200 protein-coding genes, 2 tRNA genes and 2 pseudogenes (1 of these 204 cut by a window edge) are annotated in these 230,686 nt (G+C 71.8%); 75 read left to right on the top strand and 129 right to left on the bottom strand.

The annotated features are described in order from the left end of the window. Positions 1-76 precede the first annotated feature (76 nt). The 6 genes from B1H29_RS27885 to B1H29_RS27865 all read right to left on the bottom strand — a co-directional run bounded on the left by B1H29_RS27885 (position 77) and on the right by B1H29_RS27865 (position 7,666). A complete protein-coding gene (locus tag B1H29_RS27885; RefSeq protein WP_055416313.1) occupies positions 77-1,093 on the bottom strand; it encodes a 1-aminocyclopropane-1-carboxylate deaminase in 1,017 nt (338 codons plus the stop codon). Positions 1,094-1,116: 23 nt separating this feature from the next. Next, positions 1,117-1,764, bottom strand: coding sequence for a GntR family transcriptional regulator (locus tag B1H29_RS27880; RefSeq protein WP_055416314.1), 648 nt, complete (start codon positions 1,762-1,764; stop codon positions 1,117-1,119). A 207-nt stretch (positions 1,765-1,971) separates the two neighbouring features. Further along, positions 1,972-3,555 (bottom strand): TROVE domain-containing protein, encoded by a 1,584-nt coding sequence (locus B1H29_RS27875; RefSeq protein WP_055416315.1) that lies wholly within the window; start codon positions 3,553-3,555, stop codon positions 1,972-1,974. A gap of 353 nt (positions 3,556-3,908) precedes the next feature. Beyond that, a tRNA-Met gene (locus tag B1H29_RS38240) sits at positions 3,909-4,034 on the bottom strand. Further along, positions 4,027-5,496 carry an alkaline phosphatase PhoX gene (locus tag B1H29_RS27870; RefSeq protein WP_055416316.1) on the bottom strand — a complete coding sequence of 490 codons (1,470 nt, stop codon included), beginning with the start codon at positions 5,494-5,496 and terminating at the stop codon, positions 4,027-4,029. Before B1H29_RS27870 ends, B1H29_RS38240 begins: the two co-directional genes overlap by 8 nt. Positions 5,497-6,238: 742 nt before the next feature. Continuing rightward, the gene (locus B1H29_RS27865) at positions 6,239-7,666 is read right to left on the bottom strand and encodes a hypothetical protein (RefSeq protein ID WP_055416317.1); all 1,428 of its coding nucleotides are present in this window, start codon (positions 7,664-7,666) and stop codon (positions 6,239-6,241) included. A gap of 352 nt (positions 7,667-8,018) precedes the next feature. Here B1H29_RS27865 and B1H29_RS27860 point away from each other — a divergent pair, with 352 nt between their 5' ends. After that, the gene (locus tag B1H29_RS27860; protein WP_055416318.1) at positions 8,019-9,845 is read left to right on the top strand and encodes an endonuclease/exonuclease/phosphatase family protein; all 1,827 of its coding nucleotides are present in this window, start codon (positions 8,019-8,021) and stop codon (positions 9,843-9,845) included. Positions 9,846-9,867: 22 nt separating this feature from the next. On the opposite strand, the gene B1H29_RS27855 is transcribed toward B1H29_RS27860, so the two are convergent. The 3 genes from B1H29_RS27855 to B1H29_RS27845 all read right to left on the bottom strand — a co-directional run bounded on the left by B1H29_RS27855 (position 9,868) and on the right by B1H29_RS27845 (position 11,722). Continuing rightward, complete coding sequence (locus B1H29_RS27855; RefSeq protein WP_055417675.1) at positions 9,868-10,578, bottom strand: antibiotic biosynthesis monooxygenase; 711 nt, start codon at positions 10,576-10,578, stop codon at positions 9,868-9,870. Between the two features lie 197 nt (positions 10,579-10,775). Further along, positions 10,776-11,306, bottom strand: a complete 531-nt coding sequence (locus tag B1H29_RS27850) for a DUF3618 domain-containing protein (RefSeq protein ID WP_055416319.1) — start codon at positions 11,304-11,306, stop codon at positions 10,776-10,778. After that, a complete protein-coding gene (locus tag B1H29_RS27845; protein ID WP_055416320.1) occupies positions 11,303-11,722 on the bottom strand; it encodes a phage holin family protein in 420 nt (139 codons plus the stop codon). The genes B1H29_RS27850 and B1H29_RS27845 overlap by 4 nt, the downstream gene beginning before the upstream one ends. On the opposite strand from B1H29_RS27845, the gene B1H29_RS38880 reads away from it, so the two are divergent. Both B1H29_RS38880 and dapA read left to right on the top strand, forming a co-directional pair. Then, on the top strand, positions 11,709-11,891 hold the full coding sequence (locus tag B1H29_RS38880; RefSeq protein ID WP_055416321.1) for a hypothetical protein: 183 nt from the start codon (positions 11,709-11,711) through the stop codon (positions 11,889-11,891). The genes B1H29_RS27845 and B1H29_RS38880 overlap by 14 nt on opposite strands. 45 nt (positions 11,892-11,936) lie before the next feature. Further along, positions 11,937-12,863 carry a 4-hydroxy-tetrahydrodipicolinate synthase gene (gene dapA, locus B1H29_RS27835; protein ID WP_055416322.1) on the top strand — a complete coding sequence of 309 codons (927 nt, stop codon included), beginning with the start codon at positions 11,937-11,939 and terminating at the stop codon, positions 12,861-12,863. On the opposite strand, the gene B1H29_RS27830 is transcribed toward dapA, so the two are convergent. Beyond that, positions 12,848-13,078: a hypothetical protein gene (locus tag B1H29_RS27830; RefSeq protein WP_055416323.1), complete on the bottom strand. Its 231-nt coding sequence runs from the start codon at positions 13,076-13,078 to the stop codon at positions 12,848-12,850. The two genes, dapA and B1H29_RS27830, sit on opposite strands and share 16 nt — an antisense overlap. A gap of 171 nt (positions 13,079-13,249) precedes the next feature. Between B1H29_RS27830 and B1H29_RS37645 the strand changes: the two genes are divergently transcribed. Next, positions 13,250-13,438: a hypothetical protein gene (locus tag B1H29_RS37645; RefSeq protein WP_055416324.1), complete on the top strand. Its 189-nt coding sequence runs from the start codon at positions 13,250-13,252 to the stop codon at positions 13,436-13,438. A gap of 63 nt (positions 13,439-13,501) precedes the next feature. Here the strand turns inward: B1H29_RS37645 and dapD are convergent, their stop codons facing one another. From dapD to B1H29_RS27775, 11 genes are all read right to left on the bottom strand, one after another. After that, the gene (gene dapD / locus B1H29_RS27825; RefSeq protein ID WP_055416325.1) at positions 13,502-14,503 is read right to left on the bottom strand and encodes a 2,3,4,5-tetrahydropyridine-2,6-dicarboxylate N-succinyltransferase; all 1,002 of its coding nucleotides are present in this window, start codon (positions 14,501-14,503) and stop codon (positions 13,502-13,504) included. A gap of 109 nt (positions 14,504-14,612) precedes the next feature. Continuing rightward, positions 14,613-15,152: a TetR/AcrR family transcriptional regulator gene (locus B1H29_RS27820; RefSeq protein WP_055416326.1), complete on the bottom strand. Its 540-nt coding sequence runs from the start codon at positions 15,150-15,152 to the stop codon at positions 14,613-14,615. Further along, positions 15,152-15,472, bottom strand: coding sequence for a DMT family transporter (locus tag B1H29_RS27815; RefSeq protein ID WP_055416327.1), 321 nt, complete (start codon positions 15,470-15,472; stop codon positions 15,152-15,154). The genes B1H29_RS27820 and B1H29_RS27815 overlap by 1 nt, the downstream gene beginning before the upstream one ends. Before the next feature lie 102 nt (positions 15,473-15,574). Continuing rightward, positions 15,575-15,907, bottom strand: a complete 333-nt coding sequence (locus tag B1H29_RS27810; protein ID WP_055416328.1) for a metal-sulfur cluster assembly factor — start codon at positions 15,905-15,907, stop codon at positions 15,575-15,577. Continuing rightward, positions 15,904-16,374, bottom strand: coding sequence for a Fe-S cluster assembly sulfur transfer protein SufU (sufU, locus tag B1H29_RS27805; RefSeq protein WP_055416329.1), 471 nt, complete (start codon positions 16,372-16,374; stop codon positions 15,904-15,906). The genes B1H29_RS27810 and sufU overlap by 4 nt, the downstream gene beginning before the upstream one ends. Positions 16,375-16,391: 17 nt before the next feature. Next, a complete protein-coding gene (locus tag B1H29_RS27800) occupies positions 16,392-17,648 on the bottom strand; it encodes a cysteine desulfurase (RefSeq protein WP_055416330.1) in 1,257 nt (418 codons plus the stop codon). Further along, positions 17,645-18,409, bottom strand: a complete 765-nt coding sequence (gene sufC / locus B1H29_RS27795) for a Fe-S cluster assembly ATPase SufC (protein ID WP_055416331.1) — start codon at positions 18,407-18,409, stop codon at positions 17,645-17,647. The genes B1H29_RS27800 and sufC overlap by 4 nt, the downstream gene beginning before the upstream one ends. Positions 18,410-18,416: 7 nt before the next feature. Next, positions 18,417-18,734 (bottom strand): non-heme iron oxygenase ferredoxin subunit, encoded by a 318-nt coding sequence (locus tag B1H29_RS27790; protein WP_003976896.1) that lies wholly within the window; start codon positions 18,732-18,734, stop codon positions 18,417-18,419. Next, entirely contained in the window at positions 18,731-19,915 is a 1,185-nt protein-coding gene (gene sufD, locus B1H29_RS27785; RefSeq protein ID WP_055416332.1) for a Fe-S cluster assembly protein SufD, read from the bottom strand. Before sufD ends, B1H29_RS27790 begins: the two co-directional genes overlap by 4 nt. Positions 19,916-19,975: 60 nt before the next feature. After that, positions 19,976-21,397, bottom strand: a complete 1,422-nt coding sequence (sufB, locus tag B1H29_RS27780) for a Fe-S cluster assembly protein SufB (RefSeq protein WP_003976894.1) — start codon at positions 21,395-21,397, stop codon at positions 19,976-19,978. Continuing rightward, positions 21,394-22,152 (bottom strand): helix-turn-helix transcriptional regulator, encoded by a 759-nt coding sequence (locus tag B1H29_RS27775; protein WP_055416333.1) that lies wholly within the window; start codon positions 22,150-22,152, stop codon positions 21,394-21,396. The genes sufB and B1H29_RS27775 overlap by 4 nt, the downstream gene beginning before the upstream one ends. Positions 22,153-22,312: 160 nt before the next feature. Between B1H29_RS27775 and B1H29_RS27770 the strand changes: the two genes are divergently transcribed. The 4 genes from B1H29_RS27770 to B1H29_RS27755 all read left to right on the top strand — a co-directional run bounded on the left by B1H29_RS27770 (position 22,313) and on the right by B1H29_RS27755 (position 26,457). Continuing rightward, positions 22,313-23,101 carry an aminoglycoside N(3)-acetyltransferase gene (locus B1H29_RS27770; RefSeq protein WP_055416334.1) on the top strand — a complete coding sequence of 263 codons (789 nt, stop codon included), beginning with the start codon at positions 22,313-22,315 and terminating at the stop codon, positions 23,099-23,101. Between the two features lie 585 nt (positions 23,102-23,686). Continuing rightward, positions 23,687-24,610 carry an ABC transporter ATP-binding protein gene (locus tag B1H29_RS27765; RefSeq protein WP_079160507.1) on the top strand — a complete coding sequence of 308 codons (924 nt, stop codon included), beginning with the start codon at positions 23,687-23,689 and terminating at the stop codon, positions 24,608-24,610. Beyond that, on the top strand, positions 24,607-25,380 hold the full coding sequence (locus B1H29_RS27760; RefSeq protein WP_055416336.1) for an ABC transporter permease: 774 nt from the start codon (positions 24,607-24,609) through the stop codon (positions 25,378-25,380). The genes B1H29_RS27765 and B1H29_RS27760 overlap by 4 nt, the downstream gene beginning before the upstream one ends. Before the next feature lie 54 nt (positions 25,381-25,434). Continuing rightward, positions 25,435-26,457, top strand: a complete 1,023-nt coding sequence (locus B1H29_RS27755; protein ID WP_055416337.1) for a COX15/CtaA family protein — start codon at positions 25,435-25,437, stop codon at positions 26,455-26,457. A 41-nt stretch (positions 26,458-26,498) separates the two neighbouring features. Here the strand turns inward: B1H29_RS27755 and B1H29_RS27750 are convergent, their stop codons facing one another. The 3 genes from B1H29_RS27750 to B1H29_RS27740 form a co-directional block, all read right to left on the bottom strand. After that, positions 26,499-27,605, bottom strand: coding sequence for an amidohydrolase family protein (locus tag B1H29_RS27750; RefSeq protein ID WP_055416338.1), 1,107 nt, complete (start codon positions 27,603-27,605; stop codon positions 26,499-26,501). A 66-nt stretch (positions 27,606-27,671) separates the two neighbouring features. Further along, complete coding sequence (locus B1H29_RS27745; protein WP_055416339.1) at positions 27,672-28,025, bottom strand: hypothetical protein; 354 nt, start codon at positions 28,023-28,025, stop codon at positions 27,672-27,674. Positions 28,026-28,109: 84 nt separating this feature from the next. After that, positions 28,110-29,096: a heme o synthase gene (locus B1H29_RS27740; RefSeq protein WP_167392620.1), complete on the bottom strand. Its 987-nt coding sequence runs from the start codon at positions 29,094-29,096 to the stop codon at positions 28,110-28,112. 374 nt (positions 29,097-29,470) lie between these two features. Here B1H29_RS27740 and tkt point away from each other — a divergent pair, with 374 nt between their 5' ends. The 5 genes from tkt to pgl are packed head-to-tail and all read left to right on the top strand — an operon-like array spanning position 29,471 to position 36,085. Continuing rightward, complete coding sequence (gene tkt / locus B1H29_RS27730; RefSeq protein WP_055416341.1) at positions 29,471-31,573, top strand: transketolase; 2,103 nt, start codon at positions 29,471-29,473, stop codon at positions 31,571-31,573. 34 nt (positions 31,574-31,607) lie between these two features. Next, positions 31,608-32,726, top strand: a complete 1,119-nt coding sequence (gene tal / locus B1H29_RS27725) for a transaldolase (protein ID WP_055416342.1) — start codon at positions 31,608-31,610, stop codon at positions 32,724-32,726. A gap of 4 nt (positions 32,727-32,730) precedes the next feature. Then, complete coding sequence (gene zwf, locus B1H29_RS27720; RefSeq protein WP_055416343.1) at positions 32,731-34,254, top strand: glucose-6-phosphate dehydrogenase; 1,524 nt, start codon at positions 32,731-32,733, stop codon at positions 34,252-34,254. Then, positions 34,251-35,306 carry a glucose-6-phosphate dehydrogenase assembly protein OpcA gene (gene opcA / locus B1H29_RS27715; protein WP_055416344.1) on the top strand — a complete coding sequence of 352 codons (1,056 nt, stop codon included), beginning with the start codon at positions 34,251-34,253 and terminating at the stop codon, positions 35,304-35,306. The genes zwf and opcA overlap by 4 nt, the downstream gene beginning before the upstream one ends. Beyond that, a complete protein-coding gene (pgl, locus tag B1H29_RS27710) occupies positions 35,303-36,085 on the top strand; it encodes a 6-phosphogluconolactonase (RefSeq protein ID WP_055416345.1) in 783 nt (260 codons plus the stop codon). Before opcA ends, pgl begins: the two co-directional genes overlap by 4 nt. A 150-nt stretch (positions 36,086-36,235) precedes the next feature. Here the strand turns inward: pgl and B1H29_RS27705 are convergent, their stop codons facing one another. The 5 genes from B1H29_RS27705 to B1H29_RS27685 all read right to left on the bottom strand — a co-directional run bounded on the left by B1H29_RS27705 (position 36,236) and on the right by B1H29_RS27685 (position 42,896). After that, positions 36,236-37,075, bottom strand: coding sequence for a carbohydrate ABC transporter permease (locus B1H29_RS27705; protein ID WP_055416346.1), 840 nt, complete (start codon positions 37,073-37,075; stop codon positions 36,236-36,238). A 10-nt stretch (positions 37,076-37,085) separates the two neighbouring features. Continuing rightward, entirely contained in the window at positions 37,086-38,450 is a 1,365-nt protein-coding gene (locus B1H29_RS27700; RefSeq protein ID WP_055416347.1) for a carbohydrate ABC transporter permease, read from the bottom strand. A gap of 6 nt (positions 38,451-38,456) precedes the next feature. Next, positions 38,457-39,785: an ABC transporter substrate-binding protein gene (locus tag B1H29_RS27695; RefSeq protein ID WP_055417676.1), complete on the bottom strand. Its 1,329-nt coding sequence runs from the start codon at positions 39,783-39,785 to the stop codon at positions 38,457-38,459. A gap of 35 nt (positions 39,786-39,820) precedes the next feature. Then, on the bottom strand, positions 39,821-41,443 hold the full coding sequence (locus tag B1H29_RS27690) for a glycoside hydrolase family 13 protein (protein WP_055416348.1): 1,623 nt from the start codon (positions 41,441-41,443) through the stop codon (positions 39,821-39,823). 181 nt (positions 41,444-41,624) lie between these two features. Continuing rightward, positions 41,625-42,896: an ABC transporter substrate-binding protein gene (locus tag B1H29_RS27685; protein ID WP_055416349.1), complete on the bottom strand. Its 1,272-nt coding sequence runs from the start codon at positions 42,894-42,896 to the stop codon at positions 41,625-41,627. A gap of 162 nt (positions 42,897-43,058) precedes the next feature. Here B1H29_RS27685 and B1H29_RS27680 point away from each other — a divergent pair, with 162 nt between their 5' ends. The 3 genes from B1H29_RS27680 to B1H29_RS27670 all read left to right on the top strand — a co-directional run bounded on the left by B1H29_RS27680 (position 43,059) and on the right by B1H29_RS27670 (position 46,910). Next, entirely contained in the window at positions 43,059-43,574 is a 516-nt protein-coding gene (locus B1H29_RS27680; protein ID WP_055416350.1) for a PadR family transcriptional regulator, read from the top strand. Next, the gene (locus B1H29_RS27675; RefSeq protein ID WP_055416351.1) at positions 43,571-44,362 is read left to right on the top strand and encodes an ABC transporter ATP-binding protein; all 792 of its coding nucleotides are present in this window, start codon (positions 43,571-43,573) and stop codon (positions 44,360-44,362) included. Before B1H29_RS27680 ends, B1H29_RS27675 begins: the two co-directional genes overlap by 4 nt. Before the next feature lie 64 nt (positions 44,363-44,426). Next, positions 44,427-46,910 carry an ABC transporter permease gene (locus B1H29_RS27670; RefSeq protein ID WP_055416352.1) on the top strand — a complete coding sequence of 828 codons (2,484 nt, stop codon included), beginning with the start codon at positions 44,427-44,429 and terminating at the stop codon, positions 46,908-46,910. Between the two features lie 33 nt (positions 46,911-46,943). On the opposite strand, the gene pgi is transcribed toward B1H29_RS27670, so the two are convergent. The 11 genes from pgi to uvrC all read right to left on the bottom strand — a co-directional run bounded on the left by pgi (position 46,944) and on the right by uvrC (position 61,368). After that, complete coding sequence (pgi, locus tag B1H29_RS27665; RefSeq protein ID WP_055416353.1) at positions 46,944-48,596, bottom strand: glucose-6-phosphate isomerase; 1,653 nt, start codon at positions 48,594-48,596, stop codon at positions 46,944-46,946. Positions 48,597-48,697: 101 nt separating this feature from the next. Beyond that, on the bottom strand, positions 48,698-49,033 hold the full coding sequence (locus B1H29_RS27660; RefSeq protein ID WP_003976875.1) for an RNA polymerase-binding protein RbpA: 336 nt from the start codon (positions 49,031-49,033) through the stop codon (positions 48,698-48,700). A gap of 200 nt (positions 49,034-49,233) precedes the next feature. Continuing rightward, positions 49,234-49,470, bottom strand: coding sequence for a preprotein translocase subunit SecG (gene secG / locus B1H29_RS27655; RefSeq protein WP_079160504.1), 237 nt, complete (start codon positions 49,468-49,470; stop codon positions 49,234-49,236). 135 nt (positions 49,471-49,605) lie between these two features. After that, on the bottom strand, positions 49,606-50,382 hold the full coding sequence (tpiA, locus tag B1H29_RS27650) for a triose-phosphate isomerase (protein WP_055416355.1): 777 nt from the start codon (positions 50,380-50,382) through the stop codon (positions 49,606-49,608). A 5-nt stretch (positions 50,383-50,387) separates the two neighbouring features. After that, entirely contained in the window at positions 50,388-51,599 is a 1,212-nt protein-coding gene (locus B1H29_RS27645) for a phosphoglycerate kinase (RefSeq protein WP_055416356.1), read from the bottom strand. Between the two features lie 142 nt (positions 51,600-51,741). Then, complete coding sequence (gene gap / locus B1H29_RS27640; protein ID WP_055416357.1) at positions 51,742-52,749, bottom strand: type I glyceraldehyde-3-phosphate dehydrogenase; 1,008 nt, start codon at positions 52,747-52,749, stop codon at positions 51,742-51,744. 227 nt (positions 52,750-52,976) lie between these two features. After that, positions 52,977-55,931, bottom strand: coding sequence for a M14 family metallopeptidase (locus B1H29_RS27635; protein WP_055416358.1), 2,955 nt, complete (start codon positions 55,929-55,931; stop codon positions 52,977-52,979). A gap of 220 nt (positions 55,932-56,151) precedes the next feature. Further along, a complete protein-coding gene (gene whiA / locus B1H29_RS27630; protein ID WP_055416359.1) occupies positions 56,152-57,141 on the bottom strand; it encodes a DNA-binding protein WhiA in 990 nt (329 codons plus the stop codon). Beyond that, positions 57,132-58,223: a gluconeogenesis factor YvcK family protein gene (locus B1H29_RS27625; RefSeq protein ID WP_055416360.1), complete on the bottom strand. Its 1,092-nt coding sequence runs from the start codon at positions 58,221-58,223 to the stop codon at positions 57,132-57,134. The genes whiA and B1H29_RS27625 overlap by 10 nt, the downstream gene beginning before the upstream one ends. After that, positions 58,220-59,236, bottom strand: coding sequence for an RNase adapter RapZ (gene rapZ / locus B1H29_RS27620; protein ID WP_055416361.1), 1,017 nt, complete (start codon positions 59,234-59,236; stop codon positions 58,220-58,222). The genes B1H29_RS27625 and rapZ overlap by 4 nt, the downstream gene beginning before the upstream one ends. Further along, the gene (gene uvrC, locus B1H29_RS27615; protein ID WP_055416362.1) at positions 59,233-61,368 is read right to left on the bottom strand and encodes an excinuclease ABC subunit UvrC; all 2,136 of its coding nucleotides are present in this window, start codon (positions 61,366-61,368) and stop codon (positions 59,233-59,235) included. The genes rapZ and uvrC overlap by 4 nt, the downstream gene beginning before the upstream one ends. A gap of 402 nt (positions 61,369-61,770) precedes the next feature. Between uvrC and B1H29_RS27610 the strand changes: the two genes are divergently transcribed. Further along, the gene (locus B1H29_RS27610; protein WP_055416363.1) at positions 61,771-62,721 is read left to right on the top strand and encodes a hypothetical protein; all 951 of its coding nucleotides are present in this window, start codon (positions 61,771-61,773) and stop codon (positions 62,719-62,721) included. A gap of 329 nt (positions 62,722-63,050) precedes the next feature. Here B1H29_RS27610 and B1H29_RS27605 read toward each other — a convergent pair whose 3' ends face one another. Then, positions 63,051-63,476 carry a Rieske (2Fe-2S) protein gene (locus tag B1H29_RS27605; RefSeq protein WP_055416364.1) on the bottom strand — a complete coding sequence of 142 codons (426 nt, stop codon included), beginning with the start codon at positions 63,474-63,476 and terminating at the stop codon, positions 63,051-63,053. A 228-nt stretch (positions 63,477-63,704) separates the two neighbouring features. Between B1H29_RS27605 and B1H29_RS27600 the strand changes: the two genes are divergently transcribed. Then, positions 63,705-64,847: a LacI family DNA-binding transcriptional regulator gene (locus B1H29_RS27600; RefSeq protein ID WP_079160503.1), complete on the top strand. Its 1,143-nt coding sequence runs from the start codon at positions 63,705-63,707 to the stop codon at positions 64,845-64,847. Further along, the gene (locus B1H29_RS27595) at positions 64,828-65,736 is read left to right on the top strand and encodes a carbohydrate kinase family protein (RefSeq protein WP_055416365.1); all 909 of its coding nucleotides are present in this window, start codon (positions 64,828-64,830) and stop codon (positions 65,734-65,736) included. The genes B1H29_RS27600 and B1H29_RS27595 overlap by 20 nt, the downstream gene beginning before the upstream one ends. Positions 65,737-65,794: 58 nt before the next feature. Here the strand turns inward: B1H29_RS27595 and B1H29_RS27590 are convergent, their stop codons facing one another. Beyond that, positions 65,795-66,658, bottom strand: a complete 864-nt coding sequence (locus tag B1H29_RS27590; RefSeq protein ID WP_055416366.1) for a helix-turn-helix domain-containing protein — start codon at positions 66,656-66,658, stop codon at positions 65,795-65,797. Positions 66,659-66,759: 101 nt separating this feature from the next. On the opposite strand from B1H29_RS27590, the gene B1H29_RS27585 reads away from it, so the two are divergent. Continuing rightward, positions 66,760-67,329 (top strand): YceI family protein, encoded by a 570-nt coding sequence (locus B1H29_RS27585; RefSeq protein WP_055416367.1) that lies wholly within the window; start codon positions 66,760-66,762, stop codon positions 67,327-67,329. Between the two features lie 70 nt (positions 67,330-67,399). On the opposite strand, the gene uvrA is transcribed toward B1H29_RS27585, so the two are convergent. After that, positions 67,400-70,441, bottom strand: a complete 3,042-nt coding sequence (gene uvrA / locus B1H29_RS27580) for an excinuclease ABC subunit UvrA (protein ID WP_055416368.1) — start codon at positions 70,439-70,441, stop codon at positions 67,400-67,402. Positions 70,442-70,664: 223 nt separating this feature from the next. On the opposite strand from uvrA, the gene B1H29_RS27575 reads away from it, so the two are divergent. Together B1H29_RS27575 and B1H29_RS27570 are read left to right on the top strand one after the other, a co-directional pair. Then, complete coding sequence (locus tag B1H29_RS27575) at positions 70,665-71,351, top strand: maleylpyruvate isomerase family mycothiol-dependent enzyme (RefSeq protein ID WP_055416369.1); 687 nt, start codon at positions 70,665-70,667, stop codon at positions 71,349-71,351. Positions 71,352-71,400: 49 nt separating this feature from the next. Continuing rightward, on the top strand, positions 71,401-72,057 hold the full coding sequence (locus B1H29_RS27570) for an MBL fold metallo-hydrolase (RefSeq protein ID WP_055416370.1): 657 nt from the start codon (positions 71,401-71,403) through the stop codon (positions 72,055-72,057). A gap of 79 nt (positions 72,058-72,136) precedes the next feature. Here the strand turns inward: B1H29_RS27570 and aroQ are convergent, their stop codons facing one another. Further along, on the bottom strand, positions 72,137-72,610 hold the full coding sequence (gene aroQ, locus B1H29_RS27565; protein ID WP_055416371.1) for a type II 3-dehydroquinate dehydratase: 474 nt from the start codon (positions 72,608-72,610) through the stop codon (positions 72,137-72,139). 104 nt (positions 72,611-72,714) lie between these two features. Between aroQ and B1H29_RS27560 the strand changes: the two genes are divergently transcribed. After that, positions 72,715-73,761: a S66 family peptidase gene (locus B1H29_RS27560; protein WP_055416372.1), complete on the top strand. Its 1,047-nt coding sequence runs from the start codon at positions 72,715-72,717 to the stop codon at positions 73,759-73,761. 12 nt (positions 73,762-73,773) lie between these two features. Here the strand turns inward: B1H29_RS27560 and B1H29_RS27555 are convergent, their stop codons facing one another. The 6 genes from B1H29_RS27555 to B1H29_RS27530 all read right to left on the bottom strand — a co-directional run bounded on the left by B1H29_RS27555 (position 73,774) and on the right by B1H29_RS27530 (position 82,216). Continuing rightward, complete coding sequence (locus tag B1H29_RS27555) at positions 73,774-74,874, bottom strand: calcium:proton antiporter (protein ID WP_055416373.1); 1,101 nt, start codon at positions 74,872-74,874, stop codon at positions 73,774-73,776. A 162-nt stretch (positions 74,875-75,036) separates the two neighbouring features. Continuing rightward, positions 75,037-76,038, bottom strand: coding sequence for a TerC/Alx family metal homeostasis membrane protein (locus B1H29_RS27550; RefSeq protein ID WP_055416374.1), 1,002 nt, complete (start codon positions 76,036-76,038; stop codon positions 75,037-75,039). Positions 76,039-76,293: 255 nt separating this feature from the next. After that, the gene (locus tag B1H29_RS27545; RefSeq protein WP_055416375.1) at positions 76,294-78,336 is read right to left on the bottom strand and encodes a TerD family protein; all 2,043 of its coding nucleotides are present in this window, start codon (positions 78,334-78,336) and stop codon (positions 76,294-76,296) included. A gap of 96 nt (positions 78,337-78,432) precedes the next feature. Then, positions 78,433-79,011 (bottom strand): TerD family protein, encoded by a 579-nt coding sequence (locus B1H29_RS27540; protein ID WP_055416376.1) that lies wholly within the window; start codon positions 79,009-79,011, stop codon positions 78,433-78,435. Between the two features lie 141 nt (positions 79,012-79,152). Next, positions 79,153-81,297 carry an excinuclease ABC subunit UvrB gene (uvrB, locus tag B1H29_RS27535; RefSeq protein ID WP_055416377.1) on the bottom strand — a complete coding sequence of 715 codons (2,145 nt, stop codon included), beginning with the start codon at positions 81,295-81,297 and terminating at the stop codon, positions 79,153-79,155. Positions 81,298-81,337: 40 nt separating this feature from the next. After that, complete coding sequence (locus B1H29_RS27530; protein ID WP_055417677.1) at positions 81,338-82,216, bottom strand: MHYT domain-containing protein; 879 nt, start codon at positions 82,214-82,216, stop codon at positions 81,338-81,340. 291 nt (positions 82,217-82,507) lie between these two features. Between B1H29_RS27530 and B1H29_RS27525 the strand changes: the two genes are divergently transcribed. Beyond that, positions 82,508-83,401: a glycerophosphodiester phosphodiesterase gene (locus tag B1H29_RS27525; RefSeq protein WP_055416378.1), complete on the top strand. Its 894-nt coding sequence runs from the start codon at positions 82,508-82,510 to the stop codon at positions 83,399-83,401. Between the two features lie 78 nt (positions 83,402-83,479). Next, entirely contained in the window at positions 83,480-84,034 is a 555-nt protein-coding gene (locus B1H29_RS27520; RefSeq protein ID WP_055416379.1) for a methylated-DNA--[protein]-cysteine S-methyltransferase, read from the top strand. 30 nt (positions 84,035-84,064) lie between these two features. Here B1H29_RS27520 and B1H29_RS27515 read toward each other — a convergent pair whose 3' ends face one another. Further along, positions 84,065-84,493 carry a VOC family protein gene (locus B1H29_RS27515; protein WP_055417678.1) on the bottom strand — a complete coding sequence of 143 codons (429 nt, stop codon included), beginning with the start codon at positions 84,491-84,493 and terminating at the stop codon, positions 84,065-84,067. Between the two features lie 120 nt (positions 84,494-84,613). Between B1H29_RS27515 and B1H29_RS27510 the strand changes: the two genes are divergently transcribed. Then, positions 84,614-85,522, top strand: coding sequence for a pseudouridine-5'-phosphate glycosidase (locus B1H29_RS27510; RefSeq protein WP_055416380.1), 909 nt, complete (start codon positions 84,614-84,616; stop codon positions 85,520-85,522). Continuing rightward, positions 85,519-86,436, top strand: a complete 918-nt coding sequence (locus B1H29_RS27505) for a carbohydrate kinase family protein (RefSeq protein WP_079160501.1) — start codon at positions 85,519-85,521, stop codon at positions 86,434-86,436. Before B1H29_RS27510 ends, B1H29_RS27505 begins: the two co-directional genes overlap by 4 nt. Positions 86,437-86,757: 321 nt before the next feature. Here the strand turns inward: B1H29_RS27505 and B1H29_RS27500 are convergent, their stop codons facing one another. After that, positions 86,758-87,552 (bottom strand): methyltransferase domain-containing protein, encoded by a 795-nt coding sequence (locus B1H29_RS27500; RefSeq protein ID WP_055416382.1) that lies wholly within the window; start codon positions 87,550-87,552, stop codon positions 86,758-86,760. A 269-nt stretch (positions 87,553-87,821) separates the two neighbouring features. On the opposite strand from B1H29_RS27500, the gene B1H29_RS27495 reads away from it, so the two are divergent. After that, on the top strand, positions 87,822-88,949 hold the full coding sequence (locus B1H29_RS27495) for a magnesium and cobalt transport protein CorA (protein ID WP_055416383.1): 1,128 nt from the start codon (positions 87,822-87,824) through the stop codon (positions 88,947-88,949). Positions 88,950-89,221: 272 nt separating this feature from the next. Here the strand turns inward: B1H29_RS27495 and B1H29_RS27490 are convergent, their stop codons facing one another. Then, entirely contained in the window at positions 89,222-89,854 is a 633-nt protein-coding gene (locus B1H29_RS27490) for a hypothetical protein (RefSeq protein ID WP_055416384.1), read from the bottom strand. 163 nt (positions 89,855-90,017) lie between these two features. Here B1H29_RS27490 and B1H29_RS27485 point away from each other — a divergent pair, with 163 nt between their 5' ends. Further along, positions 90,018-90,494 (top strand): DUF1772 domain-containing protein, encoded by a 477-nt coding sequence (locus tag B1H29_RS27485; protein ID WP_055416385.1) that lies wholly within the window; start codon positions 90,018-90,020, stop codon positions 90,492-90,494. Positions 90,495-90,638: 144 nt separating this feature from the next. Next, positions 90,639-92,129 carry a glutamate synthase subunit beta gene (locus B1H29_RS27480; protein ID WP_055416386.1) on the top strand — a complete coding sequence of 497 codons (1,491 nt, stop codon included), beginning with the start codon at positions 90,639-90,641 and terminating at the stop codon, positions 92,127-92,129. 217 nt (positions 92,130-92,346) lie between these two features. On the opposite strand, the gene B1H29_RS27475 is transcribed toward B1H29_RS27480, so the two are convergent. Continuing rightward, entirely contained in the window at positions 92,347-92,637 is a 291-nt protein-coding gene (locus tag B1H29_RS27475; protein ID WP_055416387.1) for a DUF397 domain-containing protein, read from the bottom strand. Then, entirely contained in the window at positions 92,638-93,498 is an 861-nt protein-coding gene (locus B1H29_RS27470; RefSeq protein WP_055416388.1) for a helix-turn-helix domain-containing protein, read from the bottom strand. Positions 93,499-93,720: 222 nt separating this feature from the next. On the opposite strand from B1H29_RS27470, the gene B1H29_RS27465 reads away from it, so the two are divergent. After that, positions 93,721-94,362 (top strand): ATP-binding protein, encoded by a 642-nt coding sequence (locus tag B1H29_RS27465; RefSeq protein WP_055416389.1) that lies wholly within the window; start codon positions 93,721-93,723, stop codon positions 94,360-94,362. Next, on the top strand, positions 94,359-94,805 hold the full coding sequence (locus tag B1H29_RS27460; RefSeq protein ID WP_055416390.1) for a hypothetical protein: 447 nt from the start codon (positions 94,359-94,361) through the stop codon (positions 94,803-94,805). The genes B1H29_RS27465 and B1H29_RS27460 overlap by 4 nt, the downstream gene beginning before the upstream one ends. A 320-nt stretch (positions 94,806-95,125) precedes the next feature. On the opposite strand, the gene B1H29_RS27455 is transcribed toward B1H29_RS27460, so the two are convergent. The 5 genes from B1H29_RS27455 to B1H29_RS27435 form a co-directional block, all read right to left on the bottom strand. Next, entirely contained in the window at positions 95,126-95,308 is a 183-nt protein-coding gene (locus B1H29_RS27455; RefSeq protein ID WP_055416391.1) for a hypothetical protein, read from the bottom strand. A gap of 155 nt (positions 95,309-95,463) precedes the next feature. After that, a complete protein-coding gene (locus tag B1H29_RS27450; protein WP_055416392.1) occupies positions 95,464-96,153 on the bottom strand; it encodes a DUF899 domain-containing protein in 690 nt (229 codons plus the stop codon). Positions 96,154-96,298: 145 nt separating this feature from the next. After that, positions 96,299-97,780 carry an amidohydrolase gene (locus B1H29_RS27445; protein WP_409350889.1) on the bottom strand — a complete coding sequence of 494 codons (1,482 nt, stop codon included), beginning with the start codon at positions 97,778-97,780 and terminating at the stop codon, positions 96,299-96,301. Further along, positions 97,780-99,693, bottom strand: coding sequence for an FUSC family protein (locus B1H29_RS27440; protein ID WP_055416393.1), 1,914 nt, complete (start codon positions 99,691-99,693; stop codon positions 97,780-97,782). Before B1H29_RS27440 ends, B1H29_RS27445 begins: the two co-directional genes overlap by 1 nt. Before the next feature lie 308 nt (positions 99,694-100,001). Next, complete coding sequence (locus tag B1H29_RS27435; RefSeq protein ID WP_055416394.1) at positions 100,002-100,790, bottom strand: nucleotidyltransferase domain-containing protein; 789 nt, start codon at positions 100,788-100,790, stop codon at positions 100,002-100,004. A 323-nt stretch (positions 100,791-101,113) separates the two neighbouring features. Here B1H29_RS27435 and B1H29_RS27430 point away from each other — a divergent pair, with 323 nt between their 5' ends. Together B1H29_RS27430 and B1H29_RS27425 are read left to right on the top strand one after the other, a co-directional pair. Then, the gene (locus B1H29_RS27430; protein ID WP_055416395.1) at positions 101,114-101,527 is read left to right on the top strand and encodes a RidA family protein; all 414 of its coding nucleotides are present in this window, start codon (positions 101,114-101,116) and stop codon (positions 101,525-101,527) included. Continuing rightward, positions 101,524-101,990: pseudogene (locus B1H29_RS27425) on the top strand (N-acetyltransferase family protein). Before B1H29_RS27430 ends, B1H29_RS27425 begins: the two are co-directional and overlap by 4 nt. Positions 101,991-102,025: 35 nt before the next feature. On the opposite strand, the gene pip reads toward B1H29_RS27425, so the two are convergent. Both pip and B1H29_RS27415 read right to left on the bottom strand, forming a co-directional pair. Then, positions 102,026-102,991 (bottom strand): prolyl aminopeptidase, encoded by a 966-nt coding sequence (pip, locus tag B1H29_RS27420; RefSeq protein WP_055416396.1) that lies wholly within the window; start codon positions 102,989-102,991, stop codon positions 102,026-102,028. After that, entirely contained in the window at positions 102,936-103,760 is an 825-nt protein-coding gene (locus B1H29_RS27415; protein ID WP_234392939.1) for a uracil-DNA glycosylase, read from the bottom strand. Before B1H29_RS27415 ends, pip begins: the two co-directional genes overlap by 56 nt. A 168-nt stretch (positions 103,761-103,928) precedes the next feature. On the opposite strand from B1H29_RS27415, the gene B1H29_RS27410 reads away from it, so the two are divergent. Then, positions 103,929-104,597 (top strand): RNA-binding S4 domain-containing protein, encoded by a 669-nt coding sequence (locus tag B1H29_RS27410; protein WP_055416397.1) that lies wholly within the window; start codon positions 103,929-103,931, stop codon positions 104,595-104,597. 23 nt (positions 104,598-104,620) lie between these two features. Here B1H29_RS27410 and B1H29_RS27405 read toward each other — a convergent pair whose 3' ends face one another. The 3 genes from B1H29_RS27405 to B1H29_RS27395 form a co-directional block, all read right to left on the bottom strand. After that, complete coding sequence (locus B1H29_RS27405) at positions 104,621-105,124, bottom strand: DoxX family protein (protein WP_055416398.1); 504 nt, start codon at positions 105,122-105,124, stop codon at positions 104,621-104,623. 80 nt (positions 105,125-105,204) lie between these two features. Beyond that, positions 105,205-105,891 (bottom strand): class I SAM-dependent methyltransferase, encoded by a 687-nt coding sequence (locus B1H29_RS27400; protein WP_055416399.1) that lies wholly within the window; start codon positions 105,889-105,891, stop codon positions 105,205-105,207. A gap of 165 nt (positions 105,892-106,056) precedes the next feature. Further along, a complete protein-coding gene (locus tag B1H29_RS27395) occupies positions 106,057-106,989 on the bottom strand; it encodes an acyltransferase domain-containing protein (RefSeq protein WP_234392940.1) in 933 nt (310 codons plus the stop codon). Positions 106,990-107,046: 57 nt separating this feature from the next. On the opposite strand from B1H29_RS27395, the gene B1H29_RS39525 reads away from it, so the two are divergent. Then, positions 107,047-107,304: a DUF6343 family protein gene (locus tag B1H29_RS39525; protein ID WP_055416400.1), complete on the top strand. Its 258-nt coding sequence runs from the start codon at positions 107,047-107,049 to the stop codon at positions 107,302-107,304. A 142-nt stretch (positions 107,305-107,446) separates the two neighbouring features. Here B1H29_RS39525 and B1H29_RS27385 read toward each other — a convergent pair whose 3' ends face one another. From B1H29_RS27385 to rpsA, 4 genes are all read right to left on the bottom strand, one after another. Beyond that, the gene (locus B1H29_RS27385; RefSeq protein WP_055416401.1) at positions 107,447-107,827 is read right to left on the bottom strand and encodes a tetratricopeptide repeat protein; all 381 of its coding nucleotides are present in this window, start codon (positions 107,825-107,827) and stop codon (positions 107,447-107,449) included. Between the two features lie 101 nt (positions 107,828-107,928). Next, on the bottom strand, positions 107,929-108,534 hold the full coding sequence (gene coaE, locus B1H29_RS27380) for a dephospho-CoA kinase (RefSeq protein WP_055416402.1): 606 nt from the start codon (positions 108,532-108,534) through the stop codon (positions 107,929-107,931). Between the two features lie 103 nt (positions 108,535-108,637). After that, entirely contained in the window at positions 108,638-109,576 is a 939-nt protein-coding gene (locus B1H29_RS27375; protein ID WP_055416403.1) for a PAC2 family protein, read from the bottom strand. A gap of 174 nt (positions 109,577-109,750) precedes the next feature. Further along, positions 109,751-111,265, bottom strand: a complete 1,515-nt coding sequence (gene rpsA, locus B1H29_RS27370) for a 30S ribosomal protein S1 (protein WP_055416404.1) — start codon at positions 111,263-111,265, stop codon at positions 109,751-109,753. A 335-nt stretch (positions 111,266-111,600) separates the two neighbouring features. On the opposite strand from rpsA, the gene B1H29_RS27360 reads away from it, so the two are divergent. Continuing rightward, a complete protein-coding gene (locus B1H29_RS27360) occupies positions 111,601-112,461 on the top strand; it encodes a class I SAM-dependent methyltransferase (RefSeq protein ID WP_167392559.1) in 861 nt (286 codons plus the stop codon). 76 nt (positions 112,462-112,537) lie between these two features. After that, entirely contained in the window at positions 112,538-115,525 is a 2,988-nt protein-coding gene (locus tag B1H29_RS27355) for an ATP-dependent RNA helicase (protein ID WP_055416405.1), read from the top strand. 174 nt (positions 115,526-115,699) lie between these two features. Here the strand turns inward: B1H29_RS27355 and B1H29_RS27350 are convergent, their stop codons facing one another. Then, positions 115,700-117,538: a lytic transglycosylase domain-containing protein gene (locus B1H29_RS27350; protein WP_055416406.1), complete on the bottom strand. Its 1,839-nt coding sequence runs from the start codon at positions 117,536-117,538 to the stop codon at positions 115,700-115,702. 253 nt (positions 117,539-117,791) lie between these two features. Between B1H29_RS27350 and B1H29_RS27345 the strand changes: the two genes are divergently transcribed. Together B1H29_RS27345 and B1H29_RS27330 are read left to right on the top strand one after the other, a co-directional pair. Next, on the top strand, positions 117,792-118,643 hold the full coding sequence (locus tag B1H29_RS27345) for a DUF4184 family protein (protein ID WP_055416407.1): 852 nt from the start codon (positions 117,792-117,794) through the stop codon (positions 118,641-118,643). Between the two features lie 988 nt (positions 118,644-119,631). Next, positions 119,632-120,831, top strand: coding sequence for an IS110 family transposase (locus tag B1H29_RS27330; protein ID WP_055416408.1), 1,200 nt, complete (start codon positions 119,632-119,634; stop codon positions 120,829-120,831). A gap of 54 nt (positions 120,832-120,885) precedes the next feature. Here the strand turns inward: B1H29_RS27330 and polA are convergent, their stop codons facing one another. Beyond that, the gene (polA, locus tag B1H29_RS27325) at positions 120,886-123,612 is read right to left on the bottom strand and encodes a DNA polymerase I (RefSeq protein WP_055416410.1); all 2,727 of its coding nucleotides are present in this window, start codon (positions 123,610-123,612) and stop codon (positions 120,886-120,888) included. Between the two features lie 279 nt (positions 123,613-123,891). On the opposite strand from polA, the gene B1H29_RS27320 reads away from it, so the two are divergent. From B1H29_RS27320 to B1H29_RS27280, 9 genes are all read left to right on the top strand, one after another. Further along, complete coding sequence (locus tag B1H29_RS27320) at positions 123,892-126,171, top strand: FdhF/YdeP family oxidoreductase (RefSeq protein ID WP_055416411.1); 2,280 nt, start codon at positions 123,892-123,894, stop codon at positions 126,169-126,171. 79 nt (positions 126,172-126,250) lie between these two features. Next, the gene (locus B1H29_RS27315) at positions 126,251-126,739 is read left to right on the top strand and encodes a PaaI family thioesterase (RefSeq protein ID WP_055416412.1); all 489 of its coding nucleotides are present in this window, start codon (positions 126,251-126,253) and stop codon (positions 126,737-126,739) included. Between the two features lie 391 nt (positions 126,740-127,130). Then, the gene (locus B1H29_RS27310; RefSeq protein ID WP_409350890.1) at positions 127,131-127,514 is read left to right on the top strand and encodes a hypothetical protein; all 384 of its coding nucleotides are present in this window, start codon (positions 127,131-127,133) and stop codon (positions 127,512-127,514) included. Continuing rightward, on the top strand, positions 127,511-128,122 hold the full coding sequence (locus B1H29_RS27305) for a hypothetical protein (protein WP_055416413.1): 612 nt from the start codon (positions 127,511-127,513) through the stop codon (positions 128,120-128,122). The genes B1H29_RS27310 and B1H29_RS27305 overlap by 4 nt, the downstream gene beginning before the upstream one ends. Before the next feature lie 287 nt (positions 128,123-128,409). After that, positions 128,410-129,645, top strand: a complete 1,236-nt coding sequence (locus tag B1H29_RS27300) for a branched-chain amino acid ABC transporter substrate-binding protein (RefSeq protein ID WP_055416414.1) — start codon at positions 128,410-128,412, stop codon at positions 129,643-129,645. 121 nt (positions 129,646-129,766) lie between these two features. Then, complete coding sequence (locus B1H29_RS27295; RefSeq protein ID WP_055416415.1) at positions 129,767-130,699, top strand: branched-chain amino acid ABC transporter permease; 933 nt, start codon at positions 129,767-129,769, stop codon at positions 130,697-130,699. A gap of 5 nt (positions 130,700-130,704) precedes the next feature. Beyond that, positions 130,705-132,528: a branched-chain amino acid ABC transporter permease gene (locus B1H29_RS27290; RefSeq protein ID WP_055416416.1), complete on the top strand. Its 1,824-nt coding sequence runs from the start codon at positions 130,705-130,707 to the stop codon at positions 132,526-132,528. A gap of 5 nt (positions 132,529-132,533) precedes the next feature. After that, a complete protein-coding gene (locus tag B1H29_RS27285; RefSeq protein WP_055416417.1) occupies positions 132,534-133,451 on the top strand; it encodes an ABC transporter ATP-binding protein in 918 nt (305 codons plus the stop codon). After that, positions 133,448-134,164 (top strand): ABC transporter ATP-binding protein, encoded by a 717-nt coding sequence (locus B1H29_RS27280; protein ID WP_055416418.1) that lies wholly within the window; start codon positions 133,448-133,450, stop codon positions 134,162-134,164. Before B1H29_RS27285 ends, B1H29_RS27280 begins: the two co-directional genes overlap by 4 nt. Before the next feature lie 78 nt (positions 134,165-134,242). Here B1H29_RS27280 and B1H29_RS27275 read toward each other — a convergent pair whose 3' ends face one another. Then, positions 134,243-134,899, bottom strand: coding sequence for an ANTAR domain-containing response regulator (locus B1H29_RS27275; protein ID WP_055416419.1), 657 nt, complete (start codon positions 134,897-134,899; stop codon positions 134,243-134,245). A 101-nt stretch (positions 134,900-135,000) separates the two neighbouring features. Between B1H29_RS27275 and B1H29_RS27270 the strand changes: the two genes are divergently transcribed. Then, positions 135,001-135,074 (top strand) — tRNA-Leu (locus tag B1H29_RS27270). Between the two features lie 49 nt (positions 135,075-135,123). Here the strand turns inward: B1H29_RS27270 and pyk are convergent. Then, entirely contained in the window at positions 135,124-136,554 is a 1,431-nt protein-coding gene (gene pyk, locus B1H29_RS27265; RefSeq protein ID WP_055416420.1) for a pyruvate kinase, read from the bottom strand. Positions 136,555-136,767: 213 nt separating this feature from the next. Between pyk and B1H29_RS27260 the strand changes: the two genes are divergently transcribed. Beyond that, a complete protein-coding gene (locus B1H29_RS27260) occupies positions 136,768-138,573 on the top strand; it encodes a bifunctional metallophosphatase/5'-nucleotidase (protein WP_055416421.1) in 1,806 nt (601 codons plus the stop codon). A 24-nt stretch (positions 138,574-138,597) separates the two neighbouring features. Here the strand turns inward: B1H29_RS27260 and B1H29_RS27255 are convergent, their stop codons facing one another. From B1H29_RS27255 to B1H29_RS27240, 4 genes are all read right to left on the bottom strand, one after another. Further along, positions 138,598-140,010 carry a lysine N(6)-hydroxylase/L-ornithine N(5)-oxygenase family protein gene (locus B1H29_RS27255; protein WP_055416422.1) on the bottom strand — a complete coding sequence of 471 codons (1,413 nt, stop codon included), beginning with the start codon at positions 140,008-140,010 and terminating at the stop codon, positions 138,598-138,600. Further along, on the bottom strand, positions 140,007-141,365 hold the full coding sequence (locus tag B1H29_RS27250; protein ID WP_055416423.1) for a pyridoxal phosphate-dependent decarboxylase family protein: 1,359 nt from the start codon (positions 141,363-141,365) through the stop codon (positions 140,007-140,009). The genes B1H29_RS27255 and B1H29_RS27250 overlap by 4 nt, the downstream gene beginning before the upstream one ends. A 196-nt stretch (positions 141,366-141,561) precedes the next feature. After that, entirely contained in the window at positions 141,562-144,060 is a 2,499-nt protein-coding gene (gene pepN / locus B1H29_RS27245) for an aminopeptidase N (RefSeq protein ID WP_055416424.1), read from the bottom strand. Positions 144,061-144,196: 136 nt separating this feature from the next. Then, the gene (locus B1H29_RS27240) at positions 144,197-144,553 is read right to left on the bottom strand and encodes a chorismate mutase (protein WP_055416425.1); all 357 of its coding nucleotides are present in this window, start codon (positions 144,551-144,553) and stop codon (positions 144,197-144,199) included. Positions 144,554-144,775: 222 nt separating this feature from the next. On the opposite strand from B1H29_RS27240, the gene B1H29_RS27235 reads away from it, so the two are divergent. Further along, a complete protein-coding gene (locus tag B1H29_RS27235; protein WP_055416426.1) occupies positions 144,776-145,675 on the top strand; it encodes a hypothetical protein in 900 nt (299 codons plus the stop codon). 60 nt (positions 145,676-145,735) lie between these two features. Beyond that, the gene (locus tag B1H29_RS27230; RefSeq protein ID WP_055416427.1) at positions 145,736-146,374 is read left to right on the top strand and encodes an SIMPL domain-containing protein; all 639 of its coding nucleotides are present in this window, start codon (positions 145,736-145,738) and stop codon (positions 146,372-146,374) included. Positions 146,375-146,381: 7 nt separating this feature from the next. Here B1H29_RS27230 and B1H29_RS27225 read toward each other — a convergent pair whose 3' ends face one another. Then, complete coding sequence (locus B1H29_RS27225; RefSeq protein ID WP_055416428.1) at positions 146,382-147,107, bottom strand: vWA domain-containing protein; 726 nt, start codon at positions 147,105-147,107, stop codon at positions 146,382-146,384. 154 nt (positions 147,108-147,261) lie between these two features. Between B1H29_RS27225 and B1H29_RS27220 the strand changes: the two genes are divergently transcribed. Next, on the top strand, positions 147,262-148,188 hold the full coding sequence (locus tag B1H29_RS27220) for a rhomboid family intramembrane serine protease (RefSeq protein WP_055416429.1): 927 nt from the start codon (positions 147,262-147,264) through the stop codon (positions 148,186-148,188). Then, entirely contained in the window at positions 148,188-149,090 is a 903-nt protein-coding gene (locus tag B1H29_RS27215; protein ID WP_055416430.1) for a chitosanase, read from the top strand. Before B1H29_RS27220 ends, B1H29_RS27215 begins: the two co-directional genes overlap by 1 nt. A 104-nt stretch (positions 149,091-149,194) precedes the next feature. On the opposite strand, the gene B1H29_RS27210 is transcribed toward B1H29_RS27215, so the two are convergent. The 3 genes from B1H29_RS27210 to B1H29_RS27200 all read right to left on the bottom strand — a co-directional run bounded on the left by B1H29_RS27210 (position 149,195) and on the right by B1H29_RS27200 (position 156,373). After that, the gene (locus B1H29_RS27210; RefSeq protein WP_055416431.1) at positions 149,195-150,658 is read right to left on the bottom strand and encodes a glutamate synthase subunit beta; all 1,464 of its coding nucleotides are present in this window, start codon (positions 150,656-150,658) and stop codon (positions 149,195-149,197) included. Beyond that, positions 150,651-155,213: a glutamate synthase large subunit gene (gene gltB / locus B1H29_RS27205; RefSeq protein WP_079160869.1), complete on the bottom strand. Its 4,563-nt coding sequence runs from the start codon at positions 155,211-155,213 to the stop codon at positions 150,651-150,653. Before gltB ends, B1H29_RS27210 begins: the two co-directional genes overlap by 8 nt. 428 nt (positions 155,214-155,641) lie before the next feature. Then, positions 155,642-156,373 (bottom strand): VIT1/CCC1 transporter family protein, encoded by a 732-nt coding sequence (locus B1H29_RS27200; protein ID WP_055416433.1) that lies wholly within the window; start codon positions 156,371-156,373, stop codon positions 155,642-155,644. Positions 156,374-156,664: 291 nt separating this feature from the next. Here B1H29_RS27200 and B1H29_RS40245 point away from each other — a divergent pair. The 6 genes and pseudogenes from B1H29_RS40245 to B1H29_RS27170 form a co-directional block, all read left to right on the top strand. Then, positions 156,665-157,655, top strand: a pseudogene (locus B1H29_RS40245) (ADP-ribosylglycohydrolase family protein); the annotation flags it as partial. Positions 157,656-158,661: 1,006 nt separating this feature from the next. Beyond that, positions 158,662-159,963: an ADP-ribosylglycohydrolase family protein gene (locus B1H29_RS27190; RefSeq protein ID WP_079160494.1), complete on the top strand. Its 1,302-nt coding sequence runs from the start codon at positions 158,662-158,664 to the stop codon at positions 159,961-159,963. Positions 159,964-159,996: 33 nt separating this feature from the next. Then, positions 159,997-161,175, top strand: coding sequence for an ADP-ribosylglycohydrolase family protein (locus tag B1H29_RS27185; RefSeq protein WP_055416434.1), 1,179 nt, complete (start codon positions 159,997-159,999; stop codon positions 161,173-161,175). After that, the gene (locus B1H29_RS27180) at positions 161,163-162,536 is read left to right on the top strand and encodes an ADP-ribosylglycohydrolase family protein (protein WP_055416435.1); all 1,374 of its coding nucleotides are present in this window, start codon (positions 161,163-161,165) and stop codon (positions 162,534-162,536) included. The genes B1H29_RS27185 and B1H29_RS27180 overlap by 13 nt, the downstream gene beginning before the upstream one ends. After that, complete coding sequence (locus tag B1H29_RS27175; protein ID WP_055416436.1) at positions 162,518-163,738, top strand: CaiB/BaiF CoA transferase family protein; 1,221 nt, start codon at positions 162,518-162,520, stop codon at positions 163,736-163,738. Before B1H29_RS27180 ends, B1H29_RS27175 begins: the two co-directional genes overlap by 19 nt. Then, complete coding sequence (locus B1H29_RS27170) at positions 163,735-164,559, top strand: HpcH/HpaI aldolase/citrate lyase family protein (protein WP_055416437.1); 825 nt, start codon at positions 163,735-163,737, stop codon at positions 164,557-164,559. The genes B1H29_RS27175 and B1H29_RS27170 overlap by 4 nt, the downstream gene beginning before the upstream one ends. 60 nt (positions 164,560-164,619) lie before the next feature. Here the strand turns inward: B1H29_RS27170 and lgt are convergent, their stop codons facing one another. The 11 genes from lgt to hisI all read right to left on the bottom strand — a co-directional run bounded on the left by lgt (position 164,620) and on the right by hisI (position 173,720). Next, on the bottom strand, positions 164,620-165,645 hold the full coding sequence (lgt, locus tag B1H29_RS27165; RefSeq protein WP_055416438.1) for a prolipoprotein diacylglyceryl transferase: 1,026 nt from the start codon (positions 165,643-165,645) through the stop codon (positions 164,620-164,622). Positions 165,646-165,774: 129 nt separating this feature from the next. Next, positions 165,775-166,548, bottom strand: coding sequence for a DsbA family protein (locus B1H29_RS27160; protein WP_055416439.1), 774 nt, complete (start codon positions 166,546-166,548; stop codon positions 165,775-165,777). A gap of 86 nt (positions 166,549-166,634) precedes the next feature. Further along, positions 166,635-167,450 carry a tryptophan synthase subunit alpha gene (gene trpA, locus B1H29_RS27155; protein ID WP_055416440.1) on the bottom strand — a complete coding sequence of 272 codons (816 nt, stop codon included), beginning with the start codon at positions 167,448-167,450 and terminating at the stop codon, positions 166,635-166,637. Continuing rightward, positions 167,447-168,730 (bottom strand): tryptophan synthase subunit beta, encoded by a 1,284-nt coding sequence (gene trpB / locus B1H29_RS27150; protein ID WP_055416441.1) that lies wholly within the window; start codon positions 168,728-168,730, stop codon positions 167,447-167,449. Before trpB ends, trpA begins: the two co-directional genes overlap by 4 nt. A gap of 56 nt (positions 168,731-168,786) precedes the next feature. Continuing rightward, positions 168,787-169,011, bottom strand: coding sequence for a tryptophan biosynthesis modulator TrpM (gene trpM / locus B1H29_RS40065; RefSeq protein ID WP_079160492.1), 225 nt, complete (start codon positions 169,009-169,011; stop codon positions 168,787-168,789). A gap of 21 nt (positions 169,012-169,032) precedes the next feature. Then, positions 169,033-169,842 carry an indole-3-glycerol phosphate synthase TrpC gene (trpC, locus tag B1H29_RS27140; RefSeq protein WP_055416442.1) on the bottom strand — a complete coding sequence of 270 codons (810 nt, stop codon included), beginning with the start codon at positions 169,840-169,842 and terminating at the stop codon, positions 169,033-169,035. A 155-nt stretch (positions 169,843-169,997) separates the two neighbouring features. Continuing rightward, positions 169,998-170,456: a DUF2752 domain-containing protein gene (locus B1H29_RS27135; protein ID WP_167392558.1), complete on the bottom strand. Its 459-nt coding sequence runs from the start codon at positions 170,454-170,456 to the stop codon at positions 169,998-170,000. A gap of 111 nt (positions 170,457-170,567) precedes the next feature. Continuing rightward, positions 170,568-170,819 (bottom strand): HGxxPAAW family protein, encoded by a 252-nt coding sequence (locus B1H29_RS27130; RefSeq protein ID WP_055416443.1) that lies wholly within the window; start codon positions 170,817-170,819, stop codon positions 170,568-170,570. 170 nt (positions 170,820-170,989) lie between these two features. Further along, positions 170,990-171,631: a TIGR02234 family membrane protein gene (locus B1H29_RS27125; protein WP_055416444.1), complete on the bottom strand. Its 642-nt coding sequence runs from the start codon at positions 171,629-171,631 to the stop codon at positions 170,990-170,992. Between the two features lie 150 nt (positions 171,632-171,781). Continuing rightward, entirely contained in the window at positions 171,782-173,281 is a 1,500-nt protein-coding gene (locus B1H29_RS27120; RefSeq protein ID WP_055417685.1) for an anthranilate synthase component I, read from the bottom strand. Positions 173,282-173,309: 28 nt separating this feature from the next. Beyond that, the gene (hisI, locus tag B1H29_RS27115) at positions 173,310-173,720 is read right to left on the bottom strand and encodes a phosphoribosyl-AMP cyclohydrolase (protein WP_055416445.1); all 411 of its coding nucleotides are present in this window, start codon (positions 173,718-173,720) and stop codon (positions 173,310-173,312) included. An 81-nt stretch (positions 173,721-173,801) separates the two neighbouring features. Here hisI and B1H29_RS27110 point away from each other — a divergent pair, with 81 nt between their 5' ends. Beyond that, complete coding sequence (locus B1H29_RS27110) at positions 173,802-174,437, top strand: TIGR03085 family metal-binding protein (RefSeq protein ID WP_055416446.1); 636 nt, start codon at positions 173,802-173,804, stop codon at positions 174,435-174,437. A 110-nt stretch (positions 174,438-174,547) separates the two neighbouring features. Here B1H29_RS27110 and B1H29_RS27105 read toward each other — a convergent pair whose 3' ends face one another. The 10 genes from B1H29_RS27105 to hisD all read right to left on the bottom strand — a co-directional run bounded on the left by B1H29_RS27105 (position 174,548) and on the right by hisD (position 182,232). After that, positions 174,548-175,849, bottom strand: a complete 1,302-nt coding sequence (locus B1H29_RS27105) for an MFS transporter (RefSeq protein ID WP_107095213.1) — start codon at positions 175,847-175,849, stop codon at positions 174,548-174,550. Beyond that, positions 175,842-176,429: an ArsR/SmtB family transcription factor gene (locus tag B1H29_RS27100; RefSeq protein ID WP_055416447.1), complete on the bottom strand. Its 588-nt coding sequence runs from the start codon at positions 176,427-176,429 to the stop codon at positions 175,842-175,844. The genes B1H29_RS27105 and B1H29_RS27100 overlap by 8 nt, the downstream gene beginning before the upstream one ends. Positions 176,430-176,503: 74 nt before the next feature. Further along, complete coding sequence (gene hisF, locus B1H29_RS27095; RefSeq protein ID WP_055416448.1) at positions 176,504-177,259, bottom strand: imidazole glycerol phosphate synthase subunit HisF; 756 nt, start codon at positions 177,257-177,259, stop codon at positions 176,504-176,506. Positions 177,260-177,284: 25 nt separating this feature from the next. Further along, positions 177,285-177,680 (bottom strand): RidA family protein, encoded by a 396-nt coding sequence (locus B1H29_RS27090; protein WP_055416449.1) that lies wholly within the window; start codon positions 177,678-177,680, stop codon positions 177,285-177,287. Next, the gene (priA, locus tag B1H29_RS27085; protein ID WP_055416450.1) at positions 177,677-178,402 is read right to left on the bottom strand and encodes a bifunctional 1-(5-phosphoribosyl)-5-((5-phosphoribosylamino)methylideneamino)imidazole-4-carboxamide isomerase/phosphoribosylanthranilate isomerase PriA; all 726 of its coding nucleotides are present in this window, start codon (positions 178,400-178,402) and stop codon (positions 177,677-177,679) included. The genes B1H29_RS27090 and priA overlap by 4 nt, the downstream gene beginning before the upstream one ends. A gap of 2 nt (positions 178,403-178,404) precedes the next feature. Then, positions 178,405-179,043 carry an imidazole glycerol phosphate synthase subunit HisH gene (gene hisH / locus B1H29_RS27080; protein ID WP_409350891.1) on the bottom strand — a complete coding sequence of 213 codons (639 nt, stop codon included), beginning with the start codon at positions 179,041-179,043 and terminating at the stop codon, positions 178,405-178,407. Beyond that, entirely contained in the window at positions 179,040-179,204 is a 165-nt protein-coding gene (locus tag B1H29_RS38655; protein ID WP_055416451.1) for a hypothetical protein, read from the bottom strand. Before B1H29_RS38655 ends, hisH begins: the two co-directional genes overlap by 4 nt. Before the next feature lie 3 nt (positions 179,205-179,207). Further along, complete coding sequence (gene hisB, locus B1H29_RS27075) at positions 179,208-179,801, bottom strand: imidazoleglycerol-phosphate dehydratase HisB (RefSeq protein ID WP_055416452.1); 594 nt, start codon at positions 179,799-179,801, stop codon at positions 179,208-179,210. Beyond that, on the bottom strand, positions 179,798-180,910 hold the full coding sequence (locus tag B1H29_RS27070) for a histidinol-phosphate transaminase (protein WP_055416453.1): 1,113 nt from the start codon (positions 180,908-180,910) through the stop codon (positions 179,798-179,800). Before B1H29_RS27070 ends, hisB begins: the two co-directional genes overlap by 4 nt. Beyond that, entirely contained in the window at positions 180,907-182,232 is a 1,326-nt protein-coding gene (gene hisD / locus B1H29_RS27065) for a histidinol dehydrogenase (RefSeq protein WP_055416454.1), read from the bottom strand. Before hisD ends, B1H29_RS27070 begins: the two co-directional genes overlap by 4 nt. Before the next feature lie 199 nt (positions 182,233-182,431). On the opposite strand from hisD, the gene B1H29_RS27060 reads away from it, so the two are divergent. The 4 genes from B1H29_RS27060 (at position 182,432) to ybaK (ending at position 187,092) form a co-directional block, all read left to right on the top strand. After that, positions 182,432-184,009, top strand: coding sequence for a hypothetical protein (locus B1H29_RS27060; RefSeq protein WP_055416455.1), 1,578 nt, complete (start codon positions 182,432-182,434; stop codon positions 184,007-184,009). A gap of 717 nt (positions 184,010-184,726) precedes the next feature. Continuing rightward, positions 184,727-185,764: a hypothetical protein gene (locus B1H29_RS27055; RefSeq protein WP_324610962.1), complete on the top strand. Its 1,038-nt coding sequence runs from the start codon at positions 184,727-184,729 to the stop codon at positions 185,762-185,764. A gap of 70 nt (positions 185,765-185,834) precedes the next feature. After that, positions 185,835-186,575, top strand: coding sequence for an LON peptidase substrate-binding domain-containing protein (locus B1H29_RS27050; RefSeq protein WP_055416456.1), 741 nt, complete (start codon positions 185,835-185,837; stop codon positions 186,573-186,575). Between the two features lie 13 nt (positions 186,576-186,588). Next, positions 186,589-187,092, top strand: a complete 504-nt coding sequence (gene ybaK, locus B1H29_RS27045; protein ID WP_055416457.1) for a Cys-tRNA(Pro) deacylase — start codon at positions 186,589-186,591, stop codon at positions 187,090-187,092. A 142-nt stretch (positions 187,093-187,234) separates the two neighbouring features. On the opposite strand, the gene B1H29_RS27040 is transcribed toward ybaK, so the two are convergent. From B1H29_RS27040 to B1H29_RS27025, 4 genes are all read right to left on the bottom strand, one after another. Further along, positions 187,235-187,942 carry a hypothetical protein gene (locus tag B1H29_RS27040; protein WP_055416458.1) on the bottom strand — a complete coding sequence of 236 codons (708 nt, stop codon included), beginning with the start codon at positions 187,940-187,942 and terminating at the stop codon, positions 187,235-187,237. A 34-nt stretch (positions 187,943-187,976) separates the two neighbouring features. Then, positions 187,977-188,801 carry an ABC transporter permease gene (locus B1H29_RS27035; RefSeq protein ID WP_055416459.1) on the bottom strand — a complete coding sequence of 275 codons (825 nt, stop codon included), beginning with the start codon at positions 188,799-188,801 and terminating at the stop codon, positions 187,977-187,979. A gap of 110 nt (positions 188,802-188,911) precedes the next feature. Further along, complete coding sequence (locus tag B1H29_RS27030) at positions 188,912-189,886, bottom strand: ABC transporter ATP-binding protein (protein WP_055416460.1); 975 nt, start codon at positions 189,884-189,886, stop codon at positions 188,912-188,914. A 143-nt stretch (positions 189,887-190,029) separates the two neighbouring features. Continuing rightward, on the bottom strand, positions 190,030-191,244 hold the full coding sequence (locus B1H29_RS27025) for an NYN domain-containing protein (RefSeq protein WP_055417689.1): 1,215 nt from the start codon (positions 191,242-191,244) through the stop codon (positions 190,030-190,032). Between the two features lie 237 nt (positions 191,245-191,481). Between B1H29_RS27025 and B1H29_RS27020 the strand changes: the two genes are divergently transcribed. Beyond that, positions 191,482-191,643, top strand: a complete 162-nt coding sequence (locus B1H29_RS27020; protein ID WP_079160490.1) for a hypothetical protein — start codon at positions 191,482-191,484, stop codon at positions 191,641-191,643. A 90-nt stretch (positions 191,644-191,733) separates the two neighbouring features. Here the strand turns inward: B1H29_RS27020 and dnaE are convergent, their stop codons facing one another. Next, positions 191,734-195,273, bottom strand: a complete 3,540-nt coding sequence (dnaE, locus tag B1H29_RS27015) for a DNA polymerase III subunit alpha (protein ID WP_055416461.1) — start codon at positions 195,271-195,273, stop codon at positions 191,734-191,736. Positions 195,274-195,568: 295 nt separating this feature from the next. On the opposite strand from dnaE, the gene B1H29_RS27010 reads away from it, so the two are divergent. From B1H29_RS27010 to B1H29_RS26995, 4 genes are all read left to right on the top strand, one after another. After that, entirely contained in the window at positions 195,569-196,906 is a 1,338-nt protein-coding gene (locus B1H29_RS27010) for a DUF2252 domain-containing protein (RefSeq protein WP_055416462.1), read from the top strand. A 69-nt stretch (positions 196,907-196,975) separates the two neighbouring features. Further along, the gene (locus B1H29_RS27005) at positions 196,976-197,683 is read left to right on the top strand and encodes a hypothetical protein (RefSeq protein WP_055416463.1); all 708 of its coding nucleotides are present in this window, start codon (positions 196,976-196,978) and stop codon (positions 197,681-197,683) included. A 97-nt stretch (positions 197,684-197,780) separates the two neighbouring features. Further along, a complete protein-coding gene (locus tag B1H29_RS27000; protein ID WP_055416464.1) occupies positions 197,781-198,581 on the top strand; it encodes a DsbA family protein in 801 nt (266 codons plus the stop codon). Positions 198,582-198,715: 134 nt separating this feature from the next. After that, entirely contained in the window at positions 198,716-200,401 is a 1,686-nt protein-coding gene (locus B1H29_RS26995; RefSeq protein ID WP_055416465.1) for an alkaline phosphatase D family protein, read from the top strand. Here B1H29_RS26995 and B1H29_RS26990 read toward each other — a convergent pair. Further along, positions 200,386-201,030: a dienelactone hydrolase family protein gene (locus B1H29_RS26990; protein WP_079160489.1), complete on the bottom strand. Its 645-nt coding sequence runs from the start codon at positions 201,028-201,030 to the stop codon at positions 200,386-200,388. The two genes, B1H29_RS26995 and B1H29_RS26990, sit on opposite strands and share 16 nt — an antisense overlap. A gap of 60 nt (positions 201,031-201,090) precedes the next feature. On the opposite strand from B1H29_RS26990, the gene B1H29_RS26985 reads away from it, so the two are divergent. Next, positions 201,091-202,215 carry a mechanosensitive ion channel family protein gene (locus B1H29_RS26985; protein ID WP_055416467.1) on the top strand — a complete coding sequence of 375 codons (1,125 nt, stop codon included), beginning with the start codon at positions 201,091-201,093 and terminating at the stop codon, positions 202,213-202,215. Positions 202,216-202,236: 21 nt separating this feature from the next. Here the strand turns inward: B1H29_RS26985 and B1H29_RS26980 are convergent, their stop codons facing one another. The 5 genes from B1H29_RS26980 to B1H29_RS26960 form a co-directional block, all read right to left on the bottom strand. After that, positions 202,237-203,823, bottom strand: a complete 1,587-nt coding sequence (locus B1H29_RS26980; RefSeq protein ID WP_055416468.1) for a Na+/H+ antiporter — start codon at positions 203,821-203,823, stop codon at positions 202,237-202,239. Positions 203,824-203,913: 90 nt separating this feature from the next. Next, positions 203,914-204,402 carry a GNAT family N-acetyltransferase gene (locus tag B1H29_RS26975; RefSeq protein ID WP_055416469.1) on the bottom strand — a complete coding sequence of 163 codons (489 nt, stop codon included), beginning with the start codon at positions 204,400-204,402 and terminating at the stop codon, positions 203,914-203,916. Then, on the bottom strand, positions 204,399-205,343 hold the full coding sequence (locus B1H29_RS26970) for an RluA family pseudouridine synthase (RefSeq protein ID WP_055416470.1): 945 nt from the start codon (positions 205,341-205,343) through the stop codon (positions 204,399-204,401). The genes B1H29_RS26975 and B1H29_RS26970 overlap by 4 nt, the downstream gene beginning before the upstream one ends. 128 nt (positions 205,344-205,471) lie before the next feature. Next, complete coding sequence (gene lspA / locus B1H29_RS26965; RefSeq protein ID WP_055416471.1) at positions 205,472-206,065, bottom strand: signal peptidase II; 594 nt, start codon at positions 206,063-206,065, stop codon at positions 205,472-205,474. A 90-nt stretch (positions 206,066-206,155) separates the two neighbouring features. Further along, positions 206,156-206,995 (bottom strand): TraR/DksA family transcriptional regulator, encoded by an 840-nt coding sequence (locus tag B1H29_RS26960; protein WP_055416472.1) that lies wholly within the window; start codon positions 206,993-206,995, stop codon positions 206,156-206,158. A gap of 594 nt (positions 206,996-207,589) precedes the next feature. Here B1H29_RS26960 and ileS point away from each other — a divergent pair. Beyond that, complete coding sequence (gene ileS / locus B1H29_RS26950) at positions 207,590-210,745, top strand: isoleucine--tRNA ligase (protein WP_079160488.1); 3,156 nt, start codon at positions 207,590-207,592, stop codon at positions 210,743-210,745. A 273-nt stretch (positions 210,746-211,018) separates the two neighbouring features. On the opposite strand, the gene divIVA is transcribed toward ileS, so the two are convergent. The 16 genes from divIVA to rsmH form a co-directional block, all read right to left on the bottom strand. Then, entirely contained in the window at positions 211,019-212,209 is a 1,191-nt protein-coding gene (gene divIVA, locus B1H29_RS26945; RefSeq protein ID WP_055416474.1) for an apical growth/hyphal branching protein DivIVA, read from the bottom strand. A 55-nt stretch (positions 212,210-212,264) separates the two neighbouring features. Next, positions 212,265-212,549, bottom strand: coding sequence for a YggT family protein (locus B1H29_RS26940; protein ID WP_007448661.1), 285 nt, complete (start codon positions 212,547-212,549; stop codon positions 212,265-212,267). An 81-nt stretch (positions 212,550-212,630) separates the two neighbouring features. Continuing rightward, on the bottom strand, positions 212,631-213,272 hold the full coding sequence (locus B1H29_RS26935; RefSeq protein WP_055416475.1) for a cell division protein SepF: 642 nt from the start codon (positions 213,270-213,272) through the stop codon (positions 212,631-212,633). Positions 213,273-213,401: 129 nt separating this feature from the next. Beyond that, a complete protein-coding gene (locus B1H29_RS26930) occupies positions 213,402-214,121 on the bottom strand; it encodes a YggS family pyridoxal phosphate-dependent enzyme (RefSeq protein WP_055416476.1) in 720 nt (239 codons plus the stop codon). A 6-nt stretch (positions 214,122-214,127) separates the two neighbouring features. Next, a complete protein-coding gene (pgeF, locus tag B1H29_RS26925; RefSeq protein WP_055416477.1) occupies positions 214,128-214,856 on the bottom strand; it encodes a peptidoglycan editing factor PgeF in 729 nt (242 codons plus the stop codon). Continuing rightward, complete coding sequence (gene ftsZ / locus B1H29_RS26920; protein ID WP_055416478.1) at positions 214,853-216,061, bottom strand: cell division protein FtsZ; 1,209 nt, start codon at positions 216,059-216,061, stop codon at positions 214,853-214,855. The genes pgeF and ftsZ overlap by 4 nt, the downstream gene beginning before the upstream one ends. A 287-nt stretch (positions 216,062-216,348) precedes the next feature. Further along, on the bottom strand, positions 216,349-217,143 hold the full coding sequence (gene ftsQ, locus B1H29_RS26910) for a cell division protein FtsQ (RefSeq protein ID WP_055416479.1): 795 nt from the start codon (positions 217,141-217,143) through the stop codon (positions 216,349-216,351). A 25-nt stretch (positions 217,144-217,168) separates the two neighbouring features. Beyond that, positions 217,169-218,263: an undecaprenyldiphospho-muramoylpentapeptide beta-N-acetylglucosaminyltransferase gene (murG, locus tag B1H29_RS26905; protein ID WP_055416480.1), complete on the bottom strand. Its 1,095-nt coding sequence runs from the start codon at positions 218,261-218,263 to the stop codon at positions 217,169-217,171. Positions 218,264-218,269: 6 nt separating this feature from the next. Further along, positions 218,270-219,640, bottom strand: a complete 1,371-nt coding sequence (gene ftsW / locus B1H29_RS26900; RefSeq protein WP_055416481.1) for a putative lipid II flippase FtsW — start codon at positions 219,638-219,640, stop codon at positions 218,270-218,272. 76 nt (positions 219,641-219,716) lie between these two features. Further along, positions 219,717-221,132, bottom strand: a complete 1,416-nt coding sequence (murD, locus tag B1H29_RS26895; RefSeq protein WP_079160867.1) for a UDP-N-acetylmuramoyl-L-alanine--D-glutamate ligase — start codon at positions 221,130-221,132, stop codon at positions 219,717-219,719. A gap of 11 nt (positions 221,133-221,143) precedes the next feature. After that, positions 221,144-222,235, bottom strand: coding sequence for a phospho-N-acetylmuramoyl-pentapeptide-transferase (gene mraY / locus B1H29_RS26890; protein WP_055417690.1), 1,092 nt, complete (start codon positions 222,233-222,235; stop codon positions 221,144-221,146). Further along, a complete protein-coding gene (locus B1H29_RS26885) occupies positions 222,235-223,650 on the bottom strand; it encodes a UDP-N-acetylmuramoyl-tripeptide--D-alanyl-D-alanine ligase (protein WP_055416483.1) in 1,416 nt (471 codons plus the stop codon). Before B1H29_RS26885 ends, mraY begins: the two co-directional genes overlap by 1 nt. A gap of 37 nt (positions 223,651-223,687) precedes the next feature. Beyond that, positions 223,688-225,208 (bottom strand): UDP-N-acetylmuramoyl-L-alanyl-D-glutamate--2,6-diaminopimelate ligase, encoded by a 1,521-nt coding sequence (locus B1H29_RS26880; protein ID WP_055416484.1) that lies wholly within the window; start codon positions 225,206-225,208, stop codon positions 223,688-223,690. Positions 225,209-225,470: 262 nt separating this feature from the next. After that, the gene (locus tag B1H29_RS26875; RefSeq protein ID WP_079160486.1) at positions 225,471-227,438 is read right to left on the bottom strand and encodes a peptidoglycan D,D-transpeptidase FtsI family protein; all 1,968 of its coding nucleotides are present in this window, start codon (positions 227,436-227,438) and stop codon (positions 225,471-225,473) included. Continuing rightward, positions 227,435-227,989 (bottom strand): hypothetical protein, encoded by a 555-nt coding sequence (locus B1H29_RS26870; RefSeq protein ID WP_055416485.1) that lies wholly within the window; start codon positions 227,987-227,989, stop codon positions 227,435-227,437. The genes B1H29_RS26875 and B1H29_RS26870 overlap by 4 nt, the downstream gene beginning before the upstream one ends. Positions 227,990-228,048: 59 nt before the next feature. After that, positions 228,049-229,005: a 16S rRNA (cytosine(1402)-N(4))-methyltransferase RsmH gene (gene rsmH / locus B1H29_RS26865; protein WP_079160484.1), complete on the bottom strand. Its 957-nt coding sequence runs from the start codon at positions 229,003-229,005 to the stop codon at positions 228,049-228,051. A 425-nt stretch (positions 229,006-229,430) separates the two neighbouring features. Between rsmH and B1H29_RS26860 the strand changes: the two genes are divergently transcribed. Both B1H29_RS26860 and B1H29_RS26855 read left to right on the top strand, forming a co-directional pair. Then, positions 229,431-229,979, top strand: a complete 549-nt coding sequence (locus tag B1H29_RS26860; RefSeq protein ID WP_055416487.1) for a beta-class carbonic anhydrase — start codon at positions 229,431-229,433, stop codon at positions 229,977-229,979. Positions 229,980-230,237: 258 nt separating this feature from the next. Then, positions 230,238-230,686 carry the start of an AAA family ATPase gene (locus B1H29_RS26855; protein ID WP_409350892.1) on the top strand. The gene runs 622 nt beyond the window's last position, so only the first 449 of its 1,071 coding nucleotides appear in the window; the start codon lies at positions 230,238-230,240; its stop codon lies off the right edge, out of view.

The following is a 230,686-nucleotide window of genomic DNA, read 5'->3' as shown; positions in this document are numbered from 1 at the left end:
TGTTCGCGCGGTAGGCGGCCGGCGAGGCCGCTCGGTGCGACGCGCGCCGGTCCGCGCCCGGCGGGCCGACGCCGGCTCAGAACAGGGCGCTGTACGCGTTCAGCGCCGGCTGCCCGCCGAGGTGGGCGTAGAGCACGGTGGCGTCGCCGCCGATCTCCGAGCGCGCGACCAGGTCGATCAGCCCCGCCATCGACTTCCCCTCGTAGACCGGGTCGGTGACCATTCCCTCGGTCCGGGCGGCGAGCCGCATCGCGGCGAGCGTGGTGGCGTCGGGGACGCCGTACGTACCCGCGTGGTACCGCTCGTCCAGTTCGACGTCCGCCTCCGTCAGTTCCTGCGTCACGCCGATGAGCTGCCCCGTGCGGTGCGCGATCCGGGCGATCTGCGCCCGGGTGCGGGCGGGCTCCGCGGACGCGTCGACGCCGATCACCCGCCGGGGCCGGCCACCCGCCTCCTCCAGGGCGCGGAAGCCGGCGACCATGCCGGCCTGGGTCGACCCGGTCACCGAGCAGACGACGACGGTGTCGAAGAAGACGCCCAGTTCCCGTTCCTGCTCGGCGACCTCGTGGGCCCAGCCGGCGAAGCCCAGCCCGCCGAGCGGATGGTCGGAGGCGCCCGCCGGAATGGCGTACGGCTTGCCGCCCGCGTCCTCGACCTCCTTGAGCGCCTGCTCCCAGCTCTCCTTGAAGCCGATGCCGAACCCGGCCCGCACCAGCCGCACATCGGCCCCGGCGAGCCGGGAGATCAGGATGTTGCCCACCTTGTCGTACACGGCGTCGGGCCAGTCCACCCAGCTCTCCTGCACGAGCACGCAGCCGAGGCCCGCCCGGGCGGCGACGGCCGCGACCTGGCGGGTGTGGTTGGACTGCACGCCGCCGATCGAGACGAGGGTGTCGCAGCCACGGGCGAGCGCGTCGGCGACGAGGTACTCCAGCTTTCGGGTCTTGTTGCCGCCGTAGGCGATGCCGGAGTTCAGGTCCTCCCGCTTGGCCCAGAGCGAGGCTCCACCGAGGTGCTCGGTGAGGCGTTCCAGCCGGTGCACCGGCGAAGGTCCGAGGAGCAGCGGGTAGCGCTCGTACGAGGAAAGGGACACGGTTCCTCCCGGGTCGGGCCGGATCAGTCGGGGTCGGCGAGCTCTTCGAGGCCCCGCCAGATGTCCGCCGTCACACGGAGCGCCGTCTCCGTGTCACCTGCCGCGCAGGCCGCGATGAGCTGCTCGTGCAGCCCGGCCGAACGACAGGTGCCGCCCTCGCCGAAGCGGCGGCGCTCCAGCCGGCGGATGAGCGGGGTGTAGCGGGCGACGGTGGCGGCGGCGGCCCGGTTGGCGGCGGCGCGGACGAGGACGTGGTGCAGCTCGTCGTCGGCGCGCAGGGCACCGTCGACGTCGCCCGCGTGGACGGCCGCCGCGAACCGTTCGTTGGCCGCGCGCATCGCGTCGAGGTCCGCCTGCCTCAGCCGGGGCACGGCGACCCGCGTGACCAGTTCGTGCACGGCGCCGACGACGGCGGCGGCGTCTCGCACGTCGGCGGCCACGACCGGGGTGACCCGGGTGTAGCTCTGCGGCTTGCTCTCCAGCAGACCCTCGTCCACGAGCCGGGAGAACGCCTCGCGCACCGGGGCCCGGGACAGCCCCAGTCGCTCGGCCAGGTCGGCGTCCCGCACGACGGCGCCTGGTTCGATCTCCCCGGCCACGATGGCGTCCCGGATGGCTTCGTAGGCGCGGTCGCGGAGCAGGGTGCGGGGTACGGGTCGGATGGTCTCCACATTGAAATGTTAGATGTCAGATCCCCGGGGCCACAAGAGTGCGGCCCGCACCTGCGCACAGGTGCGGGCCACGACGGACGGCGGGCCACGACGGACGGCGGGCCGGGCCCGGCGTCCGGGGCCGGGCCCGGTCCGCTCCGGGATCCGAACCCGGTCCAGGTCCGGGTCCGGGTCCGGGTCCGCTCCGGCCCCGGACCGGGTCCGGGCTCAGGCCGCCCAGGGCCAGTCGGCGTCCCGGGCGGCTTCGAGCAGGGGAACCATCCGGAAGGCCGCGTCCGAGAGCCCGCCGAAGGTGTGCCGGTCCGCCTTGCCCGACGGGCCGTGGCCCGCCCGGTACCCGGCCAGGTTCCAGGTGTAGACCGGCACGTGCTCCGGGACCTGCTCGGTCGGGTCGCCGTGCCGGTTGTACGCGTACTGCTCGTCGGTGACGATCAGCACCCGGTCGTGCTTCCTGTAGTGCCGGCGGACCGCGTCGGTCGTGTCGGTGCCGCCCAGGTCGCCGAAGCGCTCCAGGATCTTCAGCACCGACTCGCCCTCGCGGTACTTCACGCGGTTGCTCGACGTACCGAACTCGACGAGGTCCGCGTCGGCCGCCCGCAGCGCGAGCGCCGTGCCGAAGACCGCCGCCGCGTCGGCCCGGCTGAGCTCCGAACGGTCCGACATCCGCGAGTAGAACATCGAGCCCGAGCGGTCCACGAGGACCAGCGTCCGGCCGGGCAGCGCGGGCACGTTGGCCAGCGAGTGGCCGAGCGCCCGCTCCAGCGGGTACGACCAGCGCAGCGACGGCGCGTGCCGGTACGCGGCGAGGTAGCGGAAGGGGAACTGCCGCGAGCGCGCCACCTGGTCCGGGTCGCTGATCCGCGCCGCCACCCGCGCCGCGACCTCGTCGGACACGCCGGCCTCGTCGAAGTTGCGCAGGTTGCGGACGAGCGCCATGGCCCCCATGGACGGGATCACGGCCTCCCAGGCCGCCTTGTCCATCGGCCCCTGGAGCCAGCCGGCCAGCATCTCCCACGTGATGCCCGCCGCCGCGAGCCGCTCGGCACCGTCGGGCGCGGTGACGACCGCCCGCCGCCGGCCGACGGGCAGCGCCATCAGCTCGCGGTGCGCGGTGAGGACGCGGTTCGAGGCGGGCGGCACCGCCGTGTCCGGGTTGTGCCGGCGGTCGAGGGCGTACTGGAACAGCTCGCCCTGCCACGGCTTGTCCGGGTCCGGCGCCGCGTGCACCAGGTTGAGGATGTCGCCGAAGCGGTACCCCTTGGACGCGGTGTCGTACTTCAGCAGCGACTTGCCGTGGTAGAGCCGGCGTACGGCGTCGGCGATCCCCCGCTTGACCGGCTTCGGCACGGCGCGCCCGTACGTCGCGGTCCAGTACGCGAGCAGCTCGCCGGGCTCGTCGGGCCGCTGGAGGACTGAGGCGACGACCTGCCGGTTGGCCGGGCCGTCGGTGGCACCGGCGTCGAGACGGGCCTTGACGTACTCGGCGGCGCCGACGACGGAGGCGGTGCGCAGGTTGCCCTCGCCGCGCAGCCAGCCCAGCAGGCCGGCCGTCCACGACGGGTCGGAGACGGCGAGCTCGCGCACGAGCGCGGCGAACCGGTCGTCGCGGGCCGCGCCGGACTCGTAGAAGGTCTGCTGCGACACGAGGTTGGCGACCGCGAGGAGGAAGAGTTCGGAACGCGGGTCGCGCTCGCGGCCCCGGCCGCCCTCGTAGGTGCGCAGCACGCGGCCCGTCGACGTCACGCGCGAGGTGGGCTGCGCCTTCGCGGCCTTGGTGTTGAATCGCGCCATGGTGAATTCCCCCGAATTCGTTTCGGAGGGAGGCACGGCGGAAGGAGGGTGCCCGAGGTCCGAATCGGCGACGGGAACATCCGGATGCTCTGCCATTGAGCTGCACCGACCCGAAGTCGGTGACGAGGATTCGAACCCCGCAACGTCCGGTCAAGGAAGTATCCGCCGCCTGCGCACCGGGCACCCACCATCTGCCGCGCCTCCCGAGATCAAGACGGCCGCGGCGTCGGATTCGATGACAACGAAGTAGCCGCGGCCCGCGCACCGGGAGGTGCATGAAGTTCTGAGCGTCCAGAGTTCAGGTCGGCGGAACCGACAAGGTGCTCTGCCCCCTGAGCTACACCGGCGTGTTGTGCCGGTGACGGGACTCGAACCCGTGACCGCCCCATTATGAGTGGAAGTAGGTCCTGCCTTCGCACCTGGACGTTCATCACTCTAAAAGGGCGGCCGTCGCTCGGGCGAGCGAATTAATCACCGGCGCTTCTGCCGCTTCCAGGGCCCGGTGATGGCCACCATGATGCCGGGGTCCTGGATATTGGCGTAGAGGGTCTTCCCGTCGGGCGAGAAGGTGACGCCGGCGAACTCGCTGTACTCGGGATCGTCTTCGCTGCCGACGTTCAGGTCGTTGCGGGCGATGGGGTAGGTGCGGCCGCTGTCCGTGGCGCCGAACAGGTGCTGGACGCCGTCGCCGTCCTCGGCGATGACGAGGCCGCCGTACGGCGAGACGGTGATGTTGTCGGGACCGTCGAAGGCGCCGTCCGCCGACGGGTCGGGGTTGACGCCGAGGAGGACTTTGAGCGTGAGGGTGCGGCGCCCCGGGTCGTAGAACCAGACCTGGCCGTCGTGCGGCCGGCCGGGGCTCTCGTCACGGGCGAAGGAGGAGACGATGTACGCGCCGCCGTCGGCCCACCACATGCCCTCCAGCTTGCGGGCGCGGGTGACCTGTCCGTCGGTGAACTGCCTGCGCACGGAGGTGTTCTCCGCGTCGCGGTCGGGGACGTCGACCCAGTCGACGCCGTAGACCGTGCCGGTCCTCGTCGCGCGGGAGAGGTCGTCGACGAACTTGCCGCCGGAGTCGAAGCACTTGAAGGCCTGGAGGACCCCGGCGTCGTCGGCGAGGGTGCGCAGTCGGCCGCGGCCGTGCCGGAAGCCCTCCGGCGGGGCCCAGCGGTAGAAGAGGCCGTTGGGGCCGGAGGCGTCCTCGGTGAGGTAGAGGTGGCCCCGCTTGGGGTCGACGACGACGGCCTCGTGGGCGTAGCGGCCGAGCGCCTTGATCGGCTCGGGGTCGCGGTTGGCGCGCCGGTCCTCGGGGTCGACCTCGAAGACGTAGCCGTGGTCCTTGGTCATCCCCTCCTCGCCGGCCTTGTCCTCGGTCTCCTCGCAGGTCAGCCAGGTGCCCCACGGGGTGCTGCCGCCCGCGCAGTTCTGGGCGGTACCGGCGATGCCGACCCACTCGGCGACGTGGCCGCCGCGGCGGACCTCGACGACCGTGCAGCCGCCGGCCGCGGCCGGGTCGTAGACGAGGCCCTCGGCGAGCGGGACGGGGTGGGCCCAGTCGTCGCGGTGGCCGCCCAGTTCGTGGTTGTTAACCAGGAGGGTGGTGCCGCGCGGGCCGTCGAAGGCCGCGGTGCCGTCGTGGTTGGAGGGGGTGTACTCGCCCGACTCCAGCCTGGTCCGGCCGCAGTAGGTGATGATCTCGTACCGGAAGCCGGCGGGCAGGGCGAGGATGCCGTCCGGGTCGGGGACCAGTGGTCCGTAACCGACCCCACCGTGGTCGTGCCCGCGTCCGCGGCCCCGGTCGTGCTCCTCCCCCGCGCTCTCGGTGTCCGTGGACGCGAGGGCGTTCGGGGCGGTGGCGAGGGCGCCGACGCTGCCCGCCAGCACGACTCCGGCGCCGGTGAGCGCGGATCGGCTGGCGAAGTCCCTGCGGGTGAGCGACATGGAGTCTCCTGTGACGGTGGGCGTGCCGTGGAGGGTGGCGGACCTCTGTCCGGCGCCACGGTTGCGCCCGCGGCTGAACGCCGGTTGAACTGAGCGCGGCGCCTACGGGGCAGCCCGCGCAACCGCGGACGTTCCAGGGTGGGGGCGCGGCGGCACGGAAGGAGGCGGCGGCACCCCGCCGGCGCCGGGCCGCCACCTCCCACACCCGGCACACCGCGACGCCGGTCCGCCCGCCGGTCGCCGGGCCGCTCCTGTCATGCCGGGCCACTCCGATCATGCCTGGCCGCTCCGGATATGCCTGGCCGCTCCGGATATGCCTGGCCGAACTTCCGGCCGCGAGGGCCCACACACGCGCCACCCAGGACCGCTGCACCGGAGGGCCCAGCCGGACGGAAGGACCCGACCCCACCCCGCCCGCGCCGAGCCGCACACCAACCCCTCCAGCCACACCGAGCCGCACACCAACCCCGACGGCCCACACACGCGCCACCGAAGACCGCTGCACCGGAGGGCCCAACCGGACGGAAGGACCCGACCCCACCCCGCCCGCGCCGAGCCGCACACCAACCCCTCCAGCCACACCGAGCCGCACACCAACCCCGACGGCACACACGAGCCACCGAAGACCGCTGCACCGGAGGGCCCAACCGGACGGAAGGGCCCGGCGGCACCCCGCCGGCGCCGGGCCGCGCCACCGCCCGCGTCCGGCGGCGGAGCGCCGTTTCCCCGGCGCCGCCCGCCGTCAGCCGCCTTGCTGCGACCGGGCCTTGAACGCCGCCTTGCGGGCTTCCTTGGCGACCTTCTTGTCGGGATGCAGCCGCCCCATCGCCTCCAGCACGTCCGGCGTGGCCGGATGGGCGACCCGCCACACCGTGTCGAAGAACCCGCTGTGCTGCCGGGCCAGCCCCTCCACCAGGGCACGCAGCTCCTCGGAGTTCCCCTCGGCGGCGAGCTGTGCCGCCACGGTGTCGATGGTCAGCCAGAAGACCATCTCCTGCGGCGGGGCGGGAACGTCCCGGGCGCCGTGCTCGGTCAGCCAGACCCTGGCCAGCCCGCCCAGTTCGGCGTCGTCGAGGACCTCCCGCAGCGCGGGCTCCGCCTCGGCGCCGACCAGGGACAGCGCCTGCTGGCAGCGCAGCCGGCGCAGGGGCGCGCCGGTGTCCGAGCCACGTGCCGCCGCCAGCAGTTCGCGGGCCGCGGTGAGGGGGCTCCGCCCGGCCAGCCACAGCTCGGTCTCCGCGTGGGCCGCGGCCGGCGGGAAGGGCGCCGTGCCGTCGAGCAGCGCGTCGGCGCCCTTGTCGGAGAGGTCGCCGACGGCGGGGGCGTCGAAACCGGCCTCCAGGAGCCGGGCGCGCAGGCCGTACAGGCCGAGCGGGGTGAGCCGCACCATGCCGTAGCGGGCGACGTCGGTCTCGTCGACGGGCGCCGCGGGCTCCTCGTCCGCGTCGGTCATCAGGTCCTCGTCGACCGGCTGGTACTCGACGAGGCCGATGGGTTCGAGCAGCCGGAACTGGTCGTCCAGCCGCATCATCGCGTCGGACACCTGCTCCAGCACGTCGTTGGTGGGCTCGCCCATGTCGCTGGGGACGATCACGGACGCCGCCAGCGCGGGCAGCGGCACCGAGGCGTCGCCGGGGCGGTCCTCGCCGACCGTGAGCAGGTAGAGGTTGCCGAGCACGCCGTCGAGGAACTCCGCCTCGGCCTCCGGGTTCCAGTCGAGGGACGACAGGTCGACCTCGCCGCCCTCGGCCATCGCGTCGACCAGGTCGTCGAGGTCGGGCACGCTCGCGTCGGCGAGCAGCGCCTCCAGGGCGGTGAGCCACAGTCCGAGCACGTCCTGCGGGGATCCACCGGTGAGCAGGGCGAGGTCCCCGCCCGCCGCGACGGTGCCCGCCTCCTCGTCGGTGACCTCGACGAGCCCGGTGTCCACGGCGATCCGCCAAGCCTCGCTCGCGTACGCCGCGGCGTCGTCCCCGCTCAGCCCGAGCTCCTCGGCCGCCGCCGGCAACTGCTCCTCGACGAGTCCGCCCCCGGCGTCGACGCGGGTGTCCGGTCCGGCCCAGCGGGCCAGCCGGGCGGCCCGGGCGAGCACCGGCGCGGACAGCGCGTCGCGGGCCAGTTCCGCTTCGGGACGCAGCCGGGCGGGCGGCAGGGTGGAGCTGTCTGACATCGGCTGTTTCTCCTCGGGCGCCTGGACCGCCGTACGGCCATCCGGACGCCGTACCGCTCAACAGCTCAGCCTAGACGGGTTTCCACCCATGCCGCCCGGTTCATCTCCCCGTCGGGTGGAGTACATGGCCGAAACCTTGACAACTGACGTGGCCAAGCAGGAGATTGACGCGCGTAGAAGGCGGGGGGACAAGTGTTCACTCAGGTCACCTGTGCCCTGTGGCCCCTCGTGTCCCACTCTCATCCCGTAGCGCCGCCCCTCGCTCCGCCTGCCTCACCCTCACCCCCGTCCGCCCCACCGTCGTCCGCCCACCATCGTCCCGGCGCTCTGTCTCGTCCCCGGAGGGATTCCGTTGGCCAGCAAGTCCTCCGCGCGCCTCGCCGCGCTCACCGTCGCCGCAGTCTGCTCGGCGGCGTCCACCGTCGTCCTCACCTCACCCGCGCACGCCGACTCCGTGCGCGTCCACGACATCCAGGGCAGCACCCGGCTGTCGCCGTACGCGGGCAAGCAGGTCACGGACGTGGCCGGAATCGTCACCGGCGTCCGCGGCTACGGCAACTCCAAGGGCTTCTGGATCCAGGACCAGCGGCCGGACGCCGACCCGGCCACCAGCGAGGGCGTCTTCGTCTTCACCGGCTCCGCCCCGAAGGTCGCCGTCGGTGACGCGGTCGAGGTCTCCGGCACGGTCTCGGAGTACGTGCCGGGCGGCACCTCCTCCGGCAACCAGTCGCTGACCGAGATCACCCGCCCGACGGTCACCGTGGTCTCCGGCGGCAACGCGCTCCCGGCCGCCACGACCGTCTCCGCCCGGTCCGTGCCGCGCGCGTACGCCCCCGAGGGCGACGAGGCCGCGAACGGATCGGTCAACGGCCTGCCGCTGCGGCCGGACGAGTACGCCCTGGACTTCTACGAGTCCCTGGAGGGCATGAACGTCCGGGTCTCCGACGCCCGCGTGGTCGGCGCCACCGACCCGTACACCGAGCTGTGGGTCACGGTGAAACCCTGGGAGAACGCCAACCGCCGCGGCGGCACGGTGTACGGCTCCTACGACTCCCAGAACACCGGCCGGCTCCAGATCCAGTCCCTGGGCGAGCCGGCCGACTTCCCCGACGCCAACGTGGGCGACACCCTCGCCGGGACCACCGCGGGCCCGCTGGACTACAGCCAGTACGGCGGCTACACGCTGGTCGCGAGCGAGATCGGCACCCTTCGGAGCGGGGGCCTGGAGCGCGAGTCCACGCGCCCGCAGAGCAACCGCGAGCTGGCGGTGGCGACGTACAACGTCGAGAACCTCGACCCGTCCGACGACACCTTCGCCGCGCACGCCGAAACGATCGTGCACCATCTCAAGGCGCCCGACATCGTGTCCCTTGAGGAGATCCAGGACAACAGCGGCGCCGCGAACGACGGCACGGTGGCCGCCGACGCGACGGTCGGCAAGCTGATCGACGCCATCGTCGCGGCCGGCGGCCCGCGCTACGACTGGCGCGGCGTCGACCCGGCCGACGGCGAGGACGGCGGCCAGCCCGGCGGCAACATCCGCCAGGCGTTCCTGTTCAACCCGGACCGAGTCTCCTTCACCGACCGCGGGGCCGGCGACGCGACCACCGCGACCGGGGTGACGAAGATCCGCGGCAAGGCGGCGCTCACCCACTCCCCCGGCCGCGTCGACCCGGCGAACGCCGCCTGGGAGGACAGCCGCAAGCCACTGGCCGGCGAGTTCGTCTTCCGCGGCCGCACGGTCGTGGTCGTCGCCAACCACTTCAACTCCAAGGGCGGCGACCAGAGCCTGTCCGCCCAGTACCAGCCGCCGTCGCGCGGCTCGGAGACCCAGCGGCACCTCCAGGCGAAGGTCGTGAACACCTTCGTCAAGGACGTCCTCGCCACCCAGAAGAACGCGGACGTCGTCGTCCTCGGCGACATCAACGACTTCGAGTTCTCGCGGACGACCCGCATCCTGGAGGACGACGGCGCGCTGTGGTCGGCGGTCAGGTCGCTGCCGCGCGGCGAGCGTTACTCGTACGTCTACCAGGGCAACAGCCAGGTCCTGGACCAGATCCTGGTCAGCCCGTCGGTCCGGCGCGGCGGGCACCTGTCGTACGACAGCGTGCACGTCAACGCCGAGTTCCACGACCAGATCAGCGACCACGACCCGCAGGTGCTGCGGTTCCGTCCGTAGCCGGACGCCGTTGGGGGCGGGTTCAGCGGGGCACGAGGCCGAGGGCGTGCTCATAACGGCTGACCCCGCCGCCGCTGGTCATACCCGGCCAGTTCTGCACCCGCTCCCACTGCGCCGTCGCCGAGCCGACACCGTCGCCCGGTGCGGCCAGGGCGTCGATGTGGGCCTGGGCGCTCTCCCACTCGGCGTAGTTGAGGACGCGGGTGCCGTCGGTACTGAGGTGGAAGTGGGCGGAGATGCCGCCGGGGTGCGGCTCCGGCTCGCTCTCCAGGGCCTCGAAGACGGCGTCCACCCAGGCGCGCTGCCGCTCGGGGTCGGGCCCCTCGAACTCGACGTCGACGAGCACGATGCACCCCGGGACGGGCGCCGTCCCGTTGTTCGCACGGGTGCTGCTGCGGTAGCGCCGGTACCTGCCGAGCCCCAGCCGTTCGATGCCCGGCACGGCGGTGTCGATCTCGTCGACGCGCTCCTGCCGGCGGGTCTTGGCGAAGGACTCGTACGCCTGCTCGCTCGCCCACTGCGAGTGGTGGAGCAGGGTGCTGCCGTCGTGGCCGGTGTAGACGTGGTAGCCCAGCAGGTCGTCGGCGGGCCAGGGGCGGCGCTCCCAGGTCCGGGCGATCGCGTCCACGGTCTGCCGCTGCCGCTCGGGGGTGCCCACCCGCCAGGTGCTGAAGAAGGGCGCCTGGACGTCGGGGCGGACGAGTTCGGGGTGGGCGTCGGTACGGCGGGTCATGCCGGCCTCCACTGGTCGGTGGTCGTCGGGTGCGGGCGGGGTGCGCTCCGGCCGCACCCCGGTGCACGCACCACCCTCCGGCCTCGACCAAGGTTGAGGTCAAGTGCCGCCCGGTTTCCGCGGCCTCGACCCGCCGGTATCCGTACGGCACGGCGCGACGAGGGGTCCGGATCCGGGCCCCTCGTCGCGTCGCGTGCTCAGCAGGACCCGTGCCCGTGGCGGCGGCGCAGCACACCCGCCGCGACCACCGCGCCCGCCGCAGCCCCGGCGATCAGTACCGCGCGGGGATGCCTGAGTCCGGCCTGGACCGCACCGCGCACCCGTCCCGGCACGTGCCGCTCCGCGGCGTGTCCGGCCCTGCCCGCCTTGTCCTGCGCGGTGTGGCCGGCCCGGCTCGCCTTGTCCTGCACGGCATGTCCGGCCCTGCCCGCCTTGCCCTGCGCGGTGTGGCCGGCCCGGCTCGCCTTGTCCTGCACGGTGTGGCCGGCCTGCGCGGCGGAACTGCGCAGTTGCACGGTCATGGCACCGGCCTTGTCCCTGAGGTCGGCGGCCCGGGCCTTGGCGCGGCCCTTCACGTCCGCCTTCCCGGCCAGCTCCTCCACCGTGTCGCCGAGCTGGCCGCGGGTCTGTTCGATCTGCTGCCGCAGCTCGTCGGGCCCCTTGGCCCCGCCGATCGGCTGCGCGGTGGAGCCGGACCTCGTGCCGTCACCGCTTGTCGCGTCGGTCATCGATGCGCCCTTTCCCTGATCACGTCCACGTCGGTCTTGACGCTGCCGAGGGTCGCCTCGGGTTTCGGCGGCACGGCGCGGCGGAGCTGGGCGCGGCCCATCATGGCCAGTACGCCCGCGATCACGAAGAGCACCGCCGTCACGATGAGCGCCGCGGCCCAGACGGGCAGCGCCAGCGAGAGCGCGGCGGTGGCCGTTCCGGCCAGGGCGAACAGGCCGACGTACGCGATGGCGCCCGCGGCGCCCAGCATCCCGCCGCCACGCCCGGCCCGCTTGCCCTTCTCGGCCAGCTCCATCTTGGCGAGGGCCACTTCCTGGCGCACGAGCCGGGAGAGCTGTTCGGTGGCCTGACCGACCAGTTCGCCCACGGAGTGCTGTTCGTCGTGCACAGGCCTGGTGTGCATGGTCCCGGTCACGGTTCCGCCTCCTCTCGGTTCGGAGCACCCCGGGTACCCCCGGCCGACCGGCACTACCCCTGCCCTCGCCCTCGCCCTCGCCCTCACCCTCGCCCTCACCCTCACCCTCGCCCTCGCCCTCGCCCTCGCCCTCGCCGACAAAGAAGCATCTCTTACAGATATCTCGTAGCGGAATTAAGTGGAGCTACGCCATCGGGCCGCCGACACTACTTCCATGACCACCATCGACGACCGCCCCCGCCCCACGCCCTTCGGCCGTGCCCTGTGCGCCATGATCACGCCCTTCACCGGGACCGGCGCGCTCGATGTCGACGGTGCCCAGCGGCTCGCCGACCGGCTGGTGTCGCGGGGCTGTGACGGCCTGGTGCTGTCCGGCACCACGGGTGAGTCGCCGACCACCACGGACGCCGAGAAGGCGGCGCTGGTCACGGCGGTGCGGGAGGCGGTCGGGGACCGGGTGTCCCTCGTCGCCGGGGTGGGCACGGCCGACACCCGGCACACGGTGGAGCTGGCGCGGGCCGCGGAGAAGGCGGGCGCGGACGGACTGCTCGTGGTCGCGCCGTACTACAGCAGGCCCCCGCAGGACGCCCTGGAGGCGCACTTCCTCGAGGTCGCGGACGCCTGCGGACTGCCGCTCGCCCTCTACGACATCCCTGGCCGCACCGGCACCCGCATCGAGCCCGACACCCTCGTGCGCCTCGCCGGGCACCCGCGGATCGCCGCCGTCAAGGACTGTTCCTACGACCTCCTCGGCACCCAGAAGGTGCTGTCCCGCACGGATCTGGCGTACTACGCGGGCTGCGACGAGCAGGTCCTCGCCCTGTACTCGATCGGCGCGGCGGGGTACGTCAGCACGGTCGCGAACGTGGTGCCGGACCTGTTCCGGGCCGTCCTCGACGCCTTCGACGCGGGCGACACCGGGCGGGCCGCCCTGCTCCAGCGGCGGGCGATCCCGCTCGTCGAGCTGATGATGGCGGCGGGCCTGCCCGGCACGGTCACCACGAAGGCCCTCCTCGGCGCGCTGGACCTGCCCGCGGGACCGGTCCGCGCACCGCTGCGCCCCGCGGACCGCGAGACGACCGACAGGCTGGTGGCGACGTACGAGGAGCTGACCGCCGACGCGGGTCAGCTCCAGGCGTAGCCGTCCCCGAACAGCAGCGTGTGCTCCAGCACGTCCTCCGCCGGGTCGTCGATCTGCCCCACGTTGACGTTGAGGAGGCCGACCCGGGGGCCGTTGTGCGAACCCGACGTGGTCTCGTCCGCGTGCGCGGCACCTGCCGGGACCCAGCACACCAGCACCGCGGCGCCCGCCCCGGCCAGCCAACGCGCCACGGTCCCCACCCGCTCGTTCGTCATATCAGGCCCTCGTTTCGTCTGATCGGCGTGTGATCGGACTCTGCGTCCACCGGTTTCATCCGCCGAGACCACCGGAAGGTCACGCGGAGTCATCCGTACGTGCGGGGGCGCTCGGAGCACGCACCCTCGTTCCGCCAGCGGGACGCGCCCCCTTACGTCTACGGTCACCCGATGAGCAGAAGACGCTATGTGGCCCGGGGCGTGCCGGGCGGCTACCGGATCTGGGACAACCGGGGCCGCCGCTGGTGGGGCGACCTCTACGAGCTGTGCCCCGACGACCTCCTGACCGAGCTGAACGGACCCGCCGACCACACACGCGTCACCGCGCTGCTGAGGCGGTACCGGGCCCTGAAACGCTGAACGCCCTCCCGGCGGGCCCGGCAGGGGCACGCCGGGAGGACGGCTCGGCGACCGGCCGTGGCGTCAGTTGTGGCTGTGCAGGACGTCGTTCAGGCCGCCCCACACCGCGTTGTTCGGGCGGGCCTCGACCGTTCCCGTGACCGAGTTGCGGCGGAAGAGGATGTTGGAGGCGCCGGAGAGCTCCCGGGCCTTGACGATCTGGCCGTCGGGCATCGTCACGCGGGTGCCGGCGGTGACGTAGAGGCCGGCCTCGACCACGCACTCGTCGCCGAGCGCGATGCCCACGCCCGCCTCGGCGCCGACCAGGCAGCGCTCGCCGATGGTGATGCGCACGTTGCCGCCACCGGAGAGGGTGCCCATGGTGGAGGCGCCGCCGCCGATGTCGGAGCCGTCGCCGACGACGACGCCCGCGGAGATGCGTCCCTCGACCATCGAGGTGCCGAGCGTGCCCGCGTTGAAGTTGACGAAGCCCTCGTGCATGACCGTGGTGCCCGCGGAGAGGTGCGCGCCGAGCCGCACGCGGTCGGCGTCGGCGATGCGGACGCCCTTGGGGGCGACGTAGTCCGTCATGCGCGGGAACTTGTCGACCGAGGTCACCTGGAGGTGCAGGCCCTCGGCGCGGGCGTTGAGGCGGACCTTCTCGATGTCGTCGACGGCGACCGGACCCAGCGAGGTCCAGGCGACGTTGGCGAGGTGGGCGAAGATGCCGTCCAGGTTCTGGCCGTGCGGCTCGACCAGGCGGTGGGAGAGCAGGTGCAGGCGCAGGTAGACGTCGTGGGTGTCGACCGGCTTCTCGTCCAGCGAGGCGATGACCGTGCGGACCGCGACCACCTCGACGCCGCGCCGGGCGTCCGGACCGACCGCCGCGGTCGCGCCGCCGCCGAGGAGTTCGGCGGCCTGTTCGGCCGTGAGCCGCTCGGTGCCGGACGGGCCAGGGCCATCGGCAGTCGCGGCGACGAGTTCGGGGGCGGGGAACCAGGTGTCGAGAACGGTGCCGTCGGCGGCGATCGTGGCGAGGCCGGCGGCCACGGCGCCGGTGGTGCGGGGAGCAGTCGTGTCGGTCATGAGGGCAACCTAACCGGCCGTCGCCCGCGGAAGCGAGCCGACCCCGCGGCCGTCTCGCGTGCCGGGCGCTGCGGGCCCGCTCCGGCACCGCCCGCGAGGTTCGCCCCGGTCACCGGCCCAGTACCCGCCCCAGCGCCTCCCTCGCGAACCCCTCGTCGTACGGCACCCCCGTCAGCAGCACCTGGAGGCAGATGCCGTCCAGCAGGGCGACCAGCGCCCGGGCCGTCGCCGGGTCGGTGCGGGACGCGAGGAGGGCCGCGACGTCCTCGGCCCACTCCGCGGCGACCGGGCGCAGGGCGGGGCGGCGCAGGGCGGCCAGGTACAGCTCGTACTCCAGCTCCACGCCGTTGCGGTCGCCGGCCAGCCACTCGCCGAGGACGCGGGCGAGTTCGGCGGGCACGTCGGCGTCGGGGTCGGACAGGGCGGGGTGCGCGGCGACCACCTTCGCGAAGCCCTCGTTGGCCTGGCGCAGGGCGGCGACCAGGAGCTCGTCCAGGGTCGCGAAGTGATACGTCGTCGAGCCGAGGGGCACGTCCGCCTCGGCGGCGACGGTGCGGTGGCTGAGGCCGGCGATGCCCTTGCGCCCGACCACCCGGATCGCCGCGTCGATGATGCGCTGGCGTCGCTCGGGATCGTAGCGCCGGGACATCAGTGCGCGCCGCCCAGGTTCAGGACCACCACGCCGATGATGATCAGTGCGATGCCGGCGGCCTTGGTCACGGTCATCCCCTCACCCATGAACATCACTCCGATCGCGGCGATGGCGGCCGTGCCCACGCCGGCCCAGATGGCGTACGCCGTGCCCACGGCGAGGACCTTCAGGGTCTGGGCGAGCAGCGCGAAGGACAGCACGTACGCGAGTGCCGTCAGCAGTGAGGGCCCCAGCCTGCTGAACCCCTCGCTGTACTTCATGGCGGTGGTGCCGGCGACCTCGGCGGCGATGGCTCCGGCCAGGAGCAGATATCCCATGTGTACTAGCGTACATAACGGCGCCCGGGTGCGGACTCGGAAAACGGAGAACGGCGGCGCCCGATGGGCGTCGCCGTTTCCGTGCAGTGGTGCGGGGTGTGCTCAGACGTTGAACCCGAGCGCGCGCAACTGCTCGCGGCCGTCGTCCGTGATCTTGTCCGGGCCCCACGGCGGCATCCAGACCCAGTTGATGCGCAGCTCGTTGACGATGCCGTCCGTGGCGGACTTGGCCTGGTCCTCGATCACGTCCGTCAGCGGACAGGCCGCCGACGTCAGGGTCATGTCGATGGTCGCGATGTTCGCGTCGTCGATGTGGACGCCGTAGATCAGGCCCAGGTTGACGACGTCGATGCCCAGCTCGGGGTCCACGACGTCCAGCAGCGCCTCGCGGACCTCCTCTTCCGAGGCCGGCTTCATTTCCACGGTCTCGCTCATGCCGTCGTCTCCTTCTCGGCGTCGGCGCCGTCCAGTGCCTGGGCCGTCGCGTCCTTCCAGGCCATCCAGCTCAGCAGGGCGCACTTGACCCGGGCCGGGTACTTCGAGACCCCGGCGAACGCGACCGCGTCCTCCAGGATCTCCTCCATCGCGTCGTCCGGCTCGATCCTGCCCTTGGACTGCATCAGCTCCAGGAAGGTCTCCTGGATCCGCTGCGCCTGGGCGAGGTCCTTGCCGACCAGCAGGTCGTTCAGCACCGAGGCGCTCGCCTGGCTGATCGAGCAGCCCTGGCCCTCGTAACTGACGTCGCTGATCGTCGTGCCGTCGTACTTCACGCGCAGCGTGATCTCGTCGCCGCATGTCGGATTGACGTGGTGCACCTCGGCGTCGCCGTCCCTCAGACCACGCCCGTGCGGGTTCTTGTAGTGGTCCAGGATGACTTCCTGGTACATGGAGTCCAGCTTCATGCTCGTCGCTCGTCCCGTCAGCCGAAGAAGTTCCGTACGTGCTCCAAGCCGTCGACCAGCGCGTCGATCTCGGCCGGCGTGGAGTACAGATAGAACGACGCTCGCGTGGTCGCAGGAATTCCGTAGCGCAGGCAGACGGGGCGGGCGCAGTGGTGGCCGACCCGGACCGCTATGCCCTGCTCGTCGAGGACCTGGCCCACGTCGTGCGGGTGGATGTCGCCGAGCGCGAAGCTGATCGCCGCGCCGCGCTCCTCGGCCGTCGTCGGGCCGATGATGCGCAGGTCGGGCACCTCCAGCAGCCGCTTCACCGCGTACTCGGTGAGCGCGTGCTCGTGGGCCAGGACCTTGTCCATGCCGATCGAGTTGAGGTAGTCGATCGCCGCGCCCAGACCGACCGCCTGCGCGACCGGAGGCGTGCCGGCCTCGAACTTGTGGGGCGCCGGTGCGTAGGTCGAGGAGTGCATCGAGACCGTCTCGATCATCTCGCCGCCGCCGAGGAACGGCGGGAGGTCCTCCAGCAGCTCCTGGCGGCCCCACAGGACGCCGATGCCCGTCGGGCCGCACATCTTGTGGCCGGTGAAGGCCACGAAGTCGGCCTGGAGGGCCTGTACGTCCATCGGCATGTGCGGCGCGGCCTGGGAGGCGTCGATGCAGACGAGCGCACCGACCTCCTGAGCACGGCGCACGATCGCCTCGACCGGGTTGTGGGTGCCCAGGATGTTGGAGACCAGCACGAAGGAGACGATCTTCGTCTTCTCCGTGATGACCTCCTCGATGTTCGAGAGGTCCAGGCGGCCGTCGTCCGTGAGGCCGAACCAGCGGAGCTTCGCACCGGTGCGCTGCGCGAGCAACTGCCACGGCACGATGTTGGAGTGGTGCTCCATCTCCGTGATGACGATCTCGGTGTCGGCGTCCACACGGTAGGGGTCGTCGGCCCAGCCCAGCATGTTCGCGACGAGGTTGAGGGACTCCGAGGCGTTCTTGGTGAAGATCACCTCGTCGCGGGAGGGCGCGTTGATGAACTCCGCGACCTTGTCCCGCGCGCCCTCGTACAGTGCCGTGGCCTCCTCGGCGAGGACGTGCACGCCACGGTGGACGTTGGCGTTGTAGCGCTCGTAGTACTCGCTGAGCGCGTCCAGCACCTGGCGCGGCTTCTGCGAGGTCGCCGCGTTGTCCAGGTAGACGAGCTTCCGGCCGTCGTGGACCTGACGGTCCAGGATGGGGAAGTCCTTGCGGATCGCCTCGGTGTCGAGGAGGCCCGGCAACTGTGTCACTCGGATGCGCCGCCCTTCGTGTATGCCTCGTAGCCCTCGGCCTCCAGCTTGTCGGCCAGCTCGGGGCCGCCCGACTCGGCGATGCGGCCGTTCGCGAAGACGTGGACGTGGTCGGGCTTGATGTAGCGCAGGATGCGCGTGTAGTGGGTGATCAGCAGCGTGCCGACCTGCCCCGACTCGTGGACGCGGTTGACGCCCTCGGAGACGACGCGCAGGGCGTCGACGTCGAGGCCCGAGTCGGTCTCGTCGAGGATCGCGATCTTCGGCTTGAGCAGCTCGAGCTGGAGGATCTCGTGGCGCTTCTTCTCACCGCCGGAGAAGCCCTCGTTGACGTTGCGCTCGGCGAAGGCGGGGTCCATGTTGAGGCGCTCCATGGTCTCCTTGACCTCCTTCACCCAGTGCCGCAGCTTGGGGGCCTCGCCGCGGACGGCGGTGGCGGAGGTGCGCAGGAAGTTGGAGACCGAGACGCCGGGGACCTCGACCGGGTACTGCATCGCCAGGAAGAGGCCGGCGCGGGCGCGCTCGTCGACGGACATCTCCAGGACGTCCTCGCCGTCCAGGGTGACGGTGCCGCCGGTGATCGTGTACTTGGGGTGACCCGCAAGGGAGTAGGCGAGGGTCGACTTGCCGGAGCCGTTGGGGCCCATGATGGCGTGCGTCTCGCCCTGCTTCACGGTGAGATCGACGCCCTTGAGGATCTCCTTCGTGGCGTTGTCGGCCTCGACGGTGACGTGCAGGTCTCGGATTTCAAGCGTTGCCATGGGTGCCTCAGGACTCCTGGGTGAGGGAGACGAGCACGTCGTCCCCTTCGATCTTTACGGGGTATACGGGGACGGGGCGCGTCGCCGGAAGACTGTCGGGCTTGCCGGAACGGAGGTCGAAGCGCGAGCCGTGCAGCCAGCACTCGATGTGGCAGTCGTCGACCTCGCCCTCGGCGAGGGAGACGTTGGCGTGCGAGCAGATGTCGTGGATCGCGAACAGCTCGCCCTCGGTCCGCACGACGGAGATCGGCGTGCCGTCGAGTTCCACCCGCTTCGGGGTGTCCTCCTCCAGCTCGTCCGCTCCACAGACGCGTACGAAGGTCATGCGACCGACGCCTCCAGCTCCTCGTCGATCTTGGCGAGCAGACGCTCCTCGATGTCCGCGACGCCGATCTGCTGGACCAGCTCGGCGAAGAAGCCGCGGACCACCAGGCGGCGGGCGTCGATCTCGGGGATGCCGCGCGCCATCAGGTAGAAGAGCTGCTCGTCGTCGAAGCGGCCGGTGGCGGAGGCGTGACCGGCGCCGACGATCTCACCGGTCTCGATCTCCAGGTTCGGCACGGAGTCGACCCGCGCGCCGTCCGTGAGGACGAGGTTGCGGTTCATCTCGTAGGTGTCGGTGCCCTCGGCCTTGGCCTCGATGAGCACGTCGCCGATCCAGACCGCGTGCGCGTCGTCGCCCTGCAGCGCGCCCTTGTAGACGACGTTGGACTTGCAGTGCGGGACGTTGTGGTCGACCAGGAGGCGGTGCTCCTGGTGCTGGCCCTGGTCGGTGAAGTACAGACCGAACAGCTCGGCCTCGCCGCCGGGTCCGGCGTAGGCGACGCGCGGGTGCAGCCGGACGAGGTCGCCGCCGAAGGTGACCACGAACGACTTGAAGCCGGCGTCCCGGCCGATCAGCGCGTTGTGCTGGCCGACGTGCACCGCCTTGTCGTCCCAGTCCTGGACGGAGACGACGGTCAGCTTGGCGCCGTCGCCCAGGACGTAGTCGACGTTGGCGGCGAGCACCGCGTCACCGGTGTGGTCGATGACGACCACGGCCTCGGCGAAGGCACCCAGCTCGACGACCTGGTGGGCGTAGGCGGTGCCGCCCTCGCCGTGCACGGCGATGCGGATCGGCTCGGTGAGGACCGTCTCCTTGGGGACGGTGATCACACCCGCCTTCTCGAACGCCGAGTAGGCCTGGGCGGCGACCCGGTCCACCGGGGTGCCCGCCCTGCCGATGCGCGCGTCACCGCGGCCGACGGTCTCGACGACGACGCCCTCGGGCGCGTCGATGTCGACCTTCACGCCGTCGCCGGTGGCGACCGCGGTGCCGTCGTGCAGCCCCCGCAGCCGCTCCAGCGGCGTGAACCGCCACTCCTCCTCGCGGCCGTGGGGGACCGGGAAGTCCGCCACGTCGAAGGACGCGGGTGCGCTCATGCGCGTGGCGACGGTCGACTCGGCGGCCACCGCGATCTGGCCCGCGGTGGTGGACCCCACGGGGATGTTCTGAGCCTCAGCCATGGCTGTCGGTCTGCTCTCTTCCTACGTCAGAAATCTGGCGACTGCTTCGGGCGGCGGGTCTTAACCGACCGCGCCTTCCATCTGCAGCTCGATCAGCCGGTTGAGCTCGAGGGCGTACTCCATCGGCAGCTCCTTGGCGATCGGCTCGACGAAGCCGCGCACGATCATCGCCATCGCCTCGAACTCGCTCAGACCGCGGCTCATCAGGTAGAAGAGCTGGTCCTCGGAGACCTTGGAGACGGTCGCCTCGTGGCCCATGGACACGTCGTCCTCTCGGACGTCCACGTACGGGTACGTGTCGGAGCGGGAGATCGTGTCGACGAGCAGCGCGTCGCAGAGCACGTTCGACTTGGAGCCGTGGGCGCCCTCGCCGATCTCGACGAGACCGCGGTAGGACGTACGGCCGCCGCCGCGCGCCACGGACTTCGAGACGATGTTGGAGGAGGTGTTCGGCGCCATGTGGACCATCTTGGAGCCGGCGTCCTGGTGCTGGCCCTCGCCCGCGAAGGCGATGGACAGGGTCTCGCCCTTGGCGTGCTCGCCCATCAGGTAGACGGCCGGGTACTTCATCGTCACCTTGGAGCCGATGTTGCCGTCGATCCACTCCATGGTCGCGCCCTCGTAGGCCACGGCGCGCTTGGTGACCAGGTTGTAGACGTTGTTCGACCAGTTCTGGATGGTCGTGTAGCGGCAGCGGGCGTTCTTCTTGACGATGATCTCGACGACCGCGGAGTGCAGCGAGTCCGACTTGTAGATCGGGGCGGTGCAGCCCTCGACGTAGTGCACGTAGGCGCCCTCGTCGACGATGATCAGGGTCCGCTCGAACTGGCCCATGTTCTCCGTGTTGATACGGAAGTAGGCCTGGAGCGGGATCTCGACGTGCACGCCCTTCGGCACGTAGATGAAGGAGCCGCCGGACCACACCGCGCTGTTCAGCGACGCGAACTTGTTGTCACCGACGGGGATGACGGTCCCGAAGTACTCCTTGAAGAGCTCCGGGTGCTCCTTCAGCGCCGTGTCGGTGTCCAGGAAGATGACGCCCTGCTCCTCCAGGTCCTCACGGATCTGGTGGTAGACGACCTCCGACTCGTACTGGGCCGCGACACCGGCGACGAGGCGCTGCTTCTCCGCCTCGGGGATGCCGAGCTTGTCGTACGTGTTCTTGATGTCCTCGGGCAGGTCCTCCCAGGACTCCGCCTGCTTCTCCGTGGAGCGCACGAAGTACTTGATGTTGTCGAAGTCGATGCCCGACAGGTCCGAGCCCCAGTTCGGCATGGGCTTCTTCTCGAAGAGGCGCAGGCCCTTGAGGCGGAGCTTGGTCATCCACTCCGGCTCGTTCTTCTTCGCGGAGATGTCGCGGACGACGTCCTCGTTGATGCCGCGCTTGGCAGAGGCGCCGGCCGTGTCGGAGTCGGCCCAGCCGTATTCGTACTTGCCCAGGCCCTCGAGCTCAGGGTGAGCAGTCTCCGTGGGGAGAGTCATGCGGGGTTCCTCCCGGCCGTGCTTGCGGATGCGTTAGCGGTGTTCGTGGGCGCCTGCGCCGTGGGCGGCGCGTGCGAAGTCTTCGGAATGAACGTGGTGCAGACCCCGTCGCCGTGCGCGATGGTCGCGAGCCGCTGTACATGCGTACCGAGCAGCTCGGCGAAAAATTCCGTCTCCGCCTCGCACAGTTGCGGAAACTGCTCTGCGACGTGGGCGACCGGGCAGTGGTGCTGGCAGAGCTGCTCGCCCTGCTGGGGGTGGGGTGCGCTCCGCGCGGTAGCAGCGTACCCGTCCGCGCTGAGGGCTTTGGCCAGTGCTTCTGTGCGCTTGTCGGGGGCGGCGGACTCGACCGCCTTGCGGTACGCGCCCGCCTGGGCGGCGATCCGGGCGCGGGCGAAAGCGGCGATCGCCTGCTCCCCGCCCTCCTGCCGGCCGATCCAGCGCAGGGCGTCCGCGGCCAGTTGGTCGTACGACTGGTCGAAGGCGTCCCGGCCGCAGTCGGTGAGCGCGAAGACCTTGGCGGGCCGCCCGCGCGTGCGCGTGCCGTAGACCCGCTGCTCACGGGCTTCGACCACGTCGTCGGCGACCAGCGCGTCGAGGTGGCGCCGGACGGCGGCCTGGGTGAGGCCCAGACGCCCGGCGAGCTCGGCGACGGTCGACGGCCCGTGGTCCAGGATGGAGCGCGCGACACGGTTGCGGGTGGACCGCTCACCGGTCGCGAGTTCCTCCTGCGGAGCCTCGCCAACGTTTTTCACAACGCCATTGTTGCGTAATTCCTCCGGGGCGGGCAAGCCGGGTCCGGATCTTCGCACGGTGCCCTGCGTCACTTAGGTTTACCTAATCTGACCTGCGAAAACGATCTTTGATCGATCAATCCGGTGGCGTCCCGGGCAAGCCTGCGGGACACTCCCCGGCATGCCCACACCGCCTCCCACCGGCCCACTCGTCACCCGCGGGACCATCGCCGCCGGGCTGCGCGAGCTGGGTGTGCGGTCCGACGACACCCTCCTCGTGCACTCCTCCCTCAGCTCCCTCGGCTGGGTCTGCGGAGGCCCCGTCGCGGTCGTCCAGGGGCTGCTCGACGCGCTCGGCCCGGACGGCACCCTGGTGGTCCCCACCCAGACCGGCGACCTCTCCGACCCGGCCCTGTGGCGGAGCCCGCCGGTGCCCGAGGAGTGGTGGGACACCGTCCGCGCCGCGATGCCCGCCTACGACCCGCTGATCACGCCCTCACGCGGGGTCGGGGTGGTCCCCGAGACCGTGCGCACCTGGCCGGGCGCCCTGCGCAGCGCCCACCCGCAGACGTCCTTCGCGGCCCTCGGCGCACGCGCCGCCGAGGTGGTCGCCGGCCACGCGCCCGACTGCCGGCTGGGCGAGCGCAGTCCCCTGGCGGTCCTGGAACGGCTGGCGGCGCGGGTGCTGCTGCTCGGCGCGGGCTTCGAGGCCTGCACGGCCTTCCACCTCGCCGAGTACCGGATCCCGTCCCCGCTGGTGGAGGTGGGCCGTCCGGGTGCGGTGGGCTGGGAGCGGGTGACCGAGGTGTCGATCACCTCGGACCGGTTCGACGAGCTGGGCCAGGACTTCGAACGGGACCGGCCCGTCGTGCGGGGCCGGGTCGGCGCCGCCGTCACGCGGCTGTTCCCGCTGGCGGACGCGGTCGCCTACGCGGAGCGGTGGCTGCCGGTGCACCGGCCCCGCGAGTGACGGTGCGGGTGCCCAGGGTCCCTGAGTAGCGGCGCGAGCGGAGGACCGTGGCCGGGCCGTACGCCGTTCGCGTGACCGGTCCCGTGAACGACCGCGCACGGACCCGCGGGACCCGCACGGCCTCCGCAAAGCACCGCCCGGGTGCCGAACCCGCGCGGGCGGGCCCGGGAGCGCCGTACGCCGTCCCCGTGACCGCCCGCGCGGGGGCGGTCCGGCGGTCCCGCTCGGGCGGTCACCGGCGGGAGCGGTCCCGCGCGCCACACACCCGCGGAAGCGGTCCCGCACGCCACACACCCGCGGAAGCCGTCCCGCACGCCACACACCCGCGGAAGCCGTCCCGCACGCCACACACCCGCGGAAACCGTCCCGCACGCCACACACCCGCGGAAGCCGTCCCGCACGCCACACACCCGCGGAAGCCGTCCCGCACGCCACACACCCGCGGAAGCCGTCCCGCGCGCCGTACGCCGGCCCCGTACGCGACGACCGCCCGCCCCTGCCGTGCGCCCCGTACCGCCACCCCCGCGGAGGAGTTCCCGCACCCCCGCGCCCGGGCCCCGGCCCGCGTACCTAGACTCGTGACCCATGCGAAGCGAGCCCGTGGTCCAGGTCCAGGCCCTGGTGAAGCGGTACGGCACGAAGACCGCGGTGGACGGCCTCGACCTGGCGGCCCGGGCGGGTGTCACCGCCGTGCTCGGCCCCAACGGGGCGGGCAAGACGACCACGGTCGAGACCTGCGAGGGGTACCGCACCCCGGACTCCGGCACGGTGCGCGTGCTGGGCCTCGACCCGGTGGGGCAGGGCTCCGAGCTGCGGACCCGGATCGGCGTGATGCTCCAGTCCGGCGGCGTCTACTCCGGCGCCCGCGCGGACGAGATGCTGCGCCACGTGGCGAGACTGCACGCCCACCCGCTGGACGTCGACGCGCTGATCGAGCGGCTGGGACTCGGTTCGTGCGGCCGGACGACGTACCGCAGGCTCTCCGGCGGCCAGCAGCAGCGCCTCGCCCTCGCGATGGCCGTGGTCGGCCGTCCCGAGCTGGTGTTCCTGGACGAGCCGACCGCCGGCCTGGACCCGCAGGCCCGCCGCGCCACCTGGGACCTGGTCCGGGATCTGCGCACCGACGGCGTGTCCGTCATCCTCACCACCCACCACATGGACGAGGCCGAGCAGCTCGCCGACGACGTCGCCATCATCGACGCCGGACGGGTCATCGCGCAGGGCTCCCCCGAGGAGCTGTGCCGCGGTGGCGCCGAGAACACCCTGCGGTTCTCCGGCCGGCCGGGACTGGACGTCGCCTCCCTGCTCAAGGCGCTGCCCGCGGACTCCGCGGCCGCCGAGCCGACCCCGGGCTCCTACCGCGTCGACGGCAAGGTCGACCCGCAGCTACTCGCGACGGTGACCTCCTGGTGCGCCCAGCACGGCGTGCTGCCGGACCGCATCTCGGTGGAACGGCACACCCTGGAGGACGTTTTTTTGGAGCTGACCGGCAGGGAGCTGCGCTCATGACGACGACCACCGGCACGTACACGCCGAAGCCCGGTGCCGCGCCGCTCGGCCGCATGATCGCGGCCCAGGCGGCGCTGGAGACGAAGATGCTGCTGCGCAACGGCGAGCAGCTCCTGCTGACGGTGATCATCCCGACGCTGCTGCTCGTCCTGTTCAGCACCGTGGACATCATCGACACCGGCGCCGGGGAGGCCGTCGACTTCCTCGCCCCCGGCGTTCTCGCGCTCGCCGTGCTGTCGACGGCGTTCACCGGACAGGCCATCGCCACCGGCTTCGAACGCCGGTACGGGGTGCTGAAGCGGCTGGCCGCCTCGCCGCTGCCGCGCTGGGGACTGATGACCGCCAAGACGGTGTCCGTGCTGGTCACCGAGGTGTTCCAGATCGTCCTGCTGACCGTGATCGCCTTCGCGCTGGGCTGGTCTCCGCACGGCAACCCGTTCGCCGCGCTGCTGCTCCTGGTCCTCGGTACGGCCGCCTTCTCGGGGCTCGGGCTGCTCATGGCGGGCACGTTGAGGGCGGAGGCCACACTCGCCGCCGCCAACCTGGTCTTCCTGCTGCTGCTCGTGGGCGGCGGAGTGATCGTGCCGCTGGACGAGTTCCCGGACGCGGCGCAGAGCGTGCTGGGGCTGCTGCCGGTCTCCGCGCTGTCGGACGGGCTGCGGGACGTGCTCCAGCACGGGGCCGGGATGCCCTGGGGCGAGATGGGGATCCTCGCCGTGTGGGCGGTCGCGGGGCTCGCGGCGGCCGGGAAGTTCTTCCGCTGGGAGTAGCCGCGCGGGCCCGGACCGGACCCTCGTGAAAGCGTGCACAAGCGGGCGCCTACGATGGACGGCGTGCCAAACGTGACCCGTGCCGACGCCGCAGCCGCCGTGCGCAACCCGCTCGCCTTCATCGCCGCGCGCTGGACCCCGGACCCCCGGACGGTTCAGCGGGCGGCCCTCGTCGCGCTCGCCATGTCGGTGGTCATCGTGATCACCGGTGGCGCGGTGCGCCTGACCGGCTCGGGCCTCGGCTGCCCGACCTGGCCCAAGTGCACCGACGACTCGCTGACCACCACCAGCGAGATGGGCTTCCACGGCGTCATCGAGTTCGGCAACCGCTTGCTGACCTACGTGCTGTGCGCCGCGGTCGGCTGGGCGATCATCGCCGCGCGGTCTCAGAAGCCGTACCGGCGCAGCCTGACGCGGCTGGGCTGGGCGCAGTTCTGGATCGTGATGGGCAACGCGATCCTCGGCGGCATCGTGGTCCTCGTCGGCCTCAACCCGTACACCGTCGCGGCGCACTTCCTGCTGTCGACCGCGCTGATCGCGGTCGCGACCGTGATGTGGCAGCGCACCCGGGAGGGCGACACGGCGCCGCGCCCCCTGGTCGGCAGGTCCGTCCAGCAGCTCGTGTGGGTGATGATCGCCGTCTCCGCACTGCTGATCGCGGTGGGCACGGTGGTCACCGGCGCGGGCCCGCACGCGGGCGACTCCAGCGAGGTCGAACGGATGCCGATCGACTGGGAGACGGTGAGCAAGGCGCACGCCGTCCTGGCGTGGGTCGTCGTGACACTGGCCTTCGCCCTGTGGTTCGTACTGAAGGCCGTCGACGCGCCGGGTGGTCCCCTGGCGCGCACCCGCGACCTGTTCCTGGTGCTGCTCGCCCAGGGCGTCATCGGCTACGTCCAGTACTTCACCGACCTCCCCGAGGTCCTGGTCGGGCTGCACATGTTCGGCTCGTGCCTGGTGTGGATCGCGACGCTGAGGGTGTTCCTGGCGCTGCGCGAGCGGCCGGAGGAGACGGCGCCCGCGCTGCCGGCCCAGGAGTACGAGTCCACTGGCGTGGCGACGGCCGGCCCCCGGTAGCTCCGGGCAGGCACCACGGCACCGGGCCCGGCCCGGGTCGCTCAGCGCAGTCCGTAGACCCGCCCCGCGTTCCCCGCCGCGATCATCCCCGCCACCCGCCGCGCGTCCCCCTGGGACCACGCCCCCTCGGCCACCCAGGTGCCCAGCACCCGGCCCAGGGCCTCGCGGAACAGGCGGGCGGCGACCACGTGCAGCTCGGGCAGGCCCTGGGCCCCGCTGGAGAACAGGATCTTGCCGAAGGGGGCCAGCACAAGGATCTCCGCGAGGACCGTCGCGGCCCGGGCGCCGGCTCGCACCAGGGCGGCGCCCGAGTCGGCGTAGACGTGCGGGAAGACGCCGGCGAGGTGGGCGGCGTGGCGGTGGTACGGGTAGCCGTGCAGCAGGACCAGGTCGGTACCCAGCCCGGCGGTGGCCCGCACGAAGTCGGTCAGCAGGACCGGGTCGGTGTGGTCGATGCGCAGGCCCGGCTCGCCGAGCCCCGCGTGCAGTTGGAGCGGCAGCCCCGAGGCGAGGGCGATCCACAGCAGGTGCCGCAGGAGGACCGGGTCGCTCAGCTCGCCCCCGACCTCGCGTCCCGTCAGCCAGCGGGCGGCGGCTCCGCGTACCTCGCCCGGGCCGGGCGGCTCCGGTGCGAGCGCCGAACCGTGCCGTACGCCGGCGACGGAGGTGAAGGCCACGGCGTTCGCGGCGGCGCCGTGTACGGCCTCCGCGAGGTTGGCGAGGAAGGACTCGACGGTGCCGGAGGTGTCGGCGACCTGCTCGGCCAGCAGTTCCAGGCGCACGATCTCGTGGGCGTCGGCGGCCGCGGCGGATGCCATCTCCTCGGGTCCGGTGAGATCGCCGGGCAGCCCGGTGTCGACCAGGTAGGTCGTGATGCCGCTGCCGCGCAGCAGCCGGCGGTCGGACTCGAGGACGCCGAGTTCGCGGCGACGGGCCAGGTAGCGGGCGGGCGGGCAGTGCGGTTCCAGGCCGAGCAGGGGCGGGCACCAGCGGCGTACCGCGAAGCCGGTCTGGGTGTCGAAGAGGGTGGTGCCCGGTGCGGGCGGGCCCTCGGTGCGGACCAACTGGGCCTCGAATGTACCGAGGCCCAGCTCCTTTCTCAGGACGCCGTGGCAGTACTGATCCACCAGGGACGGCGTTTCGATCATCCGGACTCCCCGTGCTGGGACCGTGCGCCTCGCGGCTTCCTACGGTCCTAACGGGTGAACTCCGCCTCAGGTGTTGCTCGGGCCGCCCACCTGGATGCCCGCCATGCGCGACCACTCGTAGGGGCCGGTCTCCACCTTGGCCGCGAACTCGCCGTCGAATTCCTCGTGGACGGTGATCCCGGACCTCTCCACCGCCTGCTGAGCGGTCGCGTAGGAGCGCGCCACCAGGTCGCCCCAGGCGCCGTCCTCGCCCACCAGCACGATCCGGGCGCCGCGCTCGCCGAGGTAGGCCACCTGGGCCTCGGCGCCGCCGTGCGCCTTGGAGAAGGCGTCGATCCGCCCGGTCAGCCGGGTCAGCCGGTACTCGGCCCACCGCTCGGCCCACCCGGCCTTCGTGTCAACCTGCTGCGTGTCTGCCATGACCAGGATGCTACCGACGGGTAGATCAAACGGCGACGGGCGGGGTACGTGGCCTTGACCACCCCCCGCCCGCCCCGGAGGCACTCAGCGCAGGAAGGGATCCACCGCGATCGCCAGGAACAGCACCGACACATAGGTGATCGACCAGTGGAAGAGCCGCATCTCCTTGAGCTTGCCGCCCGTCACCTCGGCCTTGGCGCGGTTCTGCAGCCCGTGCGCCTCCCACAGCCACATGCCGCCGGCCGCCAGGGCGACCGCCGTGTAGAACCAGCCGGTGTAGCCCAGCGGCTGCAGCAGCAGCGACACCACGACCATCACCCAGCTGTAGATGACGATCTGCCGGGCGACGACCTTGTTGGAGGCGATGACCGGGAGCATCGGCACGCCGACGCGCGCGTAGTCCTCCTTGACCTTCATGGACAGCGGCCAGTAGTGCGGCGGCGTCCAGAAGAACATGACGCCGAAGAGGATGACCGGCGCCCAGGACATCGAGTTGGTCACGGCCGACCAGCCGATGAGCACCGGCAGACAGCCGGCGATGCCGCCCCAGACGATGTTCTGCGAGGTGCGGCGCTTGAGGATCATCGTGTAGACGACGACGTAGAAGAGGAGTGCGCCGAGCGAGAGCCAGGCCGACAGCCAGTTGACGGTGAAGCCGAACAGCAGCGTCGAGACGACGGCCAGGGCGATGCCGAAGACGAGGCATTCGGCCGGACTGACCATGCCGGTCACCAGCGGTCGCTGCGAGGTCCGGTCCATCAGCGCGTCGATGTCGCGGTCGATGTACATGTTCAGCGCGTTGGCGCCGCCGGCCGACAGGTAACCGCCGACGCAGGTCAGCAGCACCAGCGTCAGGTCCGGCACACCCTGCTCGGCGAGGAACATCACCGGAACGGTGGTGATCAGCAGAAGCTCGATGATCCGCGGCTTGGTCAGCGCCACGAACGCCTTGACACGGGCCCCGAACGGCCGGTGACTCGGGCTCTGGCTCGTCCCGATATCCCCCATTGCCTTAAGGGCATGGGAGGTACCCCCACCCGCAGGACGGGATTCAACGGCCGTCACGCACACCCCTGACAGAGACATCCCAGCGAGCCCTCCCTGTGAAGTGGCGGTAAAGGCTCGCGCGTACCACGCCACTTTAGACGTTGCCCGTACCTCGGCCTTCGCGGGGGTGGGCTCGTGTTGAAGGGGGTGCTCCGACGTGCGTTCGGGCAGTCGATTGAGCGGTCAGATGAGCGGCTCCGTATTCACTTGCCGAATGCGGTTTCACCCAGTCGGCAGGCGGATCGTGAAGAGTCCCGGCACTCTGGTTTCCAGCGGAAAAACGCACGTACTCACGGGGGTAGGCTCAACAACGGCCGGCCGACTCACGGACGCGCCGGCAGCCGGTGGGCGCCCACGTGCACCGGCATCCGACATGTGGAGAGGAGCCCTGACTCAGGGTGAGCACCAAGCCGACCACCACAGACCTCGAGTGGACCGAACTGGACCAGCGGGCCGTGGACACCGCCCGCGTCCTGGCCGCCGATGCCGTACAGAAGGTTGGCAACGGCCATCCGGGTACGGCGATGAGCCTGGCGCCCGCCGCCTACACCCTCTTCCAGAAGGTGATGCGGCACGACCCCGCCGACGCGGACTGGGTCGGGCGCGACCGCTTCGTGCTGTCCGCCGGCCACTCTTCCCTGACCCTCTACACCCAGCTCTACCTGGCCGGCTTCGGCCTGGAGCTGGCGGACCTGGAGTCCTTCCGGACGTGGGGTTCCAAGACCCCCGGCCACCCGGAGTACGGGCACACCACGGGCGTGGAGACGACGACCGGCCCGCTGGGCCAGGGTGTCGCCAACGCGGTGGGCATGGCGATGGCCGCCCGCTACGAGCGCGGTCTGTTCGACCCCGAGGCCGCCGAGGGCGAGTCCCCGTTCGACCACTTCATCTACTGCATCGCCGGTGACGGCTGCCTCCAGGAGGGCATCTCCGCCGAGGCCTCCTCCCTCGCGGGCCACCAGAAGCTCGGCAACCTGGTCCTGCTGTGGGACGACAACCACATCTCGATCGAGGGCGACACCGAGACCGCCGTCTCCGAGGACACCTGCAAGCGCTACGAGGCGTACGGCTGGCACGTGCAGCGCGTCGCCCCGAAGCCGGACGGCGACCTGGACCCGAACGCGCTCTACGACGCGGTCGAGGCGGCGAAGAAGGTCACCGACCGGCCGTCCTTCATCGCCATGCGCTCCATCATCGCCTGGCCCGCCCCGAACGCCCAGAACACCGAGGCCGCGCACGGCTCGGCCCTCGGCGACGACGAGGTCGCGGCGACCAAGCGGGTCCTGGGCTTCGACCCGGAGAAGACCTTCGAGGTCTCCGACGAGGTCATCGGCCACACCCGCAAGGCGCTGGAGAAGGGCCAGGCGGCCCGCGCCGTGTGGGAGAAGGCCTTCCAGCAGTGGCGGGACAACAACCCGGAGCGCGCCGCCGAGTACGACCGCGTCGCCAGGGGCGAGCTCCCGGTGGGCTGGGAGGAGAAGATCCCGGTCTTCGAGACGGGCAAGGGTGTCGCCACCCGCGCCGCGTCCGGCAAGGTGCTCCAGGCGCTCGGCGCGGTCGTCCCGGAGCTGTGGGGCGGCTCGGCCGACCTGGCCGGCTCGAACAACACGACGATCGACAAGACGTCGTCCTTCCTCCCGGCGGACAACCCGCTGCCCGAGGCGGACCCGTACGGCCGCACGATTCACTTCGGCATCCGCGAGCACGCGATGGCCGCCGAGATGAACGGCATCGCGCTGCACGGCAACACCCGCGTCTACGGCGGAACGTTCCTGGTCTTCTCCGACTACATGCGCAACGCCGTGCGGCTGTCGGCGCTGATGCACCTGCCGGTGACGTACGTGTGGACGCACGACTCCATCGGTCTGGGCGAGGACGGCCCGACCCACCAGCCCGTCGAGCACCTCGCCGCGCTGCGTGCCATCCCGGGTCTGAACGTGGTCCGCCCGGCGGACGCCAACGAGACCGCGATCGCCTGGCGCGAGATCCTGCGGCGCTGGACGAAGGAGTTCGGCAAGGGCCAGCCGCACGGCCTCGCCCTCACCCGCCAGGGCGTGCCGACGTACGAGGCCAACGAGGACGCGGTCAAGGGCGGCTACGTCCTGTTCGAGGCGGAAGGGCCCGAAGGGCAGAGCACCGAGGCCGAGGTCGTCCTCATCGCCACCGGTTCCGAGGTGCACGTCGCCGTTGAGGCACGCGAGCAGCTCCAGGCCGACGGTGTGCCGACCCGAGTGGTGTCCATGCCGTGCGTGGAGTGGTTCGAGCAGCAGGACCAGGGGTACCGGGACAGCGTCCTGCCCCCGTCCGTGAAGGCCCGTGTCGCGGTCGAGGCCGGGATCGGTCTCACCTGGCACAAGTACGTCGGGGACGCCGGCCGCATCGTTTCCCTGGAGCACTTCGGTGCTTCGGCCGACGGCAAGGTGCTCTTCCGCGAGTTCGGCTTCACCGCCGAGAACGTCGCATCCGCCGCGCGGGAATCGATCGCCGCGGCCCAGCGCTGACGCCCGTACACGACACGTAGGAGATGCATTTTCCATGACAGACGCACTCAAGCGCCTCTCCGATGAAGGCGTGGCGATCTGGCTGGACGACCTGTCGCGCAAGCGGATCACGTCCGGCAATCTCGCCGAGCTGATCGACCAGCAGCACGTCGTGGGCGTCACCACCAACCCGTCGATCTTCCAGAAGGCGATCTCCCAGGGCGACGGCTACGACCAGCAGCTCTCCGACCTCGCCTTCCGCAAGGTCACGGTCGAAGAGGCCATCCGCATGATCACCACGGCGGACGTCCGCGACGCCGCCGACATCCTGCGCCCCGTCTTCGACGCCACCGGCGGCAAGGACGGCCGGGTCTCCATCGAGGTCGACCCGCGCCTGGCGCACAACACCAAGGCGACGGTCGCCGAGGCCAAGCAGCTCGCCTGGCTGGTGGACCGGCCCAACACGCTCATCAAGATCCCGGCGACGGAGGCCGGTATCCCGGCGATCGCCGAGACCATCGGCCTGGGCATCAGCGTCAACGTCACGCTGATCTTCTCGCTGGAGCGCTACCGACTGGTCATGGACGCCTTCCTGACCGGCCTGGAGAAGGCCAGGGAGCGCGGTCTGGACCTCTCGCAGATCCACTCCGTGGCGTCCTTCTTCGTGTCCCGCGTGGACACCGAGATCGACAAGCGGATCGACGCGCTCGGCACCGACGAGGCCAAGGCCCTGCGCGGCAAGGCCGCCGTCGCCAACGCCCGCCTCGCCTACCAGGCGTACGAGGAGGTCTTCTCCTCCGACCGCTGGAACGCCCTGGAGAAGGCCGGCGCCAACAAGCAGCGTCCGCTGTGGGCCTCCACCGGTGTGAAGGACAAGGCGTACAGCGACACCATGTACGTCACCGACCTGGTCGCACCCAACACGGTGAACACCATGCCGGAGGCGACGCTGTTCGCCACCGAGGACCACGGCGAGATCACCGGCAACACCGTCGCCGGCACCTACGAGCAGGCCCGCGCCGACCTCGACGCGGTCGAGAAGCTCGGGATCGGCTACGACGAGGTGGTCCGGTTGCTGGAGAAGGAGGGCGTCGACAAGTTCGAGGACTCCTGGACCGACCTGCTGAAGTCGACCGAGGCGGAGCTGAAGCGCCTCGCCCCCTCGGAGGGCTAAGACATTGTCGAGCAGCAATCCGCTGCGTGACCCCGCAGACCGACGGCTCCCGCGTATCGCGGGGCCGTCGGGTCTGGTCATTTTCGGCGTCACCGGCGATCTGTCCCGCAAGAAGCTCATGCCCGCCGTGTACGACCTCGCCAACCGGGGTCTGCTGCCGCCGGGCTTCTCGCTCGTCGGTTTCGCCCGCCGCGACTGGGAGCACGAGGACTTCGCCCAGGTCGTGCACGACGCCGTCAAGGAGCACTCGCGGACGCCGTTTCGCGAGGAGGTCTGGCAGCAGCTCAGCCAGGGCATGCGCTTCGTCCAGGGCACCTTCGACGACGACGAGGCGTTCGAGCGGCTGCGCGGCACCATCGACGAGCTGGACAAGGCGCAGGGCACGGGCGGCAACTTCGCCTTCTACCTGTCGGTGCCGCCCAAGTCCTTCCCCGTGGTCATCCAGCAGCTCAAGAAGCACCGGCTCGCCGACCAGTCGAGCGGCTCCTGGCGCCGCGCGGTGATCGAGAAGCCCTTCGGCCACGACCTGAAGTCGGCCGAGGAGCTCAACGCGATCGTCCACGAGGTATTCGCCCCGGACCAGGTCTTCCGCATCGACCACTACCTGGGCAAGGAGACCGTCCAGAACATCCTGGCGCTCCGTTTCGCCAACACGATGTTCGAGCCGATCTGGAACCGGTCCTACGTGGACCACATCCAGATCACGATGGCCGAGGACATCGGCATCGGCGGCCGGGCCGGCTACTACGACGGCATCGGCGCCGCCCGTGACGTCATCCAGAACCACCTCCTCCAACTGCTCGCGCTGACCGCGATGGAGGAGCCCGCCTCCTTCGACGCGGACGCGCTGGCCGCGGAGAAGACCAAGGTGCTCGGCGCGGTCCGCCTCCCCAAGGACCTGGGCCGGGACACCGTGCACGCCCAGTACACGGCCGGGTGGCAGGGCGGCGCGAAGGCCGTCGGCTACCTCGAAGAGGACGGCATCGACCCGAAGTCGAAGACCGACACCTACGCCGCGATCAAGGTCGGCATCGACAACCGCCGCTGGGCGGGCGTCCCCTTCTACCTGCGCACCGGCAAGCGCCTGGGCCGCCGGGTCACCGAGATCGCGGTCGTCTTCCAGCGCGCCCCGCACTCCCCCTTCGACTCCACGGCCACCGAGGAACTCGGCTCGAACGCGATCGTCGTCCGCGTCCAGCCCGACGAGGGCGTCACCGTCCGCTTCGGCTCCAAGGTGCCGGGCACGTCGATGGAGATCCGGGACGTGTCCATGGACTTCGCGTACGGCGAGTCCTTCACGGAGTCCAGCCCGGAGGCGTACGAGCGCCTCATCCTGGACGTGCTGCTCGGCGACGCCAACCTCTTCCCGCGCACCGAGGAGGTCGAGCTGTCCTGGAAGATCCTCGACCCGATCGAGCAGTACTGGGACGAGCACGGCACCCCGGCCCAGTACCCGGCCGGCACCTGGGGACCCGTCGAGGCGGACCACATGCTCGAGCGAGACGGACGGAGCTGGCGCCGGCCATGAAGACAGACCTCACGGACACCACGGCCAGCAAGATCAACAAAGCGTTGGTGCTGGGGCGGCGGGCGATTGGCACGCCGGCCATCGGCATGGTGCTCACGCTGGTCATCGTCACCGACGAGGAGAACGCCTACGACGCGCTGAAGGCCGCGAGCGACGCCGCGCACGAGCACCCCTCACGCACGCTCGTCGTCATCAAGCGCGTCTCGCGCTCGCCCCGGGACCGCACGAAGTCCCGGCTGGACGCCGAGGTGCGGCTCGGCGCCGACGCGGGCACCGGCGAGACGATCGTGCTGCGGCTGTACGGCGACGTCGTCGACCACGCGCAGTCGGTGGTCCTGCCGCTGCTGCTGCCGGACGCGCCGGTCGTGGTGTGGTGGCCGGTGAACGCGCCGCTGGACCCGGCCAAGGACCCGCTGGGCGCGCTGGCCCAGCGCCGGGTCACCGACACCTACGCCTGCGAGGAACCGGTACGGGAGCTGGCCGCCCGCGCCGACGCCTACGCCCCCGGCGACACCGACCTGTCCTGGACCCGCATCACGCCCTGGCGTTCGATGCTGGCGGCGGCCCTGGACCAGGTCGACTGCCGGGTGCAGGCGGTCGAGGTGGAGGGCGAGGAGTACAACCCGAGCTGTGAGCTGCTCGCGATGTGGCTCGCGGACCGGCTGGACGTACCGGTGCAGCGCTCGGTGTCGAACGGTCCGGGTCTGACGGCGGTCCGGATGGACACCGACTGCGGCCCGGTCGTGCTGGACCGGGCCGACGGCTCGCTGGCGAACCTGTCCATCCAGGGCCAGCCGTCCCGCGCGGTGGCGCTCAAGCGCCGCGAGACGGCCGAGCTGATCGCGGAGGAACTGCGCCGCCTGGACCCGGACGACACCTATGCCTCGGCGCTGCGGTACGGGGTCAACAGGCTGAACTCGCCGGACACCCCCGGCAAAGGGGACTCCGGCGACGGTGCCGTCGCGGTCGCCGCTCCCGTCGAGACGGCTGCGAAAGCTCCCGCGGAGGACGCGGCGCGGGAGAAGACACCGGTGAAGAAGGCGGCGAAGTGAGCACTCCCCAACTGGTCGTGCACCGCGACAAGGAGCTGATGGCCGAGGCCGCGGCGGCCCGGCTGATCACGAAGATCGTGGACGCGCAGGCCTCCCGGGGCAGCGCTTCCGTGGTCCTCACCGGCGGACGCAACGGCAACGGCCTGCTCGCGGCGCTCGCCGGGTCCCCGGCCCGGGACGCGATCGACTGGGCCCGCCTGGACCTGTGGTGGGGCGACGAGCGCTTCCTGCCGGAGGGCGACCCCGAGCGCAACGTCACCCAGGCCCGCGAGGCGCTGCTCGACTCGGTGCCGCTGGACCCGAAGCGGGTGCACGCGATGCCGGCGTCGGACGGCCCGCACGGCTCGGACGTGGAGGCTGCCGCGGCTGCCTACGCGCAGGAACTGGCCGAGGCGTCGGCCCCCGAGAACCACGCCGCGGTGCCGTCCTTCGACGTGCTGCTGCTGGGCGTCGGCCCGGACACGCACGTGGCCTCGCTCTTCCCGGAGCACCCGGGCGTACGGGAGACGGAGCGTACGGTGATCGGCGTCCACGGCGCCCCCAAGCCGCCGCCCACCCGCGTCTCCCTTACCCTGCCCGCGATCCGCACGGCCCGTGAGGTGTGGCTGCTCGCGGCGGGCGAGGACAAGGCGAACGCGGTCGCGATGGCCCTCTCCGGCACGGGCGAGATCCAGGCCCCGGCGGCGGGCGCGCAGGGCCGGGCCCGGACCCTGTGGCTGCTGGACACGGCGGCGGCGTCGCGATTGCCGAGGTCGCTGTATCCGCCCGCATCGGCATAGTTCCCGCCCGCGTCGGAACAGTCCGGCCCGTCCGGCGTTCGGGGACGAGGCCGGGTCAGGGCCGACGCGGAGGTCCGGGGGCGGCAGCTCCAGGCAACGGGAGCGGGAAGGGGCGGCGAGGGCGAAAACCCTCCCTGCCCCGTCCACCCGTCACTTCACCGACCCCGCCATGACCCCCTGCACGAAGTGCCGCTGGAACGCGAAGAAGACCACCACCGGCACGACGAGCGAGAGGAACGCCCCGGGCGCCAGCACGTCGATGTTGCTGCCGAACTGCCGGATCTGCGACTGGAGCTCCACCGTCAACGGCTGCGACGAACTGTCCGCGAACAGCAGCGCCACCAGCATGTCGTTCCACACCCACAGGAACTGGAAGATGGCGAGGCTGGCGAGGGCCGGCTTCCCCACCGGCAGCACCAGCCGCGTGAAGATCCGCCACTCGTTGCCGCCGTCCATCCGCGCGGCCTCCAGCATCTCCTTGGGCATCTCGGCGAAGTAGTTCCGCAGCAGGAACACCGCGAACGGCAGTCCGTACGCCACGTGGAAGAGCACCACACCGGGGATGGTCCCGAACAGTCCGAGCTGCCCGAAGAGCTTCGCGACCGGCAGCAGCCCGATCTGCACGGGCACCACCAGCAGCGCCACGACCAGCAGGAAGACCGCCTCGCGCCCCGGGAAGTCCAGCCACGCGAAGGCGTATCCGGCCAGCGCCCCGACGACCACGACGAGCACGGTCGTCGGCACGGAGATCAGCACCGTGTTCCAGAAGGCCTGGGTGATGCCCGAGTTACCCAGCAGCGCCGAGTAGTTGTCGAGGGAGAGTTGCCCGGGGCTGGCGAGCGCGGTCCACCAGCCGCCCTCGGCCGTGTCCTCGGCGGACCGCAGCGAGGACAGGAACAGCCCGGCCAGCGGTGTCATCCACACCAGGCCGACGAGTACGAGGAAGGCCTGGACGATCCCGTTGCCCAGGTAGCGCCGCACGGCGTTCATCGCTGACTCCTCATCGCTGACTCCTCTTGAAGCGGCGGACGTTGAAGACCATGGCCGGGACGACGAGCAGCAGGAGCAGCACGCCCAGCGCGCTGCCGAGCCCCTGGTTGTTGCCGCCGCCGAACGACACCAGCCACATCTGCGTCGCGAGCACCGTCGCGTCCTCCTGCACGGGCCCGGGCGCGATGATGTAGACGAGGTCGAAGACCTTCATCACGTTGATCACGAGGGTGATGAAGACGACCGTCAGCACGGGAGCCAGCAGCGGCACGGTGATCCGCCGGAAGATCTGCCACTCGTCGGCGCCGTCCATCCGCGCCGCCTCCAGCGCGTCGCGCGGCAGGGAGGACAGGCCGGCGCCGATCAGGACCATCGCGAACCCGGTCCAGATCCACAGGTACGCCCCGATGATCGCGGGGGTGACCAGCGCGGGTCCGAGCCAGGAGACGCCCTCGTAGGGAGGGGCGAAGTTCGAGGCGGGCAGCTCGACGGCGTAGGAGCCCTCGGCCAGTTGCTCGAAGCGGAAGGAGCCGTCGGCCGCGGTGGCCGTGGTGGCGACCGTACGGCCGTCGCGCACGGCCTCGACCGTCATCTCGGGCAGTCCGCTCTCGCGCCGGTCGACCCGGCCCTGCTCCCCTCCCCCGCCGGGCGTGAAGTCCAGGTAGACGACACCGCTCACCTCACCGGCGGCGGCCTGGCGCCCCGCCGCGTCGTACGCGGACTTCGCGCCGGACGGCAGGTCGCCGGGGAGCACCCCGACCAGACCGAGCGCCACCGTGTCGCCCGGGGACACGTTCGTACTCGTCCGGTACGAGCCGTCGTCCCCCTTGGTCAGGCCGCCGCCGAGCCCCTCGCGCGCCCGGGCGGTCGGATAGCTCGACGTGCCGGCGAAGGCGTCGTGCACGCCGGTCACGGCGGCGTTGAGGACGCCCTTGTCCGGGTCGTGGTCGTAGGCGAGCCGGAAGATGATGCCGGCGGCGAGGAAGGACACCGCCATCGGCATGAAGAGGAGCAGCTTGAAGGCGGTGGCCCAGCGCACCTTCTCGACCAGCACGGCGAGGATCAGGCCGAGGCCGGTCAGCAGGGTGGGCGCGATGACGACCCAGATGGCCGTGTTGCGGACGGCCTTGAGGGTGGCCGGGTCGCGGAACATCTCGGTGTAGTTGTCGCCGCCCACGAAGCGGGTCCCCGAGGCGTCGAAGAAGCTGCGCCCGACGGAGAACAGCACGGGGTAGACGACCAGCGCGCCCAGCAGGAGCAGCGCGGGGAGGACGAAGAGCAGGGCGACGGCCGCCCGGCGCCGCCGGGGGCGCCGTACGCGCGCCGGGCCGGGGGCGGTGGGCGGACTCGCCTCTTTCACCAGGGTCGAGGTCATGGCCCGTCAGCCCTTGTAGGCCTTGGCCGCCGCGGCCTCGAGCTCGGCGGCGGTGGCCTTCGGGTCGGAGGGGTCGCGCAGGAAGTCCTGGAGGATCTTCCACTCGCCCGTGCCCTTGGTGCCGCCGAAGGCCGCCGGTGCCTGGTCGGACATGTCGAAGCGGACCGAGTCGCCGGCGTCCACGAGGGACTTGGCGGTGGCCCGGCTGACGTCGTTCCCGTAGGAGGCGAGGTCGAGCTTCCTGTTCGGGGAGAGGAAGCCGCCCGCCTCGGCCCACACGGCCGCGGCCTCCGGCGTCGCGAGGAACTCCAGGAGCGCCATGCCGGCCTTGGAGTTCTTGCCGTCCTCCAGGACGACGGCCGCGTCACCGCCGCTGACCACCGGTGCCTCGCCCCCGTCGACCGCCGGGAACGGGAAGAAGTTCGCGTCCTCGCCGATCTTCTTGCCGAACTGGTCCTTGGCGACCCCGGCGACGAAGTCGCCCTCGTAGACCATGCCGGCCTCGGGCTTCGGGCCGAAGACCTTCTCGACCGAGCCCGGGAAGTCGGTGTTCAGGGCGCCCTTCTGGCCGCCCTCGATGAGCTGCTTGTCCTTGAAGAGCTTGCCGAGGGTGGTGAGCGCCTCGACCACGCTGGCGTCGGTCCACTTCAGTTCGTGGGCGGCCAGGGCGTCGTACTTCTCGGGTCCCGCCTGGGAGAGGTAGACGTTCTCGAACCAGTCGGTCAGCGTCCAGCCGTCCTGCCCGGCGACCGAGAAGGCGGCGAGCCCGGAGTCGGAGACGGTCTGCCCGGCCTTCAGCATCTCGTCGTACGTCTTCGGCGGCTCGACCCCGGCCTGGGCGAGGGCGTCGGGGCTGTACCAGACGGTCGACTTGTGGGCGGCCTTGAAGTAGAGGCCGTAGAGGGTGCCGTCGACGCTGCCGTACGACTTCCAGACGTTCGCGAAGTTGGAGTCCACGGACTTCCGCGCCGTCTTGGACAGCGGCTTCAGCCAGCCCTTGCCGGCGAACTGCTGGAGCACGCCGACCTGCGGGACCATCACGACGTCGGGGGCGTTGCCGCCCTCGATCTTGCTGCCGACGACGGTGGAGACGTTGTCGCCGGTGGAGACGAAGGAGGTCTCGGCGCCGGTCTTCTCGGTGAAGGCGTCCAGCACCTTCTGGAAGTTCTCCTGCTCGGTGCCGGACCAGACGCCGGCCACGGTGACGGACTGCCCGCTGAGCGCCTTGTCACCGCCGCCGGCCGTGACGGGTCCGCCACCGCCGCAGGCGGTCGCGCCGAGGGCGAGTACGAGGGTGGTGCAGCCGGCGAGCAGGGTGGTACGTCGTCGCATCATCATTGATGTCCCTTCGGAGGGTTGGGTCGGGAAGGTCAGAGGTCGGCGATCCACCAGGCGGCGGTGGAGCCGGGCAGGACGCCGGGCGGGCAGGGGCCGCTGGTGAGCAGCGGGGTGCCCGGGGCCGGCGCGGGCGTGGGGGCGGTGCCGAAGTTGACGGCGCAGACCAGGCCGTCGCCGCGGACGAAGGCCAGGACGCCGGGCGGGGTGTCGAGCCAGCGCAGGGTGCCCTCGCCCAACTGGGGCAGTTCGGAGCGGAGTTGCAGACCGTCGCGGTACAGGTGCCAGAAGGACCGGGTGTCGGCGAGGGCGCGGTCGGTGGCGTACTCGGCGAAGTACTCCGGCTGCGGCAGCCAGGGTTTGGCGCTCCCGTCGCCACAGGTGAAGCCGAACGGGGAGGCCTGTCCCGACCAGGGCAGCGGCACCCGGCAGCCGTCGCGGACGCGGTCGCGGCTGCCGGTGCGGTGGAAGATCGGGTCGGTGAGCACGTCGTCGGGCAGGTCGACGACCTCGGGCAGGCCCAGTTCCTCACCCTGGTAGATGTACGCGGCACCCGGCAGCGCCAGCATCAGCAGCGCGGCGGCGCGGGCGCGGGCGGCGCCGAGGCCGCTGCCCTCGGTGGCGGGTTCGCCGTAGCGGGTGACGGTGCGGACCTGGTCGTGGTTGTTGAGGACCCAGGTGACCGTGGAGCCGGTCCCGGCGATGTCCTGCATGGCCTCGGAGATGACCTTGCGGAAGGCGTCGGGGTCCCAGGGCGCGCCGAGCAGGTCGAAGAAGAAGGCCTGGTGGAGTTCGTCGGGGCGGACGTAGCGGGCGTGTTCGCGGGCGCTGGGGACCGAGACCTCGCCGACCAGGAGGCGTTCGCGGCCGTCGCGGGCGGTGTACTCCTCGCAGACCGCGCGCCAGTGCCGCCACACGTCGTGCACCTCGGGCCGGTTCCAGGCGAGCGGGTTGACCGAGTCGCGGGTGCGGGCGTCGGCCTCCGGGTCCGGGGAGTCGGGCAGTTCGGGGTGCTTGTAGAGGCCGGCGGCCACGTCGATGCGGAAGCCGTCGACGCCCCGGTCGAGCCAGAAGCGGAGTATCCGGTCGAACTCGGCGGCGACCTCGGGGGTGCGCCAGTTCCAGTCCGGCTGCTCGGGCGTGAACATGTGCAGGTACCACTGGCCGGGGCGGCCGTCGGCCTCCGTCACCCGGGTCCAGGCCGGTCCACCGAACATGGCGTGCCAGTTGTTGGGCGGCTCGTCGCCGTCCGGTCCGCGGCCGTCGGCGAAGTGGAAGCGGGCACGGGCCGGGCTGCCGGGCGGTGACGCCAGCGCCTCGCGGAACCACGGGTGTTCGCTGGAGCAGTGGTTGGGGACGATGTCCAGCAGGACGCGGACGCCCAGCCGCCGGGCCGCCGCGACCAGCGCGTCGAACTCGTCGAGGTCGCCGAAGAGCGGGTCGACGCCCCGGTAGTCGGCGACGTCGTAGCCGTGGTCGTGCTGCGGCGAGGGGTAGAAGGGGCTCAGCCAGATCCCGTCCACGCCGAGCTTGCGCAGATACGGCAGTCCGGCGCGGACACCGGCGAGATCGCCGACGCCGTCGCCGGTGCTGTCGAGGAAGCTGCGGACGTAGACCTGGTAGATCACCGCGTCACGCCACCAGTGGTGCCTGTTCACCCCGAGGACCTGTCTGTCGAGTGCCGTCGCTGTTGTGCATGCATGTTAGGTAGCGGTGTCGCGAAGGTGTCAACGAACAGAACAGAAGCTACTGAGAGGTTGGGGGTTTATGTACCGACTTTTCCTCGCACCGAGGGGTCAGATGAGATGTCGGCGTTACCTAACACGTAACTAGAAAGGGTCAGTGCTTCGAGATCGCTGCCAGCTCGCGCGCCAGCCGGCGCACCGCCGCCTCGGGCGTCTGCCGCCCGCTCATCGCGTCGTGCACGACCGCCTGCACGGCCAGGCTGACCTGGTCGTAGCGCGGGCTCTTGGGGCGCGGCGCGGCGGTGAGCACGCTCTGGCGCAGGGTCGGCAGGTACGGGAACGCCTCGACGAGCTCGGGATCCTCGTAGAGATCGGCCCGTACGGGCGGCAGCGCGCCGCGGGTGAGGACCTGGCGCTGGACGCGCTCGCCGGTGAGGTACGCGATGAGGCGCGCGGCCGAGTCGGGGTGCCGGGCGTGGGCGGCGACGGCCAGGTTGGAGCCACCGAGGACGCTCGTCCCGGGGCCGTCGGGTCCGGGCAGCGGTACGGCGCCGACCTTCCCGGCGACCTCGGATTCCGGGGCCGAGGCGCCGACGTAGGCGTAGGGCCAGTTGCGCAGGAAGAGCAGGCGGCCGTCCTGGAAGGCCTGCTTGGACTCCTCCTCCTTGTAGGTCAGGGCGTCCTTCGCGATCCAGCCCTCGCGCACCCCGCGCGCCAGGAAGCCGATGCCCTCGCGCGCCGCCGCGGAGTCGACGGTGACGCGTTCGCCCTCGTCGCCGAGGATGCTGCCGCCGGCCGAGTAGACGGCCTCGGCGGCGTTGACGGTGAGGCCCTCGTAGGGCAGGAACTGGCCCGCGTAGCCGTCGAGGCCGTGCTTCGGGGCGATGGTCTCGGCGTACCGCTCCAGTTCGGCCCAGGTGCGCGGCGGCGGGACGCCCTCCGCGGCGAGGACGTCCTTGCGGTAGAGGAGCAGACCGGCGTTGGTGACGTACGGGACGGCGTACAGCCGCCCGTCGTAGGTCGCGGTGCCGACGACCGGCGGCAGGAAGGCGCCGAGCGGGAACCGGTCGCGGGGCAGCGGGCGTATCCATCCCGCCGCGGCGAACTCGGAGGTCCAGTTGACGTCGATGTTCAGGACGTCGAAGCGGTGCCGGTCGCCGTCGCGCAGGTCGGTGGCCATCTGCGCGCGGGTCTCGTCGGCGGAGTCGGGCAGTTCGACGAGGGTGACCCTCTCGTCGGGATGGTCGCGGTTCCAGCCCTCCAGCAGCGGGCCGAGGTAGCCGGTGAGGTCACCGGCGGTGGCCAGGGTGAGCGGCCCCCGCCCGTCCGCGGCGGCCTCGCCCGCGCGGGCGCCGGACGCGGCGTAACCGGTCAGGATCACGACGAGGACGAGGAGGCCCCTACCGGCGGCGTGGATCCACCGCATAGGTTCCTCCCTGTGCGACCTCGTACACCGGCCGGCACGCGCCCGCCCACCGGCACCGGGCTTCCTCGCCCGGGTCAGGGGCCATGTATACCTGTTAGGTATGCGCGATACTAGGGCCTGGAGCACATCCGGGGACTCGAGCAGAAGCGGGAGGACGGCTGAGTGCGCCTGCACCTCCTGGCTCTCCTGGCCCGCGGTCCGGCCCACGGCTACGAGCTGAAGCAGGACCTTGAGCAACTGCTGGGCTCCGCGTACCCTCAGCCGAACGTCGGCCAGATCTACGTCACCCTCGGCCGCCTCGAGAAGACGGGGCTGATCGAGGGCGAGGACATCGAGCAGTCGAGCCGGCCCAACAAGAAGGTCTACCACCTCACCGAAGCCGGGCGCGACGAACTGCGGGCCTGGTACGAGGAGACGGCGGACGAGCCGCGGGTGCGGGACGAGTTCTTCATGAAGCTCGCCCTGGCGCCCCAGACCGGGCTCGCCGACCAGGTCTCCCTCATCAACAGACAGCGGCGGCAGTACCTGAACACCATGCGGCAGCTCTCCAGACTGGCCGCCGCCGAAGACCGCGACAACCGCGTCGCCCACCTCCTCATCGAGGGCGCGATGCTGCACCTGCAGGCCGACCTCGACTGGCTGGAACGGTGTCAGGAAGAGCTGGAGGAACTGGAGTGAGTGCTGGGGTCGGCTCTGCGGTGATCCCCGGGGCGGGCGAGGACCCGGCCCCCGTGCTGCTCGCCGAGGGCCTGGTCAAGACGCACCACGGCGAGGGTGCTCCGGCGCACGCCGTGCGGGGGGTCGACCTGTGCGTGCGGCGGGGCGAGTTCGTGGCGATCACCGGGCCGTCCGGCGCCGGGAAGTCGACGCTGCTGCATCTGCTCGGCGGCCTCCAGCGTCCGGACGCCGGCAGCCTCTGGCTGGACGGCGCCTGCACGGACGCGTACAGCGAGGCGCGCTGGGCGGTCGAGCGCAGGAAGCGCATCGGGATCGTCTTCCAGTTCTTCAACCTGGTCTCCGGACTGTCCGTCGCGGACAACGTGGAGCTGCCCGCCCTGCTCGCCGGTCTGCCGCCCAAGCGGGCGCGCGCGGAGCGGGAGGAGCTGCTCGCCGAGCTGGGCCTGGCGGGCAAGGAGCGCAGCATGCCCGGTGAGCTGTCCGGCGGCGAGCAGCAGCGGGTGGCGCTCGCCCGGGCCCTGGTCAACCATCCGCCGCTGCTGCTGGCCGACGAACCGGCGGGCAGCCTGGACAGCAAGGGCACCCGCGAGGTCAAGCGGCTGCTGTCCCGCTTCCACCAGCGCGGCCAGACCATCCTGCTGGTCACCCATGACGCACGGCTCGCGAGCGCCGCGGACCGGGTGATCAGCTTCTTCGACGGACGCATAGCCGACGACGCCGAACTGGACACCGGCACGCCACCGCGCCGCCGGTCCGGGGCGTCCGCCGTGCTGGAACTCAAGGACTGACCGCGGTGACCGGCCCGCGGACGTACGACCACCGCGCGCACCGCGCGCCCGGGGACTGAGGCCCGTGCGAGCCACCCTGCGCTGGGCCCACTCGGATCTGCGCACGCACCGGGGCGAAGCGCTGTTCCTCGTCCTCGCCACCGCGGGCGTCGTCGCCTCGCTGCTGCTGGCCACGGCCCTGTTCGGCTACGCGACCAATCCCTGGCAGCGGGTCTTCACGCAGGCCCGCGGTGCCCACGTCTGGCTGCACACCGACACCGCGGCCGACACCGGCAGGCTGGCCGGTCTGGGCGGCGTCCAGTCCGTCGCCGGTCCCTACCCCACCGCCGCCGCCACCGTCACCGTGCGCGGCAGCCGCGCCTCCGTCGAGCTGCGCGGCACCGCCGACGAGCCCGACGTGGGGCGCCCGCTGCTCACCGCCGGACAGTGGCTCGACCCGGCCGATCCCGACGGGGTGGTCCTGGAGAGCCGCCTCGCCCGCGCGCTGCTGGCCCAGCCCGGCGACACCCTCACCCTGCCCGGCACCGAACGGACCCTGACGGTGCTCGGCGTCGCCGACAGCCCCGAACGCCGCTACCGGCCCGGCGAGCAACCGGGCCTCGTCTGGGCGCCGCCGGCCGCCGTGCCCGACCCGGGCGGCCAGGTGATCGGACTGCGGCTGACGGATCCCGGGGACACGGACTACGCCGTGCAGCGCGCGGTGACCGCGCTGGGCGCCGGTGCGATCGGGCAGGTCTCCACCTGGCAGCAGGCCCGGGCGGAGGCGCAGGGCGACAACCGGCTGCTCGGCCAGGTCCTCGGCCTCTTCGGACTGGGCGCGCTGCTCGCCGCCGGGCTCGCGGTGCACGGGGCGATCGGCACCCGGATCCGCGGTCATCTGCGGGACATCTCCGTGCTGAAGGCGATCGGCTTCACCCCCGGCCAGGTCGTCCGGGTCTTCCTGCTCCAGCACCTCGCCTACGCCCTGCTCGGGGCGGTGGCCGCCGCCGCGCTCACCCAGGCCCTCGGCAGCCGCGTCCCCGGGCGGCTCGGGGACGCGGTCGGCGTGTGGCAGGGCCTGCCCGGACACACCGTCGCGCTGTTCGCCGTACCGGCGGGCGCGGTGCTCTTCATCGGCGCCACCACCGGGCTCGCGGCCTGGCGGGCGGGGCGGGTACCGCCGGTTCCGGTGCCGCGTCCGGCAGCGGCGCAGGGCGGTCGGCTGTCCGGTGCGGCACGCAGGGCGCTGGGGCTGCGGGTGCTCCGGGTGCGGGTGCGGGGGCGGGGCGTCCAGGCACCCGCCGGACGGGCGGCCGGCCGGCACGAAGCCGATGAGCCGGGCCCCGGGGAGCGGGACACCGGCCGACGGCCCGCCGGTGCGAGCCCCACCGGCGCACGGCGCCCCGACGTAACCGAGGTCGAGGTGCGTGAGGACGAGGTGCGCGAGGTCGAGGTGCGTGTGCCGCCCGCGCTCGTCCTCGGCTGGCACAAGGCGTTCACGCGCCACCCGCGCTCGCTCGCCACGGTCGCCCGCCTCACGCTGCCGCTGCTGCTGATCGTGGTGGCGATGAGCGCGTGGACCACCATCGACCGCTTCCACAGCCGGCCCGAGCAGATCGGCCTGCCGACCGCCCTCTCCGTCCGCGCCGACGCGGGTCTCGGCGACCGCGGCACCCGCGCCCTGCTGGAACGCGACCCCCAGGTCGCCGCCGCCTACCCGGGCGTCGAGGTGGCCGCCCTGGTACCGGGCCAGACCGCGACCATCGCGCTGCGCGGGCTCGGCACCCGTGCGGATCCCTACCCGTACGCCCTGGCCGAGGGCCGCCGCGCGCACGGACCGGACGAGGCGGTGGCCGGGCAGGGGCTGCTCGACCTGCTTGAGGTGCGGGTCGGCGACTGGGTGCGGATGACCGTCGGCGACCAGCCGCAGATCCTGCACATCGTGGGCCGCAGCATCGAGCCGGAGAACGCCGGCCGGGTCATCTCGACCTCCCTCGACACCCTCAGGGAGAACGACCCCAGTCTGAGCCCGACCCTCTACCAGCTCCGGCTGCACCCCGGCGCCGACCCGGGCCAGGTCGCCGGGCGGCTCGCCGCGGCCGGCGACGGCAGGCTCGACGTGCATACGGTGGCGAACCCCGCCGACGGTCTCTCCCCGCTGCGCGGAGTCGTCCTCGGGCTGATCTCCGTACTCGCGCTGATCGGGCTGATCGAACTGCTCACCGCGATCGGCGGCACCGTCCGCGAGAGCGAGCGGGACCTGCTCGCCCTCAAGGCGATCGGCCTGTCCCCGCGCCAGATCACCGGCATCACCGTCACGGCCACCGCGTGCACCGCCCTGGCGGCCGTGCTCCTCGCCGCCGCCCTCGGGCTGCCGCTCGCGCATTGGCTGATCGACGCCCAGGGCGCCTCCAGCGGCATCGGCGCGGGCATCGCCCAGGCCCCCTCCCCCGGTTTCCTCACCCTCCTGGGCACGACCGCCGTGCTCGGCGCCGCGGCGCTGGCCGCCGTACCGTCGGCACGGGCGGCCCGGCGCCGCCTCGCGGACACCCTGAGCGCGGTGGCCTGACCGGACCGGCCGGGCCACCGCGTCCCGCGCCCCTCACCGCCGGCCGCGCAGCTCCCGGTAGGCGGCGACCAGTGCCTTGGTGGAGGCGTCCAGGCCGGGGACCTCGGCGCCTTCGGTGAGGGCGGGTTCGACGCGCTTGGCGAGCACCTTGCCGAGTTCGACGCCCCACTGGTCGAAGGAGTCGATGTGCCACACCGCGCCCTGGACGAACACCTTGTGCTCGTAGAGGGCGACGAGCTGGCCGAGCACGGACGGGGTCAGCTCGCGGGCGAGGATGGTGGTCGTCGGGTGGTCGCCCTTGAAGGTCTTGTGCGGGACCAGTTCCTCCGGGACGCCCTCGGCGCGCACCTCGTCGGGCGTCTTGCCGAAGGCGAGCGCCTGCGTCTGGGCGAAGAAGTTGGCCATCAGCAGGTCGTGCTGGGCCTTCAGCTCGTCGCTCAGCTCGGCGACCGGCTCGGCGAAGCCGATGAAGTCCGCCGGGATCAGCTTCGTGCCCTGGTGGATGAGCTGGTAGTAGGCGTGCTGCCCGTTGGTGCCGGGCGTGCCCCACACGACCGGCCCGGTCTGCCAGTCCACCTCGCGCCCGTCCCGGTCGACGTACTTGCCGTTGGACTCCATGTCGAGCTGCTGGAGGTACGCGGTGAACTTCGACAGGTAGTGCGAGTACGGCAGTACCGCGTGCGACTGGGCGTCGTGGAAGTTGCCGTACCAGATGCCCAGCAAGCCCATGAGCAGCGGGACGTTGGACTCGGCCGGGGCGGTGCGGAAGTGCTCGTCGACGAGGTGGAAGCCGTCGAGCATCTCGCGGAAGCGGCCGGGGCCGATGGCGATCATCAGGGACAGGCCGATCGCCGAGTCGTACGAGTAGCGACCGCCGACCCAGTCCCAGAACTCGAACATGTTGGCCGTGTCGATGCCGAACTCGGCGACCTTCTCGGCGTTGGTCGACAGGGCGACGAAGTGCTTGGCGACGGCGGCCTCGTCATCCAGCGCCTTCAGCAGCCAGGTCCGGGCGGAGGTGGCGTTGGTGACCGTCTCGATGGTGGTGAAGGTCTTGGAGGCGATGACGAACAGCGTCTCGGCCGGGTCCAGGTCGCGGGTGGCCTCGTGCAGGTCGGCGCCGTCGACGTTGGAGACGAAACGGACCGTCAGCTCGCGGTCGGTGAAGGCGCGCAGCACCTCGTAGGCCATGGCGGGGCCCAGATCGGAGCCGCCGATGCCGACGTTGACGACGTTCCTGATGCGCTTGCCGGTGTGGCCCTTCCACTCCCCGGAGCGGACGCGGTCGGCGAAGCCGGCCATCTTGTCGAGCACCGCGTGCACCTTGGGGACGACGTTCTCGCCGTCGACCTCGATCACCGCGTCCCGCGGGGCGCGCAGCGCGGTGTGCAGCACCGCCCGGTGCTCGGTGGTGTTGATCTTCTCGCCGCGGAACATGGCGTCGCGCAGCCCGAACACGTCGGTGGCGGCGGCCAACTCCCGCAGCAGCCGCAGGGTCTCCTCGGTGACGAGGTGCTTGGAGTAGTCGACGTACAGGTCTCCCACCCGGAGCGTGCAGCCGGTGCCGCGACCCGGGTCGGCGGCGAACAGCTCGCGCAGCCGCACCTCGCCGAGCTCCTCGCGGTGCCCCGCCAGCGCGGTCCATTCGGGCTTCTGGTTGAGCCTGGTACGGCCGTCTGCGTTCATGTCGGACTTCAGCCTTCTTCGTAGGTGTCCCAGCTCTCCCGGCTGTTCCAACCTAATTGATCAGCACTGAAGACGACCGAAGGAGCCTGAAGGAGGCCGGTCTAGATCTCGCCCCGCAGTTTGGCGAGCGCCTCGGCGAGAATCGCCTCGCCGTCCGCGTCGCTGCGCCGCTCGCGCACATAGGCGAGGTGGGTCTTGTACGGCTCGGTGCGCGGCGGGTCCGGCGGATTGTCCCGGTCCTGTCCGGCGGGGAAGCCGCAGCGCGGGCAGTCCCAGGTCTCCGGGACCTGTGCGTCGCTCGCGAAGCTCGGCTGCGTCTCGTGTCCGTTGGAGCACCAGAAGGAGATGCGCAGGCGCGGCGCGGACTCGCCACGCTCGGCCTCGCCCATCGGCCCCGCCCCGACCCGGCTTCCCCGGATCGCGTTGCCACTTGCCACGGTCGTAACTCCCTGCGTGATGGTGCCGCGAAGCGAGTCGGCGTTTCGCTTCGCTGCGAGCGCCTCAGTCTACGTAAGGCCCAACGCGCGTCCAGTGGTTGGAGTTACAAGCCCGAACGCCCAGACGCAAGCCCCATGATAGGCGGCGCCGTCGGGCGCGTACCGAACATGGGGCTTTACGTGTGGAAGTGCGGGGTGTGTCAGTTGTTCGCCTTCATCAGCAGACCGAGCACCATGATGCACGCGAACCACAGCAGACCGACCACCACGGTGATCCGGTCGAGGTTGCGCTCGGCGACCGAGGAGCCGCCGACGGAGGACTGCATGCCGCCACCGAACATGTCGGAGAGGCCGCCGCCCTTCCCCTTGTGCATCAGCACCAGCAGCATCAGCAGCAGGCTGAAGACGATCAGGGCGATCGAGAACCCCAAAACCACGGCTGGACCAACTTCCTCGGATTCGGATGAACGACGGGGGCACGGTGACAGTGGGCCACCATGCCCCCGCAAGGGTACGACGTATCGCCGCTACCGCATACTCACCGGTCGATCTGCCGGACGACCGGCGCCGGCCTACTGGTCGCGGAAGCGGACGATCTTGACGAACTCGTCCGAGTCCAGCGAGGCACCGCCGACCAGCGCGCCGTCGATGTCGGCCTGCGACATGATCTCGGCGACGTTGCCGGACTTGACCGAGCCGCCGTACTGGATGCGGACCTTGTCGGCGAGCTCCTGCGAGTACAGCTCGGCGATCTTGCCGCGGATCGCCGCGCAGACCTCCTGCGCGTCCTCGGCGCCGCAGACCTTGCCGGTGCCGATGGCCCACACGGGCTCGTAGGCGATCACGACGGTCTCGGCCTGCTCGGCCGGGAGGTCCTTCAGGCCGCCCTCGACCTGGGCGAGGGTGTGGGCGACGTGGTTGCCCGCCTCGCGGACGTCCAGCTCCTCGCCGACGCACAGGATCGGGGTCAGGCCGTGCTTGTAGGCGGCCTTGACCTTGGCGTTGACCAGCTCGTCGGTCTCCGCGTGGTACTGCCGGCGCTCGGAGTGGCCGATCGCGACGTAGGTGCAGCGGAGCTTGGCCAGCATCGGGCCGGAGATCTCGCCGGTGTAGGCGCCGCCGTCGTGGGCGGAGACGTCCTGGGAGCCGTACTTGATCTTGAGCTTGTCGTGCTCGACCAGGGTCTGCACCGAGCGCAGGTCGGTGAAGGGGACGAGGACGGCGACCTCGACGGCGTCGTAGTCCTTGTCCGCGAGGGCGAAGGCGAGCTTCTGGACGTGGGCGATGGCCTCGAGGTGGTTGAGGTTCATCTTCCAGTTGCCCGCCATCAGCGGCGTGCGGGTGGTCATTGAGGTCAGTCCTCCAGTGCGGCGAGGCCGGGGAGCGTCTTGCCCTCGAGGTATTCGAGGGAGGCGCCGCCGCCGGTCGAGATGTGGCCGAATGCGTTCTCGTCGAAGCCGAGCGTACGCACGGCCGCGGCGGAGTCGCCGCCGCCGACCACGGTGAAGCCCGGGGCGTCGACGAGGGCCTGGGCGACCGCTTTGGTGCCCTCGGCGTAGTCGGGGTGCTCGAAGACGCCCATGGGCCCGTTCCAGAAGACGGTGGCCGCGTCGGCGAGCTTCGAGGCGTACAGCTTGCGGGTCTCGGGACCGATGTCCAGACCCTCCTGGTCGGCCGGGATGGCGTCCGCGGCGACGGTGGCGGGGTTGGCCGGGGCCTTGGTCTTCAGGTCCGGGAACTCGGTCGCGACCAGGACGTCGACGGGCAGGACCAGCTCGACGCCGCTCTTCTCCGCGCGCTCCATGTACTCCTTGACGACCGGGACCTGGTCCTCCTGGAGGAGCGAGATGCCGACCTCGTGGCCCTGGGCCTTGAGGAAGGTGTACGCCATGCCGCCGCCGATCAGGAGCCGGTCGGCCTTGCCGAGGAGCTGGTCGATGACGGCGAGCTTGTCGGAGACCTTGGCCCCGCCGAGGGCGACGACGTAGGGGCGCTCGACGTCGTCGGTGAGCTTCTTCAGGACGCCGACCTCGGTGGCGATGAGGTAGCCGGCGTAGTGCGGCAGGCGCTTGGGGAGGTCGAAGACCGAGGCGTGCTTGCGATGCACCGCGCCGAAGCCGTCGCCGACGTAGACGTCCGCGAGGCCGGCCAGCTTGTCTGCGAAGGCGGCGCGCTCGGTGTCGTCCTTGCTGGTCTCGCCCGGGTTGAAGCGCAGGTTCTCGATGACCGCCACCCGGCCGTCGGCGAGGCCGTTCACGGCGGCCTCGGCGGCGGTGCCGACCGTGTCCTCGGCGAAGGCGACGTCCGCGCCGAGCAGCTCACCGAGGCGGGCGGCGGCCGGGGCGAGGGAGAAGACCGGGTCCGGGGCGCCCTTGGGGCGGCCCAGGTGCGAGGCGACGATCACGCGCGCGCCCCCGTCGGCCAGGGCCTTGACGGTGGGCACCACGGCGCGGATGCGGCCGTCGTCGGTGATGGTGGTGCCGTCCAGCGGCACGTTCAGGTCGGCGCGGACGAAGACTCGCTTGCCCGCGACGCCTTCGGAGAGCAGTTCGTCGATCGTCTTCATGCAGAGGGCTCCTGGGTTCTCGTGATCGCTCGTGATCCTACGAGGGCCGGTCGCCGCGGACGCGACGCAGGGCTCGGGCAGCGCGACCTTGCGCTGCCCGAGCCCTGCCACCGCATCGCGGTGCCTGCCGGCTCCGAGTCGATCAGAGCTGGTTGCCGACGAAGACCGTGAGGTCGACGAGGCGGTTGGAGTAGCCCCACTCGTTGTCGTACCAGCCGATGACCTTCACGTTCTTGCCGTCCTGGACCATGGTCAGGGACGAGTCGAAGGTGCAGGACGCCGGGGCGTTGACGATGTCCGAGGAGACGATCGCGTCCTCGGTGTACTCGAGGATGCCCTTGAGCTCGCCCTCGGCGGCCTTCTGGAAGGCGGCGTTGACCTCTTCCTTGGTGACCTCGCGGCCGAGCTCCAGGACGAGGTCGGTGACCGAGCCGGTCGGGACCGGGACGCGCATGGCCATGCCGTCCAGCTTGCCCTTGAGCTGCGGCAGGACCAGCGCGGTGGCCTTGGCGGCGCCCGTGGTGGTCGGGATGATGTTCTCCGCGGCGGCACGGGCGCGGCGCAGGTCCTTGTGCGGGAAGTCCAGGATGCGCTGGTCGTTCGTGTACGCGTGCACCGTCGTCATCAGGCCCTTGACGATGCCGAAGTTCTCGTCGAGGACCTTGGCCATCGGCGCCACGCAGTTGGTGGTGCAGGAGGCGTTGGAGATGACGTGGTGGTTCGCCGGGTCGTACTTGTCCTGATTGACGCCCATCACGATGGTGACGTCCTCGTCCTTGGCCGGGGCCGAGATGAGGACCTTCTTCGCGCCGCCCGCGATGTGCTTCTCGGCGTCGGCCTTCTTCGTGAAGATGCCGGTCGACTCGATGACGATGTCGACACCCAGCTCGCCCCACGGGATGTCCGCGGGGTTGCGCTCGGCGAGGACCTTGATGGTCTTGTCGCCGACGGTGATGGTGTCCTCGGTGTGCGAGACCTCCTGCTTGAGGCGGCCGAGGATGGTGTCGTACTTGAGCAGGTGGGCGGTGGTCGCGGTGTCACCCAGGTCGTTGACAGCCACGATCTCGATGTCTGCACCCTGCTCCAGCAGCGCGCGGAAGTAGTTACGACCGATGCGGCCAAAGCCGTTGATGCCTACGCGGATCGTCACGAACCGATCTCCTCGTTGGTACGCCGGCCCGATGTGCCGGCGAGCTGTATTTGGGATGTCCCCGACCACCTCCGACCCTACCTCTCCGGGGCCTCGGGGGTGACATCGAGACGCCCCATACCCGGCAGGGCGGTCCGTACCCGCCAGTAGGGGTACGGACCGCCCTGGGCCACGGGGACCGATCACCCGATATCGCTACACCGTGTCAGTCCCCAGCGACCCGGATCTCACTCATCCAGGGCACGCAGCGCCTGCCGGACCAGGGCCGCCCGGGCGGCCGGCTCGGTGAGGTGCTCGAGGCCGAAGCCCAGCAGGACCGTGTCGTCCGTGGTGACCGCGCCGTACGTCTGGAACAGGGTCCCGGTGCGGGTCCAGTCCTTCAGTACGGCGGGGCTGCCCGCGGGCGGCCCGGCGACCCGCCAGGCACCGAGCGAGGTCTCGAAGCCCTCGGTCGTGGTGGCCGTGCCGCCGACGACGAGCGAGGCCTCGTCGGCGAGGACGCCGCGCCCGCCGCTGCCGGGGTCGGTGACGTAGGCGATCGAGACGTCGACGGACTCGCCCGCGTAGGCGCTCAGGTCGAACTCGACCTGCCGCCAGCCCCCGGAGGAGCCGGTGAGGCTGTTCCACTTCCCGGTCGTGCCGGTGGCGGCGCAGCCGTCGTCGGACAGGGTCAGGTAGTGCTCCAGCCAGGGGTGCTCGCCCATGTAGTACCCGGCCGCGCACTCCGCCGGCACGGCCGCGCCGGTGGCGCCGCCCGCCTCGGGGAGCGTGGTCCAGTCGTCGGCGCCGGTGGTGTGCGCCTCGACCAGGGCGTGGTCGTAGCCGCGCTCGGTGTCCCACAGGAGCCGGGTGCGCAGTGTGGGCCGGTCGGCGGCGCTGACCCCGGTGAGGTCGACGGTGCGGGTGAGCCGCTTGTAGGCGTCGTCGGTGTGGACGGCGGCGGCCATCCACTCGCCCGCGTAGGGCCCGTACGGGTTGACCGTCCCGGCGAACTTCCCGGCACCCTCGCTCGCGAACTGCGGGTAGGTGTCGGCGGGCAACTGGTCCGAGGTCACGCTGTAGGTTCCGGCCGTGTCCAGCGGGTTGCCGGGGGCGTCACCGAGCGCGCCGGCGGTCCCGTCGAGCTTGCCGGAGCCGGTGAACCCGGTGGCCCCGGGGGTCGACGTACGGGTGTAGGCGCCCAGGTAGTACTGGCTGAAGTCGTCGGACAGGGTGCCGCCGCCCAGGTCGACGCTGCCGCCGGCCCGCTCCCCCGCCTCGATCAGCCTGCCGCCCTCGTTGAGGAAGGCACGGAGCTGTAGCTGGGTGGCGTTGCCGGGTACCGCGGCGCCGGTGTAGTGGACGACGGTGTCGAAGTGGTCGAGGACGCCGAGCGCGTCGGGCGCGCCCTGCGCGGCGACGTCCCAGACGGCCGCCCGCTTGCCGTTGGTCTTGAGGGCGTCCACGTAGGTCTGCGCCCGCGTGGCCTTCGCGCCCTCCTCCGCGACGACGAGGACGTCCGCGCGGGGCCGTTCGGCGATCGTGTACGTGAAGTGCTCGCTCTCGGTCCGCTTGCCCTTCTTCGTCTCGCCGGTGAACCAGACCTCGACCCGGTCACCGCGGTCGCCGTCCTTGACCTTGGCGCGGTACTCGTCGAAGTAGAGGTTGTCCTCACCGCCGTACGTCTCACCGCCCCGCCAGGGCCGGAGGGCCATGTCGTGGACGCGTCCGCCGTTGACGCGGTACTTCAGCTCCTTGTCCCGCACCGACTTGCGGACGACGACGGAGACCTCCTGGTCGGCGCCGCGCGAGTAGGAGGTGGTGAACTCGGCCGGGGTGAAGTCGGCGGCCTCCAGGCCGACCGCGGAGGACGGCCGGTCGGGGTGGGCGGCGGTCTCGGCGACGGAGAGGGCGAAGGGGATGTTCTTCGCGAACTCCTCCTGGATCAGCTTCTCGTCGTCGGGGAAGTTGAAGCCCGACCGGCAGTCGCGCGGGTCCCACTCGTCGTCCGGGTCCTGCTCGGAGATGGTCTGGCAGGTCGACATCTCGGGGGTGAACATCGCCATGCCGTTGACGTTGGCCGCGTGGCCGTCCGCCTCGCCGTTGGTGGTGTACAGCTCCGAGGCGACCTGCGGGAGGTAGCCGGGGATCGCGGAGTTGCCGGGGGTGCCGGCGAGCGCCTTGTAGAGGACGTCGTCCGGGGTGTCCGTGGCCACCTGCCAGCCGACCCCGTAGAGGAGGAGCTCGGCGGCGGAGTGGTAGTTGATGCCGTACGTGAAGCCGATCCGCTTCTGGAAGGCGTCCAGGGCCTTGGTCTCGGGCTCGGAGTTCGGGCCGGCGCCGCGGTAGGTCTGGCCGGTGGGGTTGGGGGACGAGCCCTCGTCGTCGTAGCCCCACTTGTAGGCGAAGTTGCGGTTGAGGTCGACGCCGTCGCCGGTGCCGATGGTGCCGTCGCCGTTGACGTCACGCAGGTTCTTGCGCCACAGGCGGTTGTCGGTGCTCTCGAACGTGTAGTCGTAGCCGTCGGGGTTGGCCGACAGGAGGAACCACAGCTCCGTGGAGTCGACCAGCTTCTTGATCCGCCGGTCCTTCTTGTAGTTGTCCAGGTAGTGGTGCATCAGCCGCCGGGTCATCTCGGGGGTGATCCACTCGCGCGCGTGCTGATTGGACATGTAGAGGACGGCGGGTTTGGAGCCGTCCCTCGTCCTGTCCGCGTGTCTGGTGAGCTTGAGCGCGAGGATGTCCTGGCCGTTCACCGTCTTGCCGATGGAGACGACCTTGGTGAGCCGGGGGTGCTCCTGTGCGGTCCGGAGGATCTCCTCCTTGAGCCCTCCGCTGCCGCCGTACGGACGGAAGACGCCCTCGGCGGCGTCCTCGACGCGTTCCTCGGCCCGGGTGGAGAGGGTGTGCTCCTCGAGGTCGACGCCCTGTTTCCCGAGCTTCTCGGCCTGCTGGTCGGTGAGGTAGACCTCGACGGTGGCCGTGCCCTCGTCGGGGACCCGCTCACCGAGTTCGTGGCCGTCCTGGCCGGCGGCCAGCAGCAGGGGTACCTGCTCCTGGGTCACATCGGCACGGAAGACCTTCACCTCGTCGGCGTCCGCGGTCGCGGGGGCCGCGGGTCGTGCCTGGGCGACGGGTGCGAAGCCCGCTCCGCCGATCAGGAGCGCGCCGACGGCGAGGATCGATCTCGCTCTTCGTCTCATGAACCCCCCTAGATGGGGCCTGCCCAACAGGCCTGGGTTCGCCACAGCAGCGAACAGATGCCAGGCTCATGACAGCTCATGATCGAGTCAAGAGTGCGTCAGGACACGCGAAAGCCGGTGCGGGTCACCCGAGCGGGCGCCCGCACCGGCTCCTCGACGGCCCGTGTGCGGTGGGCCGACGCGCGTCCGGTCAGCCGACCGACGAGGTTCGCGCGTCCGGTCAGCCGACGAGGTTGTCGGCGAGCTCCTCGCCGATGTTGGCGTCCGTGCCGGGGATACCGAGGTCCGAGGCCCGCTTGTCGGCCATGGCCAGCAGTCGGCGGATGCGGCCGGCGACGGCGTCCTTGGTCAGCGGCGGGTCCGCGAGGGCGCCCAGCTCCTCCAGGGAGGCCTGCTTGTGCTCCATGCGGAGCCGGCCCGCGGCGGCGAGGTGCTCGGGCACGTCGTCGGCGAGGATCTCCAGGGCGCGCTGGACCCGGGCACCGGCGGCGACGGCCGCGCGGGCCGAGCGGCGCAGGTTGGCGTCGTCGAAGTTGGCGAGGCGGTTGGCGGTGGCGCGGACCTCGCGCCGCAGCCGCCGCTCCTCCCAGGCCAGCACCGCGTCGTGGGCGCCGAGCCGGGTGAGCAGCGCGCCGATCGCGTCGCCGTCACGGACGACGACCCGGTCCACGCCGCGCACCTCGCGGGCCTTGGCGGGGATCGACAGCCGGCGGGCGGCGCCGACCAGGGCGAGCGCGGCCTCGGGGCCCGGGCAGGTCACCTCAAGGGAGGAGGAGCGGCCGGGCTCGGTGAGCGAACCGTGCGCCAGGAAGGCTCCGCGCCAGGCGGCCTCGGCGTCGCAGGTGGCCCCCGAGACCACCTGCGGCGGCAGGCCGCGGATCGGGCGGCCCCGGCCGTCCACCAGGCCGGTCTGACGGGCCAACTGGTCACCGCCCGCGACCACCCGTACGACGTAACGCGAACCGCGGCGCAATCCGCCCGCCGCCATCACGATCAGCTCGGAGCTGTGCCCGAAGATCTCCAGGATGTCCTGCTTGAGCCGCCGGGCCGCCCGCACGGTGTCCAGCTCCGCCTCGATCACAATGCGCCCGCTCACCAGGTGAAGGCCGCCGGCGAACCGCAGAAGGGCGGAGACCTCCGCCTTTCTGCAGCAGGTCCGGGTGACGGGGAGCCGGGAGATCTCATCCTTCACCGCTGCCGTCATCGCCATGGGCCGATCCTTCCATGCATCCGAAAAATACGGTCGTACGCGGCGGCCAGCAGCTCCGGGTCGTGCCTCGGGGTCCCGTCGGTCCGGGCGACCGGAGCCAGTTCGACCGCGGCGCCGAACCGTTTCGCGGCGTCGGCGAGCGAGTCACGGTCGGGCACGGCGGCCTCGTCGGCCAGCACCACGTCCAGGGCGAGTTTAGGGGCGTGTCGTCCCAAAACCTCCAAATGACGCTGCGGGGAGAAGCCCTCGGTTTCTCCGGGTTGCGGGGCGAGGTTCAGGGAAAGCACCCGGCGGGCCTTCGTCTCGACGAGCGCGTCCAGCAGATCGGGCACGAGCAGGTGCGGGATGACCGAGGAGAACCAGGAGCCGGGGCCGAGCACCACCCAGTCCGCGTCCAGGACGGCGTCGACCGCCTCGGGGACGGCGGGCGGGTCGTTCGGCACCAGGTGCACGGACTGCACCTCGCCGGGCGTGAGCGCCACGGTCGCCTGCCCCCGCACGGTGTCCACCTCGTCGGGCCGCTCCGGGTGGTGCCCCTTGACCAGGGCCTGGAGCTCCAGCGGCACGGCGGACATGGGCAGCACCCGCCCGTGCGCGCCGAGCAGCTTGCCGACCAGGTCCAGCGCCTGGACGTGGTCGCCGAGCTGCTCCCACAGGGCGACGATCAGCAGATTGCCGACGGCGTGTTCGTGCAGGTCGCCCTGGGACTGGAAGCGGTGCTGGATGACGCGGGCCCAGGTCTGGCCCCAGTCGTCGTCGCCGCACAGCGCGGCCAGCGCCTTGCGCAGGTCGCCGGGCGGCAGGACGCCCAGCTCGTCGCGCAGGCGCCCGCTGGAGCCGCCGTCGTCGGCCACGGTGACGACGGCGGTGAGGTCGCCGGTGATCCGGCGCAGTGCGGCGAGCGAGGCGGACAGGCCCATGCCGCCGCCGAGGGCGACGACCTTGGGCTGGGCGCCCCGGCGGCGCGGCTTGCCGCCGCGCGCCTGTTCGGGCCGGGCGGCGCGGGCTTCGGCGGGTCTGCCGCCGCGTCCTTCGGGCACCACCCGGCGCAGCCTGCTCAGCCGCGGAGTACGTCCTGTCATTCCCGTCCCATGTCCCGGTGGACGACCACCGTCTCCACGCCCTCGGCGGCGAGCCGGGCGGCGAGCTTCTCCGACATGGCCACGGACCGGTGCTTGCCGCCGGTACAGCCGACGGCGACGGTCACATAGCGCTTGCCCTCCCGACGGTAGCCCGCGGCGATCATCTGGAGCAGCTCGGTGTAGCGGTCGAGGAACTCCTTGGCCCCGGGCTGGTTGAGGACGTACGAGGACACCTCCTCGTTCAGGCCGGTGAACGGGCGCAGCTCCGGGACCCAGTGCGGGTTGGGCAGGAAGCGCATGTCCACGACCAGGTCGGCGTCGACCGGGAGGCCGTACTTGAAGCCGAAGGACATGACGGTGGCCCGCAGCTCGGGCTCCTCCTCGCCGGCGAACTGGGCGTCCATCTTGGCGCGCAGCTCGTGCACGTTGAGGCTGGAGGTGTCGATCACCAGGTCGGCGTCGCCGCGCAGCTCGCGCAGCAGTTCCCGCTCGGCGGCGATGCCGTCGACGATGCGGCCGTCGCCCTGGAGGGGGTGCGGGCGGCGCACCGACTCGAAGCGGCGTACCAGTGCCTCGTCGGAGGACTCCAGGAAGACGATCCGCCGGGTGACCCCGCGGGAGTCGAGGTCCGCGAGGGATTCGCGCAGGTTGTCGAAGAAGCGCCGGCCGCGGACGTCGACGACGACCGCGATCCGTGCCACGTTGCCCTGCGAGCGGGCGCCGAGCTCCACCATGGTGGGGATCAGCGCGGGCGGGAGGTTGTCGACGACGAACCAGCCCAGGTCCTCCAGACACTTGGCCGCCGTCGAGCGGCCGGCCCCGGACATGCCGGAGATGATCACCAGCTCGGGGATGGCCGCCTCGTGCGCCCCGGCTGTTTCCTTGCCCGTACTCACCTGTGCTCCGTCGTCCTGGCGCCGCTCGGAAGCGGCCGTCTGCGGGCCCGCCTCCTCGCCGGTCGCGCCGTGGGCCTGTTCTCGCCCCGCTGTGGTCTGTGTCTCGTGCTCGGTCATCTCTCCTGCCCCCGTCGTTCGTCCGGGGTGCCCGCGGACACGGGCTCCCCCGGGGCATCCGCCGTCGTCTCGGGTACCCCGTCCTCGTCATCCATGATCTCTCCGGTCGCCGTGTTCACGGCGGGCGCGGCCGGGGTGGACCGGGCGAGGGCCACGGCGACGGTCTCCGCCGTCTTGCGGCCTATGCCGGGCACCTCGCGGATCTGGTCGATCGTCGCCGACCTGAGCTTCTTCACCGAACCGAAGTGCTTGATCAACGCCTGCTTGCGGGTCTCCCCGAGGCCCGGTACGTCGTCCAGCGGGCTGGAGCGGAAGCGCTTGGCCCGCTTGGCGCGCTGGTAGGTGATGGCGAAGCGGTGGGCCTCGTCGCGGACCCGCTGCAACAGGTACAGGCCCTCGCTGGTGCGGGGCAGGACGACCGGGTCGTCCTCCCGGGGCAGCCAGACCTCCTCCAGCCGCTTGGCGAGTCCGCAGACGGCGATGTCGTCGATGCCGAGCTCGTCCAGGGCCCGCTGGGCCGCCGCGACCTGCGGCTGCCCGCCGTCGACGACGACGAGTTGGGGCGGGTAGGCGAAGCGCTTGGGGCGGCCGTCGTCGTCCTTCAGCGCCGGTCCGTCGGTGAGCTGCTCGCCACCGTCGGCTGCCGCCCCGTCGCCCCCGTCGGCTGCCGCCCCGTCGGCCCCGTCGCCCCCGTCGGCCCCGTCGACCCCGTCCGCCCACTCTCCGGTCCTCTCCTTCTCGGCGAGATAGCGGCGGAAGCGGCGGGTGATGACCTCGTGCATGGAACGGACGTCGTCCTGTCCGCTGAACCCCTTGATCTGGAACCTGCGGTATTCGCTCTTCCGGGCCAGCCCGTCCTCGAAGACGACCATGGAGGCCACGACATCGTCGCCCTGGAGGTGCGAGATGTCGTAACACTCGATCCGCAGCGGCGCGCTGTCCAGGCCCAGTGCGTCGGCGATCTCCTCCAGCGCGCGTGAGCGCGTCGTCAGGTCGGAGGCACGCTTGGTCTTGTGCAGGACGAGCGCCTGCTGGGCATTGCGCTGGACGGTCTCCATCAGCGCCTTCTTGTCGCCGCGCTGCGGAATGCGCAGCGAGACACCCGAACCGCGGCGCTCCGCCAGCCACTGCTGGACCGGCTCCACCGGGTCGGGCAGGGCGGGGACCAGGACCTCCTTGGGGACGGCATCGCCGGTCTCCTCGCCGTAGAGCTGCTGGAGGGCGTGCTCGACGAGGGCGCCGGTGGTGATCTCCTCCACCTTGTCCGTGACCCAGCCGCGCTGGCCGCGCACGCGTCCGCCGCGCACGTGGAAGATCTGGACGGCCGCCTCCAGCTCGTCCTCGGCGACCGCGATCAGGTCGGCGTCGGTCGCGTCGGCGAGCACGACCGCGCTCTTCTCCATGGCCTTCTTCAGGGCCCCGATGTCGTCGCGCAGGCGCGCGGCCCGCTCGTACTCCATCTCGTCGGCCGCCTCGGCCATCTGCCTCTCCAGGCGGCGCAGGTAGGTCCCCGTGCGGCCGGTCATGAAGTCACAGAACTCGTCGGCCAGGTCCCAGTGGTCGTCCGGGGAGATCCGGCCGACGCAGGGCGCCGAGCACTTGCCGATGTAGCCGAGCAGACAGGGCCGGCCGGTGCGGGCGGCGTTCTTGAAGACGCCGGCCGAGCAGGTGCGCACCGGGAAGACACGCAGCAGCAGATCGACCGTGTCGCGGATCGCCCAGGCGTGTCCGTACGGGCCGAAGTAGCGCACGCCCTTCTTCTTGTGGCCGCGCATCACCTGCACGCGCGGGAACTCCTCGTTCATCGTCACCGCGAGGTAGGGGTAGCTCTTGTCGTCGCGGTACTTCACGTTGAACCGGGGGTCGTACTCCTTGATCCAGGAGTACTCCAACTGCAGCGCCTCGACCTCCGTGGACACCACGGTCCACTCCACGGACGCGGCCGTGGTGACCATGGTGCGAGTGCGGGGGTGCAGGTTCGCCAGGTCCTGGAAGTAGTTCGCCAGGCGCTGGCGCAGGCTCTTCGCCTTTCCGACGTAGATCACCCGGCGGTGCTCGTCACGGAACCTGTACACCCCCGGGGAGTCCGGGATCTCACCCGGCCTGGGGCGGTAGCTGGAGGGGTCGGCCATGACTCACACCCTACTGGCGGGGACCGACACTCCGGCGGGGCTGTGGACGACGGGCCGGGCCCCTGTGGACGACGGGCCGGGGCCGCCGTGGACGACCTGGGACGGGCCGGGAGGGGACGGTCCGGGGCCGGTCGGTCACGCCGGGTGCCCTGGGAACCGTGTGCCGGTGTGTTCTCGGCCAGGAGCGCGTCGCGGTCGGGCGTCAGGTGTTGTCGGGCCGTGGTCAACACGCTTCAATGCGGGGGGACTCGGGGCCCTGAAGCGCGGCGGACGGATGTGCAGATTCTCTGTGTCGCCGTATCTCTGTGCCGCAACGGGGGCGGCGGCCCCGACGGACCCTTTCGAGGGATCCGCGTCGAACGGTCTGACCAGCCGTTGTGGACTTCACAGAAAGGCCCCTGCATGCCGCACGCCACCCAGCACGCGGACGTCGCCACCGCCGAACTCGACTCGGCCCTGCGCGGTGGCCCCTTCCACGTCGCCCTGCGGGCCGCGATCGCCGCTCGCGGACTGCCGCTCCAGCGCGTGCAGCACCATCTGTCGCGCCACGGGGTGCGGGTGGGCGTCACGAGTCTGAGCTACTGGCAGCAGGGCGCACGGCGCCCCCAGCGCCCGGAGTCGCTGCGGGCCGTCCGAGCGCTGGAGGAGATACTGCAACTGCCGGAGGAGTCCCTGATCCGCCTGCTGGCCGAGGCCGACGAGGACACCTCGGCCGAGCGGCCCGCGGGCCGCTCCTACCGCGCCTACGTGGAGGCCTCCGGCGTCCTGGACCGGCTGCTGGCCGAGCTGGACCATCCGTCGTCGGACGGCGGGGTGCACACCCTCGGGCACCACGAGCGGATCCGGATCGGGCCGCGCCGCGAGCTGGCGGGCCGCGAGTCGCAGCACATCGTCCGCGCCCACCGCGACGGCGTCGACCGCTTCGTCGCCGTCCACCACGGCGACCCGGGATGCGCTCCCGCGCGGATGACCGTCCACGCGCTGGAGAACTGCCGTACGGGACGCGTCCGCACCCACCACGACACCGGAGTGCTCGTGATCGAGTTGCTCTTCGACACGCGCCTGCGGGCCGGGGACACCTACCTCTTCCGTTACGGCGTCGAGGACGGCACGGCGGGAGTGTCGCGCGAGTACGTCCGCGGGTTCGGGTCGGCGGGCGGACAGTACGCGCTCCAGGTGCGGTTCGAGGCCGCGGCCCTCCCGGTGCGCTGCCACCGGTTCACGCAGCACTCACCGGCGGCACCACGCGGCGGCCGGCAGGAGCTGGCCCTCAGCGGACGGCACCACTCGGTGCACCTCGTGGAGCCGCGGGTGCGGTCGGGGATGCTGGGGATCGGGTGGGACTGGGAGTGATTCCGGTGGGACTGGTGGTGCCTGGATGCCCTGACGGGGTCGCCGGAGCTCTGCGGGGGCGCCGGGGGCTCCAGGGACTGGGGTCACCGGGTCGCTGGGTGCCGCGGGGCGCCGAGGGATCGCCGGAGGCCGGAAGGGGGACGTGGCGCCGGAAGCGGGGCGCCGGGGCCGCGGTCGGACCGGCGGGGACCTCCGGCAGAGCGCCCCAGGGGGCTGCGGACGCTGGGGCGGGGTCGGGTCGGCCAGGTCGGGTCGGGTCGGGTCGGGTCGGGTCGGGTCGGGAGTGAGTCACCGGGGCCGGGGGCGGACCGCCGGGGGCCGGGTACGGATCAGATGTCGGGGCTCGCGATGATCCGGCCCCGCTTCACCTCGACCGAGAGTTCCATGAGCGGCACGCTTGCCGGGGCGTGCAGCACCTCGCCGGTCCGTGCGTCGAACTCGCTGCCGTGGCAGGGGCAGACCAGTTTCGTCCCCTCCAGCTTGTTGATGGGGCACCGCGCGTGCGTGCATACCGTGCTGAACGCCTTCAGGGAACCGTCCTCGGCCCGGCTGACCACCACGTTCGCGTCCCGGTAGAGCTTGGCCGCGCCCGTGGCCACCTCGCCGTCCGCCCCGAGGTCGACGGGCCCGGTCGGCCTCGCGGGCGCGGCACCGTCCTCGCCCGGTGAGCAGGCGGCCAGACCGAGTCCGGCGACGGGCGTGAGGGCCGCCGAGCGCAAAACGGTACGGCGGCTCGGGGCGGGACGGCCGGGCATGAGGTCTCCACTGGTCAGGGGATGTGCAGGGCGACGATATCCGGCGGTCGTCGCTTCCTTCGAGGGCGGGTCACCCTGACGCCGGGGCTGCCGGGAGCGCGCGTAAACGCTTGCGCAAGCGTTTACGCGCCCGCCCCTGATGGGGTACGGTCCCGGCCAGTACGCGCGGAAGTGGTGCGGAGACCGACGCGCGGCCGTACGCGAAAGGACGAAAGGAGGGGCGGCGGGATGGCGACCATGGCCGATGTCGCACGGAGCGCGGGGGTCTCCGTGGCGACCGTCTCGCACGTGCTCAACGACACCCGCCCGGTACTGCCGCACACCCGCCGGGCGGTGCTGGACGCCGTCGAGGAGCTCGGCTACACCCCGAACACCCTCGCCCGCTCCCTGGTCACCTCCCGCACCCGCTCCATCGGGCTCTCGGTGTCGGCGATCAGCAACCCCTACTTCACGGAGATCCTCCAGGGCGTCGAGGCCGGCGCCCTGGAGCACGGTTACAGCCTGCTCATCGCGGACCCGCACGACGATCCGGCCCATGAGCGCAAGGTCGTCCAGCTCCTGCACGAGCGGCGCGTGGACGGCATGATCGTCGCGCCCTCCGCCGACCCGCGCGACCTCGTCGCCTACCTCGGCCGCCACCGGATGCCGACCGTGTTCCTGGACCGGGTCGTGGACGTGCCGAAGGGCGACGGAGCCCCACGCTTCGACCAGGTGTGCGCCGAGAGCGCCGAGCCGACGACCCGGCTGGTCACCCATCTCGCCGGGCTCGGTCACCGCAGGATCGGCCTGGTCGCGGGCCGGCCGGGGCTCAGCACGACAAGCGAGCGGATCACCGGTTACCGGCACGGCCTCGCCGCCGCCGGGCTGCCGTACGACGAACGGCTCCTGGTCCACGGCGACTCCGAGGCGGCAGGCGGTGAACGGGCCGCGGCGGACCTGCTCTCCCTGGCTGTGCCGCCCACCGCTGTGGTCACCGCCAACAACGCGATGACCATCGGTGCGCTGCGCGCCCTGCGGGACCGCGGCCTGTCCGTGCCCGGTGACCTCGCGCTGTGCTGCTTCGACGACTTCGCGTGGGCGGACCTCTTCACGCCCAGGCTCACCGTCGTCGCACAGCCGAGCAGGGAGCTCGGCGCCCAGGCCGTGCGGCTGCTGCTGGACCGCCTCGCCGCGCCGGACCGCCCCGTGCGGACCGTGCGGCTGCCCTGCACCTTCGTCCACCGCACCTCCTGCGGCTGCCCCGAGCGGTCCGAGCAGCCCCGGCAGTCCGATAAGTCCGAGAAATCCGAGAAGTCCGATCAACCTCAGCAGTCCGAGCGAGCCTCCGAAAGGCTCACGAAAGGAGTCTCCCGTGATCGTCGTCGCCGGTGAGGCACTGATCGACCTGGTACCGCAGGGCACGGGTGCCCTCGCCGCGCTGCGGCCTGCCCTCGGCGGCGGGCCGTACAACACGGCCGTCGCGCTCGGCCGCCTCGGCTCACCCGCCGCCTTCTGCTCCCGGGTGTCGCACGACGCCTTCGGCGAGGCGCTGCTGGACCGGCTGCGCGAGACCGGCGTGGACCTCTCACCGGTGCAGCGCGGGGTCGAGCCGACGACGCTCGCCGTGGCCTCGGTGGGCGCGGACGGTTCGGCCGCGTACTCCTTCTACGTGGACGGGACGGCGGACCGGCTGTTCTCGGTGCCCGCCGCGCTGCCGGCCGGTACCCGGGCGGTCTCTTTCGGGACCTGCTCCCTGGTGCTGGAGCCGGGAGCGAGCGCCTACGAGGAGTTGCTGCGCGAGACGGCCGCGCGGGGCGTGTTCACCGCGCTGGACCCGAACATCCGGGCCGGTCTGATTCCGGACCCGGACGCCTACCGGGCCCGGTTCAAGAGCTGGCTGCCGTCGGTGTCGTTGCTGAAGCTGTCCGCCGAGGACGCCGAGTGGCTGGGCGGCACGCCCCAGGAGTGGCTGGCTGCCGGTCCGGCGGCGGTCGTGGTCACCCGGGGCGGAGCCGGGCTGACGGCGTACACCCGTGGCGGCGGCGAGTACGCGGTGCCGGGCGAGCGGGTCGAGGTGGTGGACACGATCGGCGCGGGCGACACGGTCAACGCGGCGCTGCTGCACGGACTCGCCGTACGCGACGCCCTCGACGACGGGGCCGTGGCCGGTCTGGGGACGGAGGGCTGGGCGGAGCTGCTGGGTTTCGCCGCCCGCGCGGCGGCGGTCACCTGTTCTCGGGCGGGCGCGGAGCCGCCGTACGCCCACGAGGTGGCCGTCTGAGCGCCAACGGCGCCGGTCCGGCACCGGCCCTGGTCTCGGTCTCGGTCTCGGCCGGTCGTCAGCCCGCCGGCCGTACCGCCCGCAGGGCACCGGGTCGGCGGCCGTTGAGGCGGTCCAGGGCCGCGGCCGTGGCGTCGTCCGCGGGCAGGTGTACGACGATGCGCTGGCCCTCCTCGGGAAGCGCGAGCGTCTCGTGCGACAGCCGCAGGGGGCCGGCCTCCGGGTGCTCGACGTGCTGGGTCCCGACACGCCGCGGGGCCGCGCCGAGGTCGGCGAACCGGTCGGCGAAGACCGCCCCGGCCGTCACCGTCAGCTCGTCGGCCAGCTCGGCCACGTACGGGTCCCGCAGTGGGGCCTCGTGCCGGAGCTGGGCGACCAGGTCGTCGGCCACGCGGTCCCAGTCGGGATAGGCGGCGCGGGCCCGCTCGTCGGTGAACAGGTACCGGAGCAGGTTGGGCCGCTCCTCGTCGAGCAGCCCGATCGGGCCGGTCAGCCGAGCGTAGCCGCCGGTGTGGGCGAGGACGTCGCCGATCCAGTTGAGCACCACGGCGGGGGTGGGCTCCAGGCGGTCCAGTACGGCCCGCACGGTGGGGCGCGCGCCGCGACTGAGGGGCGGGGCCGCGGCGCACAGCAGCGGGTCGCCGCCGTCGGCCTCCTTGGTCAGGCGGCGCAGCAGCATCCGGTCCCGCAGCGACAGGTTCAGCGCGTCGGCGAGGGCGCCGAGCACCTGGACGGACGGGTTGCGGTCGCGGCCCTGTTCCAGCCGGGTGAGGTACTCGACGCTGACGCCGGCGAGCGTGGCCAGCTCGGCGCGGCGCAGGCCGGGGGTGCGGCGGCGGGGACCGGCGGGCAGCCCCACCTCGGCGGGGGTGACGGACTCGCGCCAGGTCCGCAGGAAGGTGCCCAACTCGTTGTCGTTCACGTCTGGAACGTACCAATGCGCGCGGGCGAGAGGGTGGCCCTGCGACTACCACGCTCGGGCCGGTCTCCCTGCGGGGGCGCGGTCGCCGCAGGGTTGAGGGCATGACGAATGACATCTCCGGCACCACCGCCACTCCCACCACTCCCCTGCCGATCGCCCCCGGCCGGTGGGCTATGGACCCGTTCCACTCCGCCGTGAACTTCACCGTCCGCCATCTCGGCATCGCCAAGGTGCGGGGGCGCTTCGGCGGCGTGCGGGCCGAACTGTTCGTCGGGGAGCGGGTCGAGGACGTCCGGGTGTCCGCGACGGTCGACCTGGCCTCCATCGACACCGGGAACGCCGACCGGGACGCACACGTACGCGCCTCCGACCTGCTCGACGTGGCGAAGCGGCCGACGATGGCCTACCGCTCGACCCGGGTGTCGGGCGAGGGCGAGGACTGGACCATGGAGGGCGAGTTGACCATCGGCGACGTGACCCGTCCGGTGACGCTCGCTGTGGAGTTCGGCGGGCTGGGATCCATGCCCGGCGGCGACGGCCGGCACGCCGGGTTCGAGGCGACGGGTGAGATCCGGCGCAGCGAGTTCGGCCTGGACTTCGCTCCCGGGCTGCTCGGAGAGGTGGTGAAGATCCAGCTCGACATGCAGTTCGTGGAACCGGCGACTGCCTGAGTCCGTGGGGTGGGCACACGCCGCGCCGGGCGCCACGGGATCGTCCGTGGCGCCCGGCGCGACTGGCGGTTCAGGCCTTGCTCGTCCGCGTGGTCTTCTTCGCGGCGGGCTTGGTCACCTTCGTGGTGGCCTTCTTGGCCGCCTTGGTGGCGGTCTTCTTCGCGGCCGTGCCGGTGACCGCCTTGGTGGCGGTCTTCTTGGCGGTGGCCTTGGCCGCCACCGTCTTCGCCGTCCTGCGCGGGGCCTTCACCGCGACCGCGTCGCTCACCCGGTCGGCGCCGAGGACGTCCTGCAGGAACTTGCCGGTGTGGCTGGTGGGAACGGCCGCGACCTGCTCGGGGGTGCCCTCGGCGACCACCAGGCCACCGCCGGCGCCACCTTCGGGGCCCATGTCGACGACCCAGTCGGCGGTCTTGATCACGTCGAGGTTGTGCTCGATGACGATGACCGTGTTGCCCTTGTCGACCAGGCCGGCCAGGACCGTCAGCAGCTTGCTGATGTCCTCGAAGTGCAGACCGGTGGTCGGCTCGTCCAGGACGTAGACCGTGCGTCCGGTGGAGCGTCGCTGCAGCTCGCTGGCGAGCTTCACGCGCTGGGCCTCACCACCGGACAGGGTGGTCGCGGACTGGCCGAGCCGGACGTAGCCGAGGCCGACGTCCTTCAGCGTCTTCATGTGCCGGGAGATCGCGGGGACCGCCTCGAAGAAGTCGGTCGCCTCCTCGATCGGCATGTTCAGGACGTCGGCGATGGACTTGCCCTTGTAGTGGACCTCCAGGGTCTCCCGGTTGTACCGGGCGCCGTGGCAGACCTCGCACGGGACGTAGACGTCCGGGAGGAAGTTCATCTCGATCTTGATCGTGCCGTCGCCCGAGCAGTTCTCGCAGCGGCCGCCCTTGACGTTGAAGGAGAACCGGCCCGGCAGGTAGCCGCGGACCTTCGCCTCCGTCGTCTCGGCGAACAGCTTGCGGATGTGGTCGAAGACTCCGGTGTACGTCGCCGGGTTCGACCGCGGGGTGCGGCCGATGGGCGACTGGTCGACGTGGACGACCTTGTCGACGAGGTCGTCGCCGTCCACGCGCGTGTGCCGGCCGGGCACGTTCCGGGCGCCGTTCAGCTCGCGCGCCAGGTGCGTGTACAGGATGTCGTTGACCAGGGTCGACTTGCCGGAGCCGGAGACGCCGGTGACCGCCGTGAACACGCCGAGCGGGAAGGACACGTCGATGTCCTGGAGGTTGTTCTCGCGGGCGCCGTGCACGGTGAGCTGACGGGAGGGGTCGCGCGGGCGCCGGATGTCGGGCAGCGGGATGGCTTTCTTGCCGGACAGGTACAGGCCGGTCTGTGACTCGGCGTTGTCGAGCAGCTCCTTGAGGGAGCCGCTGTGCACCACGTTGCCGCCGTGCTCGCCGGCTCCGGGGCCGATGTCGACGATCCAGTCGGCGACCTTGATGGTGTCCTCGTCGTGCTCGACGACGATGAGCGTGTTGCCCATGTCGCGGAGCCGGACCAGGGTCTCGATCAGCCGGTGGTTGTCGCGCTGGTGCAGGCCGATGGACGGCTCGTCGAGGACGTACAGCACGCCGACGAGTCCGGAGCCGATCTGGGTGGCCAGGCGGATGCGCTGCGCCTCGCCGCCGGAGAGGGTGCCGGCCGCGCGGTTCAGCGAGAGGTAGTCCAGGCCGACGTCGACCAGGAACCGCAGCCGCTCGTTGACCTCCTTCAGCACACGCTCGGCGATCTTCTTGTCACGTGCGCTGAGCTTCAGCTCGCCCAGGAAGTCCGCGCAGTCGCTGATGGACATCGCCGAGACCTCGGCGATCGACTTGCCCATGACCGTGACCGCGAGGACGAGCGGCTTCAGCCGGGTGCCCGCACAGGTGGGGCAGGGCACCTCGCGCATGTAGCCCTCGAAGCGCTCGCGGCTGGCGTCGCTCTCGGCCTCGCTGTGCCGGCGCTTGACGAACGGGATCGCGCCCTCGAAGGCCGTGGTGTACCGGCGCTCGCGCCCGTACCGGTTGCGGTAGCGGACCTCGACCTGGGTCTTGTGGCCGTACAGCAGGGCCTTGCGGGCGCGCAGCGGCAGGCCCGCGAAGGGGATGTCCGTCCGGAAGCCCAGAGCGTCCGCGAGGGCACCGATGAGTCGGCCGAAGTAGTCCTTGGTGTGTCCGTGCGACCAGGGGTGGATGGCGCCCTCGTCGAGGGACTTGTCCTCGTCGGGGACGATCAGCTCCGCGTCGACCTCCATGCGCGTGCCGATGCCGGAGCAGTCGGGGCAGGCGCCGAAGGGCGAGTTGAAGGAGAAGGAGCGGGGCTCCAGCTCTTCGAAGGACAGGTCGTCGTACGGGCAGTACAGGTGCTCGGAGTACATGCGCTCGCGCTCGGGGTCGTCCTCGGGGAGGTCGACGAAGTCGAGCACGACCATGCCGCCGGACAGGCCGAGCGCGGTCTCCACGGAGTCGGTGAGGCGCCGCTTGGCGGAGTCCTTGACCGTGAGGCGGTCGACGACCACCTCGATGGTGTGCTTCTCCTGCTTCTTCAGCGTGGGCGGGTTGGAGAGCTGGATGGTCTCGCCGTCCACCCGCGCGCGGGAGTAGCCCTTGGTCTGGAGGTCGGCGAAGAGGTCGACGAACTCGCCCTTGCGCTCGCGCACCAGCGGCGACAGCACCTGGAAGCGGCTGCCCTCCGGCAGCTCCAGGACCTTGTCGACGATGGCCTGCGGCGACTGGCGCGTGATCGGCCGGGCGCACTGGGGACAGTGCGGCTTGCCGATGCGGGCGAAGAGCAGGCGCAGGTAGTCGTAGACCTCGGTGATGGTGCCGACCGTGGAGCGCGGGTTGCGCGAGGTCGACTTCTGGTCGATGGAGACCGCCGGGGAGAGGCCCTCGATGAAGTCGACGTCCGGCTTGTCCATCTGGCCGAGGAACTGCCGGGCGTAGGAGGAGAGCGACTCCACGTAGCGCCGCTGGCCCTCGGCGAAGATGGTGTCGAAGGCCAGGGAGGACTTGCCCGACCCGGACAGGCCCGTGAAGACGATGAGCGAGTCACGAGGCAGGTCGAGCGAGACGTTCTTCAGGTTGTGCTCGCGCGCGCCACGGACGATGAGACGGTCGGCCACGCCGGTCCGCACCTTTCTTGAGAGAAGTGACAGGGGCGAGGCCCCCGTCTTCCTCAGACTAGGGGGAGCCACTGACAACGCCGGTCGGATTCACCGGTTGTCAACAAACCCCGACTCCCCAGCATGCCCGACGCCGCACCCGACCATATAGCACGTGCATTCGATTTGCGGGCACTGTCCACCACCTTCACCCGAAGGTGGTGCTCGGTCTAGGGTCAGCAGCATGATTGATCACGCTCATGACCTGGCGTCTGTACGTGACGCTACCGACCGGCTGCTCACCGGGGTCGGGAAACTGGACAACGCGTCCGTGACGGAGTCGTCACGGCTTCCCGGCTGGACCCGCGGCCACGTCCTCGCCCACCTCGCCCGCAACGCCGACGCCCTCGTGAACGTCCTCGAAGGACGCCCCATGTACGTCTCCGGCGAGGCCCGGGACGCCGACATCGAGCGCGACGCCCCGCGCCCCCTCGACGCCCACCTCGCCGACGTGCGCGAGAGCGCGGCCCGGTTCCAGGACGTCTCCGCCGCGCCCGCGGACTGGTCCCGCACGGTGGAGCTGCGCAACGGGATCACCGACTCCGCCTCCCGGGTGCCGTTCCGGCGCTGGGCCGAGGTGGAGCTGCACCACGTGGACCTGGGCATCGGGTACGAGCTGGAGGATCTTCCGGCGGAGTTCACGGAACGGGAGACCGGGTTCCTGGCCGCCCGGTTCACCGGGCACCCGGACGTGCCGCCCGCCCGGCTCTCGGACGGCACGCGCGCGTGGAGCACGGGCCGGGAGGGGGGCGGCCCCGAGGTGACCGTCACCGGCCCTCCCGCCGACCTGCTCGGCTGGCTCGCCGGGCGCCGTGAGGGATCCGCGCTGTCGGTGCAGGGCGGCCCGCTGCCGTCGCTGCCCCCGCTGTAGCCCGTGGACGACGGTCTTCGGACCGCCGTCCGGCGCTAGGCTGGCGGTCATGACGTACAGCGGAGAGGTGCACGTCGGCGGCCCCGCCGACGTGCACGAGCTCAAGGACCTGATGATCACCAAGGTCGCGGTCGGCCCGATGGACAACAACGCCTATCTGCTGCGCTGCCGGGCCACCGACGAGCAGTTGCTGATCGACGCCGCGAACGAGGCGCACTCACTGCTCGGCACGATCGGTGACGGCGGCATCGCGTCCGTCGTCACCACCCACCGGCACGGCGACCACTGGCAGGCGCTCGCCGACGTCGTCGCGGCCACCGGCGCCCGCACCTACGCGGGCCGGCACGACGCCGAGGGCATCCCCGTGCCGACCGACGTCCCGGTCGACGACGGCGACACGATCCGGGTGGGGCGGGTGGAACTCACCGCGCGCCACGTGGTCGGGCACACGCCGGGCTCCATCGTCCTGGTGTACGACGACCCGCACGGGCACCCCCATGTGTTCACTGGGGACTGTCTCTTCCCGGGCGGTGTGGGCAACACACACAACGACCCGAAGGCGTTCGCGAGCCTGATCCACGATGTCGAGACCAAGGTTTTCGACGTGCTCCCGGACGAGACGTGGGTCTACCCGGGGCACGGCAAGGACACCACGCTCGGCGCGGAACGGCCGCATCTGCCGCAGTGGCGCGCACGCGGCTGGTGACCGCCGCAGGCGCCTCGTCCGACGCGTTCGCGGGCCGCCGGTACTCCGGTTCCCGCCCTCGGCCGGCGGCCCCGGCGGCTCAGGCCTGGGCCCGGCCCGTCCCCGCCAGCGTCGCGATCCGCTCCACGCCGAACGCGTACCCCTGGACACCGCACCCCGCGATCACCCCGTCGGCGCGCTGCGACACGTAGGAGTGGTGCCGGAACGATTCGCGCTGATGGATGTTGGAGATGTGGACCTCCACCACCGGCAGCCCGTCGCAGGTGTTGAGCGCGTCCAGGATCGCGACGGAGGTGTGCGAGTAGGCGGCGGGATTGATCACGATCCCGCAGTGGTGCAGCCGGGCCTCGTGGATCCAGTCGACCAGTTCGCCCTCGTGGTTGGACTGCCGGAAGTCCACCGTGCCGCCGCGTGCCGTGGCCGCCTTCACACACAGTGCCTCGACGTCGGCGAGGGTGTCGGAGCCGTAGATCTCCGGCTGTCGCTGACCCAGCAGGTTCAGGTTGGGGCCGTTGAGGATCATGATCGGGGCGTTGGCCAGGGTGCGGGGCACGGTTCCTCCGGTCCGTTCGGGGTGCGGCAGCCCTTGCGCGACCGCTGCTCGGACCCCGGTTTATCACGGTGCGCCGCCCGTACGGCCGGTCGTACCCTCCGTCCATGACGCCGATCACGTACCCGCCCAAGCCCTCGCCCGGCGACCGTGTCGCAGTGATATCGCCCGCCTCGGGGCTGCCGGGACTCTTCCCGGTGCCCTACGAGTTGGGCCTGAAACGGCTGCGCGAGGAGTACGGGCTGGAGCCGGTCGAGTATCCGGCCACCCGGAAAATGGGCTCGACACCCGCGGAGCGGGCCGCCGACGTCCACGCGGCCTTCGCCGACCCCGGGATCAAGGCCGTGATCGCGTCGATCGGCGGTGACGACCAGATCACCGTGCTGCCACTGCTGGACCGGGAGCTGATCCGGGCCGGCCCGAAGCCGTTCTTCGGCATGAGCGACAACACGAACCTGCTCGCCTACCTGCGCAACACCGGCATCGTCGGCTTCCACGGCGCGAGCGTCATGGTCGAGCTGGGACGTCCCGGCGCCATGCACCCGCAGACCGCCGACTCCCTGCGCGCGGCGCTGTTCACCCCGGGCCCCTACGAGCTGCGGCCCGCCGAGCGCTGGAACGACATCAACCGCGACTGGGCCGACCCCGCGACCTTCGACGAGGAGCCCGCGCTGCGGCCGGGGTCGGGCTGGTCCTGGGTGAACGCCGACCGGGTGACCGAGGGGCGCAGTTGGGGCGGCTGTCTGGAGATCCTCGGCTGGCTGCTGATGGCCGACCGTGAGATCGCACGAGACCCGGCGGAGTACGACGGTGGCGTGCTGCTCCTGGAGACCTCCGAGGAGCTGCCGAGCGCCACAGACGTCTTCCGCACCCTGCGCAACATGGGCGAGCGCGGCCTGCTCCGGCGCTTCTCCGCGCTGCTGATGGCCCGCCCGAAGACGTGGTCCTTCGAGCACCCCGACAATCCCGAGGAGGCCGCCCGGTACGCGGCGGACCAGCGCGAGGCGGTACTGCGGGCGATGCGGGACTATGCCCCCGAGGCCACGATCGTCTTCGACGTGGACTTCGGCCACACCGACCCGCAGGTCGTCATCCCGTACGGGGGCACCGTACGGGTCGACGGGCCGGCCCGTCGCATCACCGTCACGTACTGACGCTCCGTCCGCCTACGGGTTGACGGCGAGCTCCAGATACACCGCGAACAGCACCAGGTGGACGCCTCCCTGCAGGGGTGTGGCGCGCCCCGGCACGACCGTCAGCGAGGCCACCACCACGGTCAGGGCGAGCAGCACCATGTGGGTGGAGCCGAGGCCGAGGACCAGCGGTCCGGAGAGCCATACGGAGGCCAGGGCGACCGCCGGGATGGTCAGGCCGATGCTGGCCATCGCCGAGCCGAGCGCGAGGTTCAGGCTGGTCTGCACGCGGTCGCGGCGCGCGGTGCGCAGGGCGGCGATGGTCTCGGGAAGCAGTACCAGCAGGGCGATGATGACGCCGACGACGGCGTGGGGCAGCCCGGCGGCATCCACTCCGCCCTCGATGGTGGGCGACACCCCCTTGGCCAGGCCGACCACGCCGATCAGGGCCATGGCCAGCAGCCCCAGGCTGGTCAGGGCGGTGCGGGCGGACGGTGCGTGGGCATGGTCCTCGGCTGCGATCACTCCTCCCTGGCGGGTGATCGGCAGGAAGTAGTCGCGGTGCCGCACCGTGAGGGTCGCGATGAACAGGCCGTAGAGGACCAGCGAGGAGAGCGCGGCGAAGGTCAGTTGGACGGTGGAGAACTCCGGTCCGGGAGCGCTGGTGGTGAACGTCGGCAGCACGAGGCTGAGGGTGGCCAGGGTCGCGACCGTCGCGAGGGCCGCGCCGGTGCCCTCCGGATTGAACACCGCGGTGCCGTGCCGCAGGGAGGCGACCAGGAGACTGAGGCCGACCACACCGTTGCACGTGATCATCACGGCCGCGAAGACCGTGTCCCTGGCCAGCGTCGCGCTCTTGTCGCCGCCGTCCGCCATGAGGGTCACGATGAGCGCGACCTCGATGACCGTGACGGCGACGGCGAGAACCAGGGAGCCGAAAGGCTCGCCGACCCGGTGGGCGACCACCTCGGCGTGGTGCACGGCGGCCAGTACGGCCACCGCGAGGACGATCGTCAGCAGCGCGACGACCGCCCCGGGCACCTCGCGCCCCCACGTGAAGGCCAGGAGCACGACCGCGATCACGGGCGTCACGGTCGTCCACTGTGTGACGAGCGTCCTGGGTCGAGTGACCATGCGGAGATCGTCGCAGAGAGAGATGACCCCCGCACTCTCTGTCACACGGACCGGAGGCCGCGTTCACCCCGGCCGTGGCACACGCCGGGAGCGGCGGGCGGCTCTTCGCCGCTCGCCGCTCCCGGTGGTGGTCTCTGACGTCCGACTCGGAGCCGTACGCGGTCAGGCCTCGACGCTGTCCTTCGGAGCGTCGTCGTCCTTGGAGACCGCCGCTTCCGCCTCGGCCTGCTTCTTGGAGGCACGGAGACTGGTGATCGTGGTGACGATCAGGACGCCGCAGATCACACCGAGCGAGACCGGGATGCTGATCTCAGGGACGTGGACACCTGACTCGTGCAGGGCGTGCAGCACCAGCTTGATGCCGATGAAGCCCAGGATGACCGACAGGCCGTAGGAGAGGTGCACCAGCTTCCTCAGCAGACCGCCGAGGAGGAAGTACAACTGCCGCAGACCCATCAGGGCGAACGCGTTGGCCGTGAACACGATGTACGGGTCCTGGGTCAGGCCGAAGATCGCCGGGATGGAGTCGAGCGCGAAGAGCACGTCGGTGGTGCCGATCGCGAGCATCACGACCAGCATCGGGGTCATGACCCGCTTGCCGTTCTCCTCGATCCACAGCTTGGTGCCGTGATAGCGGTCGGCGACGCCGAAGCGGCGCTCGGCCGCCTTGAGCAGCTTGTTCTCCTCGAACTCCTCGTCCTCCTCGTCGGCCCGCGCCTCCTGGATGAGCTTCCAGGCGGTGTAGATGAGGAAGGCCCCGAAGATGTAGAAGACCCAGGAGAAGTTGGCGATGATCGCGGCACCAGCCGCGATGAAGATGGTCCTGAGGACCAGTGCCACGAGGACGCCCACGAGGAGCACTCGCTGCTGGTACTGCGTGGGCACCGCGAACTTCGCCATGATCAGGATGAAGACGAAGAGGTTGTCCACACTCAGGGACTTCTCGGTGATGTAGCCCGCGAAGAACTCACCGGCGGGCTGACCGCCACCGAAGACGAACAGGCCTATTCCGAAGAGGCCCGCGAGGGCGATCCAGACGGCCGTCCAGATCCCGGCTTCCTTGATCGATACGTCGTGCGGCTTGCGGCCGATGAAGAAATCGGCACCGATCAAGGCAGCAAGGCCCACGACGGTCAGGACCCACAGGGTCACAGAAACTTCCACTACTACGCCTCCGGCAGTACGTCACACGGCAGATGTCAGCGTCGTCGCTGCCGGAGGTCTCTTCCACCCGGGTCCGGGACGCGGTGACGCGCTCGGAACCCACGGGCCGACGCCCCGGGATCTGGCCTGATCCGTATTGACGGGTACGCCGCACAGACAGGGAGTACTCCCCTCCGTACGGACGACAGTACCCCATTCCCCAAGGGATGGTAAAGAGATTTGCAAATTAAGCTCAAAAGCACAGCTCGGAGGCGGTCACCGGTCCCATGGACGACGGGCCGCGGCGACCTGGGTGAGCACGTGTTGGAGCACCTGGCTGCCGGGGGGCACGAGCGAGGGCTCGTACGTCCAGGCATGCCCGACCCACGGGTCGGCGAGGTGGTCGTCGGCCACCGGCGTCAGCCGAAGCAGCGCGCGCCACAGGGGGTCGAGCAGCGGCCCGTAACCGGCGGACTCCTCGCGGTCGGCGACCATCATCAGGTGGACGCCCACAGCGGGCCCCTCGTCGGCGAGATAGCGCAGTTGGTTCACCGCCCGGTCATCGAAGCCGTGCGGGAAGTCGTTGACGATCAGGAGCTGCTGGGACGTGTCGAGACCGGGCGGAAGCGCGTCGGGAGCGCCTCCGCGCAGCGCCATCTGCACCAGGTCGACGCGCTGGGTGAGACGGGCCAGCACGTCCGCCGTCCCGGCGGCCCCCAGCGCGGGCGGGGCCGCGAGCACGCCGGTCCGCACCAGTGGTGCCAGTGCCTGCGAGCCTGATCCGGCCGGGTCGATGACGTGCACGGTGAACTCGCCCGCCGGATAGACGGCGAGCAGCCTGGCCGCGTGCGCGACCGCCGCCTCCAGGCCCAGGCGCCGCATCTCGTGGGAGTCGGCGAACGAACCGTCGAGCGAGGCGGAACGCCCGCTGTCGATCCACAGGCCGCGCTCCAGCGGCAGCCGGACCAGCAGGGGGATGCTGACGCGGTCCGCCTCGGGGAGATGGAGATCGCCCAGCCGCAGGGCCATGGGAATCTCCATGGGCACGCGGTAGCCGTGCCAGACGGGGTTGTCCCAGCGCGCGAAGGCCGCCGGCAGGGCGGGTTCGACCACCTCCGCCTCGGCGGCGAGCTGAGCGACGTCCCGGTCCAGGACTTCCCGGGCCTGGGACACGAGCTGGGCGTGCCGGGTGCGCGCCGCCTCCCGGGCGGCCTCTCCCTGACCGCCGATCCGGCTGCGCGGGTCGGACAGGACCTGGTCGAGTTCCTTCTCCATGCGCGAGTCGGCGAAGTCGACGGCGCTGCGGTACGCGGCCGTGGTGCGGGCCAGGTCCTCGAACATGCCCCACACCTGGTTGTAGAGCCGCTCCTCCATGGACCACCCGGTGGCGTCGCCCGCGACGGGCCGCGCGGGCTGCCCGGGTCCGGCCGGGCGCGCGGTCGGTGGAGGCGGAGGCGGAGCCGCGTTCTGCCGACGCGGGTGGCTGTAGTCGATCGGGCCGCCGCCGGTGGGCGCGGACGACTGGCCGGCGCTGGTGGAGTCCCCCGGCCCGGCCGGGCACGGCTGCTGCGTGCCGTGCTGTCCGGGGGCCTCGGGCGGCTGCGGGTCGGACCCGCTCCGGGTGTCGTACGGGGAAGCCGGGGACACGGGGCCGGTACTGCCCTGGGGTGCGGCTGCGCCGTGGTCCGGACCGTGTGCCGGGGTGGCGGCCTGCCGGGGGCGGTTGCCGTCCACCGTCCGGGCCGGGGGCGCCGGTACCGAACGGGCCAGTCCGCCGGCCACCGCCTCCTGGATGTTCTGGGCCAGTTGGTGGGCCTGGGGCAGGTCCTGGTCGGTGAGGAGTTCGGCGATGCCCCCCGCGTAGCCCTGACCGACGGCGCGCACCTTCCAGGCGCCCTGCCGTCGGTAGAGCTCCAGCGCGACGACGGCGGACTCGGCTTCCAGACCGGTGATGGTGTAGCTGGCGACCTCGTCCCCGTCGAGGCCCGTGACGGCGACGAAGGGGGCGGCGACAGCCCCGAAGCGGCCCGGACCCTGCCCGCCGGCGGGCAGGGCGAGCAGCACACTGACGCGGTGCACCGCGTCCGGCACGGCGTCCAGGTCCACCGCGAGACGATGGTCGGCGGCGGCCTGCCGCGATACCTCCAGTCCCGGCAGGGCGGGCGTACCCGGATGGGCCACCCACTCGACGCCGTGGACCTTGCCGTTTTCGTCGCCGAGCGTGGCTCCGGCCACGATCGGTGTGCCGGCCGAGACCCGGATCTCGAGACGGGCCCGGGGAAGCGGGTGGTTCTGTCCCCGCGTCAGCTCGGCCGTCATCGCCTTCCCCCTGTGTCACTCGCCTGTGTCACTCGTGATGTGCCGCGCGGCGCCCGCCCGTCCCGCTCGCGGGACCGGCCGTTTGGTGCCGGCCTGCTACAGGACCGGCAGGATCGCCGGCATCAGGTCCTGGAAGGTGCGGCCGTTGGCCGGGGAACCGATGGCGGTCATCGCCCAGCCCTGGCCCGCACGGTGCACCTTCGCCATGATCTGGGCCGTGTAGGCGCCACCGCCGGCCAGCGTGTAGCGGGCGAGCTCCTGGCCGTTGGTCTCGTCGACCAGGCGGCAGAACGCGTTCTGCACTTCCTGGAAGGTCTGACCCGTGAAGGAGTTGACGGTGAAGACGATCTGGTCGATGTGGACCGGGACGCGCTGCAGGTCGACGAGGATCGCCTCGTCGTCGCCGCCCTGGCCGACACCGCCGACGAGGTTGTCCCCGGTGTGGCGCACCGAGCCGTCGTCGCTCACCAGGTGGCGGAAGAAGACGACGTCGACCGGCTGCTTGTCCGCGAACAGGACGGCGGAGGCGTCCAGGTCGACCTCTCGGGTGCGCGAGCCGAACAGCCCACGCCGGGGGGCCGCCTGCCAGCCGAGACCCATGCGCACCGACGTCAGGCTGCCGCCGTCGTTCTTCTGCAGACTGATGGCCTGACCCTTGGTCATGTTGACGGTCACGCGCTGATCCCCTCTCGAACTGTCCCCTGTTGCCGCGGTCCCCGCGGTTGACCAGAACCCTACGCAGGGACACTGACAGCGCCCTACCCTGGTCCGCACTTTGTGTCGGTCTTGCAACACAGCGCGTGCCCGGGCGGGCCGTCAGGCCAGACCGGCCTCCTTCATCTGACGCAGTTCCTTCTTCATCTCGGAGACCTCGTCGCGCAGCCGGGCCGCGATCTCGAACTGCAGGTCCGCGGCGGCCGCGCGCATCCGGGTGGTGAGGTCCTCGATCTGTTCGGCGAGCTCCGCCGCGGGCCGGTCGGTCGGCACGGTCTCCCTGCCCTTGGCCTTGCCCTTGGCCGTCTTGCCACCGGCCGTCGCCTGGCCGCCGAGGGCGGGCACGGGAGCCTTCGCACCCTTGCCGTCCTTCGACTGGCGGTAGCCCGAGCCGAGCAGTTGCTCGGTGTCGACGTCCTCGCGCGCGATCTGCGCGACGATGTCGTTGATCTTCTTGCGGAGCGGCTGCGGGTCGATGCCGTTCGCCTTGTTGAACGCGACCTGCTTCTCACGGCGGCGGTTGGTCTCGTCGATCGCCTTCTCCATCGCCGGCGTGATCTTGTCGGCGTACATGTGAACCTGGCCGGAGACATTGCGCGCCGCGCGGCCGATGGTCTGGATCAGGGAGGTGCCGGAGCGCAGGAAGCCCTCCTTGTCGGCGTCGAGGATGGCCACCAGGGAGACCTCCGGCAGGTCGAGGCCCTCCCTCAGCAGGTTGATGCCGACCAGGACGTCGTACTCGCCGGCGCGCAGCTCCCGCAGCAGTTCGACGCGGCGCAGCGTGTCGACGTCGCTGTGCAGGTAGCGGACCTGGATGCCGAGTTCCAGAAAGTAGTCGGTGAGATCCTCGGCCATCTTCTTGGTGAGCGTGGTGACCAGCACGCGCTCGTCCTTCTCGGTCCGCTTGCGGATCTCGTGCACCAGGTCGTCGATCTGGCCCTCGGTCGGCTTGACGACGACCTCCGGGTCGACGAGGCCGGTGGGGCGGATGATCTGCTCCACGGCGCCGTCCGAACGGGAGAGCTCGTAGGCGCCCGGGGTCGCCGACAAGTACACGGTCTGCCCGATGCGTCCCTGGAACTCTTCCCACTTCAGCGGACGGTTGTCGAGGGCGGAGGGCAGCCGGAAGCCGTGGTCGACCAGGGTCCGCTTGCGGGAGGCGTCGCCCTCGTACATGGCGCCGATCTGCGGCACGGTGACGTGCGACTCGTCGATGACGAGCAGGAAGTCGTCCGGGAAGTAGTCCAGCAGGGTGTTCGGCGGGGAGCCGGGCAGGCGGCCGTCGAAGTGCATGGAGTAGTTCTCCACGCCGGAGCAGGAGCCGATCTGGCGGAGCATCTCGAGGTCGTACGTCGTGCGCATCCGCAGTCGCTGGGCCTCCAGGAGCTTGCCCTGCTTCTCCAGCTCGGTCAGGCGCTCCGCCAGTTCCTTCTCGATGTCGTTGACCGCCCGCTCCAGGCGCTCGGGGCCCGCGACGTAGTGGGAGGCCGGGAAGACGTAGAGCTGCTGGTCGTCGCTGACGATCTCGCCGGTGACCGGGTGGAGCGTGGACAGGGCCTCGATCTCGTCGCCGAACATCTCGATGCGGACGGCGAGCTCCTCGTAGACCGGGAAGATCTCGATGGTGTCACCGCGTACCCGGAAGGTGCCGCGGGCGAAGGCCATGTCGTTGCGCGTGTACTGGATGTCCACGAAGCGACGCAGCAGCTCGTCCCGGTCGTGCTCCTCGCCCACCCTGAGGGGGACCATGCGGTCCACGTACTCCTGGGGGGTGCCGAGGCCGTAGATGCAGGAGACGGAGGCGACCACGACGACGTCACGGCGGGTGAGGAGCGAGTTGGTGGCGGAGTGGCGCAGGCGCTCCACCTCCTCGTTGATCGAGGAGTCCTTCTCGATGTAGGTGTCCGACTGCGGGACGTAGGCCTCGGGCTGGTAGTAGTCGTAGTACGAGACGAAGTACTCGACGGCGTTGTTCGGCAGCAGTTCGCGGAACTCGTTCGCCAGTTGCGCGGCCAGTGTCTTGTTCGGCGCCATCACGAGGGTGGGGCGCTGGAGCTTCTCGATCATCCACGCGGTGGTGGCGGACTTGCCGGTGCCGGTCGCGCCGAGCAGGACGACGTCCTTCTCGCCTGCTTGGACGCGCCGGGCGAGCTCGGCGATGGCCGCCGGCTGGTCACCGTTCGGCTGGTAGGGGCTGACGACCTCGAAGGGCGCCACCGTGCGTTCGATCTGGGAAACGGGCCGCATGGGTTCCACCGTACGACCCCGCACTGACAACGGGTCCGGATCAGCGGTTCTGCGGGGTTCGGGAGCGCCGGTGCACGAGCGGGCGGCGCGTGTGGTGGGCCGGGTGGTGCGGTGGGCGGCGCACCGTGCGCAGCGCCTGGGAAGGGGCCGGGATCCCCGGCTTCCGCTCGACGGGGAGTTCGGCGGGCCTCCCCATGACCATCATCGGGTCGAACATCACCACGACGCCGGCGAGGAGGAGGAAGGCCAGGGGACCGATCAGCATGGGGGCGAGCAGTTCCGCGGGCGAGCCTCCGGTGGAGGGATCGGCCGTGCCGTGGAGATGGACTTCGAGCGCGGCCATGCCCGTGTAGTGCATGCCCGTGACGGCCAGTCCCATGATCAGGCTGGCGCCCACGCTCCACAGGAAACCCCGGACCTGCCCGGCCGCCCACAGGGCGGCGGTGGCGGCGGCCATGGCTATGACGACGGACACGGCCACGGTGAAGGTGTTGTACGTGAGCTGCCCGTCCAGGCGCATCCCGGCCATACCCAGGTAGTGCATCGACGCGATGCCCAGGCCGGTGATGGTGCCGCCGGTGAACAAGGCGGTCCCCCGGGCGCCCCGGTAGCCGACGATGAAGACCCCGACGCCCACCATGACGATGGCGACGGCCAGGCTGGCGAAGGTCATCAGCCAGTCGTAGCGGATCGGCGTGTGTTCGATCGTGAACCCCATCATGGCGATGAAGTGCATGGTCCAGATGCCGGAGCCGATCGCCGCCGAGCCGAGGGCGAGCCACCCGGGGCGCCAGGACCGGGCGACCCGCATGGATCTGGTGGTGCAGCGCAGACCGAGGGCACCGCCCAGGCAGGCCATGAGGTAGGCCACCAGCGGTGTCACGAGTCCGTAGTTGAATCCGTCGACCGTGCCTTGCATGTGCGGCTGCCCTTCCGCCTTCTTACGCCCGGTCATGTGCCGGCATTTCCCTGATGTGCGCCCCCCTCCCAGAACCGTGCGAACGGTCAGGGTCGACGCAGAGAGTATGACTCCCACCGGAATGGTCGAACGATTCTCCGGCAAAGAATCACGGCCTTGCCCCACTTGTGGGGCCCCGGTGAGCGGAGTTGAGCGACTCTATTCAGCCTGTGGCCATTCCGCACCCCTCTCCCGTTGACTCTCTGATGTCACAGTGGTGCTGTCCGTGATCGCTCGACGTGAGGAGTACGCATGCACGCGCGCGCAGTTGCCGTCACGACCACCGCGCTCCTGGGAGTAGCCCTGCTCACTCCGCTCTCGCACGCCGGGACACCTCTGAGCGGCGACGACGGGCCCTCGGTCGTCGCCCACCGGGGTGCCTCCGGGTATGCGCCGGAGAACACGCTGGCCGCCGTCGACAAGGCGGCCGAGATGGGCATCCGCTGGGTGGAGAACGACGTCCAGCGCACCAGGGACGGCGAGCTCGTCGTCCTCCACGACGACAGTCTGCGGCGCACGACCGACGTGGAGGAGGTCTTCCCCGACCGCTCGCCCTGGAAGGTGAAGGACTTCACCGCGGCGGAGATCGCACGGCTGGACGCGGGGAGCTGGTTCGGGTCCGAGTACGCGGGCGCGCGCGTGCCGACGCTGGAGCAGTACGTGGACCGCGTGGAGCACAACCACCAGAAGCTGCTGCTGGAGCTGAAGAACCCCCAGCTATACCCGGGCATCGAGCAGCAGACCCTCAAGGTTCTCGCCAATGAGGGCTGGCTCGACCGGCGGCACGTGGCCGGCCGACTGGTCGTGCAGAGTTTCAGCGCGGACAGCGTCCGGACCGTTCACGAGCTGAAGCCGGCCGTCAAGACCGGGTTCCTCGGCACACCGCGGGTGTCGGACCTGCCCGAGTACGCGGAGTTCACCGACCAGATCAATCCCTCGTACGGCTCGCTGTCGATGAGTTACGTCTCCTCGGTGCACGCGTTCACGGGGCCGCACGGCAGGCCGATGGAGGTCCTCACCTGGACGGTCGACGACGCGGACACCGCCCGCCGCGTAGCCGGATACGACGTCGACGGCATCATCACCAACAGGCCCGACGTGGTGCGGGACGCCGTCGGCGAGGACGAGGACTCGGCCGGCCGTTGATCCCGTGACGCCCGGGCGGAGGGCGGCCCCGTCCGCCGCTGTCCCGGCGTTGTCAGTGGCCGGCCGTACCGTGGGCGCATGGAAAGCCATGGGCAGTACGAACAGCGGGTCGTATGGACCGTCGTCGACACCGGCATCGGCCCGTTGCTGCTGGCCGCCACCCGCTACGGTCTGGTCAACGTCGTGTTCCACGCCACCGACACCGCGCGCGACCGGGCGCTCGAAAGGCTCGCGGCCCAACTGGGCACGGAGCCCGTCGAGGCGCCCGGCTCTCCGCTGCTGGCCGAGGCGATACGGCAGGTGGAGGCGTACTTCTCGGGTCGGCGCCGTGACTTCGACCTGCCGCTGGACTGGTCCCTGATCTCGGGCTTCAACCGGGAGGTGCTGCGCGAGCTGGCGACAGGCGTCCCCTACGGCTCGGTCGTCGGCTACGGCGACCTCGCCGGCCGGGTCGGCCAGCCGGGCGCCGCCCAGGCGGTGGGCACGGCGATGGGGGCCAATCCGCTGCCGGTCGTCGTGCCGTGCCACCGGGTCGTCGAGAGGGACGGCGGCATCGGCGGGTTCGGGGGCGGCGTGGACACCAAGCGGCAGTTGCTCGCTCTGGAGGGCGTGCTGCCCGAGCCGCTGTTCTGAGAGGCCGGCCGCCCGGGTGCCCGGCGCGGGCTACTCATAGTGCCGTGCCTCGATGATGTTGCCGTCCGGGTCGCCGAAGTAGAAGCTGCGCCGGGCCAGGCCCCGGGCGCCGAAGGAGTCGTACGAGAGTTCCGAGACCGGAATGGCCCGTTCTTCCAGCCGGGCGCGCAGCGCCTCGAAGTCGTCCGGTGACAGGGAAAGGCAGATGTGGTTGACGGGGTGGCCCGCACTGCCGTCGGCGCCGGGGACGACCCGCATGCGTTCGGCCAGGGAGTGCGGCGCCAGATCGAGAATGGTCTCTTCGTTGAGGCGCACGGAGGGGAAGCTCACGGTCCCGGCGGCGTACTCGGTGACCCGCAGGGGCTCCGTCCCCAGCGTCTTCTCGTAGAAATCGGCGGCGGCGACCGGGTCGCGCACCCAAAGGACGACATGGTCGAGACGTGTCGTGTTATCCGTCATGGTCTCCAGGTTCGTGGTCTCCCCGGCGGGCCGCAAGACTCCCGCCGGGACACGCGGGGGTTTGGCCCGGTCCCCTGCCCGCCAGAGATGAGGGAGAACCGACGGACGGGAGGCAGGCGCGTGATGCTGATGGTGTCGGAAGAGGTACGGGCGGCGATCGACGCGCGTCACCCCGTGGTGGCGCTGGAGTCCACGATCATCGCGCACGGGCTGCCGCGCCCACGCAACCTGCTGGTGGCGCGGGAGCTGGAGGAGGCCGTACGGCAGGAGGGCGCCATACCGGCGACCATCGCCGTACTGGACGGGCGGCCTCATGTCGGCCTGGACAAGGAGCAGCTCGAGCGGGTCGCGAACGAGGACGGCATCCGCAAGCTGGGCCACCGGGACCTGCCGCTCGCGGTGGCCGCCGGAGCGAGCGGGGCGACCACCGTGTCGGCGACCGCCCTGCTGGCGGCCCTGGCGGGCGTCCGGGTGTTCGCTACCGGGGGGCTCGGCGGCGTGCACCGGGAGTGGACGGTGACGCAGGATGAGTCGGCCGACCTCGGCCTGCTGGCGCGCACCCGCATCACGGTGGTCTGCGCGGGTGTGAAGTCCATCCTGGACGTGCCGGCGACCCTGCAGCGGCTCGAGACGCTGGGCATCCCGGTGGCCGGGTACGGTACGGACCGCTTCCCCGGCTTCTACCTGTCCGACTCGGGGCATCCGGTGGACTGGTCGCTGGGCACCCCGGAGCAGGTGGCGGCGGCCATGCGGGCGCAGGACGCGCTCGGTGGGCCGCGGTCCGCGCTCGTGGTCGCCAATCCCGTCCCCGAGGAGGAGCAACTCGATCCCGCACTGCACGCGCGGGTGCTCGCCGACGCGCTGCACGCCTGCGAGGTGGAGGGGGTCACGGGTCAGGCGGTCACGCCGTTCCTGCTGGACTACCTGGTACGGCACACCGACGGGGCCTCGCTGAGCGCCAACCTGGCGGCGGTGCGCGGAAACGTGCGGCTGGCGGCACGCGTCGCGGCGGCCTGGGCCGGGGCATGACCGCGGGGCCGGGCGGCGCGCTGCTGGTCGTCGGGGACGTCGTCACGGACGTCGTCGCCCGGCACCGGGGGCCGCTGGCCTCCGGCACGGACACGGCCGCCTCGATCCGCCGACTGCCCGGCGGGGCGGGTGCCAACGTGGCCTGCTGGGCCGCGTACGGAGAGAGCCGGGACGTACGGCTACTGGGGCGGGTCGGCGCCGACGCGGCGGCCTGGCACGAGCGGGAACTGGTGGCCTGTGGGGTACGTCCTCTTCTGATCGTCGACGCGGCGGCTCCGACGGGGACGGTCATCTGCCTGGTCGACACGCGCGACTCGGCCGAGCGGACGTTCCTGACGGACAGCGGGGCGTCGCTGCGGCTCGGTCCCGGCGACTGGTCGGACACGCTGCTCGACGGCGTGGCCCGGCTGCACCTGTCGGGCTACCTCCTGTTCTCGGAGCCGGGCCGTGCTCTGGTGCCGGTCGCCCTGGCCGCGGCACGCGCGCGCGGGGTGCCGGTCAGCCTGGATCCGGCATCGGCCGGGTTCCTCACCGAGCTGGGCGTCGACCGTTTCCTGGCACTGGTCGAGGGAGTGGACGTGCTGCTGCCCAGCCGGGACGAGGCGTGCCTGCTCACCGGACTGCCGGACGCGGCCGACGCGGCGGCGAAACTGAGCCGGCACGTCCCGCTGGTGATCACCAAGCTGGGAGCGGAGGGGGCCATGGTGGCCAGGTCCGGCACCGTGTGCGCGCGTGTCCCCGGCGCCCCGGCGTCGCCGCGGGACAGTACGGGCGCCGGTGATGCCTTCACCGGCGCGTTCCTCGCCGCACTGCTCGCGGGCGCGGAGCCCGAGGAGGCCACGGTCACGGGGTGCCGGGCGGGAGCGCGGGCCGTCGAACGGGTGGGCGGAAGGCCTCCATGCGGAACGGACTGACGGTCGGCCGGTCTGTCGGTCGATAGGTACGTCGGCCGGCCGGTACGTCGGTCGGTACGTGGCCGGCCGGTACGTCCGTCGGTAGGTGTCGGAGTGGGAGGAAGCGCTGTCCGGCGATGGGTCAGGCATCCGCCGTGGCCGGTGTCGCCGCCCTCGGCACGGAGCACGGGCACTAGGCATGGAGCACGGAGCACGGACCACGGAGCGCCAGGCACAGTCGACCGGGCCGTGCCGCGCCCGCCGGGGCGGAACGACGCCAGGTGCCTTGCGCCATGTGTCGGCCGGAGGCGAGGCGTCCGGGCTGCCCGGACCCCCACTGCCCTACGCCTTGCGTCCCCACGCCGAGATCATGGGAGCCGTCGCGAGGTCCATGCCGCCCGAGGCGACGTTCGCGAGGTGGTGCTCGATGTCCTCGTGGGTGGCCACCCCTGCGGCGACCAGTTGGTCGCGGACCTGGCGGACCGTCGCCGACTCCAGTGCGGCGCACGCTGGTGAGGTGACCGGGAAGTAGGCATCGGCCTCCACGCGGCGCAGCCCGGCCTGTCGGAGCAGGCGCGGGAGATGGCGGCCGTAGGAGAGGTCCGCACCGCGACGGGCCAGGAGCTGGCGGAAGCCGTGGCGCAGCCGGTTCGCCAGCTCCTGCTCGGGACCGTGCTCGTCGGGACAGAGCAGCGGCTGCAGGGCGGGATCGGCGTCCTCGACCAGGAGGCGGCCACCGGGACGCAGGGCCTTGACCATCGACCGCAACGCCCTTTCCCGGTCCGGGACGTGGACGAGCACGAGCCGGGCGTGCACCAGGTCGAAGCCCTCCCCCGGCGGTTCCTCGGCGCCCACGTCGTGCACGCGCACCTCGACCGGAGGCCGGCCGGCCGGAGCGACCCGAGAGGTGTCGATGTCGGTCGCGAGGACCCTGCCGGTCGGCCCCACCCTCTTGGCCAGCCAGGACACCACGGAGGTGCCTCCGGCCCCGACCTCCCAGCAGCGCCAGCCGGGTCCGGCGCCGAGTGCTTGGAGGTGCCGGAACGTCGTGGGATCGAAGAGGGTGGCGAATGCGTCGAAGCGCTCCGCCGCCTCGGCCTGCCGGTTGTCGAGGAGATATCCGTCGGTTCGCGTCATGCGTCGATCATCCCAGTTGTCCGGCTTGCCGGAAGCGGTCGACGCTCCGGTGTGACGGCCCCTCGGGACCGCCTGGCCGAGGTGGCGTCCACGCCGAGGCCGACGTCCACGCCACGTCCACGCCCACGTCCGAACGCTCTGTCCACAGCCGGGAGCAAAGCGGAACGCGCCGTTTCCACAGGCCCGTCCGCGGTTCACGCAGGCCTGGCAGACTGGCTGGCCACGGCGCGGGAAGCACGGCGCGAGGGGACCCACGCGAGGAGACACGGATGACGATGGCAGGGAATCTACGGAAGGTCACGGGCCTGGGAAGGGGCGGCGGCCTACGCAGGGTGGCACGGCTGGCCCGGCGGCGCCCGCGTGTGGACCTCAGCCATCCCGCCCGCTCCCCGCTGGGTTCCTCGGTCGTGAACTGCGTGACCTACCGGGACGGTGTCCGCACTCCCCAGGGCGGCGATCCGGTCGACGCGGTGGAGCGGATGCGGGAGCGCGGGGCGGGTTTCGTCTGGCTCGGCCTGCATGAGCCGACCGATCAGGAGTTCGCGGGCGTCGCGGACCCCTTCGATCTCCACCCGCTGGCGGTCGAGGACGCGATCGAGGCCCACCAGCGTCCAAAGGTGGAACGGTACGGCGAGACGCTCTTCGCCGTGTTCAAGACGGTCTGCTACGTGGAGCATGAGGAGCTCACGGCCACGAGCGAGGTGGTGAGCACCGGCGAGATCATGGTGTTCGTCGGCCAGGACTTCGTGATCACCGTGCGGCACGGCCGGCACGGCTCGCTGGGCCCGTTGCGGGAAGGGCTGGAGTCCGATCCCGCACAGCTCGCCAAGGGGCCGTCGGCTGTACTGCACGCGATAGCGGACCACGTGGTGGACGAGTTCCTGAGCGTCATCGAGGCGGTCCAGGCGGACATCGACCATGTCGAGACGGAGGTGTTCGGGGAGCACGGCGCGCGGGTCGATCCGGGGCGGGTCTATCAGCTCAAGCGTGAACTGCTCGAGCTGAGGCGGGCCGTGGTGCCGCTCGGCCGGCCACTGGAGGAGCTGGCCACCCGGCCGATCCGAGTGGTCGAGCCGGAGATACAAGCCTATTTCCGCGATGTCGCCGACCACCTGCTGCGGGCCACGGAGCAGATCGCGGCGTTCGACGAACTCCTGAACTCCATCCTCCAGGCGCACCTGGCCCGCGTGACGGTCGCGCAGAACGAGGACATGCGCAAGATCACCGCCTGGGCCGCGATCGTCGCGGTACCCACCATGGTCTGTGGGGTGTACGGCATGAACTTCGACCACATGCCCGAGCTGGGCTGGCGGTACGGCTACGGCCTGGTCATCGGCGTGATAGTCGTCGCCTGCCTGTCACTGCACCGGGGCTTCCGGCGCAGCGGCTGGCTCTGACGACCGGCCGGACCGCTCACGCAGTTCAGGCAGTTCAAGCAGCTCAGGCAGCTCAGGCAGCTCAGGCAGCTCAGGCAGCTCAGGCCGAGTAGCCCACGACTTCCGCGGGACGGCCCGGGCGATCACACGGGGTCTCCTCGCCCTTCTCCGCGGGCGGGCCGGCGCCGAGGTACCTGTGCGAGAGCTCGTGCCGGAGTCTCCTCCGCTCGTCGGGACGAGCTCGGCGGTGCCGCGGATCCCCACGGAGGTGCACCGGCCGGCCGCCGGGCGTGTCAACCGTTCCACGCGGGGTGCCGTGGGTCGTCTGCGCGCACCAGGACGTCGGCGGTGCCGGAGGGATCGGCCTCCGCCTCGTAGCGCTCGAAGGCGGGCAAGGTCCAGTGCTCGGCCTCGGGGGTGCGGCGGCGCAGTGCGCCGGGGCCGAGGACCAGATGGACGCTCAGATCGAGGGGGAACCAATGACGCAGCAGAAAGGGGCCGTGCAGCAGCAGAGCGCCGCCGGGCGGGAGGGCGACGTAGGGGCTGCGGGTGGCGCGGTCGGTGACCGGGTCCCACAGATCGGGCAGAACGCGCCCGTCGCCGCCGGGCCCGAGGGGGTCGAAGACCTCGCGCCACAGAGCGCCGGTGTCGTGCCAGCCGTCGTAGTAGGACTCGGCGTCGTGGTGCCCGTACTCGAGGCGGAGGGAGGCCGGCCGCAGGAAGCCCTCCGCCCCGACGACGAGGGAGGGCCGGCCGCGCAGGCGCAGCGCCCCGGAGACCCGCTCGGCGAGGTCCCCGGCGCGGGCTGCCGGGGCGCCGTCGAAGGCGACGCGCGGCCAGGCGCTGCCGTCGGCGGGCTCGAGGTCGAGCAGGCGCTCGGCGAGCAGGTCGCCGAGCCTGTCCCAGGTGATCGCTTCCAATCGCACCCGCCCATGATGCGTCAGCCCCCGGTCCGCCCGCCTGGACGCTCGCGCATGCGCTCGCGCCGGTCGGCCATGGTCACCGTGCCCGCGCGGAGGTTGACTTGGGGTGATCGATGGCCGACGGTGCCGAGCGGACATCGACGCGACGGGCGGGAGCTGACACGACATGATCGACGGACCGTACCTGGTGCTGACGGTGCTGGGTGTGCTCGGGACCGGTCTGACGGCCGGCGCCTTCTGCGCGTTCTCGACCTTCGTCATGCGGGGGCTCGCGGCGCTGCCACCCGCGCAGGGAGTCGCCGCGATGAACGCGATCAACACGGCCGCGGTGCGGCCGGCCTTCATGTTCGTCTTCCTCGGGACGTCGGTGCTGACCGCGGTGATCGCGGTGGTGACGTTCGTGCTGTGGCCGGACGGGGCGGCGGTGGAGTTGCTGCTGGGCAGCGCGCTGTTCCTGTTCGGGTCGTTCGGGGTGACCGCGGCCGCCAACGTGCCGCGCAACACCGCGCTGCTCGGGCTGGAGCCGGGCACCGCGGCGGCGGACCGGTGGCCCTCGTACGTGCGCGAGTGGACGGCGTGGAACCACGTGCGGACGGCCGCCTCGGCCGCGGCCACGGTGGCGTACGTGCTGGCCCTCGTCTGAGAGGCGTGCGGCGCCACCCGCCGGGCACCCTGGGCGAGGTGCCGTCCGGCGCTCTGCGCGCGGGGCGGGCGGGACGTATCGTGGGCCGGAAGAACCACACCCCACGACGCACGGCCTGCCACCCCGCACGCAAGGAAGACGGCCATGGCCGATCCCAAGGGTTTCCTGACCACACCCCGCCAGGAGTGGCCCCGCAGGCCGGCCGCGGAGCGGATCCGGGACTGGCAGGAGGTCCACGTCCCCGGGGCGCTGTTGCCGATCATCGGCACCCAGGCCGACCGCTGCATGGACTGCGGCGTCCCCTTCTGCCACGAAGCCTGCCCGCTCGGCAACCTGATCCCGGAGTGGAACGACCTGGTCTCCCGAGCGGACTGGAGGGCCGCGAGCGAGCGGCTGCACGCCACGAACAACTTCCCGGAGTTCACCGGCCGGTTGTGCCCGGCGCCGTGCGAGGCGGGTTGTGTGCTCGCCATCAACCAGCCGGCCGTCACCATCAAGAACGTCGAGTGCGCGATCGCCGACAAGGCCTGGGAGGAGGGCTTCACTCCGCCGCGACCGCCGGACCGGCTCTCCGGGCGGACGGTGGCGGTGGTCGGCTCGGGGCCCACCGGGCTCGCGGCGGCGCAACAGCTCACCCGGGCCGGGCACACGGTCGCGGTCTACGAGCGGGACGACCGGATCGGGGGGCTGATGCGGTACGGCATCCCCGAGTTCAAGATGGAGAAGCGGCACCTGGAGCGGCGCATCGAGCAGATGCGGGCCGAGGGGACGAAGTTCCGTGCGTCGACCGCGGTCGGGCGGGACGTGCCCGCCGGCGAGTTGCGGGCCCGCTACGACGCGGTGGTGATCGCCACCGGCGCGACCGCGTGGCGCGAACTGGAAGTGCCCGGCCGGGAACTGGCCGGCGTCCATCAGGCGATGGAGTATCTGCCGCTGGCCAACCGGGTGTGCGAGGGAGACATGGCGTGCTCCCCGCTGTCCGCCGCCGGACAGCACGTCGTCATCGTCGGTGGTGGCGACACGGGCGCGGACTGTCTGGGGACCGCGGTCCGGGAAGGGGCCGCGTCCGTGACCCAGTTGGACATCTACGCGCAGCCTGGTACGGCGCGCGACGAAGCGGCCGAGCCCTGGCCGACGTATCCGCGGCTGTACCGGCTGTCGGCCGCGCACGAGGAGGCACGCGACCTGCGGTCCGCGCCGGCGGCGGACGCGGACGCGCGGCTGTTCGCGGCGTCCACGCTTCGGTTCACCGGCGACTCGGAGGGGCATGTGCGGTCGCTGCGTCTGGTCGGGGTGGACGCCGGGCGCCGGGCGCTGCCCGGCACCGAGCGGTCACTCCCCGCGGACCTCGTCCTCCTCGCCCTCGGCTTCTCCGGGCCCGACCGGAAGGACGGTCCCGTCGAAGGGCTGGGGCTGGAGCTGGAGCCCCGGGGCACGATCGCCCGGGACCGGGGCTTCGCGACCAACGTCCCCGGGGTGTTCGCCGCCGGGGACGCGGCGCGCGGGCAGTCGCTCATCGTGTGGGCGATCGCGGAAGGACGGGCGGTGGCGGCGGCCGTCGACCGCCACCTGTCCGGCGGCAGCACACGGCTGCCGGCACCGGTCGGCCCGTACGACCGGCCGATGACGGCCTGAGCGCCCCACCGGCCATGGCCGTGGACCGGATCACGACTGAACGAATCACGACGGACGATTCACGACTGAAACGGATCACGACTGAAGGATCACGACTGGCGGATCACGGACCAGGGCCCCGGTCGAGGCCGACGAGGAAGACGGGCGACGAATGACGGTTCGGATGATCAACTCAGTGCCAAGCAGCTTAAGAACAAGCATCAACACAGCGCACGTCTCAGGAGAGCAGGAAGTCCGCCTCTCCCGCCTTGGCCCCCTCGATGAAGGCCGTCATCTCGGCGGAGGTGTAGATCAGCGCGGGTCCGTCGGGGTCGGTGGACTGCCGTACCGCGATCCGGCCGTCGGCGAGCTTCATCGCCTCCAGGCAGTTGCCCCCGTTGCCGCCGCTCCACGGCTTGTGCCAGCCCTCGCTGCCCAGCTCGCGGGCGGGCATACCGTTATAGATCCGCTCGTTGTGGATCAGCTCGCCGCGGTTCCGTGGCGAGCGCTGGGGTTTGATGCGATTCATTCACAGCTCCTTGCGGAGATCCCGGAGGATCTCCTTCGTGCGATGTGCCGTGGCGGCCTGCGCCGCCATGCGGTCCATGACCTCGAGGTGGGCCGCCACCTCGGCACGCGCGTCGAGGTAGACGGCGCCGGTCAGGTACTCGCTGTAGACCATGTCCGGCAGTTCCGGCATGGCGAATCGGAACAGCACGAAGGGCCCGTACGTGCCGGGGTGCGGCCCGTTGGAGAACGGGGCGACCTGCAGCGTCACATTGGGCAGCTTCGTGGCCTCGAGCAGCCTGTCGATCTGGGCACGCATCACCTCCGGGCCCCCGACGGGGCGGCGCAGCGCGGTCTCGTCCATGACAACCCACAGCCGGGGCGCGTCCTTACGGGTCAGCAGTTCCTGGCGCTGCATGCGCAGGTCGACGTGTCGCTCGATGTCGTCGGGCCGGGTCTGGCCGATGGCTCCCGAGCGCAGCACTCCGCGTGCGTAGTCCTCGGTCTGCAGCACACCGGGGACGAAGTGGGGCTCGTAGGAGCGGATCAGGGACGCCGCGCCCTCCAGGCTGACGTACATGGAGAACCAGCCCGGCAGGATGTCGTGGAAGCGCTGCCACCACCCGGGCTGGTTGGCGTCCTCGGCCAGCTTGACGAAGGCGTCGGCCTCCTCGTCGCCGATGCCGTAGGCCTTCAGCAGGAGCTGGAGGTACGGGATCTTGAGGGCGACCTCGGCCATCTCCATGCGGCGGACCGTGGCGGGGGCGACACGCAGGATACGGGCGGCTTCCTCGCGCTTGAGACCGGCGCGTTCCCGCAGGTCCAGCAGGCGCCGGCCGAGGACGACCTGGCCGACCGTCGGCGCGGACCGCGGCTCGCTCACCGCCCACCTCCTGAAGAGTCCCGAAGAATTCCTGTGCCTCTGCGCGGACAGCCCTACGGCGCCATTCGAAGACCTGTTCGAAAGCCCTGAATGCCTTCGGTGGTCCGAATTGGCGCCGCTCGACGTGCTGTTGCGTGCAGTGTGCCACGGCCGTCCAGTCCGTCACACAGCACTCTGCATTTTTCAGAGTGACTCTTGCCAAGTGTTCACGGCGGGGCGATAGTGGCAAGCGTGATTCCGTCCGCGCCCTTAGGAACAGACGCCGCCGCGGGCTCCCTGGGCCTCGGTGCCGCCATGGGAGCCGGCCTTTCGGGGGCCGCCGCTGCCGAGCGCCGGTTCCGTTTCGAGCTGGCCGCACACCCGGGTTCTCCCGCACAGGCCAGACGCCTGACACGGGCCCGGCTGAACGGCTGGTCGGTGTGCGAGGACACCTGCGACACCGCGGCCCTGGTCGTCTCCGAGCTGGTGACCAACGCGATCGTGCACACCGCGAGCAGACACATAGTGTGCGAGCTGCACGACGGCACCGACCTGGTCCGCATAGCCGTGCGGGACGAGGGTTGCGCCCCCGGCCAGCCCCACCCCTCGGCCGATCAGCAGCCCGAGGACGAGCACGGCAGGGGACTCCTCCTCGTCGACGCCCTGTGCGATGCCTGGGGCGCCCACGAGCACGGCCCCGGCCTGCTGGTCTGGGCCGAGCTGCCACGCAAGGCCGACGGACCGCGCGACCCGTCGGAGCCCCACAACGACCTGGGCTGGGGCGCCCGCCCGAAGCCCGGCCCCGCCGACGGCACGGGTGACGAGGGCGAGGCGGAGGGACGCCGTCGAGAGGCGCGCCGCGGAACGGGGACCGAATGGCTATGAGCACTGCGTCCGGCATCCGACCGCTCGGCCTGGACACCCTGGTCCGCCTCCAGCGCGGGCTGACCACCCCCGGGGCACTCCCCGGGACGCCCCGGCGGCTGCCGGTGCCGGACGGCATGACGGCGCCGCTGGGCTGCGACGCGGTCGCGGTGCCCGCCCGTTTCGGTCCCTTGGTGCTGCCCCGGCTGCCGCGCGTCGGGTGCGTCTACGCCGACGAGGCGCACTGGTGGTGGATGGTCCCGTCCGACTCCGACTACGCCCTCGAATGGCCCGCGCCCGCGCGCTACGCCACCGGTGCGGTCGTCCCCGACGCCCCGCACGCCCCCGGCCTCATCCACCGCCCGGACGGCACGGTCCCCTACACCCCGCCCATCCCGCTCTACCTGGCACTGTGCCGGCTGACGGACACGACGCCGACATGGTCGCGGCCCGTGAGCGCGTAAGCGCCGCCGCACTCTCCCTCTCCCAGCGCCTCACTTCCCCGGCCCCGCCTCACTTCCCCGGCCCCGCGGCCAGGCCGACGACGGACAGACGGAAAGACACGGGCAGACGGTCGCACTGATCACTCACCGGCAGGCCGCCGTGCGCCACGCCGACCCGGTGCGCGCACTCGACAGGGTCGGCTCCCGGAGTCCGGGGCACCGGACGAGCTGCCGGCCGCCGACGGGGTCCGCGCGGAGCCGCTCCCCGTGCGGGCGGGACAGCTCACCGGGGCGCCGGCGCCCGCCAGGAAGGCGGGCCGGCCTCGGCGCCGCGCCGCGCGTCAGGCGGCGGCATCACCGGCGGCGCCGGCCCGGACGATGACCAGGAACATGTCCGTGGCGAGGTCCATGACGACCTCGGCGGGCAGGCCCTCCAGACGCCGCGCGTGAGCGAACTCCTCCGCCGGCCAGGATCCACGCGGTCCGCCGGCGGGAAAGCGTTCGAGCACCGTTCGCCCGTTCACCCTGCACCTCCATGTAGCGCTGTACTCGTAGAGTTAAACGCCAACCATGGAGCGATCGCCTCGTGGGGTGATGGTACTGAGACATAGTTGACACTCGTTCACCGTAAAGTGTGATCGGCGTCTCAGCCGTTCGGCCTTCTTCGTGACGGCGTGTGTCAGTCCTCGTACTCGTCGTGGTAGCGGAGCCTCTCGCTTCCCGCAGGCGCACCCAGAGTCGACGCGCGCCCCTCGGGTTTCTCCCACTGCTCCCGCCGGCCGAGGGCGGTCAGGTCGAGCAGGCTGGTGGCGGAGCCGAGTCCGTCGAGGCCTCGCTCGTACGTCGAGTAGGTGTGGAAGACCCGGTCGCGCTCCCGCAGGAAGCAGCTCAGTCCCGGCCGCTCGACCAGCTCGCCCTCGTGTTCGAGGGTCACCTCGAAGTCGGTGTTGAAGTCGCTGACGTACGACGAGTACCAGGGCAGCGTCCAGCCCATCCGCGCCTTGAACGGCAGGAGCCTCGGGTACGGCGCCCGGGACACGGCCGCGAACGACGTACCGCGCGCCCTCAGGTGCGCGAGATGCCCGATCTGGTCCAGGAACGCCGAACAACTGCGGCAGCCGGCGTCCCACTCGGGCGCGAACATGAAGTGGTAGACGACGAGCTGGTCGCGTCCCTCGAAGAGGTCCAGCAGCGTGGCCTTGCCGTCGCCGCCCTCGAACACGTACTCCTTGTCGACCTCCACCATGGGCAGCCCGCGCCGCTCGGCGTTGAGCGCGTCACGCGCGCGGGTGGCCGCCTTCTCCTTGGTCAGCAGGGCCTCGCGCGCCGCGCGCCAGTCCGCGCGGGTGACGATCTCGGGCAACGACATGGAATTCAGCTCCTCCTGTGCGACACACGACGGTCCTCCGGGGTGGTGACCGACGGGCGGAGCGGAACTCATCGCGACCCGGCAAGATTCTTTTCGGGAGGCCACCGGGAAGCCGCTGACCTCGGTGTTCAGTTCCGTTCGGGGTTCAGGTGTCGTACTCCTGGACACGCCGGCCGTGTCCGCGGTCGGTCAGGGCGGGCAGCCGCTCCCCCAGTTCCCGCACCACCGCGGGCACGTCGAGGGTCAGCAGTTCACGGTCCCGCATGAGGACGCGCCCGTCGACGATCGTCGTGCGCACGTCCGCGGACCGCGCGCTGTGCACCAGGGTGGCGGCGAGGTCGTGCACGGGCTGGGTGTGCGGCCCGGTGAGGTCGACGAGGACGAGGTCGGCGCGCCGCCCGGGCGCGATGCGGCCGACGGTGTCACCGAGTCCGACCGCGCGAGCGCTCTGCAGGGTGGCGTGGTGGAGGGCCTGTCGGGAGGTCAGCCAGCGGGGATCGCCCTCGGTGGACTTCTGGACCAGGGACGTGAGCGCCATCGACTCCCACACGTCCAGGGAGTTGTTGGAGGCGGCGCCGTCGGTGGCGAGCCCCACCGGGACGCCGATGTCGCGCAGCGCGCGCACGGGTGTGGTGGTGGGCCAGGCGAACTTGAGGTAGCCGCGGGGCGCGGTCGCCACCGCCGTACGGCCGCCCGCGCGCGCGAGGAGCGGCAGGTCGGACTCGACGATGCCGGTGCCGTGTGCGATGAGCACGTCGGTGTCGAGGATGCCGGTGCGTTCCAGGACCTCGATCGGGGTGGCGCCGTGCCGGGCGAGGCTGGTGTCGGTCTGGTCCCGGTTCTCGGCCGCGTGGAGGTGCACGGGCAGGCCGTGGTCACGGGCGAGTCCGGCGGTGGCGGCGAGGTCGGCGTCGGTCACCGTGTAGGGGGCGTGCGGGGCGAGGGCGGTGGTGACGCGTCCACCGGCCGTGCCGCGGTGCCGCAGCGCGAACTCCAGTGACGCCTCCCGCCCTTCGGGCCCCTGGGAGGAGAAGTACGCCTGCCCCAGCAGCGCCCGCATCCCGCTCTCGGCGACGACGGCGGCGACCGCGTCCATGGCGAAGTAGTGGTCCGCGAACGTCGTCACGCCCGCACGGATCATCTCGGCGCAGGCGAGCCGGGCGCCCAGTTCCACATCGCGGTCGGTGAGGTTGGACTCGACGGGCCAGACGACGTCGTTGAACCACTCCTCGGTGGGCAGGTCCTCGGCGAGACCGCGCAGGGCGGCCATCGGCGCGTGCGTGTGGCAGTTGATCAGGCCGGGGAGGGCGACCTGACCGCGTGCGTCGATGCGTTCGGCGGCGGGGAGGCCGTCCACGGCGGCGGCGGTCGTCACGGAATCGACGACTCCGTCCCGCACGACGACGGCCGCTTCCTCCTCGAAGCCGATCCGTTCCCGGTCGTCGTGCACGAGGACGGTGCAGCCGGTGATGACGAGATCGGCGGGCTTCTCATGGGTCTCAGGGCTCTCATGACTCTCAGAGCTCTCAGCACTCCCAGGGCTGAGACGGATCTGACGGCTCTGACGGCTCTGACGGCTCTGACGGCTTTGACGGCTCTGATGGCTTTCATGGGAAGAAGGCGTCATCACGCCAACGTACGGTGCCGGCCCACGCGCCCGCGCCGCTCCTCGAGTTCGTCCCGCAGTCCGGCGAGCCGTGCGGTGTGCAGGGACGTGAGCCGGCCGGTGTCGTCGAGGTGCACCGCGCACGCGGTGGTGGTGTCGACGAGCCGTTCGAGGACCGCGGCGACCTCGTCCGCGCCCTGCGAGTGCCGGGCGAGGGCGGGCAGTTCCGCGGCGGCCAGGGTGATCGCGGCGCGGGCCTCGGCGAGCGTGCGGTAGGCCTCGCGGCGCAGCGTCCACCGGGTGGCGCGGGCATCGGACTCGCTCAGTACGTGGGCGAGGTAGGCGTGGGCCGCGGTGTCGGCGGCCTCGATCCGGGCGCGGACCCCGCCGCCCCGCTGCCCCGGCATCGGCAGATGCCCGACGACCAGCACGATCGCGCAGGCCAGCAGCGTCTCCCCGATGCGGCTGACGGAGGCCTGGGGCTCGCCGCCCACCATGACCAGCGCGAGGACGAGCACGGTGACGACGGTGGTCTGGGCGGCGAAGTGCCGCGCGGCGACGGGCACCAGGGCACCGCAGACGGCGACGAGCACGACCAGCCCTTCCGGCCGGGGCAGCACGGCGGCGAACCCGGCGAAGAGCAGCGCCCCGAGGACGGTCCCGGCCGCCCGGCACAGCACCCGGGAGACGAGCGGACCGAGGTCGGGCTTGACGAGGAAGACGACGGTGGCGGGCAGCCAGTACCAGTGCTGGTGGGACCCGTACCAGTGCCCGTGATGCAGTACCTGCGCGACGGCGGCACCGGCCCCGAAGCACAGGCCGGCGCGCAGCCCGTACTCCCGACCGCCGGCACCGAGGACGGTGCGTGCCAGTGAGGCGCCCGACCGTCTGCGGGTGTGCAGGTCCCGGCCACTGCCCCGGTCGAAGGCCTCCGCTGCGTTCAGGAGCGCGTCGTCGAGGGCGCGCCGGGCTGGGTCGGTGCGGCTGGGGGCGGGCAGCGGACCGGCGTGGGAGTTGCCGCGGACGGCCGCGGCGAGCCGCCGGGGCCCCTCACCGGCCCGGGCCGGCAAGGCCCGCTCCGCCCAGGCGAGCGCGGTCGCGGCCTCGCCGAGAGGCAGCGCGGCGGCGTACTGGGCGTGCAGTCGGCGTTCGGCCGGGGACGAGGCGTGACGCCGCAGCCGGGGACCGGCGAGCGCGTCCTGCGCGTGGTCGAGAGCTGCGGTGAGCGCGGCCCGGCGTGCGACGGCGTGCTCCGTGCCGGCCGCGTCCAGGAGCGCGGCCACGGCGTCGTAGACGTCGGCGACGGCCGCCCGCTCACCGTCGAACCGGTAGGCGAAGCGGAAGTCGAACCGGAGGTCGAACCGGGAATCGAACCGGGAGGCGCCGGTGAGGGAGCCGGGCGAGGGCAGGACCAGCCGCAGCGCGAGCAGCCATCCGGCCCCCGCGAGGAAGGCCAGTACGCTCTGCCACCCGGCGTCGGGCAACGGCATCCCGGCACCGACGGCACTGGTGACCAGCAACTGCGTCCCGGCCCCGGACGCCACGGCCCCGACGGCGCTGACGCCTCCGGCGACCAGCCCGAGCCCGGTCAGCGTCAGGGTGAGCGGCACGGCGCCGAGGTGCTGCCCGGCGTACGTCCCGACGAGCAGCCCGACGGCCCCCGCGAGCGCGGGCACACCGATGCGCCGCACGGAGGTACGGCGACTGCCCGGCCGGTCGTTGATGCCGGCCAGCATGGCGGCGATGGCGGCGACGACCCCCAGGGAGGCCCGGTCGGCGAGCACGGCGGCGAACAGTAGCGGCCCACCGGCCAGCGCACCCCGGGTCACCGCGCTCCAGGGGACGGGCCCGCCCTGGCTTCGCAGGGCGTGGGCGAGCCAGGGCGGAAGCGCGAGGCCGGCACGGCACGCGCGGCGGACGGAGGTGCGGTACACGGGGCGCGGGGCTCCTGTCGTCTGGTCGAGGGCGGGGGTGAGCCTTCGGGCGACGGTGGCCGGGCTGGGTGGTGTCAGGCGGTGTGGCGTCGGACGGTCTGGCGCCAGGCGGTGCGGTGTCGGACGGTCTGGCGCCAGGCGGTGCGGTGCCAGACGGGTGGTCGAGCGGTGTGGCGTCCACGCTAAGGGGTGTTCTTGGAGGAGAGGGGACGGGCGTGTTTCGGGCATGTGACGGCCGGGCGGAACGGCGCGTTCTTTATGAACGCAATCGGGTCGTGCGCGTGCCGTGCCCGCCCCTCGTGGCGGTCCTAACCTCTCCCGGCCTCTTCCACGGCCGCCCGCAGGAGCGCTTCGGTGTCCGTGACCGACCGCGCCAGGGCGTCCGGCCGGGGGGCCAGCTCCGCCAGCAGCCCGTCGACCCCGTCCGTCCCGCCCAGCCCGGCCCGTCGGACCATCCCCTTCTCGTTGGTGACCCACTCCCCCCGCGCCGCCAGTACCGCGTGCGCGGTCTGTGCCGCGGCCAGGGCGATCGCGCCGGCCACCTGTGTGAGGGCACTCTTGGGCGCGTGGCCGTCCCTGGCATAGGCGAGGGTGGCGGTGGCCGCGCCGTACCAGCGGCCGGGGGCGGTGGTACGCAGGGCCTCCGGGTAGGCGGGGCGGGGCAGTTCGCCGCGCAGTACCTCGTTGATCGCGAGCTCGGCGACCACGAGGTACGTCGGGATGCCCGCGAGGTGGAACATCAGCGGCTCGACGCCGAAGCGCCCCTCCTCCGCCTCCGCCATCTCGTGCTCGACCACGTCGAGGTCGCGGTAGTGCAGGTCGACCCGGCGGTCGTCGATCGTCAGCCAGGCGCCGCCGTTGAAGACCCCGCCGCCGCCCCAGGCACCGATCTCGGAGACCTCCCCGGGCCAGCCGAGGGCACGGAGGCCGTCCGGATCGAAGGCGCCGCGGTAGTAGATCGCCAGGTCCCAGTCGCTGTCGGGCCCGTGGGTGCCCTGGGCCCGTGAGCCGCCGAGGGTGACCGCCCGGACGTTGGGCAGGGTGGCGAGGCGGTCGGCTGTGGTGTCGAGGAAGGCCTGGTCCGGGAGGGAGGGCACTGCTTCGGGCTCCTGACGGCTGGGGCTGGAGAGGCGGGCGGACACCGGAAGCGTACGCAGGGGCGCCCGGCGACACGAGGCGATTGTCAGTGGCTCGCGTTATCAATGAAGTCGTCACACCACGTAGCGACGGGGGAGGCCGTGATGGCGTCGTGGGAGCGGGAGTCGTGGGAGCGGGAGTCGCGGGCGCGGATCACCGCACGGCCGGGTGGAGGGCGGTGGGGCGGGCCGCCGGACGCGGTCGGGCGGGGAAATTCGGATGCGGGGGTGGTCCGCAGAACGGACGATCGGGAGGTCGACCGTTCACCGCCCCAGGAGCCCACGTGATCCAGCGCGTCACCGTACCCGGCCTGTTCCCGCCGCCCACCTACTCTCACGCTTCGGTCGTCGAGGCCGGCACGAGGATCGCGTTCCTGGCCGGGTCCGTCCCGCTCGACGCGGAGGGGCAACTGGTCGGCGAGGGTGATCCGGTCCGGCAGGCCGAGCAGGTGATCGCCAACCTCACCGAGCAGTTGCGCACCGTGGGAAGCGACTTGCGGCACGTTCTCTCGACCGACGTGTACGTCGTCAGCGATGAGACCGCCGCGCTGTCGGCCGTCTGGGACGTCGTCGAGGCGTCCGGGCTCAGTGCGGGCCCGCACTCCTCGACACTGCTCGGCGTGAGCTGTCTCGGGTATCCGGGGCAGTTGGTGGAGATCACGGCTACGGCGGTCGTGCCGGAGGAGACACGTCCGTGAGTCGCGAGGGCAGCGAACCGGTCGTCCTGCGGCGGGCGGAGGCCACCGACGCCCGTGCGGCGGCCGGCGTCTGGCTGCGTTCCTTCGCCGCGGCGCTGCCGACCGTGGTCCGGCCCCGCACCGACGAAGAGGTCACGGACTACTTCCGCCAGGTGGTGGTGCCCCTGCGTGAGACCTGGGTGGCGGAGGCGGCCGACGGTGACGTCGTCGGCGTGATGGTGCTGGAGGAGGGGGAGCTGTCGCAGTTGTATCTCGCCCCGGACTGGCGCGGGCGCGGCATCGGGGACCGGTTCGTCGCACTGGCCAAGGAACGCGGGCCGGGAGGACTTTCGCTGTGGACCTTCCAGGTCAACGCGCCCGCGCACCGCTTCTACGAACGGCACGGGTTCAGGGCCGTGGAATGGACGGACGGCGCCCGGAACGAGGAACGGGAACTGACGTGCGGTACGTGTGGCGGCCGTAGGCCGGCTCCTCCGACTGCGGCCACCTCACGGCCGGTCAGGCTTCGGCGCGGGCGTACTTGTCCGTCGCCGCCAGCAGTGCCTCGTCCCCGGTCGCTCCGGCGTCGTGTCCGGCCTCGTCCACGACCACCAGCTCGCTGTCCGGCCAGGCGTGGTGGAGCCGCCATACGATGCCGAGGAGGTTGCCGAAGTCGAGGCTGCCCTGCACCAGGGTGCCCGGGATGCCCTTCAGCAGGTGCGCGTCCCTCAGGACCACGCCGTCGTCGTTGCCGTCGCCGAGGAAGTGGTCGTTGCCCCAGTAGTGCGTGACGGTACGCGCGAAGCCCATGCGGAACTCCGGGTCCTCGAACCGGGCGACCGAGCGTGGCGGCGCGGGGATGATCGCCGTCTCCCAGTCGGTCCACGCGCGCGCGGCACGGGCCCGGGCTTCGGCGTCGGGCGACTCCAGCAGCCGGTTGTACGCGGCGGCCGTATTGCCGTCGCGTTCGTCTGCGGGCAGTTCGGCGAGGAACCGTTCGTAGGCCTCGGGGAAGATCTCCCCCAACCCTCGGGTCAGGAGGGCCACTTCGGCGTTGGAGCCGGTGGCGACCCCGGTCAGCACCAGCTCGGACACCACCCCCGGGTGTGTCTGGGCGTACCGCAGTCCCAAAGTCGATCCCCACGACAGGCCCCACACCAGCCACCGTTCGATGCCCAGGTGGGCGCGCAGCCGCTCCAGGTCCGCCATGATGTGGGCGGTCGTGTTGACGCTCATGTCGGTGTCGTGGTCGCTCGCCGGAGGAACCGATCGTCCGGCGCCGCGCTGGTCGAGGAGCACGATCCGGTAGGCGGCCGGGTCGAAGTACCGCCTGAGGTTGGGGCTGGGGCGTGATCCCGGCCCTCCGTGCAGCACCAGCGCGGGCTTGCCGTGCGGGTTCCCGCAGGTTTCCCAGTAGACGCGGTTGCCGTCACCGACGTCGAGCATGCCGTGGTCGTACGGTTCGATTACCGGATACAGGCCCATCGGAGCACCGTATCCCCGTGGGCCCCGGGCGCTCACCCTCTTTACGCCGCGGACCCTGCGTCCCGGGCAGTCCCGCCGCCGCGGCCGCCGTGCGCAGCACGTCACGGAGCATCTCCGGGGTGAGCCGGCCGGTGAAGGTGTTGCGCTGACTGACGTGGAAGCAGCCGAAGAGATGCAGGCCGGGCCCGTCGGGGACGTCCAGCGTGACGTGCCCGCCGTGTGTGAAGGCGGGACGGGGCCGTGGCACCGCCCAGCCCGCCTCGGCGAACGCGGGCAGCGCCGCCTGCCAGCCGAAGGCGCCGAGTACCACCACGGCCCGCAGCGTCGGCCGCAGCAGACCCAGTTCCTGGACGAGCCAGGAACGGCAGGTGTCGCGCTCGGTGGGAGTGGGCTTGTTGGCGGGCGGCGCGCAGTGCACCGGCGAGGTGATGCGCACACCGTGCAGTTCCAGGCCGTCGTCGGCGGAGACCGCGGTGGGCTGCGAGGCGAGACCCACGTCGTACAACGCCTGGTACAGCACGTCTCCGGAGCGGTCGCCGGTGAACATCCGGCCGGTGCGGTTGCCGCCGTGGGCCGCGGGGGCCAGTCCGATGATCAGCAGACGCGCGTCCGGCGGACCGAAGCCCGGCACAGGCCGGCCCCAGTACGTCCAGTCGGCGAAGGCCGCCCGTTTGGTACGGGCCACCTCCTCCCGCCAGTCGACCAGCCTCGGACACGCCCGGCACCCCGCGATCCGCTGGTCGAGCTCGGAGAGACCGCTGGTATCCATACCTCCACCGTAAGACCACGCGGCCACGGCACCCGGCCCTGGCCTTGCCACCTTGGTCCTGGCCCTGGCCTTGGCCCTGCCGCCTGGCTCCGACTCTGGTTCCCACGGAGGTGCCGGGCCCGCGGAATAGGAACCCCTCTCGCCGGGCCGAGCGGTTAGGGTCGAACCATGGCTTCCGAGCATGACGAGGGCAGGTACGGCGGGGCTGCCGACCCACAGGACGCCGCCGGGGCCAAGGCCGGCACGACGGCCGACGCGAGGGCCGCTGCGAAGACGGGCGGCAAGGCCGATGGCAAGGCCGATGGCACGGTTGACGAGAGGACCACCGGTCAGGAGCCCGGCGCGAGCGACGGCACGCCTGCAGTCGCCCAGCCCCCGGACCCGAAGACCGCCGCCGCGATCGCGGCCGCCGAGGCGGCCGCGCCGCAGAACGGCGGGAGCGTCCGCGTCGATAGCTGGATCTGGGCCGTCCGCCTCGTCAAGACCCGCTCCCTCGGCGCGGCCGCCTGCAAAGGCGGCCATGTCCGGGTCAACGGCGAGCGGGTGAAACCCGCGTACTCGCTGCGCGTAGGCGACGAGGTACGCCTGCGACACGAGGGCAGGGAACGCGTGGTCATCGTCAAACGGCTGATCCGCAAGCGCGTCGGAGCCCCGGTCGCCGTCCAGTGCTACGTCGACAACTCCCCGCCGCCCCCGCCTCGCGAGGCCGTCGCCCCGGCCGGTATCCGCGACCGCGGCGCCGGACGCCCCACCAAGCGCGACCGCCGCGAACTGGAACGCCTGCGCGGGCTGGAGGGCCTGAGCCGGGCCCGGAAGGATGCCGAGAACAGGCCCTGAACACCCGCACCGGCCCTGGGCGGTCAGGCGCGCCCGCGCCGGGCCAGGCGAAGCAGTTCCTCGTTGTGCCCGCGGCCGGCCCAGGCGATGAACAGGAGCGGCACCATCAGGACGAGCGGTGTCGCGGCGTGCTCCCCGTCGAAGTAGGTGAGCTGGACGACGAACGCGCCCACCATCAGCGCGCTCAGGGCCGTCGCCGCCACCGACTGCAGCGCCGGGATCAACAGGGCGACCGCTCCGGCCAGTTCGAGGACGCCGATGGCGTACATGCCCGCGTTGCCCCAGCCCATTTCGGCGAAGGTGTCCGCCGCCGAGGAGTGCGCGACCAGCTTGGGTCCGGCGCTCGCGACGGCGAAGAACAGCGCGAGGAGCACGCGCACCGACCGTAGGGCGATCCGGGCGCCGCGCCCCCGGGCCGACGTGGCCGAAACCGTGGAGGCCGTGGAGGCCGTGGCGGCCGCTGTGCCCGTACGGGCCGTGGAAGCGGAGGCGGCGGTGGAGGGAGCGGAGGCGGCGGTGTCGGACATGCGGGTCTCCTGAGTTGAGCGGTTCGTGATGCTGTCAGGTGTGCAGACCGCTCGTCGGCCCGAAACTCATCGGCGATCCGCTACTTCCGGGGCGCGGGAACCGCCCTGACCCACGTCCCGTCGTCGGTCAGATACCGGTCCACCCCGAGTCCCGCCTCCTCCAGTGCCGCCTCGAACTTTTCCTTGGTCAGCGGCCGGGCCCGGAACGTCTGAGTCCAGACCGCGTCCGGGAACTCGTACTCCGCTCGTACCGCGTTGACGCCGTCCCCGACCGGATCCGACGACACGATGCGCACGGTGAAGCCGCTGGGATCCACCCGCTCACGCGGCAGGTTCGTGTGGTAGTCCTCGCCCTCTCGTTGGATCAGTACACAGCCGTCCTCCGTGACATGCCGGGCACAGGTGCGCAGCAGTCCGCGGCTCACCTCGGCGTCCCCGGTGTGCACGAGGAACGACGCCAGCATCACCACGTCGAAGCTCTCGCCCAGGTCCAGGTCCTCGATCGGGCTGCATATCGTCCGTGCCCCGCGCACGTGCTCCAGCATCTCGGCGGACTCGTCCACCGCGGTGACGGCGAACCCGCGCTCCAGCAGTGGATGGGTCATGCGCCCCACACCGCTGCCCAGCTCCAGGATGCGCGCCGCCCCGGGCACGGCTGCGGTGACGATGTCCGGCTCGGCTCCGGCGGGCAGCCGCGCATAGAGCTCGACCGCGCAGCCGTCCGGGGTGACGGCTCCGGGTCCCGTCCCCTCGTGTCCCTCTCGCATTCTCATCTCCATGCCCGTCCAACGGGCCGCGCCCGCACAGCCGTTCCCCCTGGGCGTCGGTTCACCCGACCGAGTGAACGCGTGCCGACGCGCCCCGGGCCGGGACGGTGCGGACGTGAACCTTCCGTGAGAACGGGAGCGCGCCGTCGGAGCAGGAGTCCGTCGTCAGAGCGGAAACCAGCCGTGCCCGACGTACCAGTGGCCGCCCGCCCGCAGATGGTCCCCGACGGCCCGCTCCAGCGAGGTGCGCCGCGGCAGCCCCTCGACCGGCAGGCAGGGGTTCCCGAAGACGAAGCGGACGGGTTCCCCGTCGGCGGGCTCGGTGTCCTCGCGGGCCACCCGAAAGCGTTCCTGGAAGCGGACGATGTTGGAGTCCGCCGCCAGGTACCGCTTGAGCTGCGGGTCGAGGAGCCAGGAGTGGCACGTCGCGGCCCGGTACGGCTCCTCGGGGAAGTGCCGCCGGAAGAAGTCCCCGGCGAGCCGGAGCGAGCGGTCGCAGGCGGCCGGTGTCAGCGGCCCGCGGTAGTCCGGGACGTGCAGGTTCAGGCAGGGCTCACCCGGCACCGCGTCCATCCCGGCCGCCCGCAGCACCGGCGCGGTGCGCCGCCCGATCGTGGCCCGCTCGAACTGCAGCCGTCCCAGTTGGTACAGCTCTCCCCGGAAGTGGTGCGCCAGCCACCGTGGGGCCCGTACTCCGCCCGTGCCGTGCCGCCTGCGGTGGCTCGCCATGTTCCGCCCCAGGTCGGCGAGGGTGTGCCGGGCGATCTCGGCCGGGACGCGGCGTTCTCGGTGGTACGCGCGCGTATAGGGCAGCGCCGCCACGAACACGTACGCGGCGAAGTACCCGCCCAGCGCCTCCGGAGCCGTTGTCAGCCGCTCCTCGAACCGCCGCACGCCCTCGCGGTCCCCGGCCGGCTCTCCGAGGTCCCGCAGCAGATCGTGGACGCACTCCTGCAGCAGCCGCGCCGTACCGGCATCGCGCGTCACGCCGCCGCGCAGGCCCACCAGTGCGTTGATGTCCTCGTGCGGCACCGCCAGGTCGAGCAGTACGTCGGGCAGGTCGTCGGCGTCCGGCAGGACGGGTCGGTCCAGTGGCACGGGTCGTTTCCCCCTCGTCGTCTCCCGGAGTACGTTTTCCACAGGAGTGGTGATCCGATGCGTACCGGGAGTGAACCGACCACCGCGCGCAGTGCCCTGCGGGCGCGTTTCTGGCTGTGCGTGTGGGGGCTGGTCTGGGCGATCTTCGGGACCGCCGCCTTCGCGCTCGCCGGGCGGCCCGGATGGGCGCTCGCGTGCGGATTGCTGTGGCTCGTCGTCACGGTCGACCTGACCGTGATCCTCCGGCACATCCGCCAGGGCCCGCATTACCAGCCCGGCCCGGACATCCCGCCCTACCGACCACCCGGAAGCTGACCGCCCACGAGTCCGCCGGGGCCTCGAAGTCAGTCCGTCGGGCGGCCAAGACTCGGCCGGGAGCGTCTACGGACTCCGCCGGGACCGTCTACGGCCTCCGTCGGGATCTTCTCCGGCCTCCGCCGGGATCGTCGGGGGCCGGTCAGGAGTCGAACCGCGCCTGCTGCAGATACTCCGGATTCGGGTCCAGAGCCGCGGCCAGCCGGAAGTGGCGCCGGGCCTGGTCGGGGCAGCCCCGGCGCTCATAGGTGCGGGCGAGTGCGAAGTGCGCGAACGCGTTGTCCGGCTCACGTTCCAGGACGATGGTGAACTCCAGCTCGGCCGGTCTCAGTTGCGCCGCCGCGAAGAAGGCACGGGCGCGCAGCAGCCGAGCGGCGGTGCTCTGCGGATGCGCGGCGATGACCCCGTCGAGCAGTTTCACCGCGCCCTGCGGGTCCCGCGCCGCGAGCAGTTGCTCGGCGGCACGGAAGTCGATGACATCCGTCTCCGGGGTGCGTCCGGTCGAACCGTTTGTCTCGGGCACGGCAGAGTCCTTCCCTCACTGAAAGGGATCAACGCCCGCGCGGGGACCGCTATTCCTGCGGCGACCGGGGCGCCAGAGCTTCCCGCGCCGCGCCGGGGCGCTCAGCGCGGCGCGTGCGCCCTGCGGGTCAGCTCGGCCCACACCTCTTCCACCCGGCGCCGCAGTTCGTCCAGCGGTACGTCGTTGTCGATGACCACGTCCGCGATCTCCCGGCGCTGCTCGCGCGTCGCCTGGGCGGCCATGCGGGCGCGTGCGTCCTGCTCGGTCATGCCGCGCAGCCGTACCAGCCGGTCGAGCTGGGTGGCGGGGTCGACGTCCACGACGACCACGACGTCGTACAGCGGTGCCAGGCCGTTCTCCGTGAGCAGCGGCACGTCGTGGACGACGACGGCGTCCTGTGCCGCGGCCTCTTCGAGTGCGCGGGACCGGTCACCGACCAGGGGGTGCACGATCGAGTTCAGCGCGGCCAGCTTCTCCGGGTCGGCGAACACGATCGAACCGAGTTTCGGCCGGTCCAGGCTGCCGCCCTCGGTGAGTACCTCCTCGCCGAACGCCTCCACGACCGCCGCGAGCCCCGGAGTTCCCGGGGCGACGACCTCGCGCGCGATCCGGTCCGCGTCGATCAGCACGGCGCCGTACTCGACGAGCAGCCGTGACACCTCGCTCTTGCCGGCGCCGATTCCGCCGGTCAGGCCCACCTTCAGCATGAGCGGAAGCCTAGGGCCTGCCGGTGACGGCCTTCCTGCCGGGCGGTCCCCACCGGGCTGCGGTACCTCGGAGCCGCGCGGCTTCCCGGAGGCGGCCCGGGTGTCAGTTGTCGCCTTCCCGCTCGGCCAGGAACCGTTCGAACTCGCGGCCGATCTCGTCCGCCGAGGGGATCTCGACGGGCTCGGCGAGCATGTTGCCGCGGGTCTCGGCACCCGCGGCCGCGTCGTACTGGTGCTCCAGGCCCTGGATGAGGGCGGTGAGTTCCTCGTCGCCCTCCTGGATCTGCCGGTCGATCTCCGTCTGCGTGCGGTGGGCGTCCGTGCGCAGGGAGTGCGCGATGCCCGGCAGGACCAGCCCGGTCGCCGCGGTGATCGCCTCCAGGGCGGTCAGCGCCGCGTCCGGGTACGGGGAGCGGGCGATGTAGTGCGGGACGTGGACGGCCACGCCCAGTACCTCGTGGCCGGCCTGCAGGAGCCGGTACTCGACGAGTGCCTCTGCGCTGCCGGGGACCTGTGCCTCCTCGAAGGGGCTGCGGTGGCCCGGCACCAGGTCGGCACGGTTGCCGTGCGGGGTGATGCCGACGGGACGGGTGTGCGGGACGCCCATGGGGATGCCGTGGAAATTGACCGCGAGACGGACACCCAGCCGCTCGACGATCTGCTGCACCGCCGCGGCGAAACGCTCCCACTCGACGTCCGGCTCGGGGCCCGACAGCAGCAGGAAGGGCGCCCCGGTGGCGTCCTGGACCAGCCGCACCTCGATGGTGGGTTCCTCGTAGTCCGTCCAGGTGTCCCGCTTGAAGGTCAGCAGCGGCCGGCGCGCCCGGTAGTCCACGAGCCGGTCGTGGTCGAAGCGGGCGACGACCTGGTGAGGCAGCGAGTCGAGCACCCGGTCGACGATCTGGTCGCCGGTCTCGCCGGCGTCGATGTATCCGTCGAAGTGGTACAGCATGATCAGCCCCGCCGACTCCTGGGCGAGTGCCATGTCGACGACGGCCAAACCCTTCGGCTCCCACGCGTACAAGCCCTGCGGATCAAGCACAGTGACCGCTCCCCTCCTGGTGTTCGTAGTCCACAACACGGGGGCCGGCCCGGGCATTCCCCGTCCGCGCACCCGGCGGGCGGCGGCGAACGCACGCAGGGCCCGCACCCCGAAGGGTGCGGGCCCTGCGTTCACGAGCTAGCGCTCGATGAAGAGCTCCTGCTCAGCCTGCGCTCAGCTCTGGCCGCCGGCCAGCTTCTCGCGCAGCGCGGCCAGCGCCTCGTCCGACGCCAGGGCGCCGGAGTTGTCGCCGCCCTCGGAGGAGTACGAACCACCGCCGCCGCCGCCACCGCTGGACGCGGCCGGAGCCGCACCCGGGGTGTCGACACCCTCGGCGGCGGCCTTCTCGTCCGCCTCGCGGGACTTGATGACCTGCGCCTGGTGCTGCTCGAAGCGCTGCTGCGCCTCGGCGTACTGGGTCTCCCACGCCTCGCGCTGGGTCTCGTAGCCCTCGAGCCAGTCGTTGGTCTCGGGGTCGAAGCCCTCGGGGTAGATGTAGTTGCCCTGGTCGTCGTAGGACGCGGCCATGCCGTACAGGGTCGGGTCGAACTCGACCACCGACGGGTCGGCACCGAAGGCCTCGTTGGCCTGCTTCAGCGAGAGGCTGATGCGGCGGCGCTCGAGGTCGATGTCGATGACCTTGACGAAGATCTCGTCGTTGACCTGGACGACCTGCTCCGGGATCTCCACGTGGCGCTCGGCCAGCTCGGAGATGTGGACCAGACCCTCGATGCCCTCGTCCACGCGGACGAACGCACCGAACGGCACCAGCTTCGTGACCTTGCCGGGCACGACCTGGCCGATCTGGTGGGTGCGGGCGAACTGCTGCCACGGGTCTTCCTGGGTCGCCTTCAGCGACAGGGAGACACGCTCGCGGTCCATGTCCACGTCGAGGACCTCGACGGTGACTTCCTGACCGACCTCGACAACCTCGGACGGGTGGTCGATGTGCTTCCAGGAGAGCTCGGAAACGTGGACCAGACCGTCGACGCCACCCAGGTCCACGAAGGCACCGAAGTTGACGATCGAGGAGACGACGCCGGAACGGACCTGACCCTTCTGGAGGGTCGTGAGGAACGTCTGACGGACCTCGGACTGGGTCTGCTCCAGCCAGGCACGGCGGGACAGGACCACGTTGTTGCGGTTCTTGTCCAGCTCGATGATCTTCGCCTCGAGCTCCTTGCCCACGTAGGGCTGGAGGTCGCGGACACGGCGCATCTCGACCAGGGAGGCCGGGAGGAAGCCGCGGAGGCCGATGTCGAGGATGAGACCACCCTTGACGACCTCGATGACGGTACCGGTGACGATGCCGTCCTCTTCCTTGATCTTCTCGATGGTGCCCCAGGCCCGCTCGTACTGGGCACGCTTCTTCGAGAGGATCAGGCGGCCTTCCTTGTCCTCCTTCTGGAGAACAAGGGCCTCGATCTCGTCACCGACGGCGACGACCTCGTTGGGGTCGACGTCGTGCTTGATCGAGAGCTCGCGGCTCGGGATGACACCTTCGGTCTTGTAACCGATGTCGAGCAGGACCTCGTCCCGGTCGACCTTCACGATGACGCCGTCGACGATGTCGCCGTCGTTGAAGTACTTGATCGTCTCGTCGATCGCGGCGAGGAAGGCTTCCTCGTTACCGATGTCGTTGACCGCAACCTGCGGGGTGGTGGCGGTGGTCTCGGTGCTGCTCGTCATGTGGGAAAGGGCTCCGGTACGGACATTGAAGTCGTAGGTACTGCTTACGCCGGGAGCCCGTTTCGCTCTGCCGAAGCCGGACAGCCAAGGAAGCGACACCAAAAACACTGGTGACGCCTCGAGAACCGAGGGGACATACAACAGATGCGAGCGCGACCTGCTACGTCTGAGGTGCGCAGGCCCGCAGCGCAACTTGTAGCATACGGGGGCAGCCGGGCAGGGTCAATGCGCGAAGCCGCACACCCGGGGCAGATCGTCACATACCCGGCACAAAAGCCGTCTCCCGAGGCCACGCGGACCCACTCAGGCCCCCTGTGCGACACGCGGGACCGGCTGTGGAAGAGCCGCAGACTAGTACGAGGGAGCCGGTCATCCAAGAGCCCGAGACGTCCGAAACCACAGAGGTCGACCCGGAGGCCACCAGGCGTGCGGCCGGTGTCACGGAGAGTTCCCGCGCCAATCGTGGCTGGTGGGACCGGAACGCGGACGAATACCAGGTCGAGCACGGCACCTTCCTCGGCGACGACCGCTTCGTGTGGTGTCCGGAGGGCCTCGACGAGGTGGAGGCCGAGCTGCTCGGCCCGGTGGAGGACCTGAAGGGCAAGGACGTCCTGGAGATCGGCGCCGGCGCCGCCCAGTGCTCCCGCTGGCTGGCCGCCCAGGGCGCCCGGCCGGTGGCCCTGGACCTCTCCCACCGCCAGCTCCAGCACGCCCTGCGCATCGGCGGCTCGTTCCCCCTGGTCTGTGCCGACGCGACCGTGCTGCCCTTCGCGGACGGCTCCTTCGACCTGGCGTGCTCGGCGTACGGGGCGCTGCCCTTCGTCGCCGACCCGGGGCTGGTGCTGCGCGAGGTGCGGCGGGTGCTGCGGCCGCAGGGCCGCTTCGTCTTCTCCGTCACGCACCCGCTGCGCTGGGCGCTCCCGGACGAGCCGGGCCCCGAGGGGCTGTCGGTGTCCGCCTCCTACTTCGACCGCACGCCGTACGTCGAGCAGGACGACGAGGGCCGCGCGGTGTACGTCGAGCACCACAGGACGCTCGGCGACCGGGTCCGGGACGTGGTGACGTCGGGGTTCCGGCTGGTGGACCTCGTGGAGCCGGAGTGGCCGGACTGGAACACGTCCGAGTGGGGTGGCTGGTCGCCGCTGCGCGGGCACCTGATCCCGGGCACGGCGATCTTCGTGTGCGAGCGCGACTGAGCTCGTACTCCGACCCTTCCTGTCGCGTGTGCACGCGCGCGTGGAGGCGGATTCGCGGACGTACGACACTGGGGGCGTGATCCGTTACGACGCCCTGGAACCCCTGCCCGTACGCGGTGCCCTGCCCGCCCTGCACGACGCGCTGGCGGGGCACGGCACGGCGGTGCTGGTCGCGCCGCCCGGCACCGGCAAGACGACGCTGGTGCCGCTCGCGCTGGCCGGGCTGCTGGGCGAGGGGCCCGCGCGGCGGGTGGTCGTGGCCGAGCCCCGGCGGATCGCGGCGCGGGCGGCGGCCCGGCGGATGGCGTGGCTGCTGGGTGAGAAACCCGGCCGGCACGTCGGCTACACCGTGCGCGGTGAACGGGTCGTCGGACGGCACGCGCGCGTGGAGGTCGTCACGACGGGTGTGCTGTTGCAGCGGCTCCAGCGGGACCAGGAGCTGACGGGCGTCGACACGGTGGTGCTCGACGAGTGCCACGAGCGGCATCTGGACGCGGACACGACGGCGGCGTTCCTGTGGGACGTGCGGATGGCCCTGCGGCCGGAGCTGCGTCTGGTGGCGGCGTCGGCGACGACGGACGCGGAGGGCTGGGCCCGGCTGCTGGGCGGGGCGCCGGTCGTCGAGGCGCGGGGCGTGTCGTACCCCGTGGAGGTGGTGTGGGCGCCGCCGGCGCGCCCGGTACGGCCGCCGCACGGGATGCGGGTGGACCCGGCACTGCTCGCGCACGTGGGGTCGGTGGTGCGGCGGGCGCTGGCCGAGCGGGACGGGGACGTGCTGTGTTTCCTGCCGGGCGTCGGGGAGATCTCCCGCGTCGCCGGGCGACTGGGAGGTCTCGCGGACGTCGACGTGCTCCAGGTGCACGGGCGGGCGCCGGCGGCCGTGCAGGACGCGGTCCTGTCCCCCGGCGCACGGCGCCGGGTGGTACTGGCGACGTCGGTGGCCGAGTCGTCTCTGACGGTGCCGGGCGTACGGGTGGTCGTGGACGCGGGGCTGGCGCGGGAGCCGCGGGTGGACCACGCGCGCGGGCTGAGCGCCCTGACGACGGTACGGGCCTCGCGGGCGGCGGCGCGGCAACGGGCGGGCCGGGCCGGGCGTGAGGCGCCGGGCGTGGTCTACCGCTGCTGGGCGGAGGCGGAGGACGCCCTTCTGCCGCGGTTCCCGGCACCGGAGATCAAGGTGGCCGACCTGACGGCGTTCGCATTGCAGGCGGCCTGCTGGGGGGACCCGGACGCGTCCGGGCTGGCGCTGCTCGATCCGCCGCCCGGCGGGGCGATGGCGGCGGCCCGGGAGGTGCTGACGGCGGTCGGCGCGGTGGACTCCGCCGGCCGGGCCACCGCGCGGGGCGCGCGGTTGGCCCGCCTGGGCCTGCATCCCAGGCTGGCACGGGCGCTGCTCGACGCGGGGATGGCCGCGTCGGGCGCGGAAGCCTCCGGTGCGGGCGGCTCCGGTGCGGGCGGCTCCGGTGCGGGCGGCTCCGGTGGGGGCGGCTCCGGTGGGGGCGGCTCCGGCCTGAGCCCCCGCGCGGCCACCTCGGACGCGAAGCGGTTCGATGCCGGGAGCCCGGACGCGGGGTGGGCGGGGTGGCCGGACACCGGTGCCTCGGGCAGCAGCACCTCCGGGGCGAGCCTGCGCGCGGGAAGCCCCGACACGGAGGCCTCGGACACATCCGGTACGGCGATCTCGGGCGCGGGTGCGAGTGGTGCGGGGGCCTTCCGGGCAGAGGCGGCCGACACGGAGGCCTCCCGGGCAGGAATTCCGGGTGCGGGGATCCCCGCGGCGCAGGCCTCGGGTGTGGTGGCCTCCCGGGCGGGGGCAGCCGGCACGGGGGTGTCCCGGGCAGAGGCAGCCAGTGCGGGAGCCTCCCAGACGGAGACAGCCAGTGCGAGGGCCTCCCAGGCCGAGGCCTCGGCGGTGGCGGAGGTGGTCGCTCTGCTCAGTGAGGCGCCGCCGCGGGAGTACGGGGACGATCTCGTGGCCGCGCTGCGGGCCGCCCGGCGTGGGGGTGACGCGTACGGAGCGCGGTGGCGGGCCGAGGTACGGCGGCTGCGGTCCGCCGCGGAAAGCGCCGGCCGGGTGGCGCGGGACGGCACCGACGACGGCATAGCGGGGCTGGTGGCCGCGCTGGCGTTTCCCGAGCGGGTGGCCAGGAAGGACGGCGGTTCGTATCTGATGGTCTCCGGCACCCGGGCGGAGCTGCCGGAGGCGTCGGCGCTGCGCGGCGCGCCGTGGATCGCCGTGGCCGTGGCCGACCGGCCCGTGGGGAAGGGCCACGCGCGCGTGCAGCTCGGGGCGGTCGTCGACGAGAGAACGGCGCGGCTCGCGGCTGCGGCGTTCCTGACGGAACGGGATGAGGTCCACTGGGGCGACGGCGACGTCGTGGCCCGGCGCGTCGAGCGGCTCGGGGCCGTGGAACTCACCGTCCGCCCGCTCGCCGGCGCCGACTCCGGTCTCGTGCGGAACGCGCTGCTGGACGGGCTGCGGCAGGAGGGGCTCGTACTGCTGCGCTGGTCGCCCGACGCGACCGTGCTGCGCAAGCGGCTCGCCTTCCTGCGGCGCCGGCTCGGTGAGCCCTGGCCGGACGTCTCCGACGACGCGCTGCACGCGCGCGTGGACGAGTGGCTGGAGCCCGAGCTGGGCCGGGCCCGGCGGCGGGCCGACCTGGCACGGATCGACGCCGGTCAGGCGCTGACGCGGCTGCTGCCCTGGGCCTCCGGGGAGGCGGCGCGGCTCGACGAGCTCGCCCCTGAGCGGATAGTCGTCCCCAGTGGTTCCAGGATCCGGATCGACTACGACGACCCCGACCGACCGGTACTCGCCGTGAAGTTGCAGGAGATGTTCGGGCTCCAGCGCTCGCCCGAGGTCGCCGGGGTGCCGCTCCTCGTCCACCTCCTCTCGCCCGCGGGCCGCCCGGCCGCGGTCACCGCCGATCTGGCCTCCTTCTGGAAGGACGGCTACAAGGGCGTACGGGCGGAGCTTCGCGGCCGGTATCCGAAGCACCCGTGGCCCGAGGACCCGGCGACCGCTGAGCCGACGCGCCATACGAAGGCCCGGCTCGCGAAGTGAGCGGGTGAGAAGGACCGACTGACGGAGTAACCGGGTGACGGCGTGACCGTGTGACGGCGTGACGACGTGACGACGTGACGACGTGACGACGTGACCGAACGGCCGAGGGCGCCCCTCCGCTTCACCGGTGGGGCGCCCTCGGCCGTTCAGGCGTCGCTCGGGCGGGAGCCGCGCCTACGCGTCCGGCTCGGTCGACGGCTCGGCGGAGGGGCTGGGCGAGGCGTCGGGCGAGGCGTCGCCGGACGGGCTCGGTGTCGGCTCCGGCTCGGCCTCGGCCACCTTCAACTGGACGTTGAGCGCGGCGCCGCCCGCGGTGGTGAGACGGAGCACGAACGTGCCGGTGGTGTTGTCGGCGTACAGCTTCGGCAGCTTCAGCAGGCCCTTGGCATCGGTCTTGAGGCCGGTCAGGGTGCGGACGGCCGTGCCGTCGGCGCTCTTGAAGAACGGGCCCTTGTCGTTCTCGGTCGGGTCGAGCGCCGACTTGACGAGCGTGGCCGTGACGGCGACCTTTTCGGCGGCGGCACCCTTGTGCGTGGCCTTCACCTCGACCCGGCCCGCGAACTCACCGCCCGGCGTGCAGGTCAGCGCGGTGCCGTCGGTGCGGGCGAGGGCGTCGGCGACGCGCTCGGTGACGGTGGCCTTGTAGTCGAGGCCGGCGACGGTGCGGCCGATGACGGTGGCACGGACCGTGAACGCGCCGGTCCTCTCACCCGCCACCAACGCGGGCGCGACGGCCACGCCGGAGGCGTCGGTGGTGACCGCGGCGTACTTGTCGCCGCCGGTGAAGGCGGCGTCCGTGTCGCCCAGGACGGTGAAGCGGATCCGCACCTTGCCGACGGCCTTTCCGGCCTTGGTCTCGGCGCGGACGCTGATCTTCTTGGCGAACGTGTCGCCCGCGATCGCGGTGAGCCCCGTGGCGCCGGCGTTCTCCAGGTGGTGGACCGTGTCCGTGGGGGTCTCGGTCTCGGGCGGAGTCTGCGGACCGGACGGGTCGGACGTGCCGGGGGCCGGGGATTCGGTGGCAGGGGGCTTGGACTCGTCGGGCGGGGTGGGCTTCTCCGGCTTCCCGGGATTCTCCGGCTTCTCGGGACGCGGGCTGGGCGCCGGCGTGCCGGGGGCCTGGGGTCCGGGGGTCGAGCCCGTTCCACCGGGCTGGGGGCGGGGCCCGCGCACGTCGGTGTCGTCGTCGCTGCGGTCGACGGGCAGGGTGCCGGTGCCGTCCGGGATCTCGTGGGTGCCCTTGCGGTAGTGCTCCAGCCAGGACAGGACCGTGTGCAGGTAGTCCTGCGAGTTGTTGTAGCTGAGGATCGCGCGGTTGAGGTCGGCCTGCGTGGACAGGTCCCAGTCGAAGCGGCACAGGTAGTGGCCGGCCGCGAGCGCGGCGTCGTAGATGTTGTTGGGGTCTTCCTTGCCGTCGGTGTTGCCGTCGCGGCCCGCCCAGGCCCAGGTGGAGGGAATGAACTGCATCGGGCCGACGGCGTTGTCGTAGCTGCTGTTGCCGTCGTAGACGCCGTTGTCGGTGTCCTTGATGAGCGCGAAGCCGTTGCCGTCGAGCTGGGGGCCGATGATGGGGCTGGTGGTCGTGCCGTCGGCGGTGACTCGACCGCCGCGGGCCTGGCCCGACTCCACCTTGCCGATGGCCGCCAGGAGTTGCCAGGGCAGGTTGCAGCCGGGCTTGGACCTGCGCAGCGCCGACTCGGCCTTCTTGTAGGCGTCGAGGACGGTGGCGGGGATGCCCGCCTCGGACGGCCCCCGGGATGCGGGGGTGCCGATGGTCGGTGCGGGGCTGGGGCTCTTGAGGGGCGGCAGGTCCGTGTAGTACGGCGAGTTGCCGGTGGCGCTCTGCTCGGGGGGCGTGTCGGCCGTCGGCACGTTGTCGGCGGTGGTCTGTCTGCCGTTGGCGTCGGCCGTCACGTCGGGCGCCTGGGACGCGGACAGTGCCGCGACCGCGACCGCTGCCACGGTGGTGGTGACCGCCGCCTTGCGGAGCCTCCTGTCGAAATGCGCCGCCATCGAGTGACCCCTCCCATGGACGCCCGCGCGTCCGTCTCCGTCTGTCTTCGCCGGTCTTCGGTTCTGGTGCTCGCCCGTGCTGCCCGCCCTGTTGTGACGACCAGTCCGTGTCGACGGTTGCACCGCAACCATCCCCGCGCGGTGTTTCGTCTGTTCGACCAGTACGGTGCCGCAGGCGACCCTACGACAACTTGCTTTGCACGGGCACCCGTTCGTGCCCGATATTCACCGGTTGGCCATATGAGGAGTCCTCTTGCCGTTCACCCTCAGTCATGCCGCCGCCGTACTGCCGGCGGTCCGGGGCGACGGAACCGGCCGGGGGCCGCTGGTGCCCGCCGTGCTGGTGGCGGGTTCCTTCGCGCCCGACCTGACCTACTACGCGGCGAGCTTCCTGTCCGAAGCGATGGAGTTCGGGGACGTCACCCACTCCTTCGCGGGCGTTTTCACCGTCGATGTGATCATCGCCTGGTCGCTGGTGGGGGTGTGGCTGCTGGTCCGCGAGCCGCTGGTGGCGCTGCTGCCCCGCGCCGGACAGGGACGCGTCGCCGGCCTGCTGCGCTGCGGGGCACCACGCGCGCGCGTGGTGCCCTCCCTCGTGGCGCGGTGGTACGTGTCGGCGGCGCTGGGGGCGCTGACGCACGTGGTGTGGGACGCGTTCACCCACCTCGACCGCTGGGGGATGCGGGTGTTCCCGGCGCTGGGCCGGGAGATCGCGGGCTCGCCGCTCTACTGGTACCTCCAGTACGGCGGTTCCGCGGTGGCGGCGGTCGTCATCGCCGTGTTCCTGGCGCGTGCCGTGCGCCGGGCGCCCCGGGCCGAGCCGCTCGGCGTTCCCGTCCTGTCGGTACGGGACCGGTGGTGGGCCGGGACGGTGCTGGGCGGCTGCGCGGTGGCCGGGGCGGTGCAGCGGGCGACCCGGTGGTGGGCGTACTGGGGAGACGTCGCGAAGCCCTGGGAGCTGATTCCGACGGTGTGCTTCGGGGCGGGCGCGGGGCTCGTCCCGGGGTTGCTGCTGTACGCCGTGGGGGTCAGGGCGTGGCGTCCGGCTCCGGCCCCCACAAGCCCGGGCGTCGGTACGGAGCCGAGCCGCCGGGTAGCGCACTGACGCTGTCCGCGCTCGCGACGAACACGGTGAAGGTGTGAGCGGGGCGTGCGCGCGGCAGGAGGGTGAGGGCCAGCGCCAGGTAACCGCGGGTCAGGTCGGCCCACAGGCGCCAGGCGGGCATCTCGCGCGGGGACGCGGCGGCCGGAGCCCGGTCGACGAGTCCGCGGCGTAGGTCTGCCGCGGTACGCCGCAGGGCCGTCGCGAGGGTGGTGGGGATGCGGCCGGTGCTTGCGCCCGGCGCGACGACCGGGACCGGTAGGAGTGGCACGCGGGCGGGTCCGGTGCTTGCCCGTGCCGGTGTCGTCCGGTGGTGGAGCATGCGTATACCCATGCCCGCATCCTCACGGGAGACGTGGGCGGGGGCGTTTTCGCGAGGGCCACCTGAGTGACGGGCCCCGCGCGAGGGCCACCTGCGTGACGGGCCCCCGCGGGGCGGGCGGAGGCGTGGGGAACCGGCCGGGTGGGGCGTCGCCCGGGTCGGCCTTCCGGATCGGAGGACAGGCGCGAGCCCAGCGGTCCGGCGTTACCAGGAGTCCCCGGGCCCAGCGAGATCCGCCCACTGGCCGCACCTCCCGGGCCCGGCGAGCACGGCACGCCGCGTCGCGCCGCCCCGACGGCGAGGGCGGCGCGGCACCGGGCACTCGCACCGCTGCCGCGCCCGTACGACCGACCGGCGACCGCCGACCGCCGACCGCCGACCGCCGACCGCCGACCGCCGACCGCCGACCGCCGACCGCCGACAGGCAACCACTGACATTGATCCTGATACTCAGGTTCCGGTGGTCATGGCTCTGCCACTGACTGACGTCCTGCTGGACTGTCTTCTGGCTGTTCTGTCCGGCCACCGGGACCTGTTCTCATGGCTCCGGCCGGGCGGAACATGACCTGATAGGAGCTTGGTCAGAAGCCCCTTCAATGTCCTGTCTGCGCCACCCGGCCGGCGCCCACCTTCGGCTGGGAAGGCACCATCAGCATGACATCAGCGGTCATGGACAACACGGCAGACCAGGATGTGGTCGGCGGGGTCGACTCCCACACCGACACCCTCCACGTCGCGGTCATCAGCGACAACGGCGGCCATCTCGCGGACGCCGAGTTCACCACCACTGCCGCCGGATACGCCGCGGCCCTGGCCTTCCTGACCGCCCACGGCCACGTGATCGCCATCGGGGTGGAGGGCACCGCCTCCTACGGAGCCGGATTCACCCGCGCCGCCCGCGAGGCGGGGCTTCATGTCGTGGAGGTCAACCGGCCCGACCGGGCCGAACGCCGCCGCATCGGCAAGTCCGACCCCATCGACGCCTACGCCGCCGCCCGCGCCGCCCTGTCCGGACGAGCCTCCAGCGCCCCCAAGGACGACACGGTCGCGGGCATACGCGCCCTGCACAACGCCGCCCGCTCCGCGGTCAAGGCCCGCACCGCCGCCCTGAACCAGATCGGCAGCCTCCTCATCACCGCTCCCGACACCATCCGCGCCAAGTACGGCCGGCTCAAAGGAACGGACCGCACCGACGCCCTCGCCCGGCTGCGGCCCGCCGGGGACGCGGTCCATACCGCGGTCCTCACCGCGCTGAAGAGTCTCGCCCGACGCGTCAAGAAACTGACGGTCGAACACGAGACCCTGGTCAAGGCACTGGACAGCGTGGTGAGTGTCCACAACCCCGGACTGCGAGCCGCCCACGGAGTCGGCCCCGACACCGCGGCCCAACTGCTCGTCACCGCCGGAGGCAACCCCGACCGCATGCGGACCGAGGCCTCCTTCGCGGCCCTGTGCGGAGCCGCACCGGTCCCCGCCTCCAGCGGCCGGACCAACCGCCACCGCCTCTCGCGAGGCGGCGACCGGCAAGCAAACGCAGCCCTCTACCGCGTCGCCCTGGTCCGCATGTCGAGCGACTCCCGCACCCGCGAGTACGTGGCACGTCAGACCGCCGCCGGCCGGACGAAGAAGGAGATCATCCGGCTGCTGAAACGGGCCATCGCCCGGGAGATGTTCCGCTGCCTGACCACCACGGTCACCGTCCCCGGCATCGACGATCTACGGCCGCTGCGGCGGTCCAAGAACATCACCCTGACCGCTGCAGCCCGCCACTTCGCCCTCTGGCCGGCCACCATCTCCACCCTCGAACGCGGGACCCGCCGAGACGACGACCTCGCCCACGCCTACCGCAACTGGCTCCAAGCCGTTTGACAGGCAATAGGAGCATCAGACGGCAGGCGGCAGGCAGCCGGCAGCAGGCGGCGGCTAGTGCGCCGCCGACTCCCAGTCCGGGCCCGCGCCCACCGAGACGCCCAGGGGGACCCTGAGCCGCACCGCGTTCGCCATTTCGCGGCGGACGAGTTCCTCCGCCGCCGCGCGCTCGCCGGGAGCGATCTCCAGGACGATTTCGTCGTGGACCTGGAGCAGCATGCGGGACGAGAGGCCGGCCTCGCGCAGCGCCTTGTCCACGTTGAGCATGGCGATCTTGACGATGTCGGCCGCGGTGCCCTGGATCGGGGCGTTCAGGGCCATGCGCTCGGCCGCCTCGCGACGCTGGCGGTTGTCGCTGTTGAGGTCGGGCAGATAGCGGCGGCGGCCGAAGAGCGTCGCCGTGTAACCCGTCGCCCGCGCCTCGTCGACGACCCGGCGCAGATAATCCCGTACTCCGCCGAACCGCTCGAAGTAGGCGTCCATCAGGCCGCGGGCCTCGGCGGCCTCGATGTTCAACTGCTGGGAGAGGCCGAAGGCCGACAGGCCGTACGCCAGGCCGTAGGACATGGCCTTGATCTTGCGGCGCATCTCGGCGTCGACCGCGGACTGCTCGACGGAGAAGACCTGCGCGGCGGCGGTGGTGTGCAGGTCCTCGCCCGAGGTGAACGCCTCGGTCAGGCCCTCGTCCTCGGACAGGTGGGCCATCACCCGCAGCTCGATCTGGCTGTAGTCGGCCGTCATCAGGGACTCGTAGCCCTCGCCCACGACGAAGCCGCGGCGGATCGCGCGGCCCTCGTCGGTGCGGACCGGGATGTTCTGCAAGTTCGGGTCCGTGGACGAGAGGCGGCCGGTCGCGGCGACCGTCTGGTTGAACGTGGTGTGGATGCGGCCGTCCGCGGCGATCGTCTTGATCAGGCCCTCCACCGTGACGCGCAGCTTGGCCTGCTCACGGTGCCGGAGCATGATGACCGGCAGTTCGTTCTCCGTCTGCGCGGCGAGCCACGCCAGGGCGTCGGCGTCGGTGGTGTAGCCGGTCTTGGTCTTCTTGGTCTTCGGCAGGTTCAGCTCGCCGAAGAGGACTTCCTGGAGCTGCTTGGGCGAGCCCAGGTTGAACTCGCGTCCGGCGGCGGCGTGCGCCTCCTTCACCGCCTGCTGCACGGCGCCCGCGAACATCTGCTCCATGGCCTGGAGGTGCTCCCGGTCGGCCGCGATGCCGTGCCGCTCCATGCGGGCCAGCAGCGCGGAGGTGGGCAGCTCCATGTCGCGCAGCAGGTCCGCGGCGCCGACGTCCGCCAGGCGGCCCTCGAAGGCCTCGCCCAGGTCGAGGATCGCGCGGGCCTGCACCATCAGCGCCTCGGCCTCGGCGCCCTCGTCCGCGCCGAAGGCGAGCTGCCCGTCGGCCGCGGCGGCGGGGGCCAGCTCGCGGTGCAGGTACTCCAGGGACAGCGCGTCCAGGTCGAAGGAGCGGCGGCCCGGCTTGACCAGGTAGGCGGCGAGCGCGGTGTCCATCTCGACGCCGGCGACGCTCCAGCCGTGCTCGGCGAAGACGCGCATCGCGCCCTTGGCGTTGTGGAAGACCTTCGGCCGGCCCGCGTCGGACAGCCAGGCCGCGAACGCCCTCTCGTCGGCCTCGTCGAGCTCCGTCGGGTCGAACCAGGCGGCCTTCCCGTCGGGCGCGGCGAGCGCGACCTCGGCGACCGAGCCGGTGCCCAGCGCCCAGGTGTCGACCGTGGCGACGCCGAGGGGCCGCGTGCCGTGCTCCGCGAGCCAGCCGGCCAGCTCGCCCGTGCCCAGCACCGTGCCGTCCAGTTCGACGCCGTCCGCGACGACCGGGGCGGCCTCGGCCTCCTCGGCGCCCGGGTCGACGGCGTAGAGCCGCTCCCGCAGGGACGGGTTGCGGATCTCCAGGGTGTCCAGGATCACCGCGACGCCCTTGCGGTCGTAGGCCGTGCGCTCCAGGTCGGTGACGTTCTTCGGCAGTTCGACCCGCCGCTCCAGCTCGGTGAGCCGGCGGTTGAGCTTGACGGACTCCAGGTGGTCGCGGAGATTCTGTCCGGCCTTGCCCTTGACCTCCTCGACGCGCTCGACCAGGTCGGCGAAGGACCCGAACTGGTTGATCCACTTCGCGGCGGTCTTCTCGCCGACGCCGGGGATGCCCGGCAGGTTGTCGGACGGGTCGCCGCGCAGGGCCGCGAAGTCGGGGTACTGGGCGGGGGTCAGCCCGTACTTCTCGAAGACCTTCTCCGGCGTGAAGCGGGTGAGCTCGGAGACGCCCTTGGTCGGGTACAGGACCGTGGTGTGCTCGCTGACCAACTGGAAGGAGTCCCGGTCGCCGGTGACGATCAGCACGTCGAAGCCCTCGGCCTCGGCCTGCGTGGCGAGCGTGGCGATGACGTCGTCGGCCTCGAAGCCCTCGACGGCGAAACGCTGCACGTGCATGGCGTCGAGCAGCTCACCGATCAGCTCGACCTGGCCCTTGAACTCGTCCGGGGTCTTGGAACGGTTCGCCTTGTACTCGGTGAACTCCGCCGACCGCCAGGTCTTGCGGGAGACGTCGAACGCCACCGCGAAGTGCGTGGGCGCCTCGTCACGCAGCGTGTTGGCCAGCATCGACGCGAAGCCGTAGATCGCGTTGGTCGGCTGGCCCGTCGCGGTCGTGAAGTTCTCCGCGGGCAGCGCGAAGAACGCGCGGTACGCCAGGGAGTGCCCGTCCATGAGCATCAGGCGCGGACGGCCGCCGCCGGAGGTGCTGTCGGTCTTCTTCGCTGCTGTCTTGGCCACGTCCCCGATCCTGCCACGGACCACTGACACTCGGCCCCGCCCTCGTCCGCGGCACGGCTGCGGCCGGCCGGCGCCGCGGGTGCGGCGTGGCCGTCGTGGCCGGTCGCGCGGTTTCCCCACGCCCCCCTCAGGGTCTCGCTCCGGCCCGGCGGCACGGGACCGGCCCGCTTCCGTCGCCGCGACAGCTTCCGGACCCCGGCCCGCCCGGTCTCCGTCACCGTCACGGGAGCATGCGAGGATCGGAGACGTACCTCACACGTGTACGCGAAGGAGCGCGCGATGGCCACCAAGCCGCCCAAGGGTGATCCGGTTCAGGACGCGCCGCAGGTCACGGGGCCGCAGCACGCGGCGGCGGGCATCCCGGCCATCGGCCACACGCTGCGTATGGCGCAGCGGCAGATGGGCGTGAAGCGGACCGCGCTGACACTGCTGAGCGTCAACCAGAAGGACGGCTTCGACTGCCCGGGCTGCGCCTGGCCGGAGCCGGACCACCGGCACAGGGCGGAGTTCTGCGAGAACGGCGCGAAGGCCGTGGCCGAGGAGGCCACCCTGCGCCGGGTCACCCCGGAGTTCTTCGCCGCGCACCCCGTGGCCGACCTCGCGACCCGCAGCGGCTACTGGCTGGGCCAGCAGGGCCGGCTCACGCACCCGGTGTACCTCCCGGAGGGCGGCGAGCACTACGAGCCGGTCACCTGGGAGCGCGCCTTCGACATCGTCGCGGAGGAGATCGCGGCCCTGGGGTCGCCGGACGAGTCGGTCTTCTACACCTCCGGGCGCACCAGCAACGAGGCCGCGTTCCTCTACCAGCTCTTCGCACGCGAGCTCGGCACCAACAACCTGCCCGACTGCTCCAACATGTGCCACGAGTCGTCCGGCTCGGCCCTCGGCGAGACCATCGGCGTCGGCAAGGGCAGCGTCCTCCTGGAGGACCTCTACAAGTCCGACCTGATCATCGTGGCCGGCCAGAACCCGGGCACCAACCACCCGCGCATGCTCTCCGCCCTGGAGCGGGCCAAGGCCAACGGCGCGAAGATCATCAGCGTCAACCCGCTGCCCGAGGCCGGCCTGGAGCGCTTCAAGAACCCGCAGACCCCCAAGGGTCTCACCGCGGGCGCCGCGCTCACCGACCTGTTCCTGCAGATCCGCCTCGGCGGCGACCAGGCCCTGTTCCGGCTCCTCAACAAGCTGATCCTGGAGACGGAGGGCGCGGTCGACGAGGCCTTCGTCGAGGAACACACCCACGGTTACGAGGAGTTCGCCGAGGCCGCCCGCGCCGCGGACTGGGACGAGACGCTCGCGGCGACCGGCCTCACCCGCGCGGAGATCGGGGAAGCGCTGCGCATGGTGCTCGCCTCGGAGCGCACCATCGTGTGCTGGGCGATGGGCCTGACCCAGCACAAGCACTCCGTGCCCACCATCCGCGAGGTCGTCAACTTCCTGCTCCTGCGCGGCAACATCGGCCGTCCGGGCGCGGGAGTCTGCCCGGTGCGCGGCCACTCGAACGTGCAGGGCGACCGCACCATGGGCATCTTCGAGCGTCCCGCGCCCGCCTTCCTCGACGCCCTGGAGAAGGAGTTCGGCTTCGCCCCGCCGCGCGAGCACGGCTACGACGTCGTACGGGCCATCCGCGCGCTGCGCGACGGCGAGGCGAAGGTCTTCTTCGCCATGGGCGGCAACTTCGTCTCGGCCTCCCCCGACACCGAGGTGACCGAGGCGGCCATGCGCCGCGCCCGCCTGACCGTGCACGTCTCGACGAAGCTGAACCGCTCGCACGTCGTCACGGGCGCGCGGGCGCTCATCCTGCCGACGCTCGGCCGCACCGAACGCGACCTCCAGGGCGGTGGCGAGCAGTTCGTGACCGTGGAGGACTCCATGGGCATGGTGCACGCCTCCCGCGGCCGGCTCGAGCCCGCCGGTGCGCACCTGCTGTCCGAGCCGGCGATCGTGTGCCGGCTGGCCCGCCGCGTGCTGGGCGAGAGCAGCACCACGCCGTGGGAGGAGTTCGAGAAGGACTACGGGACGATCCGCGACCGCATCGGGCGCGTGATCCCGGGTTTCGAGGACTTCAACGCGCGCGTGGCGCACCCCGGGGGCTTCGCCCTCCCCCACGCCCCGCGCGACGAGCGCCGCTTCCCGACGGCCACCGGCAAGGCCAACTTCACCGCCGCGCCGGTCGAGTACCCCGAGCTGCCCGAAGGGCGCCTGCTGCTCCAGACGCTGCGCTCGCACGACCAGTACAACACCACGATCTACGGTCTGGACGACCGCTACCGGGGAATCAAGAACGGCCGCAGGGTCGTCCTGGTCAACCCGGAGGACGCCGGGAAGCTGAACGTCCGGGACGGTTCGTACGTCGACCTGGTCAGCGAGTGGAAGGACGGGGTGGAGCGGCGGGCGCCCGGTTTCCGGGTCGTGCACTACCCGACGGCCCGGGGCTGCGCGGCGGCGTACTACCCGGAGACCAACGTCCTGGTGCCGCTGGACGCCACGGCGGACACCAGTAACACCCCGGCCAGCAAGTCCGTCGTCGTCCGTCTGGAACAATCGGTGACCGACTGAGCGTTTGCTCAGTCGAGCCGCCGGCCGCACCGGGCCGGCCGGCGAGTCAGGCAGACGGAGCAACGAACGGAGCCGGCCCATGGGCGAGCAGCAGCAGGCGCAGTTCCCGCAGGAAGTCGTCGACGAGTACGCCGCGCTCGGCGTCGACCTGCCCGCGCTGTTCTCGGCGGGGCACCTCGGGACGCGCATGGGCGTCCAGATCCTCGAGGCGTCCTCCGACCGGGTCGTCGGCACCATGCCGGTGGAGGGCAACACCCAGCCCTACGGGCTGCTGCACGGCGGGGCTTCGGCGGTACTGGCCGAGACCCTCGGATCGGTCGGCTCGATGCTGCACGGCGGCAGCTCCAAGATCGCCGTCGGCGTCGACCTGAACTGCACCCACCACCGCGGGGCCCGGTCCGGCCTCGTCACCGGCGTGGCCACGCCGGTGCACCGGGGCCGGTCGACCGCGACGTACGAGATCGTGATCCGCGACGAGCAGGACCGCCGCGTGTGCACCGCCCGGCTGACCTGCCTGCTGCGGAACGTGAACCCGGGCGACGCGGCGCGGGCGAGCACGACGGACTGAACGGCGCACCGCCGGCCCCGAGCACGACGGACCGAACAGCGCACCGCCGACCCCGAGCACGACGGACCGAACAGCGCACCGCCGGCCCGGAATCGCCGTCGGCGGTCCCACCGGGCCCGGCCACCTCGCCGTCCCCGTCCCCGTCCCCGGTCCCGTCCCCGTCCCTGGCCCGTCCCCGGCCATTGCCCCCGGCCACCCGGCGCCTTAGCGTCGGGGCATGGGACGGGGAGAGGCCCCCTGGCCGGGGGCGGCGGCTCGGTGGTTCCGGTGCACACCCGCACGGCCCGCGCCCGGACGCGCCGGGCCCGGACCGCGCACGCGCGCACGACGAGCGCCCGCACGGTCCGCGCCCGCACGGCCCTCACCCGGAGGGGCCGCGCCCGCGCTGCTCGTGCTGGCGTTGACGTTGCCGACCGCGGCCCTGGTGACGGCCTGCGGCAACTCCGGTACCGGCGAGGCCGGTTCCGGTGCCGCCACCGGGGCGGACGCGTCGGCCTCGGCCCGGCGGACCCCGTCCGACACGGAGTTGTGCACGAGCGCCGTCGGCTACTGGGCACGCGAGATGCTGGACGGCCGCGAGCCCTACGGCGACTATCAGTCGATGGGGCTGTCCAACCGGCAGTACGACATCCTGCGGGAGGTCGTGGACACCGCGCGGGTCACGGAGCGGGAACAAGGCGCCCGGACCGCCGAGGAGTTGACGGACCGCCGGATACGGGAGGCGTGCGCCGGGCAGTACCGCGACGGCGGTCCGAGCGACGGCCCGTGGCAGTGAGCGGCACCGGACCGGTCGAACCGGGCGAGGGCACCCACGCCTGGGACGCCTCGGGCACCCCCGGGCCCCGCACCCGGCCGCGCGGACGTCTCGCCCGGCACTACGACCGCCACCGCCGGGCCGTCCTCACGGTCACCGCGACCCTCACCCTCCTGGCGGGCGGCGGCTACCTGTACGCCGACCGGCCGCGGCAACCGCCGGCTCCCCCGCCGCCGTATCCTTCCCAGGCGGTCGACCTGACCTACCTGGACGCGGTGACCGGCCCCGGCAAGGCCGAGGCCGGCAGCTTCGGCTTCGCGGTGCGGCTGAGCGTGCGGTCCGGCCCGCCCGTCACCGTGACCCGGCTGACCCAGCCCTACGCCGGCATCTCGATGACCGCGTCACCCGCCGTACCTTTCCAGACGAAGCCGCGTTCCGTCCGCAAGATCATGGTCGTACTGCGGGTGACGGATTGCGAAAAAGCACCGCGGAATCCTGGACTCCCTTTCCTGGATGTAACGCTGCGTAATGCGCGCGCAATAGAAGCCCACAGTTTCATCCTGGGGACACGCTATGCCAAGGACCTCTCCCTGGCCCTGGGGGTCGCCTGCGGCAACGATTCCGGGTAATCACCAAAACACCCCAGACACCTGAACACCGGCCACCGGTCCTGCGGGTTCTCACCATGCGGACAGGGCGAATCGGCCTGAATTCCGCCCTTCTCCCCAGCCGGTACCGCTCTGCATTACCCCGTGTCATAACAAGAGCGTCACAGCCTGAGTCAGACCCTCCTCCACGTTCCCCACACACGCTTAGAGTCACGGCCAGTCACCGCGCTGTCGGATTGTCACTTCGGCCCAGCGTTCGACTCGGCCGTCTCCACGGGGAAGCGGCTGTGCCAGGGAAAGGACTGATCGTGCGTCAACGTTCGCTCATCGCCATCACCGCCGCTCTGGCGGCGGGAGCGCTCACCCTCACCGCCTGCGGCTCGCGCGACGACGACGGCGGCTCGGACTCCGGCAACGGCGGCGGTGGCACCACCGTCGTCATCGGCGTCGACGCCCCGCTGACCGGCGACCTGTCCGCGCTGGGCCTCGGCATCAAGAACTCGGCGGACCTCGCGGCCAAGACCGCCAACAAGGACAAGCACGTCGAGGGCATAACCTTCAAGGTCGAAGCCCTCGACGACCAGGGCCAGCCCTCCGTGGGCCAGCAGAACGCCAGCCAGTTCGTAGCCAACGACAAGGTCCTCGGCGTGGTCGGCCCGCTGAACTCCTCGGTCGGCGAGTCCATGCAGCAGGTCTTCGAGTCCGGCAACATGGCCCTGGTCTCCCCGGCCAACACCGGCCCCTCGCTGACCCAGGGCCCCGACTGGCGCACAGAGAAGAAGCGCCCGTTCAAGACCTACTTCCGCACCGCGACCACCGACGCCATCCAGGGTCCGTTCGCCGCGCAGTACGTCTTCAACGACTTCAAGAAGACGAAGGCCTTCGTCATCGACGACAAGAAGACCTACGGCGCGGGCCTCGCCGGCACGTTCACCGACGAGTTCAAGAAGCTCGGCGGCAAGATCGTCGGTACCGAGCACATCAACCCGGACACCAAGGACTTCTCCGCGGTCGCCACCAAGGTCAAGAACTCGGGCGCCGACGTCGTCTACTACGGCGGCGAATACCCGCAGGCCGGCCCGCTCAGCAAGCAGATCAAGGGCACCGGCGCCAAGATTCCGCTGGTCGGTGGTGACGGCATCTACAGCGCCGACTTCATCAAGCTCGCCGGCGCCAGTGGCACCGGTGACCTGGCCACCTCCGTCGGCGCGCCCGTCGAGGAGCTGCCCTCGGCCAAGGAGTTCGTCGCCAACTACAAGACCGAGGGCTACAAGGAGCCGTTCGAGGCCTACGGCGGCTACTCCTACGACTCCGCCTGGGCCATCATCGAGGCCGTCAAGGCGGTCGTCGAGAAGAACGACGGCAAGCTCCCCGACGACGCCCGTGCCCAGGTCGTCGAAGCCATGCAGAACGTCTCCTTCGACGGAGTGACCGGCAAGGTCTCCTTCGACGAGTTCGGTGACGCCACCAACAAGCAGCTGACCGTCTACGCCGTCGAGAACGGCGACTGGAAGGCCGTGAAGTCCGGCACCTACACCGGCTGAGTCGTCCGACGAGACACCCGCATCACCCGAGAGCCGCGCGGGGCGCTGTTCCACAGGCGCCCCGCGCGGACTCACACCCGGCCACATCCGTCGAACATCCGAACCTCTCGGAGGACATGCGGTGAACGAACTGCCGCAGCAGCTGGTCAACGGCCTGCTACTGGGATCCATGTACGGGCTGATCGCCATTGGCTACACGATGGTCTACGGCATCGTCCAGCTCATCAACTTCGCCCACGGCGAGATCTTCATGACCGGCGCCTTCGGCGCGCTCACGGTCTACATCTACATCCTGCCCGACGGCACCTCCATGCTGATCGCCCTGCCCCTGATGATCCTCGGCGCAGTGATCGTCTCGGTGACCGTCGCCATCGGGGCTGAACGTTTCGCCTACCGCCCCCTGCGCGGTGGCCCCCGCCTCGCCCCGCTCATCACCGCCATCGGCCTCTCCCTCGCCCTCCAGCAGGCGGTCTGGGCCTGGTACCCCGACGCGAAGTCCGCCCGCACCTTCCCGCAAATCGAGGGCGGCCCCTTCCACATCGGCAGCATCACCCTGCAGACCGGCAGCATCTTCCTGCTCATCGCCGCCCCCGTCAGCATGGCCTTCCTCGGCTACTTCGTCATGAAGACCCGCACCGGACGCGGCATGCAGGCCACCGCCCAGGACCCCGACACCGCCAAACTCATGGGCGTCAACACCGACCGCATCATCGTGATCGCCTTCGCCCTCGGCGCCGTCTTCGCCGCCATCGGCGGAGTCGCCTACGGCCTGGAGTACGGCCACGTCGACTTCAAGATGGGCTTCATCCTCGGCCTGAAAGCCTTCACCGCGGCCGTCCTCGGCGGCATCGGCAACATCTACGGCGCCATGATCGGCGGAGTCGTCCTCGGCGTCGCCGAAACCCTGGCCACCGCCTACATCGGCGACATCCCCGGCCTCGGCCAGTTCGGCAGCCAGTCCTGGGCCGACGTCTGGGCCTTCATCCTCCTCATCCTTGTGCTGTTGTTCAGGCCACAGGGCCTGCTCGGCGAGCGCGTCGCGGACAGGGCGTGACACCGATGACCACACAGACCACAGAGAAGACCCCGAACACCCCCGTCACCGGCGCGGCGACCGGCCTCATCGGCATCCCACCGCACCTCGGACGCGCCCTCGCCACCGGCGGCGGCCTCCTCACCATCGCCTCCACCTTCCTCGCCTGGACCTGGACCGCCGCCTTCCCCGGCGACCTCACCGTCTACGGCTACCCGGGCGGCCTCCAGGTCCTCGTCCTCATCGGCGGCGCCCTCACCACCCTCTTCGGCCTCTCCTCCTACGGCGTCAAAGGCCTCCGCTGGCTCACCCCCGCCGGCGCCGACGCCGCACTGAGGTTCGCCGCACTCGCCACCTTCGCGACCACCTGGTACACCGTCCTCGCCATCAGCCTCCAGCTCGGCGGCCTGGTCAACCTCGAACCCGGCGCCTACATCGCGGCGATCGTCACCCTCACCGCCCTCCTCGGCGCCCTCGCGCTCCCCTTCGAGCGCCCCGCACCCGACCCCATCGACCCCGACGAGACCGGCTGGAGCCTCGCCAAGCACCGCGCGGGCCACGGCTGGCAGACCGTCAAGGCCGCCTTCGCCGCCGGCGAGCCCGGCCCCGTACGCGCCCTGCCCTCCTACGCCGAGATCCTCATCATCGTCGCGGTCCTCGCCGTCTGCCTCACCGTCTTCACCTACGGCATCGGCACCGAGTACGACGAACTCTTCGTCGGCTTCCTGATCACGGCCGGGTTCGGCTTCGCGGCCGCCCACAAGGCAGGCCTCATCCGCCAGGCCACCCAGATCACCGCACGGCACCAGACCATCACCATCTGGGGCGCCTTCGTCGCCGCGGCACTCTTCCCCTTCACCCAGACCGACGACCAGTACGCCACCATCGGCGTCTACATCCTGATCTTCGCCACCGTCGCCCTCGGCCTCAACATCGTCGTCGGCCTCGCCGGCCTCCTCGACCTCGGCTACGTCGCCTTCCTCGGCGTCGGCGCCTACGCCGCCGCCCTGGTCTCCGGCTCGCCCAGCTCGCCCTTCGGCGTCCACTTCCCCTTCTGGGCCGCCGTCCTGGTCGGCGCCGCCGCCTCACTCATCTTCGGCGTACTGATCGGCGCCCCCACCCTGCGGCTGCGCGGCGACTACCTCGCCATCGTGACCCTCGGCTTCGGTGAGATCTTCCGCATCGCCGTCCTCAACATGGACGGCACCTCCGGACCCGACATCACCAACGGCTCCAACGGCATCTCGGCCGTGCCGGACCTGAACATCCTCGGATTCGACCTCGGCGCCCGGCACGACGTCCTCGGCGTCACCATCGGCCGGTTCGCCAACTACTTCTTCCTGATGCTGATCATCACCGCCGTCGTCGTCCTCGTCTTCCGACGCAGCAGCGACTCCCGCATCGGCCGGGCCTGGGTCGCCATCCGCGAGGACGAGACCGCCGCGCTCGCCATGGGCATCAACGGCTTCCGCGTCAAGCTGGTCGCGTTCGCCGTAGGCGCCGCCCTCGCCGGCCTCGCCGGCACCGTCCAGGCACACGTCACCTACACCGTGACCCCCGAGCAATACCTCTTCGCCGGTACCACGCCCCCCAACTCCGCGTTCCTGCTCGCCGCGGTCGTCCTCGGCGGCATGGGCACCATCGGCGGACCACTCCTCGGCGCCGCACTGCTCTTCCTCATCCCCAACAAGCTCCAGTTCCTCGGCGACTACCAGCTCCTCGCCTTCGGACTCGCGCTCGTCCTGCTCATGCGGTTCCGCCCCGAAGGCCTCATCCCCAACCGGCGCCGCCAACTGGAATTCCACGACAAGGCCGAAGCGCCCGCAGTCCTCGGCAAGACAGGGGCCTGACCACCATGACCACCGACACCACCACCAAGGACACCACCCCGGGCGCCCCCACCCCCGGCACCACCGTCCTCGACGCACGCGGCGTCACCATGCGCTTCGGCGGACTCACCGCCGTCAACGGCGTGGACCTCACCGTCAACAGCGGCGAGATCGTCGGCCTCATCGGCCCCAACGGCGCCGGCAAAACCACCTTCTTCAACTGCCTGACAGGTCTGTACATCCCGACCGAGGGCGAAGTCCGCTACAAGGGCACGGTCCTGCCGGCCAAGTCCTTCAAGGTGACGGCCGCCGGCATCGCCCGCACGTTCCAGAACATCCGGCTGTTCGCCAACATGACGGTCCTGGAGAACGTCCTCGTCGGCCGCCACACCCGCACCAAGGAGGGCTTCTGGTCGGCCGTCCTGCGCGGCCCCGGCTTCCACAGAGCCGAAGCCACCTCCCGCGAACGCGCCATGGAACTCCTGGAGTTCGTCGGCCTCGCCCCCAAAGCCGGCCACCTCGCCCGAAACCTGCCCTACGGCGAACAACGCAAGCTCGAGATCGCCCGCGCCCTCGCCAGCGAACCAGGCCTACTCCTCCTGGACGAACCGACGGCCGGCATGAACCCCCAGGAAACCCGGGCCACCGAGGAACTCGTCTTCGCCATCCGCGACCAGGGCACCGCCGTCCTCGTCATCGAGCACGACATGCGCTTCATCTTCAACCTCTGCGACCGCGTCGCCGTCCTCGTACAGGGCGAGAAACTCATCGAGGGCGACAGCGCCACCGTCCAGGGCGACGAACGGGTCATCGCCGCCTACCTCGGCGAACCCCTCGCGAACGACCCCGGCGCCGCGGAAGCCGCCGAAGTGGAAGCCGCCGAGGCCCACGCCCAGGCCGACACCACCACGGACACCGCGGCCGGCAAGGAGAACGACCGATGACCGCACTGCTCGAGGTCGAGGACCTCCGCGTCGCCTACGGCAAGATCGAGGCCGTCAAGGGCATCTCGTTCAAGGTCGACGCCGGTGAGGTGGTCACCCTGATCGGCACCAACGGCGCCGGCAAGACCACCACCCTGCGCACCCTGTCCGGCCTCCTCAAGCCGGTCGGCGGGCAGATCAAGTTCGGCGGCAAGTCGCTCAAGAAGACCCCCGCCCACCAGATCGTCTCCCTGGGGCTCGCGCACTCCCCCGAGGGCCGGCACATCTTCCCCCGCATGACGATCGAGGACAACCTCCGCCTCGGCGCCTTCCTGCGCAACGACAAGCCGGGCATCGAGAAGGACATCCAGCGCGCCTACGACCTCTTCCCCATCCTCGGCGAACGCCGGAAGCAGGCCGCGGGCACCCTTTCCGGCGGTGAGCAGCAGATGCTGGCCATGGGCCGCGCCCTGATGTCCCAGCCCAAGCTGCTCATGCTCGACGAGCCCTCCATGGGCCTCTCGCCGATCATGATGCAGAAGATCATGTCGACGGTCGCCGAGCTGAAGTCCCAGGGCACCACCATCCTGCTCGTCGAGCAGAACGCCCAGGCGGCCCTGTCCCTGGCCGACCACGGCCACGTGATGGAGGTCGGCAACATCGTCCTGTCCGGCAGCGGGCAGGACCTCCTCCACGACGAGTCGGTCCGCAAGGCCTACCTCGGCGAGGACTGAGCGAAGACCGAGCCGACAGTCGTACGACGAGGCCCGCGCCCCCAACCGGGAACGCGGGCCTCGTCATGGTCCGAGTGCTCAGCCCTTGGACGCCTTCTTCTCCTCGGCGTCCTGGATGACCGCCTCGGCCACCTGCTGCATCGACATCCGCCGGTCCATGGACGTCTTCTGGATCCACCGGAAGGCGGCCGGCTCGGTCAGGCCGTACTCCGTCTGGAGCACCGACTTGGCCCGGTCCACCAGCTTGCGGGTCTCCAGCCGCAGGCTGAGGTCGGCGACCTCCTTCTCCAGCTCCTTCAGCTCCGTGAACCGCGAGACGGCCATCTCGATGGCCGGCACGACGTCGCTCTTGCTGAACGGCTTCACGAGGTACGCCATGGCCCCGGCGTCCCGGGCGCGCTCCACCAGGTCGCGCTGCGAGAACGCGGTCAGCATCAGCACCGGCGCGATGCTCTCCTCGGCGATCTTCTCGGCCGCGGAGATGCCGTCCAGCTTGGGCATCTTCACGTCGAGGATCACGAGGTCGGGCTTGTGCTCCCGGGCCAGTTCCACGGCCTGCTCACCATCTCCGGCCTCGCCGACGACGGAGTACCCCTCCTCCTCCAGCATCTCCTTGAGATCCAGCCGGATCAGGGCCTCGTCCTCGGCGATGACGACTCGGGTCGTCAGCGGAGGAACGTGCGACTTGTCGTCGTCGGGCACGTCTACGGGCTGGGGCGACTCGGGGGCGGTCACGTGGGCTCCTCGTTCGGGGCAGGGGTACTGCTGACAAGAGCCTACCTAGCTCCTGTATGTTTGAGTCACCGAGGGGCTACACTGACCTTCGGTTCGAAGAGGCTCCGGTAGTCCAATCGGCAGAGACGATGCCCTCAAAAGGCATTCAGTGTGGGTTCGAGTCCCACCCGGGGCACTTTACCTTCATTTCGAAGGCATCTCCGAGACGTCCGTGGGGCACCCGTTCAGCGGTCGTCCTCCCCGATGTGGTGCACCCGCACGAGATTCGTCGTACCCGACACCCCGGGCGGCGAACCGGCCGTGATGACCACGACGTCACCTTTTTCGCAGCGCCCGTACCTGGTGAGCAGTTGGTCGACCTGATCGACCATCGCATCCGTGGAGTCCGCGTGCGGGCCGAGGAAGGTCTCCACCCCCCAGGTCAGGCTGAGCTGCGAACGCGTCGCCGGCTCGGGGGTGAAGGCGAGCAGCGGGATGGGTGAGCGGTAGCGGGACAGGCGGCGGACGGTGTCGCCCGACTGGGTGAAGGCGACCAGGTACCTCGCGCCGAGGAAGTCACCGATCTCCGCCGCCGCGCGGGCGACCGCGCCGCCCTGGGTGCGGGGCTTGTTGCGCTCGGTCAGCGGGGGCAGCCCCTTGGCGAGGATGTCCTCCTCCGCCGCCTCGACGATCCGGGCCATCGTGCGCACCGTGTCGGTCGCGTGCTTGCCGACGCTCGTCTCGCCGGAGAGCATCACCGCGTCCGTGCCGTCGATGACCGCGTTGGCCACGTCGGACGCCTCCGCACGGGTCGGACGGGCGTTGTCGATCATCGAGTCGAGCATCTGGGTCGCGACGATGACCGGCTTGGCGTTGCGCTTGGCGAGCTTGATCGCGCGCTTCTGGACGATGGGGACCTGCTCCAGGGGCATTTCGACACCGAGGTCGCCCCGGGCGACCATGATGCCGTCGAAGGCCGCGACGATGTCCTCGATGTTCTCCACGGCCTGCGGCTTCTCGACCTTGGCGATGACGGGGAGGCGGCGGCCCTCCTCGTCCATGATGCGGTGGACGTCGAGGACGTCCCGGCCGCTGCGGACGAAGGACAGGGCGATGACGTCGAAGCCGCTCCGCAGCGCCCAGCGCAGGTCGTCCTCGTCCTTCTTGGAGAGGGCCGGGACGGACACGGCGACGCCGGGGAGGTTGAGACCCTTGTGGTCGGAGACCATGCCGCCCTCGACCACCGTGGTCCGCACCCGGGGGCCGTCGACGCCGGTGACCTCCAGGCAGACCTTGCCGTCGTCGACGAGGACGCGCTCACCGGGGGTGACGTCGGCGGCGAGGCCGGCGTAGGTGGTGCCGCAGGTGTGACGGTCACCGTCGACGCCCTCTTCGACGGTGATGGTGAAGGTGTCGCCGCGTTCAAGGAGTACGGGGCCTTCGGCGAAGTGGCCGAGCCGGATCTTCGGACCCTGAAGGTCGGCGAGGGCGCCCACGCTGCGGCCGGTCTCGTCGGACGCCTTGCGGACACGGTGATAACGCTCTTCGTGTTCGGCGTGGGTGCCATGGCTGAAATTGAAGCGGGCGATGTCCATTCCGGCGTCGACCAGGTCCTTGATCTGGTCGTACGAGTCGGTGGCGGGCCCAAGGGTACAGACGATCTTTGCTCGGCGCATGAGTCGAGCCTATGACTTACCGACCGGTAGCGAATTGGCCACGCATGTCCACTCAACAACCTTTGGGTAAAGGGCTATTGACAAGTGTTGAATTGTGCACCGAGCCGCTCCGATGAGCATTCCGCAGGACGACCACTCTTGACAGGCGCCATGTTCAGGACAGAATCTACGCGCGTTGTCAGTGATGTGACGGGTCGCCGAGGAGAGTCAGCCATGCCGTTGAACCGCCGGAAGTTCCTGAGCAGGTCCGCCGTGACGGGGGCGGGGGTGGCGCTGGCCGGCGCGGCGGCGGCTCCGGCGGCCGGGGCGGCCTCCGCTCACAAGGGCCGCAAGAAGCCCAAGCGGTACGCGCTGACCGTGCTGGGCACCACCGACCTGCACGGACACGTCTTCAACTGGGACTACTTCAAGGACGCCGAGTACGCGGACGCGGCCGGCAACGCCCAGGGGCTGGCCCGCGTCTCCACGCTGGTGGACCAGGTCCGCGAGGAGAAGGGCCGCCACAACACGCTGCTGCTGGACGCGGGCGACACCATCCAGGGCACCCCGCTGACGTACTACTACGCGAAGGTCGACCCGATCACCGCCGAGGGCGGCCCGGTGCACCCGATGGCGCAGGCGATGAACGCGATCGGGTACGACGCGGTGGCGCTGGGCAACCACGAGTTCAACTACGGCATCGAGACGCTGCGCAGGTTCGAGGAGCAGTGCGACTTCCCGCTGCTCGGCGCGAACGCGGTGGACGCGAAGACGCTGAAGCCCGCCTTCCCGCCGTACTTCATGAAGACCTTCCGGGTGAAGGGCGCGCCGCCGGTGAAGGTGGCGGTGCTGGGTCTGACCAACCCGGGCATCGCGATCTGGGACAAGGCGTACGTGCAGGGCAAGCTGGCCTTCCCGGGGCTTGAGGAGCAGGCGGCCAAGTGGGTGCCGAAGCTGCGCTCGATGGGCGCGGACGTGGTGGTCGTCTCGGCGCACTCGGGGACGTCCGGCACCTCCTCCTACGGTGACCAGATCCCGTACGTCGAGAACGCGGCGGCCAACGTGGCCAGGCAGGTGCCGGGCATCGACGCGATCCTCGTCGGGCACGCGCACCAGGAGATCGCGGAGCTGAAGGTCGTCAACGAGGAGACCGGGAAGACGGTCGTGCTGTCGGAGCCGCTGTGCTACGCCGAGCGGCTCACCCTCTTCGACTTCGAGCTGGTATTCGAGCGGGGCCGCTGGCACGTGGAGTCGGTCAGGGCGTCGCTGCGCGACTGCGCCACGGTCGAGGACGACCCCCGGATCACCGAGCTGCTGACGGACGAACACACGAAGGTCGTGGCGTACGTCAACCAGGTCGTCGGCACCGCCACCGAGACGCTGACGACGGTGGAGGCGCGGTACAAGGACGCCCCGATCATCGACCTGATCACCAGGGTGCAGGAGGACGTGGTCAAGGAGGCGCTGGCCGGCACGGAGTACGCCGCGCTGCCGGTCCTGGCGCAGGCGTCGCCCTTCTCGCGGACCTCGGAGATCCCGGCCGGCGAGGTGACCATCCGGGACCTGTCGAGCCTGTACGTGTACGACAACACCCTGGTGGCGAAGCTGATGACCGGCGCCCAGTTGCGGGCGTACCTGGAGTACTCGGCGGAGTACTACGTCCGGACCGCGGCGGGTGCGCCGGTGAACGTGGACGAGCTGACCAACGCGAACGGCCGCCCGGACTACAACTACGACTACGTGTCGGGCCTGACGTACGAGATCGACATCGCGCAGGCGCCCGGTTCGCGCGTGAAGAACCTCGCCCACGGCGGTGCCCCGCTGGACGACACCCAGCAGTTCGTGCTGGCGGTGAACAACTACCGGGCCAACGGCGGCGGCGCCTTCCCGCACGTGGCGTCGGCCAGGGAGCTGTGGTCGGAGTCGACCGAGATCCGCACCCGGATCGCCGAGTGGGCGACGGCGAAGGGCGTGCTGGACCCGAGGGACTTCGCGTCCGTGGACTGGTCGCTGACACGGAACGGCACGCCGGTGTTCTGAGCCCGCACCGCCTGGGGAGCCGCCTCAGATTCCCTCCACCAGCGGGGTCAGCGCCCGCCGGCCGCGTGCGGAGGGGATCTGGGGCAGTCCCCGCTCCAGGCCGAAGGTGGTGAAGGCGGTGCGGCGGGGCAGCGGGTACGGCTCCTGCCCCGTCAGGTCGTTCAGGATGGTCGCGCCGCGCCAGGCGCCGAGGCCGAGGTCGGGCGCGCCGACGCCGTGGGTGTGCGTCTCGGCGTTCTGGACGTAGACCGATCCGGTGACGCAGGGGTCGAGGACGAGGCGGAAGCGCTCGTCGACGCGGGGGCGCTCGTGGCCGTCGCGCCGCATGTAGGGGTCGAGGCCGGCGAGGACGCGGCCCAGGGGGCGTTCGCGGTAGCCGGTGGCGAGGACGACGGCGTCGGTGGTGAGGCGGGAGCGGGTCTTCTGCTGGGCGTGTTCCAGATGGAGTTCGACCTGGGTGGTGGCGATGCGGCCGGCGGTGCGGACGTGGACGCCGGGGGTGAGGACGGTGTCGGGCCAGCCGCCGTCGAGGGTGCGCCGGTAGAGCTCGTCGTGGATGGCGGCGGTGGTGTCGGCGTCGATGCCTTTGTGGAGCTGCCACTGCGAGGCGACGAGCCGGTCGCGGACGGGCTCGACCAGGCCGTGGAAGTAGCGGGTGTAGTCGGGGGTGAAGTGCTCCAGGCCGAGCTTGGAGTACTCCATGGGCGCGAAGGCCTCGGTGCGGCCGAGCCAGTGCAGTTTCTCGCGGCCGGCGGGCCGGTGTCGGAGCAGGTCGAGGAAGACCTCCGCGCCGGACTGGCCGGTGCCGATGACGGTGACGTGTCCGGCGGCGAGGAGCCCGTCGCGGTGGTCGAGGTAGTGGGCGGCGTGGACGACGGGAACGCCGGGGTCGTCGACGAGGGGGCGGAGCGGGTCGGGGACGTACGGCTCGGTGCCGACGCCCAGGACGACGTTGCGGGCGTGGGTGCGGCCGAGGGCCTCGGCCTCGCCGTCGGCGTCGAGCTGGGTGTAGTCGACCTCGAAGAGTCCGCGTTCCGGGTTCCAGCGGACGGCGTCGACCTGGTGGTGGAAGCGGAGGGAGGGGAGGTTCTCGGCGACCCAGCGGCAGTAGGCGTCGTACTCGGCGCGCTGGATGTGGAAGCGTTCGGCGAAGTAGAAGGGGAAGAGGCGTTCGCGGGCCCTGAGGTGGTTGAGGAAGGTCCAGGGGCTGGCCGGGTCGGCGAGGGTGACCAGGTCGGCGAGGAAGGGCACCTGGACGCGCGCGCCGTCGATCAGCAGGCCGGGGTGCCAGTGGAAGGCGGGGCGCTGGTCGTAGAAGACGGCGTCGAGGCCGGTGAGGGGGTCGGCGAGGGCGGCGAGGGAGAGGTTGAAGGGGCCGATGCCGATGCCGACGAGGTCGCGGGGGGCGTCGGGGGTGTGGTGCGCGGCGGTGGTCATCGCGGGACGTGTCCTTCCACGAGGGTCAGGAGGGCGGCCAGGTCGTCGGGCCGGGTGTGGGGGTTGAGCAGGGTCGCCTTGAGCCAGAGCCGGCCGTCGGCACGGGCGCGGCCGAGGACGGCGCCGCCGGTGGTGAGCAGGGCCCGGCGTACGGCGGCGACGGCGTCGTCGGTGGCGTGGGCGGGCCGGAACAGGACCGTGCTGATGGTGGGCGGGGCGTACAGCTCGAAGCCGGGGTGGTCGTGGACGAGGGCGGCGAACCGCTCGGCGAGCAGGCAGACCTCGTCGACGAGGGCGCCGATCCCGCCGCGCCCCAGGGCCTTGAGGGTGACGGCGATCTTGAGGATGTCGGGTCGGCGGCTGGTGCGCGGGGAGCGGCCGAGGAGGTCGGGGAGTCCGGCGTCGGTGTCGTCGTCGGCGTTGAGGTAGCCGGTGCGGTGGTGGAGCGCGGCGAGGTCGTCGGCGTCCCGGACCGTGAGGAGACCGGCGGCGATCGGCTGCCAGCCCAGTTTGTGCAGGTCGAGGGCGACCGTGTGGGCGGCTTCCAGCCCCGCGAGTCTGGCGCGGTGCCGGTCGCTGAACAGGAGGCCCGCGCCGTAGGCGGCGTCGACGTGGAGGCGGGCGCGGTGGGCGGCGCAGCGGTCGGCGATCTCGGGCAGCGGGTCGATGAGGCCGGCGTCGGTGGTGCCGGCGGTGGCGACGACGAGGTGCGGTCCGGGGACCTGGGTGAGCGCCTCGTCGAGGGCCGCGGGGTCGAGGGTGCCGGCCGGGGCGGGGACGGCGACGGGTTCGGGCAGTCCCAGCAGCCAGGCGGCGCGGGGCACCGAGTGGTGGGCGCCCGCCCCGTGGACCACGCGTACGCCCGCGCCGTGCGCCTCGCGGGCGAGCAGGACGGCGAGCTGGTTGGACTCGGTGCCGCCGGTGGTGACCAGGGCGTCGGCGGCGCCGGTCTCCCGGGCGAGGGCGCGGGTGACCAGGGCTTCCAGCGCGGAGGCGGCGGGTGCCTGGTCCCAGGAGTCGAGGGAGGGGTTGAGGACGCTCGCGGCGAGGTCGGCGGCGGTGGCGACGGCGAGCGGCGGGCCGTGCAGGTGGGCCGCGCACAGCGGGTGGGCGGGGTCGGCGGCGCCCTCGGCGAGCGCGGTGACCAGGACGCGGAGCGCCTCGGGCTCGCCCCGGTCGGGCAGGACCTCGCCGACGGCGGCGGCGACCCGGGCGGTGACGGCGCCGGGGCCGCCCGCGGGCAGCGGACCTCCGCGTGCCGCCGCCCCGGTGCGCAGCGCGTCGAGCACGGTGTCGAGCAGGGGCCGCAGGGCCTCGGGGCCGTGCGGGCCCGAGGCGAGGGGCGGCAGGCCCATGGGCTGTCCTCCGGGCGCGATGCGTCGCGGCGGCGCGCGGCGCCTCGATGAGGGCGGCGGCCGGGCGACGGGTGGGCGGGGGTTCCAGCTTGAACGCGGATGCGCCCGTACGCCGGACAGCCCAACGATCACAACCCGAAAGGGGTATACGCGCGGCCGGTCCCCCGCGGCGGCAGGGGACCGGCCGCGTCCGGCGTCAGGGCGCGTCCGCCTCCCGCACCCGCAGGGCGCGGGCCAGGTCGTCGAGCTGGTCGGTGAGCTTGCGGCGCAGCGCGGGGATCGAGCCGGCGTCGCTCAGGCACTCCCGGCCGAGGCGCAGGTTGCCGGCGTCGACGGCGTGGACGGGGAAGGCCCAGCGGCCGGCGGCGTCGGCGATGGCGGGGCCGCGGCGGGCGGCGACGGCGACCGCGTCGGCGTAGTAGCGCGGCACGTAGTCCCGCACGAGGTCGGCCTGTTCGGGCTGCCAGAAGCCCTGGGCGGTGGCGGTGAAGTGGTAGTTGGAGAGGTCGTCGGAGGCGAACATGGCGTCCCAGGCGCGGCGCTTGGCCTCGGCGTCGGGCAGTGCGGCGCGGCAGCGGGCGGCGCCCTCCCGGCCGGTGGCGCTCGGGTCGCGTTCCAGCTCGGCGGCGATGGCGGTCTCGTCGGTGGCGCCGAGGACGGCGAGGCGGGTGAGGACGCGCCAGCGCAGCTCGGGGTCGAGTTCGGGGCCGCCGGGGACGGTGCCGTCGGCGAGCCAGGCCGCGATGGTGTCGGGGTGCGCGGCGGTGGCGATGCGGTGGCGTACGGCGATGAGGCGCAGCCCGGGGTGGTCGCCGTCCTCGGTGCGGCGGATGAGGTCGCGGCACAGGTCGGTGAGGGTGGCCAGGGCGGCCGGGCGCTGCTCGGCGGTGACGTAGCGGTCGGCGACCTGGGCGGTGGCGAAGGCGAGGACGCCGTCGACGAGGGCGAGGTCGGTCTCGTACGGGAGGTGGGCGCGCGCGATGTCCAGGTAGGCGCCGGCGGGGAGCTCGCCGTCGCGGACGGCGTCCCTGAGGGCGTTCCAGACGACGGCCCGGGAGAGCGGGTCGGGCAGGCCGGACAGGCCGGCGCGCAGGGTCTCGAAGGACTCGGCCTCGAAGCGGATCTTGGCGTAGCTCAGGTCGCCGTCGTTGAGGACGACCAGGGCGGGGCGCTTGCCGATGGGGCGGGGCTCGGTCTGGGGGACGTCGAGGTCGAGGCGCTCGCGCAGGGTGAGCCGGCCCTCGTCGGTGAGGTCCCGGTCGTAGAGGCCGACGGCGATGCGGTGGGGCCTGGCGCCGGTGCGGTCGACGGTGAGTGCGCGGCTGCCGTTGTCGCCGGTGACACGAGGGGTGAGGGTGTCGACGCCGGTGGTGCGCAGCCAGGCGTCCGCCCAGGCGTGGACGTCGCGGTCGGTGGCGGCGGCGAGGGAGTCGATGAAGTCGGCGAGGGTGGCGTTGGCGAACTTGTGCCGGTCGAAGTGGGTGTTGATGCCGGCCAGGAAGTCCTTCTCGCCGAGCCAGGCGACGAGCTGGCGCAGGGCGGAGGCGCCCTTGGCGTAGGAGATGCCGTCGAAGTTGAGGAGGGCGGAGGCGGTGTCCTGGACGTTCTCGGGGGCGACGGGGTGGGTGGAGGGGCGCTGGTCGGCGTCGTAGCCCCAGGGCTTGCGGGTGACGCCGAAGTCGGTCCAGGTGCCGGTGAAGCGGGTGGCCTCGGCGGTGGTCTGGTAGCCCATGTACTCGGCGAAGGACTCGTTCAGCCAGATGTCGTCCCACCACCTGAGGGTGACGAGGTCGCCGAACCACATGTGGGCCATCTCGTGCGCGATGACCATGGCGCGGGTCTGCCGCTGGGTGTCGGTGACGGCGGACCGGAAGACGAACTCGTCGCGGAAGGTCACCAGGCCCGGGTTCTCCATGGCGCCGGCGTTGAACTCGGGGACGAACGCCTGGTCGTAGGAGTCGAAGGGGTAGGGCTCGGTGAACTTCTCGTGGTAGCGGTCGAAGCAGCCGCGGGTGACCTCGAAGAGCTCGTCGGCGTCGGCGTCCAGGTGGGGGGCGAGGGAGCGGCGGCAGTGGATGCCGAAGGGCAGGCCTCGGTGCTGGGTGCGTACGGAGTGCCAGGGTCCGGCGGCGACGGCGACGAGGTAGGTGGAGATGAGGGGGGTCGTGGCGGCCTTCCAGTGGCCGTCGCCGGTGTGTTCGGTGACGCCGTTGGCGAGGACGGTCCAGCCCTTGGGCGCGGTGACGGTGAGGTCGAAGACGGCCTTGAGGTCGGGCTGGTCGAAGGCGGCGAAGACCCGCTGGACGTCGTCCAGGAAGAGCTGGGTGTAGACGTAGGTCTCGCCGTCGGCGGGGTCGGTGAAGCGGTGCATGCCCTCGCCGGTGCTGGAGTAGCGCATGGCCGCCTCGAGGCGCAGCTCGTGCTCGCCGGGGGCGAGGTTCTTCAGCGCCAGCCGGTTCTCGTCCAGGGTGTCCGGGTCGAGGGGGTGTCCGTCCAGGGTGACGGTGCGCAGCTCGGCGGGCTTGACCTCGACGAAGGTGTCCGTGGTGTCCGTCTCGCCGCGGACGGTGAACCGGATGACGGTGCGGGAGTCGAAGGTCTCGTCCCCACGGGTCAGATCGAGGTCGATCGCGTAGTGGTGGACGTCGAGGAGCCGGGCACGGGTCTGCGCTTCGTCGCGCGTCAGTACGGACATGCACGACATGCTGCCTGATGCCGTCGGCAGGGCACAGAGGCGGATCGGTACGCGGAGTATGTCCGGTCCGCCGCGGTGGCCGACGTGCTCCCCCGGCGCGCGCCCCCGGTGGGCGGGGGCGCGGGGACCCGCGGGCTCAGCCGGCGGCCGGGGACGGGCCGCTGCCGTTGCCGCTGCTCTCCGCGATGCGCTCGTGGTGGTGGATCACCTCGGCGATGATGAAGTTCAGGAACTTCTCGGCGAACGCCGGGTCCAGCTTGGCGCTCTCGGCGAGGGCGCGCAGCCGCGCGATCTGCTTCGACTCACGGGCCGGATCGGCGGGCGGCAACTGGTGCCGGGCCTTGAGGTGGCCGACCTGCTGGGTGCACTTGAAGCGCTCGGCGAGCATGTGGACGACGGCCGCGTCGATGTTGTCGATGCTGTCCCGCAGCCGGGCCAGCTCCTCGCGGACGACGGGGTCGACGGCACCGGTACCGGTGTTGCTGGTGGTCATGGGGGCCAACCCTACGGGCGGACCGCGCGCCGTCGCAGTCCGTCTCAGGCCCCGAGAACCCCGCGGGTGCCACCGGACCCGACGCGCGCTCGTGGACGTACACGTCGTACGGGTGCCGCGGGCCGGCGCGCCGGGCGATCGGTTCGGGCCGGGCGACGCGGGTGGCGGCACGGCTCTCCTCGTACAGTGGGAGAAGGGTTCAGGCGTCTTGGGGGTTCAGGCGTGGCGAACGGCGGACCGGTCGAGCACGGTTACCCGCACCTGGAGACGGTGCGGGCCGCCGTCACCGCGCTCTACAAGCGGCTGTCGTACGACACCGTGCGGACGTTCTCGGCCAGCGTGGCCCCGGCCGACGTGGCGTTCTGCGACACCGACGACCTGCATCTGGGCGTGCAGCGGGTCGCTCACGAGCTGGTGCGTCACTACCGCCTCCCCGATGCCCGGATGATCGTCTCCTTCCGCGAGATGACGCACGCGGCGACCGTCGAGCTCGCGGCGGGCCCCGAGTACTTCATCGAGCTGAACGACCGCTTCCGCACCCACCGCCGGGACATCGGCGCGGCCCTCGCGCACGAGGTGATGCACGTGTACCTGCACCGCCTCGACCTGTCCTTCCCCGGCACCCGGGACAACGAGATCCTCACCGACACCGCGGCGGCCTACCTGGGCGCCGGCTGGCTGCTGCTGGACGCCTACCGGGAGGACTCGGCGTCGTCGCAGAAGCTCGGGTACCTGACGCCGGAGGAGTTCGGCTACGTCCTGGCCAAGCGGGCGCTGGTCTTCGGGGAGGACCCGTCGGTGTGGTTCACCAGTCCGCAGGCCTACACGGCGTACGTCAAGGGCATGGACCGGGCCCGCCGGGACGGGCAGCAGCCGCCGCTCACCGCGGCCGGCTGGGCGGGCCGCCGCCGCTACGCCCGGGACCGCCGCCACGCCCAGGACCCGCGTGCCGCTCCCGTCCCGCCGGCGGACGGCCCGTACACCTTCACTCCCGAGGGGCGCGGACCGCTGCGGGTGTCGTTCCCCTGTCCGACCTGTCATCAGCGGATCAGGGTGCCGGTGCGGGGTCGGGTGCGGGCGCGGTGCGGGCTGTGCCGGACGGTGCTGGAGTGCGACACCTAGGGGGTGTCGTCCGCGTCCCTTCGGGGTCTCGGGGCGGGTGCGGGTGCTTCAATGCCCCGCATGACGGAGACGATCAGGGAGCCCTGGGGGCTCAGTGTGTTCGGTGCGGGCAGTGTCCGGGTCGAACCGCAGTTGGTGCGGGTGAAGCTGGCGGTGGACGTGCTGGAGCCGTCGCCGGACCGGGCGTTCGAGGAGGCGGGCACGGCCGTGACACGGCTGCGGGAGGTGCTGCGCGGGCACGGGATACCGGACACGTCGGTCTCGGGCTCCCGGCTCACGCTCAGCTCGGAGTACGACGGCTACGGCGGCGAGCGGACGTTCGCCGGTTACCGCTGCCAGGCCTCGTACTCCGTGGAGACCGGGGCGCTGGACGACCTCCAGCGGCTGATCGTGGACGCGGTCGGCGCCGGCGCGCACCGGATCGACAGCGTCGAGTTCGACGTGCACGACAAGCCGGCGATGCGCGACGAGGCCCGCCGCAGGGCCGTGGCCGCCGCCCGCCGCAAGGCCGAGGTGTACACGGAGGCGGCGGGCGTGCGGCTGGGCCCGGTGGTGCACGTCCAGGACGTGGACGCCGAGTCCTTCGTCCAGTACCGCGGCCACGGCGGCGGCGGGGGCGGCGGCTCGGCCGGCGATCTGGCGCCGGGGATGGTGGAGGTGTCGGCGGGCGTGGTGCTGGGGTACTCCCTGACGCACTGACCCCGTCTCAGGCGGGCCGCACGATGCCCTGGGCGCGCGCGGCCACCAGCCACTCGGGGAACTCGCCCACCAGGCGGTCGTACAGCTCGGCGTCGGTCACCTTCCGCGGGTCGCTCCCCGCGTGGAAGAACCCGGCGTTGTCGACGACCCGCTTGCCCGGCACCGCCAGCTCGTCGAGTCCGCGCAGGTACTCGAACTGGCGGCTGCCGGGGTCGCCGAAACCGACGAACTGCCAGAACAGCGGCAGCGGCGCCGCCTTGCACAGGTACCGCTCCGCGGCGAGCCGGTTGATCGGGCCGCCGTCGGTCTGGAAGACGACCAGGGCGGGGTGGCGGGCGCCGCTGTCGAGGTAGTGGTCGATGACGGCGTCCATGGCCAGGTGGTAGCTGGTCCTGCCCATGTGCCCGAGGCCGGACACGATCCGCTCGATCCGCCCCCGGTGGTCGGCGAGGGCGATCTCGGTGACGGCGTCGACGTCCGTGGAGAAGAACACCACCGGCACGGTGCCGTCGTCGTCGAGGTGCGCGGACAGCCCGAGCACCCGGTCGGCCAGCGCCTGTACGCTGCCGTCCTTGTAGTACGGCTTCATGGAGCCGGAGTAGTCGACGACGAGGTAGACCGCCGCCCGGGTCCCCTCCAGCCCGTGCTTCGTCAGGGACACCCCGGCGCTCTTGTACAGGTCGACCAGCGCCGGAGCCGTCTCCCGCACCTTGGTGAGACTGATCGCGGCCATGCGGACTCCCCCGTCACCCCTGGGACTTACGGCATCTGGCTGCCGAGGTTACGGCACGGCGCACCCCGCCTCTCGGTTCGTCCACCGGCATTCGCTATTTTGTTCGCCGCCGTCCCCACCGGCTCACCGTCCGTCCCGTCCCGAGGAGCCGGCCGTGGATCCCGAGTCCGCCGTCACCACCTGCTACCGCCATCCCGCGGTGGAGTGCCACGTCCGCTGCACCCGCTGCGAGCGCCACATCTGCCCCGACTGCATGCGCGAGGCGTCCGTGGGGCACCACTGCCCCGAGTGCGTGAAGGAGGGGGCGCGGTCCGTCCGGCAGGCCCGGACGATCGTCGGCGGCCGGGTCTCGACGACGCCCGTGGTGACGTACGCGCTGATCGGGCTCAACCTCCTGGCCTACCTGGCGGAGTTGGCGTACCCGCGGATCGTGGACCGGTTCGAGATGGTCGGCGCGCGGCTGGTCGGCCCGGACGGAGGCCACTACGTCTACCAGGGCGGCCACTTCGGCGGCTTCGACGCCGAGGGGGTCGTCGCCGGTGAGTGGGAACGGATGCTCACCAGCGCCTTCCTCCACCTGGAGCCCACCGAGGGCACGTTCGGGATCCTCCACATCGTGATGAACATGATCGCGCTGTGGCAGTTGGGGCGGGTGGTGGAGCCGATGCTCGGTCGTGTCCGCCATGCCGTGCTCTACTTGCTGTCGGCGCTCGGCGGTTCGGTACTCGAACTGCTGCTCGCCGACCCCGGTCAGCCTTCCGTCGGCGCGTCCGGCGCGATCTTCGGCCTGGGGGCCGCGTACTACGTGCTGGCCCGCCGGGTCGGCGCCGACATGGCCTCCGTCAACCGCTTCATGGCGTTCCTGCTGCTGTGGCTGCTGCTCTCCGCCGGGCTCACCTCCTGGCAGGGTCACCTCGGCGGACTGCTGGCGGGCGGCGTGGTGGCGCTGGCGTACGCGTACGCGCCCCGGGACGGGCGCCGGGCGGCGGTGCAGGTGGGTGCGTGCGCGGGGCTGCTGGTGCTGCTGGCGGTGACGGCGGCGGTCAAGGTGTCGGAGATGTCAGGTGGAGGGATCCCCTAGTGAAACGTGCCGGTGTGCTGCTCCTCGCGGCCGTTCCCGTGATCGCCACGGGGGTGTACTTCGTGATGCCGACGGACTCGGCCGACGCCCCGGTGACGCCGCCCGTGGCCACCACCCAGTCGTCCCGTGAGGACGCCAAGAGCCGGGCGGAGCAGGAGCGGGCGGCGGACGACGCGCTGATCGCCGACCTGCCGCCGGGGCTCGCCGCCCCCGCGAAGAAGGAACTGGCCCAGCAGTTGGTGTCCAGCGCCGAGAACTCGACCACGAAGTGGCGCACCTCCTACGGCACCATCGAGGACCTCGGCGACGGGTGCGGCTACACGGCGGGCATCATCGGCTTCTGCACCGGCACCCACGACCTGCTGACCCTGGTCGAGCGCTACACCGAGGCCCACCCGGGCAACGGCCTGGCGGAGTACCTGCCCGCCCTGCGCGAGGTGGACGGCACCGACTCCCACGAGGGCCTGGACCCGGGCTTCACGGCCGCCTGGCAGGCGGAGGCGGAGCTCCCGGCGTTCCGCGAGGCCCAGGAGGAGGAGCGCGACCGCGTCTACTTCGAACCGGCGGTCCGCCTGGCCAAGCTGGACGGCCTCGGCACGCTGGGCCAGTTCGTCTACTTCGACGCGATGGTCTTCCACGGCCCCGACACCGACGCCGCGGGCTTCTACGGGCTGCGCGAGCAGGCCATGCGCAAGGCGAGGACGCCGGGGCAGGGCGGCCCCGAGAAGGCCTACCTGAAAACCTTCCTCGACGTCCGCCGGGACGCCATGAAGGCGAAGCGCCCGGGTATCGACACCTCCCGCGTGGACACCGCGCAGCGCCGGTTCCTGGAGGCCGGGAACATGAAGCTCGACACACCGCTGGTGTGGCAGATGTACGGGGACACCTACCGGCTGCCGTAGGCGCGCATGCGACGGCGCCTGCCCATTGTCCGGTCGGGGACGGGGCAGGCGCCATCAGTGTTCCGCACGCCTTTGTACGGGACGTTCTTCGGTTGTTCCGTCCGTCAGACCGCGAGCGCGCGGTCCGTCGGGCGGATCGGGGCCGGCAGTTCGCTGGCTCCGGTCAGGAAGCTGTCGGCGCCGCGGGCGGCCGAGCGGCCCTCCGCGATCGCCCAGACGATGAGCGACTGGCCGCGGCCGGCGTCACCGGCGACGAACACACCCGGCACGTTCGTCTGGAAGTCGGCGTCCCGGGCGATGTTACCCCGTGCGTCGAGCTCCAGGCCGAACTGGTCGACCAGTCCGTTCTCCCGGTCGGTGCCGGTGAAGCCCATGGCGAGGGTGACCAACTGCGCCGGGATCTTGCGCTCGGTGCCCGGCTTCGGGGTGAGCTTGCCGTCGACGAACTCGACCTCGCTCATGTGCAGCCACTGGACGTTGCCGTCCTCGTCGCCCTCGAAGTGGGTGGTGGAGACGGCGTAGACCCGCTCGCCGCCCTCCTCGTGGGCCGAGGTGACCTTGTAGAGCATCGGGAAGGTCGGCCACGGCTGGCGCACCGCGTCCCGCTCCTCGCCCGGCCGGGGCATGATCTCGAGCTGGGTGACGGAGGCCGCGCCCTGCCGGTGGGCGGTGCCCACGCAGTCGGCGCCGGTGTCGCCGCCGCCGATGACGACGACGTGCTTGCCCTCGGCGGAGATGGGGGCGGTGACGTAGTCGCCCTCCTGGACCTTGTTGGCCAGGGGCAGGTACTCCATGGCCTGGTAGATGCCCTGGAGCTCGCGGCCGGGGACCGGCAGGTCGCGGGCGGTGGTGGCACCGGCGGCGATGACCACGGCGTCGTAGCGCTTCCTGAGGTCGCCGGCCTTGAGGTCGCGGCCGATCTCGACGCCGGTGCGGAAGCGGGTGCCCTCCGCGCGCATCTGCTCGATGCGGCGGTTGATGTGCCGCTTCTCCATCTTGAACTCGGGGATGCCGTAGCGCAGGAGGCCTCCGACGCGGTCCGCGCGCTCGTAGACGGCGACGGTGTGGCCGGCCCGGGTGAGCTGCTGGGCGGCGGCCAGGCCCGCCGGGCCCGAGCCGATGACGGCGACGGTCTTGCCCGACAGGCGCTCGGGGATCTGCGGGGCGACGTCCCCGGTCTCCCACGCCTTGTCGATGATCGAGACCTCGACGTTCTTGATGGTGACCGGCGGCTGGTTGATGCCGAGCACGCACGCCGACTCGCACGGAGCCGGGCACAGGCGGCCGGTGAACTCCGGGAAGTTGTTGGTGGCGTGCAGGCGCTCCTGCGCGGCCTGCCAGTCCTCGCGGTAGGCGTAGTCGTTCCACTCGGGGATCAGGTTCCCGAGCGGGCAGCCGTTGTGACAGAACGGGATGCCGCAGTCCATGCACCGGCTGGCCTGCTTGCTGATGATCGGCAGCAGGGAGCCGGGGACGTAGACCTCGTTCCAGTCCTTGACGCGCTCCTCGACGGGGCGGGTCTTGGCGACCTCGCGTCCGTGGTTCAGGAAGCCCTTGGGATCAGCCATTGGTCGCCGCCTCCATCATCTTCTCGGTGGTCTCGGTCTCGGAGAGACCGGCTCGCTCGGCGGCGTCCTTGGCGGCGAGCACTGCCTTGTACGTGCTGGGGATGATCTTGCTGAAGCGCTCCACGGCGGCGGGCCACTCGGCGAGCAGCTTCTCGGCGACGGTCGAGCCCGTCTCCTCCCGGTGCCGGCGCACCACGTCGTGCAGCCAGTCGCGGTCGGCGTCGTCGAGCGCCTCGATCGCGCCGACGTTGCCGGCGTTGACGTTGTCGCGGTCCAGGTCGACGACGTAGGCGACGCCGCCGGACATGCCGGCCGCGAAGTTGCGCCCGGTCTCGCCGAGGACGACCGCGTGGCCGCCGGTCATGTACTCGCAGCCGTGGTCGCCCACGCCCTCGGAGACGACCAGCGCGCCGGAGTTGCGGACGCAGAAGCGCTCGCCCACCTTGCCGCGCAGGAACATCTCGCCGCCCGTGGCGCCGTAGCCGATGGTGTTGCCGGCGATGGTGGAGTACTCGGCGAGGTGGTCGGCGCCCCGGTCCGGGCGGACGATCACGCGGCCGCCGGACAGGCCCTTGCCGACGTAGTCGTTGGCGTCGCCCTCCAGGCGCAGCGTGATGCCGCGCGGGACGAAGGCGCCGAAGGACTGGCCGGCGGAGCCGGTGAAGGTGATGTCGACGGTGTCGTCGGGCAGGCCCGCACCGCCGAACTTCTTCGTCACCTCGTGGCCGAGCATGGTGCCGACCGTGCGGTTGATGTTGCGGATCGCGACCTGGGCGCGCACCGGCGCGGCGTCGGTGGCCTCGGAGGCGGCCAGCGCGTCCGACGCGAGCTTGATCAACTGGTTGTCGAGCGCCTTCTCCAGGCCGTGGTCCTGGCCGACGGCCTGGTGGCGCACCGCACCCTCGGGCAGCGCGGGCACGTGGAACAGCGGCTCCAGGTCGAGGCCCTGCGCCTTCCAGTGGTCGACGGCGCGGGTGACGTCGAGGGTCTCGGCGTGGCCGACGGCCTCCTCGATGGAGCGGAAGCCCAGCTCGGCGAGGATCTCGCGGACCTCCTCGGCGATGAACCGGAAGAAGTTCACGATGTACTCGGCCTTGCCGGAGAACCTCTCGCGCAGCACCGGGTTCTGGGTGGCGATGCCGACCGGGCAGGTGTCCAGGTGGCAGACGCGCATCATGACGCAGCCGGAGACGACGAGCGGCGCGGTGGCGAAACCGAACTCCTCGGCGCCGAGCAGCGCGGCGATGACGACGTCCCGGCCGGTCTTGAGCTGGCCGTCGGTCTGGACGACGATGCGGTCGCGCAGGCCGTTGAGCAGCAGGGTCTGCTGGGTCTCGGCGAGGCCGAGCTCCCAGGGGCCGCCCGCGTGCTTGAGACTCGTCAGAGGAGAGGCACCCGTGCCGCCGTCGTGGCCGGAGATGAGCACCACGTCCGCGTGCGCCTTGGACACACCCGCCGCGACCGTGCCGACGCCGACCTCGGAGACCAGCTTGACGTGGATCCGCGCCTGCGGGTTCGCGTTCTTCAGGTCGTGGATGAGCTGGGCCAGGTCCTCGATGGAGTAGATGTCGTGGTGCGGCGGCGGGGAGATCAGGCCGACGCCGGGGGTGGAGTGCCGGGTCTTGGCGACCCAGGGGTACACCTTGTGGCCGGGCAACTGGCCGCCCTCGCCGGGCTTGGCGCCCTGGGCCATCTTGATCTGGATGTCGTCGGCGTTGACGAGGTACTCGGAGGTGACGCCGAAGCGGCCGGAGGCGACCTGCTTGATCGACGAACGCCGCGCCGGGTCGTACAGGCGCTCCGGGTCCTCGCCGCCCTCGCCGGTGTTGGACTTGCCGCCGAGCTGGTTCATGGCGATGGCGAGGGTCTCGTGCGCCTCCTGGGAGATGGAGCCGTACGACATGGCTCCGGTGGAGAAGCGCTTGACGATCTCGGAGACGGGCTCGACCTCGTCCAGGGGGATCGGCTGCCGGCCCGACTTGAAGCCGAACAGGCCGCGCAGCGTCATGAGGCGCTCGGACTGCTCGTTCACACGCTCGGTGTACTTCTTGAAGATGTCGTACGTGCCGGAGCGCGTGGAGTGCTGGAGGCGGAAGACCGTCTCCGGGTCGAACAGGTGCGGTTCGCCCTCGCGGCGCCACTGGTACTCGCCGCCGATGTCCAGCGCGCGGTGGGCGGGCGCGATGCCGCTGGCCGGGTACGCCTTGGCGTGGCGGGCGGCGACCTCCTCGGCGACGACGTCGATGCCGACGCCGCCGATCTTGGTGGCGGTGCCGTTGAAGTACTTGGCGACGAAGGCCTCGTCGAGGCCGACGGCCTCGAAGACCTGGGCACCGCGGTAGGAGGCGACGGTGGAGATGCCCATCTTGGACATGACCTTGAGGACGCCCTTGCCGAGGGCGTAGATCAGATTGCGGATGGCCTGCTCGGGCTCGGCGTCGGGCAGGAAGGTGCCCGCGCGGACCAGGTCCTCGACGGACTCCATGGCCAGGTACGGGTTGACCGCAGCGGCGCCGTAGCCGATGAGCAGGGCGACGTGGTGGACCTCGCGGACGTCGCCGGCCTCGACCAGCAGGCCCACCTGGGTGCGCTGCTTGGTGCGGATGAGGTGGTGGTGGACGGCCGCGGTGAGCAGCAGTGACGGGATCGGCGCGTGCTCGGCGTCCGAGTGGCGGTCGGAGAGGACGATCAGCCGGGCGCCGTTCTCGATCGCGGCGTCGGCCTCGGCGCAGATCTCCTCTATGCGCGCGGCCAGCGCGTCGCCGCCGCCGTGCACCCGGTAGAGACCGGAGAGGGTCGCGGCCTTGAAGCCGGGCATGTCCCCGTCGGCGTTGATGTGGATGAGCTTGGCGAGCTCGTCGTTGTCGATCACCGGGAAGGGCAGCAGGACGCTGCGGCAGGACGCGGCCGACGGCTCCAGCAGGTTGCCCTGCGGACCCAGGGAGGAGCGCAGGGAGGTGACCAGCTCCTCGCGGATCGCGTCCAGCGGCGGGTTGGTGACCTGCGCGAAGAGCTGGGTGAAGTAGTCGAAGAGCAGTCGGGGGCGGTCGGAGAGCGCGGCGATCGGCGAGTCCGTGCCCATGGAGCCGATCGGCTCGGCGCCGGCCTTGGCCATCGGCGCGACGATGACGCGCAGCTCCTCCTCGGTGTACCCGAAGGTCTGCTGGCGGCGGGTGACCGAGGCGTGGGTGTGCACGATGTGCTCGCGCTCGGGCAGGTCGGACAGCTCGATCTCGCCGGCCTCGATCCACTCGGCGTACGGCTGCTCCGCCGCGAGCTGGGCCTTGATCTCGTCGTCCTCGATGATGCGGTGCTCGGCGGTGTCCACGAGGAACATGCGGCCGGGCTGCAGGCGGCCCTTGCGGACGACCTTGGCCGGGTCGATGTCCAGGACGCCGACCTCGGAGCCGAGGACGACGAGGCCGTCGTCGGTGACCCAGTAGCGGCCGGGGCGCAGACCGTTGCGGTCGAGCACGGCGCCGACCTGGGTGCCGTCGGTGAAGGTGACGCAGGCGGGACCGTCCCAGGGCTCCATCATCGTGGAGTGGAACTGGTAGAAGGCGCGCCGGGCCGCGTCCATGGAGTCGTGGTTCTCCCACGCCTCCGGGATCATCATCAGCACGGAGTGCGGCAGCGAACGCCCGCCGAGGTGCAGCAGCTCCAGGACCTCGTCGAAGGAGGCGGAGTCGGAGGCGTCGGGCGTGCAGATCGGGAAGAGCCGCGCCAGGTCCGAGGACGAGCCGCCGTGCCCACGGTCGGCGGAGCCGAACAGCTCGGAGGCGAGCTGGGACTCGCGGGCGACCATCCAGTTGCGGTTGCCCTTGACCGTGTTGATCTCGCCGTTGTGCGCGACGAAGCGGTACGGGTGGGCGAGCGGCCAGGCCGGGAAGGTGTTCGTCGAGAACCGGGAGTGCACGAGCGCGATCGCGGAGGCGAAGCGGCGGTCGGACAGGTCCGGGAAGAAGGGCTCGAGCTGGCCGGTGGTCAGCATGCCCTTGTAGACGATGGTCCGCGCGGACAGCGACGGGAAGTAGACGCCGGCCTCGCGCTCGGCGCGCTTGCGCAGCGCGAAGGCGGGGCGGTCCAGCGCGATGCCCCGCGAGACGCCGTCGGCCACGAAGATCTGGCGGAAGACCGGCATGGTCGAGCGGGCGGTGGCGCCGAGCATCTGCGGGGCGACCGGGACCTCGCGCCAGCCGAGGACGGTGAGGCCCTCCTCGGCCGCGATCGTCTCGATCCGCGAGACGGCCTCCTCGGTGCCGTCCACCGGCAGGAAGGCGATGCCGACGGCGTACGCGCCGGCCTCGGGCAGTTCGAATCCGGCCACCTCGCGGAAGAAGGCGTCCGGCACCTGGGAGAGGATGCCCGCACCGTCGCCCGAGTCGGGCTCGGAGCCGGTGGCACCGCGGTGCTCCAGGTTGCGCAGCACGGTGAGCGCCTGGTCGACCAGGGTGTGCGATGCCTCGCCGGTGAGAGTGGCGACGAAACCGACGCCGCAGGCGTCGTGCTCGTTGCGGGGGTCGTACATACCCTGCGCAGCAGGGCGAGCATCCATGAAGGACCGGTTCTGGCCATTCGCGGAGTGCTGGGACGGCTGGCGCGGCGTACGCATCGGCTCTCCCGTCGTCGTCATCTGGCATGTGCAAGTGCCGAGGGACGACGTTGGCCCTCTGCGTGAGTGCAAAATTTGGTGCAGATTACATGATGGAGCGATTCTCGGGAAGCGGGATAATCCGTTCCAACATGCGGACACCCAGGGTGTGCGGCGGGGGTACCACGCCCTGCGGTGGAGGCTATGGAGACCGAAGCGGACAGATCGATGTCCGTCGGCCCGAGGACGCGAAGGGAGCTCCGTCGCTCGCTCCGCGGATGCGCGGCAGGCCTCATTGCCCGCAGCGCTTACGGCTCATGCCCGGAGATTACGCACTCGAAACCAGCGAGTAACGGCTACTTATGCGGACAACCGCATAAGTTCGAGCCGGACTATCCTACGGCCGTGCCGAACAGGCTGCCCAGGACGTACGTCACACCGGCCGCCGCGCCACCGAGGGCGAGCTGCCGCAGGCCGCTGTACCACCAACTGCGTGCCGTCACCTTGGCGACCACCGCGCCGCACAGGAAGAGCCCGGCCAGCGCCAGCAGCACCGCCGGCCACAACGCGCCGGCGCCGAGCAGGAAGGGCAGCACGGGGAGCAGGGCGCCCAGCGCGAAGGAGCCGAAGGACGACACGGCCGCGACGGTGGGCGAGGGCAGGTCACCGGGATCGATACCCAGCTCCTCCCGGGCGTGTATCTCCAGGGCCTGCTCGGGGTCGCGGGAGAGCTGCCGGGCCACCTCGCGCGCGAGGTCCGGCTCCACACCCCGCGCCTCGTAGAGCGCGGCCAGCTCGGCCTCCTCGTCCGCCGGGTGCTTCCTCAGCTCCCGGCGCTCGACGTCCAGCTCGGCCTCCACCAGCTCGCGCTGCGAGGCGACGGAGGTGTACTCGCCGGCGGCCATGGAGAAGGCGCCCGCGGCGAGACCGGCGAGACCGCTCAGCACGACGGTCTGCTGACTCGCCGCCCCGCCGGCGACACCGGTCATCAGGGCGAGGTTGGAGACCAGTCCGTCCATCGCGCCGAAGACGGCGGGGCGCAGCCAACCGCCGTTCACGTCGCGGTGCGTGTGGTTGTCGCGGTGCGCCTCGTGCAGCGGCGCCTCGGTCTCGATGATGGCCATGCGGGTCCCCCGGAAGTCGGTTCGGCAGTTGGTTCGAAAGTTGGTTCGGGACTCGGTGTGGAGTCGGCGGTGCAGCCAGATTGGACGAGTTCTACTTCTCGACAACACCCAATCTACGCCGGTCATTTCCGCCTCGCCAGCAAGGAAAGGCTGGGCTTACCTGCGGCTTTAACCTCTCGCGCTCATTCGTGATCTTGCCCGCACAGATGTCGACCGGGTGACGCTCAGCCCCGTGAGGCTGTGCGGCGCGCCGCACCGGGGACAGATGCGCAAAGGGAGAGGAGAGGCCGCATGGCATCCACCGCCTGCATTCCCCCGGCCCCCGCGCACGGGGACGCCGTCGGGCTCCGCGAACGGGCCCGCGGCGCGCTGCTGGGCCTGGCCGTCGGTGACGCTCTCGGGGCGCCGGCCGAGAACATGAAGCCCTCCGAGATCCGCGCCCGGTGGGGCCGCATCACGGGATACGTGGCCAAGAAGCCGGCCGGCACCGACGACACCGAGTACGCGATCTTCTCGGGCCTGCTGCTGGCCCGGTACGGGTCCGCGCTCACCCCGGCCCGGGTGGAGACGGCCTGGCACGAGTGGATCGCGGACCGGGAGGAGGGCCCGTTCCGGGGCGCGGGCTTCAGCGAACGCGGCACCCTGGAGAACCTGCGCCGGGGTCTGGCCGCCCCCATCTCCGCCCAGCACCGCCACGCCTGGAGCGACGGACTGGCCATGCGGGCCGCGCCCTACGGTGTCTTCGCGGCGGGCCGTCCCGCCGAGGCGGCCCGCCTGGTGGCGATCGACGGCTCGGTCAGCCACGAGGGCGAGGGCATCTACGGCGGCCAGGCGGTGGCGGCGGGCGTCGCGGCGGCGATGACCGGGGCGCCGACCGTCGCGGTCGTGGCCTCCGCCCTGGCCGTCGTCCCGGACGACTCCTGGACGGCGCGCTGCCTGCGCCGCGCGATGACGGCGGCCCACCTGGGCGAACGCGCCGTCCGCTCCGCGGTGGTCATCGGCGGCTACCCCTGGACCGACCTGGCCCCCGAGGCCGTCGCCCTCGCCTTCGGCGCGTACGCGGCGGCCGACGGCGACTTCACGGACGCGGTGCTGACGGCCGTCAACATGGGCCGCGACGCCGACACCACGGCAGCGGTCGCCGGCGCCCTGGCCGGCGCGGCCCGGGGGGTCGCCGCCATCCCCGCCGAGTGGGCGTCGGCCATCGGCCCGGCCCGCGGCACCTGCCTGCCGGCGATGGCCGGCCACCACGTGCTGGAGGTGGCGGACCTGCTGACGCGGGGCGCCCAGACGCCGCAGGAGCGCGCACACACCACCAGGCCCGGGGACGTCCCACCGGTCGAGCCACCTCTCCGGGGCCACACCCCGGCCCAGGCCGAACGCCCCGCACCGCACACCGGTTCCGTACCGTGCCCCGTCGGCGCGGCCCCCACCGGGCCGACGCCCGCACCGCACCCCGGGCCGACACCCACCTCAGGGCCCACACCGGAGCCCGGGCGGCAGCCCGCACCAGAGCCGGGGCCGCTGCCCGCACCAGAGCCCGGGCCGACGCCCACCTCAGCGCCCGCACCAGAGCCCGGGCCGCGGCCCGCACCAGAGCCCGAGCCGACGCCCACCTCAGCGCCCGCACCAGAGCCCAGGCCGCGGCCCGCACCAGAGCCCGAGCCGACGCCCACCTCAGCGCCCGCACCAGAGCCCGGGCGGCAGCCCGCACCAGAGCCGGGGCCGCTGCCCGCACCAGAGCCCGGGCCGACGCCCACCTCAGCGCCCGCACCAGAGCACGGGCCGCGGCCCGCACCAGAGCCCGAGCCGACGCCCACCTCAGCGCCCGCACCAGAGCACGGGCCGCGGCCCGCACCAGAGCCCGAGCCGACGCCCACCTCAGCGCCCGCACCAGAGCCCGGGCGGCAGCCCGCACCAGAGCCGGGGCCGCTGCCCGCACCAGAGCCCGGGCCGACGCCCACCTCAGCGCCCGCACCAGAGCACGGGCGGCAGCCCGCGCCGGGGTACGAGCCACGGCCGGCACCGGGCGACGGGCCCGCTCCGACACCCGCCGACGGGCTCGCCCGACTCGACGACGGGCTCGGTCCGGCACCAGGCGACGCGCGCCCACAAGCAGGCCCGCACCGCCCACCCCCAGCACACGACGCCCCCGCACGGAACGACACCCCCACGGCAGCGGACCGGCGTCCAGCCCCGCGCGGCGCGGCCGCACCGGAGGCGGGCCCCGCAGGAGACGGGGGGCCCGCGCCCGCGCCGGACGGCGACGCGGCGGCCGGGGTGACGCCGTGAGCAGGGCACGTCCCGGCGGTGAGGAACCGGTCACCACCGCGTACGTCGCCCCGCCCGGCGCGCCGGCGGAGGCCGGGTCCGCCGGGAGCGGGCACCGGCCGGGGGCCGAAGCCGCCGCACCGGCCCTCCCCGTGACACGGCCCGACCGCATCGAAGGGCTCCTCCTCGGCCTCGCCGCGGGGGACGCCGCCGGCTGGCCCGCCGCCCGGCACCGGGCGGCCCGGATGCCCGAGTGGACCCGGCGCCTCACCCGCGAGCTGGACACCTTCGCCGAGCAGAACGCGACCACCACCCTCCCCGTGCCCATCGCCCTGAACCAGCCCCCGGAGCCGCTGCGCCTGGGCCCGTCCGACGATGCCGAGTGGGCGGCGTTCGCGGCGGAGGCGGTGCTGCGCGCCGGGGACGACAGCGCGCTCGGGGACCTCAGCCGGGAACGCCGGATGCGGGCGGCGATCGACCTGACCTGGAACGCCGTCGCCAGCGAGGTGGCGGCGGCGACGGAGCGCGCCCCGGAGACCGAGTCGGCGGTGCTGCCACTGCGGGCCCGCATCTCGGTCAGGGCCGGACTCGGCAACCTCGCCACCGGCCTGCGCCCGCCCGCCACCGGCCACGACAACCCGCACTACTTCGACGACGCCGCCTGCGTCCGGGCCTGCGTCCTCGCCGTCGCCCATCCGGGCGCCCCGCGACTCGCCGCCGACCTCGCCGAGTTCGACGCCCGCTACACCCAGGACGGCGACGGCGTACACGGCGCCCGGGCCATGGCGGCGGCACTGGCGTGCGCCCTCGACGGCGCCACCGTACGCACCTGCGTGACGGCCGCGCTCGCCGAGCTGCCCGAGGAGACGGAGATCGGCCGCAACGCCCGCCAGGCGCTGGCCCTGGCCGCGGACGCCGAGAGCACCTTCGCCCTCGTCCCGCTGCTGGAGCACAGAATCGTCGACCACGTCTACAGCTACGGCATCGCCGCCGCCGAGACCGTACCGGTCGCCCTGGCCCTGGCCACCGCCGCCCATGGCCGCCTCGCGGAGGCGGTACCGGCCGCGGCCTGTCTCTCCAGGGTCGCGGACTCCGCTCCCGCACTGGCCGGCGCACTCACCGGCGCGCTGGGCGGCGGCGCGTCGATCCCCGCGTCCTGGCGGGAGACCTGCCGCACCCTCCCCGGCTGCGTGCTCCCCCGCCTCACCGGTACCGACCTGGTCGAACTCGCCGGACTCCTGCACGCCACGCGACCGTCCCGACGAGAAGGCCGGGAAGGTCGGGACGAACAGGACGAACAGGACGAACACGAAGGATGAGAAGGATGAGAAGGAAGAAGGGCGACACGCGACATGAGGACACCCGGCACAGCGGAGAACGGCACGACGACCCTGGAGGAGCGCGTCACCGGCGCCCTCGTCGGCGCGGCCGTCGGTGACGCGCTCGGCGGTCCGGTCGAGGGCTACTCCCCCGAGCAGATCCTCGAACGCCACGGCGGCCGCGTCCACGGCATCGTCGGCCCGTGGAACGGCGAGGCCTGGCGCACCGCCCGCCCCATCGCCCCGTACCACAAGGGCGACGGACACGTCACCGACGACACCTTGATGACCCACGCGCTGGTACGGGTGTACGACACCGTCCGCGACCACCTCGACGCCTACGCGGTCGCCGAGCACCTGGTCCCGGACCTGATGACCACCCCGCGCTGGATCCCGGAACTGGAGGCCGAGGCGCTCCCCCTCCAGCGGATCTTCCTGGCGGAGAAGTGGCTGGTGGCGAGGATCCACTACGGCCACGTCGACCCGCGCGAGGCGGGCACCGGCAACATCGTCAACTGCGGTGCCGCGATGTACACGGCCCCCGTCGGCCTGGTCAACGCCGCCAATCCGGCGGGCGCCTACGCCGAGGCCCTGGACGTCGCGGGCGCGCACCAGTCGTCGTACGGCCGTGAGGCGGCCGGTGTCCTCGCGGCAGGGGTGGCCGCGGCCTGCGCGCCCGGGGCGACGCCGGACTCGGTGGTGGCGGCGTGCCTGGCCCTGGCGAAGGACGGCACCCGGGCGGCGATCGAGGCGGTCTGCGAAGCCGCCTCGCGTCACTCGGACTTCGAGTCGGCGCTCGTGCCGCTGCGGGAGGCGGTGGCACCGTACGACACCGTGGGCTCCGACTATCGCGCGCCCTCGCTCGGCGCCCGCCGCCCGTCCCGCCTGCACGCGATCGAGGAACTGCCCATCGCCCTCGGCATGCTGCTCGTCTCCGGCGGCGACTACCGGCACGCGGTCCTCGGCTCGGTGAACTACGGCCGCGACTGCGACTCCATCGCCACGATGGCGGGCGCGCTGGCCGGTGCGCTGGGCTCACCGGTCCCGGAGGACTGGGCGAAGGCAGTCGCGGAGGCGAGCCGCCTCGACCTGTGGGAACCGGCCGCGACGCTCGCCACCGTGGCCCGGGAGGTCTTCGAGCGCGACGTGGCGCGACGCCGCGTCCACGAGCGGGCGTTCACCGCGATCGGAGGCGCGAGGTGCTCCGGCTGACCTGGGTCCAGCCCGAGGACCTGATCGGCCACGAACTGCGCCAGGCGGCGCAGGACGGCCGCGACCCGTCGGCGATCGCGGCCCGCTGGAGAGCGGCGGGCGGCGGCGAGGCCCCCGCCCGGGCGGGCGCGTCCGCGCGGCCGGCCTCCCCCGGCCTCCGCCTCCTGGCGGCAGACCTGCTGGACGAACTGGCCGCCCTGCCCAGCCCTTCGGCGGACGAGGAACCGACGGACCTCGACCGGATCAGGCCCCTGTGTCCCGACTGGCCCGCACCCCGCCCCGCGACCGTGTCACCGGCCCGCCTGGAAGCCGCCTGGCTCGGCCGGGCCGCCGGCTGCCTCCTGGGCAAGCCCGTCGAGAAGCTCCCCCTGACCGGCATCCGCCTCCTCGCCCGGGCCGCCGGCAACTGGCCCCCGACCACCTACTTCACCGCCCGTGGCCTCCCCGAGGACCTCACCGCCGCATACCCCTGGAACCGCCGCTCCGCCCCCACCTCCCTCGCCGAGAACATCGACGGCATGCCCGAGGACGACGACCTCGACTACCCCCTGCTCAACCTCCTGCTCCTCCAGCGCCACGGCAGGGCCTTCACCACCGCCGACGTCGCCCGCGTCTGGCTCGACGAGCTCCCCGCCGGCCGCACCTTCACCGCCGAACGCATCGCCTACCGCAACCTCCTCACCGGCCTCGAACCCCCGCACACCGCCCGCCACCGCAACCCCTTCCGCGAGTGGATCGGCGCCCTGATCCGCGCCGACGTGCACGGCTGGACCAACCCCGGCGACCCGGCCGCCGCCGCCGAGCAGGCCCACCGCGACGCGACCCTCACCCACACCGCCAACGGCGTCTATGCGGCCATGTTCGCGGCGGCCGTCATCGCCACCGCCGCCGCCGGCACACACGACGTCCACGCCTGTCTGCGCGCCGGCCTCGCGGTCGTACCGTCCGGCTCCCGCCTCGCCGAAGCCGTCGGACAGGCCATCGGCCTCGCCCGCACGCACCCCGACTTCGACACGGTCGTCGACGCCCTGCACGCCCGCCACTCCCCCAGCCACCACTGGGTCCACGCCGTCCCCAACACCGCCCTGACCGCCGCCGCCCTCACCCACGCGGACGGCGACTTCACCGGCTCGGTCTCCCGCGTCGTCTCGGGAGGCTGGGACACCGACTCCAACGGCGCCACCGCCGGCAGCGTCGCCGGCCTCCTCGCCGGTTCACCGGCCGCGCTGCCCGAGCACTGGACGGCCCCGCTCAAGAACCGCCTCGCCACCTCGGTCGGCGATTTCGCGGGCACCGGCTTCGACACCCTCGCCCACCTCACCCACACGGAGGCCACCCGCCCATGCCCCGGCCCGTCGTGACTCCCCCCGCTCCCGCCCCGCCTCCCCTGGCCGGCCTGCGCGTCCTCGACCTCGCCACCCTCTTCGCCGGCCCCCTCGCCGCCACCATGCTCGGGGACTTCGGCGCCGAAGTGATCAAGGTCGAACACCCCGACCGGCCCGACCCCTCCCGGGGCCACGGCCCGTCCAAGGACGGCATCGGCCTGTGGTGGAAGGTGCTGGGCCGCAACAAGCGCACGATCACCCTGGACCTGTCCAGGCCCGCGGGCCGCACCACGCTGCTCCGCCTCGCCGCGACCACGGACGTCGTCGTCGAGAACTTCCGCCCGGGCACCCTGGAAAAGTGGGGCCTGGGCTGGGACGAGCTGTCCGCCGTCAACCCGCGCCTGGTCCTCACCCGGGTCACCGGCTTCGGCCAGTTCGGCCCGTACGCGCGCCGCCCGGGCTTCGGCACGCTCGCCGAGGCGATGAGCGGCTTCGCCGCGATGACCGGGGAGCCGGACGCGCCCCCGACGCTGCCGCCGTTCGGCCTCGCGGACTCGATCGCCGCCCTGGCGACGGCGTACGCCGTGATGACCGCGCTGGCCGCCCGGGAACGCACCGGCGAGGGACAGGTGGTCGACATGGCGATCATCGAGCCGATCCTGACCGTGCTGGGCCCCCAGCCGACCTGGTACGACCAGCTCGGCCACGTCCAGCCCCGCACCGGCAACCGCTCCCAGAACAACGCCCCGCGCAACACCTACCGCACCGCCGACGGCACCTGGGTCGCCGTGTCCACGTCGGCCCAGTCGGTCGCCGAGCGCGTGATGCGCCTGGTGGGCCGCCCGGAGCTGATCGACGAACCCTGGTTCGCCACGGGCGCGGACCGGGCCCGGCACGCCGACGTGCTCGACGCGGCGGTCGGCGACTGGATCGCCCGGCACGGCCGCGCCGACGTACTCGCCGAGTTCGAGAAGGCCGAGGCCGCCGTCGCCCCGGTCCAGGACGTGCGGGACGTGATGGCCGACCCGCAGTACCAGGCCCTCGACACCGTCACCACCGTCGACGACCCCGAGCTGGGCCCGCTGCGCATGCAGAACGTCCTCTTCCGGCTCTCCGCCACCCCCGGCGCGATCCGCTGGGCGGGCCGCCCGCACGGCGCGGACACCGAGGAGGTGCTGACCGGGCTGGGCCTGACACCGGCGGATGTGAAGGAGCTGCGTGAGGAGGGCGTCGTATGACCGCACCCGCACTGACCTGGTTGTACGCCCCCGGGGACCGGCCTCGGGTGGTCGCCAAGGCGCTGGCCGCCGGAGCCGACGTCGTGGTGGTCGACCTGGAGGACGCGGTCGCCCCGGACCGCAAGGACTACGCCCGGAAGGCCACCGCCGAGCTGCTCACCGAGCCGCAGCCGGTGCCGGTGCACGTCCGCGTCAACGCCCTGGACGGGCCCCTCGCCGCGGCGGACCTGACGGCACTGGCCGCGCTGCCGGGACTGTCCGGGCTGCGGCTGCCCAAGGTGATGGCCCCGGAGCAGATCACCGGCGTCGCGGCGGCCACCGGCGGGCCGCCCCTGTACGCGCTCCTGGAGACGGCCCTCGGCGTCGAGCGGGCGTACCGGATCGCCGCCGCCCACCCGTCGCTGCGCGGGATCGCCCTCGGCGAGGCGGACCTCCGCGCCGACCTGGGCGTACGCGGCGACACGGGCCTCGACTGGTCGCGCTCGCGCGTGGTCGTGGCCGCGCGGGCGGCGGGCCTCGCGCCGCCGTCGCAGACGGTGCATCCGGACACCCGGGACCTGGAGGGTCTCGCGGCGTCCTGCGCCCACGGCCGTGCCCTGGGCTTCCTCGGGCGTGCCGCGATCCATCCCCGCCAGTTGCCGATCATCGAGCGGGCGTATCTGCCGACCGAGCGGGAGCTGGAGGAGGCGGAGACGATCGTCAAGGCGGCCACCGCGCAGCCGGGCGCGCTGGCGCTGCCGGACGGGCGGTTCGTCGACGCGGCGGTGGTGGCGACGGCTCAGCGCACCCTGTCGCTGGCCCGGCGGCCCACCCTGTCCTGACACACGCCGAGGGCGCCCGGTCAGTTCCGGGCGCCCTCGGTGTCGTGCGGCGGCGGGCGGTCAGCCCTTCTTGGCCGAGTCGGCGCCGTCCTTCACGTCCTTCACGTCCTTGTCGTCGTCCTCCACGGTGCCGGCGTCATCGGCCTCACCGGCACCCTTGCCGTCCCCGGCGCCCCCGGCGTCCCCGGCGTCCCCGGCTGCCCTGGAGCCCGCGTCCGCGTCCGCGTCGTCCTCCGTCGCGTCGTCCCCGGTGTCGCCACCGGCGGACTCCGCGCCCGGCTCGACCACGGCCTCCCGGCCCGGCCGCATCCGTGCCGAGAGCACGATGTAGACCACGGCGAGCAGGAAGACGAAGAGCGCGGTCCAGTTGTTCAGCCTGAGGCCCAGGATGTGGTGGGCGTCGTCGACGCGCATGTACTCGATCCAGAACCGGCCCGCGCAGTACGCGGCGACGTAGAGCGCGAACGCCCGCCCGTGGCCGAGCTCGAAGCGGCGGTCGGCCCAGATGACGAGCAGGGCGACGCCGATGCACCACAGCGACTCGTACAGGAAGGTCGGGTGGTAGGTGCCCGGTACCCGGCCGTCGGCCGACGAGGTGATCTCCACGGCCCAGGGCAGGTCGGTGGCCCTGCCGTACAGCTCCTGGTTGAACCAGTTGCCCCAGCGGCCGATGGCCTGCGCGAGGGCGATGCCGGGGGCGACGGCGTCGGCGTACGCGGGCATGGGGACGCCCCGGCGGCGGGCGCCGATCCAGGCGCCGACCGCGCCGAAGGCGATCGCACCCCAGATGCCGAGGCCGCCCTCCCAGATCTTGAAGGCGTCGACCCAGTCACGGCCCTCGCTGAAGTAGAGCTGGTAGTCCGTGATCACGTGGTAGAGCCGGCCGCCGATCAGGCCGAAGGGAACGGCCCAGACCGCGATGTCGGCCACCGTGCCGGGCCGCCCGCCCCGGGCGACCCAGCGCTTGTTGCCGAGCCAGACGGCAACGAAGACGCCGATGATGATGCAGAACGCATAGCCGCGCAGCGGGATGGGACCGAGGTGCAGCACCCCGCGCGACGGGCTGGGAATGAAGGCAAGTTCCATGGCAGGGTCGACGCTACCGTGTCGGGCGCTACCCGCGACGGGCAGCCCGGCTACGGGTCCGTAACGGGCGGACGGAAGGCGCGCCCCACGGACGCCCCGCGGGGCGCTCCGCCACCGCACACCACCGCGCTACTTGTCGGCGTCCTGCACCATCTGCTTCAGCTTCGCCGGTGTCATGGAGCCGTCCTGGTAGATGTTCTCGCCGTCCAGCAGGACGGTCGGCGTGCCACTGAAGCCGCCGGCCAGGAAGGCCTTGTTGGACTTCTCCACCCAACTGTTGTGCTTGCCGCCCTCGACGCACTCCTGGAAGCGGGCGGTGTCGAGGCCGTCCACCTTGCCCGCCAGTTCGATCAGCTTGTTCTCGTCGGCGAAGGCGTCGTCGGTCTCCGCCGGCTGGTTGGTGAACAGCACGTCGTGGTACGGCGTGAACTTGCCGGCGTCCTGGGCGCAGGCCGCGGCGTTGGCGGCCTTGCGGGAGCCGGTGCCGCCCATGTTGCCGTCGATGATCGTCGCCAGGTGGTACTCGACCTTGAGCTGCCCGGCGTCGGCGAGCTCGTGGATCGTGTCGCGGTACGCCAGCTCGAAGGCCTTGCAGGCCGGGCAGCGGAAGTCCTCCCAGATGACGAGCGTCGACTTGGCGCTCTCCTCGCCGACGGGGATGGCGAGGCCGTCCTTGCCCTGCGCACCCGAGGGCGCCACGATCGGGCCGGCCGCCTCACTGCCGTCGTCCTTGCCCGCGTTGGCGGCGACCACGCCGATCACCGCCGCGAGCCCCAGGACGCAGACCACGCTCGCCCCGACGATCAGCGCGCGCCGGCGCTTGTCCCTGGACTTCTGCTTGTCGCGCGCGGCCGCCACCTTCTGACGGGCGGTGCGCTTTCCCTCTCGGTTCTTCTCGCTCACACCCCGCAGAACGAACCGGGGAGGCGCAGCGCGCCTCCCCGGTCCCAGGTCCACCCGTACGAGGGACCTCTGTCACCTGCTCGCCGTCACGCCTGTCCGCGCACGCCCTTCGCCAGCTCGGCGGCGAGCGTCCGCACGCCCTCCAGGCCGGCCGCGTCGTCGGGGGCGTCCAGCATCCGCTTGACGAACGCCGAGCCCACGATCACGCCGTCGGCGAAGCCGGCCACCTCGGCGGCCTGCGCGGCGTTGGAGACGCCGAGCCCGACGCAGACGGGGATGCCGGTGGTGGCGCGGGTACGCCGCACCAGGTCCTCGGCCTGCGCGCCGACCGACTCGCGGGTGCCGGTGACGCCCATGAGGGAGGCGGCGTAGACGAAGCCGCTGCCGGCCGCGGTGATCTCGGCGAGCCGCGCGTCCTTGCTGCTGGGCGCGACCACGAAGACCGTGGCGAGCCCGTGCTTCTCGGCGTGCTCCCGCCACAGCGCGGACTCCTGGACGGGCAGGTCGGGCAGGATGCACCCGGCGCCGCCCGCCTCGGCCAGCTCGGCGGTGAAGCGCTCGACGCCGTAGCGGTCGATGGGGTTCCAGTACGTCATCACGAGGATCGGCTTGCCGGTGGCCGCGTGCGCCTCCCGGACGGTCCGCATGACGTCGGCGATGCGCACGCCGCCGCGCAGGGCGATGTCGTCGGCGGTCTGGATGACGGGCCCGTCGAGGACCGGGTCGCTGTGCGGCAGACCGACCTCGACGACGTCGGCGCCGCCCTCGATCACGGCCTTGACCGCCTCGATGCCGCCGTCCACGGTCGGGAACCCGGCCGGGAGGTAGGCGATGAGGGCGGAGCGGCCCTCGGCCTTCGCCGCGGCGAGGGTGTCGTTCAGCAGCCGTACGTTCCCGCTCACTTGGCGTCCCCCTCGATCTCGGCGGTGCCGGCCTCGTCGGCGGCGACCTCGGCGTCGGTGTCGTACAGCCCGAAGTAGCGGGCGGCGGTGTCCATGTCCTTGTCGCCGCGGCCGGACAGGTTGACGACGATCAGCCCGTCCTTGCCCAGCTCCCTGCCGACCTCCAGGGCGCCGGCCAGCGCGTGGGCGCTCTCGATGGCCGGGATGATGCCCTCGGTGCGCGACAGCAGGCGCAGTGCCCGCATGGCGGCGTCGTCGGTGACCGCGCGGTACTCGCCGCGGCCGGAGTCCTTCAGGTAGGCGTGCTCCGGGCCGATGCCGGGGTAGTCCAGGCCGGCCGAGATGGAGTACGGCTCGGTGATCTGGCCCTCGTCGTCCTGGAGGACGTAGGACCGGGAGCCGTGCAGGATGCCGGGCTCGCCCGCGGTCAGGGTGGCCGCGTGCTCACCGCTGTCGATGCCGTGTCCGGCGGGCTCGCAGCCGATGAGGCGGACGTCCGCGTCCGGGATGAAGGCGTGGAAGAGGCCGATGGCGTTGGAGCCGCCGCCGACGCAGGCGATCGCGGCGTCGGGGAGACGTCCGGCCTGCTCCAGGAGCTGGCGGCGGGCCTCGACGCCGATGACGCGGTGGAAGTCGCGCACCATCGCCGGGAAGGGGTGGGGGCCGGCGACGGTGCCGAACAGGTAGTGGGTGCGGTCGACGTTGGCGACCCAGTCGCGGAAGGCCTCGTTGATCGCGTCCTTGAGCGTGCGGCTGCCGGACTTCACGGCGATGACCTCGGCGCCGAGCATGCGCATGCGGGCCACGTTGAGGGCCTGGCGCCGGGTGTCGATCTCGCCCATGTAGATCGTGCAGTCGAGGCCGAAGAGCGCGCAGGCCGTCGCCGTCGCCACGCCGTGCTGGCCGGCGCCGGTCTCCGCGATGACGCGGGTCTTGCCCATGCGCTTGGTCAGCAGCGCCTGGCCGAGCACGTTGTTGATCTTGTGGGAGCCGGTGTGGTTGAGGTCCTCGCGCTTGAGGAAGACGCGGCAGCCTCCGGCGTGCTCGGCGAAGCGGGGTACCTCTGTGAGGGAGCTGGGGCGGCCGGTGTAGTTGACGAGCAGGTCGTCGAGCTCACGGGCGAACTCGGGATCGGCCTTCGCCTTGTCGTACTCGACGGCCACCTCGTCGACTGCCGCGACGAGGGCCTCGGGGATGAACTTGCCGCCGAACGCGCCGAAGTAGCCCTCGGCACTGGGGACCTGACCCTCCGGGTCGGGGATGAAGAAGTTGCTGGACATGCGTGAACCTCACGGTGAGTGTCTGGTGTGGGCACGTTCGCCGTGGGGCGCGGGTGTCAGGCCTCTTCGGGCCGTCTCTGGTTGCTCGCGCAGTTCCCCGCGCCCCTTACGGGGCGCCGAGGCCATCGCATGCCGTTCACCTGACCCGGCTCGTCACCGATGACGTAGCGCACCCGGCGGCCGTGGATCCGGCGCGCGGGGGCGCGGCAGCCGCGCGGGCGGCAGCCTCGGGCCAGGCGCGCGTACGGGTCCCTGGTCGTCAGAGCGGGCGGGAGTGTCATCGTCGGCAAGCCTACCGGGGGTCAGCCGCGCCCGTGCCGCAGTGCCGGGTGTTCGCCCGCCGCCACCAGGTCGGAGACCGCCGTCTTCGGGTCGCGGCCGGTGACCAGGGACTCGCCGACCAGGACGGCGTCGGCGCCCTCGTTGGCGTAGGCGATGAGGTCGTGCGGACCGCGGACGCCCGACTCGGCGACCTTGACGATGTGCGCCGGGATCTCCGGGGCGACCCGCTCGAACGTGCCGCGGTCCACCTCCAGCGTCCTCAGGTTGCGCGCGTTGACGCCGATGACCTTGGCGCCGGCGTCCACCGCGCGCTCGACCTCGTCCTCGTCGTGCACCTCGACGAGCGGGGTGAGACCGATGGACTCGGCGCGCTCGATCAGCGACTCCAGCGCCGGCTGCTCGAGGGCCGCGACGATCAGCAGTACGAGGTCGGCGCCGTGCGCGCGGGCCTCCCAGAGCTGGTACGAGGTGACGATGAAGTCCTTGCGCAGTACGGGGATGTCCACGCGCGCGCGGACCGAGTCCAGGTCGGCCAGCGAGCCGCCGAAGCGGCGCTCCTCGGTGAGGACGGAGATGACGGCGGCGCCGCCCGCCTCGTAGTCCGCGGCGAGTCCGGCCGGGTCGGCGATGGCCGCCAGCGCGCCCTTGGACGGGCTGGAGCGCTTGACCTCGCAGATGACCTTGACGCCGTCGCCGCGCAGGGCGGACACGCCGTCCTTGGCGGGGCGAGCCTTGGCCGCGCGCTCCTTGAGCTCGTCGAGGCTGACGCGCGCCTGCCGTTCCGCGAGGTCGGCACGGACTCCGTCGATGATCTCGTCGAGCACACTCACGCGAGCGGCCCCCTTTCAGACGGCGAATCCTGTGGTCACTCCGATGGTATCCGCAGCGGGGCGGCGGTCCCGCATCCGGTGGGCGCCGGCCTCTTGCCCGGCCTCGCGCGGCTCGGGCGGCGAGGCGCCCGTGTCCTGGACGTCCGCCCCGGTGATCAGGGAATGAGCCAGCCGCCGAACGGCAGGTTCCGGACCACCGTGAAGACCAGTATCAGCGACCCCAGCGTCCACAGGTGGACCGGGCCGAGGTCGACCCGCACGGGCCGGCCGCGTGCCACGCGGATCACCCAGGCGGTCCACAGAACGGCGAAGCCCAGATAGCCGAGGACGGCCGGTGCGTTGGCGTGCAGGGCGGTCAGCAGGTCCCCGTGGACGAACGCGTGGGCGCTGCGCAGGCCCCCGCAGCCGGGGCAGTAGACGCCGGTGAGGCTCAGCAGGGGGCACGCGGGGTAGTGGCCGGGTTCGCCCGGGTCCACGCTCCCCACGTAGGCGAACGCGCCGACGACGGCCGCCAGCACTCCGGCGGGGACGGCCATGGCCAGGAGGGCGGGTGCACCCCGCGCCACGGTCCTGCTTCGCGTCGGCTTCCCGTTCTCTGCGTCCACGCTCCGCATTCTGCACCTGACGGGCCGTGCGCGCACGTGAGGGGCGGCTCCGGCAGCTCGTGCCGATCCGCCCCTCGGGAAGTACCGCGACCGCCGTGCCCGGTCAGCCCTTGGCGCCGGTCAGCCCTTGGCGCCGGCCGGCTCGCGCTCGCCGGCGACCTGGTGCACGGGGTGGTTCTGCTTCGGCTGGCCAAGGCCCATCATGCGCATGATGCCGCCCACGGCACCGCCGAGGAGCACGACCACCATGCCGGCCCAGAAGCCCACCGGCTGGGCCGCCACCATGAACACGCCCGCGATGCAGAAACCGATGAAGGCGATGATGACACCCGTCCAGGCGGCCGGGGTGTGACCGTGGCTGCTGCCCGCCATTGCTTGCTCCTCGTTGCTGTGTACGTGTCTGAGCAGGACGCTCGTGCCCATTGTCCCGCACGGGCACACACGCCGTGAGTCGGGGTGCTTCCCGCGCGCGGGGGCGGCCGGAGGCCCGTCGTGCGCGTGTCGCGTCGACGGGTGCCCGCGGGCCCGCGGGCAGCCGCCGGTCAGGCGCCGGTCGGGTCCTCACCGCGGTCGAGGGCCTTCCAGAGGTCCTCGGGGCGGTCCGGATCGACGGTCTGGGGTTTGCGGCGCGGGCGCGGGGTGCCGTCGCGCTCGTAGCGGCCGGACATCGCGGGCCACAGGCGGCCGTAGCGCAGGGCGAGCAGCCCGGCCAGCAGGAGCAGGCCGCCGCCCACGGCGGCGACGTACGGCCAGGCGGTGTGGGAGAGGGCCTCCACGGTGGCCGAGGTGTCGCCGGCGGCCTTCGCGGCCTGGTCGTCCAGCGCGGAGCTGTCGGAGGCGCCGGCCAGGGCCGCGGCGACGGTGCCCGCGCCGCTCAGCGCGAGCAGGGCGGCGACGGCGAACCGGCCGGCGCGCCGGACGGCGAAGACGGCGACGAGCGCGGCGAGGCCCACTATGGCGAGCGCCGCGGGTACGCCCGTGACGTCGCTGCCCTTGGCGGTCAGCGGGAACGCGCCGCCGGCCACGGTCGCGGTGCCCTCCGCCCACTCCTGCCGGGTGGCGAGCAGGACGACGGCCGCGCCGAGCGCGCCGCACAGCAGGGCGGCGGCGAGGCTCCGGCGGCCGGCCCGGGCGGGTCCTGCGGCTGGGGTACGGGGGTGAGGAACGGCTGTCACGTACTCCACTATCACCCGAACCCCGGGCGAACCGTCACCCGGGGTTCGGATCGGCCGGCGTGAGAATCGCCCCATCGCCTCGGCCGGGTCGCCCTACCGCCCCGGCCTGACCGCCCTACCGCCCCGGCCGGATCGCCCTACCGCCCCGGCGGGATCGCCCTACCGCCCCAGCCGGTTGGCCGTGTGCACCGCACGCAGCACCGCCGCCGCCTTGTTGCGGCACTCGGTGTCCTCGGCGACCGGGTCCGAGTCGGCGACGACCCCGGCGCCGGCCTGGACGTAGGCCGTGCCGTCGCGCAGCAGCGCCGTGCGGATGGCGATGGCGGTGTCGGAGTCGCCCGCGAAGTCGAGGTAGCCGACGCAGCCGCCGTACAGGCCGCGCCGGGACGGTTCGAGTTCGTCGATGATCTGCAGGGCGCGCGGCTTGGGCGCGCCGGAGAGCGTGCCGGCCGGGAAGCAGGCGGTGAGGACGTCGAAGGCGGTCCGCCCCGGGGCCACCCGTCCGGTGACCGTCGAGACGATGTGCATGACGTGCGAGTACCGCTCGACGGACATGAAGTCGACGACCTCGACCGAGCCGGGTTCGCAGACCCGCCCCAGGTCGTTGCGGCCGAGGTCGACGAGCATGAGGTGCTCGGCGCGCTCCTTGGGGTCGGCGAGCAGCTCGTCGGCGAGGGCCTGGTCCTCCTGCGGGGTGGCGCCGCGGGGCCGGGTGCCGGCGATGGGGTGGACCATGGCCCGCCCGTCCTCGACCTTGACCAGCGCCTCGGGAGACGATCCGACGACGTCGAAGCCGTCGAGGCGCAGCAGGTACATGTACGGGGACGGGTTGGTGGCCCTCAGTACCCGGTAGACGTCCAGCGCGCTCGCGGTGCAGGGCGTCTCGAAGCGCTGGGAGGGCACGACCTGGAAGGCCTCGCCCGCGCGGATGCGCTCCTTGATGTCCTCGACGGCCTCCTGGAAGTCGGGGCCGCCCCACAGCGCGGTGTACTCGGGCAGCTCGGAGGGCGGCAGCGCGGCCGGGGGCTGGGCCACCGCGCGCGCGAGGTCGGCCTCCATCGCGTCCAGGCGGGCGATCGCGTCGGCGTAGGCCTCGTCGACGCCCGTCTCCAGGTCGTTGTGGTTGATCGCGTTGGCGATCAGCAGGACCGACCCCTCCCAGTGGTCCATGACGGCCAGGTCGCTGGTGAGCAGCATGGTCAGCTCGGGCAGTCGCAGGTCGTCGCGCTCCCCCGGGCCGACCTTCTCCAGGCGGCGCACGATGTCGTAGCCGAGGTAGCCGACCATGCCGCCGGTGAAGGGTGGCAGGCCCAGGTCGTGGGCGAGGTCGCGCGGGGTGTGCAGGGCCTCGACGGTGGCGCGCAGGGCGGCCAGCGGGTCGCCGTCGGTGGGGACGCCGACGGGCGGGGTGCCCTGCCAGTGGGCCTGTCCGTCCCGCTCGGTGAGGGTGGCGGCACTGCGGACGCCGACGAAGGAGTACCGGGACCATTGGAACGCCGTGCGGCCGTTCTCCGCGGACTCCAGCAGGAAGGTGCCGGGGCGTTCGGCGGCCAGCTTGCGGTACAGCGCGACCGGGGTGTCGCCGTCGGCGAGGAGCTTGCGGCTGACCGGGATCACCCGGCGGTCGGCGGCCAGCTTGCGGAAGGTCTCGAGGTCCATGACGTCCATGTCGTCCATTCGGCAGACCCTACTGATCCGCGCCGGGTGTGCCGGAGACCGCGCCGTCGACGCCGTCCGCGAGGAGCACGTCGGCGTCGAAGCAGGTGCGCGCCCCGGTGTGGCAGGCGGCGCCGACCTGGTCGACCTTGACCAGGACGGTGTCGGCGTCGCAGTCCAGGGCGACGGACTTCACCCACTGGAAGTGTCCGGAGGTGTCGCCCTTGACCCAGTACTCCCGACGGCTGCGCGACCAGTAGGTGCAGCGTCCGGTCGTCAGCGTGCGGTGCAGCGCCTCGTCGTCCATCCAGCCGAGCATCAGCACCTCCCCGGTGTCGTACTGCTGGGCGATGGCGGGCAGGAGGCCGTCGGCGCTGCGCTTGAGGCGGTCGGCGATCTCCGGGGGGAGCGGGCTGGGGCGCCGGGGGGAGCTGCTGGTCATGCGCCCATTGTGCCGCGCGGGACGGACACGCCACGGGCCTGTCCATTGGGCGGACCCGGCCGGCCGCCGTAGGCTGACCGCATGTCGACTTTCGCCAAGCGTGAACGACTTCTGCTCGCCGACCTGTTGGAGACGGCGGGTCCGGACGCCCCGACCCTGTGCGAAGGCTGGCGGACCCGCGACCTCGCCGCGCACGTGGTGGTGCGCGAGCGCCGGCCGGACGCCGCCGGGGGCACCCTGATCAAGCAGCTCGCGTCCCGGCTCGACCGGGTGATGGAGGAGTACGGCGCCAAACCGTACGAGGAGCTGCTCCAGCTCATCCGCACCGGCCCGCCGCGGTTCTCGCCGTTCCAGCTCAAGCAGGTCGACGAGGCGGCGAACACGGTGGAGTTCTACGTCCACACCGAGGACGTGCGCCGTGCCCAGCCGGACTGGTCGCCGCGCGAGCTGGACCCGGTCTTCCAGGACGCCCTGTGGTCGCGCCTGGAGCGCGCCGCCCGCCTGATGGGCCGGGGCGTCCCGACGGGCCTGGTGCTGCGCCGCCCGAACGGCCAGACGGCGGTCGCCCACCGGGGTACGCCGGTGGTGACGGCGACCGGCGAACCGTCGGAGCTGCTGCTGTTCGCTTACGGCCGGCAGAGTGCCGCGAAGGTGGAGCTGGAGGGCGAGAAGGACGCGATCTCGAAGCTGCACGAGACCAGGCAACTGGGGATCTGAGCAGCTCGGGGAACGAGTAGCCCGCAAGTCGCGCAGCACGGGGATCGCGCAGCCCGGAATCCGCGCAGCCCGGCTCCGAGGGCGAGGGGCGGCGGGCGGGGGCCGGGCCGCTACTTCGGCAGTTCGGCCCGCCGTACGCCCGGCGCGCACAGGGCGACCACCCCGCCGAGCGCGCAGACCGCGCCGCTGACGGCGAAGACCGGGCCGGTGCCCCAGACGCCGATGGCGGCGGCGGACAGCGGCATGCTCAGCGGTGCGATGCCCAGGCTGACGATTCCGCCGACCGCGGTGACGCGCCCCAGGTATGCGGGTTCGGACTGGGTCTGCAACAGGGCCCCGCACATGGCGCCGCTGAGCCCCGTGAGCAGCCCGATGATCACCGCGACACCCACGGCCGCCGGAAGTCCGGGGGCCTGTGCCAGGGTCCCGATCGCGGCCGCGCCGGGGATGATGGCACCGGCGGCGACACACCCGGCGCGCGGCAGGCGCCCGCGCACGGTCAGCAGCAGGGCGGCGACGCCCGCCCCCGTGCCGAATCCCGCGAGCACCCAGCCCATCCCGGAGGCGCCCCAGCCGCGTTCGTCCGCGAGCAGGGTCAGGCCGACGTTGAGGGGGCCGACGAAGCCGAGGTCGCCGAGGGCGATGGCGACCATCAGCGGGCCGAGGACACGGTGCCGGCGGATGTAGCGCAGCCCGCCCACCAGGTCCCGCCACGCGGTGGTGTCCGGCGCGGCGGCCGGGGCGGTCGCGTCGTCGGGTGGCAGCTCGCGCATCCGTACGGAGATCAGCAGCGGCACCGACACGGCGATCAGCAGTCCCGCGAACGCGAAGGCGGCCGCCGCGCCGCCCACCGCCACGCCGAGCCCGCCCAGCGGAGCGCCCACGACGGCGGCGAAGCGCACGGCGAGGCCGCGCATGCCCTGGACGCGGGCGAGCTGGTCCTTGGCGGTGATGCGGGCGGGGAGCGCCCCGACGGCGGGCAGGAAGAGGGCGTCGACGGTGCCGAAGACGACCGCGAGCAGGGCGAGGAGCCAGAGTCCGGGGTCGGTGGCGAAGAGCAGCGCGGCGACGGTGAGCACGGCCGCGCACCGTACGGCGTCACTGCCGATGACGACCTTCCTGGGCCCCAGCCGGTCGGCGACCACGCCGCCGCCCAGCATGAGCAGCGCGCGCGGCACCGCGCTGACGGCCGTGACGAGGCCGGCCTGCGCGGGGGTGCCGTTCTGCACGGCGGCCCAGGACAGCGCGAGGAAGAAGACCGTGTCACCGACCATGGAGGCGGTGTAGGCGGCGACCCAGCGCAGGACGTTGCCGTCGCGGTGGGCGGGCACAGCGGCGGTGGTGGCGGTGGCGGTGGCGGTGGCGGTCCGGGGTATGACCGTGTCCGGCGCGGACGCGCTCCCCTCAGACACGGAACGGGAACCCGTACACGTGCAGCGCCACGTTCTCGCGTCCTTCGGTGTCGCCGGCGGCTTCGGCCGCACGGCCCTTCTCGTCGTACTTCTGCGCCAGGGCGAGCAGTTCCGCGCCCAGTTCGGCCAGTTCGGCGGGGGTCAGCCGCAGCAGGGACTCGTTGTCGGGGGCGGCGGAGTTCCACTCGGGCCCCCAGGCGGGGCGTTCGTCGAGGTAGCGCCGGTACATGCCGGCGCGCTGCTCGTGGAAGAGCCGGGTGGCCGCGAGGTGGGCGGCGACCCGCTCGGGGGCGTCGCGGAAGTTCTCGTCGCGGATGCTCACCGTTTGCGAGGCGGGCCGCCACCAGCGCTCCCGGCCGTCCGCGCTCTGCGGCTCGGCCTCTTCGACCAGTCCGTGTTCGGCCAGTTGGCGAAGGTGGTAGCTGACCAGGGAGACGGCCTCGTCGACCTGTTGGGCGAGCTGCGAGGCGGTCGCCGTGCGCGCCACGCACAGCCTGCGGTAGAGCTGCATGCGCAGGGGGTGCGCCAGCGCTTTGAGGGTGCCCAGATCAGTGATGGAGTGGTTCTCCCGGCTCGCCACGCCCTCACGGTAGGTTACGAAATGAAAGTTGCGCAATATTCATTGCGCAACTTTCATTTCGCATTGCCCGGGCCTCACCTGACGGGGTGTCCCGCCCCCCGCAGCGTCTCCTTCACCTGACCGATCCGCAGATCACCGAAGTGGAAGACGGACGCCGCCAGCACCGCGTCCGCGCCCGCCTCGACGGCCGGCGGGAAGTCGGCGAGGCGGCCCGCGCCGCCGGAGGCGATGACCGGGACGGACACGTGCCCCCGGACCGCCGCGATCATCTCCAGGTCGTAGCCGTCCTTGGTGCCGTCCGCGTCCATCGAGTTCAGCAGGATCTCCCCCGCGCCCAGCTCGGCGGCGCGGTGCGCCCACTCCACCGCGTCGATGCCGGTACCGCGCCGGCCGCCGTGGGTGGTCACCTCGAAGGTGCCCGCGTCGGTGCGGCGGGCGTCGACCGACAGGACCAGCACCTGGCGGCCGAAGCGCTCGGCGATCTCGCGGATCAGGTCGGGGCGGGCGATGGCGGCCGTGTTCACGCCCACCTTGTCCGCTCCGGCCCGCAGCAGCTTGTCGACGTCGTCGGCGGTGCGCACGCCGCCGCCGACGGTCAGCGGGATGAACACCTGCTCGGCGGTGCGGCGCACGACGTCGTACGTCGTCTCGCGGTCGCCCGACGAGGCGGTGATGTCCAGGAACGTCAGCTCGTCGGCGCCCTCGGCGTCGTACACCTTGGCCATCTCGACGGGGTCGCCCGCGTCGCGCAGGTTCTGGAAGTTGACGCCCTTGACGACCCGGCCGTCGTCCACGTCCAGGCAGGGGATGACTCGGACCGCCAGGGTCATGAATCCACGGCTCCTTCGATGCCTCTTACTGTCCTCTGAATGCTTCGAGCTCCACCGACACCAGGACTCGCGAGTCCATGAATCCCTCCACGACCAGCAGGGTCGTGACCGGGCGTACGGAGTCGAACAGCTCCTTGTGGGCGCGGCCCACCTCGTCGACGTCCCGCGAATGTGCCAGATACACACGGGTCCGGATCACGGACTCGATGCCCAGCCCGAACTCGCCGATCGCCTCGACCGCGGTGGCGAAGGCCACCTTGGTCTGTTCGTACGGGTCGCCGTCGCCGTAGAGCAGGTCGCCCTTGAAGGCGGTCGTGCCCGCCACGATGACTTGATCACCCGCCGCCACGGCCCGTGCGAAACCGAAGGACTCTTCCCAGGGACTTCCGCTCTGCACGCGCCGTACGGCTTCGGATGTCATGGCGACACAGCCTCCAAGGCTTCTTCCAGGGTGAACGCCTTCGCGTACAGGGCCTTCCCGACGATGGCCCCCTCGACACCGGCCGGGACGAGACCGGCGATCGCGCGCAGGTCGTCCAGGGACGACACGCCGCCGGACGCCACGACCGGGCGGTCGGTCGCCGCGCAGACGTTCTTCAGGAGCTCGAGGTTGGGGCCCTGGAGGGTGCCGTCCTTGGCGATGTCGGTGACGACGTACCGGGCGCAGCCCTCCTTGTCGAGGCGGTCCAGCGTCTCGTAGAGGTCGCCGCCGTCGCGGGTCCAGCCGCGGCCCCGGAGCGTGGTGCCCCGTACGTCCAGGCCGACCGCGATCTTGTCGCCGTGCTCGGCGATGACCTTGGCGACCCAGTCGGGGGTCTCCAGGGCGGCCGTGCCGAGGTTCACGCGCGTACAGCCGGTGGCGAGCGCGGCGGCGAGGGTGTCGTCGTCGCGGATGCCGCCGGACAGCTCCACCTTGATGTCCATGGCCTTCGCGACCTCGGCGATCAGCTCGCGGTTGTCCCCGGTGCCGAACGCGGCGTCCAGGTCGACCAGGTGCAGCCACTCGGCGCCCGACCGCTGCCAGGCGAGGGCGGCCTCCAGCGGGGAGCCGTAGGAGGTCTCGGTGCCGGACTCGCCGTGCACGAGGCGGACGGCCTGGCCGTCACGGACGTCGACGGCGGGGAGGAGTTCGAGCTTGCTCATCTCTACAGGGTCTCGATCCAGTTGGTGAGGAGCTGGGCTCCGGCGTCGCCGGACTTCTCGGGGTGGAACTGCGTGGCCCACAGGGCGCCGTTCTCCACGGCCGCGACGAAGGGCTTGCCGTGCGTGGACCAGGTGACCTTGGGGGCGGCGATCAGCGGGTTGTGCGACTCCTGGGTCCACTCGTGGACGGCGTAGGAGTGCACGAAGTAGAAGCGGGCGTCCGCGTCCAGGCCGGCGAAGAGCTGAGAGCCGGCCGGTGCCTCGACCGTGTTCCAGCCCATGTGGGGCACGACGTCGGCCTGGAGCGGTCCGACGGTGCCGGGCCACTCGTCCAGGCCCTCGGCCTCCACGTCGTGCTCGACGCCGCGCGCGAACAGGATCTGCATGCCGACGCAGATGCCCATCACCGGGCGCCCGCCGGACAGCCTGCGGTCGACGACCCAGTCGCCGCGCGCGGCCCGCAGACCCTGCATGCAGGCGGCGAAGGCGCCGACGCCCGGGACCAGCAGCCCGTCGGCGTTCATGGCCTTGTCGAAGTCACGGGTGATCTCGACGTCCGCCCCCGCGCGCGCGAGTGCGCGCTCGGCGGAACGGACGTTGCCGAAGCCGTAGTCGAAGACGACGACCCGCTTGCCGGTCAATTCCAGACCTCCAGCCTCAGGACGCCTGCGAACAGGCACATCGCGGCGCCGATGGAGAGCAGCACGATCAGGCCCTTGGGCATCTGCTGCTTGGCGAAGGAGATGATGCCGCCGACGAAGAACAGGCCGACGACGATCAGTGCGGTGGACGTACCGTTCATGGGTTACAGCGCGCCCTTCGTGGAAGGCAGGATGCCGGCCGCGCGCGGGTCGCGCTCCGAGGCGTAGCGCAGGGCCCGGGCCAGCGCCTTGAACTGGCACTCCACGATGTGGTGCGCGTTGCGCCCGTACGGCACGTGCACGTGCAGTGCGACCTGTGCCTGGGCGACGAAGGATTCCAGGATGTGCCGGGTCATCGTCGTGTCGTACTCGCCGATCATCGGCGCCATCTTCTCGGGCTCGGTGTGCACGAGGTAGGGGCGGCCGGACAGGTCGACGGTGACCTGGGCGAGGGACTCGTCCAGCGGGACCGTGCAGTTGCCGAAGCGGTAGATGCCCACCTTGTCGCCGAGGGCCTGCTTGAAGGCGGCGCCCAGCGCGAGGGCGGTGTCCTCGATGGTGTGGTGGGAGTCGATGTGCAGGTCGCCGTCGGTCTTCACGGTCAGGTCGAACAGACCGTGCCGGCCGAGCTGGTCGAGCATGTGGTCGTAGAAGCCGACACCGGTGGCGATGTCGGTCTTGCCGGTGCCGTCGAGGTCGATCTCGACGAGGACCGAGGTCTCCTTGGTGGTGCGCTCCACGCGCCCGACGCGGCTCATCCGCTCTGCTCCTGTTCCTTCTTCAGTTCGCGTACCGCATCGAGGAACGCGTCGTTCTCCCGCGGGGTGCCGGCGGTCACCCGCAGCCATCCCGGTACGCCGTTGTCCCGGACCAGGACGCCCCGGTCGAGGATCTTCCGCCAGGTGGCGTGCGAGTCGGCGAACCGCCCGAACTGGACGAAGTTCGCGTCGGACTCGGTCACCTCGTAGCCGGCGGCGCGCAGTTCGGCGACCAGCCGGTCCCGCTCGGTCTTGAGCTGCTCGACGTACTTCAGCAGCGTGCCGGTGTGCTCCAGGGCGGCCAGCGCGGTCGCCTGGGTGACGGCCGACAGGTGGTACGGCAGCCGTACGAGCTGGACGGCGTCGACGACGGCCGGGTGCGCGGCGAGGTAGCCCAGGCGCAGGCCCGCCGCGCCGAACGCCTTGGACATCGTGCGGGAGACGACGAGGTTGGGCCGGCCCTCCAGCAGCGGCAGCAGCGAGGCGCCGTGGCTGAACTCGATGTAGGCCTCGTCCACGACGACCATCGAGGGCTTGGCGGCCTGCGCGGCCGCGTGGAGGGCGAGGACCGTCTCGGCCGGGACCGCGTTGCCGGTGGGGTTGTTGGGAGTGGTGATGAAGACGACGTCCGGACGGTGCTCGGCGATCGCCTTCTCGGCGGCGGGGACGTCGATCGTGAAGTCCTCGTGGCGCGGGCCGGAGATCCAGCCCGTGCCGGTGCCGCGCGCGATGAGGCCGTGCATCGAGTACGACGGCTCGAAGCCGATCGCGGTGCGGCCCGGCCCGCCGAAGGTCTGCAGCAGTTGCTGGATGACCTCGTTGGAGCCGTTGGCCGCCCACACGTTCCGCACGTCCAGGGCGTACCCGGAGGTGTCCGTGAGGTACTCGGCGAGCTTGGTGCGCAGCTCGACCGCGTCCCGGTCCGGGTAGCGGTTCAGGTCCCGGGCGGCCGCCCGGACCCGCTCGGTGATCCGCTCGACCAGTGCCTCGGGCAGCGGGTAGGGGTTCTCGTTGGTGTTCAGCCGTACGGGCACGTCGAGCTGGGGCGCGCCGTAGGGGGACTTGCCGCGCAGCTCGTCCCGTACGGGGAGATCGTCGATGCCTGTCACTTGCCGTCCGGAACCTTCCAGTCGAACCGCGCCTTGATCGCCGCGCCGTGCGCGGGCAGGTCCTCCGCCTCCGCCAGCGTCACCACGTGGTGCGCGACCTCGGCGAGGGCGTCGCGCGTGTAGTCGACGATGTGGATGCCGCGCAGGAAGGACTGCACGGACAGGCCCGAGGAGTGGCAGGCGCAGCCGCCGGTGGGCAGCACGTGGTTGGACCCGGCCGCGTAGTCGCCGAGCGAGACGGGCGCCCAGGGGCCGACGAAGACCGCGCCGGCGTTCTTCACGCGGTCGGCCAGCGCCGCCGCGTCGGCGGTCTGGATCTCCAGGTGCTCGGCGCCGTAGGCGTCGACGACGCGCAGGCCCTCGTCCAGGCCGTCGACCAGGACGATCGCGGACTGGCGGCCGGCGAGGGCCGGGCGGATGCGGTCCTCGATGTGCTTGGTGGCCTCGACCTGCGGCTGGAGCTCCTTCTCGACCGCGTCCGCGAGCTCGGCGGAGTCGGTGACCAGGACCGCGGCGGCCAGCGGGTCGTGCTCGGCCTGGCTGATCAGGTCGGAGGCGACGTGCGCCGGGTCGGCCGTGGAGTCGGCGAGGACGGCGATCTCGGTCGGGCCGGCCTCGGCGTCGATGCCGATCTTCCCGGTGAAGTAGCGCTTGGCAGCGGCGACCCAGATGTTGCCCGGGCCGGTGACCATGTTGGCGGGCGGGCAGGACTCGGTGCCGTACGCGAACATCGCGACGGCGGTGGCGCCGCCGGCCGCGTACACCTCGTCGACGCCGAGCAGGGCGCAGGCGGCGAGGATCGTGGGGTGCGGGAGCCCGTCGAACTCGGCCTGCGCGGGCGAGGCGAGCGCGATCGACTCGACGCCGGCCTCCTGCGCGGGCACGACGTTCATGATCACGGACGACGGGTACACCGACCGTCCGCCGGGCGCGTAGAGACCGACCCGCTCGACCGGAACCCACTTCTCGGTGACCGAGCCGCCGGGCACCACCTGGGTGGTGTGCGTCGTACGGCGCTGCTCGCGGTGGACGAGGCGGGCACGGCGGACGGACTCCTCCAGGGCGGCGCGCACGGCCGGGTCGAGCTCCTCCAGCGCGCGCGTGAGCGCGGCGGCCGGAACCCGCACCCGGTCGAGCCGGACGCCGTCGAACTGCTCGGCGAAGTCGATCAGCGCCGCGTCGCCACGATGATGCACGGCCTCGCAGATCGGACGCACCTTCTCCAGGGCGGCCGAGACGTCGAAGTCGGCTCGGGGCAGCAGGTCGCGCAGGGCGGGGCCCTCGGGGAGGGCGTCGCCGCGCAGATCGATTCGGGAGATCACGGAACCAATTCTCTCAGACCCGCGTCGGACACCGTCCGCGCGTATCAATGGCTGATACAGAACGCGACGGCCCCGGCGGCCCCGGCCGGGATCCGGCAGATCGTGCTCACTTTGAGTGTTCGCCACGTCACTCAGTGGGCATGAACGGTTGTACGAAGTGTGAGCGACCGGCGAGTAGTTGGGGAGGGAGTGAAGCACCGTGACCGAGGGGGCCGGCCACCGTGACGGAGAGCTGCCGGACGACCTGACCGCCACCGAGGCGGGCATGTGGCAGGCCTTCCGCAACGGCAGCGTGTACGACCTGAGCAGCGGCGACGCGCTGGTCGACGACCCGCACGGCGGGCAGCCGTGGGGGCCGGAGCGGACGGTGCGGGCCCGCATCGTGTGCTGGCTGCTTCTCGACGGTCCGCCGGCGCTGGCGGGCCGGGTGTCCTCACTGCAGCTCGTGGGCGTGCGGATCAGCGACACGATGGATCTCGCGGGCGGCACGGTGGTGCCCTACGTCGAGCTGCGAGGCTGCCGCTTCGAGCGGGAGGTGCTGCTGCCGGAGACCCGTTTCACGACGGTGCGGCTGGTGGACTGCGCGGTGCCGCGGCTGGAGGCGGCCCGGCTGCAGACCGAGGGCGACCTGCATCTGCCGCGCTGCCGGTTCCGGGCCGGGATCCGGCTGACCGACGCGCAGATAGGCACCGACCTGCTGCTCAACCAGGCGATCGTGCACCGGGACCGCAGTGGTCGGTCCATCGCCGCGGACGGCATGACCGTCGGGCAGGACCTCCAGGCCGAGATGCTGGAGTCGTACGGCGAGGTGAGTCTGCGCAGCGCCCAGGTCGGGGTCTCGCTGAGCCTGCGCGGGGCCCGGCTCCTCAACCCGTACACGCGGCACGCGCTGAACGCCCCGCAACTGACGGTGGAGCGCACCCTGTACCTGACCCCGGCGGGCCTGGGCAGCCCGCTTTTGCGGGGCACCACTCCGGCGCAGGGCACGCGGATCCAGCGCTTCGAGTGCGAGGGCGGGGTGCGGCTGGACGACGGGCGGTTCGGCGACGCCCTCGACTTCGAGCACGCCCGGTTCACGTTCACCGACGACCAGGAGCTGTCGCTGCGCCGGGTGCAGACGCCCGAGCTGCGGTTCCTGGGCGAGCGGCCGGCGCGCGGGCGGGTGGTGCTGTCGGGGGCGCGGGTGGTCAACCTGATGGACCGGGCGGATAGCTGGCCGGGCCCGGGCCGGCTGCACATGGGCGGCTTCGCCTACGAGAACCTGGTGCCGCGGGGGCCGTTCCCGCTGCAGAAGCGGCTGCGGTGGGTGAGCGCCGCGACCGCCGAGTACCACCCGGAGCCGTACGAGCGCCTCGCCGCGGTGCTGCGGGCCGGCGGTGAGGACGAGGACGCCCGCGAGGTGCTGCTCGCCAAGCATCGCCGGCGCCGCGAGAGCCTGCCGCCGGCCGCGAAGCTGGTGGGGTACGCGCAGGACTGGACGGTCGCCTACGGCTACCGGCCGGGCCGGGCGGCGGTGTGGATGGCGGTGCTGTGGGCGGCCGGCTCGCTCGCCTTCGCCCGCGCCGACCCGCCACCGCTGAAGAGCGGCGAGCATCCGGACTGGAATCCCGCCCTCTTCGCCCTCGACCTGCTGCTGCCGGTCATCGACCTCGGCCAGGCCGGTTCCTGGCAGCTCCACGACGGCTGGCAGTGGCTGGCGACGGCCCTGATCCTGCTCGGCTGGGTCCTGGCGACGACGGTCGCGGCGGGAGCGACACGGCTGCTCCGCCGTAGCTGAGGGCGAGTGCACCGGTTTCCTGCCGGGGGCGAACCCTGCCGGGGGCGGGCGCTGTCCCGGGGGCGAACCCTGCCGGGGGCGAACCCTGCCGAGGGCAAGGGCCCTGTCCGGGGACTCCCCCCGTCCCGCGGGCTCTCCGTCTGGGGGCTTCCCCGTCCGCAGGGCTCTCCGTCCGAAGGGGGCCGCTTGCCCGGATAGCAGCCATCCCGAAGCAGGAACCCAGTCCGGAGGCGATACCCCGTCCCGCGGGCCCTCCGCCCCCGGGGACTCCCCCACCCCGCGGGACTCCCCACCCGACGGAGACCCGCCTGCCCGGATAGGCAGCCACCCCGAGCAAAAACCCAGTCCGGAGACGACACCCCGCCCCGCGAGCCCTCCGCCCCGGAGACTCCCCCACCCCGCGGGACTCCCCACCCGACGGAGACCCGCCTGCCCGGATAGGCAGCCACCCCGAGCAAAAACCCAGTCCGGGACACACCCCGCCCCCGCGAGCCCTCCGCCCCGGAGACTCCCCCACCCCGCGGGACCCCCGCCCGACGGAGACCCGCCTGCCCGGATAGGCAGCCACCCCGAGCAAAAACCCAGTCCGGGACACACCCCGCCCCCGCGAGCCCTCCGCCCCGGAGACTCCCCCACCCCGCGGGACTCCCCACCCGACGGAGACCCGCCTGCCCGGATAGCAGCCACCCCGGGGCAGGGGCCGCCGGGGCGACGCGGGTGGGAACACGAACGGCCGAAGGCGAAGCCGAGCCGCACAACCATCGCGAACCGTCGGCCGTCGTACTGGCCATGCTGCGCGCCCTCCTCCGGACGGCGGCCCGGGCCCGCTCCCGGACGTCACGGCCCGCCCCAGACGACGAGGTGCTCCTCGACGCCCCCGACGACCGCCTCGCCCCCGCGCTGGTCGCGGCGGCCCGCGGCGAGCACGCCCCCGCGGCCGGCCTCCTCGCCGGCACCCGCGAGCGGGCCGAGTGGGAGGTCCGCGACCGTTACGCGACCCGGCTCGCCGCCTTCGCGCGCTCCCGCGACGAGTGGCTCGAGAGCTGGCGCGCCACCGCCCCGGACGACCCCGACGCCCTGCTGGTCGCGGCCCGCCTGACGGTGGACCGCCACTGGGACTCGCCGGCCCGCGTCGAACTCCTGCGCCAGGTCGCCCCCGCGGTCACGGCCGCCGCCGAGGCCGCCGGACCCGACCCGGTGCCGTGGCGGACCGCGCTGGACGCCGCTCGGGGCGCACACGCCGGACACGCGGAGTTCGAGCGGCTGTGGGCGCAGGCGGTCCGCCGCTCCCCGCACCACTACGGCTGCCACGTCGCCGCCCTGGAGTACCTGGCCGCCGCCTCGCCCGCCGCCCACCGCGAGTGCCTGGACTTCGCCGAGACGGCGGCGCAGGACGCGCCCGAGGACGCGCTCGTGCGGGCGCTGCCGGTACGGGCGGCCTTCACGTGCCTGACTACGGACGACGGCGGCGCCGCGGCCGGAGCGCACCGGGCCCGCCTGGACGCGGCGGCCGACCGCGCCATCGTCCTCTCGGCAGCCCACCCCGCGGCCGACCCGTGTCCGGCGGAGCTGCGGAACCTCCTGACGTACGTCCTGGTGCGCCTGGAACGCCACCAGGACGCGGCGGAGCAGCTACACCTGACCGGCCCGTACGTGACCTCCTTCCCCTGGGACCGGGACGCGGACGACCCGCTCGGCCGCTTCCTCCAGGTGCGCGCGGACGTCCGTGCGGCGCTGGCCTCCGGGCCCGGGTGACAGGTTCGGGCCATCCACGAAGTGGGCACGGAGGTCGCGTCCGCCCCGGCGACCATTAGGCTTCTGCGTCGTGACCACCGTCCGGCTTCCCCTCTTCCCCCTGAACTCGGTCCTCTTCCCGGGGCTGGTGCTGCCGCTCAACATCTTCGAGGAGCGCTACCGCGCCATGATGAGCGAGCTGCTGAAGACCCCCGAGGACGAACCGCGCCGGTTCGCCGTCGTGGCGATCCGCGACGGCTACGAGGTCGCCCAGAGCGCGCCGGGCCTGCCCGACCCGACGACGACGCTGGAGCGCGGGCCGACGGCCGGGTTCGGGAACGACCCGGTGAAGGCGTTCCACAAGGTGGGCTGCATCGCGGACGCGGCGACGATCCGCGAACGCGCCGACGGCACCTTCGAGGTGCTGGCGACCGGCACGAACCGGGTGCGGCTGCTCTCGGTGGATGCCTCGGGCCCCTTCCTGACGGCCGAGCTGGAGCCGCTGTCCGAGGACCCCGGCGACGAGGCGGGGGCGCTGGCCGAGGGGGTGCTGCGCTCCTTCCGGCAGTACCAGAAGCGGCTGGCGGGAGCGCGCGAGCGATCGCTGGCGACCGGCGCCGAACTGCCGGACGAGCCGGGCGTGGTCTCGTACCTGGTCGCCGCGGCGATGATGCTGGACACGCCGACCAAGCAGCGTCTGCTCCAGGCCCCGGACACCGCTTCCCGCCTGAGGGACGAGCTGAAACTCCTTCGCGCCGAGACGGCCATCATCCGTACGCTGCCGTCGTTGCCGGCGTCTGAGCTGACGCGCGGCCCGACGAGTCTCAACTGAGGTACTGGCCCGGATGGCGAAGAAGCCGAAGAAGCAGCAGCAGTCCGGCGGCACCCCGGCGACGGTGGCCCTCGCGGCGGCCGGGGTGACGTACACGGTCCACGCGTACGAGCACGACCCCACCCACCCGTCCTACGGCGAGGAGGCGGCCGAGGCGATGGGCGTCTCGCCCGAACGGGTCTTCAAGACGCTGGTGGCGGACGTCGACGGCGCGCTGACGGTCGCCGTGGTGCCGGTGGCGGGCCAGTTGGACCTGAAGGCGCTGGCGGCCGCGGTCGGCGGCAAGCGCGCGGCGCTGGCCGACCCGGCGCTGGCCGAGCGCACCACGGGCTACGTGCGGGGCGGCATCTCCCCCCTGGGCCAGCGCAAGAGGCTCCCGACGGTCCTGGACGCGTCCGCCCCGGGCCACGCCACGATCTGCGTGTCGGCGGGCCGCCGCGGCCTGGAGGTCGAAGTCTCCCCCGACGATCTGGCCAAGCTGACCGACGCCACCCTGGCGCCCGTCGGCCGCGCTTGACCCCTCGACGAACGCGCCGTTCTCGGCCGATCAGGCAGGACATGTCCGAGAGAACCCGCGAGCGCGGGTGGCGCACCCGAAAGGGCAGGGCCGACCATGACCGCCGCCCCGCCCAGGGTCGTCGTTCGGATCAGGTCGGGGCCTACGCCGACTTCTCCCCGTACGGCCCCGCCGGATACCGCTGGGGTCCCGGCCACGGATCGGGCTCCGGATCCCGGGGCCCGAACAGCCCCGTCAGCCCCAGGTGGACCACCAGCGCCGCCACCGACCACGCCAGCAGCGCCCCCTTGGCGCTCAGCTTCAGCGGCGCGGAGAACGTCACTCCCTTGCCGACGTCCTTCGCGTGGGCGATCACGTCCTGCGCGGGCCCCAGCCACACGCCCACCCGCCACGCCAGCAGCGACCCGAGCAGCCCGCCGACGCCCAGCGCCACCACCAGCGGCACGCCCCCGCGCCGCCGCAGCAGGAAGACGACCAGGGCGCTGAGCGCCCCGAACGCCAACGCGAGCAGCGTGAACGTGCCGTCGACGCCGACCGTGTCCTCGCTCTCGGACTCCTTGAGGTAGACGATCCACCTGTCGTCGACCAGATCGCCGACCAGCGGCACGCTCGGTGCCAGCTTCCACCACAGCACACCCAGCAGCACACCGGAGAGCGCCAACGCCACGACGGTCACGGCGGCCTGACGCACTTCGGTCAACATCCCGGGGCCGTCCTGTTCGCCGTGGTGGTCGTGCGGGGCGCCGGGCGCGGCACCCACGGCGTGCGCGCCGACGGGCGGAGGCACCGGCCCGCCCTGGTACGACGAGCGTTCGTTCGGTGGCGGTGGCGGAGTCAGAGGCGCGGTCACCCTGCCATCGTGCCAAACCCGCCTGTGTGGCGCGTCACCGGACGGCGGCCCGGCGGTACGCCCAGGTGGCGACGGCCAGCGAGATCACTCCGACCACGGCGCACACCGCGAGATCGCCGAGGACGAAGGCCCAGTCGGGCTGCCGACCGAACGTGCGCGCGAACGCCTCGACGCCGTACGTGGAGGGCAGCAGGTCCCGCGCCAGGCGGACCACCTCCGGCATCCGCTCGGCGGGCAGCACGCCCAGCAGCAGCGCCGCCGACATGCCGAGCTGGCCGAGCAACGTGGCGAACTCGGGCCGGGGCGCGAGCAGGCCCAGCGCCGCCCCCAGCCCGGCGAGCGCGGCGCCGGCCAGCGGGATCACGGCCACCAGCACCCACAGATGCGTCATCGGCAGCCCGAACAGCAGACACCCGAACACCGCCGTCACCACGGTCCCCGGCACGGTGAACGACGCGTACGCGCCCGCCGCGCCCAGCACGACCGCGGCCGGGGGCACCGGCAGCGTCGCGTAGTGGTCGAGCCCGCCGCTGGCGCGGAGCTGGCCGAAGTACTGGGCGAGGAGGTTGAGCGCGACGAAGGCGACCACGAGCACCGCGGACCCGGCGACCACGGCCTGCGCCTCGCCGCCGCCGTCCACGACCCCGCGCATCAGGATCATGATGCCGATCGACTGGAAGGTGGCCACGAACAGCAGCGGGATGCGCGCGACCCGCGCCCGGGAGAGCTGCGCCCGGTACACGGCCACCAGGGAGGGCCACAGCCGCGCCTTGGGCCCGAGCTCGGCCGCGCCGGCTGCGCCCTGCTCCTCGGCGGCCAGGGCACCGCCCGGCAGGACATCGGCGGGTACGACACTCACGTCGCGGTGCTCCCCTTCGTTGGGTCCTTCGAAGTTTCGGGTGGGGTCCTTCGAAGCGGTCGCCCTGACGGGTACGGATACGGCGGCCGGTGTACTCACCGTTCTGGTGCTCAAGCCCTCACCAGTCCCTGTCGCGCGGCGCCGCCCAGCGCCAGGTACACGTCCTCCAGGCTCGGCGTGGCGAGGGTGAAGTCGTCCAGGGCGGCGAAGGCGGCGCCGCCGGTGACGGTGGCGACGACGGCGCGGGCCTCCTCGGGAGCGAGCCGCAGCGTCCAGCGGCGCCCCGACTCGGCGGCGCGGTCGCGCAGGGCGGCGACCTCGGGAACGTGCAGCGGGGCCGTCTCGCGCCACACCAGGTCGACGCGGACCTCTCCGGCGACCTTCTCCTTGAGTCCGGAGGGCGTGTCGCAGGCGATCACCCGGCCCCGGTCGAGGACGGCGACCCGGTCCAGTACGGTCTCGGCCTCGATGACGTTGTGGGTGACGAGCAGGACGGTGGTGCCGCTCCCGGCGCGCCGCCGGTCGACGGCCCCCCACACCGCGCGCCGGGCCACCGGGTCCATGCCGGTGGTCGGCTCGTCCAGGACGAGCAGTGAGCGCTGCCCCACCAGTGCGGCGGCGAAGCAGGCCAGGCGGCGCTGTCCGCCGGAGAGCTTCTTGATCGGGCGGGCGGCGAGCGGGGTCAGCCCCAGCTCCTCGAGGACGGCGTCCCGCTCGGCGCGCGCCCGCCGCACTTCGAGGCCGCGCAGCCGCCCGGTGGTCTCGGCGGCGAGCGACACGGTCAGCTCGTCCAGGGCACTGGACTCCTGCCCGAGGTAGGCGAGGATCCGCGCGGCCCGTTCCGGGTGGCGCACGATGTCGTGCCCGAGGATCTCCACGCTGCCGCGGTCGGGCCGCATCAGCCCGGTGAGCTGGCGTACGAGGGTGGACTTGCCGGCGCCGTTCGGCCCGAGCAGTCCGAAGATCTCACCGCGGCGGATCTCCAGGCTCACGTCGTCGGTGGCCCGCACCTCGTCAGTGGCGGGAACGCCGCGCCGGCCGCGTACCGCCGGGTAGGTCTTGGTCAGTCCGCGCACCACGCACACGGCATCGCCACCGGGTCGTAGTGCCTGTGCCGCGCGCGTACTCACAAGGGACGAGAGTACGGGGTCCGTCCCTCCGCCCGGCCCTCGGGTCCGCCCATAAGTGTCGATTCAGCCGGGGAAGGCCGGGCTGGTCCCGGAGGGCCTCAATCCGCCACCGGGGTGCGTTCGGTCGCCGTCCGGACGTCGATCTCCCGCCAGAACCCGGCCCGGATCGCGTACCGGTCGTGCTCGTCGATCTGGTCGTCCTTGTGGGCCAGCAGCCCGAAGCGGGCCGCGTAGCGCAGCAGCTCCCCGTCGACCCGGTGCGGGATGCGGGGGTACATCCCGGACAGCTTCTGCAGGTGACCGTGGTCGCCGAGGCGCTCCAGCCAGCGGCGGGCGAAGACCTGCCCGACCTCGTACGGATCGCCGCCGACCGTGGTGATGTCCTCCTCGCGGTCGGCCCAGCGCTGCTCGGCCGTGGTGAGCTGGGCCAGCGTCGGCAGGGAGACGGCTTCGGGCGGCTCGGCGCCGGACCGGTCGACCCAGCCCTTGTCCGAGGACCAGCGCAGGGTGGCGGTCGGAGGGTGCGGCGCGGGGTTCGGGCCGGGGGCGCGCAGGGCCGCGAGGTCCTTGGGGGTGGGGACGCCCTTGGCCGGCGGCACGCGCTCCTCGGTGCCGTTGCGCGCGGCGCCGGTCGTCGTGGGGTGCTCCGGCTCCTCGGCGGGCCGCTCGGCGGCCGCGGACAGGGCGGACTCGGGCAGCGGCGCGGAGAGGATCGCCGCGATCTCGGGACGGGGCACGGGCGGCGGCGCGCAGATCCCGCCGAGTTCCTTGGCGCGGACGGCCTTGGTGATCCACGCACGGTCCAGGACGCGCCGTTCGTCGGCCTCGGCGACCAGGTCCTCGGACTGGTTGTAGTCGCCGTCGGCGGCCTGTACGGCCCACAGGTGGACGGCGACGCCGTGTTCCTTGGCGGCCATCATGCCCGGCAGCAGGTCGCCGTCGCCGGTCACCAGGACGACGTCGGAGCAGGCGCGGTTGCGGGCCAGCTCGGTCAGCTCGGCGTGCATGGCGGCGTCCACGCCCTTCTGCGCCCAGCGGCCGTCACTGCGCGTGAGGGCGCCGAGTCGCACCGTGACCCGGGGCATGACCCGCAGGCGGCGGTGTTCGGGCTGCGGGACGCGGTCGGGGGCGCCGTCGAACCAGTAGATGCGCAGCAGGGGCTGCTGCGTGTCGGACTCGGCGCGATCGCGAAGCCCCTGGATGAGGGCGGCGTGATCGACGGTGATGCGCGAGCGCGAGGGCTCCCCGGCGAGGAGACTGGCGGCGGCCCCCAGCAGATACCCGGCGTCCACCAGGACGATGCAGCGGTCCACGCGATCCACCCTCTTTCCGGGAGGTTTGCTTCGGGCTTCCTTCGAGTCTGCCCGACCACGCGGAGGTTAACGGCCCGAACTGGATCTTCGGCGTGGCGTTTTCGCACCGGCCGTCCGCCACCGCACCCGGGGCGAGCCGCGTCACGGACGGTAATTACCCGATATGCGTTCTTTGTTGGCCTGTGTGAATCTGGTTCCGGTCCTGGTCCCCAGATCCCCCTCAGGAGGTAGATCACCATGGCCAAGAACAAGAACCGTGATCGTAAGCAGCCCCGGGCCGAGCGCGCCCAGCAGACCGCCGAGTCGTCCGTGATGGACCGCGAGGAGCAGCACGCCCCGCAGCTCACACCCGGCGACGTCGCCTCCCGCAAGCGGCAGAAGCGCTTCGGCCACAACTGACACCCGTACGACGGGCCGTTGCGGCCCGACGCCCGAGGGGCGTACCCGGCAACGGGTACGCCCCTCGGGCCGCTTCGGCGCCTCGCGCGCTCAGCCCGCCAGGCAGGACGGCCCGAGCAGCACCTTCAGGTCGCCGAACAGGGCCGGGTCGGGCTTCACCCGGTGCCGGTCCAGGCGCAGCACCGTCGTCTTCGTCGGCCCCTGGAGCTTGATCCGCACCTCGCTGTCGCCCCGGTGGTGGGTGAGGATCTCGCCGAGGCGGCTGACCATCGGCGGAGTGACCCGGGTGGCGGGGATGGTGAGGACCACGGGGGCGTTGGTGCCCGCGTTGGACAGGTCGGGGACCATCAGCTCCATCGCGACCAGCCGCGGCACGTCCTCCCGCTTGTCCAGGCGCCCCTTGACGAACACCACGGCGTCCTCGACGAGTTGGGTGGACACCAACTGGTACGTCGCCGGGAAGAACATGCACTCGATGGAGCCCGCCAGGTCCTCCACGGTGGCGATGGCCCAGGCGTTGCCCTGCTTGGTCATCTTGCGCTGGAGGCCCGAGATGATGCCGCCGATGGTGACGACCGCGCCGTCGCCGAAGTCACCGCCGGTGAGCTGGGAGATGCCCGCGTCGGCCTTGTCGGACAGCACGTGTTCCAGACCGAAGAGCGGGTGGTCGGAGACGTAGAGGCCGAGCATCTCCCGCTCCTGGGCGAGCAGGTAGGTCTTGTCCCACTCGTCCTCGCCGAAGACGACGTCGAGTCCGAAGCCGGGCTCGTCGCTCTGTTCCTCGCCCATGCCGCCGAACAGGTCGAACTGGCCCTCGGCCTCCTTGCGCTTGACCGCGACCACGTTGTCGATCATCGGTTCGTACTGCGCGGTGAGGCCCTTGCGGGTGTGCCCCATCTCGTCGAAGGCGCCGGCCTTGATCAGCGACTCCGTCGTCCGCTTGTTGCAGACGACCGCCTCCACCTTGTCCAGGTAGTCGGGGAAGGAGGTGTACTTCCCCTTGGCCTTGCGGCACCTGATGATCGACTCGACGACGTTGGTGCCGACGTTGCGCACGGCCGAGAGGCCGAAGAGGATCACGTCGTCGCCCTGCGCGGCGAAGTTCGACATGGACTCGTTGACGTTGGGCGGGAGGACCTTGATGCCCATGCGCCGGCACTCGTTCAGGTAGACGGCCGACTTGTCCTTGTCGTCCTTGACCGAGGTGAGCAGGGCGGCCATGTACTCGGCGGGGTGGTTCGCCTTGAGGTACGCCGTCCAGTACGAGACCAGTCCGTACGCGGCCGAGTGCGCCTTGTTGAACGCGTAGCCGGCGAAGGGGACCAGCACGTCCCACAGGGCCTGGATGGCCTCGTCGCTGTACCCCTTCTTGCGGGCGCCCTCCTGGAAGAGGACGAAGTTCTTCGCCAGCTCGTCGGGCTTCTTCTTGCCCATCACGCGGCGCAGGATGTCGGCCTCGCCGAGCGAGTAGCCCGCGATGATCTGGGCGGCCTTCTGCACCTGCTCCTGGTAGACGATCAGGCCGTGGGTGACCGCCAGGACCTCCTGGAGGGGCTCCTCCAGCTCCTTGTGGATCGGCGTGATCTCCTGCAGGCCGTTCTTGCGCAGCGCGTAGTTGGTGTGCGAGTCCATGCCCATGGGGCCGGGACGGTAGAGCGCGGAGACGGCGGAGATGTCCTCGAAGTTGTCGGGCTTCATCAGCCGCAGCAGCGAGCGCATCGGTCCGCCGTCGAACTGGAAGACGCCGAGCGTGTCACCGCGCTGGAGCAGGTCGAAGGTCGTGGGGTCGTCCAGCGGCAGCGACAGCAGGTCGAGGTCGATGCCCTTGTTGGACTTCACCATCTTGACGGCGTCGTCCATGATCGTGAGGTTGCGCAGGCCGAGGAAGTCCATCTTCAGCAGGCCGAGCGACTCGCACTGCGGGTAGTCCCACTGCGTGATGGTCACGCCGTCCGTGTGCCGCACCCAGATCGGGGCGTGGTCGACGATCGGCTCGCTGGACATGATCACGCCGGCGGCGTGCACGCCCATCTGCCTCACCAGGCCCTCGACGCCCTTGGCGGTGTCGATGACCTTCTTCACGTCCGGCTCGTTCTCGTACATCGCGCGGATCTCGCCGGCCTCGCTGTAGCGCGGGTGCGTGGGGTCCGTGATGCCGTTGAGGTCGATGCCCTTGCCGAGGACGTCGGCGGGCATGGCCTTGGTGAGGCGGTCGCCCATGGCGTACGGGTAGCCCAGCACGCGCGCGGAGTCCTTGATGGCGTTCTTCGCCTTGATCTTGCCGTAAGTGCCGATCATGGCGACCTTGTCGGCGCCGTACTTCTCCGTCACGTACCTGATCACCTCGACGCGCCGACGCTCGTCGAAGTCGATGTCGACGTCGGGCATGGAGACGCGCTCGGGGTTGAGGAACCGCTCGAAGATCAGGCCGTGCGGGATCGGGTCGAGGTCGGTGATGCCCATGGCGTACGCCACGATCGAACCGGCCGCGGAGCCTCGGCCGGGGCCGACCGCGATGCCCTGGTTCTTGGCCCACATGATGAAGTCGGCGACCACGAGGAAGTAGCCCGGGAACCCCATCTGGATGATGACGTCCATCTCGTACTCGGCCTGCTTCTGGCGGTCCTCGGGGACGCCGCCGGGGAAGCGGCGCGCCATGCCGCGGCGCACCTCCTCCTGGAACCAGGTGACCTCGGTGAAGCCCTCGGGGATGTCGAACTTCGGCATGAGGTCGCGCTTCTCGAACATGCCGTCGACGTCGATCATCTCGGCGATCAGGCGCGTGTTGGCGCAGCCCTCCTGCCAGGCGTCGGAGGAGTCGATGGCGTACATCTCGTCCGTCGACTTCAGGTAGTAGCCGGTGCCGTCGAACCGGAAGCGGTCCGGGTCGGAGAGGTTCTTGCCGGTCTGGATGCACAGCAGGGCGTCGTGGGCGGTGGCCTCGTGCGCGTAGGTGTAGTGCGAGTCGTTCGTCACCAGCGGCGGGATGCCGAGCTTCCTGCCGATCTCCAGCAGGCCGTCGCGGACCCGGTGCTCGATCTCGATGCCGTGGTCCATCAGCTCCAGGAAGTAGCGGTCCTTGCCGAAGATGTCCTGGTAGTCGGCGGCCGCCTGGAGGGCCTCGTCGAAGTGGCCGAGGCGCAGCCGGGTCTGCACCTCGCCGGAGGGGCAGCCGGTGGAGGCGACGATCCCCTCGGACCACTGGGAGATGGTCTCCTTGTCCATCCGGGGCCACTTCTGCAGCCAGCCCTCGGCGTACGCGTCGGAGGAGAGGCGGAAGAGGTTGTGCAGACCGGTCTTGTTGGTCGCCCACATCGTCTTGTGGGTGTAACCGCCCGAACCGGAGACGTCGTCGCGCTTCTGGTGCGGCTGGCCCCACTGGATCTTGCGCTTGTTGCGGCGCGACTCGGGGGCGACGTACGCCTCGATGCCGATGATCGGGGTGACCCCGGCCTTCTTCGCGGAGTGGAAGAAGTCGTAGGCCCCGTGCAGGTTGCCGTGGTCGGACATGGCGATGTGCGTCATGCCCATCTCGTTGCAGGCGTCGAACATGTCCTTCAGCCGCGCGGCACCGTCCAGCAGCGAGTACTGGGTGTGGACGTGCAGGTGCGTGAACGGCGGCTTGGACACGTTCGGCCTCCAAATCAGGGCTGTGGCGCGAGGCGCCTCGTCGAGGGGCGGTGGTCGGGCGGCGGGAGGGCTCTCGGTGACGGGCTGGCGGCGGGCCGCGGACAGTCCGGGGGTCAGCGTCGAAGTCTATGCCCCGCCACTGACACGCCGAGGGTTTCCCCGCGTACCTTCGGGGAGCGGGTCCGCGTGTCGGGGCGGGCCCCGGGCGCGGGCACTCCCGCACCCCTTCGAACGTTGGTCCGAGTGGAGATCCGCTCCACTCGTCACGCACCACCCGCACCAGGAGGCACCAGGCATGTCGGTCCCGCAGCTCAACGAGGAGCGCGGCGAGGAGATCCTCGCCGTCTTCGACACCGCCTTCGGCCAACTGCTGGCCGCGGATCCGGCGGCGTTCCGCGTGAAGTTCCGGAAGATGGCGGCCTCGGCCTTCGCGTTCTACCGCGGCACCGCATGCCTCTTTTACCACGATTTGACCGCGGATCGGGAGTTCGGTCCGAACAGCGGCGGCCCGTACCTGGACGAGCGGACCTCCCGGGTGTGGATCCACGGCGACCTGCACGCCGAGAACTTCGGCACGTACATGGACTCCACCGGCCGGCTGATCTTCAACGTCAACGACTTCGACGAGGCCTACGTCGGCCCCTTCACCTGGGACCTCAAGCGCTTCGCCGCCTCCATCGCGCTGATCGGGTACGCGAAGGCGCTCGGCGACGAGCAGATCACCGAGCTGGTACGGGTGTACGCGGACGCGTACCGCGAGCGGATCCGCGCCCTGGCCACCGGCGCCAAGAGCGACGAGGTGCCGCCGTTCACGCTGGACACCGCGGACGGACCGCTGCTGGGCGCGCTGCGCGTGGCCCGCTCCCTGACCCGCTTCGGGCTGCTGGAGTCGATGACCGAGATCCGTGACTTCGAGCGCCGCTTCGCCCCGGGCGGCGGCGCCATCGAGCTGGACGCGGCCACGCGCTACAAGGTGCTCGCGGCCTTCGACGGCTACCTGGAGACACTCCCGGAGTCGTCCCTGGCCCGCCCCGACTCCTACCGCGTCAAGGACGTCGTCGGCCGCCGCGGGATCGGCATCGGGTCGGCCGGCCTGCCCTCCTACAACATCCTCCTCGAGGGCAACAGCGACGCCCTGGAGAACGACGTCGTGATCTACATCAAGCAGGCCCAGACCCCGGCGGTCTCCCGGCACGTCACCGACCAGGCGATCCGGGACTACTTCCAGCACGAGGGCCACCGCACGGTGATCTCCCAGCGCGCCCTCCAGGCGCACGCCGACCCGTGGCTGGGCTGGACCGAGCTGGACGGCTCGGGCCAGTTGGTCGCGGAGGTCTCGCCGTACGCCGTCGACCTGGACTGGGGCGACATCGACGAACCGGAGGAGATCGCCGAGGTCGTCGCCGACCTGGGCCGGGCCACGGCCGCCATGCACGCGGCGGCGGACGACCAGTCCGGCGAGTCCCTGGTGCCCTTCTCCACCGAGCGGGCCATCGACGCGGCGATCGCCGCCGACGAGGAGGGCTTCGCACCCCTCCTGGTCGACTTCGCGCACCGGTACGGCGCACGAGCGCGCGCCGACCACCAGACCTTCGTCGACCTGTTCCGCAACGGCCGGATTCCGGGTCTGTAACCGTCGGCTCTCTCACAGGAACCCTTTAGGGGTCTCTTACCGGGCCCCGTGACACACTCTTCAATCGCTATGGACATATCCGGAACCCCGCTCAGAGCCGTACGCGCGGCGCTGTTCACGGCACTCGTCGTGACGCTCAGCACCGCGTCGCACGTGCTGCTGTCCGGGGTTCCGCTGCCGCTGCCCACGGTGGCCGCGGTCGCCGCCGCCGTGTTCCTGATCGCCTACGCCCTGGCCGGACGGCGTGAGCGCGGCTTCGGGCGGATCGCCGCCCTGCTGATCCCGCTGGAGCTGGCCGCCGACACGGTCTTCACCACCGGCCAGCACGTCTGCTACGGCAGGACGGGCGGCCCGGTCGCGGGCCCGCTGCGCGCCGTCGGCTTCGACGTGCTGTGCGGCGACGGGACCGGCGTGCACGCCGGGGTGGCCGCCCCGCTGACCCGGGTGACCGGCGCCGAGACCGACCGGCTGGCGACCGTGCTGGCCGACGCCGATCCCGCGACCGCCTGGCTGCTGCTCGGCGCGCACATCGGCGTGGGCCTCCTGGCGGCGGCCTGGCTGCGGCGCGGCGAGCGCGCGCTGGCCCAGTTGCTGAGCGCGGTGGCCGCGACCACCTTCCGGCCGCTGCTGCTCGCCGTCGCGGCCGTGACCGTGCGCCGGGCCCCGGCGGTGCGCCGCCCGGCCGTGCCGGCCCACCATTCCACCGGCGCCCGTGAGCGGATCCTCACGCACTCCCTGGGGCGGCGCGGACCGCCGCGCCCGGTCGCCTGCGTGTGACACACCACCGAGCGTGTGGCACACCGACGGACACCGGCAGTCCCCCCATACGTTTTCCGCACACCCCGGTGTGCGCGTCCCCGGAGAGATCATCACCATGAGCAAGCGGAACAGCCAGGCGGCGAAGTCGGCGGCCCGTGAGCGCCTGCGCCAGGAGCGCGAGCGCCAGGCCAAGCGCGACAAGGTCAAGCGGCAGGTCATCGTGGCCTGCTCCATCGTCGGCGTGCTGGCGATAGCCGGCGGCATCGGCTACGCCGTCGTCCAGATGAACGAGCCCTCGGGCTGGGACAAGGCCGCCGACGCCAAGGTGGTGGCCCCGGCCAACACCTCCGGCAAGAACGGCACCACGGTCACCCTCGGCGACTCCAAGAGCGACCACGTCGTCCACCTCTACGAGGACCCGCGCTGCCCGGGCTGCGCCAACTTCGAGCAGACCATCGGCGAGGCCGTCAACAAGGGCATGGAGGACGGCACCTACAAGCTCTCCTTCACCATCGGCACCTTCCTCGACGGCAACCTCGGCGGCGAGGGCTCGAAGAACGCGCTCAGCGCGCTCGGCGCCGCGCTGAACGTCAGCCCCGACGCGTTCATCGACTACAAGACCGCGCTGTACTCCTCCGAGTACCACCCGTCGGAGTCCACCGACGAGTTCGCCAAGGACGACTACCTCATCAAGGTGGCGAACTCGGTCGACGCCCTGAAGAACAACAAGAAGTTCCAGGACGCCGTGGAGAAGGGCACCTACGACGCCTGGGCGATGAGGATGAGCGACGCCTTCCAGAAGGCCGAGGGCGTCGAGTCGACCCCGACCGTCAAGATCAACGACAAGGTGATCGAGACTCCGGGCAGCGACGCCGAGTGGCAGAAGGCGCTCAAGGACGCGGGCGTCACCAAGTGATCCCGGCGTGATCCCCGGGCCGCCCCCACCGGGGTCACCGCCGGGATGACGCCGCACCGAAGCACGGCCAACGGGCGGGCGAACTTTCCGAGTTCGCCCGCCCGCGCGCATACCGATCAGTAACCTGATCGTCCGTGACCAGTCGACACAGATCATCCGAGAACACCGTCCCGTCGCCCGCCGACGGCGCGAACACCCGCACCCCGAGCCGCCGTACGGTCGTCAAGGCCGCGGCGGCCGGCGCCGTCCTGGCCGCCCCGCTCGCCGCCGCGCTGCCCGCCGGCGCCGCCGGCGCCGCTCCCGCCTTCCTGCACGGCGTCGCCTCCGGCGATCCCCTGCCCGACGGCGTCCTGCTGTGGACCCGGGTGACCCCGACGCCGGAGGCCATACCGGGCTCCGGGGCAGGCCCGGACACCGAGGTGAGCTGGGTCGTCGCCACGGACAAGGCGTTCACGAACATCGTCGCCAAGGGGTCCACCACGGCGACGGCCGCCTCCGACCACACCGTCAAGGCGGACGTCCGGGGCCTCGCACCCGCCACGGACTACTGGTTCCGCTTCTCCGCCGGCCCCACCGACTCCCCCGCCGCCCGCACCCGCACCGCCCCCGCGGCCGACGCCGCCGTCACGGGCCTGCGCTTCGGCGTGGTCTCCTGCGCCAACTGGGAGGCCGGCCACTTCTCGTCGTACCGGCATCTCGCGGCCCGCGGCGACCTGGACGCCTGGCTGCACCTGGGCGACTACATCTACGAGTACGGCACCGGCGAGTACGGCACCCGTGACACCGTCGTCCGCCCGCACGCGCCGACCCACGAGATCCTCACGCTCGCCGACTACCGCGTCCGGCACGGCCGGTACAAGACCGACCCCGACCTCCAGGCGCTGCACGCCGCCGCGCCGGTCGTGGCGATCTGGGACGACCACGAGATCGCCAACGACACCTGGTCGGGCGGCGCCGAGAACCACACCGAGGGGGTGGAGGGCACCTGGCCGGAGCGTCAGGCCGCCGCCAAGCGGGCCTACTTCGAGTGGATGCCGGTCCGTCCCGCCATCGCCGGCACCACCTACCGCAGGCTGCGCTTCGGCAAGCTGGCCGACCTTTCGCTGCTGGACCTGCGCTCCTTCCGCTCGCAGCAGGTCGCGCTCGGCGACGGCGAGGTCGACGACCCGGAGCGCACCCTCACCGGCCGCGCCCAGCTCGACTGGCTCAAAGCCGGGCTCACCTCCTCCGACACCACCTGGCGGCTGATCGGCAACTCGGTGATGATCTCGCCGTTCGCCGTCGGCTCGATCCCCGCCGAGCTGCTGAAGCCGCTCGCCGAGCTGCTCGGCCTGCCCAGGGAGGGCCTCGCCCTCAACACCGACCAGTGGGACGGGTACACCGACGACCGCCGCGAACTGCTGGCGCACCTGCGCGCGGGCGCCATCCGCAACACCGTGTTCCTGACCGGCGACATCCACATGGCGTGGGCCAACGACGTGCCGTACAACGCCGCCACGTACCCGCTGTCGGCCTCGGCCGCCACCGAGTTCGTCGTCACCTCGGTGACCTCCGACAACCTCGACGACATCGTGAAGGTCCCCGAGGGCACGGTCTCGGCGATCGCGGCGCCGGTCATCCGGGCCGCGAACCGGCACGTCCACTGGGTCGACACCGACCGGCACGGCTACGGTGTGCTGGACATCACCGCGGCCCGGACGCAGATGGACTACTACGTCGTCTCCGACCGCACCGACCCGGACGCCACGTCGAAGTGGGCCCGTTCCTACCGCACCCGCAGCGGTACCCAGCGGGTCGAGCGCGTCTACTCCCCCGTCTGAGGCGCGTCCGCCTCCTGAAGCGAGTCGAGGAAGCCGAGCGCCACCCGCCAGGTGGCCTCGGCCGCCTCCTCGTCGTAGTCCGGCAGCCCGGGGTCGGTGTAGAGGTGGCCGGCCCCGGCGTATCTGTAGACCTCGACGTCGGCGCCGGCCCGGCCCATCTGGAGGTACCAGGCGCTGAGCCAGTCGTCCGTCTCGAAGGCGTCCGGCTCGGCGACGTGCAGTTGGACCGGCAGGTCGTCGACCGAGGCGTTGGCCGCGATGTCCGAGGTGCCGTGCAGGAGGAGCAGTCCGCGCGCCCGGTGGTCGCCGAGGGCGAGGGTCTGGGCGATGGAGGCGCCGAGCGAGAAGCCCGCGTACACCAGCCCCCGCTCGGAATAGGGAGCCGCGGCCAGCACCGCCCGCTTCAGCAGCTCCTCCCGGCCGATCCCGTCCTGATGGGCCATGCCCTCCTCGACCGTGTCGAACGTCCGGCCCTCGAAGAGGTCGGGGGTCCAGACCTGGTGCCCGGCGTCGCGCAGCCGGTCGGCGGCCTGCCGCACCGCGGGCCTCGGTCCGAGGGTCGAGTGAAAGAGCACGATGTTCATGAGGCCATGGTGCCAGCCGGGTGTGACAACGCGGGGCGCGGCGATTCCCGGGACGGGACGGAAGTCACAGGTTCACAGCGCGACGGGTGCGGTTACGTTCGAGGGATGGAGACCATACTCCGCCCGCTGATCGTGGTCGGCGGCTCCGTCCTGCTGACCCTGGTCATCGGCTGGGCCACCGACCTGCTGCTGCGCAAGGCCGACGGACGGCACCCCGAGACGCCGTTGTGGGGGCTGCTGCGCCGCGCCCGCATCCCCTACCAGCTCCTCCTGTGCGCGGCGCTGCTGAGAGGGTCGTACATCGAGGCACGGGTGTTCCCCGACCACCAGGAGGGGGTCGGCCGGACGCTGACGCTGGTGCTGATCGGCTCGGCGGCCTGGATGGTGATCCGGATCGCCGCGGCGGTCGTCGAGACCTCGTACTCCCGCTACGCCCACGCCCACGCCGAGCGGAACCCGGCCCGGGTACGGCGGGTGCGGACCCAGGTGTCGCTGATCATGCGGGTCGTCTCGGCGGTCGTCGGCGTGGTCGCCGTGTCGTCGATGCTCCTGACGTTCCCCGCGATGCAGGCGGCGGGCGCCTCGCTGCTGGCCTCGGCCGGCATCCTCGGCATCGTCGCCGGTGTGGCCGCCCAGTCCACGCTCAGCAACATGTTCGCCGGGTTCCAGATCGCCTTCGGCGACATGGTGCGCATGGGCGACACGGTCGTGGTGGACGGGGAGTGGGGCACCGTCGAGGAGATCACGCTCACGTTCCTGACCGTGCGCACCTGGGACGAGCGCCGGATCACCATGCCGGTGTCGTACTTCACGTCCAAGCCGTTCGAGAACTGGTCGCGCGGCTCCCCGCAGATGACCGGGACCGTCTTCTGGCACCTCGACCACTCGGCACCGCTGGAGGCGATGCGGGAGCGGCTGCGCGACATCCTGCGCGAGTGCCCGGCCTGGGACGGCCGCGACTACAACCTGACCGTCACGGACACCACGCCGAACACCATGCAGGTACGGGCCCTGGTGACGGCGAAGGACGCGGACGACATCTGGACGGTACGCGTCACGGTCCGCGAGGGGATGATCCGCTGGCTCGCCGACGAGCACCCGTACGCCCTGCCCCGGGTCAGCACGGCGGACGCGGCCCCGCGCCCGTCCCGCGACGGATTCCACCGCCCCCGCCGCTCCCCCGACGGCGCCCCCCGCCGCTTCCCGGAACAGCCGACGAAGAGCCTGTGACCGAGCCCGCCGGAGAAGGCCTCACCGCAGGCTGCTCACGTCCAGGTGGCGCAGGACCCGGTCGACGATCTCCGGATCGGCGCCGGGTTCGCTGCGCGCCGCCAGCACCTCGTGGCGGGCGGCGCTCAGCATCTCGCCCTTGATACGCCGGGCACGCTGGATCCGCCGTGCCCGCTGTTCCTGCGCCTCCCGCCGCTCCTCGTCCCCGAGGTCCGGGCTGATGCGCACCCCGATGTCGTAGGCGCGTCGCAGCATCTGCTCGGACAGCTCGTCCGGCAGCTCCTCGACCGACTCGATCTCCTTGAGCCGCTGCTTCGCCGCCTTGGCCGCCCGCACGGCGAGCGCCTTCTCGTAGTCCTTCTCCCGTTCGGTGTCCGCCCGTACCCCGAGCCGGCCCACCAGCCAGGGCAGCGTCAGTCCCTGCAACAGCAGCGTGACCATGATCACCCCGAACGCGACGAAGATGAGCTCGTCCCGGTTGGGGAAGGCGGCCCCGTTCTCCGTCTCCAGCGGGATCGCCAGAGCCAGCGCGACCGAGGCGACGCCCCGCATCCCGGCCCACCACATGACGACGGTCTCCCGCCAGCTCGTCGGGATGTCCTCGTCGTGGTCCCGTCGGGCGTGCAGCCGCTGGGTCAGCCAGGTGGCCGGCAGCAGCCACAGCAGCCGGACCAGGATGACCACGGCGCTGATCGCCGCCGCCCAGCCGAGCAGCTCCGTCCACCGGCCGGAGGCCGTGCGGACCGCGTTGTGCAGCTCCAGGCCGATCAGCCCGAAGGCGACACCGGTGACGAGCGTGTCGACGACGTCCCACACGGTGTGCCCGGCGAGCCGGCTCATCACGTCGTCGGCGTCGGAGGCGTACTCGGCGAGGAACATCGCGGTGGTGAGCACGGCGAGCACCCCGGAGCCGTGCAGTTCGTCGGCCAGGACGTAGCTCACGAACGGCACCAGCAGGGTCAGCCCGATCTGGAGCGTCGGGTCCCCCAGCACTCCCAGGAGCCGGTTGGCGCCCCAGCCCAGCACGAGCCCCACGGCCACGGCGACGACCGCGGACAGCACCAGGTCGAGCCCCGCTTCCCAGGGCGAGAAGGTGCCGCTGACCGCCGCGGCGATGGCCACGTGGTACAGCACGATGGCCGTGACGTCGTTGAACAGCCCCTCGCCCTCCAGGATGGAGACCAGGCGGCGCGGCAGCCCCAGTTGCCCGGCGACGGCGGTCGCCGCGACCGGGTCGGGCGGTGCCACCAGCGCGCCCAGCGCGAAGGCGGCGGCGATCGGCAGCCCCGGCACGATCGCGTGGGCCACGGCGGCCACGCAGGTCATGGTGACGAAGACCAGCGCGACCGCCAGCAGGAAGATCGGGCGCTTGTTGGCCGCGAACTGCCGCCAGGACGTGCGCCGCACGGCCGCGTACAGCAGCGGCGGCAGCAGTGCGGGCAGGATGATCTCGGGCGGGATGTCGACGTTGGGCACGAATTCGAGGAGTGCCAGGACGATCCCGAGGACCGTCATCAGCACCGGCGCCGGCAGCCCGAGCCGGGCCCCGAGGGGGACGCTCAGCAGGGCCCCGAGCAGCAGCATGAACAACAGGGCCAACTGATCCACGGTCAGCGCTCCGGTGGGGTCTCGGCGTTCACACGGCGGGCCTCAAGCCTGCCACGTCACCGGCCCCACCAGCCCCTTCGGCACTGTCGCCTACAGGGCGCGCCGCATCGCGCGGTGGGGAATCCCGGCGTCGGGGAACTCGGGCCCGTACGCCTCGTACCCCAGTCGCTCGTAGAAACCCAGGGCGTGGGTCTGCGCGTGCAGATCCACCGCGGTGAGCCCACGCGCGCGTGCCGCCTCCTCGACGGCCCGCACCAGGGCGGCCCCGACGCCCAGTCCGCGGGCCTCCCTGGTCACGGCGAGCCGGCCCAGGCAACCGACGGCCGGGTCGCCGTCGCCGCTGGCCGCCGCGGCGGCCGCGCCGTGCAGCAGCCGGCCGGTGCCCAGCGGGACGCCGTCCGCCCGGACCGCCAGGACGTGCACGGCGTCGGCGTCGTGGGCGTCGTACTCGATGTCCTCGGGGACCTTCTGTTCGACGACGAAGACGTCCTTGCGCACCGCGAAGCACATCTCCCGGTCGCCGGGGCCCTCGGCGACGCGCACCTCGTACGACGGCACCTGCGACGGCGCGGCACTCATCCGTAGGTCTCCTCGCGGACCAGGTCCAGGGCCTGCTGGAGGTCCTCGGGGTAGTCGCTGGCGTACTCGACCCACTGCCCGTCGCCGGGGTGCTCGAAGCCGAGCCGTACGGCGTGCAGCCACTGGCGGGTGAGGCGCAGCCGCTTGCCGAGCGTGGGGTCGGCGCCGTAGGTCAGGTCGCCGACGCAGGGGTGGCGGTGGGCGGCCATGTGGACGCGGATCTGGTGGGTGCGGCCGGTCTCCAGCTTCACGTCGAGCAGGGATGCGGCGCGGAAGGCCTCGATGAGGTCGTAGTGCGTGACGGAGGGCTTGCCCTCGGCGGTGACGGCCCACTTGTAGTCGTGCTGGGGGTGGCGGCCGATGGGGGCGTCGATGGTGCCGCTGGTCGGGTCGGGGTGGCCCTGCACGAGCGCGTGGTAGCGCTTGTCGACCGTGCGCTCCTTGAACTGGCGCTTGAGCGAGGTGTACGCGCGCTCCGACTTGGCCACCGCCATCAGGCCGGAGGTGCCCACGTCGAGGCGGTGCACGATGCCCTGCCGCTCGGCGGCACCGGAGGTGGAGACGCGGTATCCGGCGGCGGCCAGTCCGCCGATGACGGTCGGTCCGCTCCAGCCGGGCGAGGGGTGGGCGGCGACGCCGACCGGCTTGACGATCACGACCACGTCGTCGTCGTCATGCACGATCTCCATGCCCTCGACGGGCTCGGCGACCACCTGCACCGGCGCGGGCGCCTGGGGCATCTCGACCTCGAGCCAGGCGCCGCCGTGGACGCGCTCGGACTTGCCGACCACCGATCCGTCGACCTGCACCTTGCCCGCCGCGGCGAGCTCCGCGGCCTTGGTACGGGAGAAGCCGAACATGCGGGAGATGGCGGCGTCGACGCGCTCGCCCTCCAGGCCGTCGGGCACGGGCAGGGTACGGATCTCGGGAAGCGTGCTCACCCGTCGAGTATGCCGGACGGGCCGGACACTCCCGAACACGCGCTCAGTCCTCGTCGACGGTCGGCCCTGGTGGGCGGTCACTCCCTGTGGACCGTCAGTGCCTGGGGATCGTCAGTCCCTGTGGACCGTCAGTCCCTGTGAACGGTCCCGTCCGGGTCCAGGCCCCGGAAGGAGAGGATCACGATCAGGATGCCGCCGCACACGATCGCCGAGTCGGCGAGGTTGAAGACGGCGAAGTGCTTGGGGGCGATGAAGTCCACGACCGCGCCCTCGAAGACGCCGGGCGAGCGGAAGATCCGGTCGGTGAGATTGCCGAGGGCACCACCGAGCAGCATGCCGAGCGCGATCGCCCACGGCAGGCTGTAGAGCTTGCGCGCGAGGCGGGCGATCACGACGATCACGGCCGCCGCGATCACCGTGAAGATCACGGTGAAGGCCTCGCCGAAGCCGAAGGCCGCGCCCGCGTTGCGGATCGCCACGAACCGCAGCCAGTCCCCGACGATCTCGATGGGCTCCTGGTGCTCCAACTCGGCGACCACGATCATCTTGCTGACCAGGTCGAGGACGTACGCGAACGCGGCGACCGCGAACAGCACGGCGATACGCCGCTTGCCCCGGGGGCGCTCCGGGGGCTGCTCCTGCTCGGCGTCGGGCCGCTCCTGCCCGTCCCCCGCCGCGTCCGGGGTGTCCGGCGTACCGATGATGCGCTCCGCCTCTGCCACGTGAGTCCCTCGACCTAGGTACCTGACTGAGGACGAGGGTACGGCACGCCTTCCACCCCGGCTGCTGATCAGTACCTGATCGGGTACTGATCAGTACCGTCGCTCCTGCTTCTGCTTGCACTCGACGCACAGGGTGGCCCTCGGGAAGGCCTGCATGCGCGCCTTGCCGATGGGGTTCCCGCAGTTCTCGCACAGGCCGTAGGTGCCCGCGTCCAGGCGTTCCAGGGCGCGCTCGGTCTGGGTGAGCATCTCGCGCGCGTTGGCGGCCAGCGCCAGCTCGTGCTCGCGCGTGATGTTCTTGCTGCCGGTGTCCGCCTCGTCGTCGCCGGCACCGTCCCCGGAGTCCCGCATCATGCCCTGCAGGGACCGCTCGGAGGAGTCGATCTCGGTGCGCAGCCGGTCGGCCTCGGACTGCAGCTCACCGCGCGCCTCCTCGGCCTCTTGCGGGGTCCAGGGTTCCTCGCCGGGGCGTACCGCGAGGTCGCCGGGGTCCGCGGCGCCGCGGGCCTTGGGAACGGCGGTCTTGGCCGCCGTGGCCGTGCCAGGAGTCTTCTTCGCAACCACCGTCGTGGCTCCCGTCTGCTCCGCGGCCTCGGCCGCGCCCACTTTCTTGGCCGTGCTCTTCTTCGCCGTGCTCTTCTTCGCCGTGCTCTTCTTCGCCGTGCTCTTCTTCGCCGCGGCCTTCTTCGCCGCGGCCTTCTTGGCCGGGCCCTTCTCCGCCGCGGTCGTCTTTGCCGCGGTCTTCTTCGCCGGGGTCTTCCCCTCGGTGCTGCCCTCGGTGCTCTTCTCCTCGGTGCTCTTCTCCTCGGCGGCCTTCTTCGCCGCGCTGCTCTTCTTCGCGGCGGTCTTCTTCGCGGCCGTCGTCTTCTTGGCAGCGGTCTTCTTCGCAGTCGCCTCCGACTGCTGTACGGCGGTCTTCTTCGCCACCATGGCCGCGGCCCCTTCACATATTGTGATCTTGCGCGCGAATCGTGCTGGGACGATAAATCGACTTGGTCCCCGCGGCAACGGGGCACGCCGCCCGATTCGCCCGCCCACCGCGCACCGCGCGGCGAGCATGCATGCGTTGTGCCCAGCTCCTCGCCCGGTAATCCGACGGGCCGCAGCCCTGCCGGGCCCGCCGGCAGCCGGCGGGCCGGACGCGGCATTCGGGTCATGCCGGGCCGCACGGACGCCGTACCGCGCCGCCACTGAGCCCGGTGCGAAAACCGGTCGGCCGCTGTCCGCGCGGCGCCGTACACTGGGCGCAGCGAAAAGCGTGGATGGGGACGAGTAGCGGCGTACGCAGCCCGTAGCGACCCGGGGACGGTGTGAGCCCGGGGGCCAGCGCGACGTGAAGATCACCCCGGAGCCGCCGGAAGAAAGCCGTGACGACACCGTCACGGCGAGTAGAACCGGCTCGCGACCCCAATGAGGGGGCTGACCGGCGCACACGACGCACCGGGGAGCCAAGGAGGGTGGTACCGCGGGAGCACTGCTCTCGTCCCTCCGACGGAAGGCAGCACGTCCGCCGGAGGAAGCTCGTTGAATACGCAGCCGCAGTACCGCCAGGTGCCCGCCCAGGTCGACCTGCCCGCGCTCGAACACGCGGTGCTCGACTTCTGGCGCGAGCAGAAGATCTTCGCCAAGAGCCTGGAGCAGTCCGAGGGCCGCCCCGAATGGGTGTTCTACGAGGGCCCGCCCACCGCCAACGGCATGCCCGGCGCCCACCACATCGAGGCGCGCGTCTTCAAGGACGTCTTCCCCCGCTTCCGCACCATGCGCGGATACCACGTGGGCCGCAAGGCCGGCTGGGACTGCCACGGCCTGCCGGTCGAGCTGGCGGTGGAGAAGGAGCTGGGCTTCTCCGGCAAGCAGGACATCGAGGCGTACGGCATCGCCGAGTTCAACGCCAAGTGCCGCGAGTCGGTGACCCGCCACACCGACGCCTTCGAAGAGCTCACCACGCGCATGGGCTACTGGGCCGACCTCCAGGACCCGTACCGCACGATGGACCCCGAGTACATCGAGTCCGTCTGGTGGTCGCTGAAGGAGATCTTCGACAAGGGCCTGCTGGTCCAGGACCACCGCGTCGCCCCCTGGTGCCCCCGCTGCGGCACCGGCCTGTCCGACCACGAGCTGGCGCAGGGCTACGAGACGGTCGTCGACCCGTCCGTCTTCGTGCGCTTCCCGCTGACCTCCGGCCCGCTCGCCGGCGAGGCCTCGCTCCTGATCTGGACGACCACGCCCTGGACCCTGGTGTCCAACACCGCGGTCGCCGCGCACCCCGAGGTCACCTACGTCGTCGCGACGAAGGGCCCGGAGGGTACGGAGAAGCTCGTCGTCGCCGAGCCGCTGGTCGGCAAGGCCCTCGGCGAGGGCTGGGAGACCACCGGCCAGACCTTCACCGGCGCCGAGATGGAGCGCTGGACGTACCGGCGGCCCTTCGAGCTGGTCGAGTTCCCCGAGCCCGCGCACTTCGTGGTGAACGCCGACTACGTCACCACCGAGGACGGCACCGGCCTCGTCCACCAGTCCCCCGCCTTCGGTGAGGACGACCTCAAGGTCTGCCGCGCCTACGGCCTGCCGGTGGTCAACCCGGTCCGCCCGGACGGCACCTTCGAGGAAGACCTCCCCCTGGTCGGCGGCGCCTTCTTCAAGAAGGCCGACGAGAAGCTGACGGAGGACCTGGACACCCGGGGCCTGCTCTTCAAGCACATCCCCTACGAGCACAGCTACCCGCACTGCTGGCGCTGCCACACCGCGCTGCTGTACTACGCGCAGCCGTCCTGGTACATCCGCACCACGGCCGTCAAGGACCGTCTCCTCCAGGAGAACGAGAAGACCAACTGGTTCCCGGACTCGGTCAAGCACGGCCGGTACGGCGACTGGCTGAACAACAACATCGACTGGGCGCTCTCCCGCAACCGCTACTGGGGCACCCCGCTGCCCATCTGGCGCTGCGAGGACGACCACCTCACGGTGGCCGGCTCCCGCGCCGAACTGACCGAGCTGACCGGCACCGACCAGTCCGCCCTGGACCCGCACCGCCCGTACATCGACGAGGTCACGTTCGCCTGCCGCCACGACGGCTGCGGCAAGACGGCCACGCGCGTGCCGGAGGTCATCGACGCCTGGTACGACTCGGGTTCGATGCCGTTCGCGCAGTGGGGCTACCCGCACAAGAACAAGGAACTGTTCGAGTCCCGCTACCCGGCGCAGTTCATCTCCGAGGCCATCGACCAGACCCGCGGCTGGTTCTACACGCTGATGGCGGTCGGCACCCTGGTCTTCGACAAGTCGTCCTACGAGAACGTGGTCTGCCTCGGCCACATCCTCGCCGAGGACGGCCGCAAGATGTCCAAGCACCTGGGCAACACCCTGGACCCGGTCCCGCTGATGGACCGGCACGGCGCGGACGCGGTCCGCTGGTTCATGGCGGCCGGCGGCTCCCCGTGGGCGGCCCGCCGCGTCGGCCACGGCACCATCCAGGAGGTCGTCCGCAAGACGCTCCTCACCTACTGGAACACGGTCGCCTTCCAGGCCCTGTACGCCCGCACCACGGGCTGGTCCCCGAGCGGGGCGGACCCGGCCCCCGCCGACCGCCCGGTCCTGGACCGCTGGCTGCTCTCCGAGCTGCACGCGCTCACCGACCAGGTCACCCAGGCGCTGGACGCGTACGACACCCAGCGCGCCGGCAAGCTGCTGTCCGCGTTCGTCGACGACATGTCCAACTGGTACGTACGCCGTTCCCGCCGCCGCTTCTGGCAGGGCGACAAGGCGGCGCTGCGCACGCTGCACGAGGTCGTCGAGACGGTCACCAAGTTGATGGCGCCGCTGACCCCGTTCATCACGGAGCGCGTCTGGCAGGACCTGGTCGTGCCCGTCACCCCGGGCGCCCCGGAGTCGGTGCACCTGTCCTCGTGGCCCGAGGCCGACCTGTCGGCGATCGACCCCGAGCTGTCCCGGCAGATGGTGCTGGTCCGCCGTCTGGTCGAACTGGGCCGTGCCACGCGCGCGGAGTCGGGCGTCAAGACCCGCCAGCCGCTCAGCCGCGCGCTGATCGCCGTGGCCGGCTTCGACACGCTCTACCCCGAGCTGCACACGCAGATCACGGAGGAGCTGAACGTCGAGTCCCTCGCATCACTGAGCGAGGTCGGCGGCAGCCTGGTCGACACGACCGCGAAGGCCAATTTCCGTGCTCTCGGCAAGCGGTTCGGCAAGCGCGTCCAGGACGTGGCGAAGGCCGTCGCGGGCGCGGACGCCGCGGCGCTCTCCCTCGCCCTGCGCGAGGGCACGGCGTCGGTGGAGGTCGACGGCGAGACGGTCACCCTCGCCCCCGACGAGGTGATCATCACGGAGACGCCGCGCGAGGGCTGGTCGGTCGCCTCCGACTCGGGTGCGACGGTGGCCCTGGACCTCGAGATCACGGAGGAGCTGCGTCGCGCGGGCCTCGCCCGGGACGCGATCCGCCTGATCCAGGAGGCCCGCAAGAACAGCGGCCTCGACGTCGCCGACCGCATCGCCCTGCGCTGGACGGCCACGGACCCGGCGACCATCGCCGCCCTGACCGAGCACAGCGGACTGATCTCCGACGAGGTCCTCGCCACGGACTTCGCGCAGGGAGAGGCGGACGACACGTACGGGGAGGCGTTCACGGACGAGGGCCTGTCCCTGACGTTCCGCCTGCGCAAGGCGTAAGGCACCGAGTGATACGGAAGGCCCGGCCCCTCGAAGTCGAAGGGGCCGGGCCTTCCGCGCGATCCGCGGGCGACCGTGCCGCCCGGGGCGGCACGGTCGGGGCACTGGGGCCCCGCTGAGGGAGACACCCCGCACCAGCGGGGCCGCGCACCCGCCCCCGGCCCGCACCGACGCCCCGCACCCGGCACCGCGCACACCACAAGGGCGGGCCCCGGGTCAGAAACCCGGGGCCCGCCCTGAACGCCGCCGACGGCTACGCCGTACTACCGTTCGTCAGTTGTCGTCCTCGTCGATCAGGAACCCGCGCATCGGCGAGGGCGCCTGCCCCATCGGCGACGGCCCCTGCGGCCGCACCGGAGCCATCGGCTGGGTCATCGCCGGCGACATCTGCTGCTGACCGCCGTAGGACGGACCGTTCTGGCCCGGCCCGCTGCCCATCGACTGGTTGCCGCCGTAGGACGGGGCACTCGCGCCGGCCGGAGCCATCGAGGGCGCCGGGGACGGCGGCAGGGAAGCCGTCGCGGGCGTACGCGGCGGGGCGAGCGAGTCGTCCGCCTGGGTCTCGAGCTGACGTAGCTGCGACTCCAGGTACGACTTCAGTCGCGTCCGGTACTCGCGCTCGAAGCCGCGCAGGTCCTCGACCTTGCGCTCCAGCGTGGCGCGGGCGGACTCCAGGGAGCCCATCGCGACGCGGTGCTTCTCCTGCGCGTCCCGCTCCAGGGCATCGGCCTTGGCACGGGCGTCCCGCTCCAGGCCCTCGGCACGCGAACGCGCCTCGCCGACGATCTTGTTGGCCTCGGAACGGGCCTCGGCGATCGCCTGGTCGGCGGTCTGCTGGGCCAGCGAGAGGACGCGGGCGGCGCTGTCGCCACCGGGGCCTCCCTGACCGGGCATGCCACCGGGGCCACCGGGACCGCCGTGCCCCTGCGGGCCGCCCATCGGGCCGCCCATCGGACCGGGGCCCATCTGGCCCTGCATCGGTCCCGGGCCGCCCTGGCCCATCGGCCCCGGACCCTGGCCCATCTGGCCGGGACCCTGCGGGCCGCCCTGTCCGCCGGGGCCGGCGGGCAGTTGCGGGGCACCGCTCGGCAGCTGGGGCGGGCCACCCATGGGGCCACCCATCTGCTGCTGCGGCGGGCCCGATATGCCGGCGGGCACCGGAGCGCCGGGACCTCGCATGCCCTGCTGGGGCATGCCACCCTGCTGCGGCGGGCCCTGCTGCTGCTGATGCTGCTGCTGATCCTGCGGCGGTTCCGGAGGCTTGCGCATGTTCTGTTGGTTCTGCGCAGCCGCGCGCGTCGCCGCGGCCAGTTTGGCGCGCAGGTCCTCGTTCTCGCGGAGCAGTCGGGTCAGTTCGGCTTCGACCTCGTCGAGGAAGGCATCGACCTCGTCCTCGTCATAGCCTTCTCGGAGGCGGACGGTCGTGAACTGCTTGTTCCGCACGTCCTCGGGGGTCAACGGCATCTCTTCACCTCAACGTTGTCGTCGGCATTCGGCAAGCCCGTATCTCTCTCATCGATCACAGCCGGCTCACGATCGAGATCAGGATGTAGACGATGATCATCAGCACGAAGAAGGACAGGTCGAGCGCCACGCCCCCGAGACGCAGCGGCGGAATGAACCGCCGCAGAAGCTTCAACGGTGGATCGGTGACAGTGTAGGTGGCCTCCAGAACGACCACCATCGCCTTGCCGGGTTGCCACGAGCGGGCGAACTGGAAGACGTAGTCCATGACCAACCGGAAGATGAGCACGATGAGGAAGCACATCAGCGCGATGTAGACGACATCCAGAACCACGCTCATGACCTGTGCTTCCCTCTCCCCTGAACCATCTCTCGGACCCGGTTTCGGATCCGTGTTCTTGCTCTGTACCGGTGGTGCGTCTCAGCTCTGGTTGAAGAACCCGCCCTCTGCGATGCGGGCCTTGTCCTCCGCCGTGACATCGACGTTAGCAGGAGACAGCAGGAACACCTTCTGCGTCACCCGCTCGATACTGCCGTGAAGACCAAACACCAAACCGGCCGCAAAGTCGACAAGTCGCTTCGCGTCTGTGTCATCCATCTCAGTGAGATTCATGATCACCGGCGTGCCCTCACGGAAGTGTTCCCCGATGGTACGGGCCTCGTTGTAGGTCCGGGGGTGAAGCGTGGTGATCCGGTAGGGCTCTCGTTCGGACACGACCTTGGGCATGATGACCGGTGCGCTCTTTTCCAGGCTTGCGCGTTCTTGTGTGATGGATGCCACGGGCGCGATACGCGCCGGACGACCCGATTCCGCCGCGAGCGAAGCGGAACGGGGCACCGGCTCGCGCTGCGCGGGCGGTTGTACGACTCGTACCTCTTCGTCCCTTAGGGACTGATGTGAACCATGCGACTGATGTGCCGGTTCGTGCCGCCGGTGGTCCCGCTCGGGCTCCGGGTCCAGTTCCGGTTCGAAGTCGTCATCGGGGTCGAACCCCCGGCCGTCGTACCCATCGTCCTCCACGAGGCCGAGGTAGACCGCCATCTTGCGCATCGCGCCGGCCATGCTCTGAGTCCTCCGCTCTGTGGTGGATCGGCTGACGACTGCCAAGTGCCTGCGATCCACAAGGTCGTTGTGTCCGCCTTTCGGCGGTAATGACCATATTTTCTGCTGTGGTCCGACTTCTTGGCGACGTTACCCGAGCCTGGGTCGGACTCCGAGTACCGCAGTACCGACGCGCACATGTGTCGCTCCGGCGGCCACGGCCTGTTCGAGGTCCGCACTCATGCCTGCGGAGACCATGTTCGCAGCCGGATGGGCGCGGCGCACGCAGGTCGACAAATCCATGAGGTGCTCGAACGCCGCCTGTGGGCGCCCCGCGTACTCGCCGGTGAGCGGAGCCACGGTCATCAGTCCGTCGAGCCGCAACCCCTCGGACCGGGCGACCAGGTCGGCCAACTCTTCGATTCCCGCGGGCGAGACGCCACCGCGCTCACCGCGTGCGCTCTCCCCCGCGTCGAGCGCGACCTGGAGGAGGCAGCCCACCTCGCGCCCGACCCGCACGGCCTCCTTCGACAGAGCCGCGACGAGCCTGGCCCGGTCGACGGACTGCACGACGTCCGCGTAACCGACCACGGACCGCACCTTGTTGGTCTGCAACTGACCGACGAAATGCCACGAAAGCGGCAGATCCGAGCACGCGGCGGCCTTCGGCGCCGCGTCCTGGTCGCGGTTCTCGGCAACGTGGCGCACACCGAGTTCGGAGAGAACGCGCACATCGTCCGCCGGGTAGGTCTTGGTGACCACGATCAGGGTCACCTCGTCGCGCCGACGGCCGGCGGCCTCGCACGCGGCGGCGATGCGCTCTTCCACTTTCGCCAGATTCGCGGCGAGTTCCTGCTTACGGTCCGTCATGCCCCATCAGTCCAGCCAGACATAGCCCGCGAGCCGCCCGGTGGTGCGGTCCCGTCGGTACGAGAAGTGGTCCTTCGACTCCCGGGTGCACACCGGCGACTGCGCCCGGTCGCACACCCCGAGACGTTCGAGCTGCGCGTGCACGCCGGCGCCCACGTCGACCGCCGGTGTGCCCCAGCTCGTCACGGCGTACGCCGCCGGTTCGACGGCGGCCACCTCGGCGCGCATCTCCTCGGGCATTTCATAGCACCGGCCGCACACGGCGGGACCGGTCCGGGCGACGATCCGGGCGGGGTCCGCGCCGAGTTGGGTCATGGCCCGTACGGCGGCGGGGACGACCCCGGCGACCAGGCCGGGCCGTCCCGCGTGGGCCGCGGCGGCGACGCCGGCGACGGGGTCGGCGAGCAGGACGGGCACGCAGTCGGCGGTGAGGACGGCGAGGGCGAGACCGCGTTCGGCGGTGGCGATCGCGTCGACCCGCGGGACCGGGCGGTCCCCCCAGGGCTCGTCGACCACGGCGACGTCGGCCCCGTGCACCTGGTTCATCCAGACCACCCGGGCCGGGTCGACGCCCAGCGACTTGGCCGCCAGCTCCCGGTTGGCCGTCACGGCGCCGGGGTCGTCACCGACCGCGCCGCCGAGGTTGAGCTCCTCGTACGGAACGGCGCTCACTCCGCCCCACCGGTCGGTGAAGCCGAAGTGCGCGCCGTTCACGGTGTCGCGCTGTCCTATCACTTCAGGAAGTCCGGCACGTCCAGTTCCTCGGCCGCGCTGTCCGAGTAGGTCCGCGACGGCGGGACCGGCGGCGGGGAGACCGGCGGCAGGTCGCTCACCGGCTCCGGTGCGGGGGCCGGCTCCGGCTCCTCCTTCGGCTTGACGCTGCCGAGCGAGCCGAAGGACGGACGGCTCTCGGCCTGCCGTACCGGAGTCGGCTCCTCTCGCTTGGCCGAGGAGGAGGCGCCGAGGACGTTGTCCCGCTGCTTGGACGGCGGCTGGCCCCCGTCGAAGCCGGCCGCGATCACGGTGACCCGGACCTCGTCGCCCAGGGCGTCGTCGATGACCGCGCCGAAGATGATGTTGGCCTCGGGGTGGGCGGCCTCGCTGACTAGCTGCGCGGCCTCGTTGATCTCGAACAGGCCGAGGTCGGAGCCGCCGGAGATGGAGAGCAGCACGCCCCGGGCGCCGTCGATGGACGCCTCGAGCAGCGGCGAGGAGATCGCCATCTCGGCCGCGGCCACCGCTCGGTCGTCTCCGCGGGCCGAACCGATGCCCATGAGGGCCGAACCGGCCTCGGACATGACCGACTTCACGTCGGCGAAGTCCAGGTTGATCAGGCCCGGGGTGGTGATGAGGTCGGTGATGCCCTGCACACCGGACAGCAGCACCTGGTCGGCGGACTTGAACGCGTCGAGCACGCTGACCTGGCGGTCCGAGATGGACAGGAGCCGGTCGTTGGGGATGACGATGAGGGTGTCGACCTCTTCGCGGAGCTCGGCGATGCCGTCCTCGGCCTGGTTGGCGCGGCGCCGCCCCTCGAAGGTGAACGGGCGGGTGACCACGCCGATGGTGAGGGCGCCCAGCGAGCGGGCGATGTTGGCCACGACGGGCGCGCCGCCGGTGCCGGTGCCGCCGCCTTCTCCGGCTGTCACGAAGACCATGTCGGCCCCCTTGAGGACCTCCTCGATCTCCTCGCGGTGGTCCTCGGCGGCCTTGCGGCCGACGGCCGGGTTGGCTCCGGCGCCGAGTCCGCGGGTGAGTTCGCGGCCGACGTCGAGCTTGACGTCGGCGTCGCTCATCAACAGAGCTTGCGCGTCGGTGTTGATGGCGATGAACTCGACGCCCTTGAGACCGACCTCGATCATCCGGTTGATGGCATTGACACCACCGCCGCCGACACCGATGACTTTGATGACTGCGAGGTAGTTCTGCGGTGCTGCCACGTCGAAGGCCTCTCGCCTCGAGTTACGTGTCGTCGAATCGCCGGAGCACTGCTGCCCCGCGACCCGGCGACTGATGCCGAATGGGACGGTCCGTAGCGCCGACCCGAACCCTAACGCTGAAGTTTAGGGTTACCAGTGTGTCTGTTCCTTGAAGTCTTCTGAACAGGACACTAAGTCGACAAGTGGCGCACGTTCAACGAACACGCCGAACCTCCCGTTTTTCTTTTCACCCTATGTGATCAGCCGTAGCGCTGCCCAGCCAGGGTGCTGGCCTGCGCGTATACCCGTCAACTCCTCGATGACGCGGGGGCGGTGGGGACACTCACGTCGAAGTGCCGCGCGTCGGGTGTCGCTTTCATCAGCGCGGTGAGTGCGCGCGCTTTCCGCACACCCTGCTCACCGCTCCCCCACGCCACGGTCCGGTCACCGCTCAACTCGAGCGAGATGTCGTCGTAGGAACGGACCTTGACGATCCGTGTGTCCCGGGCGACCGCGTCCGGAAGACGGCCGGCCACCCGCACCGCCTCCCGCACCAGGCGGTCGTCGTCGAAGCGGCGCAGACTCGCCGCCGCGGATCCGGATCGGGCCGGTGCCAATTCCAGCGTGGGAACGCCTTCGGGGGCCCGGGAAACCGTGGCGAAACGGACGCCTTCATCGTCCACTTCCACGAACTTTCCGCCCTTTTGCACAAGTAGAACCGGAGTACGTTCCGTCACTTTCAGCCCGATTCCGTGCGGCCAGGAACGCTCCGCGGCGACCTCGTCGATCCGGGGCAATTCCCGGCGCAGCCGCGCCTCGAGCGCCTCGGTGTCCACGGAGATCAGCGGGTCGCCGACGGGCACGTCGGCGGCCTCGCGCACCTGCGCGGGCGTCAGGACACGCGTTCCCGAGACCGACACACGTTCCACACGCGTCCAGTTGGAGCCGTACAGCAGCCAGACGGCACCCCCCGCGACGAGCACGAGAGCGACGGCATAAATGATGATCGTACGAAGGCGGGGCGGGCCGAACCGCCACGCACGGGGCGGGCCGGACGACTCCTGCTGGCGTTCACCGCGCTCGGCGGTGGTCGGTCCGGCCACGCTCCCTGCCTCCCGTTATCCCTGTCTAGCGGTGCGCACGGGCGGCGATCGCCTCGTACACCATGCCGACGAGCAGGTCGTCGGCGTCCCGCCGGCCGAACTCCGCGGCGGCGCGGGACATCTCGTACAGCTTGTGCGGGTCGGCCAGCACGGGCAGAACGTTGTGCTGGAGCCACTCGGGCGTCAGTTCCGCGTCGTCGACCAGCAGTCCGCCGCCAGCCTTGACCACCGGCTGGGCGTTGAGCCGCTGTTCGCCGTTGCCGATGGGCAGCGGTACGTAGGCGGCCGGGAGCCCGACGGCGGAGAGTTCGGCGACCGTCATCGCGCCCGCGCGGCAGAGCATCATGTCGGCCGCGGCGTACGCGAGGTCCATCCGGTCCAGGTAACTTACCGGGATGTACGGGGGCATCCCCGGCATCTGGTGCACCTGCGGCAGTTCGTTCTTGGGGCCGACCGCGTGCAGGATCTGGATGCCGGCCTGCTGGAGCCAGGGCGCGACCTGCTGGACCACCTCGTTGAGGCGGCGGGCGCCCTGCGAGCCACCGGTGACCAGCAGCGTGGGCAGGTTGGGGTCGAGCCCGAACATCGCGCGGGCCTCGGGGCGGGCGGCGGCCCGGTCCAGGGTGGCGATGGAGCGGCGCAGCGGGATGCCGATGTAGCGGGAGTTGCGCAGCTTGCTGTCGGGGGTGGAGACGGCGACCTGCGCGGCGTACCGCGAGCCGATCTTGTTGGCCAGGCCGGGGCGGGCGTTGGCCTCGTGGACGACGATCGGCACGCCGAGCCGCTTGGCCGCGAGGTAGGCGGGCAGGGCGACGTAGCCGCCGAAGCCGGCCACGGCGTCGGCCTTGGTGCGCTCCAGGATCTGCTCGGCCGCCTTGATGGTGCCGCGCAGCCGGCCCGGCACGGTGATCAGCTCGGGGGTGGGCTTGCGCGGCAGCGGTACGGCCGGGATCAGCGCCAGTTCGTACCCGCGCTCGGGTACGAGGCGGGTCTCGAGACCGCGTTCCGTGCCCAGGGCCGTGATCCCCACAGCCGGATCCTGCCTGCGCAGGGCGTCCGCGAGGGCGAGCGCGGGCTCGATGTGGCCCGCGGTTCCTCCGCCGGCGAGTACGACATGCACCGAAATTCACCGCTCTCCGGACGAACGCGCCGCCGAGGCGCGCCGTCGCATCGTGTTCCAACTCCGTGGGCTCCGCTTGGACCCGGTGCCCCCGGTTCCCCGCTTTCTACCAAAGCGAGGTTGCCGCAACGCAAGCGCCGCCCGCGCACCGGGCTCGTCGCGGGCGAAGGCGATGAGCAGTCCGATGGCGAACATGGCCGGCAACAGGGCGGAACCCCCGTAGGAGAACAGCGGGAGCGGGACACCGGCGATCGGCAGCAGCCCGAGGACCGCACCCATGTTGATCACGGCCTGGGCCGTGATCCAGGTGGTCACGCCTCCCGCGGCATACCTCACGAAGGGGTCCTCCGTGCGTCCGGCCACGCGGATACCCGCATAGCCTAGAGCCGCGAAGAGGGCGAGCACCGACAGCGTCCCCGCCAGGCCCAGTTCCTCACCGGTGACGGCGAAGATGAAGTCGGTGTGCGCTTCGGGGAGTTGGCCCCATTTCTCCACGCTGGCACCGAGCCCGGAACCGAACAGTCCGCCCGAGGCGAGGGCGTAGATGCCGTGCACGGCCTGCCAGCAGGAGTCGCCGGGACCCGGATCGGTGGCGCCGATGCAGTTCAGCCGGGCCATGCGGTTGGGGCTGGTCTTGATGAGGATGAAGCCGAGCAGCACGGCGATCGACAGCACGCCCGCGAACAGCCGCGTGGGCGCGCCCGCCAGCCACAGCAGGCCGAACAGGATCGCGGTCAGGATGATCGCGGTACCCATGTCGCCGCCGAGCATGATAAGTCCGAGCAGCATGAACGCGGCCGGCACCAGCGGCACCAGCATGTGCTTCCACTGGGTCAGCAGCTTCTTGTCCTGCTTGCGGGCCAGCAGGTCCGCGCCCCACAGCACCAGGGCCAGCTTGCCGAACTCGCTGGGCTGGATCTGGAATGAGCCGCCCAGCGCGATCCAGTTCTGGTTGCCGTTGACCGCCATCCCTATCCCCGGGACCTGCACCAGGATCATCAGGAAGACGGCACCGGCGAGGATCGGGTAGGCCAGCGCCCGGTGCAGCTTCACCGGCATCTTCATGGCGGCCACCAGGAGGCCGGCGCCGATCAGCGCCGCGAGGGCCTGCTTGCGGAAGAAGTACGAACCGGGCAGCGACAACTGGAGCGCGGTGATCTGGGAGGCCGAGTAGACCATCACCAGGCCGAGCACGGTGATCAGCGCGCTGCCGCCGAAGATCAGATAGTACGCGGTCAGCGGCCGGTCCCAGGCGCGGCGCAGACGCACGTACAGGCGGAGCACGGGGTTCTCGTGCGGCGGCCGGGGTGCGGGGGGTCGTTTGGCGGCCCGCTGCACGGGCGGGCGCCCGGTACGGCTCTGGGGACTACCGGGCATCGCTGCCTCCGCTGTACGTCGGCATGGACCGTCCCACGCGTCCTCCCGAGGTCGCCCGGCGCAGGAGGCGGCCGGGTCAGGTGCCGAGTTCGCGAACGGCCTCCGCGAACGCGTCACCGCGCTTGTTGTAGTTGGTGAACATATCCATGGAGGCACAGGCCGGGGCCAGCAGCACCGTGTCGCCGGGCCGGGCGAGTCGCCGGGCCTCCTGGACGGCCTGGAGCATCGCACCAGTGTCGGTCCGGTCCAGGTCGACCACGGGTACTTCGGGGGCGTGTCGCGCCAGGGCTTCGCGGATCAGTGCGCGGTCGGCGCCGATCAGGACGGCACCGCGCAGGCGCTTCGCGGCTCCGGCGACCAGTTCGTCGAAGGTCGCCCCCTTGGCCAGCCCGCCGGCGATCCAGACGATCGACTCGTACGCCGCCAAGGAGGCCTCGGTGGCGTGGGTGTTGGTGGCCTTGGAGTCGTCCACGTACGCCACCCCGTCGACGTCGGCCACGTGCGCGATGCGGTGGGCGTCCGGCGTGAAGGCCCGCAACCCGTCCCGTACGGCCGCGGCGGGGACGCCGAAGGCACGGGCGAGGGCGGCGGCGGCAAGGGCGTTGGCGATGTTGTGCGGGGCCGACGGGTTGACGTCGGAGACCTCGGCGAGTTCCTGGGCGTTCTTCTGCCGGTCCTCGACGAAGGCGCGGTCGACCAGGATGCCCTCCACGACGCCGAGTTGACCCGGCGCCGGAGTGCCCAGGGTGAAGCCGATCGCCCGGCAGCCCTCCTCGACGTCCGCCTCGCGGACCAGGTCCTCGGTGGACGGCTTGTCGGTGGCGTCGGCGTTGTAGACGCAGGCGACGCGATTGCCCTCGTAGATACGGCCCTTGTCGGCGGCGTAGGCCTCCATGGAGCCGTGCCAGTCGAGGTGGTCGGGGGCGAGGTTGAGCACGGCGGCCGAGTGGGCGCGCAGTGAGGGCGCCCAGTGGAGCTGGTAGCTGGACAGCTCCACGGCCAGGACGTCGTACTCCTCGTCACCGGTGACCGCGTCCAGCAGGGAGACGCCGATGTTGCCGACGGCGGCGGTGCGCAGGCCGGCGGCCTTCAGGATCGACGCCAGCATCTGGACGGTGGTGGTCTTGCCGTTGGTGCCGGTGACCGCCAGCCAGGGCGCGGAGTCCGGGCTGCGCAGGCGCCAGGCCAGTTCGACGTCGCCCCAGACGGGGACGCCGGCCTCGCGCGCCGCGGTGAACAGCGGCTTGTCCGGCTTCCAGCCGGGCGCGGTGACGATCAGCTCGGTGCCCTCGGGCAGGGTCGCGCCGTCGCCGAGGCGCACGGTGACGCCGAGCGGCTCCAGCTCGGCCGCCTGCGCCCGCGCGCGCTCGTCGTCGCCGTCGTTGACGACGGTCACGCGGGCGCCGAGGCCGTGCAGGACCTTGGCCGCCGGGATGCCGGAGACACCGAGTCCGGCGACGGTGACGTGCTTGCCCCGGAAGGCGAAGGGCACCGAGGAGGAGGTCACTTGTCCGCTGCCCATCCCGCGTAGAAGAGGCCCAGTCCGACGATCACACAGATGCCCTGGATGATCCAGAATCGGACCACGACAAGGACCTCGGACCAGCCTTTGAGTTCGAAGTGGTGCTGGAGTGGCGCCATCCGGAAGACCCGCTTGCCGGTGAGGCGGAAGGAGCCGACCTGGATGACCACCGACATGGTGATCAGGACGAACAGACCGCCGAGGATGGCCATCAGCAGCTCGGTGCGCGAGCAGATCGCCAGACCCGCGAGCACACCGCCGAGCGCGAGCGAACCGGTGTCGCCCATGAAGATCTTGGCCGGCGAGGTGTTCCACCACAGGAAGCCGAGGCAGGCGCCCATCAGGGCGGACGCGACCACCGCGAGGTCGAGGGGATCTCGTACCTCGTAGCAGGCGCCCGGGTTGGTCAGGGTCAGCGCGTTGGCGCAGGACTCCTGGAACTGCCAGACGCCGATGAAGGTGTAGGCACCGAAGACCAGGACGGAGGCGCCGGTGGCCAGACCGTCCAGACCGTCGGTCAGGTTCACGCCGTTCGACATCGCGAGGATCATGAACAGCGCCCAGATGACGAACAGCACCGGGCCGATCGACCAGCCGAAGTCGGTGATGAACGACAGCTTGGTGGACGCCGGGGTGTTGCCGCGGTTGTCCGCGAACTGCAGCGAGAGCACCGCGAAGCCGATGCCCACGATGAGCTGGCCGGCCATCTTCGCCTTGGCCCGCAGACCCAGCGAACGCCTCTTGACGATCTTGATGTAGTCGTCGAGGAAGCCGACCAGGCCCATGCCCACCATCAGGCCGAGCACCAGCAGACCCGAGAAGGTCGGACCCGCGTCCGTCTTCGGGTCCAGGTAGCTGGTGATCACCTTGGCCAGGAAGTAGGCGGCGACCGTGGCGAAGATGAAGGCGATACCGCCCATCGTCGGCGTACCGCGCTTGCTGGCGTGCTCGCGCGGGCCGTCGTCGCGGATGTACTGGCCGTAGCCCTTGCGGGCCAGAAGCTTGATCAGCAGCGGAGTGCCGACCAGCGTCAGGAAGAGGCCAATGACTCCCGCGAACAGGATCTGCTTCATCATCGGGCGGCAACCTCACCCTCGGCGCCGGTCTCGAGCAGCGCCGTCGCGACGCTCTCCAGACCCACCGAACGGGACGCCTTCACGAGCACGACGTCCCCTGGGCGCAACTCGCTGCGCAACAGGTCGACCGCCGCCTGTGCGTCGGACACGTGCACCGACTCCTCACCCCACGAACCCTCGTTATATGCGCCCAGTTGCAGCCATCGGGCTTCCCTGCCCCCGACCGCGACGAGCTTGCTGACGTTGAGCCGGACGGCGAGCCGCCCGACCGCGTCGTGCTCGGCGAGCGCCTCGTCCCCGAGCTCGGCCATCTTGCCGAGCACCGCCCACGTACGACGCCCCTTGCCCATCGCCACGAGCGCGCGCAGGGCGGCTCGCATGGACTCGGGGTTCGCGTTGTAGGCGTCGTTGACGACCGTCACGCCGTCCGGGCGCTCGGTGACCTCCATCCGCCAGCGGGAGAGGGAGCCCGCCTCGGAGAGCGCGGTGGCGATCTCGTCTGCGGACATGCCCAACTCGTGGGCGACGGCGGCCGCGGCGAGCGCGTTCGACACGTGGTGCTCACCGTACAGGCGCATGGTCACATCGCTTGCACCGGAGGGTGTGTGAAGCCTGAAGGAAGGCTGTCCGCTGTCCGTGAGTCGCACGTTCTCGGCGGACACGTCCGCTTCGTCGGACTCTCCGAAAAGGATCACCTTCGCCTTCGTTCGGGAGGCCATGGCGCGTACGAGGGGATCGTCCGCGTTGAGGATCGCGGCGCCGCCCTCTTCGGCGGGCGGCAGCGCCTCGACGAGCTCGCCCTTGGCCTGGGCGATCTGCTCCCGGCCGCCGAACTCGCCGATGTGCGCGGAGCCGACGTTGAGGACGAGGCCGACCTTCGGCGGGGTCAGCTCGGCGAGGTAGCGGATGTGGCCGATGCCGCGGGCGCCCATCTCCAGGACGAGGAACTTCGTCTCCTCGGTGGCAGTGAGCGCGGTGAGCGGCAGCCCGATCTCGTTGTTCAGGGAGCCGGGCGTGAAGACCGTGGGCGCCTTGCGGCGCAGCACCTGGGCGATGAGGTCCTTGGTGCTGGTCTTGCCGGCGGACCCGGTGAGGGCCACGAGGGTGGTGCCGAGGCGCCGGACGACGTGCCGGGCGAGGGCGCCGAGGGCGGCCTGGACGTCGTCCACGACGATCGCGGGCACGCCGACGGGGCGGGAGCCGAGCACGGCCACCGCGCCCGCCTCGACGACCGCCGGCGCGAAGTCGTGGCCGTCCGCCCGCTCGCCCGCGAAGGCGACGAAGAGGCTGCCGGGCCCCGCTTCCCGCGAGTCCCGGACGACCGGCCCGGTGACCTGCGCGGACGCGTCCGGTATGTCGTGCATCCGCCCGCCGACGACTTCTGCGATCTCGGCGAGAGAGAGGGCGATCACAAGTTCATCCCCTGGATCATCTGGATCATTCGGAATCTCATCCCTGGGTCTTCCGGATGGCTTCGCGAAGCACCTGGCGGTCGTCGAAGGGACGGACCACCCCGGCGATGTCCTGGCCCTGCTCGTGGCCCTTGCCCGCCACCAGCACGGTGTCGCCGGGCCGGGCCCGGGCGACGGCGGCGGCGATCGCGGCGGCCCGGTCCTCGAAGACCTGGACCTCGCCGCGCTCGTGCGCGGGCACGGACGCCGCGCCCTGGAGCATGGTGGCGAGGATCGCGAGGGGGTCCTCGGAGCGGGGGTTGTCGGAGGTCAGTACGGCGGTGTCGGCGAACCGGGCCACGGCGGCGCCCATCGGCTCCCGCTTGGTGGTGTCCCGGTCGCCGCCGCAGCCGAGCACGGCGTGCACTTTGCCCTCGGTGACCTTGCGGAGCGCCCTGAGGACGGATTCGACCGCGTCGGTCTTGTGGGCGTAGTCGACCACCGCGAAGTAGGGCTGGCCCTCGTCCACGCGCTCCAGGCGGCCCGGCACGCCCGGCACCGCGGCGACACCGTCGGCGGCGGCCTGCGCGTCGAGGCCGGCGGCGGCGAGGGCGACGATAGCGGCGAGGGTGTTCGCCACGTTGAACGGGCCGGCCAGCGGCGACTTGGCGGCGATCCGCTCGCCCTTCGGCCCGAACACGGTGAACGTCGAGTCCAGCGAGCCCACCTCGACCTCGTCGGCGCGCCAGTCGGCGTCCGGGTGGCCCTCGGCGGAGTAGGTGACGACCGGGACGGTGGCCTCGTTCGCGAGACGGCGCCCGTACTCGTCGTCGACGTTGACGACGCCGAGCCTGCTGCGCTCCGGCGTGAAGAGCTGGGCCTTGGCCTGGAAGTAGTCCTCCATGCCGGCGTGGAACTCCATGTGCTCCGGGCTGAGGTTGGTGAAGACCGCGATGTCGAAGACGCAGGCGTCGACCCGGCCGAGCACCAGGGCGTGGCTGGAGACCTCCATGGCGACCGCCTCGGTGCCGCGCTCGCGCATCACCGCGAAGAGGGCCTGGAGGTCGGTGGCCTCGGGCGTGGTGCGCTCGGACTTGATGCGCTCGTCGCCGATGCGCATCTCGACCGTGCCGATGAGCCCGGTGGACTTCGCCGTGCGCAGGCCGCCCTCGACGAGGTAGGCGGTGGTGGTCTTGCCGGAGGTGCCGGTGATGCCGATCTGGAGGAGATCCCGGCCGGGGTGGCCGTAGATCGTGGCCGCCAGCTCGCCCATCCGCGCGCGCGGGTCGTCGACGACGAGCACCGGCAGCCCGGTGGCGGCCACGCGCTCCGCGCCGGACGCGTCGGTCAGCACGGCGGCGGCGCCGAGGCCGGCGGCCTGGGTGACGAAGTCGGCGCCGTGGGCGCGGGCTCCGGGGAGGGCGGCGTACAGGTCACCTGGGCGGACGGCGCGCGAGTCATGGGTGATGCCCGTGACCCCTGCGGTGCTGTCCGGCGCGGTGACACCCAGTTGACCGGCGAGTTCCGCGAGGGATGTGGCGGAGATCTGCGCCGGCCGGGGCGGTCCCGGGTAGGTCACGGGGTGGCCCTTCTGGGTGGTTTGGGACTGATCAGCGTGTGGCACGGCGGTGAGCGTACCGGGCGTACCCGCTTCCGGGCGAAGTGAGGGGCGGGGGGTGCTCTGGTTCCCGGGGTCGGGGGTGATCGTTGTCACGGGTGGTTCCTGGTGGCTCGGTACTGAATCGGCGCTGGCTCGGTACTGGCTCGCGGCTGGTCGGGGTCTGCTCGGTGCTGGTCGGGCTGGTCGGGCTGCTCGCTCGTCGGGGTCTGCTCGGTGCTGGTCAGGGTTTGAAGGTGACCGGGAGATTCGCGGGGTCGGCCCCGGTCGGCGGGACCTGAAGGGTCTTCAGGGCGAACTCCATGACCTGCTTGTAGATGGGGCCGCAGATCTGGCCGCCGAAGTAGCTGCCCTCGGTGGCGTTCTGGATGGCGCAGTAGACGGTGACGCGGGGCTTGTCGGCGGGGGCGAACCCGGCGAACGACGAGGTGTATCCCTTGTACTTGCCGGTGGCCGGATCCACCCGGTTGGCCGTGCCCGTCTTGCCCGCGACGCGGTAGCCGGGGATGCGGGCCTTGGTGCCGGTGCCCTCTTCGTCGTCGACGACGGACTCCAGCATCCGCGAAAGGGTCTTCGCCGTCTTCTCGCTGATCACGCGGGTCTTCTTGGGTTCGGGAGCCGGGGTGAAGCGCCCGTCGTCCGCCTTGGTGCCGCGCACGAGCGTGGGTTCGACGCGGAGGCCGCCGTTGGCGATGGTCGAGTACACGGAGGCCGCCTGGAGCGCGTTCACGGAGACGCCCTGGCCGAAAGGAATCGTGTACTGCTGCGAGGTCGACCACTGGTCGGGCGGCGCGAGGATGCCCTTGGTCTCGCCGGGGAAGCCGAGCCCGCTGTAGCCGCCGAGGCCGAACTTGCGCAGATAGGAGTAGAGCACCTTGTTGGCCTCCTCCTGCGTCTTGCCGAGTTCGCCGGTGGCCATGATCGTGCCGATGTTGCTGGACTTGGCGAGCACGCCGTTGAGCGTGAGGTACCAGGTGGGGTGGTCCACGTCGTCCTTGAAGAGCCGGTCGCCGCGCTTGAGGCGGTTCGGGATGGTGAGGTGGGTCATCGGCGTGGCGGCTTTCTCCTCCAGCACGGCCGCCATCGACATCACCTTGGCGGTGGAACCGGGCTCGAAGGCGTCCTGGAGGGCGGCGTTGCCGAGCGCGTCCGGATCGGCGTGGGCGAGGTCGCCCGGATCGAAGCCGGGCGAGTTGGCCATGGCGAGGATCTCGCCGGTGGCCGTGTCCTGGACGATGACGTAGCCGCCGTCCGCCTTCGACTTCTCCACCTGCGTGCTGATGGCGTGCTGCGCGGCCCACTGGATGTCGCGGTCGATGGTGAGCTCGACGTCGCTGCCGGGCACGGCCGGCGTCTCGGTGGACCCGGCGGTGGGCACCTGGCGGCCGCCGGACTGCGCGTAGCGGATCTTGCCGTCCTTGCCGGCCAGCGTCTCGTTCAGCTTCCGTTCCAGACCGCCGCCGCCCTTGCCGTCCGCGCCGACCCAGCCGAGGATGCCGGCGGCGAGGTCGCCGCCCGGGTACACGCGCTTGCTGCTGGGGTCGGCGAAGACGCCCGCGAGGACGTTGACCACGGACTTGTCCGTCTCCGCCTTCTTGGTGAGCGCGGTCTTCAGGTCCTTGATCTGGTTCCAGACCTGTGGGGTCTGCCGGCGGGCGAGGCGGACGTAGCGCAGTTCCTCGTTCTCCGGGCGGAGCACGTCGACCAGGTCCTCCTGGTCCTCGCCGAGGATGGGCGCGAGAAGCGCCGCCGCCTGCTCGGGGCCGTCGCCGACCTCGAGCTGCTCCCGGGTGAACATCGTGGGGTCGGCCGTGATGTCGTAGGCGTCCACGGTGGTCGCGAGGGCCACGCCGTTGCGGTCGGTGATCCCGCCGCGTTCGGCGGGCAGCGTGTGGACGACGTAGCGGTTGCGCTCGGCCTTGGCGGAGTAGGTGCCGGCGTCGACGGCCTGCACCTGGAGCAGCCGTACGACGAAGGCGGACATCACCAGGGTCAGCGCGAGGCCGATCATGCGCAGCCGGGGGCGGGGACTGCCCAGCCGGATGGCGCGGGGCGCGGCGGGCCGGGGCGGGCCCGGTCGGCGGGCGGGCCGGGCGCCGGGGCCGGGCTGCCGCCGTCCGCCCTGCCGGACGGGCCTCGCGGGGCCGGGCACGCGGCGGCGCGGCGGTTCCCTGTCGGACACTTCCGTCACCTGCCGGGAGTCGGGGTCGGGGTGGTCGGGGTGGTCGTGGCCGCCGTCGTGGAGGTGGCTGCCGCGGAGGGCGTGGCCGCGGTGCTGGGGGTGGCGGCCGGATCGGTGCCGGCGGCAGACGCGCTGTCCGGGGGTGCGGTCAGCGCCTCGGGGGCGAGGACCAGTGGCGCGGAGGCGGCGGCGGGCGCGGGGCTGGGCGAGCCCTTGACGGTGCCGTCGGGGGCGAGGAAGGCGGGGTCGCCGCCGGGCACCATGCCCAGCTCGCGGGCGCGGTGCTGGAGGGCGCGGGGGGCGGAGTAGGCGTCGATGTCCCGCTGGAGCGCCTGCTCCTCGTCGGTGAGCTCCTTCGTCCGCTGTTTCAGGTCGTCCAGTTGGAAGGAGCCCTCGCTCAGGGCGGAGTTCAGCACCAGGAGGCCGATGAGGCCGCCCCCCAGGAGGACGACCACGAGGAGGACGAAGGGCGCCCGGGCCGCCTGGCCGCGCGGGCCGCCCGGCGGGAGCATCTGGGCGAGCCGGGCCGCCCTCCCCTTCAGTTCGGGTTTCCTGCTCACTCGCCCTCCCCTCGGCCCGGGTGGGCCGCCCGCACCCGTGCCCGGCCTGCTCACTCGCTTCACCCGATGGACTCCCTGATGCGCTGGGCTCCGCGCAGCCGTGCCGGTGCCGCCCGCCGGTTCTCGGCGATCTCCTCCTCGGTGGGAAGTTCGGCACCGCGCGTGAGCAGCTTGAGCCTGGGCGCGTAGCGTTCGGGGACGACCGGAAGCCCGGGGGGCGCGGTGTTGGCCGCGCCGGCCGCGAAGACCTGCTTGACCAGCCGGTCCTCCAGCGAGTGGTACGACAGCACGGCGATCCGCCCGCCCACGTCGAGGGCCTCGACGGCGGCCGGGATCGCCCGCTCCAGAACGGACAGCTCGCCGTTGACCTCGATGCGCAGGGCCTGGAAGGTGCGCTTGGCCGGGTTGCCGCCGGTGCGCTTGGCGGCCTGCGGCAGTGCGGCACGGATCAGCTCCACGAGGCGCGCGCTGTTGCTGAACGGCTCCTTGTCGCGCTCGCGCACGATCGCCGAGACGATCCGCTTGGCCTGCTTCTCCTCGCCGTACGCCCGCAGGATGCGGACGAGTTCACCCGGCGGGTACGTGTTGAGGACCTCGGCGGCGCTCATGCCGGTCGTCTGGTCCATGCGCATGTCGAGTGGGGCGTCCTGGGCGTAGGCGAAGCCGCGGTCCGCCTCGTCGAGCTGCATCGAGGAGACGCCGAGGTCGAACAGCACGCCTTGGACGCGCGGGACGCCGAGCCGGTCGAGTACGTCGGGCAGTTCGTCGTAGACGGCGTGCACCAGGGTGGCGCGCTCGCCGTACGGCGCGAGCCGCTCGCCGGACAGGCGCAGGGCCTCCTTGTCCCGGTCGAGGGCGACGAGCCGGGCCTCGGGGAAACGTGCGAGGAGCGCCTCGCTGTGCCCGCCGAGTCCGAGCGTGCAGTCGACGACCACGGCGCCCGGCTCCTCGAGGGCGGGCGCCAGCAGGTCCAGGCACCGCTGGAGCATCACCGGGACATGTCGACTCTGGCTCAAGTGGGGCGGCCTCTCAAGTCCGGCGCGGCGTCACGCACCGCCGGGTCCCCTCCCGCTCGCTCGTGAAGGGGAGGCCTGCCGGCGCCAAAAGCGTCGGCCGGCCGGGAGCGGGAGGAGGCCGAGCCGTACGTACGCGCCGCGCACGTGGGGAGATCTGGCGGGACCGCCCAGCTCTCCGGGGTTTTCAGTCCAGCGGGGAGAGCCTCGCCTCCCGCTTCGCGTCACTTTAGTCCACCGTGTCGCCCGGTCAATCAACCGGCCTGCGCGTCGCGGACGCCGGCGTCCGCAAACCGGTGTCGCGCCGCATTTCACTCGCACGGACGCGTTCGCACCCCCTGTGGATTGGCTCACAACAAACAGGGCTGACGTTCTTTGTCCCACTTCACGGCGGGACGTGAAGGGGGATGGCCAGTAACGTCATGCATATGACGACTTCTGCATCGGTACCCGCCGGCTCCGGATCCGCCACGGCCGGCGAGCACACCGTCACCGACCGGCTCGTCGAGGCGAACGAGCGCTACGCCGCCGCGTTCGCCGATCCCGGGATGGACGCCCGTCCCGTACAGCGCGTCGCCGTCGTGGCGTGCATGGACGCACGCCTCGACCTGCACGCCGCGCTCGGTCTGGAGCTCGGTGACTGCCACACCATCCGGAACGCGGGCGGTGTCGTCACCGACGACGTGATCCGCTCGCTCACCATCAGCCAGCGTGCGCTCGGCACCCGCAGTGTGGCCCTCATCCACCACACCAACTGCGGCATGGAGTCCATCACGGAGGAGTTCCGGCACGACCTGGAACTGGAGGTCGGCCAGCGCCCGGCGTGGGCGGTCGAGTCCTTCCGCGACGTCGACCAGGACGTGCGGCAGTCGATCGAGCGGGTGCGCACCTCGCCGTTCCTGCTGCACACCGAGGACGTACGCGGTTTCGTCTTCGACGTGAAGACGGGCCTGCTGCGCGAGGTCACCCCCGTCTGATCCGGGCGCCCGCCCCGATGACTCGCACCGCGCAAGCGTCGCAAAGGCCGTAAGGCCCGACATATCGCGGCCAGTTGTCCACAGGCGAGTGACACGAATCGGTAACGGCAGCGAGAATGCGGGAAGTGGTGTCGCGCGGAACTATTTCCGCGCGGCGTCCGTGATTCGGGGTGGGCCGGTCCGCGTTCGGGGGCCGACCCGGCAAGTTGGGGTACCCCAGCTTCTCAGGAAGCGCGGGGAAAGGCCGAGGAGGGCCGGGTGACGACCTATGACGACCAGGCGAGCCATGGGGGCGCCCCCGCGCGAGCGTATGCGAGCGTGGGGGACGATCTGACCGCTGTGGTCGAGCGGGTGCGCGATTCGGTGGAGGGTGTGATCGAGGGGAAGCCCGAGGTCGTGCGGCTCTCCCTGACCGTACTGCTCGCCGAGGGCCACCTGTTGATCGAGGACGTCCCGGGAGTCGGCAAGACCATGCTGGCCAAGGCGCTGGCGCGGTCCATCGACTGTTCCGTGCGCCGGATCCAGTTCACGCCGGACCTGCTGCCCTCGGACATCACCGGGGTGTCCATCTGGGACCAGCAGCGCCGGGACTTCGAATTCAAGCCGGGCGCGATCTTCGCGCAGGTGGTGATCGGCGACGAGATCAACCGCGCCTCGCCGAAGACGCAGTCCGCGCTGCTGGAGTCGATGGAGGAACGCCAGGTCAC

This window comes from Streptomyces pactum, from assembly GCF_002005225.1.
GTDB classification, from domain to species: domain Bacteria; phylum Actinomycetota; class Actinomycetes; order Streptomycetales; family Streptomycetaceae; genus Streptomyces; species Streptomyces pactum_A.
This window is presented reverse-complemented; position numbering and strand designations above follow the sequence as displayed.

Coding starts and splice junctions, on each gene's coding strand:
- B1H29_RS27875 (WP_055416315.1), bottom strand. CDS start 3,555: ATGGCGCGATTCAACACCAAGGCCGCGAAGGCGCAGCCCACCTCGCGC.
- B1H29_RS27870 (WP_055416316.1), bottom strand. CDS start 5,496: ATGTCGCTCACCCGCAGGGACTTCGCCAGCCGATCCGCGCTCACCGGC.
- B1H29_RS27865 (WP_055416317.1), bottom strand. CDS start 7,666: ATGTCAGACAGCTCCACCCTGCCGCCCGCCCGGCTGCGTCCCGAAGCG.
- B1H29_RS27855 (WP_055417675.1), bottom strand. CDS start 10,578: ATGACCCGCCGTACCGACGCCCACCCCGAACTCGTCCGCCCCGACGTC.
- B1H29_RS27850 (WP_055416319.1), bottom strand. CDS start 11,306: ATGACCGACGCGACAAGCGGTGACGGCACGAGGTCCGGCTCCACCGCG.
- B1H29_RS38880 (WP_055416321.1), top strand. CDS start 11,709: ATGGTCCCGGTCACGGTTCCGCCTCCTCTCGGTTCGGAGCACCCCGGG.
- dapA (WP_055416322.1), top strand. CDS start 11,937: ATGACCACCATCGACGACCGCCCCCGCCCCACGCCCTTCGGCCGTGCC.
- B1H29_RS27830 (WP_055416323.1), bottom strand. CDS start 13,078: ATGACGAACGAGCGGGTGGGGACCGTGGCGCGTTGGCTGGCCGGGGCG.
- B1H29_RS37645 (WP_055416324.1), top strand. CDS start 13,250: ATGAGCAGAAGACGCTATGTGGCCCGGGGCGTGCCGGGCGGCTACCGG.
- dapD (WP_055416325.1), bottom strand. CDS start 14,503: ATGACCGACACGACTGCTCCCCGCACCACCGGCGCCGTGGCCGCCGGC.
- B1H29_RS27820 (WP_055416326.1), bottom strand. CDS start 15,152: ATGTCCCGGCGCTACGATCCCGAGCGACGCCAGCGCATCATCGACGCG.
- B1H29_RS27815 (WP_055416327.1), bottom strand. CDS start 15,472: ATGGGATATCTGCTCCTGGCCGGAGCCATCGCCGCCGAGGTCGCCGGC.
- B1H29_RS27810 (WP_055416328.1), bottom strand. CDS start 15,907: ATGAGCGAGACCGTGGAAATGAAGCCGGCCTCGGAAGAGGAGGTCCGC.
- sufU (WP_055416329.1), bottom strand. CDS start 16,374: ATGAAGCTGGACTCCATGTACCAGGAAGTCATCCTGGACCACTACAAG.
- sufC (WP_055416331.1), bottom strand. CDS start 18,409: ATGGCAACGCTTGAAATCCGAGACCTGCACGTCACCGTCGAGGCCGAC.
- B1H29_RS27790 (WP_003976896.1), bottom strand. CDS start 18,734: ATGACCTTCGTACGCGTCTGTGGAGCGGACGAGCTGGAGGAGGACACC.
- sufD (WP_055416332.1), bottom strand. CDS start 19,915: ATGGCTGAGGCTCAGAACATCCCCGTGGGGTCCACCACCGCGGGCCAG.
- sufB (WP_003976894.1), bottom strand. CDS start 21,397: ATGACTCTCCCCACGGAGACTGCTCACCCTGAGCTCGAGGGCCTGGGC.
- B1H29_RS27770 (WP_055416334.1), top strand. CDS start 22,313: ATGCCCACACCGCCTCCCACCGGCCCACTCGTCACCCGCGGGACCATC.
- B1H29_RS27765 (WP_079160507.1), top strand. CDS start 23,687: ATGCGAAGCGAGCCCGTGGTCCAGGTCCAGGCCCTGGTGAAGCGGTAC.
- B1H29_RS27760 (WP_055416336.1), top strand. CDS start 24,607: ATGACGACGACCACCGGCACGTACACGCCGAAGCCCGGTGCCGCGCCG.
- B1H29_RS27755 (WP_055416337.1), top strand. CDS start 25,435: ATGGACGGCGTGCCAAACGTGACCCGTGCCGACGCCGCAGCCGCCGTG.
- B1H29_RS27750 (WP_055416338.1), bottom strand. CDS start 27,605: ATGATCGAAACGCCGTCCCTGGTGGATCAGTACTGCCACGGCGTCCTG.
- B1H29_RS27745 (WP_055416339.1), bottom strand. CDS start 28,025: ATGGCAGACACGCAGCAGGTTGACACGAAGGCCGGGTGGGCCGAGCGG.
- tal (WP_055416342.1), top strand. CDS start 31,608: ATGACAGACGCACTCAAGCGCCTCTCCGATGAAGGCGTGGCGATCTGG.
- opcA (WP_055416344.1), top strand. CDS start 34,251: ATGAAGACAGACCTCACGGACACCACGGCCAGCAAGATCAACAAAGCG.
- B1H29_RS27705 (WP_055416346.1), bottom strand. CDS start 37,075: ATGAACGCCGTGCGGCGCTACCTGGGCAACGGGATCGTCCAGGCCTTC.
- B1H29_RS27700 (WP_055416347.1), bottom strand. CDS start 38,450: ATGACCTCGACCCTGGTGAAAGAGGCGAGTCCGCCCACCGCCCCCGGC.
- B1H29_RS27695 (WP_055417676.1), bottom strand. CDS start 39,785: ATGATGCGACGACGTACCACCCTGCTCGCCGGCTGCACCACCCTCGTA.
- B1H29_RS27685 (WP_055416349.1), bottom strand. CDS start 42,896: ATGCGGTGGATCCACGCCGCCGGTAGGGGCCTCCTCGTCCTCGTCGTG.
- pgi (WP_055416353.1), bottom strand. CDS start 48,596: ATGAACGCAGACGGCCGTACCAGGCTCAACCAGAAGCCCGAATGGACC.
- tpiA (WP_055416355.1), bottom strand. CDS start 50,382: ATGACCACCCGCACGCCGCTGATGGCGGGCAACTGGAAGATGAACCTC.
- B1H29_RS27645 (WP_055416356.1), bottom strand. CDS start 51,599: ATGAAGACGATCGACGAACTGCTCTCCGAAGGCGTCGCGGGCAAGCGA.
- B1H29_RS27635 (WP_055416358.1), bottom strand. CDS start 55,931: ATGAGACGAAGAGCGAGATCGATCCTCGCCGTCGGCGCGCTCCTGATC.
- whiA (WP_055416359.1), bottom strand. CDS start 57,141: ATGGCGATGACGGCAGCGGTGAAGGATGAGATCTCCCGGCTCCCCGTC.
- B1H29_RS27625 (WP_055416360.1), bottom strand. CDS start 58,223: ATGACAGGACGTACTCCGCGGCTGAGCAGGCTGCGCCGGGTGGTGCCC.
- rapZ (WP_055416361.1), bottom strand. CDS start 59,236: ATGACCGAGCACGAGACACAGACCACAGCGGGGCGAGAACAGGCCCAC.
- uvrC (WP_055416362.1), bottom strand. CDS start 61,368: ATGGCCGACCCCTCCAGCTACCGCCCCAGGCCGGGTGAGATCCCGGAC.
- B1H29_RS27610 (WP_055416363.1), top strand. CDS start 61,771: ATGCCGCACGCCACCCAGCACGCGGACGTCGCCACCGCCGAACTCGAC.
- B1H29_RS27605 (WP_055416364.1), bottom strand. CDS start 63,476: ATGCCCGGCCGTCCCGCCCCGAGCCGCCGTACCGTTTTGCGCTCGGCG.
- B1H29_RS27600 (WP_079160503.1), top strand. CDS start 63,705: ATGGCGACCATGGCCGATGTCGCACGGAGCGCGGGGGTCTCCGTGGCG.
- B1H29_RS27585 (WP_055416367.1), top strand. CDS start 66,760: ATGACGAATGACATCTCCGGCACCACCGCCACTCCCACCACTCCCCTG.
- B1H29_RS27575 (WP_055416369.1), top strand. CDS start 70,665: ATGATTGATCACGCTCATGACCTGGCGTCTGTACGTGACGCTACCGAC.
- B1H29_RS27570 (WP_055416370.1), top strand. CDS start 71,401: ATGACGTACAGCGGAGAGGTGCACGTCGGCGGCCCCGCCGACGTGCAC.
- B1H29_RS27560 (WP_055416372.1), top strand. CDS start 72,715: ATGACGCCGATCACGTACCCGCCCAAGCCCTCGCCCGGCGACCGTGTC.
- B1H29_RS27555 (WP_055416373.1), bottom strand. CDS start 74,874: ATGGTCACTCGACCCAGGACGCTCGTCACACAGTGGACGACCGTGACG.
- B1H29_RS27545 (WP_055416375.1), bottom strand. CDS start 78,336: ATGACGGCCGAGCTGACGCGGGGACAGAACCACCCGCTTCCCCGGGCC.
- uvrB (WP_055416377.1), bottom strand. CDS start 81,297: ATGCGGCCCGTTTCCCAGATCGAACGCACGGTGGCGCCCTTCGAGGTC.
- B1H29_RS27530 (WP_055417677.1), bottom strand. CDS start 82,216: ATGCAAGGCACGGTCGACGGATTCAACTACGGACTCGTGACACCGCTG.
- B1H29_RS27525 (WP_055416378.1), top strand. CDS start 82,508: ATGCACGCGCGCGCAGTTGCCGTCACGACCACCGCGCTCCTGGGAGTA.
- B1H29_RS27520 (WP_055416379.1), top strand. CDS start 83,480: ATGGAAAGCCATGGGCAGTACGAACAGCGGGTCGTATGGACCGTCGTC.
- B1H29_RS27515 (WP_055417678.1), bottom strand. CDS start 84,493: ATGACGGATAACACGACACGTCTCGACCATGTCGTCCTTTGGGTGCGC.
- B1H29_RS27505 (WP_079160501.1), top strand. CDS start 85,519: ATGACCGCGGGGCCGGGCGGCGCGCTGCTGGTCGTCGGGGACGTCGTC.
- B1H29_RS27500 (WP_055416382.1), bottom strand. CDS start 87,552: ATGACGCGAACCGACGGATATCTCCTCGACAACCGGCAGGCCGAGGCG.
- B1H29_RS27495 (WP_055416383.1), top strand. CDS start 87,822: ATGACGATGGCAGGGAATCTACGGAAGGTCACGGGCCTGGGAAGGGGC.
- B1H29_RS27485 (WP_055416385.1), top strand. CDS start 90,018: ATGATCGACGGACCGTACCTGGTGCTGACGGTGCTGGGTGTGCTCGGG.
- B1H29_RS27480 (WP_055416386.1), top strand. CDS start 90,639: ATGGCCGATCCCAAGGGTTTCCTGACCACACCCCGCCAGGAGTGGCCC.
- B1H29_RS27475 (WP_055416387.1), bottom strand. CDS start 92,637: ATGAATCGCATCAAACCCCAGCGCTCGCCACGGAACCGCGGCGAGCTG.
- B1H29_RS27460 (WP_055416390.1), top strand. CDS start 94,359: ATGAGCACTGCGTCCGGCATCCGACCGCTCGGCCTGGACACCCTGGTC.
- B1H29_RS27450 (WP_055416392.1), bottom strand. CDS start 96,153: ATGTCGTTGCCCGAGATCGTCACCCGCGCGGACTGGCGCGCGGCGCGC.
- B1H29_RS27445 (WP_409350889.1), bottom strand. CDS start 97,780: ATGACGCCTTCTTCCCATGAAAGCCATCAGAGCCGTCAAAGCCGTCAG.
- pip (WP_055416396.1), bottom strand. CDS start 102,991: ATGGGCCTGTATCCGGTAATCGAACCGTACGACCACGGCATGCTCGAC.
- B1H29_RS27415 (WP_234392939.1), bottom strand. CDS start 103,760: ATGGATACCAGCGGTCTCTCCGAGCTCGACCAGCGGATCGCGGGGTGC.
- B1H29_RS27410 (WP_055416397.1), top strand. CDS start 103,929: ATGGCTTCCGAGCATGACGAGGGCAGGTACGGCGGGGCTGCCGACCCA.
- B1H29_RS27405 (WP_055416398.1), bottom strand. CDS start 105,124: ATGTCCGACACCGCCGCCTCCGCTCCCTCCACCGCCGCCTCCGCTTCC.
- B1H29_RS27400 (WP_055416399.1), bottom strand. CDS start 105,891: ATGCGAGAGGGACACGAGGGGACGGGACCCGGAGCCGTCACCCCGGAC.
- B1H29_RS39525 (WP_055416400.1), top strand. CDS start 107,047: ATGCGTACCGGGAGTGAACCGACCACCGCGCGCAGTGCCCTGCGGGCG.
- coaE (WP_055416402.1), bottom strand. CDS start 108,534: ATGCTGAAGGTGGGCCTGACCGGCGGAATCGGCGCCGGCAAGAGCGAG.
- rpsA (WP_055416404.1), bottom strand. CDS start 111,265: ATGACGAGCAGCACCGAGACCACCGCCACCACCCCGCAGGTTGCGGTC.
- B1H29_RS27350 (WP_055416406.1), bottom strand. CDS start 117,538: ATGGCGGCGCATTTCGACAGGAGGCTCCGCAAGGCGGCGGTCACCACC.
- B1H29_RS27330 (WP_055416408.1), top strand. CDS start 119,632: ATGGACAACACGGCAGACCAGGATGTGGTCGGCGGGGTCGACTCCCAC.
- B1H29_RS27320 (WP_055416411.1), top strand. CDS start 123,892: ATGGCCACCAAGCCGCCCAAGGGTGATCCGGTTCAGGACGCGCCGCAG.
- B1H29_RS27315 (WP_055416412.1), top strand. CDS start 126,251: ATGGGCGAGCAGCAGCAGGCGCAGTTCCCGCAGGAAGTCGTCGACGAG.
- B1H29_RS27290 (WP_055416416.1), top strand. CDS start 130,705: ATGACCACACAGACCACAGAGAAGACCCCGAACACCCCCGTCACCGGC.
- B1H29_RS27285 (WP_055416417.1), top strand. CDS start 132,534: ATGACCACCGACACCACCACCAAGGACACCACCCCGGGCGCCCCCACC.
- B1H29_RS27280 (WP_055416418.1), top strand. CDS start 133,448: ATGACCGCACTGCTCGAGGTCGAGGACCTCCGCGTCGCCTACGGCAAG.
- pyk (WP_055416420.1), bottom strand. CDS start 136,554: ATGCGCCGAGCAAAGATCGTCTGTACCCTTGGGCCCGCCACCGACTCG.
- B1H29_RS27260 (WP_055416421.1), top strand. CDS start 136,768: ATGCCGTTGAACCGCCGGAAGTTCCTGAGCAGGTCCGCCGTGACGGGG.
- B1H29_RS27255 (WP_055416422.1), bottom strand. CDS start 140,010: ATGACCACCGCCGCGCACCACACCCCCGACGCCCCCCGCGACCTCGTC.
- B1H29_RS27250 (WP_055416423.1), bottom strand. CDS start 141,365: ATGGGCCTGCCGCCCCTCGCCTCGGGCCCGCACGGCCCCGAGGCCCTG.
- pepN (WP_055416424.1), bottom strand. CDS start 144,060: ATGTCCGTACTGACGCGCGACGAAGCGCAGACCCGTGCCCGGCTCCTC.
- B1H29_RS27240 (WP_055416425.1), bottom strand. CDS start 144,553: ATGACCACCAGCAACACCGGTACCGGTGCCGTCGACCCCGTCGTCCGC.
- B1H29_RS27230 (WP_055416427.1), top strand. CDS start 145,736: ATGACGGAGACGATCAGGGAGCCCTGGGGGCTCAGTGTGTTCGGTGCG.
- B1H29_RS27225 (WP_055416428.1), bottom strand. CDS start 147,107: ATGGCCGCGATCAGTCTCACCAAGGTGCGGGAGACGGCTCCGGCGCTG.
- B1H29_RS27210 (WP_055416431.1), bottom strand. CDS start 150,658: ATGGCTGATCCCAAGGGCTTCCTGAACCACGGACGCGAGGTCGCCAAG.
- gltB (WP_079160869.1), bottom strand. CDS start 155,213: ATGGATGCTCGCCCTGCTGCGCAGGGTATGTACGACCCCCGCAACGAG.
- B1H29_RS27200 (WP_055416433.1), bottom strand. CDS start 156,373: ATGGCCATCATCGAGACCGAGGCGCCGCTGCACGAGGCGCACCGCGAC.
- B1H29_RS27185 (WP_055416434.1), top strand. CDS start 159,997: ATGAGGACACCCGGCACAGCGGAGAACGGCACGACGACCCTGGAGGAG.
- B1H29_RS27175 (WP_055416436.1), top strand. CDS start 162,518: ATGCCCCGGCCCGTCGTGACTCCCCCCGCTCCCGCCCCGCCTCCCCTG.
- B1H29_RS27170 (WP_055416437.1), top strand. CDS start 163,735: ATGACCGCACCCGCACTGACCTGGTTGTACGCCCCCGGGGACCGGCCT.
- lgt (WP_055416438.1), bottom strand. CDS start 165,645: ATGGAACTTGCCTTCATTCCCAGCCCGTCGCGCGGGGTGCTGCACCTC.
- trpB (WP_055416441.1), bottom strand. CDS start 168,730: ATGTCCAGCAACTTCTTCATCCCCGACCCGGAGGGTCAGGTCCCCAGT.
- trpM (WP_079160492.1), bottom strand. CDS start 169,011: ATGACACTCCCGCCCGCTCTGACGACCAGGGACCCGTACGCGCGCCTG.
- B1H29_RS27135 (WP_167392558.1), bottom strand. CDS start 170,456: ATGCGGAGCGTGGACGCAGAGAACGGGAAGCCGACGCGAAGCAGGACC.
- B1H29_RS27130 (WP_055416443.1), bottom strand. CDS start 170,819: ATGGCGGGCAGCAGCCACGGTCACACCCCGGCCGCCTGGACGGGTGTC.
- B1H29_RS27120 (WP_055417685.1), bottom strand. CDS start 173,281: ATGGACCTCGAGACCTTCCGCAAGCTGGCCGCCGACCGCCGGGTGATC.
- hisI (WP_055416445.1), bottom strand. CDS start 173,720: ATGACCAGCAGCTCCCCCCGGCGCCCCAGCCCGCTCCCCCCGGAGATC.
- B1H29_RS27110 (WP_055416446.1), top strand. CDS start 173,802: ATGTCGACTTTCGCCAAGCGTGAACGACTTCTGCTCGCCGACCTGTTG.
- hisF (WP_055416448.1), bottom strand. CDS start 177,259: ATGACCCTGGCGGTCCGAGTCATCCCCTGCCTGGACGTGGACGACGGC.
- B1H29_RS27090 (WP_055416449.1), bottom strand. CDS start 177,680: ATGACATCCGAAGCCGTACGGCGCGTGCAGAGCGGAAGTCCCTGGGAA.
- priA (WP_055416450.1), bottom strand. CDS start 178,402: ATGAGCAAGCTCGAACTCCTCCCCGCCGTCGACGTCCGTGACGGCCAG.
- B1H29_RS38655 (WP_055416451.1), bottom strand. CDS start 179,204: ATGAACGGTACGTCCACCGCACTGATCGTCGTCGGCCTGTTCTTCGTC.
- hisB (WP_055416452.1), bottom strand. CDS start 179,801: ATGAGCCGCGTCGGGCGCGTGGAGCGCACCACCAAGGAGACCTCGGTC.
- ybaK (WP_055416457.1), top strand. CDS start 186,589: ATGGCGAAGAAGCCGAAGAAGCAGCAGCAGTCCGGCGGCACCCCGGCG.
- B1H29_RS27020 (WP_079160490.1), top strand. CDS start 191,482: ATGGCCAAGAACAAGAACCGTGATCGTAAGCAGCCCCGGGCCGAGCGC.
- B1H29_RS27010 (WP_055416462.1), top strand. CDS start 195,569: ATGTCGGTCCCGCAGCTCAACGAGGAGCGCGGCGAGGAGATCCTCGCC.
- B1H29_RS27005 (WP_055416463.1), top strand. CDS start 196,976: ATGGACATATCCGGAACCCCGCTCAGAGCCGTACGCGCGGCGCTGTTC.
- B1H29_RS27000 (WP_055416464.1), top strand. CDS start 197,781: ATGAGCAAGCGGAACAGCCAGGCGGCGAAGTCGGCGGCCCGTGAGCGC.
- B1H29_RS26985 (WP_055416467.1), top strand. CDS start 201,091: ATGGAGACCATACTCCGCCCGCTGATCGTGGTCGGCGGCTCCGTCCTG.
- B1H29_RS26975 (WP_055416469.1), bottom strand. CDS start 204,402: ATGAGTGCCGCGCCGTCGCAGGTGCCGTCGTACGAGGTGCGCGTCGCC.
- B1H29_RS26960 (WP_055416472.1), bottom strand. CDS start 206,995: ATGGTGGCGAAGAAGACCGCCGTACAGCAGTCGGAGGCGACTGCGAAG.
- divIVA (WP_055416474.1), bottom strand. CDS start 212,209: ATGCCGTTGACCCCCGAGGACGTGCGGAACAAGCAGTTCACGACCGTC.
- B1H29_RS26940 (WP_007448661.1), bottom strand. CDS start 212,549: ATGAGCGTGGTTCTGGATGTCGTCTACATCGCGCTGATGTGCTTCCTC.
- B1H29_RS26935 (WP_055416475.1), bottom strand. CDS start 213,272: ATGGCCGGCGCGATGCGCAAGATGGCGGTCTACCTCGGCCTCGTGGAG.
- B1H29_RS26930 (WP_055416476.1), bottom strand. CDS start 214,121: ATGACGGACCGTAAGCAGGAACTCGCCGCGAATCTGGCGAAAGTGGAA.
- ftsW (WP_055416481.1), bottom strand. CDS start 219,640: ATGCCCGGTAGTCCCCAGAGCCGTACCGGGCGCCCGCCCGTGCAGCGG.
- mraY (WP_055417690.1), bottom strand. CDS start 222,235: ATGAAGCAGATCCTGTTCGCGGGAGTCATTGGCCTCTTCCTGACGCTG.
- B1H29_RS26860 (WP_055416487.1), top strand. CDS start 229,431: ATGACGACTTCTGCATCGGTACCCGCCGGCTCCGGATCCGCCACGGCC.